Origin of the sequence: Segatella copri (genome assembly GCF_015074785.1) — a bacterium.
GTDB lineage: Bacteria > Bacteroidota > Bacteroidia > Bacteroidales > Bacteroidaceae > Prevotella.
On record NZ_CP042464.1, the window covers coordinates 2,162,672 to 2,393,357 of the forward strand.

At 44.1% G+C, this 230,686-nt stretch carries 187 protein-coding genes, 6 pseudogenes and 4 CRISPR repeat arrays (1 of these 197 only partly in view); of the genes and pseudogenes, 100 read left to right on the top strand and 93 right to left on the bottom strand.

Features of this window, described 5'->3' with window-relative positions; genetic code table 11:
- The first annotated feature begins 215 nt into the window (after window positions 1-215).
- Both FO447_RS09305 and FO447_RS09310 read left to right on the top strand, forming a co-directional pair.
- Window positions 216-662 carry a DUF6078 family protein gene (locus tag FO447_RS09305; RefSeq protein WP_118141019.1) on the top strand — a complete coding sequence of 149 codons (447 nt, stop codon included), beginning with the start codon at window positions 216-218 and terminating at the stop codon, window positions 660-662.
- Window positions 663-896: 234 nt separating this feature from the next.
- Window positions 897-2,978 carry a VapE domain-containing protein gene (locus FO447_RS09310; protein WP_200756118.1) on the top strand — a complete coding sequence of 694 codons (2,082 nt, stop codon included), beginning with the start codon at window positions 897-899 and terminating at the stop codon, window positions 2,976-2,978.
- Window positions 2,979-3,630: 652 nt separating this feature from the next.
- Window positions 3,631-5,773: a CRISPR direct-repeat array (repeat unit 32 nt; unit sequence GTTTCAATCCACACACCCACGAAGGGTGTGAC).
- 175 nt (window positions 5,774-5,948) lie between these two features.
- Here the strand turns inward: FO447_RS09310 and cas2 (FO447_RS09315) are convergent.
- The 9 genes and pseudogenes from cas2 (FO447_RS09315) to FO447_RS09355 form a co-directional block, all read right to left on the bottom strand.
- A complete protein-coding gene (gene cas2 / locus FO447_RS09315) occupies window positions 5,949-6,239 on the bottom strand; it encodes a CRISPR-associated endonuclease Cas2 (RefSeq protein WP_118153044.1) in 291 nt (96 codons plus the stop codon).
- Window positions 6,240-6,242: 3 nt separating this feature from the next.
- A complete protein-coding gene (gene cas1c, locus FO447_RS09320) occupies window positions 6,243-7,265 on the bottom strand; it encodes a type I-C CRISPR-associated endonuclease Cas1c (RefSeq protein WP_200756119.1) in 1,023 nt (340 codons plus the stop codon).
- A complete protein-coding gene (gene cas4, locus FO447_RS09325) occupies window positions 7,249-7,920 on the bottom strand; it encodes a CRISPR-associated protein Cas4 (RefSeq protein WP_200756120.1) in 672 nt (223 codons plus the stop codon). Before cas4 ends, cas1c begins: the two co-directional genes overlap by 17 nt.
- A 7-nt stretch (window positions 7,921-7,927) precedes the next feature.
- Window positions 7,928-8,791, bottom strand: a complete 864-nt coding sequence (gene cas7c / locus FO447_RS09330) for a type I-C CRISPR-associated protein Cas7/Csd2 (protein WP_200756121.1) — start codon at window positions 8,789-8,791, stop codon at window positions 7,928-7,930.
- 27 nt (window positions 8,792-8,818) lie between these two features.
- On the bottom strand, window positions 8,819-10,567 hold the full coding sequence (gene cas8c / locus FO447_RS09335) for a type I-C CRISPR-associated protein Cas8c/Csd1 (RefSeq protein ID WP_200756122.1): 1,749 nt from the start codon (window positions 10,565-10,567) through the stop codon (window positions 8,819-8,821).
- Window positions 10,564-11,256, bottom strand: coding sequence for a type I-C CRISPR-associated protein Cas5c (cas5c, locus tag FO447_RS09340; protein WP_200756123.1), 693 nt, complete (start codon window positions 11,254-11,256; stop codon window positions 10,564-10,566). Before cas5c ends, cas8c begins: the two co-directional genes overlap by 4 nt.
- Before the next feature lie 12 nt (window positions 11,257-11,268).
- A pseudogene (cas3, locus tag FO447_RS09345) lies at window positions 11,269-13,144 on the bottom strand (CRISPR-associated helicase Cas3').
- Between the two features lie 112 nt (window positions 13,145-13,256).
- Window positions 13,257-13,667 carry a hypothetical protein gene (locus FO447_RS09350; RefSeq protein WP_200756124.1) on the bottom strand — a complete coding sequence of 137 codons (411 nt, stop codon included), beginning with the start codon at window positions 13,665-13,667 and terminating at the stop codon, window positions 13,257-13,259.
- Between the two features lie 41 nt (window positions 13,668-13,708).
- Window positions 13,709-14,701: a helix-turn-helix domain-containing protein gene (locus FO447_RS09355; RefSeq protein ID WP_200756125.1), complete on the bottom strand. Its 993-nt coding sequence runs from the start codon at window positions 14,699-14,701 to the stop codon at window positions 13,709-13,711.
- Window positions 14,702-14,996: 295 nt separating this feature from the next.
- On the opposite strand from FO447_RS09355, the gene FO447_RS09360 reads away from it, so the two are divergent.
- Genes FO447_RS09360 through FO447_RS09370 form a run of 3 tightly spaced genes read left to right on the top strand, consistent with a single transcriptional unit; the run spans window position 14,997 to window position 17,424 of the window.
- A complete protein-coding gene (locus tag FO447_RS09360; protein WP_200756126.1) occupies window positions 14,997-15,674 on the top strand; it encodes an SGNH/GDSL hydrolase family protein in 678 nt (225 codons plus the stop codon).
- A 49-nt stretch (window positions 15,675-15,723) separates the two neighbouring features.
- Window positions 15,724-15,897 carry an abortive infection family protein gene (locus tag FO447_RS09365; RefSeq protein ID WP_254949409.1) on the top strand — a complete coding sequence of 58 codons (174 nt, stop codon included), beginning with the start codon at window positions 15,724-15,726 and terminating at the stop codon, window positions 15,895-15,897.
- A gap of 48 nt (window positions 15,898-15,945) precedes the next feature.
- On the top strand, window positions 15,946-17,424 hold the full coding sequence (locus tag FO447_RS09370) for an ATP-binding protein (protein ID WP_200756128.1): 1,479 nt from the start codon (window positions 15,946-15,948) through the stop codon (window positions 17,422-17,424).
- 112 nt (window positions 17,425-17,536) lie between these two features.
- On the opposite strand, the gene FO447_RS09375 is transcribed toward FO447_RS09370, so the two are convergent.
- Together FO447_RS09375 and FO447_RS09380 are read right to left on the bottom strand one after the other, a co-directional pair.
- Complete coding sequence (locus tag FO447_RS09375) at window positions 17,537-18,805, bottom strand: ammonium transporter (RefSeq protein ID WP_200756129.1); 1,269 nt, start codon at window positions 18,803-18,805, stop codon at window positions 17,537-17,539.
- Between the two features lie 101 nt (window positions 18,806-18,906).
- On the bottom strand, window positions 18,907-19,263 hold the full coding sequence (locus tag FO447_RS09380; RefSeq protein ID WP_006849503.1) for a P-II family nitrogen regulator: 357 nt from the start codon (window positions 19,261-19,263) through the stop codon (window positions 18,907-18,909).
- Window positions 19,264-19,717: 454 nt separating this feature from the next.
- Between FO447_RS09380 and dapF the strand changes: the two genes are divergently transcribed.
- From dapF to FO447_RS09395, 3 genes are all read left to right on the top strand, one after another.
- Window positions 19,718-20,563 (top strand): diaminopimelate epimerase, encoded by an 846-nt coding sequence (dapF, locus tag FO447_RS09385; RefSeq protein ID WP_200756130.1) that lies wholly within the window; start codon window positions 19,718-19,720, stop codon window positions 20,561-20,563.
- A 141-nt stretch (window positions 20,564-20,704) separates the two neighbouring features.
- Complete coding sequence (locus FO447_RS09390; protein ID WP_153073375.1) at window positions 20,705-21,937, top strand: LL-diaminopimelate aminotransferase; 1,233 nt, start codon at window positions 20,705-20,707, stop codon at window positions 21,935-21,937.
- Between the two features lie 44 nt (window positions 21,938-21,981).
- Window positions 21,982-24,171: a glutamine synthetase III family protein gene (locus FO447_RS09395; protein ID WP_118065851.1), complete on the top strand. Its 2,190-nt coding sequence runs from the start codon at window positions 21,982-21,984 to the stop codon at window positions 24,169-24,171.
- Between the two features lie 312 nt (window positions 24,172-24,483).
- Here FO447_RS09395 and FO447_RS09400 read toward each other — a convergent pair.
- Window positions 24,484-24,690: pseudogene (locus FO447_RS09400) on the bottom strand (KilA-N domain-containing protein); the annotation flags it as partial.
- 1,418 nt (window positions 24,691-26,108) lie between these two features.
- Between FO447_RS09400 and FO447_RS09405 the strand changes: the two are divergent.
- A complete protein-coding gene (locus tag FO447_RS09405; RefSeq protein WP_200756131.1) occupies window positions 26,109-26,492 on the top strand; it encodes a hypothetical protein in 384 nt (127 codons plus the stop codon).
- On the top strand, window positions 26,489-26,806 hold the full coding sequence (locus FO447_RS09410; protein ID WP_200756132.1) for a branched-chain amino acid transporter permease: 318 nt from the start codon (window positions 26,489-26,491) through the stop codon (window positions 26,804-26,806). Before FO447_RS09405 ends, FO447_RS09410 begins: the two co-directional genes overlap by 4 nt.
- On the opposite strand, the gene FO447_RS09415 is transcribed toward FO447_RS09410, so the two are convergent.
- The 4 genes from FO447_RS09415 to FO447_RS09430 form a co-directional block, all read right to left on the bottom strand.
- The gene (locus tag FO447_RS09415) at window positions 26,807-27,553 is read right to left on the bottom strand and encodes a ZIP family metal transporter (protein ID WP_200756133.1); all 747 of its coding nucleotides are present in this window, start codon (window positions 27,551-27,553) and stop codon (window positions 26,807-26,809) included.
- A gap of 187 nt (window positions 27,554-27,740) precedes the next feature.
- A complete protein-coding gene (gene eno, locus FO447_RS09420) occupies window positions 27,741-29,048 on the bottom strand; it encodes a phosphopyruvate hydratase (RefSeq protein WP_200756134.1) in 1,308 nt (435 codons plus the stop codon).
- A gap of 165 nt (window positions 29,049-29,213) precedes the next feature.
- Window positions 29,214-29,696 (bottom strand): thioredoxin, encoded by a 483-nt coding sequence (trxA, locus tag FO447_RS09425; protein WP_200756135.1) that lies wholly within the window; start codon window positions 29,694-29,696, stop codon window positions 29,214-29,216.
- A 92-nt stretch (window positions 29,697-29,788) separates the two neighbouring features.
- Window positions 29,789-30,496, bottom strand: coding sequence for an SIMPL domain-containing protein (locus FO447_RS09430; protein WP_200756136.1), 708 nt, complete (start codon window positions 30,494-30,496; stop codon window positions 29,789-29,791).
- Window positions 30,497-30,718: 222 nt separating this feature from the next.
- Here FO447_RS09430 and FO447_RS09435 point away from each other — a divergent pair, with 222 nt between their 5' ends.
- Window positions 30,719-32,347 (top strand): Na+/H+ antiporter NhaC family protein, encoded by a 1,629-nt coding sequence (locus FO447_RS09435; RefSeq protein ID WP_200756137.1) that lies wholly within the window; start codon window positions 30,719-30,721, stop codon window positions 32,345-32,347.
- A 157-nt stretch (window positions 32,348-32,504) separates the two neighbouring features.
- Window positions 32,505-33,047 (top strand): rubrerythrin, encoded by a 543-nt coding sequence (gene rbr, locus FO447_RS09440; RefSeq protein WP_117728384.1) that lies wholly within the window; start codon window positions 32,505-32,507, stop codon window positions 33,045-33,047.
- Window positions 33,048-33,209: 162 nt separating this feature from the next.
- Here rbr and FO447_RS09445 read toward each other — a convergent pair whose 3' ends face one another.
- Window positions 33,210-33,377 (bottom strand): hypothetical protein, encoded by a 168-nt coding sequence (locus FO447_RS09445; RefSeq protein ID WP_181976446.1) that lies wholly within the window; start codon window positions 33,375-33,377, stop codon window positions 33,210-33,212.
- A gap of 281 nt (window positions 33,378-33,658) precedes the next feature.
- On the opposite strand from FO447_RS09445, the gene FO447_RS09450 reads away from it, so the two are divergent.
- Entirely contained in the window at window positions 33,659-35,230 is a 1,572-nt protein-coding gene (locus FO447_RS09450) for an endonuclease I family protein (RefSeq protein ID WP_200756138.1), read from the top strand.
- Window positions 35,231-35,282: 52 nt separating this feature from the next.
- On the opposite strand, the gene mutY is transcribed toward FO447_RS09450, so the two are convergent.
- From mutY to FO447_RS09470, 4 genes are read right to left on the bottom strand one after another with little or no spacing between them, the layout of a single operon-like run.
- Window positions 35,283-36,290: an A/G-specific adenine glycosylase gene (gene mutY / locus FO447_RS09455; RefSeq protein ID WP_200756139.1), complete on the bottom strand. Its 1,008-nt coding sequence runs from the start codon at window positions 36,288-36,290 to the stop codon at window positions 35,283-35,285.
- A 35-nt stretch (window positions 36,291-36,325) separates the two neighbouring features.
- Window positions 36,326-37,579, bottom strand: a complete 1,254-nt coding sequence (locus FO447_RS09460) for a mechanosensitive ion channel family protein (protein ID WP_200756140.1) — start codon at window positions 37,577-37,579, stop codon at window positions 36,326-36,328.
- Between the two features lie 39 nt (window positions 37,580-37,618).
- Window positions 37,619-38,899, bottom strand: coding sequence for a D-alanyl-D-alanine carboxypeptidase/D-alanyl-D-alanine endopeptidase (gene dacB / locus FO447_RS09465; protein ID WP_200756141.1), 1,281 nt, complete (start codon window positions 38,897-38,899; stop codon window positions 37,619-37,621).
- Between the two features lie 30 nt (window positions 38,900-38,929).
- Window positions 38,930-39,334 (bottom strand): hypothetical protein, encoded by a 405-nt coding sequence (locus FO447_RS09470; RefSeq protein ID WP_118139663.1) that lies wholly within the window; start codon window positions 39,332-39,334, stop codon window positions 38,930-38,932.
- A gap of 233 nt (window positions 39,335-39,567) precedes the next feature.
- On the opposite strand from FO447_RS09470, the gene nadB reads away from it, so the two are divergent.
- From nadB to FO447_RS09490, 4 genes are all read left to right on the top strand, one after another.
- On the top strand, window positions 39,568-41,157 hold the full coding sequence (gene nadB / locus FO447_RS09475; RefSeq protein WP_117693492.1) for an L-aspartate oxidase: 1,590 nt from the start codon (window positions 39,568-39,570) through the stop codon (window positions 41,155-41,157).
- Between the two features lie 290 nt (window positions 41,158-41,447).
- Entirely contained in the window at window positions 41,448-41,795 is a 348-nt protein-coding gene (locus FO447_RS09480; protein WP_118067409.1) for a helix-turn-helix domain-containing protein, read from the top strand.
- A 5-nt stretch (window positions 41,796-41,800) separates the two neighbouring features.
- Window positions 41,801-42,754, top strand: coding sequence for an IS3 family transposase (locus FO447_RS09485; protein ID WP_118417203.1), 954 nt, complete (start codon window positions 41,801-41,803; stop codon window positions 42,752-42,754).
- A 284-nt stretch (window positions 42,755-43,038) separates the two neighbouring features.
- Complete coding sequence (locus tag FO447_RS09490) at window positions 43,039-44,376, top strand: ATP-binding protein (protein WP_117728536.1); 1,338 nt, start codon at window positions 43,039-43,041, stop codon at window positions 44,374-44,376.
- A gap of 50 nt (window positions 44,377-44,426) precedes the next feature.
- Here the strand turns inward: FO447_RS09490 and sprA are convergent, their stop codons facing one another.
- The 6 genes from sprA to FO447_RS09520 form a co-directional block, all read right to left on the bottom strand.
- On the bottom strand, window positions 44,427-51,965 hold the full coding sequence (sprA, locus tag FO447_RS09495) for a cell surface protein SprA (protein WP_200756142.1): 7,539 nt from the start codon (window positions 51,963-51,965) through the stop codon (window positions 44,427-44,429).
- Window positions 51,966-51,983: 18 nt separating this feature from the next.
- Complete coding sequence (gene ruvA, locus FO447_RS09500; protein WP_022121046.1) at window positions 51,984-52,598, bottom strand: Holliday junction branch migration protein RuvA; 615 nt, start codon at window positions 52,596-52,598, stop codon at window positions 51,984-51,986.
- Between the two features lie 649 nt (window positions 52,599-53,247).
- Window positions 53,248-53,631 carry a hypothetical protein gene (locus tag FO447_RS09505; RefSeq protein ID WP_089544302.1) on the bottom strand — a complete coding sequence of 128 codons (384 nt, stop codon included), beginning with the start codon at window positions 53,629-53,631 and terminating at the stop codon, window positions 53,248-53,250.
- A 10-nt stretch (window positions 53,632-53,641) separates the two neighbouring features.
- A complete protein-coding gene (locus FO447_RS09510) occupies window positions 53,642-54,235 on the bottom strand; it encodes a C39 family peptidase (RefSeq protein ID WP_022328649.1) in 594 nt (197 codons plus the stop codon).
- Between the two features lie 256 nt (window positions 54,236-54,491).
- Window positions 54,492-55,856 carry a MobV family relaxase gene (mobV, locus tag FO447_RS09515; RefSeq protein ID WP_200756143.1) on the bottom strand — a complete coding sequence of 455 codons (1,365 nt, stop codon included), beginning with the start codon at window positions 55,854-55,856 and terminating at the stop codon, window positions 54,492-54,494.
- Window positions 55,857-56,046: 190 nt separating this feature from the next.
- On the bottom strand, window positions 56,047-56,997 hold the full coding sequence (locus FO447_RS09520) for a toprim domain-containing protein (protein ID WP_200756144.1): 951 nt from the start codon (window positions 56,995-56,997) through the stop codon (window positions 56,047-56,049).
- A gap of 379 nt (window positions 56,998-57,376) precedes the next feature.
- Between FO447_RS09520 and FO447_RS09525 the strand changes: the two genes are divergently transcribed.
- The 3 genes from FO447_RS09525 to tnpC all read left to right on the top strand — a co-directional run bounded on the left by FO447_RS09525 (window position 57,377) and on the right by tnpC (window position 59,804).
- Window positions 57,377-57,787, top strand: coding sequence for a hypothetical protein (locus tag FO447_RS09525; protein ID WP_200756145.1), 411 nt, complete (start codon window positions 57,377-57,379; stop codon window positions 57,785-57,787).
- On the top strand, window positions 57,775-58,122 hold the full coding sequence (gene tnpB, locus FO447_RS09530; protein ID WP_200756146.1) for an IS66 family insertion sequence element accessory protein TnpB: 348 nt from the start codon (window positions 57,775-57,777) through the stop codon (window positions 58,120-58,122). Before FO447_RS09525 ends, tnpB begins: the two co-directional genes overlap by 13 nt.
- Window positions 58,123-58,223: 101 nt before the next feature.
- Entirely contained in the window at window positions 58,224-59,804 is a 1,581-nt protein-coding gene (gene tnpC / locus FO447_RS09535; RefSeq protein WP_200756147.1) for an IS66 family transposase, read from the top strand.
- Between the two features lie 14 nt (window positions 59,805-59,818).
- On the opposite strand, the gene FO447_RS09540 is transcribed toward tnpC, so the two are convergent.
- Both FO447_RS09540 and FO447_RS09545 read right to left on the bottom strand, forming a co-directional pair.
- Window positions 59,819-61,117, bottom strand: coding sequence for a primase-helicase family protein (locus FO447_RS09540; protein WP_234698970.1), 1,299 nt, complete (start codon window positions 61,115-61,117; stop codon window positions 59,819-59,821).
- A gap of 234 nt (window positions 61,118-61,351) precedes the next feature.
- Window positions 61,352-62,107 (bottom strand): pilus assembly protein N-terminal domain-containing protein, encoded by a 756-nt coding sequence (locus FO447_RS09545; RefSeq protein WP_200756148.1) that lies wholly within the window; start codon window positions 62,105-62,107, stop codon window positions 61,352-61,354.
- Window positions 62,108-62,237: 130 nt separating this feature from the next.
- Here FO447_RS09545 and FO447_RS09550 point away from each other — a divergent pair, with 130 nt between their 5' ends.
- A complete protein-coding gene (locus tag FO447_RS09550; RefSeq protein ID WP_117664388.1) occupies window positions 62,238-63,464 on the top strand; it encodes a transposase in 1,227 nt (408 codons plus the stop codon).
- A gap of 285 nt (window positions 63,465-63,749) precedes the next feature.
- Here the strand turns inward: FO447_RS09550 and FO447_RS09555 are convergent, their stop codons facing one another.
- Together FO447_RS09555 and FO447_RS09560 are read right to left on the bottom strand one after the other, a co-directional pair.
- Entirely contained in the window at window positions 63,750-64,121 is a 372-nt protein-coding gene (locus tag FO447_RS09555) for a hypothetical protein (RefSeq protein ID WP_200756149.1), read from the bottom strand.
- Window positions 64,118-65,341: a site-specific integrase gene (locus FO447_RS09560; protein WP_100766116.1), complete on the bottom strand. Its 1,224-nt coding sequence runs from the start codon at window positions 65,339-65,341 to the stop codon at window positions 64,118-64,120. The genes FO447_RS09555 and FO447_RS09560 overlap by 4 nt, the downstream gene beginning before the upstream one ends.
- Before the next feature lie 707 nt (window positions 65,342-66,048).
- On the opposite strand from FO447_RS09560, the gene FO447_RS09565 reads away from it, so the two are divergent.
- The 3 genes from FO447_RS09565 (at window position 66,049) to FO447_RS09575 (ending at window position 68,232) form a co-directional block, all read left to right on the top strand.
- A complete protein-coding gene (locus FO447_RS09565) occupies window positions 66,049-66,552 on the top strand; it encodes a hypothetical protein (RefSeq protein WP_147347191.1) in 504 nt (167 codons plus the stop codon).
- Window positions 66,553-66,554: 2 nt separating this feature from the next.
- Window positions 66,555-66,896: a HEAT repeat domain-containing protein gene (locus FO447_RS09570; protein ID WP_200756150.1), complete on the top strand. Its 342-nt coding sequence runs from the start codon at window positions 66,555-66,557 to the stop codon at window positions 66,894-66,896.
- 436 nt (window positions 66,897-67,332) lie between these two features.
- Window positions 67,333-68,232, top strand: a complete 900-nt coding sequence (locus FO447_RS09575; RefSeq protein WP_200756151.1) for a diaminopimelate dehydrogenase — start codon at window positions 67,333-67,335, stop codon at window positions 68,230-68,232.
- A 116-nt stretch (window positions 68,233-68,348) separates the two neighbouring features.
- Here FO447_RS09575 and FO447_RS09580 read toward each other — a convergent pair whose 3' ends face one another.
- The 3 genes from FO447_RS09580 to FO447_RS09590 form a co-directional block, all read right to left on the bottom strand.
- The gene (locus FO447_RS09580; RefSeq protein WP_200756152.1) at window positions 68,349-69,701 is read right to left on the bottom strand and encodes an ATP-binding protein; all 1,353 of its coding nucleotides are present in this window, start codon (window positions 69,699-69,701) and stop codon (window positions 68,349-68,351) included.
- A 500-nt stretch (window positions 69,702-70,201) separates the two neighbouring features.
- Window positions 70,202-71,485: an L-cysteine desulfidase family protein gene (locus FO447_RS09585; RefSeq protein WP_200756153.1), complete on the bottom strand. Its 1,284-nt coding sequence runs from the start codon at window positions 71,483-71,485 to the stop codon at window positions 70,202-70,204.
- 125 nt (window positions 71,486-71,610) lie between these two features.
- The gene (locus FO447_RS09590) at window positions 71,611-73,017 is read right to left on the bottom strand and encodes an aminopeptidase C (RefSeq protein WP_200756154.1); all 1,407 of its coding nucleotides are present in this window, start codon (window positions 73,015-73,017) and stop codon (window positions 71,611-71,613) included.
- A 178-nt stretch (window positions 73,018-73,195) separates the two neighbouring features.
- Between FO447_RS09590 and dxs the strand changes: the two genes are divergently transcribed.
- The 4 genes from dxs (at window position 73,196) to FO447_RS09610 (ending at window position 79,066) form a co-directional block, all read left to right on the top strand.
- Complete coding sequence (gene dxs / locus FO447_RS09595) at window positions 73,196-75,088, top strand: 1-deoxy-D-xylulose-5-phosphate synthase (protein WP_200756155.1); 1,893 nt, start codon at window positions 73,196-73,198, stop codon at window positions 75,086-75,088.
- Window positions 75,085-76,428 (top strand): Trk system potassium transporter TrkA, encoded by a 1,344-nt coding sequence (trkA, locus tag FO447_RS09600; RefSeq protein ID WP_118154795.1) that lies wholly within the window; start codon window positions 75,085-75,087, stop codon window positions 76,426-76,428. The genes dxs and trkA overlap by 4 nt, the downstream gene beginning before the upstream one ends.
- Before the next feature lie 30 nt (window positions 76,429-76,458).
- Window positions 76,459-77,916, top strand: a complete 1,458-nt coding sequence (locus FO447_RS09605) for a TrkH family potassium uptake protein (RefSeq protein WP_118154792.1) — start codon at window positions 76,459-76,461, stop codon at window positions 77,914-77,916.
- Window positions 77,917-78,103: 187 nt separating this feature from the next.
- A complete protein-coding gene (locus tag FO447_RS09610; protein ID WP_118139651.1) occupies window positions 78,104-79,066 on the top strand; it encodes a type I phosphomannose isomerase catalytic subunit in 963 nt (320 codons plus the stop codon).
- 132 nt (window positions 79,067-79,198) lie between these two features.
- On the opposite strand, the gene FO447_RS09615 is transcribed toward FO447_RS09610, so the two are convergent.
- Together FO447_RS09615 and FO447_RS09620 are read right to left on the bottom strand one after the other, a co-directional pair.
- Window positions 79,199-80,197, bottom strand: a complete 999-nt coding sequence (locus FO447_RS09615) for a DUF4435 domain-containing protein (RefSeq protein ID WP_118154789.1) — start codon at window positions 80,195-80,197, stop codon at window positions 79,199-79,201.
- Between the two features lie 39 nt (window positions 80,198-80,236).
- Window positions 80,237-81,055, bottom strand: a complete 819-nt coding sequence (locus FO447_RS09620) for an AAA family ATPase (RefSeq protein ID WP_022121034.1) — start codon at window positions 81,053-81,055, stop codon at window positions 80,237-80,239.
- A gap of 176 nt (window positions 81,056-81,231) precedes the next feature.
- Here FO447_RS09620 and FO447_RS09625 point away from each other — a divergent pair, with 176 nt between their 5' ends.
- Window positions 81,232-82,176: a DMT family transporter gene (locus FO447_RS09625; protein ID WP_118190649.1), complete on the top strand. Its 945-nt coding sequence runs from the start codon at window positions 81,232-81,234 to the stop codon at window positions 82,174-82,176.
- Window positions 82,177-82,260: 84 nt separating this feature from the next.
- Here FO447_RS09625 and FO447_RS09630 read toward each other — a convergent pair whose 3' ends face one another.
- Entirely contained in the window at window positions 82,261-83,841 is a 1,581-nt protein-coding gene (locus FO447_RS09630) for an L-lactate permease (protein ID WP_118139647.1), read from the bottom strand.
- Window positions 83,842-83,997: 156 nt separating this feature from the next.
- Here FO447_RS09630 and FO447_RS09635 point away from each other — a divergent pair, with 156 nt between their 5' ends.
- The 9 genes from FO447_RS09635 to FO447_RS09675 all read left to right on the top strand — a co-directional run bounded on the left by FO447_RS09635 (window position 83,998) and on the right by FO447_RS09675 (window position 92,573).
- Complete coding sequence (locus FO447_RS09635; protein ID WP_118139646.1) at window positions 83,998-84,498, top strand: RNA polymerase sigma factor; 501 nt, start codon at window positions 83,998-84,000, stop codon at window positions 84,496-84,498.
- A gap of 16 nt (window positions 84,499-84,514) precedes the next feature.
- On the top strand, window positions 84,515-85,051 hold the full coding sequence (locus FO447_RS09640; protein WP_118139645.1) for a hypothetical protein: 537 nt from the start codon (window positions 84,515-84,517) through the stop codon (window positions 85,049-85,051).
- Between the two features lie 66 nt (window positions 85,052-85,117).
- Window positions 85,118-85,564 (top strand): DUF6108 family protein, encoded by a 447-nt coding sequence (locus FO447_RS09645; RefSeq protein ID WP_118139644.1) that lies wholly within the window; start codon window positions 85,118-85,120, stop codon window positions 85,562-85,564.
- A 63-nt stretch (window positions 85,565-85,627) separates the two neighbouring features.
- Window positions 85,628-86,521, top strand: a complete 894-nt coding sequence (locus FO447_RS09650; RefSeq protein WP_118139643.1) for a hypothetical protein — start codon at window positions 85,628-85,630, stop codon at window positions 86,519-86,521.
- A 252-nt stretch (window positions 86,522-86,773) separates the two neighbouring features.
- Window positions 86,774-88,069 carry an O-acetylhomoserine aminocarboxypropyltransferase/cysteine synthase family protein gene (locus tag FO447_RS09655; RefSeq protein ID WP_006849406.1) on the top strand — a complete coding sequence of 432 codons (1,296 nt, stop codon included), beginning with the start codon at window positions 86,774-86,776 and terminating at the stop codon, window positions 88,067-88,069.
- A gap of 31 nt (window positions 88,070-88,100) precedes the next feature.
- Entirely contained in the window at window positions 88,101-89,048 is a 948-nt protein-coding gene (gene cysK / locus FO447_RS09660; RefSeq protein ID WP_153084973.1) for a cysteine synthase A, read from the top strand.
- 410 nt (window positions 89,049-89,458) lie between these two features.
- On the top strand, window positions 89,459-90,088 hold the full coding sequence (locus tag FO447_RS09665; RefSeq protein WP_118064900.1) for a type IV toxin-antitoxin system AbiEi family antitoxin domain-containing protein: 630 nt from the start codon (window positions 89,459-89,461) through the stop codon (window positions 90,086-90,088).
- Complete coding sequence (locus FO447_RS09670; protein WP_118064902.1) at window positions 90,078-90,905, top strand: nucleotidyl transferase AbiEii/AbiGii toxin family protein; 828 nt, start codon at window positions 90,078-90,080, stop codon at window positions 90,903-90,905. The genes FO447_RS09665 and FO447_RS09670 overlap by 11 nt, the downstream gene beginning before the upstream one ends.
- 441 nt (window positions 90,906-91,346) lie before the next feature.
- Window positions 91,347-92,573, top strand: coding sequence for a serine/threonine-protein kinase (locus FO447_RS09675; RefSeq protein WP_200756156.1), 1,227 nt, complete (start codon window positions 91,347-91,349; stop codon window positions 92,571-92,573).
- Here FO447_RS09675 and FO447_RS09680 read toward each other — a convergent pair.
- Entirely contained in the window at window positions 92,558-93,112 is a 555-nt protein-coding gene (locus FO447_RS09680; protein WP_200756157.1) for a hypothetical protein, read from the bottom strand. The two genes, FO447_RS09675 and FO447_RS09680, sit on opposite strands and share 16 nt — an antisense overlap.
- A 470-nt stretch (window positions 93,113-93,582) precedes the next feature.
- On the opposite strand from FO447_RS09680, the gene FO447_RS09685 reads away from it, so the two are divergent.
- The 8 genes from FO447_RS09685 to FO447_RS16070 all read left to right on the top strand — a co-directional run bounded on the left by FO447_RS09685 (window position 93,583) and on the right by FO447_RS16070 (window position 100,569).
- Entirely contained in the window at window positions 93,583-94,065 is a 483-nt protein-coding gene (locus FO447_RS09685; protein ID WP_200756158.1) for a hypothetical protein, read from the top strand.
- Between the two features lie 36 nt (window positions 94,066-94,101).
- The gene (locus FO447_RS09690) at window positions 94,102-95,340 is read left to right on the top strand and encodes a tetratricopeptide repeat protein (protein WP_200756159.1); all 1,239 of its coding nucleotides are present in this window, start codon (window positions 94,102-94,104) and stop codon (window positions 95,338-95,340) included.
- Between the two features lie 40 nt (window positions 95,341-95,380).
- Window positions 95,381-96,220 carry an energy transducer TonB gene (locus FO447_RS09695; RefSeq protein WP_228114523.1) on the top strand — a complete coding sequence of 280 codons (840 nt, stop codon included), beginning with the start codon at window positions 95,381-95,383 and terminating at the stop codon, window positions 96,218-96,220.
- Between the two features lie 61 nt (window positions 96,221-96,281).
- Window positions 96,282-96,767 carry a hypothetical protein gene (locus FO447_RS09700; RefSeq protein ID WP_200756160.1) on the top strand — a complete coding sequence of 162 codons (486 nt, stop codon included), beginning with the start codon at window positions 96,282-96,284 and terminating at the stop codon, window positions 96,765-96,767.
- Between the two features lie 8 nt (window positions 96,768-96,775).
- Window positions 96,776-97,282, top strand: coding sequence for a hypothetical protein (locus FO447_RS09705; protein ID WP_200756161.1), 507 nt, complete (start codon window positions 96,776-96,778; stop codon window positions 97,280-97,282).
- Window positions 97,283-97,535: 253 nt separating this feature from the next.
- Window positions 97,536-98,831, top strand: coding sequence for an ATP-binding protein (locus FO447_RS09710; RefSeq protein WP_200756162.1), 1,296 nt, complete (start codon window positions 97,536-97,538; stop codon window positions 98,829-98,831).
- A 198-nt stretch (window positions 98,832-99,029) separates the two neighbouring features.
- Window positions 99,030-99,533, top strand: coding sequence for a hypothetical protein (locus FO447_RS09715; protein ID WP_228115359.1), 504 nt, complete (start codon window positions 99,030-99,032; stop codon window positions 99,531-99,533).
- A gap of 7 nt (window positions 99,534-99,540) precedes the next feature.
- Window positions 99,541-100,569, top strand: coding sequence for a hypothetical protein (locus tag FO447_RS16070; RefSeq protein WP_234698971.1), 1,029 nt, complete (start codon window positions 99,541-99,543; stop codon window positions 100,567-100,569).
- Window positions 100,570-100,999: 430 nt separating this feature from the next.
- Here FO447_RS16070 and FO447_RS09730 read toward each other — a convergent pair whose 3' ends face one another.
- The 9 genes from FO447_RS09730 to FO447_RS09770 form a co-directional block, all read right to left on the bottom strand.
- Window positions 101,000-103,174 (bottom strand): TonB-dependent receptor, encoded by a 2,175-nt coding sequence (locus FO447_RS09730; RefSeq protein ID WP_200756163.1) that lies wholly within the window; start codon window positions 103,172-103,174, stop codon window positions 101,000-101,002.
- Between the two features lie 35 nt (window positions 103,175-103,209).
- A complete protein-coding gene (locus FO447_RS09735; RefSeq protein ID WP_118139633.1) occupies window positions 103,210-103,692 on the bottom strand; it encodes a calycin-like domain-containing protein in 483 nt (160 codons plus the stop codon).
- Window positions 103,693-103,755: 63 nt separating this feature from the next.
- A complete protein-coding gene (locus FO447_RS09740; protein WP_022120346.1) occupies window positions 103,756-104,100 on the bottom strand; it encodes a DUF2149 domain-containing protein in 345 nt (114 codons plus the stop codon).
- Window positions 104,101-104,155: 55 nt separating this feature from the next.
- Complete coding sequence (locus tag FO447_RS09745; RefSeq protein WP_022120345.1) at window positions 104,156-104,746, bottom strand: MotA/TolQ/ExbB proton channel family protein; 591 nt, start codon at window positions 104,744-104,746, stop codon at window positions 104,156-104,158.
- Window positions 104,746-105,435, bottom strand: coding sequence for a hypothetical protein (locus FO447_RS09750; protein WP_234698972.1), 690 nt, complete (start codon window positions 105,433-105,435; stop codon window positions 104,746-104,748). The genes FO447_RS09745 and FO447_RS09750 overlap by 1 nt, the downstream gene beginning before the upstream one ends.
- 65 nt (window positions 105,436-105,500) lie before the next feature.
- Entirely contained in the window at window positions 105,501-109,868 is a 4,368-nt protein-coding gene (locus FO447_RS09755; protein WP_200758541.1) for a cobaltochelatase subunit CobN, read from the bottom strand.
- A 347-nt stretch (window positions 109,869-110,215) separates the two neighbouring features.
- On the bottom strand, window positions 110,216-110,569 hold the full coding sequence (locus FO447_RS09760) for a DUF2023 family protein (RefSeq protein WP_022120342.1): 354 nt from the start codon (window positions 110,567-110,569) through the stop codon (window positions 110,216-110,218).
- A gap of 81 nt (window positions 110,570-110,650) precedes the next feature.
- Window positions 110,651-111,145, bottom strand: coding sequence for a flavodoxin FldA (fldA, locus tag FO447_RS09765; RefSeq protein ID WP_117586565.1), 495 nt, complete (start codon window positions 111,143-111,145; stop codon window positions 110,651-110,653).
- A gap of 140 nt (window positions 111,146-111,285) precedes the next feature.
- Window positions 111,286-111,879, bottom strand: coding sequence for a hypothetical protein (locus FO447_RS09770; protein WP_200756164.1), 594 nt, complete (start codon window positions 111,877-111,879; stop codon window positions 111,286-111,288).
- A 140-nt stretch (window positions 111,880-112,019) separates the two neighbouring features.
- Between FO447_RS09770 and ftsZ the strand changes: the two genes are divergently transcribed.
- Window positions 112,020-113,354, top strand: a complete 1,335-nt coding sequence (gene ftsZ / locus FO447_RS09775) for a cell division protein FtsZ (RefSeq protein ID WP_234698974.1) — start codon at window positions 112,020-112,022, stop codon at window positions 113,352-113,354.
- Between the two features lie 77 nt (window positions 113,355-113,431).
- On the opposite strand, the gene FO447_RS09780 is transcribed toward ftsZ, so the two are convergent.
- From FO447_RS09780 to FO447_RS09815, 8 genes are all read right to left on the bottom strand, one after another.
- A complete protein-coding gene (locus FO447_RS09780; protein ID WP_200756165.1) occupies window positions 113,432-114,994 on the bottom strand; it encodes an ATP-binding protein in 1,563 nt (520 codons plus the stop codon).
- A gap of 485 nt (window positions 114,995-115,479) precedes the next feature.
- Window positions 115,480-115,968, bottom strand: coding sequence for an ADP-ribosylglycohydrolase family protein (locus tag FO447_RS16075; RefSeq protein WP_234698975.1), 489 nt, complete (start codon window positions 115,966-115,968; stop codon window positions 115,480-115,482).
- A 52-nt stretch (window positions 115,969-116,020) separates the two neighbouring features.
- Window positions 116,021-117,319, bottom strand: coding sequence for a TIGR02221 family CRISPR-associated protein (gene csx2 / locus FO447_RS09790; protein WP_118201684.1), 1,299 nt, complete (start codon window positions 117,317-117,319; stop codon window positions 116,021-116,023).
- A 5-nt stretch (window positions 117,320-117,324) separates the two neighbouring features.
- On the bottom strand, window positions 117,325-118,041 hold the full coding sequence (locus FO447_RS09795) for a helix-turn-helix transcriptional regulator (protein WP_203031491.1): 717 nt from the start codon (window positions 118,039-118,041) through the stop codon (window positions 117,325-117,327).
- Window positions 118,042-118,407: 366 nt separating this feature from the next.
- Window positions 118,408-119,634, bottom strand: a complete 1,227-nt coding sequence (locus tag FO447_RS09800; protein WP_117664388.1) for a transposase — start codon at window positions 119,632-119,634, stop codon at window positions 118,408-118,410.
- 112 nt (window positions 119,635-119,746) lie between these two features.
- The gene (csx2, locus tag FO447_RS09805; RefSeq protein ID WP_200756167.1) at window positions 119,747-121,000 is read right to left on the bottom strand and encodes a TIGR02221 family CRISPR-associated protein; all 1,254 of its coding nucleotides are present in this window, start codon (window positions 120,998-121,000) and stop codon (window positions 119,747-119,749) included.
- A 4-nt stretch (window positions 121,001-121,004) separates the two neighbouring features.
- Window positions 121,005-121,700, bottom strand: coding sequence for a CRISPR-associated endonuclease Cas6 (locus FO447_RS09810; RefSeq protein ID WP_200756168.1), 696 nt, complete (start codon window positions 121,698-121,700; stop codon window positions 121,005-121,007).
- A gap of 204 nt (window positions 121,701-121,904) precedes the next feature.
- On the bottom strand, window positions 121,905-123,191 hold the full coding sequence (locus FO447_RS09815) for an IS1380-like element IS942 family transposase (protein WP_055235773.1): 1,287 nt from the start codon (window positions 123,189-123,191) through the stop codon (window positions 121,905-121,907).
- Window positions 123,192-123,419: 228 nt separating this feature from the next.
- On the opposite strand from FO447_RS09815, the gene FO447_RS09820 reads away from it, so the two are divergent.
- The 21 genes from FO447_RS09820 (at window position 123,420) to FO447_RS09920 (ending at window position 147,424) form a co-directional block, all read left to right on the top strand.
- On the top strand, window positions 123,420-124,904 hold the full coding sequence (locus FO447_RS09820) for a Cas10/Cmr2 second palm domain-containing protein (RefSeq protein WP_200756169.1): 1,485 nt from the start codon (window positions 123,420-123,422) through the stop codon (window positions 124,902-124,904).
- 4 nt (window positions 124,905-124,908) lie between these two features.
- Complete coding sequence (locus tag FO447_RS09825) at window positions 124,909-125,472, top strand: RAMP superfamily CRISPR-associated protein (protein ID WP_200756170.1); 564 nt, start codon at window positions 124,909-124,911, stop codon at window positions 125,470-125,472.
- A complete protein-coding gene (locus tag FO447_RS09830; RefSeq protein WP_200756171.1) occupies window positions 125,469-126,989 on the top strand; it encodes a hypothetical protein in 1,521 nt (506 codons plus the stop codon). The genes FO447_RS09825 and FO447_RS09830 overlap by 4 nt, the downstream gene beginning before the upstream one ends.
- A 10-nt stretch (window positions 126,990-126,999) precedes the next feature.
- Entirely contained in the window at window positions 127,000-128,325 is a 1,326-nt protein-coding gene (locus FO447_RS09835) for an RAMP superfamily CRISPR-associated protein (RefSeq protein ID WP_200756172.1), read from the top strand.
- Window positions 128,326-128,327: 2 nt separating this feature from the next.
- A complete protein-coding gene (locus tag FO447_RS09840; protein ID WP_200756173.1) occupies window positions 128,328-128,726 on the top strand; it encodes a TIGR04423 family type III CRISPR-associated protein in 399 nt (132 codons plus the stop codon).
- 15 nt (window positions 128,727-128,741) lie between these two features.
- Window positions 128,742-131,006, top strand: coding sequence for a TIGR03986 family type III CRISPR-associated RAMP protein (locus tag FO447_RS09845; RefSeq protein WP_200756174.1), 2,265 nt, complete (start codon window positions 128,742-128,744; stop codon window positions 131,004-131,006).
- Between the two features lie 157 nt (window positions 131,007-131,163).
- Window positions 131,164-132,363: direct repeats of the CRISPR family, unit length 37 nt; unit sequence GTCTTAATCCTTGTTGTAGTGGACAATGGTCTCGTAC.
- A gap of 490 nt (window positions 132,364-132,853) precedes the next feature.
- Window positions 132,854-133,831 (top strand): CRISPR-associated endonuclease Cas1, encoded by a 978-nt coding sequence (cas1, locus tag FO447_RS09850; protein ID WP_200756175.1) that lies wholly within the window; start codon window positions 132,854-132,856, stop codon window positions 133,829-133,831.
- A 1-nt stretch (window position 133,832) separates the two neighbouring features.
- On the top strand, window positions 133,833-134,879 hold the full coding sequence (locus FO447_RS09855; RefSeq protein WP_200756176.1) for a CRISPR-associated primase-polymerase type B: 1,047 nt from the start codon (window positions 133,833-133,835) through the stop codon (window positions 134,877-134,879).
- Entirely contained in the window at window positions 134,876-135,340 is a 465-nt protein-coding gene (cas2, locus tag FO447_RS09860; RefSeq protein ID WP_200756177.1) for a CRISPR-associated endonuclease Cas2, read from the top strand. Before FO447_RS09855 ends, cas2 (FO447_RS09860) begins: the two co-directional genes overlap by 4 nt.
- A 154-nt stretch (window positions 135,341-135,494) precedes the next feature.
- The gene (locus FO447_RS09865; RefSeq protein WP_200756178.1) at window positions 135,495-135,803 is read left to right on the top strand and encodes a hypothetical protein; all 309 of its coding nucleotides are present in this window, start codon (window positions 135,495-135,497) and stop codon (window positions 135,801-135,803) included.
- 179 nt (window positions 135,804-135,982) lie between these two features.
- Window positions 135,983-136,222: a hypothetical protein gene (locus tag FO447_RS09870; protein WP_200756179.1), complete on the top strand. Its 240-nt coding sequence runs from the start codon at window positions 135,983-135,985 to the stop codon at window positions 136,220-136,222.
- Between the two features lie 125 nt (window positions 136,223-136,347).
- Entirely contained in the window at window positions 136,348-137,445 is a 1,098-nt protein-coding gene (locus FO447_RS09875; RefSeq protein ID WP_200756180.1) for an RNA-binding domain-containing protein, read from the top strand.
- Window positions 137,446-137,807: 362 nt separating this feature from the next.
- Window positions 137,808-138,287: a hypothetical protein gene (locus tag FO447_RS09880; RefSeq protein ID WP_200756181.1), complete on the top strand. Its 480-nt coding sequence runs from the start codon at window positions 137,808-137,810 to the stop codon at window positions 138,285-138,287.
- A 23-nt stretch (window positions 138,288-138,310) separates the two neighbouring features.
- On the top strand, window positions 138,311-139,441 hold the full coding sequence (locus FO447_RS09885; RefSeq protein ID WP_200756182.1) for an alpha/beta hydrolase family protein: 1,131 nt from the start codon (window positions 138,311-138,313) through the stop codon (window positions 139,439-139,441).
- Between the two features lie 34 nt (window positions 139,442-139,475).
- Complete coding sequence (locus tag FO447_RS09890; RefSeq protein WP_200756183.1) at window positions 139,476-140,126, top strand: murein L,D-transpeptidase catalytic domain-containing protein; 651 nt, start codon at window positions 139,476-139,478, stop codon at window positions 140,124-140,126.
- A gap of 13 nt (window positions 140,127-140,139) precedes the next feature.
- Window positions 140,140-140,820, top strand: coding sequence for a hypothetical protein (locus FO447_RS09895; RefSeq protein WP_200756184.1), 681 nt, complete (start codon window positions 140,140-140,142; stop codon window positions 140,818-140,820).
- 713 nt (window positions 140,821-141,533) lie between these two features.
- Window positions 141,534-142,226: a CRISPR direct-repeat array (repeat unit 37 nt; unit sequence GTCTTAATCCTTGTTGTAGTGGACAATGGTCTCGTAC).
- Between the two features lie 537 nt (window positions 142,227-142,763).
- Complete coding sequence (locus tag FO447_RS09900) at window positions 142,764-143,612, top strand: hypothetical protein (RefSeq protein WP_200756185.1); 849 nt, start codon at window positions 142,764-142,766, stop codon at window positions 143,610-143,612.
- A gap of 451 nt (window positions 143,613-144,063) precedes the next feature.
- Entirely contained in the window at window positions 144,064-144,471 is a 408-nt protein-coding gene (locus tag FO447_RS09905) for a DUF6717 family protein (protein ID WP_200756186.1), read from the top strand.
- A gap of 74 nt (window positions 144,472-144,545) precedes the next feature.
- On the top strand, window positions 144,546-145,610 hold the full coding sequence (locus FO447_RS16340) for an A1S_2505 family phage non-structural protein (RefSeq protein WP_437182720.1): 1,065 nt from the start codon (window positions 144,546-144,548) through the stop codon (window positions 145,608-145,610).
- A 237-nt stretch (window positions 145,611-145,847) separates the two neighbouring features.
- A complete protein-coding gene (locus FO447_RS09915) occupies window positions 145,848-146,837 on the top strand; it encodes a penicillin-binding transpeptidase domain-containing protein (protein WP_200756187.1) in 990 nt (329 codons plus the stop codon).
- Window positions 146,838-146,848: 11 nt separating this feature from the next.
- The gene (locus FO447_RS09920; protein ID WP_200756188.1) at window positions 146,849-147,424 is read left to right on the top strand and encodes a hypothetical protein; all 576 of its coding nucleotides are present in this window, start codon (window positions 146,849-146,851) and stop codon (window positions 147,422-147,424) included.
- 753 nt (window positions 147,425-148,177) lie between these two features.
- Here FO447_RS09920 and FO447_RS09925 read toward each other — a convergent pair.
- Window positions 148,178-150,139, bottom strand: a complete 1,962-nt coding sequence (locus tag FO447_RS09925) for a hypothetical protein (RefSeq protein ID WP_200756189.1) — start codon at window positions 150,137-150,139, stop codon at window positions 148,178-148,180.
- Window positions 150,140-150,234: 95 nt separating this feature from the next.
- Complete coding sequence (locus tag FO447_RS09930; RefSeq protein ID WP_200756190.1) at window positions 150,235-150,477, bottom strand: hypothetical protein; 243 nt, start codon at window positions 150,475-150,477, stop codon at window positions 150,235-150,237.
- Window positions 150,478-150,693: 216 nt separating this feature from the next.
- Window positions 150,694-151,545: direct repeats of the CRISPR family, unit length 37 nt; unit sequence GTCTTAATCCTTATTGTAGTGGACAATGGTCTCGTAC.
- Between the two features lie 580 nt (window positions 151,546-152,125).
- Here FO447_RS09930 and FO447_RS09935 point away from each other — a divergent pair.
- The 7 genes from FO447_RS09935 to FO447_RS09965 all read left to right on the top strand — a co-directional run bounded on the left by FO447_RS09935 (window position 152,126) and on the right by FO447_RS09965 (window position 158,201).
- Window positions 152,126-152,662, top strand: a complete 537-nt coding sequence (locus FO447_RS09935; protein ID WP_200756191.1) for a phosphoribosyltransferase — start codon at window positions 152,126-152,128, stop codon at window positions 152,660-152,662.
- Between the two features lie 55 nt (window positions 152,663-152,717).
- The gene (locus FO447_RS09940) at window positions 152,718-153,452 is read left to right on the top strand and encodes a phosphoribosyltransferase (protein ID WP_200756192.1); all 735 of its coding nucleotides are present in this window, start codon (window positions 152,718-152,720) and stop codon (window positions 153,450-153,452) included.
- A gap of 107 nt (window positions 153,453-153,559) precedes the next feature.
- Window positions 153,560-154,525 carry a DNA-processing protein DprA gene (locus tag FO447_RS09945; protein ID WP_118201011.1) on the top strand — a complete coding sequence of 322 codons (966 nt, stop codon included), beginning with the start codon at window positions 153,560-153,562 and terminating at the stop codon, window positions 154,523-154,525.
- Between the two features lie 3 nt (window positions 154,526-154,528).
- A complete protein-coding gene (locus FO447_RS09950; protein ID WP_200756193.1) occupies window positions 154,529-155,029 on the top strand; it encodes an HAD family hydrolase in 501 nt (166 codons plus the stop codon).
- The gene (locus FO447_RS09955) at window positions 155,026-155,238 is read left to right on the top strand and encodes a hypothetical protein (RefSeq protein ID WP_118201009.1); all 213 of its coding nucleotides are present in this window, start codon (window positions 155,026-155,028) and stop codon (window positions 155,236-155,238) included. The genes FO447_RS09950 and FO447_RS09955 overlap by 4 nt, the downstream gene beginning before the upstream one ends.
- 365 nt (window positions 155,239-155,603) lie before the next feature.
- Window positions 155,604-156,059, top strand: coding sequence for a DUF6078 family protein (locus tag FO447_RS09960; protein ID WP_200756194.1), 456 nt, complete (start codon window positions 155,604-155,606; stop codon window positions 156,057-156,059).
- Between the two features lie 255 nt (window positions 156,060-156,314).
- Complete coding sequence (locus FO447_RS09965) at window positions 156,315-158,201, top strand: VapE domain-containing protein (protein ID WP_200756195.1); 1,887 nt, start codon at window positions 156,315-156,317, stop codon at window positions 158,199-158,201.
- A 177-nt stretch (window positions 158,202-158,378) separates the two neighbouring features.
- Here the strand turns inward: FO447_RS09965 and nhaD are convergent, their stop codons facing one another.
- The 8 genes from nhaD to FO447_RS10005 form a co-directional block, all read right to left on the bottom strand.
- Window positions 158,379-159,749 (bottom strand): sodium:proton antiporter NhaD, encoded by a 1,371-nt coding sequence (gene nhaD / locus FO447_RS09970; protein WP_200756196.1) that lies wholly within the window; start codon window positions 159,747-159,749, stop codon window positions 158,379-158,381.
- A gap of 139 nt (window positions 159,750-159,888) precedes the next feature.
- Window positions 159,889-161,148: a type II toxin-antitoxin system HipA family toxin gene (locus tag FO447_RS09975; RefSeq protein ID WP_200756197.1), complete on the bottom strand. Its 1,260-nt coding sequence runs from the start codon at window positions 161,146-161,148 to the stop codon at window positions 159,889-159,891.
- The gene (locus FO447_RS09980; RefSeq protein ID WP_118416413.1) at window positions 161,138-161,455 is read right to left on the bottom strand and encodes a helix-turn-helix domain-containing protein; all 318 of its coding nucleotides are present in this window, start codon (window positions 161,453-161,455) and stop codon (window positions 161,138-161,140) included. The genes FO447_RS09975 and FO447_RS09980 overlap by 11 nt, the downstream gene beginning before the upstream one ends.
- A 162-nt stretch (window positions 161,456-161,617) precedes the next feature.
- The gene (locus tag FO447_RS09985) at window positions 161,618-163,345 is read right to left on the bottom strand and encodes an alpha-amylase family glycosyl hydrolase (RefSeq protein ID WP_200758544.1); all 1,728 of its coding nucleotides are present in this window, start codon (window positions 163,343-163,345) and stop codon (window positions 161,618-161,620) included.
- Window positions 163,346-163,411: 66 nt separating this feature from the next.
- Window positions 163,412-165,514 (bottom strand): glycoside hydrolase family 97 protein, encoded by a 2,103-nt coding sequence (locus FO447_RS09990; protein ID WP_200756198.1) that lies wholly within the window; start codon window positions 165,512-165,514, stop codon window positions 163,412-163,414.
- Between the two features lie 103 nt (window positions 165,515-165,617).
- Entirely contained in the window at window positions 165,618-167,345 is a 1,728-nt protein-coding gene (locus tag FO447_RS09995; protein ID WP_200756199.1) for a RagB/SusD family nutrient uptake outer membrane protein, read from the bottom strand.
- A 69-nt stretch (window positions 167,346-167,414) separates the two neighbouring features.
- Window positions 167,415-168,641, bottom strand: coding sequence for a transposase (locus tag FO447_RS10000; RefSeq protein WP_117664388.1), 1,227 nt, complete (start codon window positions 168,639-168,641; stop codon window positions 167,415-167,417).
- Between the two features lie 163 nt (window positions 168,642-168,804).
- Window positions 168,805-171,780, bottom strand: coding sequence for a SusC/RagA family TonB-linked outer membrane protein (locus tag FO447_RS10005; protein WP_200756200.1), 2,976 nt, complete (start codon window positions 171,778-171,780; stop codon window positions 168,805-168,807).
- Window positions 171,781-172,008: 228 nt separating this feature from the next.
- On the opposite strand from FO447_RS10005, the gene FO447_RS10010 reads away from it, so the two are divergent.
- Window positions 172,009-173,646 (top strand): DUF6377 domain-containing protein, encoded by a 1,638-nt coding sequence (locus FO447_RS10010; RefSeq protein ID WP_200756201.1) that lies wholly within the window; start codon window positions 172,009-172,011, stop codon window positions 173,644-173,646.
- 454 nt (window positions 173,647-174,100) lie between these two features.
- Here the strand turns inward: FO447_RS10010 and FO447_RS10015 are convergent, their stop codons facing one another.
- Complete coding sequence (locus tag FO447_RS10015) at window positions 174,101-174,733, bottom strand: nitroreductase family protein (protein WP_200756202.1); 633 nt, start codon at window positions 174,731-174,733, stop codon at window positions 174,101-174,103.
- A gap of 213 nt (window positions 174,734-174,946) precedes the next feature.
- On the opposite strand from FO447_RS10015, the gene FO447_RS10020 reads away from it, so the two are divergent.
- Together FO447_RS10020 and FO447_RS10025 are read left to right on the top strand one after the other, a co-directional pair.
- Entirely contained in the window at window positions 174,947-175,642 is a 696-nt protein-coding gene (locus FO447_RS10020) for a hypothetical protein (protein WP_200756203.1), read from the top strand.
- Window positions 175,643-175,750: 108 nt separating this feature from the next.
- Window positions 175,751-176,296 (top strand): nitroreductase family protein, encoded by a 546-nt coding sequence (locus FO447_RS10025; protein ID WP_118064995.1) that lies wholly within the window; start codon window positions 175,751-175,753, stop codon window positions 176,294-176,296.
- Window positions 176,297-176,374: 78 nt separating this feature from the next.
- On the opposite strand, the gene FO447_RS10030 is transcribed toward FO447_RS10025, so the two are convergent.
- Both FO447_RS10030 and FO447_RS10035 read right to left on the bottom strand, forming a co-directional pair.
- Window positions 176,375-176,863 (bottom strand): hypothetical protein, encoded by a 489-nt coding sequence (locus FO447_RS10030; protein WP_200756204.1) that lies wholly within the window; start codon window positions 176,861-176,863, stop codon window positions 176,375-176,377.
- Window positions 176,850-178,157: an AAA family ATPase gene (locus FO447_RS10035; protein ID WP_200756205.1), complete on the bottom strand. Its 1,308-nt coding sequence runs from the start codon at window positions 178,155-178,157 to the stop codon at window positions 176,850-176,852. Before FO447_RS10035 ends, FO447_RS10030 begins: the two co-directional genes overlap by 14 nt.
- Before the next feature lie 204 nt (window positions 178,158-178,361).
- Between FO447_RS10035 and FO447_RS10040 the strand changes: the two genes are divergently transcribed.
- Window positions 178,362-180,332: a MutS-related protein gene (locus FO447_RS10040; protein ID WP_200756206.1), complete on the top strand. Its 1,971-nt coding sequence runs from the start codon at window positions 178,362-178,364 to the stop codon at window positions 180,330-180,332.
- 256 nt (window positions 180,333-180,588) lie between these two features.
- Here the strand turns inward: FO447_RS10040 and FO447_RS10045 are convergent, their stop codons facing one another.
- The 3 genes from FO447_RS10045 to FO447_RS10055 all read right to left on the bottom strand — a co-directional run bounded on the left by FO447_RS10045 (window position 180,589) and on the right by FO447_RS10055 (window position 183,100).
- A complete protein-coding gene (locus FO447_RS10045; protein WP_117729507.1) occupies window positions 180,589-181,191 on the bottom strand; it encodes a Type 1 glutamine amidotransferase-like domain-containing protein in 603 nt (200 codons plus the stop codon).
- 158 nt (window positions 181,192-181,349) lie between these two features.
- On the bottom strand, window positions 181,350-181,814 hold the full coding sequence (gene greA, locus FO447_RS10050) for a transcription elongation factor GreA (protein WP_006848453.1): 465 nt from the start codon (window positions 181,812-181,814) through the stop codon (window positions 181,350-181,352).
- A gap of 155 nt (window positions 181,815-181,969) precedes the next feature.
- The gene (locus FO447_RS10055) at window positions 181,970-183,100 is read right to left on the bottom strand and encodes a 5-methyltetrahydropteroyltriglutamate--homocysteine S-methyltransferase (RefSeq protein ID WP_200756207.1); all 1,131 of its coding nucleotides are present in this window, start codon (window positions 183,098-183,100) and stop codon (window positions 181,970-181,972) included.
- Window positions 183,101-183,323: 223 nt separating this feature from the next.
- Between FO447_RS10055 and FO447_RS10060 the strand changes: the two genes are divergently transcribed.
- From FO447_RS10060 to FO447_RS10070, 3 genes are all read left to right on the top strand, one after another.
- Complete coding sequence (locus FO447_RS10060; protein ID WP_118065003.1) at window positions 183,324-183,800, top strand: Lrp/AsnC family transcriptional regulator; 477 nt, start codon at window positions 183,324-183,326, stop codon at window positions 183,798-183,800.
- A gap of 11 nt (window positions 183,801-183,811) precedes the next feature.
- Complete coding sequence (locus tag FO447_RS10065; RefSeq protein WP_006848456.1) at window positions 183,812-184,510, top strand: M15 family metallopeptidase; 699 nt, start codon at window positions 183,812-183,814, stop codon at window positions 184,508-184,510.
- A gap of 457 nt (window positions 184,511-184,967) precedes the next feature.
- Window positions 184,968-186,134 carry a DUF3810 domain-containing protein gene (locus FO447_RS10070; RefSeq protein WP_234698976.1) on the top strand — a complete coding sequence of 389 codons (1,167 nt, stop codon included), beginning with the start codon at window positions 184,968-184,970 and terminating at the stop codon, window positions 186,132-186,134.
- Window positions 186,135-186,280: 146 nt separating this feature from the next.
- Here the strand turns inward: FO447_RS10070 and FO447_RS10075 are convergent, their stop codons facing one another.
- Genes FO447_RS10075 through FO447_RS10085 form a run of 3 tightly spaced genes read right to left on the bottom strand, consistent with a single transcriptional unit; the run spans window position 186,281 to window position 187,785 of the window.
- Window positions 186,281-186,778, bottom strand: a complete 498-nt coding sequence (locus FO447_RS10075) for a hypothetical protein (RefSeq protein ID WP_200756208.1) — start codon at window positions 186,776-186,778, stop codon at window positions 186,281-186,283.
- Window positions 186,779-186,811: 33 nt separating this feature from the next.
- Window positions 186,812-187,198, bottom strand: coding sequence for a hypothetical protein (locus FO447_RS10080; RefSeq protein ID WP_200756209.1), 387 nt, complete (start codon window positions 187,196-187,198; stop codon window positions 186,812-186,814).
- Window positions 187,199-187,245: 47 nt separating this feature from the next.
- Entirely contained in the window at window positions 187,246-187,785 is a 540-nt protein-coding gene (locus FO447_RS10085; protein WP_200756210.1) for an RNA polymerase sigma factor, read from the bottom strand.
- A 762-nt stretch (window positions 187,786-188,547) separates the two neighbouring features.
- Here FO447_RS10085 and FO447_RS10090 point away from each other — a divergent pair.
- Complete coding sequence (locus FO447_RS10090; RefSeq protein ID WP_200756211.1) at window positions 188,548-189,834, top strand: IS1380 family transposase; 1,287 nt, start codon at window positions 188,548-188,550, stop codon at window positions 189,832-189,834.
- A 314-nt stretch (window positions 189,835-190,148) separates the two neighbouring features.
- Here the strand turns inward: FO447_RS10090 and FO447_RS16085 are convergent, their stop codons facing one another.
- From FO447_RS16085 to FO447_RS10165, 16 genes and pseudogenes are all read right to left on the bottom strand, one after another.
- Complete coding sequence (locus FO447_RS16085; protein WP_234699117.1) at window positions 190,149-191,165, bottom strand: hypothetical protein; 1,017 nt, start codon at window positions 191,163-191,165, stop codon at window positions 190,149-190,151.
- A pseudogene (locus FO447_RS10095) lies at window positions 191,148-191,300 on the bottom strand (gluconate 5-dehydrogenase); the annotation flags it as partial. The pseudogene FO447_RS10095 and the gene FO447_RS16085, both read right to left, overlap by 18 nt.
- 11 nt (window positions 191,301-191,311) lie before the next feature.
- A pseudogene (locus tag FO447_RS10100) lies at window positions 191,312-191,505 on the bottom strand (5-dehydro-4-deoxy-D-glucuronate isomerase); the annotation flags it as partial.
- Window positions 191,506-191,531: 26 nt separating this feature from the next.
- On the bottom strand, window positions 191,532-192,893 hold the full coding sequence (locus tag FO447_RS10105) for an NAD(P)-dependent oxidoreductase (RefSeq protein ID WP_118141636.1): 1,362 nt from the start codon (window positions 192,891-192,893) through the stop codon (window positions 191,532-191,534).
- Between the two features lie 25 nt (window positions 192,894-192,918).
- The gene (locus tag FO447_RS10110; RefSeq protein WP_117693310.1) at window positions 192,919-193,584 is read right to left on the bottom strand and encodes a bifunctional 4-hydroxy-2-oxoglutarate aldolase/2-dehydro-3-deoxy-phosphogluconate aldolase; all 666 of its coding nucleotides are present in this window, start codon (window positions 193,582-193,584) and stop codon (window positions 192,919-192,921) included.
- A gap of 234 nt (window positions 193,585-193,818) precedes the next feature.
- A complete protein-coding gene (locus tag FO447_RS10115; RefSeq protein ID WP_117727525.1) occupies window positions 193,819-194,841 on the bottom strand; it encodes a sugar kinase in 1,023 nt (340 codons plus the stop codon).
- 148 nt (window positions 194,842-194,989) lie between these two features.
- Window positions 194,990-195,985 carry an alpha/beta hydrolase gene (locus FO447_RS10120; RefSeq protein WP_117727524.1) on the bottom strand — a complete coding sequence of 332 codons (996 nt, stop codon included), beginning with the start codon at window positions 195,983-195,985 and terminating at the stop codon, window positions 194,990-194,992.
- 54 nt (window positions 195,986-196,039) lie between these two features.
- Entirely contained in the window at window positions 196,040-197,233 is a 1,194-nt protein-coding gene (locus tag FO447_RS10125) for an alginate lyase family protein (protein WP_117727523.1), read from the bottom strand.
- A 17-nt stretch (window positions 197,234-197,250) separates the two neighbouring features.
- Window positions 197,251-198,006, bottom strand: a complete 756-nt coding sequence (locus tag FO447_RS10130; RefSeq protein ID WP_117727522.1) for an SDR family NAD(P)-dependent oxidoreductase — start codon at window positions 198,004-198,006, stop codon at window positions 197,251-197,253.
- A gap of 47 nt (window positions 198,007-198,053) precedes the next feature.
- The gene (locus FO447_RS10135; RefSeq protein WP_117727521.1) at window positions 198,054-199,517 is read right to left on the bottom strand and encodes an MFS transporter; all 1,464 of its coding nucleotides are present in this window, start codon (window positions 199,515-199,517) and stop codon (window positions 198,054-198,056) included.
- A gap of 7 nt (window positions 199,518-199,524) precedes the next feature.
- Window positions 199,525-199,866: a cupin domain-containing protein gene (locus tag FO447_RS10140; RefSeq protein WP_117693322.1), complete on the bottom strand. Its 342-nt coding sequence runs from the start codon at window positions 199,864-199,866 to the stop codon at window positions 199,525-199,527.
- Between the two features lie 15 nt (window positions 199,867-199,881).
- The gene (locus FO447_RS10145; protein WP_117727520.1) at window positions 199,882-202,080 is read right to left on the bottom strand and encodes a heparinase II/III domain-containing protein; all 2,199 of its coding nucleotides are present in this window, start codon (window positions 202,078-202,080) and stop codon (window positions 199,882-199,884) included.
- 1 nt (window position 202,081) lies between these two features.
- Window positions 202,082-204,244 (bottom strand): chondroitinase-B domain-containing protein, encoded by a 2,163-nt coding sequence (locus FO447_RS10150; RefSeq protein ID WP_200756212.1) that lies wholly within the window; start codon window positions 204,242-204,244, stop codon window positions 202,082-202,084.
- Between the two features lie 24 nt (window positions 204,245-204,268).
- On the bottom strand, window positions 204,269-205,936 hold the full coding sequence (locus FO447_RS10155; RefSeq protein WP_234698977.1) for an IPT/TIG domain-containing protein: 1,668 nt from the start codon (window positions 205,934-205,936) through the stop codon (window positions 204,269-204,271).
- A 25-nt stretch (window positions 205,937-205,961) separates the two neighbouring features.
- Window positions 205,962-207,470 carry a RagB/SusD family nutrient uptake outer membrane protein gene (locus FO447_RS10160; protein WP_117727517.1) on the bottom strand — a complete coding sequence of 503 codons (1,509 nt, stop codon included), beginning with the start codon at window positions 207,468-207,470 and terminating at the stop codon, window positions 205,962-205,964.
- Between the two features lie 15 nt (window positions 207,471-207,485).
- Window positions 207,486-210,611 carry a SusC/RagA family TonB-linked outer membrane protein gene (locus tag FO447_RS10165; RefSeq protein WP_200756213.1) on the bottom strand — a complete coding sequence of 1,042 codons (3,126 nt, stop codon included), beginning with the start codon at window positions 210,609-210,611 and terminating at the stop codon, window positions 207,486-207,488.
- 393 nt (window positions 210,612-211,004) lie between these two features.
- On the opposite strand from FO447_RS10165, the gene FO447_RS10170 reads away from it, so the two are divergent.
- From FO447_RS10170 to FO447_RS16100, 8 genes and pseudogenes are all read left to right on the top strand, one after another.
- Window positions 211,005-211,700: a FadR/GntR family transcriptional regulator gene (locus tag FO447_RS10170; protein WP_234698978.1), complete on the top strand. Its 696-nt coding sequence runs from the start codon at window positions 211,005-211,007 to the stop codon at window positions 211,698-211,700.
- A 204-nt stretch (window positions 211,701-211,904) separates the two neighbouring features.
- Window positions 211,905-212,594, top strand: coding sequence for a hypothetical protein (locus tag FO447_RS10175; RefSeq protein WP_147347274.1), 690 nt, complete (start codon window positions 211,905-211,907; stop codon window positions 212,592-212,594).
- Window positions 212,595-212,963: 369 nt separating this feature from the next.
- A pseudogene (locus FO447_RS16090) lies at window positions 212,964-213,170 on the top strand (IS982 family transposase); the annotation flags it as partial.
- Between the two features lie 372 nt (window positions 213,171-213,542).
- Window positions 213,543-213,932: an A1S_2505 family phage non-structural protein gene (locus FO447_RS10190; RefSeq protein ID WP_200756214.1), complete on the top strand. Its 390-nt coding sequence runs from the start codon at window positions 213,543-213,545 to the stop codon at window positions 213,930-213,932.
- A 22-nt stretch (window positions 213,933-213,954) separates the two neighbouring features.
- The gene (locus FO447_RS10195; protein ID WP_200756215.1) at window positions 213,955-214,767 is read left to right on the top strand and encodes an ADP-ribosylglycohydrolase family protein; all 813 of its coding nucleotides are present in this window, start codon (window positions 213,955-213,957) and stop codon (window positions 214,765-214,767) included.
- 1,314 nt (window positions 214,768-216,081) lie between these two features.
- Entirely contained in the window at window positions 216,082-216,897 is an 816-nt protein-coding gene (locus FO447_RS10200) for a hypothetical protein (RefSeq protein ID WP_200756216.1), read from the top strand.
- A gap of 219 nt (window positions 216,898-217,116) precedes the next feature.
- Window positions 217,117-217,767: a hypothetical protein gene (locus FO447_RS16095; protein ID WP_220431625.1), complete on the top strand. Its 651-nt coding sequence runs from the start codon at window positions 217,117-217,119 to the stop codon at window positions 217,765-217,767.
- Window positions 217,764-218,591, top strand: coding sequence for an agmatine deiminase family protein (locus FO447_RS16100; protein ID WP_234698980.1), 828 nt, complete (start codon window positions 217,764-217,766; stop codon window positions 218,589-218,591). The genes FO447_RS16095 and FO447_RS16100 overlap by 4 nt, the downstream gene beginning before the upstream one ends.
- A 115-nt stretch (window positions 218,592-218,706) precedes the next feature.
- On the opposite strand, the gene FO447_RS10210 is transcribed toward FO447_RS16100, so the two are convergent.
- Window positions 218,707-218,934, bottom strand: a complete 228-nt coding sequence (locus FO447_RS10210; RefSeq protein WP_200756217.1) for a hypothetical protein — start codon at window positions 218,932-218,934, stop codon at window positions 218,707-218,709.
- A gap of 230 nt (window positions 218,935-219,164) precedes the next feature.
- Window positions 219,165-219,788 carry a vWA domain-containing protein gene (locus tag FO447_RS10215; RefSeq protein WP_200756218.1) on the bottom strand — a complete coding sequence of 208 codons (624 nt, stop codon included), beginning with the start codon at window positions 219,786-219,788 and terminating at the stop codon, window positions 219,165-219,167.
- 212 nt (window positions 219,789-220,000) lie between these two features.
- Between FO447_RS10215 and FO447_RS10220 the strand changes: the two genes are divergently transcribed.
- From FO447_RS10220 to FO447_RS10260, 9 genes and pseudogenes are all read left to right on the top strand, one after another.
- Entirely contained in the window at window positions 220,001-221,590 is a 1,590-nt protein-coding gene (locus FO447_RS10220; RefSeq protein ID WP_117693432.1) for an ATP-binding protein, read from the top strand.
- Window positions 221,591-221,647: 57 nt separating this feature from the next.
- A complete protein-coding gene (crcB, locus tag FO447_RS10225) occupies window positions 221,648-222,028 on the top strand; it encodes a fluoride efflux transporter CrcB (RefSeq protein ID WP_117693339.1) in 381 nt (126 codons plus the stop codon).
- A 269-nt stretch (window positions 222,029-222,297) separates the two neighbouring features.
- Complete coding sequence (locus tag FO447_RS10230) at window positions 222,298-222,906, top strand: DUF6621 family protein (protein ID WP_117727511.1); 609 nt, start codon at window positions 222,298-222,300, stop codon at window positions 222,904-222,906.
- Between the two features lie 30 nt (window positions 222,907-222,936).
- Window positions 222,937-224,178 (top strand): saccharopine dehydrogenase family protein, encoded by a 1,242-nt coding sequence (locus FO447_RS10235; protein WP_118190277.1) that lies wholly within the window; start codon window positions 222,937-222,939, stop codon window positions 224,176-224,178.
- Between the two features lie 20 nt (window positions 224,179-224,198).
- Window positions 224,199-225,230, top strand: a complete 1,032-nt coding sequence (gene recA / locus FO447_RS10240; protein ID WP_117693342.1) for a recombinase RecA — start codon at window positions 224,199-224,201, stop codon at window positions 225,228-225,230.
- 331 nt (window positions 225,231-225,561) lie between these two features.
- Window positions 225,562-227,466 (top strand): molecular chaperone DnaK, encoded by a 1,905-nt coding sequence (gene dnaK / locus FO447_RS10245; protein ID WP_117727509.1) that lies wholly within the window; start codon window positions 225,562-225,564, stop codon window positions 227,464-227,466.
- Between the two features lie 199 nt (window positions 227,467-227,665).
- Window positions 227,666-228,520 (top strand): HAD family hydrolase, encoded by an 855-nt coding sequence (locus tag FO447_RS10250; RefSeq protein ID WP_117586403.1) that lies wholly within the window; start codon window positions 227,666-227,668, stop codon window positions 228,518-228,520.
- Between the two features lie 147 nt (window positions 228,521-228,667).
- Complete coding sequence (locus FO447_RS10255; protein WP_200756219.1) at window positions 228,668-229,030, top strand: hypothetical protein; 363 nt, start codon at window positions 228,668-228,670, stop codon at window positions 229,028-229,030.
- 75 nt (window positions 229,031-229,105) lie between these two features.
- Window positions 229,106-229,853: pseudogene (locus FO447_RS10260) on the top strand (peptidylprolyl isomerase).
- A 206-nt stretch (window positions 229,854-230,059) separates the two neighbouring features.
- Here FO447_RS10260 and FO447_RS10265 read toward each other — a convergent pair.
- Window positions 230,060-230,686, bottom strand: the 3' portion of a protein-coding gene (locus tag FO447_RS10265; RefSeq protein ID WP_200756220.1) for a DMT family transporter. The gene runs 270 nt beyond the window's last position; the window shows 627 of its 897 coding nt (coding positions 271-897); its start codon lies beyond the right edge, outside the window; the stop codon is at window positions 230,060-230,062.

Here is a 230,686-nt window from a genome sequence, read left to right on the forward strand (position 1 = left end):
TGCCACACTCGGGCGAAAAACGGGGGATTCTCAGCGAAAAAGCAGAGGAATACTTATTGTTTTCGCAGAAAAACATTAAAAAAGTGGAGAAAAAGGCTTGCGGTTTCGAACATTTTTTTGTATTTTTGCAACCAACAGGAAAAATTCCTGCCGATTCCACCTAGAAGCTTACGACTCCTGTGAAACCACTTTACACACATTTAACCCAAAAACCAATGACACAAGCAGATTTAGTCAGACTCTACTTCAACAAAGAAAGTGCTTACAACTCATGGGACTATTGCTTCAACCAGCAATGTCCACTGGCTCAGGAATGTGCACACTATCTGTCCGTAACCTACAAAAAACCGGAACAGACCAAAGGCTACGCCATCTATCCCGATGCCTACCACGACAACAAGTGCGAACATTTCCTGCAGCTACAGATGATGAAAATGGCATACGGCTTTACGAATATTCTTGAAGAACTGAAACGTAAAGACGAAGCCAGTTTCAGAGTACACATGACTTCCTACTTCGGAAGCAAGACTTCATACTATCGCTATAAATTAGGACAGACAGGACTCGTGCCTGAACAGCAGCAGTACGTGCTGAAATGGTGCCAGCAACATGGATACACCAACATGAGGTTCGACCGCTATGCAGAAGAGGTCAACTATTAACAGCCGCACGCCGATAAAGATTTTAACCCACGTACATGGTCACTCGTACCCGCGTACATGAGTATCCGTACCCATGTACACGGGTACGGATGACCAACACGATGAGCACGGATGACCGAGACGACGGGCACGAGCGCCCGGCATAGTCGGGCACATTTGCCCAACGCCTTGGGCAAAGCTGGGCAAAACCATCGGCAGCCCTAAGTATCACCCTATCAACAAATTAGCAGAAATATGAAGTTTACTATAACAAGAATCAACAAGCAGAACAAGTTGATGGTCAGTTCGAAAACCGTAGAACGGTTTCTGGAGCGTATCGCTAAAGATGATGCCAAGCTGAGTGTCACCAATTTCAGAATGAGTGTGCCGCTCATGGAGACCGACTACCAGTACTACAAAGGCATCAAGGAATGGCAGCACGTTTATCCAGCCGCAGAATTCAACAAGGATGAAAGCGGCAATCTCGTCTTCCAGAAATCAAACGGGCTGGTGATGCTCCACTTCATCAACCTCATGTCGGACCAGGAAAAAGATGCCGTCAAGAAGACGGTCAGTCTGCTGCCGATGACCTTCGCTGCCTTCGAAGGAGCCGACGGCAGAAGCCTCATCGTACTCGTAAGCATCTGCAACGAAGAAGGAAAAATCCCGACAAAAGAAGCCGACGCCGACTTACTCTACCAGTCTGCCTACGAACAGGTAAAGACGCTCTACCAGTCGCAGGTACAGGCAGCCATCAAACCCGAAAAGCCATCATTGGCATCCAACTTCATGCTTACGCTGGATGCCTCTCCTTATTATAACAGCAAGGCTGTGGCGATGCGCATCTCCCAAAATATGAAGAAGGTAGCCTCAGCCCCTAAGAATGTAGACGATTTAAAGACATACGATGACTATGAATTCCTCTACCGCAAGGCAGCAGAAGAGACGAAGGAAGAGATGAAAAAAGCCAACATCTCATGGCAGAACGATGAAGACCGGTTCCTTGCCGGTTTCTCAGCCATCGCCATCAAGCTCTGCAACATGGGCCTCAGCGAAGAAGAAGCTTTCATCCATATCCGCCGCAACAACTGGGGACATGTGACAGAAGAGAAACTCCGCCAGATAGTAGGCACCGCTTACGATACCCATTCCAAAGACAGGAAGACGGAGAAATCTGCCTCAGGCAGAAAAGGCCGTGCCGAAATTCTGCAGATGATCAGATACCTGGAGAGCCGGTACCTGTTCCGTTACAATACCGTGATGAAATATACCGAATACCGTCCGAACAATTCCTGGGTTGGCGATTTCAGACCGGTGGATGCCCGTGTGCAGAAAAGCATGACGCTGGATGTTCAGATAGCCGACATCCACGTAAGCATCAAGGATGTAAGGAATTTTCTAGAGTCAGACCGCATCAGAAACTACAGTCCAATAGAGTCCTATCTCTATGACTGTCTGGGTAAATGGGACGGCAAGGACCGCATCCGTGCCCTGGCACGAACTGTACCCACCAACAATCCTCATTGGGAAGACTGGTTTTACACCTGGTTTCTGGGAATGGTTGACCAGTGGCGCGGCATGTATCGCCGTCAATATGGCAACAGTACCATGCCGCTGCTCATTTCCAAGCAAGGTTACAATAAGAGCACCTTTTGCCGCCGTCTCATCCCTACCGAATTATCGTGGGGCTTCAGCGACAATATGATTCTCTCAGAAAAGCGTCAGGTATTGCAGGCGATGTCACAATTTCTGCTCATCAATCTCGATGAGTTCAATCAGATTTCCCCACAGGTGCAGCAGGGTTTTCTGAAGAATCTGCTGCAGTTGCCAACGGTGAAAATCAAGCCGCTATACGGAAGTCATGTACAGGAATTTCCTCGTCTAGCCTCCTTCATTGCCACGAGCAACATGACTGATATTCTTTCCGACCCATCCGGCAACCGCCGTTTCCTGGGAGTAGAACTGACGGGACCTATCGATGTGAGTGGCAGACTGAACTATGAGCAACTTTATGCGCAGGCGATGCAAGCTTTGGAGCGTGGCGAAAAATCCTATTTCGATGCCAAGGAAACCGCCATCATCATGCAACATAACAGACAATTTGAACAGATTTCCCCTATCAAGCAATGTTTTCTGCAGGTTTTCGAGCCTGCAAGTACCCCGGAAGAGGGCGAATATCTGATGGCAGCCGCCATTTTCGACATTTTGAAGCAGAAATTCGGCTCCTCTCTCCAGGTTTCGAGTATACAGAAATTGGGCAGAGAGCTTCAGAATATTGAAGGTTTGAAGAACCGAAGAACAAGATTTGGTACTGAGTATCTGGTAGTTAGGAAATAACCTACTCACTTTTCATCTCATTCCCTCATAAAAAGAGTGTGGCAATGCGTGGCATTAGGTGGCAACAGAAACACCGCTTACTGCCACGCATTATTCACTTATAATCAGAGAGTTAAATGCATTGGTGATAGATGTGGCAATAAAAACAGAAAAACAGCACCATGTAGAGTGGTTGTTCGGAATTCCGAACAACCACTTTTTGCTTTACCATTCGCATGTATTAATTATTATGCAGAAATCATGAACTTCATTATGCGAACTCATCCACTTCATTTCACGAGTTCATCCACTTCATTTCACGAGTTCATCTACTTCATTGAGTTGACACATACGGCTGCGGTGGCTGAAGGAGTCGAATGCGATAGCTGAAGGAGACGAATGCGATAGCTGAAGGAGTCGAATGCAGTGACCGGAGGAGACGAATGCGATAGTTGAAGGAATCGAATGCAGTGACCGGAGGAGACGAATGCTGTGGCTGGAGGAGACACATTCTGAACACTTATAACTAGAGATTGCTGTATAATACTAAACTGAGTCCACTTAAAGAAGTCCCGAATCATATTTTTTGTCATTGTAACTTATTGACAATCAATGGCACGTTTTCGTAAAAATGACTTTTTCAAGTGGGCTCAGAAAATAAAATCTGTTTTCTGTTTCAATCCACACACCCACGAAGGGTGTGACTTACTTAACTCTTTGTGTATTACTTGCAATAAAAAGTTTCAATCCACACACCCACGAAGGGTGTGACATAACCTACATAAGTGGTTTTAACCTCTAGCAAAGTTTCAATCCACACACCCACGAAGGGTGTGACTTCGCTATCCGCCTTTCTAGGTTTGGATTTCTATGTTTCAATCCACACACCCACGAAGGGTGTGACCTTGATTAGCAAAATCGGGGTCGTTACTATTCTGTTTCAATCCACACACCCACGAAGGGTGTGACATAACGCTGCATATCATTTGACATATTTTGACCAGTTTCAATCCACACACCCACGAAGGGTGTGACGACAATATGCGTGCCGATGCTCAGACGTTGCGAGTTTCAATCCACACACCCACGAAGGGTGTGACGTTTTTTGCAATAATGAACAGCTTCTATTAGGAGTTTCAATCCACACACCCACGAAGGGTGTGACATCTGTTTGCCTTATAATTTACCGCCCGAAGCGTGTTTCAATCCACACACCCACGAAGGGTGTGACTGTATGCCGTTTCCAAAAACTCAATCCTACTAAGTTTCAATCCACACACCCACGAAGGGTGTGACACGGATAACGTCTATTTTGGCAGCTGGGACGAAGTTTCAATCCACACACCCACGAAGGGTGTGACTTTATAATCTTCCTCATTTGTTACCTCCTCTCTGAGTTTCAATCCACACACCCACGAAGGGTGTGACGATAGTTTTGCGTGCTTACCACGTAAGCGGCTCAGTTTCAATCCACACACCCACGAAGGGTGTGACAACATATTCTTGCATGTTGCCGTCTGTAACCTTTGTTTCAATCCACACACCCACGAAGGGTGTGACGTAATATTGATTATGTTTCGCCTTCTGACAATATGTTTCAATCCACACACCCACGAAGGGTGTGACATGATTGATACATCGAATTTCCGCTCTCAGTTTGTTTCAATCCACACACCCACGAAGGGTGTGACGGTGTTGCTGGTTCTTTACTTGGTGGTCTTTTTGGTTTCAATCCACACACCCACGAAGGGTGTGACATAACGCTGTATATCATTTGACATATTTTGACCCGTTTCAATCCACACACCCACGAAGGGTGTGACCTTGACTTGAACATTCAGCAAAATGAGTGGTCTTTGTTTCAATCCACACACCCACGAAGGGTGTGACCCATACGCTCTTACCGTCTGCTTAAATAGTTAAAGTTTCAATCCACACACCCACGAAGGGTGTGACAAAGCGAAGATACGCTGACATTCGGCAACCAGTACGTTTCAATCCACACACCCACGAAGGGTGTGACTTATCACGGTGTGCGGTCAAGACCTCCCGAACTTGTTTCAATCCACACACCCACGAAGGGTGTGACCTGTGCGATGGCTTCCTGCTGCTTTGGCTTTTTGTTTCAATCCACACACCCACGAAGGGTGTGACGCGATGCCGTTCAACTTGGTTTTGAGTGCTGTCGTGTTTCAATCCACACACCCACGAAGGGTGTGACGGTCGTTTGCGACTTGAAAACCTCGGGCAAGGAGTTTCAATCCACACACCCACGAAGGGTGTGACGTGATAATCTCGATAAACTTCTTCATACGCTCTGTTTCAATCCACACACCCACGAAGGGTGTGACCAGCCCACAAAATGTTCGTTCAAAGATGATAAAGGTTTCAATCCACACACCCACGAAGGGTGTGACAGAACACCGGTGAAATAATCTAAAGGCAAATTACTGTTTCAATCCACACACCCACGAAGGGTGTGACACCGGCGGTCTTCTTTCTGGCATTGCCCAGAAAGTTTCAATCCACACACCCACGAAGGGTGTGACTCTGCTGCGTCTCAGATTGCTCAGTTTGCATTTCAGTTTCAATCCACACACCCACGAAGGGTGTGACAGCTAGCTGATACAAATCTCCGTTGGCTCGATAAGGTTTCAATCCACACACCCACGAAGGGTGTGACATAAAAGCTTTAGTCTTTTCAACCTTATCAGAAAGTTTCAATCCACACACCCACGAAGGGTGTGACAACCAGCACCAGCAATAGCAGCAGCACCTAAACCAGTTTCAATCCACACACCCACGAAGGGTGTGACTGCATATTCAGCAAATAGCTGAATATCATGATGCAAAGATAATTATTTTGCGAAAGATGGCAAAATAATTACACGTAAAATATTATAAAAGGCATAATATTTGTAAGTCACTGATTTTAAGAAGGTGCGAAACTATAGGTTATTTTGCAATACTATAGGTTCGCACCCTCATACATTAAATGATAAGCTCACCAGTAAAGTCAAGCCCCATATCCTTACCCAAAGTCTCGACTTTACGTTTCCAATTTTTCCCAAGAATATAGAACCTAATACTATCTTGTTCAGTATCAATAATCCCTTTCAACTGGTCCCTCAATACGAAAAACTGAGATTCCGTCAAAATACACTCAAAAACAGAGTTTTGAACTCTCTTTCCGTAATTCAAACACGCCCTTGCTACATTGCGTAAACGTTTCGCACCATGAGCCGAGGTAATGTTTACATCATAAGTAATCAATACAAACATACACTACTTGATTAAAAACACTGGATAATCATCAATATCCTTACGAATGAATCTCGCCAACAACATTGCTTGAACATAAGGAAGAAGACCTATACTTACCTTTTCATTTAAATAAGGATGAATAATCTGCTCCTTCTTTCTGTTTTGCCAAGCAGACAATATAATCTTACGCCCCGAGTCTGTCATGACGATACCTTCGTCACCCTGCTTGATGAAATCTTTGATGGTAATCTGTTTTCTGTTGATTAAAGATAGAACCAATCTATCACCCAAATATGCTCGCAGCTCCTCCATCATATCCAAAGATAAAGATGCACGCCCTGGTCTTAAAGTATGCATAAACCCTACGTATGGGTCTAAGCCAACAGTCTCCAAAGCCGATGTCATATCATTACATATAAGAGTATATACGAAAGATAACATCGCATTAATCGCATCTTTTGGTGGTCGACGATTGCGACCTTCAAATACAAAATCTTCTTTCTGATTTAGAAGAAGACGTGAGAATACACCAAAATAAGCAGTGGCAGCTTCTCCTTCTATTCCTCTCACACTATCTATAGATTCAGCATTCAAAACTCTTCTTTTGCACCGAAGCAGTTCCTCGCAAACACGTTCTATAGCCTCATCATCTCCATTGTCTCTAATAAAACGACGCAAGATATTACGATAGTTTTGGATTTTTCCTCCTATGAAAAGTTTACTGAGATGAAGAGCATAGTTAGGTTCATCAGAATTCTTATATTGTGCTTTTCTCAGCAAAACGTTTCCCCTAGTCGGACCTTGCGAACGGCTGATATATCTTCCTTGAGGTGAAAGGAAGGTTAGAGAAACATTATTATCTGCACACAGTTTCATCAATCCTGGACTTGCCCCCATATAACCAAAAGTAATAATTTGCTCTATATTATGGATAGGAATACGGAATATCTCGTTTTGCTTCACAGATATCACAACATTCAACCCATCTTTACTTAGATAGGCTTCAGGTGTGGTCACGTATAATGTATTAAGTAATATCCTCATATAGATTCTTGTTTAAATAGGTTGATACTAGAGTACAATCACTCATTTCTGGCATACAGAGATTTACCAGAGAACAATTCTTACAATGATGCTGTTTGTTAGCTTTTGGCAAGATACCGCTTTTAAATACCTCATGCATCTGAAGGGCACATTGAATAGTCGTACTTCTTAATGACTCAGAAATAGAAATTGTTTCTCTATGTTTTACTTCATCATAATACAATGCACCGTATGGAATATGGATACCATACATTTCTTCGAGACACATTGCCTGGGCAGCCAATTGTACTTCATCTCTTTCATCAGGCTTATGATGACCTCTTTTATACTCCACAGGGTATGGTTTCCAATATCCTTTGTAGCGATTATGAGTTATAGCATCTTCTGAAGAATCAGTTGGAACAAGTTCTACTGCATCAGTTATACCATACAATCCTAATTCTTTAGAGGCAATATGGAGGGAGCGAAGTGTGATAACATCACCATTTTTCTGACGATAGAAGGGATTATCTACGTTCTTGTGTAGAATCTGCCCTTCTGTCGTTAGTTTATTTTCTGCCCATTGTTGCTCGATATGAATCAAAGCCCATTGTCGAGGGCAGAACATAAAGTGCTGTATCCCCGACAACATGAGCATTTCGTCTTCAGTATACATGATGATACTAAATCAATTCTTCAACTGTTACACCGCTAGGGACAGAGTCCATATCTATTGTAACCTTATAATCGTTAAACGATCTTGGTACCGCATCCGGATTCGTATCAGGATTTCTCTCAATTTTCACCAAATCAAACAATTTATTCGCTGGAGCATTACCCAGAACAGAATCATGTTTGAACACGATTAATTTCTGAGCACTCATCAAGCCCCTTGCTGCAGAACGGTCAACATCAAACATGTTCTTCAATGCATCAAAGAATAGTTGAAGATCATCCTCTGAAAAACCTGTTTGCTTTGCAAGATTAGCAGAGATAAAACCATGACAAACATAGAGACCATAAGGGACAGTTGCTTTGCGGCCCATAGTTCTGTTGTCACCTTTCTGCTTTTCTGCTTCATTTTCTGTAGCTACCGCCATTCGAGTAATAGAATGTTCAGCAGTTGCAATTGAATCTACAGAGCGAGCAAATGTAAGCTGAATAGGACCTCTTACCTGTCCTGCATTCTTTCCTGTAGACATTACAGCACCAAAAGTACGAATATCATAATAGTTCTTGCACATAAATAAACGAGCTGCTGCCGTTTTGTCTTTTGCGCTCTTGACTTCTGAGTCATCATGTGCCTTATCTATCTCATTGTTGAGAACGGCCTTCTCCTTGATAAAAATATCATACCCATCAGCCAGACTTTTTGCTACCTGCACATAGTTGCGCACCTTACGCTTCAAGCACACATCAGTAACTAAGCCCATACCTGTTTCTGCATCCACACGAGGAAGATTACCTGCATCTGGGTCTCCATTAGGATTACCATCCTGAACATCAAAAATGTACACGAAATCAATTTTATTTTTTAATTCAGCCATAATATTTATTTTTTAAACGTTAATATTTTAATCTTTATTCTCTTCCTCTTTCTTCGTAAAGAATTCTTGTTTCTGATGATAGTATCCAATAAAGAATCTACCCTGGTCTTGAAGATCAAGATGTGCAGGGAAACCTGTTGCAGGAATCTTATCCATAATCTCCTGCTTCATCTTCTCAAAGAAGATTTTCTTACCCTGATTCGACAACTTCTCCATGTGATGTGAAGAAAGATTAAGAATTGTAGCAAACACTGAAGCTGGTGTTGCACTGGCAGCATTCATATATCTTTCACGTATGCTGCTACCTCCATTTGCATCTACTTGAATCTTATCAAGAACTGCAAAAAGACGACCACATAAGTAGCCTTGATTAGTGTTACTTTTGTCCAACATAATTTCTATTTTTTTATTATTACTACTTGTTCTATTGAGATATGCCTTGATGATTGCCATACGAGCAATACGAATTGCATCTTTGCTGCCAGCCTCTGCTCTTATTCTGCGAATGCATGCAGAAAATAAAGTGAATGGATATGGTGTTCCTTGGAAGATACTTTTGACAATAGCTTCAGGAAGATTAGGGGTAGCTTCAGACTGTTTCCCGTTAAGAGTGACAGCTGAAAGCATACTCTTGATTCCCATATATGGTTTCTTATCATTACGAGTATCTTTGATTTCCATATCTTTAAAATGACACAATATCTTTCCTGCAAATTCTTTCAGAGAACATTCCGACCAATATACAACGGCTATTCTAGCCGAATTTGGAGCAAGTCCAAGTATATAGAAGCGGTCTTCTAATGATGTTTTCAAACTTCCAGAATATATAGCCGTAAACACTTTGCGCACTTGCTCTATCTTAGCATTTGGATCATCAACCTCTTCTTCAGTATATCCCAACAGGTCAAAGAGGCTACCTTCAGTCTGTTCTGCTGCCTCGCTGTTAGAGGACGCCCAAAAAATAAATGAACGATCGCCAATTCGGAACTTATTTCGAGAATTCTTTGATAATAGTTTCAATAAAGCCGTAGTATATTTAAACTCAGCTTCTTCTGATATAGGCGCATTTAGCCCCATTTTCTTTCCATAAGAATCATAGCCAGAATTAACCTGGAAAGCAACAAGTTTAGCATTGCTCTTTCCTCCCAAGATGAACGAACTATAAGTCGTATTAACAGGCTTTTCCTTTACTCCTGTTATAAGACAGACAGCCTTCTTGTTTTCGTTTGACTTACTCCGTTTCTTTACTTGAAGAATTTCATTGTCACTAGCTGCATATCCATTTATTCCTATCACGCTGAATGTTATATTTTTTGCAAGATACTTACAGAAATCACCCCAATGCGAATCATGTTTAATAGCATTGATTGTTTCCAAACTAAACTTTTTATAGAAAGCATGTATAGCCTGCACAAAACTATTATCCGGCAAGATATTAAAAAAGTTTTCTACATCTTTTTTAAAAGCAGTCAAAGTTTTCTCATTTCGAGTCATTTCTTTAGCATAATCAAAATTGTCTTTTGCTTTTACTTCTTTTAAGCCTAAAATATAACCAGCATGATCTCCCATACAATGCGGTACTGGAGCTGACGTACGCTCTTCTGGACGAAACGTCAGAAGCGGCAAACCACTATCGCCTCCTAAAGGTTCAAGACGTATGAAATTTCCTTTCTCATCTAAAACAATAGAATAATAAAAATCAACATACGCCATATCCATAGGAACGATATCATCACCGCATCTATTATAATAGTCATATAATGCTTTTAGTATCATTTTAAAATCTCCTCACTATTAATTGGTGGAACAATAATTATGCCATCTTTCATCTGTGGACGATAGAACATTGGCTGGATATTCTTCTTATCAGCAAAGTCCATATCATAGAGCATGATTCCTAAGTCTTTAGTACCACCTTGCTCTTCAGATATTGGTGGAGTCAATGTATCATCATCAGGATTAACGAGACGGAAAGAGGCAGAGAACTCACGAGTACCAAGATAAGGCTGATTGAAACATTGTCCCTTGCTTGCTCTACGCTCAAACATCTGATAATACTTCATCGGATTCTCATCTTTACCCGGCTCATGAGAAAACAAATCTCCTTCTGCCTTTCGCTTCAATACAGAACGGAACTCCATCTTTGCCCAAATTCGATAACCAACATCTTTTAAAAGCAAAGTATTTTTCTGCTGACGTTTTTCCTCTATAAAGATGACAGATTTACCAGCTACCGCCCCCACCTCATTTCTTCTTACAGAAGTCCATTTGATAGGTTTCAACACCTCTATCTTGGTTATCTGCCAATGAATGGCAGGCTTCCAAAATATAGCCTCGAATATAGCTCGTGCTGCTGATGGTGTAATCACATCATAGCTTACACGTTCAACTTTCAGTTCGGGTCTTGTGAAACAAGCCATATCGCCCCACACCTCCAAACAATATTCTTTATCAGTATATTCCATACCATTATATTTTTATTGTATTAATACTTCATTTGCCCAATTATTATCGATGCACAAGCCTATATGTTCATCATACTGCTGTTTATAATCGACAACAAAGAGTCCCTCTTTTTTCTCACTAATGACACCCATATCTAACAAAGTTTTAAAGTCTGTCTTAGTGATATTTACAATATACTTCGACAGTTTCCTTATCAGCATATATGAAGGTCCCTTTTCCAATAGCTGTTGTATAAGCTCGAAACTATTTCTCCAACAGACAACAACATTGATACCATTATCTTCAATCATCTGAAACTCTTTTGCAGCAGTAGCAAAACATATTTCCTTAGGATTATAAAGATAATGCTTCATATTCTTTACATCGAAACATTCCTTTCTGCAATATAATTGCTTGAAATATGATGTCATCACATCTGGAGCAAGCCAATCTATCCCTGTACCAAGACTTAATCTTGCATTATTTGCAGCCTGCATTTCTCCTTTAGGAAGATTATGCTCTTTAGACAAAGAAAAGACATAAGTAGTACTCAAACCATTCTTTCCTTCTCGATTACATCGGCCGGCAGCTTGCAATACAGAGTCAAGTCCTGCCTCTTGCCTATATACAATAGGAAAATCTATATCAACTCCAGCTTCTATCAATTGCGTTGAGACTACACGGATAACTTCATTCGTATCGTCCTTTAGAGCTTTTTTGAGCTTTTCTAACGTCTCGCTAATATGTGCCGGACACATCATCTTTGAAAGATGTAATGTAACACCCTCTTGCGGCAAACGTGTATAGAGTTCTCTAGCATCACGACGTGTATTCACAATACAAAGCACTCTTTTATGCTTGATTAACATCTCAGCAACCTCATCATACGTTCTTCCTTCGTTATTGATACTTAACTTTACCCTTCGCAACTTGTCATGCAAATTAAACTCTCGAGGAATGATTTCAGTAATATGGTCAATGCCTTTGAAGGCTGCCTTCGGATTACATCCTTCTATAAGTCCACTTAACACGGGTTGACTTGCCGTAGTGAACAAGAAAGAAACATTGAATAGTTTATGATACGTTTTCAATGAATCCACAACAGGCTGAAGATAGTCCATCGGAAGCATCTGAACCTCATCTAAGATTACTACACTATTGACTATATTGTGAAGCTTCCTACAAACAGATGGCTTATTGCTAAACATAGACTCAAATAATTGCACATTGGTTGTAACAATTATCGGATAGTCCCAATTTTCTGTTGCCAACTTCATTTTTTCCTGAAGTCTTTCATCTTTGATTTGCTCAGGATCTACATTACTATGATGCTCCAAAACATTCTCTTCTCCAAAGATGCTTCGTAGAACAGATGCCGTCTGAACAATGATACTTGTATATGGAATGGCTATAATAATTTTTTTCTGACCATTTCTGATAGCATGCTTCATTGCCCATACCAAAGAAGATAAAGTTTTTCCTCCACCAGTTGGTACCGTCAAACTATAAAAACCTATTTCTGTATCCGACATTTTAATACATTGCTTCTATTTCATCATAGTCATGTAAGCCTGTATGATGAGACACTATTTGATTAACAAAGAAAATATCAGCTGATTTACCATAAAGTCTTCGTGCCAAAACTCCACCAATAAATGCATGGTTATAATTACCACAAACTTTAATATCAGGCTCATATCCACTCTCTTTTTTAATATGTTGCTGAAAAGCTTGTGATTCCTTACCCTTATCATGAAGCAGCCCTAAAACTTTTCCCCATTCACTCATGCCAAAATCACCGGCAAAACGAGAAGCGAGCCTAGCTACACCAACAGAATGTTCTTCATTAGATTGTATAATCCAATGACCTGAATAATTTTGATATATATGTGATATTAATTCTGCCATTTTCAATTTACCATTATCGAATTTAATCAATTTTCTCTACTAATGATTCTAGTTAAAGAATACCAAACACATCGAAAACAATTTATTCATTATTATTTTGCTTCATATCTTTCTATTTAGAATCAAAATCAATCTGTTTTAACAGTTTCCATCTTCCTGTACGTGGAGCACCAACACGACAAATCATATCAGCCTTTTGCAATATAGAAAGTTCTCGTTCTATGGTGCGTTGAGGGATTCCCGACATTACCGCCATTTGTTTGGCGGTAATATCGAAATGCTTTGCTATGAAAGAAAGGATAATCTGCTGACGATAAGTAAGTTTCATTACCGCCACATTACCGCCACTATTACCGCCATCTCCGACATTTACACCGACATCCCCGCCACGCTCTGCGATAACTTCGTCTATCGTCTTGCGCTGAACAATCGCCATCACTCCACCTCCATTTTCTTCTATCGTTGGCAATGGCAAGCATGCACGTTCAAACTCCTCGGCAATCTTCTTGAAACCACGTCCCATGATTCCTTATATTCTATATTTTGACTTTCATTCTGCATATTCTATTCCTCCATACTTTTGATGATTGAGTTGACTCTCTTCTCCCTTCCCAATGTCTCAGGAAATGCATAGTGGCCATTACCTATTTCTCGTGGATTAGGCTCTATATGCTCGGCATACCATGCCCGTTTATACTCGGTGGTGATGATGCCGTAATCCCTGGCGGCGATGATGGAAGCGGCTAGAGATGCGCCATACAGTTCCTTGATGTCAATCATCTCCTCCAGCGTTATCTTCTCACGTTTCTTGGAACCCAACTCTTCGATAAGCGCCAATTTAGGAAGAAGGAAGAAACTGGCAAAGAGATCACAACGCTTCTCCAGCCTCAGCGGACTATCTTCCGGGAAGAGGAGAAGCAGATGAGCCAGTTCATGAACTGCCGTGAAACGAAGTTTCTCTACGCTACTCTTTTCCGGATTGAAATCGAGAATCATCAGCGGATGCTTCTTATCTGCCCAGGTGCTCATTCCGAAGACATACTCTGGAAGATTAGCAGCAAGTATCATGATACCTTTTCTTTCCAAGAGTCTCAGAATGCTGGCGATGGGACCATCACCGCAATGCCACTTTTCACGAAGAAGGTCGGCAGCATGGATGGCATCTTCAAGGGTTGATACCTTGGTGCCTTTTACCGGATTCTTGAACTGGGTAGGAAAACCCGCTTCTTTCTCCTTGGCAAGATACTGCTCCGCCCAAAAAGAGAGTTTTGCTTCAAGGGCTTGCAACTCGTCTTCGGATAACTTGCCATTGGAGGTGGTGCGGAGCATCGGAACATCTATCTTGATATTGGTACCATCGAAATATGCCTCGCTGATATTGAGGGCTTTGGCTATGGCTTGCAGGGCATCACGCTTGGGGCGCATGATGCCTTTCTCATAACGGGATATACTCTGCTTGGTGATGGCTCCATGGGTTCGCTCTACGAGTTTATCCATACTGAGCCCCATCATCAGGCGCGCTTCTCGCAATCTTATAGAAAATGAGTCATTAGTCATAATTGTCAGCTCTTTAATTTGTTGACAAATATAATAAGAATATCTGATATCGTCACTAAACAGCAGATAGATTTAACATAAAAAAGCACTTGAATATAGGAAGAACTAGAAGATTTAAGGAGAAACGGGGATTACACATTATTATATATAGGAATCCATAGGAAAATTTCATATAAAATTAGTGCCCAAAACATTTGTATATCCATAAATAATATCGTATCTTTGCAATCGGGTTTCAGACTCTATCCCAAAAAGAGGATCATATAAAAAATCAAACTATAAACAAATAAACGTCATGAAAAGATTATCAGTTATCGTCTGCCTCTTTATGTTCGCTCTGATGCCTCTTCTGGCACAGGTGAAGCAGACCGTTGCCGTTCTCGGCGACTCGTATTCAACATTCGAGGGTTTCATTCCAAAGGGATATGCCACCTGGTACACCACTGCGGTTCAAAAAGTAACCGATGTCAACAAGGTGGAACAAACCTGGTGGTGGCAGGTTATCAAGGAAGGTGGTTACAAGATGGGCAACATCAATTCCTATTCCGGTTCCACCATCTGCAACACCGGCTACAGCGATGAGGATTACAGCGACCGTTCATTCATCAACCGCACTACCCTTCTGGGCAATCCAGACATCATCTTGATTTGCGGCGGAACGAACGACAGTTGGGCAAATGCCCCTATCGGCAATTACCAGTACAGCAACTGGAAGCGTGCCGACCTCTACTGTTTCCGTCCTGCCCTGGCGAAGTTGCTTTCCGATCTCCGCCAGCGCCATCCGAATGTAGATATCTACTTCATTCTAAATTCTGAGCTGAAAGATGAAATCAACGAGTCAGTAAAAAAGATCTGCAAGACCTATCAGGTTCCGGTCATCGCCCTTCATGACATAGACAAGAAGAACGGTCACCCAACTATCAAGGGAATGAGAAGCCTTGCCGACCAGGTTCTGAAGGTGATAAAGAAATAAAATTTCCGCAACATAACCTTCCTAAGAATGGATATAAAATCTAAGCGCAATAGCTGAAGGAATGGCTACTTTGAGAAATTCATATGGAAGCGGACATGGACGTGCTGCTTCATATAAAGGGTTAGAAGAGCGTCATGCCAAATTAGCTGTGGGCAGTTCAATAACATTGGTTGAGTTTTTGTGGTGTACTCATGAAAGAACAAAAGACAAGAATAAGGTCTAAAATGGCACATGAGGATTTATCGTAATAATAACAAGAAAAGAATTTAAAATGAACATAAATGAGTTAATAGGCGAAGCAACCGCCTACGATAAGAAGCAACAACTCGAAGTCAAGAGACCTAAGAGCTGGCTAAAAAGTGTTTCAGCCTTTGCCAATGGTGAGGGCGGAACATTGGTGTTTGGTATCAGTGACGACGACCAAGTGGTAGGACTTGCTGATGCAGAAAGTGACGCAGAGAGAATAAGTGAGGAGATAAAGACCAAACTTGACCCTATACCTGCCGTCAACCTCGAATTTAAGGAGGTGGACGGCAAGAAGCTTGTGCTGCTTCATGTCTATAAAGGACAAGAGACACCATATTATTATATAGGTGACAAACAACGATTGGCATTTGTGAGAGTCGGTAACGAGTCAGTGGTAGCTGACAGACTTCAATTGAAGAACCTTGTTATGAGAGGTGCTGGTCGTTCGTTTGATGCTATCCCATCACCATACAAGTTTGAGGATATGTCTTTCTCCAAACTCAAATCTGTTCATTTTAAGCGATTGAACCAATCGTTTGATGATAGTGATTTCGTTTCATGGGGAATAGTTGACATTGACGGGAAACTAACCAATGCCGGTACATTATTGGCAGATGATTCCCCTATACGCCATTCTCGTATCTTCTGCACACGTTGGAATGGACTTGACATGACGAGTGGTTTGGGGGAGGCTTTGGATGATGCCGAATTGGAAGGTAGTGTCATCAGTCAATTGCAAGATGCAGTTGCTTTTGTGAGAAACAATTCTCACAGAAGATGGTGGAAAGAAGCTGAGTATCGAGAAGAACTGCCAGATTATCCTGAGCGTGCCGTAACCGAAGTGATATGTAATGCCATCATTCATAGAGATTATATGGAACTTGGCAGTGAGATACACATAGATATGTATGACGACCGCATGGAAGTGTATTCCCCTGGTGGCATGTTTGATGGACGATTGATACAACAACTTAATCCTCTGACTGTGCCATCGAAACGTCGCAATCCTTTATTGGCAGATTTCTTTCATCGCTTGAAACTGATGGAGCGTAGAGGTAGTGGCATGAAAAAGATAATTGGTGAGTATAAGCGTTTTGAAAACTTGGAAAATTATCACGCACCAGAGTTTAGTTCCAATGCAACAGAATTTCATGTTACTCTATGGAACCTCAATTATGGGGAGGATGTCGTAAAAGACAACCTTCATGTCGTAAAAGAGACGGATGATGTCGTAAAAGATGTCGTAAAAGATGTCGTAAAAGAAAAAGCAAATGCTACAAAAGAATTTGTTAAAGCACAACGGCAAATTTATAAGTTGATTTCGCAGATGCCCCAAATCAGTGCTGCGCAAATGTCAGAGAACATGGGGATTTCTTTGCGACAAGTGCAACGATACCTCAAGCAACTTTCCGACCAAAACCTAATTGTAAGAGAAGGTAGTCGCAAAAATGGCATTTGGAAAATCTTGGACGATGAATACGAAGGCTTCTTCAAAAGAATATAAACGATAATAGCAGGTGGCTATATCCATAATAAGTAAGTAGAGAAGGAGAAATATGGGCAAGAAAATATGATACTTTCTTGCCCATTCCCATACTATTCTCAATAAATGCCTTTTAGTTGCTATAAGCACTCTCACCATGCTCGTAGATGTCGAGACCTTCCTCCTCTACTCGCTTGTCAACACGTACTCCTACACTCTTATCTACTACCTTGAAGATAATATAGGTAACTACGATGCTGTAGATGATGCTTACCACGGTGGCTACCACCTGAATCCAAAGCTGATGCCAGTCGCCATAGAGAGCACCCTGCACGCCTTCGGCACCTGTTACGTATCTTGTGGCGAATACACCGGTGAGGACTGATCCCAGAATACCACCCATACCATGAACACCAAAGGCATCAAGGGCATCATCATACTTGAACTTCTCCTTCACCACTGCTACCATGAAGAAGCAGACGATGGTGGAAATGATACCGATGCAGAAAGCTCCGAAAATATCGGAACTGCCGGCTGCAGGAGTGATGGCTACCAGTCCGGCAACAGCACCGGTACAAGCACCTACCGTAGTTGGCTTCTTGTTCACAATCCAGTCGATGAGCATCCAGGTAGTGGCTGCCGCTGCTGTTGCGATATGGGTTACAAGGAAGGCGTTGGCTGCCAGACCATCAGCTGCCAATCCGCTACCGGCATTGAAGCCGAACCATCCCAACCAGAGGAATGACATACCCATGAACACGAAGGTGATGTTGTGAGGTGTGATAGGATGACCCGCACGGTAATCATCACGCTTGCCTACACAGAGTGCCATGACCAGAGCGGCTACACCGGCATTGATATGTACCACGGTACCACCCGCAAAGTCGATGGCTCCCATCTCCTGCAGGAAACCGCCGCCCCATACCCAGTGAGCCATAGGAAGATAAGCGATGATAACCCAGAGGATGGTGAAAAGTACATAACCGCTGAACTTCACACGCTCGGCAAAAGCACCGAGAATCAAGGCTGGAGTAATGAGGGCGAACATGCACTGGAACATTGCAAAGGTGAGTTCCGGAATACCTGTAGGCATGATGGCATCCAAGCCGATGCCGTGGAGGAAACATTTATCGAAACCACCGATGACGCAAGCCAGAGGATTGCCCGAATCGGCATATTCTGTAGAGAAAGCCCAGGAATAACCGAAGGCTACCCATATCAGACTGACTACTGCCACAATGAAAACCGTCTGCATCAGGATGCTGAGAATATTCTTCTGGCGCACCAAACCACCATAAAAAAGTGCTATACCCGGGATTGACATCAAAAGTACCAAGATGGTGGCCATGATCATCCACGCTGTGTTACCCGTATCAAGTGTAGTTAATAATAAACTGCTCATACTTATATCTTATAGTTAAATTAGAATACTAAATAATATTTATTAAAGATAAGTAAGAATGCCTAATTCAACATTCAACACTTAACATTCAACATTTTAAATTATTCCTCTTTCTCAGCGTTATACAATGCGATGTCGCCTCGCTCGCCAGTTCTGATTCTAACGGTATCGAGTACAGGAATCACGAAGATTCTGCCGTCTCCGACTTCACCGGTCTGTGCAGCGCCCTGGATGGCGGCGATGGTAGGTTCCACGTTCTTATCACGAACCACAATATTCAGAAGCACACGTTCGATGCTGCTGGTATCGTACATCACACCACGGTAAATGCGAGCCTGGCGCATTTTTCCCTCTCCTCTTACATTATAATAAGAGAACCACTCGATGTCTGCTGCTAAAAGTGCCTTCTTGACATCCTCGAATCTTGACTTGCGGATAATTGCCTCAATCTTCTTCATAATCCTTTAATAATTAATAATGTGTTAATACTTCTATTGATTGTCTCTTTTCGAAAACGGACCCTCATTGGTTGTTATCCAAACTAAGCCTTTCTTTTGCATTATGTTCGTTTTCGGCTGCAAAATTAATACATTTTGTCAGTATTTTAAAGAATAACTAAGCATTTCGCTTTTATTTTTTATCGAATATTTTAAATTTATCCGGGCTTATCGCATTCTCCTTACAATTTGTAAGGCAGAAAGCGTTTTTATAACACAAATTGTAAGAAAGCGAAAAATAATCAAGATTTCTGCATCTATTTTCTTGCATATTTCAACAAATCGTCGTACCTTTGCAACCGAAATCAAACAAATAGTCATCGAAATATTCGAAAGACTAGCAAAAAGTCAAATCTCAAAAGAGATAAGACATGAGAGATAAAAGAAGAGTATTCAAACATAAAGAACAACGCAGATGAAAGAAACAGTTCATTTTACAAAGATGCAGGGAGCGGGTAACGATTACATATATGTAGATACCCAACAATACGACATCCCTGACCCAGAGAAGGCTGCCATTGCCTGGAGTGCTTATCACACGGGCATAGGAAGCGATGGACTGGTTCTCATCGGAAAGCCGCACGACGGCAGAAGAGCAGATTATTCGATGCGCATCTTCAACGCCGATGGTTCAGAAGCGATGATGTGCGGCAATGCAAGCCGATGCATCGGTAAGTATCTTTACGAAAAAGGATTGACCCGAAAGGACACCATCCGACTGGAAACACTTTCGGGTATCAAGATATTGAAACTTCATCTTCAGGATAATAAGAAAGTTGTGGAATCGGTAACAGTAGACATGCTGGAACCCAAACTTGAAAATCCCGAGCAATTCATAGGCCCTTCGGTTCTCGAAGCTGACGGCAGAAAATTTGAAGGCACCTATGTTTGTATGGGTAATCCGCATTTCGTTACCTTCGTGGATGACATCGACACCATCGACATCGCCCACTATGGTAAAATCCTGGAAAGAGACAAGGCATTTCCCCAGAGATGCAACATAGAATTTGCACAAGTAACTGACACAGACGCCATAAGGACACGAGTTTGGGAAAGGGGAAGCGGAATAACAATGGCTTGCGGAACAGGAGCCTGTGCCACAGCCGTAGCCGCAGCCCTTACCAAGCGTACTGGCAGAAAAAGCAGTATCGTGATGGATGGCGGAACGCTGGAAATAGAATATAGCGAGGCTGATGATCATGTTTACATGACAGGGCCTGCAGCCTTCTCATTCGAAGGAGAAATTCAGTTGGAGTGTTGAATGTGGAATGTTGAATGTTGAATGTAGCTGCACCCACCAAGTCAACATTCAACATTCAACACTCAACATTAAAATTAGAAAGAACGCAAACTTAAATAACAAATGGTCGATAATGACCACAAATAAAAGGAGAAACAAAATATGGCATTAGTTAATGAACATTTCCTGAAGTTGGCCAACAACTACTTGTTTGCCGACATCGCAAAGAAGGTGAACGCCTACAAGATTGCACATCCAAAGCAGCGTGTAATCAGTCTGGGCATCGGTGATGTAACCCAGCCTCTCTGCCCTGCCGTCATCAAGGCGATGCACAAGGCTGTAGACGAGATGGCTGAGCAGGCTTCCTTCCGTGGCTACGGTCCGGAGCGAGGCTACGACTTCCTCCGAGAGGCTATCATCAAGAACGACTTCCTGCCACGTGGCATTCATCTTGACGCCAACGAGGTATTCGTAAACGATGGAGCCAAGAGCGATACGGGAAATATCCAGGAGATTTTGAGATGGGATAACAACATCGGCGTTACCGACCCGATTTATCCGGTTTATATAGACTCTAACGTGATGATAGGTAGAGCCGGAGTCTTCGAGAACGGCAAGTGGAGCAATGTAACCTACATGCCTTGCGATGAGAGCGATGACTTCATCCCTCAGATTCCAGACCACCGTGTGGACATGATTTATCTCTGTTATCCAAACAACCCTACGGGTACGGTCATCTCGAAAGAAGAACTCAGAAAATGGGTAAACTATGCTATCAAGAACGAGAGCATCATCCTCTATGATGCAGCCTACGAGGCATATATCACCGACCCATCAATTCCTCATTCTATCTACGAGATTCGTGGAGCCAGAAAGGTAGCGATAGAATTCCACAGTTATTCGAAGACTGCCGGATTCACCGGTGTGCGTTGTGGTTACACCATCGTTCCTAAGGAGTTGAAGGCAAAGACATTGGCTGGTGAGGAAGTGGCATTGAATCCTATCTGGGACCGCCGCCAGTGCACCAAGTTTAATGGTACAAGCTATATCAGCCAGCGTGCTGCCGAAGCCATCTACACCCCAGAGGGTAAGGAACAGGTGAAGGCAACCATCAATTACTATATGGAGAATGCCCACTTCATGAGAGCAGAACTCCAGAAGCTCGGCTTGAGAGTATATGGCGGCGAGAATGCACCTTATCTCTGGGTGAAGACGCCAAACAACACGCCAAGCTGGAAATTCTTCGAAGAGATGCTTTATGGTGCCAGCGTAGTCTGCACCCCTGGTGTCGGCTTCGGTCCATCAGGCGAAGGCTACATCCGTCTCACCGCCTTCGGCGAGCACGAGGACTGCAAGGAGGCCATGGAGAGAATTGCCAAATGGCTGGGAAAATAATTCAACACTTAACATTGAACATTAAACATTTAAAAATATAAGGTATGAGCAACTTAAGATTTGAAGCTGTTTCAGAGGCTTCCAAGAGAAAGCCTGTTGAGGTAACCGCTCCTAGCGAGCGACCAAGTGAATTCTTCGGAAAGAAGGTATTCAACCGACAGAAGATGTACAAGTATCTCCCTGCAGATGTCTATGAGAAACTGGTAGACGTCATCGACAATGGAGCTCGTCTCGACCGTAACATCGCCAACGCCGTAGCCAAAGGCATCAAGCAGTGGGCTGACGAGAATGGCGTAACCCACTACACCCACTGGTTCCAGCCACTGACAGAAGGTACTGCCGAGAAGCACGATGCCTTCATCGAGCATGATGGCAAGGGTGGTATGATCGAGGAATTTTCAGGCAAGTTGCTCGTTCAGCAGGAGCCTGATGCTTCATCTTTCCCATCTGGCGGTATCCGCTCTACCTTCGAGGCTCGCGGTTATTCTGCTTGGGATCCAACATCTCCTGTATTTATCATCGACGATACACTCTGTATCCCTACCGTCTTCATCTCTTATACAGGTGAGGCTCTCGACTATAAAGCTCCATTGCTCCGTTCATTGCACGCTGTAAACGTAGCAGCAACAGAGGTTTGCCACTACTTCAACCCAGATGTCAAGAAAGTTATTTCCAATCTCGGTTGGGAGCAGGAGTACTTCTTGGTAGATGAGAGCTTGTATGCTGCACGTCCTGACCTGATGTTGACTGGTCGCACCCTGATGGGTCACGATTCGGCAAAGAACCAGCAGATGGACGACCATTACTTCGGAGCCATCCCAGAGCGTGTTCAGGCATTCATGAAGGATTTGGAAATCCAGGCTCTTGAACTCGGTATTCCTTGCAAGACCCGTCATAACGAGGTAGCACCAAACCAGTTTGAGTTGGCACCTATCTTCGAGGAGACCAACCTTGCCGTTGACCACAACATGCTCCTGATGAGCTTGATGAAGAAGGTAGCTCGCCATCACGGTTTCCGCGTACTTCTCCATGAGAAGCCATTCGCAGGCATCAACGGTTCCGGTAAGCACAACAACTGGAGTCTCGCTACAGATACAGGCATTCTGCTCCATGGTCCTGGCAAGACACCAGAGGATAACCTCCGTTTCGTAGTCTTCATCACAGAGACTTTGATGGGTGTATACAAGCACAACGGTTTGCTCAAGGCTTCTATCATGAGTGCAACCAATGCTCATCGTCTGGGCGCCAACGAGGCACCTCCAGCAATCATCTCTTCATTCCTCGGCAAGCAGTTGACCGACCTTCTCGAGCACATTGAGAAAGCCGACAAGAAGGATCTCTTCACCGTAGCTGGCAAGCAGGGCATGAAGTTAGATATCCCAGAGATTCCAGAGTTGATGATTGATAACACCGACCGTAACCGTACTTCTCCATTCGCCTTCACCGGTAACCGTTTCGAGTTCCGTGCCGTAGGTTCTGAGGCTAACTGTGCATCAGCAATGATTGTATTGAACACAGCTGTAGCTGAGGCTTTGACCAACTTCAAGAAGCGTGTGGATGAGTTGATTGCCAAGGGTGAGGACAAGACATCTGCCATCATCGATATCGTTCGTCAGGATTTGAAGACCTGCAAGCCAATCCGTTTCGACGGCAATGGTTACTCAGATGAGTGGGTAGAGGAAGCTGCTAAGCGTGGTTTGGACTGCGAGAAGAGCTGTCCTAAGATTTTCGAGCGTTATCTCGACCCTGCATCTATCAAGATGTTCGAGGATATGGGTGTCATGAAGAAGAACGAGTTGGAAGCCCGTAACGAGGTGAAATGGGAGACCTACACCAAGAAGATTCAGATTGAGGCTCGTGTGATGGGCGACTTGAGCATGAACCACATCATCCCTGTGGCTACTCACTATCAGAGCCAGTTGGCTAAGAATGTGGAGAATATGATTGACATCTTCGGTGACGAGGAAGGCAAGAAGTTGACAGCCCGCAACATTAATATCATCAAGAAGATTGCTGAGCGCACTCAGATCATCGAGACCGGTGTTGAGGAGTTAGTTAATGCCCGCAAGGTAGCCAACAAGATTGAGAATGAGCACGACAAGGCGATAGCTTATCATGACACGGTAGCTCCAAAGATGGAAGAGATCCGTTATCAGATTGACAAGTTGGAGTTGGCTGTAGCCGATGAGCTTTGGACCTTGCCTAAGTATCGTGAACTCCTATTCATCAGATAATCAGCAATTTCTGGTTTAATTATAAGGTATAGTTTTCGTTTAAGAAAAAGAAAACGCAAAAGCTCTAAAAGAGCTACTCTTCATCAGATATAACAATTGAACGATCAATCTATTTCTTTTATTGGTTGTTTAAGTTTGCGCGGAGTGTGGTTGTGAAATCACGCTCCGCTTTTTTATATACGCAGAAAAAACTGTAATAAGCTTCATTGTCCAATGAAGCCTACTTCAACTATCAATGAAGCCTGTTTCGATGACTAACGAAGCAGGCTTCATAAAACTTATGTAATTCTATTCATTGATACAAGCCGCACAAATAAACTCGCTTAAACTAAATGCTATATCTTTATGAGCATATGTTCCTCCATAACGCCCAGACTTTGCAATCAAACCAATTGCAACGGTGGTATCTATCCATTTTTTAGGAGAAAGAGTAAAAGCATTAAGACCTGCCTCTTTTTTAAACCCCTCGAATTCGAGGGGTTTAAAAGAAGGATTATATAAATCTTCCCAAATTACCAAGCATAAACCAAACATACCACAACTATGCTATTTTTCATCTGCCACATTTATATTTCTGGAAGATTCTATCTTTTTTTCCTAAAATATGAGTACTTTTGTAAAAGATTTACAGGAGGAATTTTCAATTACAGGCAAGACGAATCTACAAACATAAATAAGAGAGAGGGGAAAAAGAAAGGTTGCTTTATATCACGCTTTCCATACTTCACTGCCTATCATGGCAGGATATGGATTTCTGGGACTGACCACCTTGAAAGTGCGTACCACATTACGACTGTCGCCGAGGAGGGCTGAAGCTGAACTTTAGCGTTTCACTCTTTTTATAAGCAGCGCATGCTAAAGAATATAAAGAAATATGTATCAATGGGTTATATAGGATTTAAAAGATTCATAAAACGCTATTTTTACCCTATTTTCAGTGTTCTGAGTTCAGTATTCAGCCTGATGTTCAGCCTCATGAGACATAGAGTAAACAAGTACTTGCAATCTTAAGTTACTGAATGGTGAACAGCGGGGTGAACACTTACCCAAAGTATTCACCTTTTCGGCTTCGGGGTGAACCCTAGTAAAAAGAACTTTGTATATACAGCGCATGTTAGAAATATAAGAGTCTAGATTATAATGGGTTATAGGGTATATTTAACACATTATTAACGCTAAAGGTTGGCATCGGGGTTCACCCTTCACCGACTTCATTGCCAAGTGTTCACCCTCACTCTTATTTAGAGAACGTTGCAAACAACAGCAAGCCCCAACAGAATACCGCCCCCGACCTGCCCTTCTAGGGGTGGGTAGGGTAAGTCTGGCGTAAACAAGATAGTTACGATAGCTAAGTATTATGGTTACGATAGCTAAGTATCATGGTTACGATGGCTAAGTATCATACTTATGGAGCATAACCCTATCAGTGATAATCGGTGAGTATCGGTGAGAAACGATGAGCATCGGTGAGTTGGGAATGAGAAATGTTGTATCTTTGCATTGTGATTCAGAAAGAGTCTCTCACAGATTTGCACAGATACTCTCGTTGCAAGCAACGGTCTTATACACATCAAGGCTCACAGTAAAGAAAATCTGTGTTATCTGTGGGAAAATTAAACATTCAACATTAATCATTAATAAAAATGAAAAAGGAAACAATTCAGAAAGTAATCAATTTCGTCATCACCGTCCTCAGTTCCTTCTGTGTGCAGAGCTGCAAGTGATAGCGTTTGAACACGAATTACACGAATCGAACGAATCAATCTGTTCAATGGCCATTTTCGTGTCATTCCTGCCGACACTCGCACTCCAGCCCAGAAGGAATCTCTGGAAGACCTCCTCTACAGTCTCGCCCTCGACTATCACGATGCCGAGATTCTAGGCCATCGCGACCTTCCCTGGGTTCGCAAGAGCTGTCCTTGCTTCGATGTCAAGGAATGGCTGAAGGAAATCGACTTCCCTCTCTAGATAATGCTCCTAATCTGAAAACAGATGGGAGTTTTTTAAAACCTACCTTCAATAGATGGTACCTGCTCTGGATTACCTGGCTTGATGAAACCTATTGGGTCATCGGGGCAACGCTGGGTGGCCTCATCGGTCCGTTTATCACCTTCGACCTCAAAGGATTGGATTTCGTGCTGACCGTTATGTTTACGGCTATCTTCGCAGACAACTGGCTTCGGGAGAAAGACTATACCAGCAGTATTTCCGGACTGATTATCTCGGGTCTGTACCTCACGATATTCAGTGCCGACCACTTCATCATCCCAAGCATGGTTATCATCCTTGTATTTCTCACCCTCAAAAAAAGAAAAGTATGACTCTTCTCCAACAAATCATCATGGTTTCAGCAGGCGTAGCCGCCACCATGCTTACCCGTTTCATCCCTTTCATCGCCTTCCGGCCGAGGAAACCTACACCTAAGTACATTCTGTATTTAGGCAAGGTACTGCCAGCCTCGGTCTTTGCCCTGCTGGTGGTTTACTGCCTTCGCCACATCCATTCCTTCTCTCCAGATTCCGTGGCACAGTTGGCAGCTATAGCCTTCACCATCCTCATCCACGTATGGAAAAGGAATATGATGTGGTCAATAGCAGCAGGCACCCTCTGCTATATGCTGCTCATCAGAATCTGACTACACACATTTCTCCATCAGCACAAAGGTGATGAAACCCAGGAGAAGAGCATAGGTGGCTTGCTTCTGAAAGCCATGGGCATGAGTTTCGGGAATCATCTCATCGCTCGTTACATAAAGCATGGCGCCACCGGCAAAGCCCAGCATCACGGGGAGGAAGGTGGAAGAGGCTGAGCCCAAACCGAAACCCAACAGAATGCCTACCACTTCGAGCAGGGCGATGAAAATGGAAATAAAAAAGGTGCGGACTGCTGTAACACCAGCCATCATCAAAGGAGCGATGATCACCATACCCTCAGGGATGTTCTGCAGGGCGATACCGAAGGATACCCCCCACTCCGTTGCTCCCTCTGCCGAACAGACACTCACTCCAGCAGCCATGCCTTCGGGCAGTTTATGTAGGGCTATCGCCATCACGAAAAGCATCACATGACTGAGCCTGGCATTGTTGCGATGCTCCTCGGGGTCTAGTCCCGTGATATGATGAAGATGGGGAGTTACCAGGTCTAGCACATTCAGGAACAGGGCTCCTGCCATCACGCCGATTACTACCAGCCACCAAAGTCCGGTCTGTTCGAAGGCTGGCACTATCAGTCCCAATGTGGAAGCTGCCAGCATGATTCCGGCACAATATCCCAATACGGCGTCGTTCCATTTGTGAGGCAACTCCTTGACGAAGAATCCCAAAATGGCACCTATAATCGTGGCACCGCAAAGCCCGGCAGCACTAATCAATACGTTTGTCATAATCAATATAATATATCGAAGTTATCCAGTTAAACACATGAAGATACAGATACATCATAGAAGGAAAAAAGCATGGACAACCATCACGGTCATCCATGCCCATCTATTTCGTATCTGATCTATTCTATTTTTATAAAATGTGTATGTTATGGTGAAATTGGTGTTTCCCAATTTCATATCATCATTCCTATTTCAACTTCTTATAACCATAAGCTGCGTTATTGCCCAACTGCTCTTCGATGCGGATAAGCTGGTTGTACTTAGCCATACGGTCGGTACGACTCATAGAACCCGTCTTAATCTGACCAGAGTTAGTTGCTACGGCAATATCAGCAATTGTTGTATCCTCGGTTTCACCAGAACGATGGGAAGTAACGGTGGTGTAACCATGACGGTGAGCCATCTCGATAGCATCCAGTGTCTCGGTAAGAGAACCAATCTGGTTCACCTTGATGAGGATAGAGTTGGCAGCACCCATCTTGATGCCCTTCTCCAGGAACTTCACGTTGGTAACAAAGAGGTCGTCACCAACCAACTGGCAACGATCGCCAATGGCAGCAGTCAACTTCACCCAGTTGTCCCAATCGTTCTCGTCAAGGCCATCCTCGATTGAATCGATAGGATATTTGGTAATCAATTCTTCCAGGAACTTGATTTGCTCAGCAGCAGTCAGTTTCTTACCATTAGGATCCTTCTTCTTACCATCCTTCAACTGGCGATAATCGTAGTACCACTCACCATTCTCCTGAACAGCAAACTCGCTGGCAGCACAGTCCATGGCAATCTTCACATCCTTTCTTGGCTCATAACCGGCATCCTTGATAGCCTGACAGATGCTGTCGAGCGCATCCTCAATACCATCGAGTGCAGGAGCAAAACCGCCCTCATCACCTACGGCAGTAGAAAGACCGCGGCTCTTCAGGAGCTTAGCCAAGGCATGGAACACCTCAGCACCCATACGGATAGCCTCCTTCTCGGAAGGAGCACCCACAGGACGGATCATAAATTCCTGGAAGGCGATAGGCGCATCAGAGTGAGCACCACCATTGATGATATTCATCATAGGAACAGGAAGGGTGTAAGTATTGCAACCGCCAATGTAGCGATACAATGGGATGTGGAGATACTCAGCAGCAGCATGAGCCACAGCCAAAGAAACACCGAGGATGGCATTGGCACCCAGGTTTGACTTGGTCTTGGTACCGTCCAGTTCCAACATCTTATAATCGATGGCACGCTGCTCCAAGGCAGAGAAGCCAACCAAAGCCGGAGCAATCACCTGATTCACATTCTCCACGGCCTTCAAGACACCCTTGCCGCCATAGCGGTTCTTGTCGCCATCACGAAGTTCCAAAGCCTCGTTCTCACCAGTGGATGCACCAGAAGGAACCGATGCACGACCTACGACACCTGACTTCAAAGAAACTTCAACCTCTACTGTAGGATTGCCACGAGAATCCAAGATTTCTCTTGCATGAACATTTTCAATAATCATAATTCTATAATACTTTTAATTACATAAAAAATTTTTTCCGAGTGCAAATTTAGGTATTATCTGACAAATCTCCAAATTTCGGGCATCATCAAAAGTAGGTATTCGCCCGAAAATACCTACATATAGGTAAGGAGAGGCATGGAAATTTGAGATGCTACCAAATTGTCATTTTATTTTAATTTTATCAATCAGTCCTTCGAAATCCTCCTTTTGCATAGCACCCATCTGCACAGATGGTTTGCCTTTCACGGGGATGAATAGGAAGGTAGGGATGCTGCTGATACCGAAAACAGAAGCAAGTTCAGACTCCTGGTCGATATCCACCTTATAGAAATCTATCTTGCCAGCATATTTCTCGGCGAGAGATTCCACTACGGGAGCCATCATCTTGCAAGGACCACACCAGGTGGTATAGAAATCGATGACGGCAGGACGGGAACCGGCAAAGACCCACTCTTCCGGATGAGCCTCGTAATCCATAATCTTTTTTCTGAAATCAGATGTGGTAAGATATTGCACCTTGGCAGTTTCATTCTTTTCAGTTTTCCCTACAGTCGTTTGAGGAGAAACATCAGGTGCTTTCCTGTTCTGTGTACAAGAAACAAGAAATGGTAGAAATAAAATAGCTGCTAATATGATTTTCTTCATCGTTTTTTCGTTGCTTTAATTTGATAGAGTGTGCCATTAGTCTATAACACACCCTCTTATTACAATTAATCACTATTCACTAATCACTACTCCTAATCCTTCAAAGAATAAGTAACGGTAGTAACAACCCTTACCTTTTTAATATATGGGGTATTGGAATCGCGGTCTTCAATAGAGAACTGGCCCTGGTCGGCATTCATAATCTTGTCTATCTTACTCTTGCTGTTCTCAGCAAACTGGGTAGCAGTCTGCTCAGCATTCTCTATCGCCTCCTGCATCATCTGAGGTTTCATCTGCCGGAAGGCAACATACTCATACTTCACCGGATTCTCGTAACCACCATCCACAATAGCAACACCTTTCTGAAGCAGATCACCCTGACGGGCAATGATACTGCGGACCAGTTTCACATTCTTGGATGTAACCGTGATGATGGAAGTAATGTTATAACGATACCCCTGGCGGTTTTCGCCATACCGTTCAGCATTGAGATCTATGACCACAGGCGCATTCACATTGATTTCATTAGCCTTAACACCATTCTCCACCAGGAAGTTTCTGATGGTTCTCGTGGTGGCATTGATTTTTTGATAGAGTTCAGGCAGGTCATTGCCTATTTCCTTGGAAACGATAGGCCACGTCACCTTATCAGCCTCCACCTCCTTTTCGGCAAGGCCTTTCACTACAACCTTTCGGTCTTTACTAATCACACTTTCAAGTCCCGACTTGATACAAAATCCAAGCATGATGATGCCGATGGTTAAAATCACGGCTTGCTTAATACCAGAATTGATGTTCATAATTAGTCCTCCATTATTAAGTTGTTAAAATTGAGTTTCCATTCTATCTCAGATTGAGTTGCAATTTGAGTTTTCAAAGATACAATAAAAATATAGAAAAACGACACTTTATAATGATAAAATATGCTAAAACAGCCCATATCAACCCATAAGCACCATTTTTTCTGCCCAAAAGCTTGCATATATTACCAAAAAAAACTACCTTTGCCCAAAAACAATAAAATGGATTACAACATGATTGGGACCGCATGGTCGTTACTGCCTCCTATCGTCGCCATCGCTCTGGCGCTGAAGACGAAGGAGGTCTATTCTTCTCTTTTTATCGGTATCATACTGGGTGCCGTTCAATATTGCATTTCGATGGGAACAGGTTTCGACGGATTCCTCGTTCACCTGACAAACCACACTGTAGGTGAAGGCGATGATGCCAAGGCATACGGTTTGATACATTGCCTCTCCGACCCATGGAACGTGGGCATTCTGGTATTCCTGGTGGTATTAGGCAGCATCGTTTCATTGATGAACAAGGCGGGAGGTTCGGCAGCTTTCGGCCGTTGGGCTTCCAAACACGTACACTCAAAGATTGGGGTGCAGATTGCCACCATTCTGCTCGGCATTCTGATATTCATCGATGATTACTTCAACTGCCTTACGGTGGGTTCGGTGATGCGTCCTATCGCAGTGCGCAACGGTGTTACCAAGGAGAAGCTGGCTTATCTCATCGATTCTACAGCCGCTCCGGTCTGCATCATCTCCCCTATCTCGAGTTGGGCAGCTGCGGTATCGGGCTTCGTATCAGGAGGTGAGAACGGACTGGCACTTTTCTGCAAGGCGATACCTTTTAATTTCTACGCATTCTTTACCATCCTCTTTATGTTTGGCATCGTGATACTGGGCTTCGACTTCAAGGCGATGAGCAAGTATGATGCGAGACTGAAGGAATGGTACGAGCGAACCAATGGCGGGAAACTTGATGAGGTGAGCGATACCAAACTGCAGATTGTCGAGCATGGTGTGGGAGCCAAACAGGAAGAGGATTCCAAGAACAAGGGAACCGTGAGCGACCTGGTGATTCCAATCATCATGCTGATTATCTTCTGCATGGCGGGCATGGTATATTCGGGCGGATTCTTCGATGCCGATAATGCCAACTATCTCAACTTTGTGGATTCCTTTGCTGCGAGCAATGCCTCTGTAGGCTTGGTAATCGGTTCATTGGCGGCCCTGATTCTTACCATCATGATGTTTACCATTCGCAAGACCTTGCCTTTCGATGAGGCGATGAGTAGTCTCATCAAGGGTTTTGAGGCGATGGTACCAGCCATTCTGATTCTTACTTTGGCATGGACGCTGAAGAGTATGACCGACTCGCTGGGTGCGGCAGAATATGTATCATCGGTTGTAGCGAGCAGTGCCTCAGAACTTCAGATGCTTCTTCCGGGCATCATCTTCCTGGTAGCAGGCTTCCTGGCATTTGCTACGGGTACCTCCTGGGGAACCTTCGGTATTCTGATACCTATCTGCATCGCCGTATTCCCTGGTGCTGATCCTTTGCGCATCATCTCTATCTCGGCATGTATGGCTGGAGCGGTATGTGGCGACCATATCTCTCCTATCAGCGATACCACCATCATGGCGAGTGCGGGAGCGGAATGCAAGCATGTACATCATGTATCATCACAGTTGCCTTACGCCCTGACTGTGGCCTGTGTGAGTTTCTTCACCTTCATTGTGGCGGGATTCACTCATACGCTGGGTATGGTAACGAGTGCCATTATCTCGTGGATCTTCGGTGTTGCCATGCTCGGTTTTGCTTTATTTTATTTAAATAAGCGCCAAAAAGTTAAATAGTTCTTAATTTATTTGTATATTTGAAATATTTTCAATATCTTTGCATAAGAAAAGCTGCACTCGGCAATTTGAAAGCAAACTTTCATTGCGCTCGTTTGCATTTTCTTTGCAAAAGAATTTAATAAAGAACATATAAACATTATAAAAAGTAGACATTATGAAGGAATTAAAAGGAACAAAGACAGAGAAGAACCTCCAGGAGGCTTTCGCTGGTGAGTCACAGGCTCGTAACAAATATACCTATTTTGCAAGCAAGGCAAAGAAGGACGGTTTTGTACAGATAGCTAATATCTTTGAGGAGACAGCTGCTAACGAGAAGGAGCACGCTAAGTTGTGGTTCAAGTATCTGGAGGGCGGTGCTATCCAGGATACAGAGAAGAACCTGGAGGCTGCTGCGAATGGTGAGCACGATGAATGGACAGACATGTATCCTCGTATGGCGAAAGAGGCTCGCGAAGAAGGTTTCGAGGAGATTGCAGCTAAGTTTGAAATGGTTGCTGAAATCGAGAAGCACCACGAGGAGCGTTATCGTAAGCTCTTGAAGAACGTACAGGACAAGCTCGTCTTCTCTCGTGACGGCGACTGCATCTGGCAGTGCTCTAACTGCGGACATATTGTAGTAGGCAAGAAGGCTCCTGAGGTTTGCCCAGTCTGCAACCACCCACAGAGCTACTTCCAGATTGAAGCACAGAATTACTAATTCTTGCTTAGGACGGATTTGCCAAATTCGCCGGAACGACTAGCGAAAGAAACGCATAGCGAGATATATACTAAAAGAAAGCCAGCAGGGGAAATTCCTGCTGGCTTTTATTTTATTCATGATTGAATAGCCACCCTAAAAAGCTAGAGTCATGATTATTGTTTAATTATCCCAGACACTTAATCCTGGTCTTTTATTTGACTGGAATTCATAATCATTTTCTATCACATCACTGTTATTCAAATTTTCAGATGGACTAGCAGCGAGGATTAACTCATTAGAGATGTTCATAACATCCATATTTGGCTTGATATAATTTTTCTTGTTCATAATGATAATTGTTTTAAAAGGTTGATTTACTTATTTACATATTTCTTTCCGTACTTGATTACTACGCCCTTGTAGCTTTAACTTTTAAATTGTTTATATTTAGGGTTTTAATTACTTTCTGGTGCAAAATTGAGCAATTATTCAATACGATGCAAATTTATTTGATGGAAATACCTTTTTGAAACATTTTTATAATCGTTTCGAACACTTTTTTTCTGTAAAAACTTGGTTTTGTGGTTTTTAAGTCTTAATTTTGCAGCGCTAATCAAAACATTATAATTATGAGAAGAAAATTACTACAATGGACACTTGCTATGATTGCAGCAGCCCTGCCAGCTATACCATCTCTGGCACAAATACCTGATGGCTATTACGACTCTCTGAAAGGCAAGAAGGGAGCCGAACTGAAAAACGCAATACACGATATCATCAAAACAGCTAAAGTGTATGGCTATGGAAGCGGTAAAGGAAAAACATGGTGGGGATTCTGGGATACAGACCGGGATGAAAACGGATACTATATCGACCGATACTCTGCCCAGAACGAATGGGAGAAAGCAACCTCTCAAGGTACACCTGGAGCAGCCATGAACATAGAACACTCTTTCCCTAAAAGCTGGTGGGGAGGAGCAAGCAACCAGGCATATAAAGATCTCTACAACCTGATGCCATGCAAAGCCAGAATCAATTCTACCAAAAGCAACTTTCCTATGGGAAAGGTGGAAAGTGGCGATAAAGGCAATGGTTGGACCAAAGTGGGCAGAGGCAGCGACGGAAAAATGTATTGGGAGCCTGCTGATATGTGGAAGGGCGACTTTGCCCGTGGCTACATGTATATGGCTACCACCTACCAGCACTTCAACTGGACCGGAACCCAAGCCCTGCAGATTCTGCAGAAGGGCAACTACCCAACACTGCAGAAATGGGCTTACACCTTATATATACAATGGGCTAAAGGTGACATGCCTGATAAATTGGAAATCCAACGTAATGAAGAGGTATTCAAGATTCAAGGCAACCGCAACCCATACATCGACTTCCCTAACCTGATGGAATATGTATGGGGCGACAGCATTGACTATGCTTTCGATCCTGCCAAGACCCTGAAGGCAACAGAGTACAAGGGCGGAACTGGTGGAGAAGGTGGTGGCGGAACCATCGACCCAACCCCTAATCCGGAAAAGCCTTCGGTAGAAACACTGATGAACGAAGACTTTACCAAGGGTAAAGGTGGCTGCACGGAAACTATCAACAGAAACGAAAGTGGCTACAAGAATATATGGATGCAGACTTCACAATATGGTTGGAAGGCTTCAGCCTATACAGCAAGCAACAAGAAGAACCATGCCGCAGATGCCCTCCTCTCAACACCGGAGATAGACCTTACGGAATATAACAATGCAACACTGACTATCAATCAGGCTGTCAACTTCGTCAAAGGTAAGGGACACGAATACCTGTCAATAGAAGCATTGGTTACCAACCCGGAAACCGGCGAAACTGAGACATCATTGCTCGATGATTTCGTGGTACCACAAAAAGATTCGTGGGAGTTTAACGATTATAATCTCGATTTGTCACAGTATTGTGGAAGCAAGTTACAACTCCGTTTCCGCTACACCAGCGATGAAAACATCTGCTGCACTTGGGAAATCAAGAAAATGTCGGTCAAGGGAACCAAACCTGTGGGAACAGGCATCAACCAGACACAGATATCAACTTCTACCGATATCGACTTCAGTCAGTCATATCAGGTATACACCATTGATGGAAAGAAGACCAGCCTCAGCAACGGCTATAAGGGAATCTTAATCATCAAACAAGGTAAGAATGCTAAGAAAATCGTGAAATAACAGAAATCATTAAGCCCATCTTGCATCGTCTGATACAAGATGGGCTTTTTCTTTATGATTTAGCTTGAACCATTTCCAACAAGATTTCTATCAATCTAGGAACACCATACTGTTCTATCTCGTCCTCTTTCACCCAGATATAATCATCAGGGAGCAGGGGGCGGGTTTCTGTTTCCTGCAGATAGAAGTCGGCAAGGAGGACGCGATGGGTAAGTACATGCTTCACATCCTTAGCCAGGAGAAGAGGATTATGGACAAAGGCAGGCAGTTGCGGAGCATCTGATGCGTTATATGGTTCCCACAATCCTTGCCAGATATCACCCTCGCCGCGACGGTGGATAGCCACTTCGCCTTTACACCTTATATATATATAGGAGAGATGGCGCGTTTTCACCTTCAGTGTCTTGTTCTTCACCGGCAACTCCTCTACCCTTCCTGTTCTCAAAGCCTCACAGGTTTCAGCAAGCGGACAGACAAGACATTTTGGAGATTGGGGAGTGCACTGGATAGCTCCGAAATCCATCATGCCCTGATTATAAGATGCAGCATCAGAAGCAGGCAAAAGTGATTGCGCCAACGCAGCAAACTCCTTTTTCCCCTGCGTTGAGTTGATAGGAGTATCTATTCCGAAGTAGCGTGAAAGAACCCGATACACATTGCCATCTACTACTGCCGCCGGAATATCGAAAGCGAAAGAACCGATGGCTGCTGCAGTATAATCGCCCACCCCTTTCAGGGCTTTGATACCTTCAAGCGTATCAGGGAAATGACCGAGCTCCACAATCTGTTTGGCAGCAGTATGAAGGTTGCGGGCTCGCGAGTAATACCCCAATCCCTGCCAGAGTTTCAAGACATCATCCTCGCTGGCAGCAGCCAAGTCTTCAACCTTGGGATAGGTCTTCATGAACCGCTCCCAATATTCCCATCCCTGTGCGATGCGGGTTTGCTGAAGGATGATTTCGCTCAGCCAGATGGCATAAGGATCCTTGGTTTCGCGCCAAGGCAAATCCCTACCATACTCACGAAACCAACGGATAATGACAGCCGAAAAACTATTCATAAAATTCAATGTTCAAATCTCAATGTTCAAAGTAATTACTGTTCCGGATATTGCTCGTAAATCTTCAGGCCGAACTCATTCGCCAAGGCATAGGCATGCTCCATGATATCGGCAAGGATATGCTCGTAATTTACCCATACCTTATCCTTGATGAAGAAATAGAACTCGATAGGAAGACCGCATTGTGTGGCTTCCATGTGACGCACCATCAATGTGAGATCGGTATTGACCTCCGGACGCTGGCGCAGATACTTCTCCATGAATTTACGGTAAAGCTGAAGATTGGTAGGAGCAAGGGCTGCAGGATTCTTTAAATCCTCAATATCCTTCCCTTCTTGTATATCTTTATCTATCGCCTTCTGCAACGACTCCTTCAGCTTAAACGAATCTTCGGTGGCGAAATGCTTGGCAAGCAGATTACGTTTTAATGTCTCATCCACCAGACGGACACTACGGAAATCGAAGTAAACCACGCGCTTCACTCTTCGTCCACCACTCTTCTGCATACCAATCCAGTTCTGGAACGAACCGTTCACCAGGGTAGTAGGCGAAATAGTAACAATGGTGTTATCAAAGTTGCGCACCTTCACGGTCGTGAGTGACATATCCTCAACGATACCATTGGCATCCACCGACTTCACCGTAATCCAGTCGCCCTTATGCAACATATCATTGCTGGTAAGACGCACACCAGCCGCCAATCCCGTGATGGTATCCTTGAAGACTAGCATCAGGACAGCCGAGGTAGCACCCAAACCGGCAAAGAGGGTCATCGGGTTTTTGCCTAGCAGGATGGCAATCACCACCACAGCAGCCACGAAGAGCATCAATACCCTGAGAACACCGCAGAAAGTATGGAAATACTGCTGAGCCGACGAGCGTCGCTCCTGAGAATCCTCCAGTCCTTTGAAAGACCCGATGAAGACCAGAACCGTACGCACCGACATCACCACGATATAGATGCCCGTAGCCCGCTCCAATATTTCCTTGAATATCGGATATTCCAGATAAATCAGTGGCATGAGCGACCATATCACCACAGCCGGCACAATATGGCAAGCCGAGGTGAGCACCTTCTTGTTCAGCAGCACATCATCCCAAGTGATGTCCGTCTTATCAGTAATCTTACTGATGAGCGGAACCAGTATCTTGCGACAAAGAAAATCGCTCAACATCGCCAAGAGGATGGCAGTAATGGTGAGCAAGATATGGCGCAGCATGGGCACAAAATCACCGGTGACTCCTGCCCATGTAATCATTTCATCTACAAACTTACGAATTTCCTCCATAAAACTATTAACTATCAACTATAAACTATCAACTAACGCTCACGGTTGGCAGAGCAAAGTACATACTTTATCTGCAAAGTGTCTGGCATTATTGCCATGCATGATACCATTGTTGATGATGGCGAAACAGAGCTCATGACCATTGGCTGCGGTACAGTAACCCGCCAATGAGATGATGCCCGTCAGCGTACCCGTCTTTGCTTTCACATTGCCATGCACAAAACTGTTCTTCATACGCTTCTTCAACGTACCGTCAACTCCACCGATAGGCAGCGAATGCTTCAGATGGTCCATGATGTTGCCGTTGAGATAAGCATAACGCAGCAGTCTCACCTCCAGTTCGGCACTGAGATAATTATAGAGCGAAAGTCCCGAGCCGTCAGCCAGTTTATATCTTGCCGGATCGAGTCCTATCTTACGGATAAGCTGTCTTTCCACATTTCGGGCACTCTTGGCACTCGCCCATTTATTGCCCGTAGAAGCCGCAATCTGATAATACATGCTCTCGGCATAGAGATTATCACTCTCCTTCATCATCTTGTGCAGAATCTGATCCATCGTATGGAATCGGGTACAGACCGTAAAGGCACTCGCAGGGCAAGTCTTCTCTGAAGCCCCAAAGCAGGAATATTCGATGCCTTCCTCACGGAGCTTGGCAAGAAACTTATCCATAAAGATGTCCTTGCGCTGGAATACCAGTGGCGAAAGCACCGGATTGTCATCATCCCAGCACCAGCCTTCACCCAACAGGTCGGCATCCTTCAAAGAGCGGTCGGCATAGATGCTGCCACGGATGGTGTCAACACCCATATCCTTCAGACTATTGACAAATGCCGACATATCATCGCTGTTGAAACGGGGATCCATACCGCCTATACAATAGATATTCCCCGTCAATACTCCATTCTCAATGGTACCGGTATATTTCAGAGTGGTTTTAAACTGGTAAGAACCACCCAACTTATCGAGCGCCGTAATGGCAGTCAGGAGCTTCATCGTACTTGCCGGACGCATCAGCTGTCGTTCATTTCTCTGATAGATACAAGAGTCAGCAGACAGGTCCCAGACCATCAGTCCTACCTGTGATGTTTCGAACATCTTGCTTTCAAGGAGTTTATCAATACCCACCTTCACCGATTCTGGCCAAGGCAATTTCTGAGTCAGCGTATCCGCTGCCAGGGAGTCAACGAGTGTAGAGTCGGAAACATCCTCCTCATCAACCGTTTCTATTCCCTCATCTTCAATCACATTCTGGGCCTGCACCGGTACGGATATCCATACCATCATCAGACCCAACATCATATATATTATCTTTTTCATCACAATCAGTTCACCTGAACTTAAAAGAAATTATTTATTCTTGATTCTCTCCATAAATGCCTCTTCATTATCCGGCTGAACGGTCACAATATTCTTATGCCCGTATTCGATGACCACACAATGGTCTAATCCGAAGAAAGTCTTGGCGATGTGTACATCAATGACATCACATAGCGGCACATTTCTGTTGGAAGAGAACCTGCCCTCATTGATGATGAGATATTCCATTTTCTCATCCAGGTCTATCGGTTTTACCATCTTGAAGGTATAGGTTGTATTCAGTATGCGCTCTATCATGCCCACGATGATGATAGCCACAAAGATGCCGATGATAGCCAGTTTGACCCAGAAGAAGTAGAGAGCCAGGATTGCAAACACCGCCACACCGATACGTGCCGTCAGCGTAAAGCGCTTATGAAAAGTTCTATCTGCCATAACTTTGATTTATTACCTTATATTATTGTCGTTTTTACGACCTTTTGATAGTCTAAAAGACTATATAACCTTAAATTTCGCTGCAAAATTACAAAAAATCCCTCTCTTATTACTCATTTTAAAGATTAATTATTACTTTTGCAACGAATTAAGAATTAATTCTGAGAGAATGGGGCTGTTTTATAGATAAAAACACCCGTTCTTAAAATTGAAATTAGATAAGAATAAACTCAATGGTTTATAAGTATGATTTTCTGATTATCGGCTCAGGAGTTGCCGGTATGAGTTACGCCCTGAAAGTAGCCAGAGCGCATAAAGGTAAGGTGTGTATGATTTGCAAAACCTCTCTCGACGAGGCTAACACGTCATTCGCACAAGGTGGTGTGGCGTCAGTTACCAACTTGGAAGTGGATAACTTCGACAAGCACATACAGGATACAATGATTGCTGGTGATTATATCAGCGATTATAAAGCAGTGAAGCAGGTTGTCACCATGGCACCGGAGCAGATCAAGGAGCTCGTGCAGTGGGGCGTCAACTTCGATAAGCAGCAGGACGGCAAGTTCGACCTACACCGTGAGGGCGGTCACAGCGAGTTCCGCATCCTTCATCATGCCGATGATACGGGTGCAGAAATCCAGCGCGGTCTGATGGAGGCTGTGCGCAACTGTCCGGATATCGATATCAAGGAAAATCATTTCGCCGTGGAGATTATCACTCAGCACCACTTGGGTGCCCGTGTTACCCGCCGCACTCCTTATATCAACTGTTATGGTGCATACGTATTGAATCCTGATACCCAGAAGGTGGATACCTATCTGAGTAAGGTTACCGTGATGTGTACCGGTGGATGTGGTGCTGTTTATCAGACTACCACCAACCCTGTCATCGCTACGGGTGATGGCGAGGCGATGGTATACCGTGCCAAGGGAACTGTAGCCGACATGGAGTTTGTCCAGTTCCACCCAACCGCTCTTTATCATCCGGGCGAAACCCATCCTGCCTTCCTCATCACCGAGGCGATGCGTGGATACGGTGGCATCTTGCGTCTGCCTAACGGCGAAAGTTTCATGGAGAAATATGACAAGCGATTGAGTCTGGCTCCTCGTGACATCGTGGCTCGTGCCATCGATAAGGAGATGAAGATTCACGGATTGGATCATGTCTGTCTCGATGTAACCCATAAGAATCCAGAGGAGACCAAGCGTCACTTCCCTAATATCTACGCCAAGTGTCTGAGCATCGGCATCGACATCACCAAGGAGTATATCCCTGTTCGTCCTGCCGCTCACTATATGTGTGGTGGCATCAAGGTAGATTTGAACGGCTGTTCAAGCATCAACCGTCTCTATGCCCTGGGCGAGTGTTCATGCACCGGTCTGCATGGCGGTAACCGTCTTGCCAGCAACTCGCTCATCGAGGCTGTGGTTTATGCCGAGACTGCTGCCAAGCACAGTATTGAACATGTAGATGAGTACGACTTCAATGAGAAGGTACCAGCATGGAATGATGAAGGTACTTTGACCAACGAAGAGAAGGTGCTGATTACACAGAGCGTGAAAGAGGTGGGCGAATGCATGAGCAACTATGTAGGCATCGTGCGCAGCGACCTCCGTCTGAAGCGAGCATGGGACCGCCTCGATCTTCTCTACGAAGAGACAGAAAACCTCTTCAAGCGTGTAAAGGTAAGCAAGGAACTCTGCGAGCTCCGCAACATGATCAACGTGGGTTATCTCATCACCCGCATGGCGATAGAACGCAAGGAGAGCCGTGGTCTCCACTATACCATCGACTACCCTGTTCATGCTTACGACAAGAAATAAAGTTTTTTCAAGCTACCATATAAAGCCGCCAGGATATTCTCACACGATATCCTAGCGGCTTTTTCTTTGCCTACAGGAAAGTTCAAATTCTTAATGACATAGATGACCACACTTTGCTGCCCCTCAAAAAGTAGACACAGAAAGGTGGAAAACTGATGGAAAATGATTACCTTTGCAAGCAGATAGAGTTGTGTGCCCTGTAGAGAGGGCGTAGCCCGAACGTAAGGGCACACAACTTGCCGAAGCACGGTTATCTTATCGTCAAGTATTCACCAGAAAGGAAACTTTTTATGGCAAAGCATTTAAATCCATTGGAAAAGGAGTTCTTGATTCGTAAGTTCAAGGGAAACTCCAAAGTTAAGCTCGGTGATTTCTGCAGGGCAAACAATGTCTCGGAAACTTCTTTTAAGAAGTGGCTGAAGCAATATGAAGAAGCAGGCATAGAGGGGTTGGCTCGTGCTGATGCTGAGATTGGGAACATACTTCCTGAGGGCATTGACAAAACCAAGGAGGGGTATAAGCGAGAAATCCTACGCTTGCGTATTGAGAATGAACGGCTCAAAAAAAAATATCTGGTGAGGCAGAACGAGGATGGGCAAACGGAGTATGTTCGTTTAAAAATGAAGAGTTCAAAATAGTGGACATGCTATCGCACGAGTATCCTGTCAAGGATATCTGCAAGATGATGGGAGTAAGTCGGTCGGGGTATTACAAGTGGCTTAGAAGAGAGCCTTCATCCCGTGAGATCAATCGTGAGTTCATGGTGGGTGTGGTTGAGGACATACACTCGGAACACCCTACACATGGCTACAGGTGGGTGGCGGCGTACATAAGAATCAATTTACAGTTGAGTATCAGCGACAATTTCTCTTATAAATGCTTCCAATATCTTGGTATTCAGTCACAAACGAGACACAAGATACATTACAAACCACGTAAGGTAAAGGATAAGTACCCCAACCTCATTTATTCCACGTGGGACACGGTAGACAGACCTCGACAAGTTATCGTCTCTGACATGACAGTCATCAAATACTCTTGGTTCTTCTTTGAGTTGACCATGTATTTCGATGTCTTTACGAAAGAAATCCTAACGTGGCATGTGGCTGAGAGACGTGGACATAGAGACCAGTACATTGATGGGCTAAATGATGTCATCAACCTGTTGAAGGGCACAGATGAGCCAACTGTTCTTCATACGGACCAAGGTAGCGTGTATGCTTCGCTCGCCTATAATGAGCTGATAAAGGACACCTTGATTGTGAGGTCTATGTCCAGGGCAGGAAAGCCTACAGACAACCCTGTGAACGAATCCCTCAACGGATGGATAAAAGAGGAATTGTTCATAGACTTCAAGATTGAGACATGTAATTCAAGAGAGGAGTTCGAGGAGGCCTTGGACGCATACGTGGATTATTACAATGAGAAAAGACCATGTTATGCTATCGGCTATGATACGCCAAATAATTACAGGAAGAGGTTTTATAAAGGGGAGCTTCCAAGAAAGGACACTTTTGGGAAGCGAGAGGCTAATGCAACACCGAAGTTCATCACAGAACGGAAGAAAATGGCTGGAAATGAGAAAAATAAAGAATAATGTTCACTTTTATAAAGAAAAACTTGCAAATATGGATGAGATTGTCTACTTTTGCAAATGAAAAGGAACGAAATTTGATAGATATGTGTACTTTTAAAAATATAAATAATTAATAATCATTTTTTGTGTCCACTTTGGGGAACTGCTACACTTTTGCAGCAAAGATTTTGGTAAAACGACATAAATCGCAAAAATAAATTTTGGTAAAACGACATATTTTTGCTAAAAAGATTTTGGTAAAACATATTTTTTATATAACTTTGCACCCATAAAACATTGAAAATATGGAGAATAGGGTATTCAAGAGAAAAATATATAGCCAAATGGCTGAATGGAAGGAAATTTCCAAGGGAAGTACAGCCCTCCTTGTAGAGGGTGCTCGCCGTATTGGAAAGTCAACTATCGTAGAAGAATTTGCCAAGAATGAATACGAATCATACATTATGATAGATTTCAATGAGGCTTCCAAGGAAGTGAAAGCACTCTTTGATGATCTTATGAATATGGATTTCATTTTTCTTTTCCTGCAGAATGCTTACAATAAAACATTGCATGAGCGAAAGTCGGTTATCATCTTCGATGAGGTACAACAATGTCCGAAAGCCCGACAAGCCATCAAGTATTTGGTAAAAGACGGTAGATATGACTATATAGAGACTGGCTCACTTATCAGCATACATAAGAGCACTAAGGACATTAGCATCCCTAGCGAAGAACATCGTATCGAGATGTTTCCGATGGATTACGAAGAGTTCAGATGGGCCATGGGGGACACGGCTAGCGTGCCTCTGCTGCGTCAAGTTTTCGATAAGAAAATATCTCTAGGCGAGGGAGTCAACAGATTGAAGATGAGAGAGCTACGCCTATATATGTTGGTAGGAGGAATGCCACAAGCTGTCAATGCTTATCTTAACACTAACAATCTACAGCAAGTAGATACCGTAAAGCGACAGATTCTCCAACTATATGCTGATGATTTCAGAAAGATAGACCCATCGGGCAAAATATCCAAACTATTCATGTCTATCCCAGCCCAATTGAGCAGGAACCAGCTCCGCTATCAGCCTACTTCTGCTGTAGGAAGAATGGCTGCTGAGAAAATAGATGAGTTGATACTCAACTTAGAAGACAGCAAGACTGTTAACATTGCGTACCACACGGATGATCCGAATGTAGGAATGCCACTGACAGCCAACATCAACAAGTACAAACTGTACATAGGCGATACGGGACTATTCGTAACTTTGGCTTTCTGGGACAAGGATTATACGGAGAACATCATCTACCAGAAACTGTTGAGCGACAAGCTATCCACCAACATGGGATACGTATTTGAGAATCTGGTTGCCCAAATGCTGAGAGCCTCAGGCAACAGACTCTTTTACTATACTTTTCCAAAGGATGCCACGCATTCTTACGAAATCGACTTTTTGTTGTCACGCGGCAGTAAGTTGTGCCCTATAGAGGTCAAGTCGTCTGGATACAAAACGCATGCCTCGCTTGATGCTTTCTGTCAAAAATTCTCCAACAGGATAGTAAATCCGTACTTGGTTTACACCAAAGATCTGCAGAATGATGGGCAAACACTCCTGATTCCGATTTACATGACCCCATTCTTATAAAGCAATGTTTTTTTATTGTACCTTTGCACCTCAGTTGGGCGATAAAAGCATCATCTCGTCAGCGAGAACTTGATGCTCAGGCCGAAATCCTGCGTTGTGGTAGGATAACTGCTGCTCGACAGGAGCGGTGTGTTAGTCTGACGGTCATAATAGAAACTCATGGTAAGGAGTTTGCTGAAGGTATAATCGGCAGAGAAACTCAGTTTCAGAGCATTGTTGCCGCTGCTGGCACTGCTTACCATTGAGGCTATATCACGAACGATGGCTGCCTGCTTGCGGAAACTGAAGTCAAGACGTAGATTCAGGTCATGGTTGGTACCATTCTGAACCGTCTTGGTGGTCGACGCATTCTTGTTGGCTGCATTCTTGTTGCCGCCCTTCGACTTGGAACGGGAGGCCTTGGCGCCCCAGCCGAAAACATCGAAGTTGTTGATGCGGTAACCCATACCGATTACCCAGTCCTTACTCAATGCCTCGTTCAGCTGCACACTCGTCATACTGAGGTTCAACACACGGGTCTGGCGATATTCTGCCTTCACCGTCATATTATTGTTGAATGTGACATCCATACCCAATAATGGCGAGAACGACTCGTTGATACTTACCTGCGAAATGTTGAACATGCTGCTTGGAGATGGATTGCCCGTAGTGGCATCACTCACGAAGCCGAGACCGTTCATATACTCCTGGAAGGTGCTGTAACTGTTGTAGCTGCCAACTGCAAAGACGCTTTTGTAAGAGTGGTTGATGTTGACACTCTTGAAGTGCTCATTGAACCAAGGCAGACGTCCCAGTCCGCTGTAACGGATGGTCCAGTTTGGCAACATCCGGCTCAATGCCGGGAATACCGAAAGCGAATTGCCACCCATCGAGGTATAAGCCTTGAGGAAGGCAGGAATCATGACATCGCTGCTATACTGGTTGACCGGTGTGCGGGAAGCATCAAACTTGCCGCCAGCCAGAGCCGAACCAGCCGGATAAACAGTTCCGGCATACTGAGCCTCTACCCTATCTCTGAAACCAGCCAGCGAGTTGACAAACTTCTCGAAGGTCTTGCTGCGATACCCCGAATTGGCATTGCCCATTCCCTCGAAAGCCGAACCCAGCGAAATGGTAGTCATCTGGAAGGCTCCACTCTGGGTGGTTGGCGTTCCTTCATACATATACTGTATGCTCTTCTGCGTGGTCTTGGTACGTGTAGCTGAGAGATCAATCTTGAAATCCTTGACAGGCTCCAGGGTGGCACGCAACGTAAGATTATCCGTTCTGCTGGTAGTGGCTGGTGTTGCGATACTGTCGTTGCAGAGCAGCCAGTCGTTGTTTCTAGCCTTCTCGATATAATCGTCGCCAACCATACCGAAGGCGAAGTCAAGACCCGGTGCCATCTGTCCCACCTTCTTCTGTCCGAAGGCATCCCCCACACTAGGCAAGAAGCCCGGCAGGGTGAGCTGATAGCTGCTGCGATAGTTGATGCTCACATTGCGCACCATCATTGCCAGGCGACTAGCCAACTGCAATCCCTTATACCATTTCTTATCATCAAGCGGTTCCTTAGCCAGCACGGAGAGTTTCACCTTCATGGCAGTATCTACCTTTGAGATGATTCTGATCTGGTTATTATCCACCTTTTTATATTTAAGCGGGAACACTTTGCCGTCTTCCGTCTTGGCATTCACAATCAGTCGCTTGGTATTCTTGCCGTGGCGTATCTTGAATGTGGTATCAGGCAGGAGGGTGATTTCCCGTTCGAAGGCACGCTTGTTCTTAGGCAACGCCTTCTTAGGATCTGCCGCCTGTTCCTTTGCTTCCTGCTTCTTTTTCTTTTTTTCCAGCTTCTTGCGCTGCATCTGTGCCCTACTCTGGGTACGGTCAAACTTATCGTTTACCTTCTTCAGGAAAGGCACATGGTTGTAGAGTTTCAGCAGGTTGAAGTTACCGTTCAATGTCAGTTCGCGCTGGGTATTGATGGTGTTTCCATACGAGTTGCCCTCCTCATCCTCTGTACCGCGCTCCCAAGAATAGTTGGCATTGTAAGAGGCATCGCTGTTCACCCAGTCGAAGACAGGCAGCAGATTGAGAGGCACCTTGTAGGATGCCTGGAAATTCTGACTGTAGTCGAGCGGTGCACCCCAGTGGCGGATGCTGGTCCATACGGAGTCCTTCCAGGCATGATACTGGTCGGCATAAAGATCCTTGTTGACCGGTGTATATGGTTCCTCTATCTGTGCATGGGTAGCACTCTGGAAGTTCATGTGCAGGTTCTTGGTCAGATCCCAGTTGATGGAGAACTCACGGTTCCAGAGGAACTGTTCACTGAAGGTGAGCGGCAACTTGGAGTCTACTCCGGCAGCTCCACTCATCAGGGTTTCCATATCGCGCTCCTGCAACTCGTAGTAGTCGCGCGTCATCTCGGTATTGAAGGCTATGTTCTGCGGCAGCCAGTTCAGTCCGAAACGTTTCAGAATGTCGAGCCACTTACTCTTGTTCTTCAGTCCCTTGAATGGTTCCCATGCCTTATAAACCGGGCTCCACGAATAATCCAAGGCTCCGCGCCAGTTGTCCTTGCGCTCATACATCGTCGTTTCACCCGTAGTATACTGATGCTGATGACTGTAGGTGAATGAGAAGTTGGCTGGATCGTATGGCATCGGATGACGCTTGGTAGCGATACCCACCCGGGCATTCGAGATGGAGAAGTTGGTCTGCGTAATCTTGGTGGCAGCGATATTCTCGATAGAATCGCGCTCATGCTTGGATCCGGCAGCATCGAGGGCATCCTTCAACTCCATATCGGTATCCAGCGGATTATACTTAGGAGTGGTCTTCTCCTTGGTAACACTATAATATAAAGGTATGCTCACCTTCGCCTTGTCAGGGAAGAACTTACCCATTTCGAGCGATGTGGTCACACTGTAGGTACCGTAATTATCGGTAGTGCGACTTGCCACGCCATCTTCCAGACCGCCGAATCCCTCGCTGATGTATCTGCCGGTGGCATTCACGCTACCCAAATCGGAGAGTTGTACGTTCAGGTTGGCATTGGCTGCCCAACCACCCGAATTATTATGTTCCTTGAGTCGGAGTTCGTTTATCCATACCTCACCACTCTTGATGTCGGCAGAATTGTTTCTCACACCCAGCATCATGGTCTTCACCTCGCCGAGACTCGGATTACCCACGATGGTAATCTTGTTCTGCGGATGTTCTGCATCCATCATGGAATAAGGAGCGAGATAAGAAGCCACACCCTGTGCCTTCGCCTTGTTACGGTTTTTCTTCAATGCCGTAAAGACGTTCAGCGGCACATCGAGCATATTCTCCTCAGGCCATACCGCCTTACAGTCGGCAAGCACATAGCGGTTGTAGTTGGAGCGTGGCTCGGTGAGTTTCAGCGGGATTTCATACTCGTAGTAATTGTTCTTGTAATCGCTACCCAGACGGATGAAGACTGAGAGATCACCATCCTGCAGACGGGTGGTATTCTGCTCCAATGCATTGGCATGGGCAAACATCTGGATGCGCTTGTACTGGCGCAGATCAAGGGTAGAATTCTTGTAAACCGCCTTCGCCTCACCTGGGCTCATATTCTTGACCACCAGACTCAACGCCTGCTCGTTAGCCTCAACCAACTGAGGCTGACTAGGATCCTGTTCGCGCTTGATACCCGGAGGCAATACATAGTTGACCGGTGTCTTCTCGCCGTTCTCTTCCAGACTCACGCTGTTTGCGTCGAGGGTTCCGCCACTGGCTGCACTAAGCGGCTGGTCATAAGTACGCCACTTGCCCATCACGAGGTCGAAGGTACCGAAACGCAGCACGATAGGTTTCTTGAAACCGGTGAGGAACATACGCATGAAGCGGATGCTGGAGAAATCGTTGATGTTACCCTGACGGCTCTCAAACTCATCGATAGGTATGCGGAACTGATACCAGATAACGGTAGACTTGGTATTATCACGCCAGGTCTGGCTGTATTCACGCTTATCTACAATATGATTGTTACCTACCACGAGATCTTCCGGACGGATGCTGACACGATACTGGAAGTATTTCTCATATTCGTTGAGCGTATAATCCTGGTTGATATCCTCGACATCCGGCGTTGACTTATAAGAAGTATCATAGCTCTCAGAACGGCTGTCGCTGTCAGGCGAGTTGCCCTGAGGATTGTTGATATACTTATATCGCTGCAAGATAGGAGCACGCATCTCATCCCAGTCGGAACCGCGGAAATAGTGGTAGTCATCACGTGCCGGATCGGCAAAGATGCTGTCGAACACCGCCTGGTTCACCTTACCCTGAATCTGGTCGAGATAAGCACTCTTGTAGAATTCCTGCTCCTCGGCATCGGTCAGTCCGTTGAAACCCACATCCTGCAAGGCTCTGCTGCCACTGGTGGTAGCAAAGGCATAGGTCACGGTGCTCTGGGTAGGAATCTTACCCCACTGGGTATAGGTGTAGCTCTTGCTGCCATCTACCGGCATGCCACTCTCATAGAATTTCTTGCCATCACGCAGGATATCCTCGCTCACCTCGCCCAGGTTGATGTAGAAATCGCCACCATAATCGGCAGCATCAGCCTCTTCGCGGGAATAGATGAACGGATCGAGCATCCAGAACTCGATGTATTCGATGTTTGCCTGCTCGAAATCGTTGGTATCCAGCTTACGCATCATTCCGCCCCAGTTGCGCTGCGGATTCTGCAGGGTTCCGTCAGCCTGCAAATCTGTTACATTGAAGTTGTATGGTCCCGGCTCGCTTGGATAGTAAGCCAGATTGAGTACATTCAGGGTATTGGTAGCGCCCTGATAACTGCTCTGGTCGCGCAATGGGAAGAGCTCCTTGGTATAGACCTCGCGAACATAATGGTTACTCAACTGCTTGAGGTCGCCCTTGATATGTCCCGGAGTGAGCGAACTTCCACGGCGGGTGAACAGCGGATCGATGGTATACCAGGCTAGGCGCGAACGGTGGAAACCGCTGCTCAGACCGGTCTTATCGCTGTAATCGTCCTTGAAATTGAGCGAAGGCACACTGGATATAAACCAGGAGGTAGGAGTAGTTACATCGATGGTAGTCTTCGTACCCTCGAAGTCATCGATATAAGATGCATTGTCCTGTGTGCCACCAGCCTCACCGGCAATGAGCTGGGCAAATTCTCCTGTAAAGGATATCTGCGATGGCTGGGTAAGGTGCAGGAATGGTATCTTGTCAAGCACATTGGTGAGCCACTGACTCTCCTTGCGCCAGTTGAGATTGATGCCCCAAAGGGTGTTCTTCAGCGGTTCGGAGCCCATGGATACCTTGGTAGTAAGCGCCTGTTCGGAGAGGTGCTGGATAGTACCGCTCAACTGGAAGTTCTTGGTAAAATCATACTCCCAGTTCAGTCCGAACATCGTTTTTCGGGTTTGTCCGAAATCGGTATTACTCTCCAGAGAAACGTTGACAGCCGTACCGGCATCGATGATGCTCTGGTTCAGGATGGTCACCTCACCGGCACTGTAATCTACCGAATAGTCGGTGCCCTCTTTCAGGGTGATACCGCCTGCCGTAACGACCACCGAGCCCTGTGGCACATTGTAGGCATCGAGCGAGATGACATTGGCTGCAGAGCCCTTGAACTGTCCCACAATCTGATACTTGTTCTTTTCGGCTATCTGCTTGGCTACGGTCTTCGTACTGTCATAAAGTTCGGTAAAGGCATACTTTTCAGCCTTGTCGGCAGCCACGCCCCGCTTGACCAGATAATCACGCATATAACTGCCGAAAGGCTCTACCTTCGGAATGAACACGCGTCCATTAGAGATGGTATAGCCTTCTACATAATCGAAATATCCATTGCTGTGTGCCTTGTTATTGTTATCCAGACGGTCGGCGCCCAGCACACGGATGATAGGCTGCTCCTTCACCTGCTGCTCAGGGATATAACTGAGATATACGCCGGTGGTATCGCTCTGGTATTTCACATCCAGGCGGAACTTCTCCTTCTCTACGGTAGAAGCCAGATAATAAACGTTCTTCATCATCAACCCCCAGTTGCCCTGTCGCGGATTGTTGCTGGTATTCTTGAGCGATTTCACGAAGAGTGCCTGCTTGGTATCGCTGAGATCGGATGCAAACTCGCCCACCTGATAGGTAACGCCTCCCGATGTATACTCATAGGCTACAGCAAGCACCTGGTCGGTCTGCAGACTGGTTTTCAATGAGATATAACCCAATGCAGTATTGACCGTATACTCAGAAGAATTGAGCAGACGGGCACTCTCCAGTTTCTCATAATCGGCTCCGCCAACCAGTCCGCCTCCATCGAGAGTGGTTGCTGCCTGGTCGATGTCACGGGCAGCAGCATACTGCCCTGTCATCGCCGCATACTCTGTATTCGCCTGGTTAGAAGGCACCTGTCCGCTCGCCGCCCACATCGGGTTGCTCAGTTTCTGGTTCTCGCCCAGGTCGGTCAGGGCTACGATGTTTCGGGTATTGGTGGTATTGCCGGTTTTGTTGGTAACCCACACTTCCACGCGGTTGATGGTGATGCCCGTGGTGAGATTAGGAAGTTTCTGCATCCAGGCATCATAATGGTTTCTGAAATACTGGGAGAGGAAGAAGTGGCGGTTCTCCTCATAATCGGCTACATTCAACTCAAAAGGGGTGAGCTGCACACCGCCCCTGGTAGATACGCTCTTCGATGCACTCTTCTTCTGCGAAGCTACCATCTGCAGCTTGAGTTTGCCAAACTGCATATCGGTTCTAACACCAAACAGACTGCTGGCGCCTTTGATGAGCGAAGAGTTGGAAGGGAAAGAGACGTTGCCCGCCTCAACGAGTTTGATGATTTCATCTTCCTTGCCGTCGTACTTCAGTTTCATGTTCTGTGCATCGAAATCGAAGGTGGCATCGGTGTTGTAATTCAGGTTCATGTTCACCTTATCGCCCACCTTTCCGTTGACGTTGAGATTGATTTTCTCATCAAAATCCATCATCGTCGTCTTTCGGTTGCGGATAGGCAACGAAGGATTGTCGATGTTTTTCTTGTTGATACCGAACTTGAGTTCGGCAGAACCCTGTGTCTTCACTCTGATGCCACCAGGACCGAAGATTTTCTCGGCAGGTCCCAAGTCGAAGTGCATATCCGAGAAATCGAACTTCTCCTTGCCTTTTGCCTGGAAGATTTCATCGTTCTGCTTGCGGAAGTAGCTGTTGCGCTGCTGCTGTTCGGTCCATGCAAGATACTCTTTCGGAGTGAGCATGATAGGAGCCGAAAGCCAGGTTGAGCCCATGCGGTTGCCGATGATATAGCGGTCGATGGTATCGTTGTAGACTACCTGATATTGCAGATTATCAGGACGTTTCAGGTCGAGTGGACTCTGATAGAGGTCGCTCAGGGAGTAAGGTTGGGTGCGCTGAATCTGCCAGCGGGTATGCAACAGCGAATCGGGAATGGTATCTTCATCGAGCTGTACGGGCTGGGCTGTGCTGGTATGGGTTTTCTTTTTATCGTCCTGAAGTTGAGGCAAAGCTATCGCATAGCCGAAGGTTGCCACCATCAGCCAAGCCAATAGAAAAGATATGAATCTTTGCTTCTGTTTCATCGACAAAAAACTCCTAACTTATTTGATTTGCTTCAATGCCAGTTTCACAACCTGTTCTACCGGGAGATCAGGCTGTGCCTTGAGGATATCTACTACTACCTTGGCAGATGGTGCCGGCGAGAAGCCGAGCATGGTGAGGGCGCTTACCGCCTCATCCTTTACGTCATTGTTTACCATCACCACATTGCCTCCGCTGGCTGGCAGTTCGTCAGCGATGCCGAGGCTCACGATTTTATCTTTCAGGTCGATGATGATTCGCTGTGCTGTCTTCAGTCCGATACCCTTCACGGTTTTCAGCACTTTGTCGTTACCTGTAGAGATGATTTCACAGAGTTCGCGTGGCGAGAGTGAAGAGAGAATCATACGGGCTGTATTTCCACCTACTCCTGAAACGGTGATGAGGAGGCGGTAGAGTTCACGTTCCTGTTTGGTAGCAAAGCCGAAAAGGGTAAAAGAGTCATCTCTTCCACCAGCCACCAGCACTTCGTGAACATAGAGCTTCACTTCCTGTTTGCCCTGAATGGCAGTATATGTATTGAGCGATATATTGAGTCCGTAGCCCACCCCCGCAGTCTCAACAACAGCCAGCGCAGGTGTCAGCTCTGTCAGATCGCCATGAATATATTCTATCATTTTCTTTTTCTCCTAAATTAAATTAATATATTAATAACGGGCAAAGGGCGGGATTATTGTAATAGAGTTCCATAAAATTACGTCCCGACGTGCAAAGCGCATCGGGAGGTATGGTAGTGGAAAGAGGATGAATGATGTTTCGCAACAAAATAGCGAAACTGTAAGGTTCTTGCTACGGATACTTTACAAATCTCTGCTTATTCATATCTAAAAAACTATGATTTTACTACTTTAATAAAAAGTGAAGAATTCACTGTAACTCTAACATCGATAAATGCTCGCAAATTCAAGTCTACGATTTTTTCTTTTAAAATTACGCTAAAATCAGCCGAATAGCTAAAAATGAACTATTTATGAGTTTTTCACCTCAACAGAGGTAATGATTTAGCAACAGTTCTAAATTCTGCAATCTGCATACGTTTGCTGCCTAACAACTCTTTTCGGCTGCAAAAATACAAAAAAATAATGAATCTAAGAATTTTATTAAACAAAAAATATCAAACAGAGAAATATGTTGCAAAAAGCACTGTCTTACTAGTGGTCTGTAAAGTCTAAAAGTTGAGTAAAACGTCGTTCGTCACATACTGATGATTGATGAAATATCACACGTGCCTTACTAAACTTTTAGACTTTACAATCTACTAGTTGTTTATTTTGCGAAATACGTATTTACAACATTTGTTGTTGTATTTTGCAATTTTAGCAACTTGTCGGTAAATTCTAAAACTTTAAACTTAACAGAGAAAGTTTTTGTACCCTTTCCTTCTGATGGAAAAATAACATAAAATGTTTCTACGTTTTCCTGCTGTATTAAGTATGGCTTCTCTATAGTATGAGTCTGTCCATTAAAGGAGAAACTAGTTGTGTATGTCGTATCTTTGAATATAAGACTCGAAGTATAAGACTTTCCTTTTGGCAATTGCAACTCCCATTTTTTACCTTTTAAGCTGTCGATTTTAAATGATTGTGCATGAACTAATTGCCCATTTAGGAACAATAGAGAAATAAAAAAATATTTAAAAATCAACTTCATATTTATTTAATTACTTTATACCTGTTAATACTATATTATAATCTTGTAAAAAATACCCAGCATTAACTGAGTACATACAAGCAAGCTCAGGGTCCATATAAATAGCAGCACCCGTATTGGAGTTATATCCTACACATAACACATTATGGGCAGAGCTTTCTATTTGGCTATTTACATCAGTCATGACGGGATGCTTGGCATCTATTGCAGACTTATAATTTGTAAATGTTTGAGTTTTAAAGAAATGTGTTACAAAAGGCTCGATATAATCCAAAGAAACACCATCAATCAAAGGATTTGAATTATATGTTTGTGTATAATATAGAATATACGCTCCCTCATTTACTGTTCCACCAAAAACTTTATTGTTTGCATACTCCATAATTGATGTTACGCAGGCATTAGGTATTTGCTTTGCCATTGTTGTTGGCAAACTACTTTTGACAAAGACATCACCTTTTTGTTTTGAATATTTTGTCGGGTTATAAATTATTTGAGTGGAAATCTGTTCTTTCGACACATTGTCTGGCTCGATTAAATCAGTCCCTTCACATGCGACCAAAAAAGTCACAGGAATAAAAAATAACAAATGTTTTATCTTCATATACATTTTCCTTTCCAAATGGTTTCGTCATTCAATTCTTGCACTTGTAGCAACCATTTTTAAACCTACAAGATTCTATATTTTTTTGCAAATTTACAAAAAAATATTTTAAGTGTTGAAAAATTAAAATTATTTATCCTTTTTAACAATATATCTTTGTTTGCCTAGAAATATCTTTTTAAATTTTGACGCTACAAAGATAGCGTGATTTTTCTGACATATCCAAATCCTGAGCAACTTTTTGTTGCTCAGGTCTTTAGATTTTTTCTTCTTTATTTATCTTCGGATTTAAGGTTCTTCTATCTTTTGAGATATTCCATTGCTCCTTGAACCATTCAACAATAGGCTGTCTATTGATACACAGAAACAATTGGTTCGGTTTGGTAGAATCAGAGAACACCTTAATTTCTGCATTCACTACATTGAACTTTCTTCTGTGCTCCTCGGAATAGAGTGAACCGCTAAAGTTGAGTGCCTTTCCTGTAAGAAGCACCCCAATTTGTTCAACGGTAAAGCCAACCCTCCTGCACAGGTCTTCCATTTGCAAGCGTGCCTCCAACATCGGGAACCAACGCTTGGCTTTGCGGATAATGTTGTTGAGCATCGTTATCTCCGTGGTGTGCTTGCTCTCCAAATTCGCGACCTCCGATTGGTGCTTCCGCTGTATCTCGTCAAGCTGTTTGCTGTGGCTGTCCTCCATACGCTGCACCTTCTCATGGAGTTCGTCAATGTATTGCTCTCGGTTTGTCACAAGCTCGCACAACTTTCGGTTGTGTTGCTCCACCTCCTTCAATTTTCCACTACCTAAAAGAGAACCAATCTTCGACACAAAGGCTGTCTTGGCTTCCATCTTAGCAGCCTGTAGTTTCTCCGTGCTGATTTCACTCTTGGTTTGTTGTAGAAGTCGCTGTGCTTCCTCAATATCAGATTGCAGCAGCTTCATACAGTTTTGAAGTCTCTCGGTCTCTCGCTTGATGTTGCGATAATACTGTGCCGTGGTGGTATGCCTCGCATCTGATCCACGGACCCCTCTCTTCAAGCCATACTTGCTCATGGCTTCAGCATAGCTGTCGTGATAGCCAATCATTTTGTCTCGGTTGAGCACATCATCGGCACACAGTCTCACGGCATTGGCTTTCTTGCGGTATGTCCGCTTGCCCTCTTCCGTAGGTTTGCTTCTTGCCTTTCTCCGCTCGCCTATCACTATTGGAACGATGGAGGCATGGAGGTGTGGCGTGTGCTCGTCCATGTGGAGAACCACCGAAACGACATTCTCCTTGCCGAATGTGTCCTGCAACCACTTCAAGCTGTCGTTGCACCAATCGTCAAGCTGCCCATTGGCTGCGATGTTCATCATGTCCTCGTGCGTTCCAGACAGCACGGTTCTAATCACCCTCACCTGGTCGTTGGTTATCTTGCGCTTGATGCCTGCCGTCTTGATGCGGTGGGCGATGGCTTCGTCACGACCATACACACCGCTCGGCATCTTAACAAGCTCACGGTTGAGGTGAGTTCTTGTTGGGTCGGCATTGTCTGGTATCACCTTGCGCTCTATGTGGTCTGACTCCCTTGCGTCAGAGCTGCCCTTTGCCTTCTTGAAATCCAAACTGAAATGTCCCATAATAAACTTGTTTTTGAGTTGTACAAATCCGCTTGCCGCATTGCGCCCTGCGCATGGCTCACGGGGTTTCAAAAGGGGATGCCCCTTTGCTCAAATGGGTGTTTTTAGCGGTGGCGTGCCACTGCGTCAAGAAAACGCCCTATTGAGCTATGGCTTTTCCGTTCAGAATAGCCATTGGAGCAGGAACCGCCTACATGCCCAAGGCTGCGCCTCTCTTTCGAGGTGGAATAGTCCGCTTAACAGGCTGTACTTGGTGTACCGACTGTTTGGATTTCACTCCGCCCAGATAGTCGTTCAAGTCGTTGTACTCGCTATACAAGTGGGATGCGTCCCTCACACGGTAGCCGAGGGCGTTCTCGATGGCAAGCGTTGCCTTCCGCCCTGCCTCGTCGTTGTCGAGCAGACAACTGATGCGCTCGTAGCCGTGGAGTGCGTCAACAGCCTTGTCCACATTGCTTGTGGAGTTGAGTATCACGTAGTCCTGCGCTTCCAATGACGGACAAGACGGAAACTTCTCCATGCGCAACGAGAGAAAGGAAAGATAGTCCATCATGCCCTCGAAAACATAGCAAGAGTATCTTGGCTCGCCTTGCTGTCGGATATGTGTGATGTCCTTGGGGGACATGCAACCCTTGAAGAATCGGTTACGAACCTCGTAACCGCCCGACTTGTTCTTGAAGCCGATGGCGAAGTAGTTCTTGCCATTATGCGAGAAGTGGAGTTCCACACATTCCTTTCGGGCTATGCACAGGTCAATATTCCGCTCGCTCAGATAGCGCAGGAGTGCAGGGTGGTTGAGCTCCCTAACCTCCAATCTCTCAAAACTCGGCTCGGAAGCTTGCTGAGGGAAAGAAAAGTCGGTCGGGCGTACATGGGGCGCTTGCTTCTCCATCTTGTCCAAGAGATATGGCAAGTTGTCTGATGCGTAAAGGTATGACGCAAGGGTGATGATGTTGCCGCCCTTGCCCATTCCGAAATCGAACCAACTGTTCATCGTGGTGTTCACCTTGAAAGATGGCTCGCTCTCGTTTCTCAGCGGTGACTTGTACCAAAGGTTTGCACCCTGCTGTTTGACAGGGTGGTGTCCCAAACTTAGCAGATAATCTGCAATCTTGATTTGCTTTGCTTCTTGAATATTCATGTCTTACTGTGGATTAAGTGGTGTATGTATTTCTGATGAATTGTTGAAAATAGTATGTATTGGTATGATAACCAAAGGCTTATCTTCTCAACAAACTCTCAACAAATGGTTCTTTTCAACAAAATCACTGGGCAAAAGAGAAAGACAGGCATTAGCGGTCATGTTTTCTCTTTTCAACAGTCTCTTTCTTTTGTTGAGAGATTTGTTGAGAAAATGTTGAGCCTTAAATACTTGATATCCAACACTTCTTTCGTCATATTCAACAATTCAACAAAATTATATGCTATTTAGCTTGTCCGTAAGCGGCTCCGCATTTATACCTTGCCCTTTATCGTAAAAGTTCTTACCTTTGCACCATAATTTTAAAAGCAACGAAATTATGAGAGCAACAGAACGTTATGAGAGGGCATGGAATGCCTTCCAGATTCATTTGAATCATAATCCAAAAGCCAGTTTGATTCCTTTTTTAAAGGAACGGCATGTAAACCATCGCTCGATGCATAGATGGATGTCTGAGAAAGGTTATTCTGTTAGGTTAGCCAAACAGCAGATTCGTCTGCTTCAGGCCGAAGCCCGTAAGGAATGTTCCGAGGCAATAGCCAAGGACACTGGGATGATGTTCCTTCCCATGGAAATACCATCCGAACTCGTCTGTCCAGAGAACTATCTTTTTGGCATAACCCTAACCTTCCCAAATGGAACGATAGTCACCATCAAGAAAGGTAGCGCCAAATCTGTCATGCATCTGATGAAACTTTACGAAAAGGAGGATATGCTATGTTTGGACTAAACGAAAATACCCAGTATTACGTCTGCCAGCGATATGTCCGAATGAACATGGGCATAAATGGCCTGTACCAGATTGTGAGGACGGAGATGGAGCTGCCGCCACTCGGTGGTGCCGTCTTCATCTTCTTCTCAAAGAACCGCCAGCAGGTAAAAATGCTCAAATGGGATGGCGACGGTTTCCTGCTGTATCAGAAGCGACTGGAGCGAGGAACCTTTGAATTACCATTCTTTGATCCCCAAAGCAAACAATGCAAAATGCCTTACAAGACGCTATCTGCCATCATGAGCGGAATTTGCCTAAAAAGCATGAAATATAGAAAGAGGGTTAACTTATAGCTTTGCTATGCTGTATTTAACGTATTGTATATCAGCAAGATAATAAAAATAAATATCTAAAAACACTTGCATATCTCGATATTTTTTCGTACCTTTGCACTATGAAAAAGGACGAAATTATAGTACTTTTAAAGGAACAGCTTCAGCTTGCAAACGAACAGCTTCAGCAAGCTAATGCTACGGTGAGCTCGTTGACTACACAGGTCAACGAACTCATTGAACGTATAAAGTCATTAGAAGAACTGCTCGTCCAGAAAGGAATCGCCATTGACAAAGCGAATCGTCAGAACAAGGCACTCGGCAAGCTCGTTTCAGGCAAGAAGTCCGAACGTCAGGAAAAGAATCCACAAGACTCGATGACCCAGGAGGAATTTGACAAGAAGAAAACAGAGCAGGCCGAAAAGAGAAAGGCACGCAAAAACAACGGTGCCAAGCGTGACATGCATTACGAGATGAAAGAGGTGCATGTTACGATAGATCCAGTCATGGATGCAGGGCTTTTGAAGACGTTGCGTCTCTTCGGAACTCGTACCTGTATACGTTACAGCATGGAACCCATCAAATTCATCAAGACCGTGTATCACATCAACACTTATACTGATGGAAGTATCATGTATCCGGGGAAAACTCCGCCGGCTCTGTTGTTGAATTCTTCCTATTCACCTTCCTTTGCAGCAGGACTCCTGCAGATGCGATACATCTATTCCATGCCGGTAGAGCGAATCATCAAATACTTTGCCGACAATGGGTTTACGTTAAGGAAAGCTACGGCAAACAAGTTGATTGCCAGAAGTGCTGATGTACTGGAAAACTTCTATAAGGCTATCTGCCAAGTAGTGTTGCAGCAGGATTATGTCTCGGCAGACGAGACATACCATAAAGTGCTGTTAGCCAAGACAAAACCTACAGACAAGGGGTCGAAGAAAGGCTACCTCTGGGCTGTAAGTGCGTCTAAATTGGGACTTGTCTTCTTCGTATATGAGGATGGTTCACGCTCTGAGCAGGTCATACTTAACGTATTCTCAGATTATAAAGGTACCATACAGAGTGATGCATATGCTCCTTACCGGAAACTGGAGTCGGATGCTTATCCTGACATTATGAGAATCGCCTGTCTACAGCATGTCAAGAGAGACTTCATCGACTGCGGCAAGGAAGACAAGGATGCTCAGGAAGTCGTAGATATCCTCAACAGATTTTATCGAGAAGACAAAAAACATAAGGTTGGGGTAAATGGATGGACCGTTGAAGGCCATCTAGTCTATCGGCAGTCATATGCACCGGACATTTTACAGGATTTATTGGAGAAACTGGAGGAAATATCTTCCAGGAAGGATTTGCTGCCCAAGTCTACCTTGGCGCAGGCGGTCGGTTATGCCCTTAATGAATATAATGCCATTTGTGACATCTTCAAAAGAGGTGATACGGCTCTCGATAACAACTATATTGAGAGAATCCAGAGGTACATATCACTATCAAGAAGAAACTCAATGTTCTTTGGTTCGCACGAAGGAGCAAGCCGGGCGGCTATCCTATATTCCATCGCCATCTCATGCAGGCTGAATGGCATTAATCTGTTTGAATACATATGCGACGTAATAGAAAAGACTGCAGAATGGCAACCCAATACCCCATTGAAAAAATATAGAGACTTACTTCCTGACCGATGGAAAAAGCAGTAACAGCATTAGTTTAATCAGCTGTTACTGCTTTTTTTTGAATTATGCAAGGTATAAACGCGGAGACGCTTACGCTTGTCCCTCGTTACAGTGTAGAACCTGCCCACACGTTTTGTTGGCGAGTAGTGACCGCTGCTGTTGTAGTTGTACTCGTATGAGGTGTAGGTGAGGGCGTTCTCTGAAGGTTGCAGCTTCCAACAGTCCTGCACTATCTTTCGCACAAGGTGCTTCTCCGCTTTCACGTGGTTGCATTGCAACAAGGCGATTGCATCATTGAGGCAGAATTGCAAACTGTCGGTTTGGGTGTTCTCCATGACCTCAAGGAACAGCTCCGACATTTCCACTTCAAGCCTGTTGCGGTTGCAGCGTATGATTCTTCTCAGTACATCGGTAGCTATCTGTTCGGGGGCGAACCACATACGGCTCTTGTGCTCGGTGGACAGCGTTCTGCCTTGCAAATGGAACAGAAAAGCAGGTATCTCAGCCTTTAGTTTCTCCAAGAAGTTGGTATCATCCGCTTGCAGCGATGAAATCTTCCTCACCCAATATCGGGTCTCTCCCTCGTCAATGATGACAGGCAAGGACTCGTTGTTGGAACATAACACGAACTTGGCAAAGAAAGAAATTTCATTTCTGTCCTTGCCCTTGGCTTCCACCTTGTACGAGAGGGTGGTGCTGAGGTTCTTCAACCGCTCGGAATCCTCCCTGCGACTGAGCAACACCTCGTCCACGACAATTAGCAGCTTGCCAGCCCAATCGGAATTGAACTGACTGCGGAAGTCCTCGTTGGTGTTGAATGTCACGTTATCTTGGAACAACGCTTTCAGAAAGTTCAAGAACGTGGTCTTGCCTGTGTTCCTCTCCTCTGATACGAGCAGCAGAATGGGCAACTTCTGCACAGGTCTGAGATAGAGCAGTTGCAGGTAGTCCATGCCAAGCTCATATTGCTCACCGAAGATGTGACTAACCAACTTCTTGATATTTGGGAAGTCCCCTTGCATCGGCTTATGTCCTATCGGCTCGTATAGGTTGAGGAAACCGTCTATCACCGTGCGGTGGTTCACATGCTCGGGAACGGTGCAGAAGCCGTCATACTTGTGAACGTACTTGATGAACTCCTTGCCGTAGTCCTGACGCAAGGTCTCCATGTTCCATGGGATGCGCTTTCTTACCTTTCCTCCATTGATGGTAGGTTGGTCAACCACCTTGTACAAGGTTGTGCCAACACGGATGAACACCTCGTTTGTCGGAGGTGCAGCCTGTGGCTTTGCATTTGCCACGCCTACAAGCTGATTGTTGTCGTTTGTCTTGCTCATAATCTAACCTTTGTGAGTTGATAAATTAAAGTTGCAAAGGTAAGGGTGGAAAATCAAAACGCAAAACACAAACTTGCGCAGAATGGAGAAGTTTGCACCGGCAATGTTAAAAGATTGGAAATCAAGGTGCTTGATGTAGGCTTTCGGGATAAAATAAAACGAAAAAATCCCAAAGAAAGGCTTCCTTGTAAACCTTTCCTCGGGATGAACAAAAAGTAATTTTACATTATACTTTTACTTGTCTGGTTCTAATTCTTCTACTGCATAAATGGCATGTAGTTCAACTTTCTTAATCTTAGGATATGCCGTTTTATAATAATCTGTCACATCTTTGACTATACTTTCTTGGTCATAGTAAAATGTAGCCAAAACGACTTCCGTATAATTACCAATAGGTAATAAATGCCAAACTTCGGAGTTATCGGCATTTGGCTGAATCTTAAGAATTCCATCCATGCGGACATTTCCTTTATCATCTGTAATGGTTAGTCTCTTGGTTACATAAGAGCCGAAAGGAATATAATCACGAGTACGTATTGTATAATATTTATTGTATGAGTCTTTCTCTATGGCATCAGCTGCAATAGTTGCAGAATCCTCAGAAGAAACACCTTCAACAAAACATTTTCTATCTACCACATACATTGTTCTACTAAGTTCCCAAAGAGCCGTCCAATCTTTTACTTCAACCTTTAATACAGCAGTATTTCCATCGGAATCGGTTATGGTGATAGTGGTATTTCCTACAGAAACACCACTTACATAGATTTCTTTCTCTGCTTCATTTGTTGAGCACGAGACTTTGGCTATACTTTCATCGGAAGATGTTGCTGATATTTTGCCTTTAGCTCCATTTACATTAACTTTGCTGCTACTTTCCGTATAGGTGGTAAGAGAGGTAATCACAATCTTTTTACCAGTATTTATGTCACCAATGATTTCGTCTTGTGTGAGTTGAAGACCAGAGTCATCATCACCGCAGCTTGCCAAAGATCAATACTCTGTTAATTCTTATGTAATCGATTGAAAATGAGAGAGTTAATTAACGTAATATAACTAATAAAATTTGGTTAAGTGGCTGATTATCAGTAACTTTATAGTTCTCTAAGCTCAAAGTTATATGACATCAGAACCACTCAACCAATATACGGAAATATGCAGAGATGCTATCAAAAGTTCATCTGCAAAGTTAAGCAAAACTTTCGAGAGTCTACTCTTGGAAATACTTTTATTGTACATGACGATACAAAGAAAGATAAATTTCACTCAAATGGAGCGTTACGGCACCCATTGTGAGCAGACCTACAGAACGAACTTCAACCGTGGTCGTGCTAAATGCATAGACTGGGTGAAGTTCAACCTTGCCCTATGCCGACGTTACTTGAATATGGATGGTCTATTGGCTATAGCCATCGATCCGAGCTACATCAGCAAGTCGGGTAAGAAGACTCCGCATATCGGTACTTTCTGGTCCGGTTGTGCAAGTTCCATGAAGCATGGGCTTGAAATCATGGGGCTTGCACTTGTCGATGTCCATGCCAACAGTTGCATGATGCTGCGCGCCCATCAGACTCCATCTACTGGAGAATTGAAAATGCGTAACATGACTCTCGTGCAACATTACATAGCGGTCATCAAGCGTTATAAGAAGGATTTGTTGAAGGTCACCGATATTGTTGTCGCTGACGCTTTCTTCTCTATCCGTCCGTTTGTGGACGGAATCAAAGAGTGCGGTTTCCATCTTGTCAGCCGCTTCAGGGATACTGCGAGCCTATATTATGTGTATACGGGACCTCGTTCCAATAAGCCTGGACGTCCCAAGACACTTGACGGAAAAATCAACTACAAGAAACTTGACCTCACACGTATGGCAGAGTTGCATATTGAAGGACTTGAAGGCACAGCCTACACACTCATAGCCTATTCAAAGGCATTGAAGCAGAAAGTGCGCCTTGTCATTTGGGTTATGCCGAACGGAAAACACAAGCTTTTCTTCTCAACAAAGACATCCATGTCGGGTGAGGAAGTGTTGCGCACATACCGCTCAAGATTCCAAATAGAGTTTTGTTTTCGCGATGCAAAGCAATATACTGGTCTTACGCATTGCCAAGCAAGACACAAGAACCAGTTGGACTTTTCCTATAATGCATCATTCGCATCACAGAATGTTGCGAAAGTGATGATGAAGGAAAATGAATTGCCGTATTCCATGGCTTCTTTCAAGGAGATTATGGCAAGCACATACATCGCTAAATTAATTTTCAACAAGTGTCGGAGAATACCGAACCGAAAGTTAATTAGTCATACTATCAAAGAACTCTTTGGCTGGCAACGTAAAGCTGCTTAGCCATTATCTCAAATTTTAACGAACTATTGAAAGATAGCAAAGCGGTTAATGCAATAAGAATCATTTTAATTTTCATACATTTCTTCAATATTAAAGGGTTACACTTATATCTAATAAACGCAGACCGTATCAAAAACTTGCATGAGATTTCATATTTTTCTTCATGCGCAATATAAATCACCCTATCAAGAATTTTGTGAATCAATAAATCTATACGACAGTAAATCAGTAAATCAATAAGTCAATACGACAGTGAATATCCAAGCGTCAAAGATGCGACCATTCTCAACTAAAAGCATTTGTCCCTCCGTAGATTTGCAGGACAATGGCTATTTTCTCTTTTGCTCCGTACAGCCTCTTGGTGATGTCATCACGAAGTTGCGCTGCACCATTGGAGTTTAGACGGAAGCAAATGGCAACAACCATAGGGAATCCATACAATGTTTGCCAAACATCTTTGGAAAGTTTTTGCCTCTTTTGGACTTCCGACATCAACAACATACCTTCTTTATATATGGCTCTTATCACGGCTTTGAGCTTCGGGGTTGTGACATAAAGCATATCTACCAACTCATTTTCACTCATCCACAAGTCCTCCACATTGGACGGAATGGAAAGCTTTCCATTTCCGTCCACGGTGATTACAGTCCTTTTCATGCCATCCCTCCCATTGCAGGCAAATGCCCCTTGATTCGACTTTCAAAGACTGATATGTCATGGTCAAGTTTGGTGCTTGTCACCTTGGCATATATCTGTGTTGTTGTGATGTTCGTGTGACCAAGAATCTTGCTCACGCTCTCTATTGGCATACCATACTCCAATGCTAAAACTGCCCAACTATGACGTGAGACATGAAATGATACATGCTTCTTTATACCACACATTGCAGCAACTTTCTTGATGCGCTTGTTGATGCTGTCAAGGTTGCCAATGTTGAACAAGTGATTACCCTTTCTGAAAGATTTGTATCTCTCAACTATCTGCATGGGAATATCCATCAGCTTGATTTGGAACGGCACACCTGTCTTCTGACGCTTGGACACAATCCAAGGAGAACCGTTTACCATGCTGATGTTGTCCTCTGTAAGATTCTTGATGTCGATAAAAGATATACCTGTCCAACAGCCAAAGACGAAGAGGTCTCTTGCAAATGCCATGTTGGGGTCTTCCAACTTTATTTCAGTCATGGCGGTAAGCTCGTCCAAGGTCAAGAACTCACGTTCCTTGTGGTCTGGGTCAACATGGTACATGGCAAAAGGGTTTCTCGGTATCTTGCCATTGTAGTGTGCTGCTGTGACAATATGTTTCAGAGGTATGGAGTAAATCCAGATGGAGGACTGCGCAAGTCCGACAATATTCTTTAAGTACAAGCAATAGTCACGGATGAACTCTTCGGTAAGCTCATTCATGGACATATCGCTTCGCTTGTACTGATACTTGATGAACTCGGCAACGTACTTTCTCACCACAAGATACTTGTTGTACGTGTTCTTGGCTCTGTCCTTGCCTACACGCTTGGCAAACGCAGCGTTCTCCTTGTCAAAAGCTCTAAGCAAAGTCTCGTACTCCGTACCTATGCCTTGGTATGCGTTTCTCACCATTTCTGCGGTAACGAACGCCTCACGGTCGGAAAGTCGTTGGTAATGCTTGGCGATTTGAGCTTTGATGTTGTCAAGCGCAAAATTCACTTCCTTGGCTTCCTTGCTTTTGCCGATGGCTCTGTTGCCTTTGGCATCCCAGATAGCCTTGGTCACGCTCTGCTTGCAACTGAACTGTGCGATAGTTCCGTTGATTGTCACTCGTCCCATAATAGGGACAATTCCGTTTCTCTCCTTGCTTCCATTTACATAGAAGACTGTCTTGAAAGTGCATCTCATAATTCTTACTTTTTTGTTCGGTGCAAAATTAAACTATGAGAGCTGCATGGCAAAATCAAAACTTACGCAGAATGGGGAAATATGAACCGTCACCGTTAAAAATGCTTATTAGGGCGTTTCTGCGAGGTAATGATTTGAAAGCGTTTCTATTTCCTCAATCTGCGTTTTCCGCATTTCCTTGTCTGTGCCACTTAAAGCCAACGGCTGCCACAACCACTTGAAACTCAAAATAAAAGCATCATTCTGCTATTTTTTGCTTTTTTAGGCGTTATTTTCATTAAAAAAGTTTGTCGATTACAAAAAAAATCCTTATATTTGCAGCCAAATTGCAATTTAACTTCTAATATTAAAGCGTATGATGTGGAGCACATATAAAAGATTTTTTTTAAGAGGAGCTCAAACTTCATTATGGATACGTCATTAAAAATTTTAAATATGAAAATAAATAGCATAATACTGGGAGCATACTATAGCTGCCAGGCAAATAATTATGCAGATATGAAAGTTTGCATAAACACCTATTTCGTGAATACGAACAGAAATATTTCATTAAAATAAAAAAAATACTCGATATGTATAACAAAATTATCTTCATTATGATGTTATTACTTATGATTTCGTGCAATTCGAAGCAGAAACGAAATCATAAAAACTCAATAGAGATTAAAGAACAATTAGGACAATCATCTTATCCTTTTATAAAAAGTATGGAGTATCATGCCTATATACAAGATAATGAGGCTATCCCTGTTATAGAAATCCAAATCACTGAAAAAGGAAACTTCTCTATCTTTGTAAAATATCAAACTAATAAAAAATATTCGAAACTTAGTTATAAAGAGACTTTGGATTTTTTGTCCACCGTCATAGAAAAACAAAATAAAGAAAATATTCCCCTCTCTAGGCTTCAACAAATATTTATAAGAACAGAAATGTGGAATGAAAATTCCATCTATACTTCTATGGAGGAATACAGGAACATAAACATTCCACATGGCGAATATTTTAACAAAAAAGCGAAGGAAAGCCGTATAGTTTCAGACATCACAAAAATACTATCCAGATATAACTTAAAGATTGGAAGTCTCTCATACGAAGGTCTGCTACCGCTAGACGGAAAAGTCATTAAAGAAATAAATAAAAATATAGAATTAAATACGTCAGAAGCTTACCTTACAGGGAATTTAGTTTTAGATATTGCAAACCAATAGTTATGAAAATCAAGAATTTAGAAGAAGCATTAATCTGTTTTAAAGAAAATGCAATCATTCATGGGGAATGTACGCAAAATGGAGACTACAAACGTGGTAACAAAAGCCACAAAAATATAATAAATGCCATCAAGTACATTTCTGCAGAACATAAATATGAAATTTTAGAACCTCTTTTGGAAGATAACAATCTTTCTGTAAGAATATGGGCAGCTTATGCACTATTGCACGTTAATACTCCAAAAGCAGTAAAAGCATTGAAAGAAATTGTTAAGAATGACAGTGGAATTATGGGGTTCAATGCAGAAATGACATTAGATGAATTCAAGAAAGGCAACATTTAACCTGCATATTTCATTCTCACCTAATTATACAAGTGCAAAGATTTGCCAGAAATTACGTCCCGACGTAGCATGTAATACGTCACGACGCAGAGCCAGAGATGTCGGGACGCAGCAAAAGCTACGTCAGGACGTAATTCAAAGCACATCGGGAAGTATCGGAAAGGGGATGTATGATGTTTCGCAACAAAATAACGAAACTGTAAGGCTCTTGCTACAGATACCTTACAAATCTCCGCTTATTCATACCTAAAAACTATGATTTTACTACTTTTTGCAACTTTTATGAGTTAAAATTCTATTAAAACGTCACGTATTTCAAGAAAAAGCTATACTTTTGCAACCGGAAATAGAATAAAAAGCGGAAAACATATCCGTTGGATGACTAAACCGCAACAAATAAAAGAAATAAAAACAACAAAATAAAAGAAATAAGACAATGAAGAAATTTAGAGCAGCCGTAGTAGGATACGGCAACATCGGTAAGTTTACTGTTGAGGCACTCGAAGCAGCTCCTGACTTTGAGATTGCAGGTATTGTACGTCGCCAGGGTGCCAAGGACAAACCAGCTGAGTTGGCAAACTATGAAGTAGTAGATGACATCACCAAGTTGAAGGATGTAGATGTTGCTATCCTCGCAACCCCTACCCGCTCTTGCCCTGAGTATGCAGAGAAGATCGTTGCCCTCGGTATCAACACCGTAGACAGCTTCGATATCCACACCAGCATCCTCGACTATCGTACCAAGCAGATGGAGAACTGCAAGAAGGCTGGCAAGGTAAGCGTTATCTCTGCTGGTTGGGATCCAGGTTCTGATTCTATCGTACGCGTTCTGATGGAAAGCCTTGCTCCTAAGGGCTTGACATATACCAACTTCGGTCCTGGTATGAGTATGGGTCACTCAGTTTGTGTTCGTGGCAAGAAGGGCGTAAAGGAAGCGCTCTCTGTAACCATCCCATTGGGTGAGGGTATCCACCGCCGTATGGTATACGTAGAGTTGGAAGAAGGTGCCAAGCTTGAGGATGTAACAGCCGAAATCAAGGCAGATCCATACTTCGCTCACGATGAGACCCACGTATTTGCCGTAGCATCTGTAGATGATGTAAAGGATATGGGTCATGGTGTGAACCTCGTTCGCAAGGGTGTATCTGGCAAGACCCAGAACCAGCGTTTCGAATTCAACATGAGCATCAACAACCCAGCCGTCACCGCTCAGGTATTGGTTAACGTGGCTCGTGCTTCATTCCGTCTGCAGCCAGGTTGCTACACCATGCCAGAGATTCCAGTTATCGATATGTTGCCAGGAACCCGTGAGGAAATCGTTGCAACACTCGTATAATTGGGAGTGAAGAACGAAGAGTGAAGAGTGAAGAATTCACTTGCATCACTATAATAAAACGGCTCGCAAGAAGTTTCGAATCCTTGCGAGCCTTTTTTCCATTCAACTAAAACCACTTATAATAACCCTGTCATATACAATGGCAAATAAGTAATCCCCTCCTCTACTTTCAAATCAGCAGCATGCAAAACATACGGGGTTGCCAGATAGCTACCATATTTAGCGATGCACTTTTTGAGAGAAGTGAGCGTGTATCTGTTAGTTGACTTCACTTCTATCGGTGAAATATTATGCTTTGACGTTATGGTATCTTTGGCTATCAGGAAATCCAGTTCCATCCTTTCCTGGGCATCATCCTTACTATATTTGGAAAAGAAATACAGCTTATGCCCTGCCGAACGTAACATCTGAGCAACAATATTCTCAACTATCATTCCGCTATTGAACTCCAGCTTATCTACCAAAAGCTTGTTATATAAGTTTTCAGATACTATCGTATTTTCATTGAAAGCATGACTAATGAGCAAACCCGTATCAGCCATATAGCATTTCAATGTCGTATCATCGGTATTCATTCCAAGACCGATGCTTGGCTCTGTCGTATTATAGGCCATATTGACTATCATGGCATCTGACAGCCAAAAGAATGCCGTTTCATAATCTCGCATTCTCGCCCCTTCTGTGAGTGCCTTCAACATAAATTTCTTCTCATGTTTTTGAAGCTGAGAAGGAATTGTATCAAAAATCTGAGTAACTTTAAATACATAAGTTGACGCATACTTCTGGATATCGTTACGATATAAAGTAAGAATTTGGCGTTTCACACGATCCACCTTATTGAAATCTCTGGTTTCTACAAATTTAGCTACAGCCTGCGGCATTCCTCCAACAATGAGATACTGTCTGAAATAGTCCATTGCCATTCGATGCATCATTTGTCCCATCTCATGCCTTTTCTGAAAGTTCATTCGTATAAGCGGCATCAGGGTTTCATTGTTCAGTGCCCACAAGAATTCCTCGAAATCCATAGGATACATCAATATTTCTTCCTCCTCAGAAGGAATCATGATATTCTCTACGTTCTTTTTGATAGAAACGAGCGAACCAGTCTCGATATAATCGTAACGACCATCTTCAACCAGATACTTGATAGCTGTACGAGCCCGGGGATACAATTGCACCTCATCAAAGATTATAACCGAATTTCTTGGATATAGAGGTGTATTGGTGAAACTGCTTAAATACATAAAGAACGTATCCAAGTCATCCAGATAGGTTTCGAACAAGGATTTTATGTCCTTTCCTATTTTATTGAAATCAAGTAAAATATAACTCTTGTATTCTTTTTGAGCGAATTCCTTTACGATATAGCTCTTTCCTACACGACGGGCACCATTGATGAGAACAGCACTTTCTCCGTTCTGTTCTTCTTTCCATTTCTTTAGCTGCTCATATACTTTTCTTCTCATAATTTACACCTATCCTAGATTAATTTTATCGGAAAAATACACCTATCCGCGATTAACATTTCTCAGTTTTTACACCTATCCGCGATTATCAGATGATGCAAATATACACATATCCGCGATTATCTCCAAGAAAAAGCCAGTTTTTTAATATCTTTTAATTTTAAGAATAAGATGATAACGATACGCAAGATCATAATATTGGTAATAGTATAAACATCATGCTTTAAGTCCATTGTAGCTTTGTGTTATAATCCATTGCAAGCATGTGAATTAGCTACAGAAGCCGTATCTATCGGCATGAAGAAGTAGATCTATCCAATAGTCGGCAGCCGCCAGCAAGGTTGCTGGCATATGGCAGCAACATTGTCGGCATATGGCTGCAAGATTGTCGGCATATGGCTGCAAGATTGCCGGCAGCTGCCGGCAACCATACGGAACTATATTTAAAAGGTAAACAATATAGGTTTCTAAGACTATTTAAATAACTTATCAAAAGCTATTTATTTATGCGTCATGATATCGAGCACCATATCATCGGTAGCTCTCATCGCATCGGCACCGATGCTCGTGAGGTTGTGGATGCACTTATCCACATCATCATCTACGATACCCTCGGCAGAGGTGACACACTTGCCTTCCATAGAAAGGAGGGCGGAAAGAAGAGCGGTGCTGACACCTGATGAAATCTTCAGGGCACAACTTGGTTTCGCTCCGTCACAAATCATACCGGTGAGATTGGCTATCATATTCTTGACAGAATTGCAGATGCGGGTATAATCGCCACCCATCAGATAGGTGATGCCGCAACTGCTGCCCGTACTGGCTACCACACAACCGCAAAGAGCTGAAAGCTTGCCTAAGCTCTGCTTGATATAGATGGCAGTCAGATGACTGAGCATCAGGGCACGGATCATTTCCTCCTCGGTATTCTCGTTCTCCAGCGCATAAACCACCACAGGATTCGTTGCACAGATGCCCTGGTTGCCGCTGCCGCTGTTGCTCATCACCGGAATCATGGCGCCACCCATACGGGCATCGCAGGCTGAAGCGGTGCGGGAGATGATGTGCGAGAAAATATTATCACCGAAGATACCATGACTCAACGGACGGTCCATTGTCTTGCCCAGACAGTGGCCATAGTTGCCTTTGATACTCAACTCGGCAGCCTTCATATTATAGTCCCTGGTCTTGAGAATGAAAGAAATCTCATCGAGCGGAGCTGTTGTAGCAAACTCGTAAACCATCGGGAAATTGAGCTGGATGTCGTCATCAGCCTCATCGCCCACAGTACCGCCACGCTTATCGAGCACCACCTCACCATTACGCTCAACATACACAAAATGGGTATGAGAACCGGAGATAATTGCCGTAGCCTGGTCTTCACCGGCATGACAGATGATTTCAATATAGAGTTTATCCACATCACCCTGTTTCAGTTTGATGTTGATATCCGCATCCTTGATATATTGTTTGCCCTGCTCCAGACTGCCGGGAGTAAGATCTTTCAACACTTCCAGCTGATATTCAGGCTTTCCGATGAGCGCCCCCAGCGATACGGCGATAGGCAAACCGATCATACCCGTGCCAGGAATGCCGACACCCATCGCATTCTTGAGCATATTAGGACTCAGAAGAACTTCAATACGTTCAGGGCGCTTGCCCAATGTAGTAGCAGCCTTGGCTGTACATAGTGCCACAGCCATCGGTTCGGTACAGCCGATGGCAGGAACCACCTCTTTATTAACGAGCGCAATGATGCGCTCACGCTTACTTTTCTCTAACATAATCTATATAGCTTTTATATAAATAACGTTCTTACCATTATTTCGGGTACAAAAATACAAAAAATAAACCGTATTCTTCTCTTTTCTCGAGAAAAATACGGTTAAAATCTATATTTCTTGATGAATTAGTCTTCCAACTGGAACAGAGGATCATCTGGAGTCAGCATGGTAGGCTTCTGGTCGAATTCCTTCAAAAGCTGCTCAGAAGCATACTTCTTGTTTACTACCAGGCGGAACATGTACTCGTTGAACCAATCGTTGGTCATGATGAAGCAACCGGCAAAACCATTGTCGGCACCCCAACTGTTCTCCACCTTCCATTTTACAGGCTTGCCATTGGCATCGAGATCTACAGCTGTCAGCGTCATGGCATGAGTAGAACCGCTATCGAAAGTAGCGATGCGGTCAGCCTTGTTCATTGGGAATGAGGTATTGAAGAGGCTAGCGTAATCGAAGTTGTCGAGTGCTAGATAGCCGCGCTTTCTATCAAGCTGCTTGCCCACATCATAGCTTGAATACATCTTATGACCATCCTTCAGAGAGGCGATGGCGAGCTGGGCTATCTCCTCCATAGGCAAGTTCAGATACTTCCAGTTATGACCATCGTAAGTGTGGCGGTCGTACTCTACCTCGTATGTCTTGTGGTAAGGACGGCGTGGATCGTTCATCACCATCAGGAAGGTACCGTTGAGATCCTTGCCTACGGTTTCCTCATAGAAACTCTTAGGAGTATACTTCTTTGCCTCGCCAACCTGCTTGCCATCCTTATCGCGGAAAGCATAGGTAAATTCCTTTACTGGTTCACCGAGAGTAAGACTCAGCATGTGATAAACCTGACCGAGCATCTTGTTCTTGCGAGCCTGGATAGCTGCCGACTTCTTACCCTGAGCCACCATCTTGCGGAGTTCCAGACCATACTCGCGGAGCTTGCTGCTTACGAGACGGCTCATCTTGGAAGTATTGTTGCTTGAGTAAGTCTCAGGCTGGGCACTCATAGGTACGAGACCATACTTGCTTGCCAAATCGGCAACACCACAGAAAGTACCACCATCATTGAGCGGATTCTTGAAGAAGAACTGCACCTGAGGATCCTCGATGCTCTTCTTGCCAAGGTCGATAACACCCTGAAGCATCAGGTTAGCCTTCTCCAGCTGATCATAGAAGAAGAGATAATCCTGAGAATACTCCACCACTCTACCCTGCTTGTCATTGACAGCAAAGTTAGAACGGAGCACGTTAAAACCGCTGAACATCCAGCAACGGCCCGAACTCTTCTGGTTGTGAATGCTCTGCGAAGGAGTCTCGATGCTGAAATGAGTATCAACAGGGGCCTCGTTGGCATGATTCTTCACAAGGTCATCAATGCTGTTGTTGGCAATCGCATTGAAGAGTGCCTTGTTGGCTACACCTGCCTGCTGGCTTTTCTCCATCTGCTGGAGAGCAGACTGACTGATGCCGCCACCCTTGGTCTGCGCCATCAGAGACATGGAAGCCATCATCATGGCTCCCAAAAGTAATACATTTTTTCTCATCACGATAAAGGTATTTATTTGCTTATTGTTATATAACTAATTCCGGATTTCATTCCTTTTTCAGAAATTTCCTTTGCAAAAATACAAAGAATAATCGGAAAAAGCGAAAATATTGCCTCAAAAGTGCTTTATATAGGAAAAAAGCATTATCTTTGCACAAGATTTTCACGAAGAAAACATGGACAAGAACAAGTTTAGTCTATTAAATAGTATAAAATACCCAGAAGATTTGAGACGACTGAGCATTGACCAGCTGCCACAAGTCTGCAAAGAGTTAAGAGAAGACATTATCGACGAGGTTGCCGTCAACCCCGGTCATTTTGCCTCCTCTCTTGGCGTGGTGGAAATAACCGTAGCCCTACATTATATTTACAACACCCCATACGACCGTATTGTATGGGATGTGGGACACCAGGCCTACGGACATAAGATATTAACAGGACGCCGCGACAACTTCTGTACCAACCGCAAGTTGCACGGCATCCGTCCATTCCCTACACCTTTAGAAAGTGAATATGATACCTTCGCCTGCGGACATGCGAGCAATTCCATCTCCGCAGCACTCGGTATGGCCGTTGCCGCACGCGAAAACGGAGATACCGACAGGCATGTGGTAGCCGTCATTGGCGATGGAGCCATGAGCGGCGGACTGGCTTTCGAGGGACTGAACAACGTATCAAGTACACCTAACGACATGCTCATCATCCTAAACGACAACGATATGAGCATCGACCGGGCTGTGGGCGGTATGGAGAAATATCTTCTGAACCTCGATACCAACGAGACCTACAACCGCCTCCGTTTCAAGGCATCGCAGTGGCTGCACTCCAAAGGCTATCTCAACGAAGACCGCAAGAAGGGCATCCTGCGCCTGAACAATGCACTGAAGTCGGCACTGAGTCATCAGCAGAACATCTTCGAGGGTATGAATATCCGCTACTTCGGACCTTTCGACGGTCATGACGTGAAGGAAGTGGCGAGAGTACTCAAACAGCTTAAGAACATGAAGGGTCCTAAGCTGCTGCACCTGCATACCACCAAGGGAAAGGGTTACGAACCAGCCGAGAAGAGTGCTACCATCTGGCACGCACCAGGCAAATTCGATCCGGAAACGGGTGAGAGAATCATTGCCGATACCAGCAACCAGCCTCCTAAATATCAGGATGTTTTCGGAGAGACGCTGCTGGAACTGGCTCAGAAGAACCCGAAGATTGTAGGTGTGACGCCAGCCATGCCTACAGGATGTTCCATGAACATCATGATGAAGGCGATGCCAAGCCGTACCTTCGATGTAGGTATTGCCGAGGGACATGCCGTCACCTTCTCTGGAGGTATGGCGAAAGACGGCCTGATTCCTTTCTGCAACATCTACAGTTCGTTTGCACAGCGTGCCTACGATAACATCATCCACGACATGGCACTGCTCAACTTGCCGGTTATCATGTGTCTTGACCGTGCCGGACTGGTAGGTGAAGACGGACCAACCCATCATGGTGCCTTCGATATGGCGGCTCTCCGTCCGATTCCGCATCTCACCATCGCATCTCCGATGAACGAGCATGAGTTGCGCAACCTGATGTATTCAGCCCAGTTGCCAGGTCATGGCAGCTATGTTATCCGTTATCCGAGAGGCAAGGGTGTGCTCGTAGACTGGCGCAACCCGATGGAGGAAATCAAGACCGGTACCGGCAGAAAGCTGAAAGACGGCACCGATGTAGCCGTTCTTACCATCGGTCCTATCGGAAACGATGCCGCTCAGGCTATCGCTGAGGTAGAAGCCGAAACCGGAATGAGCATCGCCCACTACGATATGCGATTCCTCAAGCCACTCGATGAAGACATTCTGAAAGAGGTGGGCGAAAAGTTCAGCCGCATCATCACCATCGAAGACGGCGTTCGTATGGGCGGTATGGGCTCTGCCGTACTGGAATGGATGAACGACCATGACTATCAGCCAAAGATGACCCGAATGGGATTGCCAGATGAGTTTGTGGAACACGGAACCGTGGCACAGCTCAGGGAAATCGTGCATCTCGATAAAGAATCAATCAAAGAAGCAATTAAGAAATGAAAATAATCATAGCTGGCGCATATGCCATAGGTACTCATCTGGCGAGACTCCTGTCACGCAGCAATGAAGAGATTACGCTCATCGATGAAAGCGAAGAGCGCCTGGCAAGCATTGGCTCCGACTGCGACCTGCTCACCATGCTGGGCAAGCCTACCAGTCTTCACATCTTACGCGATGCGGGGGTAGCAGATGCCGACCTCTTCATCGCCGTTACTCCGGTAGAAAGTACCAACATTACAGCTAGCATCCTTGCCAAGAACCTGGGTGCCAAAAGAACGGTGGCCCGTGTGGATAACCCGGAGTATATGGATCAGCAGGCTCAGGAATTCTTCAAAGAATTAGGTATCAGCAAACTGATTTATCCGGAGATGCTCGCAGCCGTAGATATCAATAACGGACTGAAAATGAGTTGGGTACGTCAGCGCTGGGATGTGCACGACGGCGCACTCGTCATGCTCGGCATCAAACTGCGCGAAGGATGCGAGATACTGAACGAACCGCTCAAGAACATCAGCGGTCCTAACGACCCATACCACGTGGTAGCCATCAAGCGAGGCAGCGATACCATCATCCCTGGCGGTAACGACGAGCTGAAACTCTACGACCTCGCCTACTTCATGACCACCCGCAACTATATCCCATATATCCGCAAGATTGTAGGCAAGGAGCACTATGTAGATGTGAAGAACGTGATGATTATGGGTGGCGGACGCACAGCCGTAAGAGCCGTGAAGAAGATGCCGGAATATATGGAATGCAAGATTATCGAGATGAGCGAGGAGCGCTGCGAATATCTCAACGATATTCTCGATGAGAACAAGACGCTCATCATTCATGGTGACGGACGCGACATTCCGCTACTCGTAGAAGAAGGTATCCGCAGTACCCAGGCCTTCGTGGCACTGACCGGTAACGCCGAAACCAATATTCTGGCCTGTCTTACCGCCAAGAGAATGGGTGTGCGCAAGACGGTGGCTGCCGTAGAAAACGTAGACTACGTGAGCATGGCAGAGAGTCTGGATATCGGTACCATCATCAACAAGAAGATGATTGCCGCCAGCTACATCTATCAGATGATGCTCGATGCCGACGTGATGAACGTGAGATTCCTGATGAGCGCTAACGCCGATGTAGCTGAGTTTATAGCCAAAGAAGGTTCGAAGGTAACCCAGAAACCGGTGAAAGAACTCGGCATGCCTATCGGTGTAACCATCGGTGGACTGGTTCGCGGTGAAGAAGGAATGCTCGTTTCGGGTAACACCCAGATAGAACCGGGCGACTCGGTGATGGTTTTCTGCCACAACATCAACATGAAGAAAATTGAGAAATACTTCATCTAAGCGTGAAGGAGATAGAGACATACTTCATATATGATAAACAGCAAATTAATATATAAGATTTTAGGGCAACTGCTTTTCATAGAAGCATTCCTGCTCTTCGTCAGTCTGCTGGTAGCTTTCTATTACCAGCAGGACGACATCTTTGCCTTCATTGTGGCAACACTTACCACCATCGGAGGCGGACTGGTGCTGAAATGGCGAGGACACGGAGCAGATAACTCAATGTCGCGCCGTGATGCCTATCTCGTGGTAACGCTCTCATGGATTGTATTCAGTTTCTTCGGAACCCTCCCCTTCATGATAAGTGGATACATCAACAACTTTACCGATGCCTACTTTGAAACCATGTCGGGATTTACGACAACGGGAGCCACGATATTAGACGATGTAGAATGTTTCCCCCACGGACTGCTCTTCTGGCGTTCGCTCACCCAATGGATAGGCGGTCTGGGAATCGTGTTCTTCACCATCGCCCTGCTGCCATCGCTTGTAGGAGGACAGACCAAGGTGTTTGCTGCCGAGGCAACAGGACCTATCAAAACGAAATTGCATCCCCGGCTTTCCACTTCGGCTAAATGGATATGGAGTATCTATCTGATGCTCACCATTGCCTGCATCGCATCCTACTATGTGGCAGGAATGAATCTCTTCGACAGTTTCAACTATGCGATGACCACTACGGCTACAGGAGGTTTCTCTACTCATAACAGCAGTACCTCGTTTTTCCATTCGCCGGCGCTGGAATACATCTGTGCCTTCTTCTGCTTCCTGTCGGGTGTTAACTTCACCCTGCTCTATGCAGCCGTCATCAAGTTCAAGATCAAGGATCTGTTCAAGAATTCAGAGTTTAAGTTCTATATGCTCCTCGTTACAGTCTTCACGGCTTTCATCATGGTAGAGCTGATAGCGATGCGCAACTACGATGTGGAACATGCCTTCCGCAGCTCCATCTTCCAGGTGGTATCATTCATCACCACCACGGGATTATTTAACGACGATGCTGCTGTGTGGCCTCACGTTACCTGGGTGGTATTGGCAGCCTGCATGTTCTTCGGAGCCTGCTCAGGCAGTACGAGTGGAGGTTTGAAATGTATCCGTGGCGTGATGCTGGTAAGAATGGTGAAGAATGAATTCCGCCAGATTCTGCATCCTAACGCCGTGCTACCATTGAAGATTGATGGTGTGAACGTACCGATGCAGAAGCGTGTTACGCTGCTTGCCTTCCTCACCACTTATCTCATCATCTGTCTGGTGATATCGTTCACGATGATAGCCATGGGCATCGATAATACCAATGCCATCACCATCACCCTGAGTTGCGTGGGTAATGTGGGACCTACGCTGGGTACGGAAATCGGACCAACCATGTCGTGGAGCGAACTGCCGGATGTGGCAAAATGGTTCTGCTCGCTGATGATGCTCATCGGTCGTCTGGAGATATTCAGTGTGCTGGTTATCTTAACGCCAGCATTCTGGAGAGAGAACTAACATACCCAGAGGGGGAGTTAGAAAATAAAAGAGAAGTTGATATTTGAAGTAAGAAATACGCTTACTAGACTAAGTATATTTCGCACAAAAGGCGTTATATATAATAAGGTATAGGTTCAGCAAGAGCCTTACCGGAGAGTAAGAAACCGTACTGAAGAGTACATTTATAAACTAAATATAGGTAATAATGAAACCATTAAAATTTCAACCGCTATTAAAATCCACCATCTGGGGTGGCAGTAAGATTATCACTTTCAAGCATCTCGACGTAAAGCAAGAGAATGTGGGAGAAAGCTGGGAAATCTCTGGAGTACCAGGAAATGAAAGCATCGTAGCCGATGGCGAGATGCAGGGCAAGAGCCTCAACGAGGTTGTTGCAGAACGGAAGGGAAGCTTCCTCGGAGAAGAGAACTACAAGCGTTTCGGCAATGAGTTTCCACTGCTCATCAAGTTTATCGATGCCAACCGCGACCTCTCTATCCAGGTGCATCCTAATGATGAAATTGCCAAGAAGCAAGGTAAGGAACGCGGCAAGACCGAGATGTGGTATGCGCTGCCATGCGAGCCGGATGCCAAGCTCTACAACGGCTTGAAGATGCAGATTACTCCTGAGCAGTACAAGGAGATGGTAGAGAACGATACCATCACCGATGCCCTGGCTCAGTATAACGTGAAGGAGGACGACTGCTTCTTTATCCCAGCCGGCAGAATCCACACCATCGGAACAGGCTGTTTCGTTGTCGAGATTCAGCAGACCAGCGATGTTACCTATCGCATCTACGACTTCAAGCGCAAGGACAAGGATGGCAACTATCGCCAGCTCCACACCAAGGAAGCTGCTGAGTGCATCGACTACACCGTATTGCCAGACTATCGCCAGCACTACACTCCTGCCAAGAATCAGGGTGTAAGCATGGTGCAGTGCCCTTACTTCACCACAGCCGTTTATGATCTCGATGAGCCAATGACGCTGGATTATTCAGAATTGGACAGCTTCGTGATTCTGATTGGCTTGAAGGGTGAGGCTAAGATTATCGACAACGAGGGTAACGAGATTACGCTCCAGGGCGGCGAAAGCATCGTTGTTCCTGCCAGCACCAAGACATTGAAGGTAGAAGGAACCCTGAAGTTCCTGGAGACATACGTATAATTTTAAAGGTAAAAAGGTAAAAAAGTAAAAAGGTAAAAAGAGCCTGGCGGGATGTCATCTGCCTGCTTTCTTTTTACCCTTTTACTTTTTTACCTTTTTACTTTTTTACCTTTTTACCTTTAAATATCCTTTTTACCTTTCCAAATACTTTTCCACATCCGCCTGTATCTTCTGGAATTCGGGAGAGAACTGGTAGAAGGTGTTCTTCTTCATCATCATCTTCACCTTGCCCAGACTATTCTCATAACATGCCATTTCGGTGCGGGCCTGCTCGGAATGGAGGGCACGGTCGCGGATTTCGTTCTCCCTATCATTGCGCAAAGCATCGCAGACGCTCTGGACGATGGGACTTACTACCAGGTCGAAGAGATGATGACCCTGAATATATAAATAGGTATTGCTCTCGTTTACACCCAGACTGTTGAGGTAAAGAGCCATTTCATCCAACTCATCCTTAAACTTCTTAAAGCGGCGCTCCAGCTGGAACAGCTTTGCCCGCACCTTCTTTCCCAAATAATCTATCGCCCATTTAGGATCCTGGATTCGGACAGAAGGCAGCATGATGACCTTATCAAACTCCGCCATATCAAAATGCATCGACATCTTGCGATGACGCACATAGAACAGCATGTGCCATAAGAAGAGGGGCCAGATGGTACGGGAATAAGACTCAAGAAAACGCTCGAAATCGAAGATGCGACGGTCGTTGAGCGTCACCATCACACAGGTTTCGTGCAATCCTCTGGCATAACATTGGAAGTTTTCAATGGCATAGGCATAGGTATGGAAGATGTAAGGATTCTCCAACATCTGCTGGGAAGACTCGGTTGAGCCCTGACGCAGATAATCGTAATCGGCATCTACACAGGCTATCATATCCCTACCTACTCCCTTCAGCATACTGGAGATAGCAGCCTTCTTGCCTCGGTCTAAATGCTGGTTACGGGTAGGCAGCATGATATCAAAATAGCGTTTTTCATTCTCAAACTTTCCCAATACAGAACGCCAGAAGAAGACATCATCATAGCTCTCGACGTAAGCCACAATCTTGCGCCGAGCCTTCTTCGAGGTCATCCTGTTGGCTGCCTCGAAGAACTGGGAATTGATATTATCGGTTAAACGTTTAGCCATAAGCTGAAAAAATCAACATTCAACACTTAACATTCAACATTACGAAATCGTAATATCATTCACATCCGTCACCCTATCGGTCCATCCATCCATGACCACAGCAGGACTGTGGGTGGTCATGATGATCTGGATATTCGGATTAAGCTGCAGCACCAGACCGATGAGCTGCTTCTGCCATTCGAAATGAAGGCTGATTTCCGGCTCATCCATAAAGAGGACGTATGACTGGTTGTCCTCCACCAGCACGGTGAGGAGGATGGCAAGAATCTGCTTCTCACCAGCCGAGAGCTGATAAGGCGAGAGCTGCTCGCCTATCTGGTTGAAGCGGATTTCGTTGGCAGTACGGATGATGGTCTTGCCGGTATCCTTGAAAAGATTATCTACCATATCCTGGAACATCTTCTTCGGTTCACTCAGTTTCTGAGCCTTGAAGGCTGCATCCGGTTCGCCACTCTGCAAGACGGCGATGATGCGATTGCCGATGTTCACCTGGTAATCCAGATACTTGCGCTGCAGCTGGAAGAGCTGCCAGTCGAGTTCGGTAACCAGGGTAAGGTCTATCTTGTTGATCATCTCGGCATTCATCAATGGTCTATCTACCGAGCGGATTACATCATATCTAATCCACTTTGCCTCCTCCGGCTCCACCTTCAGATGCACACCCTTGATCATGTGACTAGGGAATTCACCGCCAGCCGCCAGACCCTTTACCACCTTATTTAATATAGTACTCTTGCCCACGCCGTTTACACCACTCAGGATATTGACACGGCGGTCGAGGTTCCAAAGAATATGTTTGGTACCGCTCCAGAGAGATTCAATCTCTATCTGTTTGATATAATCAGCATATTTCTGCATAAGAATAATCTCCTATCTTTAATAGTCAAGAACGGAAAAAGACTATGGTCTTAACTTCTTAACTCCTTTAAGTTTCAAAAAATATACCGCAAATATAGCAAAATTCCTCGAATTTTTGTACCTTTGCACTCGATTTTATTCAAAAATAGGAAGATTTAAATAGAAATAAGGAAAAAATGGATAACAAACGACCTTTTATCGCCCACCTGTGCCTCTTCTGTTCCGGCGCATTCTGGGGACTGATGGCTCCCGTAGGCAAGGATGCCATGCTTCACGGCATCGACGGCATCGACCTGGTGAGCTTCCGAGTATTGGGTGGTGCCATTCTCTTCTGGCTCACCTCGCTCTTCACCAAGAAAGAGCATGTTCCAGTAAAAGACATCTTCAAGTTTGCTGCTGCCGGACTCTTCGCCCTCGTGTTCAACCAGTGTTCTTACACCATCGGTCTGAACATGACTTCGCCTAGCAATTCCAGTATCATGACCACTTCGATGCCTATCTTCGCCATGGTTCTCTCCTTCCTGATATTGAAGGAGCCTATCACCTGGAAGAAGGCGCTCGGTGTATTGATGGGATGCGCAGGTGCCGTCATCATCATCATGACGAGTGCTACGGCTGGCAATGCCAAGGTGGGAAACATCTGGGGTGACCTGCTCTGTATGTCGGCGCAGCTTTCTTTCGCCCTCTACCTGTCGCTCTTCAAGAACCTGCTGTCTAAGTATTCGCTCTTCACCATCAACAAGTGGATGTTCCTCTGGGCAACGGTCCTGATATGGCCTTTCACCATCAGTCACGTGATGAGCATCGACTTTGCCCAGGTTCCGATGAGCACTTGGTGGGAAACGGGCTACGTGGTTCTCTTCGGCACTTATCTGGGCTACATCTGCATGATGATTGGCCAAAAGACCCTGCGCCCTACCGTAGTTTCGGTATATAACTATGTGCAGCCGCTGGTATCGGTCACCGTGAGTGTCATCGTGGGGCTCGCCGTATTCAAGGGTATGCAGGCAATAGCCGCCATCCTCGTGTTCTCAGGTGTATGGCTCGTGGTAAAGAGCAAGTCAAAGAGAGATATCGACCAGCACGACCACAGCCTGGCCTACGAGAAAAGACATGCTTAAAAGATATAATATCGATTTATAAAACTGAAACTGTCCCCATCTGAGATAACAGATGAGGACAGTTTTTTATATAAAAAAAGAAGATCAGCAACCGAAGTAAACCATCAGTCCGCCCAATACGATATACAGCAGGGCGTATGGGATGGCCGAACGGAGAATCTCTCCATCCTTTCCCTCCATATCGCAGGCTGCAGTAGCGATGGCGATACTCTGCGGACTGATCATCTTGCCACCCGTGGCTCCCGTGGTATTGGCAGCAACCAGCCAGTTCTCCTGACCACCCTCCATACCGAAGAATGTGCTCTGTCCCGTCATGCCCAACTGATTGGCAACATGAGCCTGGAGCTTGGCAAAGAGGATATTCGAAGAGGTATCAGAACCCGTTACGAAGGTTCCGATGGCACCAATCATAGGTGCTACCAGAGGATAGAAATCTCCCGTTACTGCCACCAGACCTGAGGCGATGGCAGTAATCATTCCCGAATAGTTCATCACACTTGCCAGGGCTATCAGCGAACAGATGGTCACCACCGTCTTACGCAGATTCACCGTGGTACGGGCAAGAATCACCATCAATCTATTAAGGCTCAATCCCTGAATCAGTCCACCAATCGTAGCACCCAGGAAGAGCATCAAGCCCGCATTGGAAATCCAGCCAAACTTAAAGGTGCTGTCGAGTACAGGCAGATGAACCGCACTCACCAGATGACTTTTGAGGAAAGCATTGACCGGAGGACAGAGGGCTCCGGAAACCAGGATGAATATCAATATAAAAAGGTAAACGCTCCATGCCTTTAGGCTCTCGGCAAGCGTAAAGGTTTCCTTATCCTGCACCTTGCTCTTTCTGGCAAACACCTTGGCGTATGCGATGATGGCGATAATGGCTGCCAGCGAACCGATGATGGCTGGAGTCTCCGAACCGAGATAATAGCCGCAGACAAACTGCACTACCACGGAAATCACTCCCACCCAGAGGGCGATGATGAGATTCTTGATAAGATTGTGCTTATCGGTAAGCGTCAGGATGATGAAAGGCAGAATGATAAAAAGAGGTGCCAGCTGGATAATGGCGAAGGCCGAAGTCTCGCAAATCTGTGCCGCCGAAGCCGATCCGCTTTCAGCCACCTCGTTACAGAGCGTAGTAACCGGTACACCCACGGCACCAAATCCCGTAGCCACGGTATTACCGATTAAGGAAACCAGAGCCGAGAACATCGGTTTGAAGCCGAGTCCGATGAGGATGGCAGCAGGTATCGCCACCGCCGTTCCGAAACCCGCCATACCTTCGAGCAGTCCGCCGAATCCCCATACGAGGAGCAGCACGAGCAGTCCCTTATCATCGGTAATCGATGTAAACTGCCTCTTGATCACCTCTATCTGCTTGCTTTCCACGAGGATATTATAGCTATAGATAGCCATCAGGATGATGATGAGAATCGGGAATACCGCCTTCAGGATGCCTTCCACCACCGCCCATCCCGTCAGGGCGATCACGCTGTCCTCCGCATGTTCCGGGGCAATCATGCCTAGCGGCGAAGCAGCGAAGAGAGCGAGCAACACGGTAATTACGAGCGTCAGCAAGGCGCTTTTATGACCTGCCATCTTGAAGCCGAGCATCAGGATGAACAGCAACACGATGGGAATAATAGAAACTACAGATGCCATAAGCCATTCAGTTTTTTAATGTTTTCGATTGCTAAATTTTATGTTTATGACTGCAAAAATAACATTTTTCTTTGAAAAAAGAAAGCATTTTTTGAAAAAAATCTCTTCTTAGATGTCCGATTTTTCAATTTCATACGTCTATAGAGTGTTAAGGTTATGAGAACAGAAGAATTCAACCATATCATCCTACCGATGCGCAGCGACCTGAAAGCGTATGCGCTAAGGTTGACTGAGAGTGACGACAATGCCGAAGACCTCGTGCAGGAAGTCATGCTCAGGCTGTGGGACATGCGCCAGAATATCAAGGCAGAAGATAACCTCAAGGCGCTCGCCATCACCATCATGCGCAACAAGTTTTATGACCAGTGCAGGCATGAGGAGCGGAACTTCACCACCGACAGGGTGATGGAAGTATCCATAGAAGACCGGCGGGCAGAGCAACGGGACGAGGTAAATCTCATCAAGCAGATAGTGGCACAGCTCCCGCCCTTGCAGCAGCAGATATTCCGCATGAAGGAGATAGAAGGCTATACTGCCGATGAAATCATGCAGATAACGGGATGTACTGCCGATAATCTCCGAAAGAATCTCTCCAGAGCCCGACTCAAAATCAGAGAGACCTATATGAATATCGTGAAACAAAACAGAACAAAATAAAAAAGGAGGAAAGAAGATGAACGATAAAATAAAAAGAATCGATGAATTCAAGGGTATCAATGAATTCAAGACGATACAGGACTTGCTCGACAAGTATATGGATGGTGCCACATCCAATGAGGAAGAGGCAACGCTCAGAAAATATTTCGAAGAGCATGCCAATGATATTCCGGAAGAATGGGAATCCTATCGCGCCCTCTTCAGCTATATCGGATTCGAACAGATGAATCTTTCTCAAATTCTAAAAGAAGAAGAGAAGGAGGAGGATTTCGAAAAAAAAGATATCGAGAAGGAAGAAATCCCAAAGAAGGAAGCTTCTCGCAGCAGATGGCTCAAATATTTCGGCACTTCTGTGGCAGCCGCCGCTATCATCGCATTCCTGATTGTGGGCATCCAGAAGATTGCCCAGCCTCAGCCTGAATGTTATGCGGTTATCGATGGAAAGGTTTATACCGACCAGGAGTTCGTTCATAACGAAGCCCTGGATGCCCTGGAAGATGTTTCGGCAGATTCCGAAGATCCATTCAGTGCCCTGGATATGATGAAACAATAAATTCATCTTTTAGATGAAACAATCAATCAAACTATAAAGTATAATATATATAATAAGGTATAGAATATGAAACGATGCAACTTGATAAAACGCTTCTTCATCGGACTGCTTCTTATCGTGGTAGCCTCGATTTCGGCTAATGCCCAGGAGGGACTATACGTAAAAAGTATATTCCAACGCTTCGGACACGCCAAGGGATGCAAGATGGTTACGATGCAGAATGCGCAACTCAAAGGTTACAGGCTCAAGATATACAAGAGCCTGGTATATAAGAACCATGCCACGGAAATAGCCCACTATCTGAAGTCCGACCGCAAAGCTGCGAAAAAGATCAGAGAGGTGGTGGAAAATGGCAAGATGGTGAGCGGCTATTACATGATGACACCCTTGAGCAATGGCGACAACCGCTTCATCCTCTTCAGTAACCCGAGTAAAAGCAAGGGAACCGTGATTTATATAGAAGGCGACCTGTCGCCCGAAGATATCATGAAACTCTGCTATTCCAGAAGATAGAAACAGCATTTTCCTTCTGGAATCTTCTCAATAAGAATAAGAAACAACATAAAATATAGTATTATGAATATCAAAAACGTAATGATGATGGCTGCCATGATGCCAGCCTTCGCCCTTGCTGAAACCAACAGCAACAGTACACCAGCCTCGGTAGAGGCTAACGACACCACAATCAGAGTGAACGACCAGAACATCGTCATCAAGCAGGATGGTGAACAGACTTCTGTGAAGATATATAAGATGAACGGCAACGAGATGACCAAGATTTCCGAAACCCAATTCGTAGATGGTCAGGAAGTAGAAAAGGTATTTGTCACCTCACCATTCATCCCTCAGACTTTGAGCAAGCGCAAGCGCAGTCTGGAGAGTCATTATCCAACCTTCTTCTTCGGCTGCAGCCAGTTGCCAGGCAGCAGGGGAAGCATGGGAGGCAACAACGAGATGCACAGTCGCAACTCCAAGTCGTGGGAATGGGGCATCACCCTCACCAGTCTCTGCTTCCGCCTTTCCAACGAAATGGCGCTCACCTCCTCTCTCTCCATCGGACAGGTACACCACCATTTCAAGGACAATTATGTATTAAGTACCGAAAACGGGGTATCGGCAATGACTCCGATAGAAGGCGAAACGCTGAAGAAAAGCTATATCAGCTACAATGTGCTCCGCCTGCCTATCATGCTGGAGTGGCAGAAGCGCATAGGATCCCATGATGCATTCCTGGCTTTAGGTCCATCAGTAGAATACCGCTGGCACGAGCATTCCCGCTACTTCATCGGAAAGCACAAGCATACCGAAACGGGCGATATCAACCTCAACCCTATCGGCCTGAACCTGGAAGCCCGTGCCGGCTACTCAGGAGTGATGCTCTACGCCCGTGCTGGAGTAACCCCACTGCTCAACAAGACCAAGGCTCCCGAGTGCTACCCGATGACCATCGGCTTAGGATTTAGACTGTAATTTCTCTCAAAAAATCGAAAAAAATGCCCGAATACCACAAACGTGGTAGCAGGAATACTACTCATATGCTATTTCAGAATCCAAAAAATCGCCGTACCTTTGCAGCGTCAATCAGAACAAACAGTCTGATGACTTTCAGAAGGACATCAGAATGTCTTTCAGAGAAAGAACATCAATCTGATTTCTGGGCGACAATTTATATAAATGAATAAGATTGAATATTAACGTAAAATTAAAGAAAGGACATAGATTATGAGTACAGAAAAGAAACTTCGCTTTGAGACACTTCAGTTGCATGTAGGTCAGGAAAATCCAGATCCAGCTACCGACGCTCGTGCGGTGCCTATCTACCAGACCACAAGTTATGTGTTCCGCAACTCTCAGCACGCTGCCGATAGATTCGGACTCCGTGACGCAGGTAATATCTATGGTCGCTTGACCAACTCTACTCAGGGTGTATTCGAAGACCGTGTAGCTGCCCTCGAGGGTGGTGTAGCAGGTTTGGCTGTCGCTTCTGGTGCTGCCGCCGTTACCTACGCTCTGCAGAACATCCTTCAGAACGGCGACCACATCGTAGCTGCCGACAACATCTATGGTGGTACTTATAACCTCATCACTCATACATTATCTACACAGGGTGTTAGCTACACCATCGTAGATCCTCGCAACTTCGAGCAGGTAGAGGCTGCCATTCAGGACAATACCAAGGCTCTCTATGCAGAGACCTTCGGAAATCCTAACTCAGATGTAACCGATATCGATAAGTTGGCAGAGATTGCTCATCGCCACAACATCCCATTGATTATCGATAACACCTTCGGCACTCCATACCTCATCCGCCCTATCGAGCACGGAGCAGACATCGTGGTTCACTCTGCTACCAAGTTCATCGGCGGTCACGGTTCATCTCTCGGTGGTGTCATCGTAGATGGCGGTAAGTTCGACTGGAAGGCAAATGCCGACAAGTTCCCTACTCTCGCTAAGCCAGACCCATCTTATCATGGTGCCGTATTCGCAGATGTAGCCGGAGCAGCAGCCTTCGTAACCCGAATCCGTGCGGTCATCCTTCGTGATACCGGTGCAACCATCTCTCCATTCAACGCCTGGATTCTTCTTCAGGGCTTGGAGACATTGAGCCTCCGTGTAGAGCGCCACGTTCAGAATGCATTGAAGGTGGTAGAATATCTGGAGAACAATCCTAAGGTGGCTAAGGTTAATCACCCAGCCGTTCCTTCTCATCCAGACCATGAACTTTACAAGAAGCTCTTCCCTAACGGCGGTGGTTCTATCTTCACCTTCGATATCAAGGGCGGCGAGAAAGAGGCATGGGAGTTCATCGACCACCTGCGCATCTTCTCTTTGCTGGCTAACGTAGCCGACGTGAAGTCACTGGTTATCCACCCAGCAACAACCACTCACTCTCAGTTGAGCCCAGAGGAGTTGGAGGAGCAGCACATCTATCCTTCTACCGTTCGATTGAGCATCGGTATCGAGAACATCGACGACCTGATTGAGGCACTCGATGAAGCATTTACCTACGTAAAGTAAAAATATTAATGATTTAAATTAGAGTACAGTTATGGCAAAGATATATAAGCAGATTACTGATTTAATCGGTAAGACCCCATTGGTAGAATTGGGTAAGTATTCAGCATCCAAGGGTTTGGAGACTCCTGTAATTGCTAAGGTAGAATTCTTCAATCCTGGCGGAAGCGTAAAGGATCGTATCGCCCTCGCGATGATCGAAGACGCTGAGCAGAAGGGCATCCTGAAACCAGGTGCCACCATCATCGAACCAACCAGCGGTAATACGGGTGTAGGTCTGGCTCTGGTATCAGCCGTAAAGGGCTATCACCTCATCCTCACCATGCCTGAAACCATGAGTGTGGAGCGCAGAAACCTGGTGAAGGCTTACGGCGCAGAAGTAAGATTGACCAGCGGTAAGGACGGAATGCCTGGTGCCATCAAGGCTGCCGAGGAACTCCGCGATTCCATCCCTGGTTCCGTGATTCTGGGACAGTTTACCAACCCATCCAATCCTGCCAAACACTATGCCACAACAGGACCAGAAATCTGGGCTGATACCGATGGCGAGATTGATGTCTTCGTAGCCGGTGTAGGAACCGGTGGAACCATTTCGGGTATCGCCAAGTACCTGAAAGAACAGAATCCAAACGTGAAGGTGATTGCCGTAGAGCCTGCCACATCGCCTGTATTGAACGGCGGACAGAGCGGTCCTCACAAGATTCAGGGCATCGGTGCCGGTTTCATTCCAGAGACTTACTCTTCAGAATATATCGATGAGGTATTGGACATTCAGAACGATGATGCCATCAAGGCAGGTCGTGACCTGGCTCAGACCGAGGGCCTCTTGGTAGGAATCTCATCAGGTGCCGCTGCCTTTGCAGCCACCGAGATTGCGAAGCGTCCTGAGAACAAGGGCAAGAAGATTGTAGCCCTCTTGCCAGATACCGGCGAGCGTTATTTAAGCACTGTACTCTACGCTTTCGAGGAGTATCCATTGTAATTCACAATCGGATATTTTCTGATGAAAGCAAAATCTATCATAATTTCCCCAACCCGCTTTCCCATAGCAGGTTGGGGATTTTCATTTTCGGAACTTCATATATATTTGCAAATGCGATACCACCGCCCTAACTATATAAAAATAGGTAGTTAGGGCGGTGCAATCGCTAAAATTCGAGACCATTTACCACAAAAACACAAAGTAAACTACCGTTAAAATACAAAGTAAAACGGCGCAAAAATATAAAGAAACTGTAGAAGACACGATTTACGATAAAGCCATATCAATGGAAGACGGAGTAAAGATTATACCTTTGGCTAAATAAAAAGACCAAGAAAAAGCTAAATTTTCGATAGAAAACTAAGAAAAAGTTTGTTTTCTATCGAAAATTTGACTATCTTTGCGCCCAAATGAGAAATATTCTAATTACATTAGGCAATATTCCAGTAACATCTTCGGTCATTGCTTCACTATATCCAGATGTAAAGACCAAGTTTGCAAAAGTTGCACAGCTGGAAAAGGCGGGTGAAATCATCCGCCTCAGGCGAAATCTGTTCGTTGTAAATCCACAAGAAACGGGACAACCACTCTCTTCCGGACTTATCGCCAACCATCTGTTGTCTCCATCTTATGTGTCTATGCAGACAGCATTAAGATATTATGGTTTAATACCCGAAGCTGTATATACAGTTCAATCCATGACCTTTAAGACAGCAAAGGAATACAATACACCCATAGGCAACTTTTACTATCATCATATTCCAAGGGCCACCTATCCTATAGGAATTACGCAGATAAAGGAAGGAAACAATGTCTATATAATGGCTACTCCAGAAAAGGCATTATGTGATTTGATAGCCAACCTGCCAGGTATCAAACTGAGATACAAGAAGGAAGCATTAGAGTTTCTGGAAGAAAATCTAAGATTTGATATGGACAGATTCTACCAGCTCAATCCCAAGATATTCGAAGATTATGCAAATATAGGAAAAAAGGCAACATCCATACGCACAATATTAAAACTCTTACATCATGAATGAGATATACCAAAATATGTTATCAGCTTATGATCTTTCTACAGATCAGTCTAAAAGAAATGCTACTTTTGAGGTAAACCAGCAAATAATTCTTGCCGGTTTGTACCAAGGCGGTTTCTTCGAAAAAGCAGCTTTTTATGGTGGAACCTGCCTACGCATTTTCCATGGTTTAAATCGCTTCAGTGAAGATATGGATTTCTCTTTATTGAACAAAGATGAAAGTTTTGACTTCTCCCAATACTTCCAACCAATTATCGACGAATTTGATGCCATCGGGAGAAGAGTGGACATACAGAAGAAGGACAAGAAGAATTTTGGAAAAGTAGAATCAGCTTTTTTAAAAGATACCACCGACGTTTATGACATTTCATTTCAAACAGAAAAGTCCATCAAAATCAAAATTGAAGTAGATACCAATCCTCCTCTCCATTTTTCTACGGAGCAAAAACTTCTGATAGAGCCTCGTTCTTTCATGACAAGATGCTTTACCCTTCCCGACTTATTTGCCGGCAAAATGCACGCATTAGTTTATCGAGCATGGAAAAACCGGGTAAAAGGACGCGATTGGTATGATTTCGAATGGTACATCCGGAATAGAATTCCTTTAGATTTCAAACATCTACAGGAAAGAATCAAAGAATTTAACGGATGCGAGAAATCAAAAGAAGAATTCATTGCCGACTTGGAGCAAAGATTGAGATCAGCAGACATCAAACAGGTAAAAGTAGATGTGATGCCGTTTATAAAGAATCCAAAAGATATGACTATCTGGTCCAACGAATACTTTCTGCAATTGGCGAAAATGATAAACATAGAATAGCTAAGGTAGCTTCCATTCCTATCTCATGGGGACAATTTCACTTTTGAAAACGGACATTAAAAGGGGTGGGCTTCCACATTTCACAAGAGAAAAGAGAGTGGATTTGCGACAACCAGTTCCTATATAAAATAAGTTATAAGCTCGGGGAGGAATGAGTTTGAACCAATCGTCAAAGTTTAAAGAATACTAAAAGTTTCGTTTCCGCTTGAAAATTTCTTTTAAAATGCCTATATTTGCAATGCCGTTAGTAATGGCGGCAGACATAAAGAGGTAGCAACTACGCTAAGTTCGGACTGAGAATCTGGACAGTTCGCAGTACACAAGAATGACAGTTCCAGTTGTTTGCCCCAATATGTATACTCATATCCATCCCGCTTCTGTGGGATGGGTATCTCTATTTAGTTAATTTTGCAACCGAATTATCAACCCAGTCTGAGTAACATGGATTCATATTCTGGAATCATCATAGAAGAAAGTAGAAGGTCTGAACAATTTTCAGACTTTACTCCCATACCTTGCAAAGGATTCAACCTTCTTTGCAAGGCAAAGCGCTATGGCAGATGGTGGGTGCTCAAGGGATTGAAGGAGCCATATCGCCAAGACGAAAACTACAAGAACCTGCTGCACAAAGAGTTCGATATCCTCATATCCCTGCAGCATCCCAACATCGTATCAGCCTACAGCATGGAAGAAATACCAGAAATGGGTACCTGTATCGTGATGGAATGGATAGATGGTATCACGCTGGAACACTGGAGTGGCAAGAAGACTGAGGGAGAAGACATCTTCCTCCAGTTGCTTGATGCTGTGCATTACATCCACGCCAAGCAGATAGTACACAGAGACTTAAAACCTTCCAATATCATGATTACCCATAACGGCAATCATGTAAAGCTCATCGATTTCGGACTTTCAGATACCGACGACTTTGCCATCCTCAAACAGCCTGCCGGCACACTGGGCTACATCTCACCTGAACAGATTGCATCCCAACAGGCAGACATCCGCAACGACATCTTCAGCATCGGTTGTATCCTGGAAAAGATACTTCCAAGCAAACCGTATACTGCCATCATCAAACGATGTAAGGCTCCCATAGCCCAGCGATATGCCAATGTGGATGAACTCAAAGCCGATTTCATGGCTCGCAGAAACAGGCATCTATTCGGTATCAAGCGTATCGCAATCGCAGCTTTGGTCTGTATCATCTTATTAGGTTTCATCAGTTGTCCTTTACTGAATCAGCAGGAAAAGAGCATTAGCACCACCCCTGAACATACCGAAGCCAAGAAGGATACATCCATCCGCCAGCAAGCCAAGAAGCCTGCCCCACTTTCCAATGGCCAGAAATCCCTGCAGCCAACAGCTACCGAGCCATCTTCTGCATCACAGGCACAAGCCGCCGAACTCCTATCCGAAGGCAAGAAGACAATCGACAAGATGTGGAAGGAATCCGGCATAGACACCATCCGGTCTGTTGAGAAAAAGAGCGAGGCATTCTATCAGTTTGTAGATAAGAGTAATGAATTCATCACAACGACTTATCCGCAGACATTCTCTAAAGACATCGCCGGCAGCAAGAAGGCAGATATCATCTACGAGCTGTCCTCTTATACCTCTGAAAGATATGTGAAGCCCACCTTGTCGAGATTTCAATCTTCCAGATAATGCTCCACGATAATGCCGTTCTTCTTACCAATTGCGTAAGTAACCGGTTCATCAACTCCATGCTTCCAGGCATGAAGATAAGCAGGCTCATGATTGATAAAATGACGGCACTCGAATGTATCATCTTTCGCCAATCTGGTATTTTCTGATGATACCACCTTGAAACTTCCGTTTCCCTGATACCAGATGATGCAGGTTCTGTCGGGCAGCCAGGAAAGTTTGAGCATCTGTCCCTCATAAAGATCATCGCATGAGATTTCCTTGCCTATAACCATCTGGCTCTGCCGTTCTCCCGTTCCTTGCGACAATCCAAACTCCTCAAAGTCCGCATAACCGAGAAAATTAGCCAGCACATTCTTGGTAAACTTACTGGCAGAAACCCCTTCGCTCACGTATCCCCAGAATCGTCGCAGCGTAGAGGCACTCACCCTTTGCTGGGTACGTTCCTCCACCTTTTCGCTCAACCAAGCGAAGTCGCGGGGCACAACCATCTTGCGCCCCACCATTTTTTCTATCATTTCACGTAATATCTGTTCCATGCTGCAAAGATACTGAAACAAATCCAGCCAACACACAAAAAGCCAATATTTCCACTAAAAACACCTCATATTTTGAACTTGGAACGGAATGGAACGCTGAAAAAGCAGAAAAAACACCTATTTTTGCAAAAAAATCAGCTCACAATGAACAACTTTAGAAAAAAAATGGTATATTTGCAGTGCTGTTCTAAACAAGCAGCAGACATGTTAAGGAAACAACCATGCTTGGTTCGTACTGAGAATCTGGACAATTCATTGTACACAAGAACGAAGACAGAAGTTGTTCACCCAACCGTGTATTATTGTATCCATTCCGCTTCGGCGGGATGGACATTGATATATACCCTTTGGTGTGAGCTGATTTTCATTCTTTGTGTACAGGTAGTCCAGAACCTTCAGAACAGAATGAAATTGGTTCGCACCTTTTTTGTGCCTAAGAATGAAATAACCAAAAAGTAAATGATTAGCTTATGGAAAAATTAGAAAATAAAAAGCCAGAAAAGCTACTGATAGCCATCAGCGCATTAGGCAATCATGGCAAGACACTAAGTGCTACCAGATTGATAGAACTTTTAATTTCACATCGTGAAGGATGGCTTTATGATAGCCGTTCCATCATTCTCAAGAAAGAGCAACTGGCTATTCTACAACGCAATGGAACGGCAGAAATTGCAGTTATTACCATTGGTGATGGAGTAGGTCGCAGATTTGAAGATTGGTATAATATTGTAGCAAGTATTCCAACTATCAAAATCATTGTTGGATGTTGTCGTACAAAACATGGGACATTCGCCTATCTCAAAAAATTTGCAATGACTCATCAATATACAATGGTTGTAACGCATCCATATTTTCAAGAGATGCCTGTTTTGACTAAGGGTTCACCTATTGCAAACTATTGGAACGCAATTTTTGCAAACCAGCTATTAGACATGATACATTTACACTTGTAAACAATATTGGGAATAATAACAAATAAACTATAGAATATGAAAAAGATTTATCTAATCATGATACTCTTCTTTGCGACAGCATCGGGAGTATTTGCACAAACTGCCAACATTGTCACCCTCACGCTAAAAGCCAAGTCTGGTGAAGCAGAAGCACAGAATGCTCTGGGCGAAGCATATTATGATGGGAAAGGGGTTACGGAAAATTTACCTGAAGCAGTAAAATGGTTCACAAGAGCTGCAGAACAAGAAAATGTTAAAGCAGAAAACAACTTAGGCAACTGCTATTACAATGGCTATGGAGTATACGAGAACTATGGAGAAGCCGTAAAATGGTACACAAAAGCAGCTGAACAAGGATGTGCAGAAGCACAAAACAGCTTAGGATACTGTTATGAATTTGGCGAAGGAGTAGACAAGAATCTTAAAGAAGCCGTAAAATGGTATACAAAAGCTGCAGAACAAGGACTACCGGTGGCACAATGCAACTTGGGAGTCTGCTATAAATATGGCAACGGGGTAGAAAAGAACCTTGAAGAAACCATAAAATGGTATACAAAAGCAGCCAACCAAGGATATGCGAAGGCTCAATATTATCTGGCACTTTCCTATGATAAAGGCGAAGGTGTAGCTAAGAATGATTCGGAAGCTATGAAATGGTATCTCAAAGCGGTAAAAAACAATTCGCCAGAAGCAGCCTATTATTATGGTGGAATGCTCTTAGCGGGTGACAAGCAAAAGGGTGTAACAAAAAACATACCAGAAGGAGTCAAATATTTGCGCAAGGCAGCTGATCTAAAAAACCTTGATGCAATTCAGGCTTTGGTTGGTGCCTATTGTTTGAAAATGGAAGGTGAGAATGATTTTGGCATTAGCAAATATCTTTCTTACGCTGACTTTGTTAAGTATCTGAAAATTGGTGCAGAACAAGGAAATCAAGACATGAAAACTATTCTGGCCAATTTACCAAATTATAAATCAAGGATAGCACAAGAAAAAAGTCTTGTAGCGAAATATGGACAGAGAGCATACGACAACATCAAAAAGGGAAAGGTTTATATAGGTATGCCAGAAGGTATCCTTACTGAATTCAAGACTTTTGAGACTGATGGTAGCAGATATCAAATGTACAAATACAATGGTCCTTACAGAGACTTAGTTGGTACTTACAAACAATATATCCCTTCCTATGGTCTCCGACTGGCTAATCTTCTTGGGAAGGTATTCCCTAGAATCGTAAAGGTTAGAAACGGAAAGGTTACAAATGTCATATATTAATAACATTATTAAGTGGACTCATAAAAGCATTACATTTATTATGAAGCATTCATTTTTACAAACATTAAGCATCACTTTTTCCTCTAAAATCGGAAAAAGTATCATTTTAGCAATATTCGTTATGCTAACAGGAAGCCCAACCTTCGGACAAGCAAGACGAGGCACTACACAAAAAGCCAATACAACAACTGTCACTAAGCCAAGCCCAAATTTGGTGAACGACTTTAACAAAAAAATCAAAAACCATTATTTCTTCAACAATAAGTCGAACAATAATGAGTGGGACATAGTATTCAAACCTGCTAATACTGAAGGAAAAGGCGGTGGAAATATCGTGATACCTATATCTAAACTTGGTCTCTCATTCTCATACAACATCACTGCAAACGGAAGTATCTATATCAAGATTGACAACGTCAAGATGAAGGAGGAGAAGATAACATGGCAAACTAATCCCGATGGGGTCATTTTAGAAGATCTGTTTTTCCAATTGCAGAGCGACTCACTTAAATACGATGAACTTGTAAATTGGAATCCAAACGAAGAGTCAGTTTACAACGAAGTCAATGAAATTGATAAAGTTGATGAAAAGCCATCTTTTCCTGGTGGTGAAAGTGCAATGAAGTCTTATCTGAACAGCAATGTAAAATATCCTGATGTAGCACAGGAAAATGGCGTACAAGGACGTGTAATCGTAGAGAGTATCATAGAGAAAGACGGCTCCATGTCTGACGTTAAGGTTATTAGAAGTGTTGACCCGTCACTTGACAGGGAAGCCCTGCGTGTTGTTAAGGCTATGCCGAAATGGACACCAGCAAAACTAAAAGGAATACCTGTACGAACCAAATGTACAACACCTGTCGTTTTTAGATTACAATAAGGATCTATACCCAAAACGGGAAAGTAGCTTCTATAAAGTGTAAATTTCAAATTACAAGACAATGAAAAAGAAACATTTTTTAATCATGATGTTTGTATGTTTCACAACAAGCATCACAAGTTGCTCAAACAACAAGAATAACAAGGAGGAGAATGGAATAGATTCAGTTGCCATAGCGCAAGCTAAAGCAGACAGTATTGCCAGATGCGATAGCATAGCTCGTGCTGATAGTATTGCAAAAGCAGACAGTATTGCTAAATCAAACAATTTGGCAGTAGGTATGTCTGTAAAGGAGGCATTACAGAAGCCTGGTGTCAAGAAAGATTATGCAGATGCATTTGATGGTCAACACGAAGGAGATGCCTTGGTGTTGATACAAAACGGCAAGAAGTTTCTCACAAATGTTAGTTATCACATGAAGAACGGCTTTGCTGAATGTGATCATCTCAACTTTACCCTTTTGCCAGACAGTTATGAAGGTGACATCACTCTGGTTAGAGCCAAGGACTGTGCAGCATCCGCAAAAATTGTAAAGGAAATCAAATAACAAGCCTCATGAGACATTCTATTATCACAGCATTAGGCGTTTGCCTAGTCGCATCATTTACCGCCTGTGGCAACAAACAGACTAAAGATGCAGAAACCGTAGACAGTACGGTGATAAAAGACACCATCGTTTCCGAAAAAGTAGAGCCACAAGTAGACTCTACAAAAATCTTTAGCGACACAGTTGCACAAAGAGGGAAAATGGTATATAAGGTAACTCGCCAAGTTGAAGACGACATCGTATATGATGACGAAAGAGACTTGGATAAGAGTACAGCCACAGAATCTTTGCGTCTCACCTTCAAGAACAATGGCAAAGTCAGCATCAAGGAAACATTGCAAGACGATGCTACTTGGAGTGGAGAATGGGAAGCGAATGGCTATGACATAACCGTTTACGCCAACGATCTAGTCCTACGAGGTACCGTTTCCAAAGATTACAAGACACTTGAACTTACCTCAGAATCTATCAGCAAAGTAAGTTGGACAGGTTCTAGAAAATTAAGACTTCAATAAACCAATTACACTCATGGCTTTCCTATTGATATAATAGCGAATGCCATGAGTGTTTTTTATTTTCCTCCTAAGAATAGTATCTGTTATGAAAACGGACATTAAAATACCGTTTACCGCAAAAACACAAAGTAAAGTACCGCAAAAATACAAAGTAAAATACCGTTAAAACACAAAATAAAATACCACAAAAATACAAAATTATTTGTAGATTCCACTATTTATTACTATCTTTGCAAACAAAAATATATTGAATATGAAGTATTTAGATAGAATAGCAGACAGAATGCTCCGACTTCGTCTGGAAGCCTTTGGAGCAGTACAGATTGTTGGACCAAAATGGTGCGGAAAAACCACTACGGCCATGCAGCAGTCAAAGAGCGTAATCAAGATGCAAGATCCAGATAAGCGTGAAGGATATCTGGCGACGGCACGCACCAAACCATCCTTGCTGCTCAAAGGCGAAACACCACGACTGATAGACGAGTGGCAGGTAGCACCAGTTTTATGGGATGCTGTTCGGAATACCGTAGATGAGCGAAACCAGAAAGGTCAGTTTATCTTAACCGGTTCTACAGTCGTCGAAGACAAAAACGGAGAAATCATGCATACGGGTACTGGCCGCATCTCCAAGATGCCCATGTATCCTATGAGCCTTTATGAGTCAAAGGAATCAACAGGCACCATATCTTTACGTTTATTGTTTGATGACCCAGCTTACGATATTGATGGATTTCTGTCAGACATGACCGTGGAGAAACTGATTTTTGCTGCTTGCCGAGGCGGTTGGCCAGCATCATTGGACGTCACTTCGCAGGAGGCACAATTACTGATAGCACAGGATTACGTAAATGTGATTTGCGATGAAGATATATCGAGGGTAGATGGCGTAAGAAGACAGCCAGCTTTGGCTCGACTCATCATGCGTTCTTATGCCCGGAACATCTGCACCCTCGTCAAGAAATCCAAGATGTTGGCAGACATCACGGTAGAAATGGAGAAAACGTCGATGCCAACATTTGATGATTATGTTTCTGCCCTGCAACGATTGTTTGTCATAGAAGATGTGGAGGCATGGTGTCCGGCAATCCGCTCAGCCGCTGCAATCCGTTCGGGAGCCAAGCGTTGCTTTGTAGATCCTTCCATAGCTGTTGCTGCTTTGGGTATGTCACCAAGAAGTCTGGAATTAGACCTTCGAACCTTTGGTTTCATATTCGAGTGTATGTGCATTCGCGACCTGAAGGTATATTCGCAAGCCTTGGGAGGTAGAGTCTCTTACTATCACGACCGCTATGACCTGGAGGCAGACATCGTGCTTCATCTTGCAGATGGCCGCTATGCCTTGATAGAATGCAAGTTGGGTAGTCGGGAGATAGAAGATGGTGCCAAGCATCTCCTGCAACTACGGGATCTGATTCGTGAGAAGAACAAGACAGAGCATCAGATGCCACTCAGAGAACCAGACCTGCTGATTGTCATGACAGGAGGCGAAATGGCTTATACCAGGGAAGATGGAGTAAAGGTTATACCTTTGGCTACATTAAAAGACTAAGAAAAGGGCACTCATCCTTACCTCACTTAGGATACCACCGCCCTAACTACCTTTTTTAACATAGTTAGGGCGGACTTATAAGCCAGCGAATTCAATAATAAAGCGCCAATACTTTTTTTCAAAATATTGGCGCTTTTTTTTGAAATTTTCCCCTCATATTACTATATTATAAAGGTATAACCAAAAAGAAAGAATAAAATGGCAAATAAAATGTCTTTATGTATCATCAAATACACCTATACTCGATATGTAGGGGTGGATATCGAAAAATATACTCGGGGACTATTCGAGTATGTGAAGGAAGAGTTTGGGGAGTTTCAACCACAAATGTCAGAGCCTGGAACTATACCTGATATGCCAGACTATCTGGACATCGTGCTCTGCAAAAAGGACGGAAGTATCTTCTACGAAATGGATATCCAAAGACGTGCCATCAACATCCCGCATGATTGTCAAATGGATGGATTAGTATTGGAAATCTTTATCCAGAACTGCGATGGCACGAGATACAAAAAAAGACATGCATATCCCAAGCCTTGGTGGAACCATAAAGCTAACGGCAAGTCGGACATGAGAAAACTGAAAATTCATAAAACTATCAGCAAAAGGAATCTTAACAATCAAGAAGGCAAAGACTCTGAAGGCATCAGAATACCTGAACTTAGATCTCAGATTCTCAAGTTTCATAAATTCTTAAAATAACCATCCCATGACATACGAAGAATTCAAGCAATTGGCTGAACATCCACAGCATCGGGATGTTCCTGCCATCTTCAAGCTCGAAGTATTAGAAACAGAAGAGCTGGAGGAGAAAAAGCGTTCACATTATCCGAAATATAAGGTGAACACCTATTGTCCGCAAGCCTTCACTACAACTTTGGAGGAGGCAGAGAGACTGATGCACCAGGATGTCCTTTACCGCAAGAAGATGAAGGAGGAAGACGACTATCCGCTGGATACCTTCTGCTATTATATCTCGGAGATTCCGCTGGGACTGTTGCACTACGACCGTGAATGTCTTTCTGAAAGAGTGTATGACGGTGAGGGAAAACTGATCGACCGGTCTTACTGCTGTTCGAGGTTCAGCATCTACTATCCGGGAGTCTGCGATTCGCCTGCATACGACCGTCATCCTGACGAGACCTTCCGAGGCAGAAACACAGAACAGATCAGATTCAAGAAGGGTGACATCGTGGAAGTATATCGTGGCGATGAGGTGAAACTTGCCATCGTTGTAGGTACTCCGCTTACCACGGAATGGATCTGGGAGAGAAACCAGGCTGCCAAGGATAAAAGGGGATTGGATAAACTGCCATATGATGAGACAGATGACAGCTATACCGTGATAGATGGTCCCGGCTACGAATACCACGACCACGTTCCGTCGCTGTATGTCTTCGCCCCTCACTATCATGTGCCGCTCTATCTTCAGAGACGATTCAAGGGGTATTTGGAAAAGGCTGAGAAAAAGCAGAAAGAAGAGGAGGAGAAAGACAGGATCTTTCGCCAGGCTCACGATTGCAGCTACAGCAACAAGGAACAGATTGAGAAGTCAGAAAAGTGCGGCTGTTTCTTCTGCGGCGAAATCTTCTCGCCATCCGAAATCACAGATTACCTCCCTGATGAGCCGCCTACAGCTGAATGTCCCTTCTGTTATACCGACTCCGTAATAGGTGATGCCTCCGGCTTCCCTATCACCAAGGAATTCTTGAAGAAAATGAAGAAGAGATGGTTCTAGGCAAAATAAGGAAAATCGCCCTAAGATGAGACTTCCATCCATCATACCGTCAGGAGACTGTAAATCCTTGAAGTTAGCACATAAAAACGGGTACACTATACCAAAATTAAAAAAATCTTTTAATTTGCTTGGTTGTTTAGAGAAAAAAACGTAATTTTGCTGCTGTAAATTGATATTTCTGTCATGAAACCAAAGAAAACAAATCTAGAACTTGCCGAAGAAGACAAGGAGAAAGGCAGAGTTACCCATTGGAATTCTGTTGATGAAATGTTTGATACTATCTTAGGGGAATAATGTATAAACTTGACACTACTAAGAGATTTGACAAAGCTTTAAAACTTTGCAAAAAGCGCGGCTATCTATACAGTTAGAGGGGTGCTATTAATAAAAAAGAAGCAGGATGGAAGACTGGTCCACCCTGCTATTTTTATTAGAATACCTTTACGAAACGGTCGATGTCAACCGAAAGCCCTACTGAGAAGGTGCGGCCGGTGGTCATCGCAGAACTCCAATAATAGTTCTTTGGCGTATAACCGAAAAGATTATCTACCGTAAGATTCAGATTGACGGCATCCAGAAATCGCTGCTGAAGCGTGAACTTCCACAACTGATAACTGCTGTCATGCTTCTTGATGTTCGTATCAGGAGCAGACAGGTATCTGCCTGACAGAGCGGCATTGATGCGATAGAACGAACAGAGCTGGCGATCGTAGTCGAGACGCCAGGTAGCTGAATGCGGACGAGGCTGGGAGAACTGGGAATCTACACTTCTGCCACCCACATGGAGATAACTGTAGTCGAGTTTCACACCGAGTCCCATATCCGAACGGTACTGGGCACTGAAGTCGATGCCGCTCACCTCTACTCCATCCTCGTTGCAATAACGCGAAGCCACATCCGGCTGACCGGTTCCCGGGATATAATCGGCATAATCCTCGGTAGTGATGCGCTTATCATACTTATTATAATAGCCCATCAGGGTAAGACTATACTGACCAGTAAAGAAGCCAGCATTCTTCACCCTTCCGGTATGCTCCAGCGCCAGGTTGTAGTTGTTGCTCTTCTCCGGCTTCAGATCCGGATTACCGTAAATCATCTGCATACCTGCCATATCAAAGTTCATATACATCTCCTTGAGCGTTGGGGCACGGAATCCGCCGGCATAGTTGGCACGGATGGAGAAACCCTTCCACTTGGTCATCAGAGCCAGACGACCAGTAGTGGCATGCTGGCTGGATGCAGAGAAGTAATCATGACGAAGACTTGCCACGATGTTCAACCACTGCAAAGGATTGTAATCGAACTGGGCGAAGGCATCACATGAATTCTGATTCTTTGATTCATTATCCTCAAACTGATAGGTGGTAAGATAATCGTTCAGGAAATCTGCACCTACCGTCAATGTATTCTTGCCGAAGATATGGGAATACAGGGCACGGACGGTGTTCTGACGGTTGGTATAATCATGGTCGTGAGTACGCTCATCATTCACATATCGAGCCTTGTCATACTGGTCGAAGCCGTAAGAAATCTCCAGATTATCATTCTCCGAAAGATTCATCACGGTCTTCAGTCCGGCAGAATAATCCATGTAATGATCATCATAGTTGCTGCGCTTACTGATACGATTGAAATAACCGCCACGACCTATCAGTTTTACCTTATCAGAGAGCTTGTAGGTAAGTCGCTCTTTCACATTGAAAGTCTCGCCACCATAAATATGGAGGATGTTGGATTCTGTATCGAAGGGACTGGTGAGCTGAACCTCATCCGATGTGGTGCGCTGGATGCTGGTCTGCGAATTCCACTTTCTGGCATTGAAGCTGAAGCTTCCACCGTGGCGCCACTCCTTGTTGAAGTCGTTGTAGCGGGTGTTGACATTAGCAGTCCAAGGCTCGCTGTTTTCACGGGAGATGATGTTGATGACTCCGGCTACGGCATTGGCGCCATAGAGCGCCGAAGCAGCACCCTTTACTATCTCGATACGTCCTACATTATCCAAGTTCAGACGACTATAATCTACATTATCCATGGTTTCGCCAGCCAATCGCTCGCCATCTACGAGGAAGAGCACGGCATTTCCACCGAAACCATTCATATTGAGAGAAGTCTCCTGATTCATGGCATAGCCGAATTCCAGACCCGGCATCTGCTCGGTGAGGAGGTCCTGGATATTGGTAGCATCAGCTATCTTGATATCATTGGCGGTAATCAGACGGGTTACCACAGGAGCATCCTTCAAAGCCTTCGGAGTTCGGGTTGCGGTAACTACCACCTGATCGAGGGCAGTAGCATCCGGTTGAAGGCGAAGCACATGCTGCTCACCTTTTCTCTCATCCGCTTTCAGTACGAAAGTCTGAGTCTGATAGCCCACAAAGCTCACCTTCACTCTCACCGCTCCATCCTTGCTGTAAGGAATGCGGAAATATCCGTCTTCATCAGTTGTTACCCCACCCTTTGCATGCAAAATCTGGACGGTAGCACCCGCCAGAGGTGCGCCCGAATCATCGAGCACCCTACCCACGACATCGCCCTGGGTTTCGGCTTTCAGATTCAGGCACAATCCGCAAAGGATTAGGAATAGTGCGAATATCTTTTGTTTCATCGAATTATATCAAAGCTTATCCTGAAACAATCCTTTTATTTTGTACAAACAAACTTACCAATCATTGGCATAGGCATTTTGCCATACTGCACAGAATAGTTGACGGTCAGGGTTTTGTCCTTCAATGTACCATGCAAAGTAACTGTGTACTTCTTCTCTGCACCATTCACGGTAATAGTACCTGCATAGTTCTCCTGAGAGAAAGCATAAGCACCGTTAGAACCGGAAGCCTTCACAGCAGGTACCTCCAGAGCAGGAAGAGCCATCATACCCTCGCCGCAAGCAGGTAAGGTAACCTTGACTGTAGCATCATCTACAGCCTCAATCTTCATGGTAAGATTATCGTATGTAGAAGCCTCGCCCATTACGGTCATATTCAAACTACCGGTATAGGTACCCGCAATTTCCTTTGCCGCAGCTACTGCTACAGGATCATCATCGCTGCTGCAAGAGCTGAATGCTACACACATAGAAACCAAAGCCAACATCATGGCCATCATTGTCTTAAACTTTTTCATTTTTCTTTATTTTTCTTTTAGTTACAATAATATTTTCTGTTTGAGGGGATTTGCAATCCCCGATTATTTATCTTCCGGAACATAGATGATTTCGCCATTCTCCAGCTGGTAAGCAATGCCAACCTTCTTTCCCTTGTTGCCCGACTTCTTACTTTGGTCTTCCGAAGGAGTATAGCGATTGATCTTCTGTCCATCCTTGGTAATGATTTCCATATTCTCCTTGCCAGGGTTCTTCACCATCGTGAAGTTATCCTTGCTGAACATTTCCGTCATATTATAGCGCGAAACGAGTGCCACCATCAGGGCAAGGGCAAACACCATCGCCACATCGAAGAGGTTGCTCACTACGCTCATCGGATCATCATCCTCGCCATCATGCGCAAGCCTATTTCTGCGTCTCTGTCTCATAAATTATATATCTTAACTTTTTTACCTTTTTACTTTTTTACCTTTAAAAGCCTTTTTACTTTTCCTCCAAAAGGTCTGCCATAAACTCGAGGTTGCTCATATCCTCGGTGTACCAGCGGTTCTTGGTCTGCTTGGTTACAAAACCGATGGCTGCAGAGAACAATCCCACTACGGTGGTAGCGAAAGCCACCTGCATGTTGTAAGCCATCGAAGCAATATCGCCGGTAGAAAGGCCTACCAGGGCAGGACCCATCGGAATCAAGGTACCCATCAAACCGAGCATCGGACCCATCTTCAGGAGTGTAGAAGGAAGAGAAAGATCCTTCTCTACAAACTGGGCATACTGGTCGAGGATGCGGTTTACCTGCGCCTTGCTCTGACGGTTGTCCACGAGTTTCTTCATATAGGAAACGATGACTGCCTGCTTGTTCTTTGGCAAGCGATCGCCCAGGGTATCGATGTTATCGAGTGTCAGGGTGTTCATCTGTTCACGAATCTCCGCACCCGACTTGCGCTTTACAAGATACTGTCCGAAGAAACCTCCAAGGAGCAGCAAGGCTCTGAGGAAGAAGAAAATCAACAAAATAATCACAGGAACCAGCATGCCTGTGGAAATCCAAAACAAAACGTCTGATATGTAATTCATTATACTCTATATTTTTTAATTTGATAATTGTAAATTGCCCATCCTATCGCCATTCCTACGATGACGATGGCGATGATGCCGAGAAGCGAGAGGGCATCGAAACTGTTGAAGCCTGCCACCGCTGTCCTGCCATTCACCGTACCGATGATGCCCATCAATCCGAGCAGCACCTCTACCAGGAAGAGCAGTTCCAAGCGGATTGGTCGCTCCGGCAAGAGCCATCTCAAACCGTAGGTGAATACCGGAGTCAAAACCAGCAATACTACGGCAAGCACCCATGCCACAACCTGGAACGATACGCCGGGAAGCAGGAAGATGGTCATCACCAGAACACTGAACAGCACTGGGAAAACCAGCAAACCCGGGAAGTACTTCAGGAAGATGAAGAACACCCATTTGCGGCGGCCCACATGTTCCGAAGTCTTCAAATCTACGTGGTGCACACAGAAAAGCATCGTAAGTGCCACGTCGATACTCAGCAGCACCGCCATATCGAGCATCAGCTTCTGGTCGGCTATCCAAGCCGCGATCTGCGTCTTCGACTGCTCGATGGCAAATGGCCAGGTCATTCCCACGAAGAAGGCTACGAGCACCGAGATGATCATAATCTCCTTCACTCCGTGGAAGGTCTGCTTCAGCACAAAACTGAAGCAAACCAATATCATCATTACTAAAACTAATGTCTCCACTTTTTTTAAAAATGTTGAATGTTAAATGTTGAATGTTGAATTATTCTTCACTGTTAAGTGTTGAATTATTCTTCACTCATCATTTTGCGACGACGTCGCAAATATACTGCGAGCACAACGAACGCTACGATGACGATGACACCTACTACGATGCCGCTCACCACAGTGGTGGTCTTCTGAGCATCCTCACTCAGCGTCTCCTTCTTCATCACCATACCCTTGTCGCTGCTGTTCTTCGCAGCCTCAGCATCGCGGATCTGCTCTACATTCTGCTGATATTCCTTGGCAGAAGCAGCATCGGTCTTGCTGGCGATATAGTTGCGCAGCTTGGCATTGTCGCAGACAAAACCGGAGCATGAAGGCTTATACTTGTTCACGGTCTCGGTATGAAGCTTGGCAATGTCCTTGAGCTGCTGAGGAGTAGCCTTCCACATTCCCTTGCGGGCACTCTCCATCATCACGGCGGTCATCTCCATCAGCGCTGCCGGATTCTGCTTGTCGAAGAACTCCTTGGTTCCGAGATTGTACTTGTCCTTGACATATACATTATATATCTCGTCCCACATTTCCTTATCAATAGCCTTTGGCTTCATCACATTCCAACCGTAGGTATTGGTTACGATTTCAGCGAATGTGCTGGCACTGCTGGCTCCACCCTTCATCTTCTCCTTGATATAGGCTGGGTTGAAGATAGTGGTTCTGCCCTCGATGCCGATAGCCTCCTTCACCTCCTGCATTCTCATATTGCTATGGTTGCGATAGTCGGCGAGATAAGCATCCGGATCCTTACCGGTTACGTTGCGCACTGCGAGGTTCATACCTCCCATGAATTCATATACGTGGTCCAGACTCAAAGCACCCCAAGTGTTGCTCTGTCGTGGCTGAACTACCACATCGGTACGGGTCAGCGCTGCCTCGAAAGCAGCCTTACGCACGGTCTCCCAGTTCTTCTCATCACCGTAGAAGGCACCCATATTGTTCAGATAGACCTCGGCAAGTTGACTTTCCTTATCCCAGCGGTCGCCTGCGGTTACCATCTCCTGGATACCGGTGCCATAGTTGCCGTTTACGCCACCAAACACTCGATACATACTAACCTCGCGTGCCTCCTTTGGCGACATACCCTTCTCTACGAGCACTCGTTCCGATTCGGTAACACCGGCTTTCACCAGGTTGTCATACTTATCACCCTTGGCATTTGCCGCCATCTCTATCGCCTTGTTGATGAGGAAGAGACGGGATGCTGCCAGGTCGCGGAGCTGACCGGAAGTCTGAACTACGACATCGATGCGAGGACGGCCCAACTGCTTGGATGGGATGAGACGCAGATCGGTAACACGACCGAAGGCATCTCTTACCGGTTCTACACCGAGCATATAGAGAATCTGAGCGATGGTAGCACCCTCTGTTTCGATAAACTCGCTACTCCAGAGCGTGTAGCTCACCTTACGAGGATATTCACCCTTATGTCGCTCGCAATACATCTTGATGGTATTGTCGCAAAGTTCCTTCGCCTTCTCCCAGGCATCCTCCGATGGTGTATTCTCTACATTGATGGAGAAGAGATTTCTACCGGTAGGCAGGGTGTTCGGATTCACAATCAGATCACCACCAGGAGATGGAGCGGTAAAGCCGCCATTCAGGGCATTCATCAGAGAAGACATCTCGTTGAGCGGACTCTGACGGAGCGCCTCCGAATACTTGCCCACATTCTGCAAGGCATGCTCTACGGTAGTAATCGCCTGAGCCAGATGAATCTGCTGACGGGTATATTTAGGTGCCTTCGACATCATCATACCCTTTTCTTTAGAAGATTTTCCGGTCTGAGAAGCCTTGCCCTTGCCGGCTTTCGCCATCTTCGCCTTCTTCAAATCCTGCTGATACCATTTCTGTCCCTTTTTGATAGCTTCCATCATCTTGTCAGGGAAGCGACCGGTCTGCTCCATCTTCTCAAAAGCCTCACGACTCATCTGCGGAATCTTCTTCTTATGAGAAACCTTGGCAGCACGGAGCTCGCTTACCGTACGGTGGTCTACCTTCTTCGGCTTCGCCTCCTTCGCTCCACCCATCTGGTCTGCCATCTGCATCATCATCTGGATAGGATCCGGAGCTGCCTGCATCGCCTCTACCTTACGTGCCATCTGGAGTTCTGCAGGAGTGATTCCTACATAACGGCAGATGTATTCATCAGAAACAGAGGCAGAACCCAGAAGCTGGGTCACGGTATTGCGTGCCTTACTCAGATAGAGACGGTCGAAAAGCTGCTTGTGCTTCTCCACACCCTCCTGAGCACGACCTTTCAACTTATCTACTGCCAGCATTCCGTAGGCAATAGGATCTGTAGCCATCGCATAGACACTGGTGCGGACATCATCGTTATCGTATGGCACACCCAAAGTATAGAGTTTGCCGGTAATCTTCTCGTTAGCCAACTCTTCTGCATAGTTCTCTACTCTCGCAATTTCATCTGCAGAATAAGGCTTGTTCATCTGCTTGGCATCGAGCCCCAATTCGCGTGCTATTCCCATCTTCACGGTCAGCGCCTTCACCTTGAGCGACTGTTCGTCAGATGCCTTCTTCTCGTATGACTGGATGGCATCGCTCAACTGCTTATAGGTCTGTCGCAACTCGCTCTCCTTGAAAGGAGGAGTGAGATAGCTCTGGGTCTGGGCATAGGTGCGGCGCTTGGCAATCATCGCCTCGCCCACATTGCCGATGGTATATATATAAAGATGTGGAACCACACCAATCAATCGGTCACTCCAGTCGTTGCTGCCGAGTGCCACCTGCTTTCTAGGGGTATATTCCAGAGATCCGTGGGTTCCGAAATGGATGAGTGCATCGGCACTGAAACCATAACGAGCCCAGAGATAAGAGGCAACATAGGTGTAAGGAGGTGCCTGGTCGGTGCCATGCACAATCTTGAAGGAGTCGCCTCCCACGCCTGCCATCACCTGTGGAAGCAGGGCCACATTGCCAAACTGCAATCTTGCCACCGCCAACTTACCGTCATCGGTAGCCATATATTTGCCAGGGAAGGAACCATAGAGCTGATTCATCTCCTTGATCATCTTCTTAGACAAAGCCTTCTGGGTCCATCCGGCAAACTGCTGGGCGGTAACCAGGGCAGGATGTCCAGACTTCAGGAACTGGGTATAAGCACCCTCGGCATAGGTTCCGAAGACAGCACCCTGAGCCTGGATCATCTTTGCCAGTTCCTGAGGATTGGCTGGCAACTTGCCTACATTGTATCCCTCATTCTTCAAGCGAACCAGGAGATTGTAGAGCGATGGAACCACTTCCATTCCCGAAGCGGTAAGTGCATTCTGACCGGGACCCTTGAAGTAGAAGATGGCGATGCGCTTGCTGCTGTTCTTCTTGTTCTTCAGATTCACATAACCCTGCACGCTCTCCACGAAACTCTCCATTCTGTCTGGGATGCCGTAAACCTCCTGCAAGCCGTCCTTGTTGATACGCTGTCCGAAAACCACGTATGGACGGATGGCACCATCAATCTCCGGAGTCACGATGCTCTGCGACATGAAGCCGCCATTCATTCCCTGCTTGTCGTTCTCCCACTCGGTGGTCAAGCGGTTGATATTAAGAGGTGAGAACAGAGGAATATTCTTCTGCTTCAGGAACTCAACGAAGTAATCGCCCAGTCTGCCATGCGCCATATTCACTACGGCATTCGCCTGGATACTGTCGGCATGATGACCGGCGATAAAGCTCTGCAGCTGGTTGATGCGATACACCATGAATCCCTTCTTCTCAAAAGCCTTCTCCATATCAGGAGCCGCACCCATAAAACCGGTGAGCAAGATGGTAGGAGCACCTTTCTTATATAATCCGTTCTTCGCCAGGAAGGCATTGTACTCACGGATGCTGTTGAAACCCAGTTCATCACCCTTCTCATCTTTCAGGTCAAAATGAGTCAGGAGATAGTCTGGTCGCTCATCCACACGTTCCGGTTCTGGAGCCATGAACTTCTTTCCGTCAATAAACTTACGGATGTAAGCGAGCATACTGTGATAATTCTTCTTGCTGCCGTTCTCGATGTACTGCATCAGATAATCTGCATCGAAATTATCTACCGATACGATATTGTTGGCTGGGTTGGTAGCAGCATGAGTCAGGGTTGGCACCTTGTAGGAAGCCTCTTCCAACTGCTTGCGCTGGTTCTCGTCGATTCGGAGTCCCATACCATTCACGATAATCATATCGTAATCATCCAGATGATCGAAATCATCGGTTGTGATCTCACTCAGTTTAATCATCGCATTGTCGTTGGCATGCGAAATCTGTCCCAGCGCAATAGCCTGATAGTTGAGGAAAGCGATGCGGGTAGTACCCACCCAGGCAGAGTAAGCCTTCGCCAAACCTCCCAGAACAATCACAGCCAATAAGGCCAGGAAGATGTGTTTCTTTTTAATCTTTCTAATTTTTCCTAATCCTTTTTTCATATCTATTCCTTTTTTCGGGCTGCAAAGGTAAGACTTATTTAGAAATTGTACAATACCGAGAAATTGTGATTTTCACATTTTTTATACTTAGAAGTTGGTATCAGGTTAAACGCATTGATATAGTCAGTACTAATAAATAAGTAGCGTTTTCAGACCTTTTCTTTCATTTCAGCCCTCAAAAAGAGGAATTATTCCGTCAGAACAGCCCTCAAAAAGAGGAATTATTCCGAAATATGCAGAAAGAGCGTAATCACCATTACGGCAATCACGCTCTTTCTACTTATAAACATAAAACATTACGAAGATGAAAGAAAAGCTTAGCAAACCTTCTTCTTCCGCTCACAATAGCGTTCGCATTGGGCACAGATGTCATATCCCAGCATGGCACCCAAGATGAAATCCTCCTCCGGTGTAAGCTGGCATAATGGTTTGGTGATTATCATGCGGATAGCATCCAGACATTCTTTCTTACCAAAAAAGAGATTCAGACGGTCGTTGCCAACCGGCTGGATGATATAATCAATGTTCTGACGCTCTAATCTAGTTATGGCAAAAGACTCATATTTCTTGTTGAAGGTGTAGAGCACCAGGCGGCGCACGCCCTTCTTATATTCATATATATGATTCATCAGAACCTTCAAATCTACTGGTGTTGCGATTTCCTGCTGCATACTATCCGAATTTATCTGTTTTTAAACCAAGAATCAGAGAATTCCATCATTCTCCAATTCTTGAAAAATATTTTTGTAAAATTATAACGCTGGCTTGATGTCCTCGAGCCAGGCATCGATACGCTCCTCTGTCTTGTCGTCCTCGTTCACCTCGTCGAGTGCGAGTCCCAGGAACTTGTCGCCATCAATTGCCTCACTGTCATCATAGGTGTATCCGTCTGTAGAAACACCAGGCAATACGGTAGCACCAGCCTCAACGGCAGCATCATAGAGTTCCTTCATGCCGCCACAGAATGTATCAGGGTAAGACTCGCTGTCGCCACAACCAAACAGGGCCACAGTCTTGCCAGCCAAGCCGGCACTCTTCAATGTCTTCACGCCATCATACCAGTCATCCTGCATCTCGCCGGCACCCCAGGTAGAAGTACCGAGAAGAAGATTCTCATGACTTGTGATAGTAGCGTCATCGATGTTAGCTACATCTACAGCTTCCACGCCCAACTTAGAGGCGATGGTTTCGGCAATCGACTGGCATGAGCCAGTAGAAGAGCCATAAATTACGATTGTTGTTTTCATTTGTCTATCTTACTTTTAGTTACATTTATTTTCGGGTGCAAAGATACATCCTTTTTCCATCATCTGCAATACCTAAAAATGATGGTTTCGCAGAAATACCTAAATATGGGGATAGATTTCAAATGAGGTGAGAGCAAACATCAAGAACATTGATAAACAACCAATTCCCTCGGGAGGTTGATAATTTTCAACCTCTCGAACCATATCTTCATTGAAGAGCCTTGGTGGCGCTTCACGTGGCTATTAATGATATAATAGTCTGCCTGGTATTCGTCCATCAAGTCGGAGAAAGCAGCCTTGATACGCGAACATTTCTCATTGATGGCATTATCAAGAGGGTTCGTCAGGCGACGCACTGTTTCTGTGATTTTTTCAAGGTCGATTCTGTTGCCGGTTTTTCGGTAGAGAGAGAGCAGTTCCTCACGATGATCCACCAGATTCTTGAACTCTATTCCTTCCGGATGATTCAGAAAAAGGAGATAGAGAGCCTTGTGGATTGGACTGAGCTGCACCTCCTTGTTGCCATAGTCAGGGAGCAAGAAGCGGTAATCTTCCGTAATGACCAAAGGGCTGAGAGTTGCCCTTGCCGCCTCAATACGGAGTTGTTCCAATACGGGCACACTGATGGCTTTCAGCAAAAGGTCTGTCCTTCCTTCTGTCAAAAGCTGGGTGGAAAGCTGCTTTACCAGAGCGGCCTTCTCCTCTACTGTCATATTTCTTGTCTCTTCTTGCATATTGGTTGCAAAAATACAAAAAGAATGGGAAATTTCGTTTCACTCCTTGGAAAAATTATCTTTTGCAAGGCTTGCATTTGTTTTTTCATAGGTAATCTGACTCTTTATATGTATCTTTGTGGTCAAAATTGAAAATTAAAATGATGAAAGAAGATTGGACACCTATAGATTTCGGACAGACAGAAGACACCACCAAGAACATCATCAAGGTGATTGGTGTGGGTGGTGGCGGATGCAATGCCGTTAAGAATATGTACTCAGAAGGTATTGTAAATGTAAGCTTTGCCGTCTGCAATACGGATAGCCAGTCGCTATCCAAATCACCTGTGCCTGTAAAAATCATGCTCGGAAAGAGCGGTTTGGGAGCAGGTGCTAATCCTGAAGTAGGAAGAAGCGAAGCACAGAATACACAGGAAGACATCAAGCGACTCTTGGATGACGGAACCAAGATGGCATTCGTTACAGCCGGCATGGGTGGCGGTACCGGCACAGGAGCTGCACCCGTCATTGCAGGCATCGCCAAAAGCATGGGTATCTTGACGGTGGGTATCATCACCATTCCATTTTATTTTGAAAAGCGAAAGAAAATCGTCAAGGCTCTACAAGGTGTAGAAGAAATGCGCAAGAACGTGGACGCCTTGCTCATCGTCAACAACGAACGTCTTTGCGATGTTTATGCCGACTCTGAGATAACCGTAAAAGATGCATTCAAACTAGCAGACAAGGTGCTGAGCGATGCCACCAAGAGCATCTCAGAACTCATCACTGTAGAGGGTACCATCAATCTTGACTTCCGTGACATTGAGACTACCATCAAGAGCGGCGGCGGTGCCATCATGGCGATGGGCAGGGCCAGCGGAGAAGGCAGAGTTCAGAATGCCATTCTCAATGCCTTGGATTCCCCATTGCTCTACGGCAGCGACATCAGCAATGCACAGCGCATCCTCTTCAACATCTATACCTCCAGCAAGCACCCTATCTTCGTTAGGGAAATGCGAGAGATAGATGCCTTCTTCGATGAACTGAATCCAGACATCAAGGTTATCTGGGGTCTCTCTGATGATGACAGTTTGGACGAGGATGCCAAAGTCACCATCCTGGCAACAGGTCTCAACAACGAGCTGACAGATGAAATTCAGGACAATCCAGTCACAACCACCAAGGATGAAGATGATTACCAGAGAATTATCGACAAGCTTTATCATCCGATACGTGACGACTTCCAATCTCAAAAGAAGGCAGATCCCCCAGAAGAGGATATTCCTATAGAGCCATCAAACATAGAATCTACAGACATCCCTGATGATGAGCAGCCCCCACTCATCCCCGATGCTCCGACAGAAGAATCTCCAGTCGTAGAAGAAGAGCCCCCAAAGCCTGTCATTCAGCAAAAGCAACCAACCTTGGCGAAGAGGATAAGAGACAGACTGAAGAAAATAGCTGAAGATTTAGAAATCATTACGGAAGATGAATAGCCTTTGTGATGCAAAAAAATCCTGCTGGCAATGATGCCGGCAGGATTTTTTGCGTTTTATCAACCTCAAGATGTCATTTATTTTATCACCCAATCCTCTATGCTTCGCTGGTCTTCCGAGAAGTTAACACCCACTTTCACTACCTTCCGTCCATCATCAGCAAAAGCCTTAGCATAGTCCTTATCGCTGATTTGCGTCATGGCGGTATCAGCAGACTTCTTATATTTCAACTCAAAGATAAAGATACTCTTATCCGTCTTGAGCACAAGGTCTATTCTTCCATCAGAAGTAGTATGCTCCACCTTCACATCTTCGCCAAGCATAGTGAAGATGGTGAACATCACGGCTTGATAGTGACGCTCATTATTGTTGATAATCGTATATGGGAACTTATCGTAGAATGCCTTCAAGTGAGGCATAAAGGCTCCCATATCGTCATTGATGAGCACATTCTTTTTATAAGCATATACGATTGCATCAAGTTCGCCTACCTCTGAAGGGGTATAATATTGGCAAAGGCTTTCCGAAAAGCCTTGTCTAACTTCTTGATTAGGGAAACTGAGGTAATACATACCCAACAGCTTGTCATATCCTTTAATCGTAAGATAGCCACTTTGGAAAAGGACTGGCACAGGGTCAGTAATAGTCTCAGTAGGAACATCGAAGCGTTTTGCTCTAGCCCAGATATCATTTAAGTCCATCATGTCCAAATTCTTCTGCTGCATCAGTTCTATCAAGAAAGTAGGCGTACCAGATGTAAACCAATAGCTATTAAACTCCTTATCGTCCAAAGCATTGATAATGCTGTAAGGATTGAAGATATCCTCGCTATTGATACTGAAGTGGTAGCCATCATAATGCTGCTTGAGTTGCCCTAAGGTCTCCTCATAAGTGAGTCCATTATGTTCAGCCATCTCCTCGATACCCTCACGGAAATACTGAGTCAATTCACTCTTGGTTATACCACAACAGCTACTGTATTCATCCTTCAACGTGAGAATCTTGAGATTATTCAACTCGCTAAAGATGCTGAGCTGGCTAAACTTGGAGATGCCTGTGATGAATACAAAACGAATATTTCCCTCTTGCTGCTTCAATGGACTGAAGAAATCTCGCATGATGTTGCGGATGGTCTTCTGCAACTCTTCGTCACTGACAGAATCATGCATCGGGGCATCATATTCGTCGATGAGAACTACAACTTGTTTACCTGTTTGAGCAGCTGCTGCAAGCAAGATGTTCTTAAGACGACCTCCAAAAGACTTCTCATCTATTGGATTAACTTTTAAACCATATTTTTTCTCTTCTATTTCTAGTATTCCGTTTAGAATTGAATATGTATTCTCCAAACTATAATACTTACCACAGCTCAGATCCAGGTGGATGACAGGATATGCCGTCCACTCCTTCTCCATCTGTTCGATGGCAAGTCCCTTGAATAGATCTTTCTTGCCCTCGAAGTAAGCCTGGAGGGTAGATACAAACAAGGATTTTCCGAATCGACGTGGGCGACTCAGAAAATGAAATTTGGCATAATGAGCCAACTGATAGACAATAGCCGTCTTGTCAGCATAGAAGTAATTCCCCTTCACGATTTCGGAGAACGTTTGTATTCCCAAAGGATATCTCTTTGAAGCCATAATCTTACTCTTAATAATTCAGGTACAAAGATACAGATAATATTTCAGAAAGCAAGCGTTTTTCTTATTATTAACAATAGTTACGAGCTATCTTACTAATAAAAACAATGCTTGCATTCCCCAACTTTGTGGGGAATGTTTCCACATTCCTTCCCCATTTCCCACACCATCCGCTCTTGGCATAGAAGACATAAACACCTGATAATCAACGGACATTAATTTCATTCATCTTTTTGGCACGCAGATTGTGACTATGAATAGCGGGTTCGGCAAAGAATCCACAAAGCAGCAGACAACTGCCGAGTAAAAGATAAAGAACAGTTCATTTTGCAGCGTTATTCATATAATAGGATTTAGTTTTTAAAGGTAATTAGACTTATTCAGGTTACAATAGATATTGCATAGATAGAATTTACAAGGTAGACTTTTAGGTTCGGTTTTTGAAAGTGAATCCTGCTGGCAGTGATGCCGGCAGGATTCTGCGTTTAATAGCCCCTGTTAAACTCATCAAGTATCTGACGAAGATTATCATCAAGCACATTATTATATACACAACGAGCCAGTTCTTCCGGCAATTCCATCCCTTTGGTTGCAACAGCTATTCCTCCAGCCATGCACGCCATCGTGTCTGCATCCCCCCCAAGCGAGATTGCATTACGGATAGTCGAAGTATAACTATCTGCTTCTAGATATGAGATGATAGATTCAGGAACACTTGTCAGCCATTTCGCAACAGCCAAGGTCATAACCGTGTCATCCATAAAACGAGGCTCTTTGTATATATCGAAGTCCCCATGCTTCACTGGATGAAATTCATACGCAGCCCCGAAGCAATCGCCAGCGATTGCTCCAATGATACCAGTTGTAGGAAAAGCCAAGCCAGTCCTCCCATTTGTATCCAGCATCTCCTCTTGTTTCCTCATTTTACGAAGAAGTGTATTCCATAAATACGTTATTTTCTTTAGTAACGTCATAATTGTAAATTCTTGATTATTAAAGTTGTTAATAAATATTTGCAGGTAAATACTATATCTGAGACAAGACATCCTCAATTCCATCCAGTAGTTGCTCTACCCTACCAATGATCGTCTGAGCAGAAAAAGGATTGTCTTTGAATCCTGCATGGTTGTAATCATTGCGTAATTCAACCACCTGCTGCAAGATAGTCACAAATTCCTTGTTCCCCCAAACACTATCATCTGCTAGGATTTTCGTAACGAACTCATTAGTAGTCTCCAGACCATCAGTATTCTTATTCTGTGTCTTGATAGCAATGCAACTGAACACAGCATCGCGACAAACCTTGTTACGATAGTCAAGCTGATAATGACAGCACAGGAAAGTACCTAGACCTTCTTCCAACATGGTCGTAGCCTGCTGATAAAGCTTGTTGGCACAGCACCACTTGGCAGCCTTGATACAGTTCAAAACATTCTCCTTGGCATCAAAATCATTCAACGACTGCTTGATCTTTTCAAAGATAGGCTTGAGCTGAACAATCGTCACTTTCTGTATTCCACCTGCAGTGCGCTTCAGATTCCACACGTTCTTGCTATCCACAATGGCATACCCCCGACAGGTGGTTCGTTCCTCCACCATTTCCTTCAACTTCCGGACAAAGGCACGCAACATCTCAGTGTCCTTAGTGCGGGTTTCTGTATTCTTCAAGATTGGGAGAAGTGATGATTCCGACAATTCATAGAGCTTCTGCACCTGACCATATCGCAGATAATCCGAAGCAGCCAACGTCCAGTCCTGCAAAACAGAAAGAGGAAGCAGATCCATGATAGGTGCAATGTTGCTCTCCTTGTCACGAGCCTCGTAATTACCATAAAAGATGGCCTTCACCTTCACATTCTTGAGCAACTTGGCATAGTTGACAAGCACAACCAGTAGCATAGGAAGATAACGGAAACTGTTAGTGATGTCAAGATACAGTTCATCACCCTCCTGAAGCTCATCAAAGATAACCTCAAATATCTCCCACATCTGGTCACTGTCCTTACCATCCGGAATCGCAATATCCTGATAGGAGAGATTCATATCCTGCAATATCTTCTCTAATCCCTGATACGCAACCTCTTTCTGGAGCTTGCTACAGAAACGTGTCTCCAGATTCTTGTCCCAGTTATTCTTTCTTGCCAAATCTGTCAGGAGCATAAGAACCAGGTCGTTTTCTCCTCCCCAGTTCTCCTGCTGCTGTAAATATTCGAGTAAACTCTTCTGCACAAAAAGAGACTCACTTCCTGTGAAATCGTCCTTTCTGTATCGGCAGGTCTCATAGAAAGCCACTCCCAATACAGATAAAAAAACTCTTCTACTCATAAAGCTTAATCCTGATAATTTTCAAGAGACTTCTTCAAATCATGAACAAGCTTATCTCTTAAACTCTTTGGCTCCATGACTGTAACCTTGCTTCCATATGACAAGATTTTGCTCCTCAACTCAAAGTTGTCATACACATATAAAGATACGTAAACATAATCCTTGTCTCCATCACTTTCAAAAAGCTCTTCCTGGGAGGTATGAATAGGCTTGCTCTCTATATATGGATACTCACCACGATCTATACGTAACTTCACTAAAATCGGTTCCGCACCATCCGGCTTGGTTACACCCACCACATTTTCAAAGTAAACAGAAAAATCAACATCACATTCCTTATAATGAATATGCTGGTTGGCCTCCATCTTGAGAATTCGGTCCAGAGCCAGGTTGTAGATTTTTCCCTCTACCTCGTCTCTGTGCCTGGTGGCAATGAGATACCATCGCTGGTTATACTGCTTGAGGAACTGAGGAAATACGGTCCACTCACGCTTACCTCTTCCAGGAACCTCATATCTAATGTCCATGGTCTGATGCTGTATGATAGCCTTGAGTAAAGGCTCCAGCAGATCATGAGGCTTCACTCTACCATGAGACTCCAGCAATACTTTCTCAAAAGAAATGACTGGGCGATTATCTTTATCATACCCCAGGAACTTGTTGATTTCATCAGTCAGGGTGGTCAAGGAAGACTCCAAGCCTAATCCCAGAAAATCACCCAATGTCTTCTTGATCTTATTTAAATTGCATAAAACCACTTGGTTGGCTGCAGAATTACCCTTAATAATAGAGGAGCCGATATTTTGATATACAAAACATTGACAACCGTCTCTTTTCTGATCTCTGTTAATTTTAAGACCATAATCAGAATCTATTTTTTCCAAGTAATAACGATACATACGCTCAGTGGTATCTGTATTTAACCGCTGATTACAATATTTACTGATTTCCTTTATTGTCATTGGACGATCATACTTGCGCAAACATTCATCAATGAGTTCCAAACGCTTCTGACATATTATATTACCCTTACCCATAATTTTAATTGTTAGTTAATATCAATAGTTCGTTAAAATTTGAGATAATGGCTAAGCAGCTTTACGTTGCCAGCCAAAGAGTTCTTTGATAGTATGACTAATTAACTTTCGGTTCGGTATTCTCCGACACTTGTTGAAAATTAATTTAGCGATGTATGTGCTTGCCATAATCTCCTTGAAAGAAGCCATGGAATACGGCAATTCATTTTCCTTCATCATCACTTTCGCAACATTCTGTGATGCGAATGATGCATTATAGGAAAAGTCCAACTGGTTCTTGTGTCTTGCTTGGCAATGCGTAAGACCAGTATATTGCTTTGCATCGCGAAAACAAAACTCTATTTGGAATCTTGAGCGGTATGTGCGCAACACTTCCTCACCCGACATGGATGTCTTTGTTGAGAAGAAAAGCTTGTGTTTTCCGTTCGGCATAACCCAAATGACAAGGCGCACTTTCTGCTTCAATGCCTTTGAATAGGCTATGAGTGTGTAGGCTGTGCCTTCAAGTCCTTCAATATGCAACTCTGCCATACGTGTGAGGTCAAGTTTCTTGTAGTTGATTTTTCCGTCAAGTGTCTTGGGACGTCCAGGCTTATTGGAACGAGGTCCCGTATACACATAATATAGGCTCGCAGTATCCCTGAAGCGGCTGACAAGATGGAAACCGCACTCTTTGATTCCGTCCACAAACGGACGGATAGAGAAGAAAGCGTCAGCGACAACAATATCGGTGACCTTCAACAAATCCTTCTTATAACGCTTGATGACCGCTATGTAATGTTGCACGAGAGTCATGTTACGCATTTTCAATTCTCCAGTAGATGGAGTCTGATGGGCGCGCAGCATCATGCAACTGTTGGCATGGACATCGACAAGTGCAAGCCCCATGATTTCAAGCCCATGCTTCATGGAACTTGCACAACCGGACCAGAAAGTACCGATATGCGGAGTCTTCTTACCCGACTTGCTGATGTAGCTCGGATCGATGGCTATAGCCAATAGACCATCCATATTCAAGTAACGTCGGCATAGGGCAAGGTTGAACTTCACCCAGTCTATGCATTTAGCACGACCACGGTTGAAGTTCGTTCTGTAGGTCTGCTCACAATGGGTGCCGTAACGCTCCATTTGAGTGAAATTTATCTTTCTTTGTATCGTCATGTACAATAAAAGTATTTCCAAGAGTAGACTCTCGAAAGTTTTGCTTAACTTTGCAGATGAACTTTTGATAGCATCTCTGCATATTTCCGTATATTGGTTGAGTGGTTCTGATGTCATATAACTTTGAGCTTAGAGAACTATAAAGTTACTGATAATCAGCCACTTAACCAAATTTTATTAGTTATATTACGTTAATTAACTCTCTCATTTTCAATCGATTACATAAGAATTAACAGAGTATTGTAATATATTTTCCCGCCGTAATAAGCGATGTTCTTAAACTTTCAATAATCTTGCCCGAAGAGAAATTACTCTCCAGGGCATGAGCCACGACATTTCGGTTTTTAGTAATCTCGAAATATACTCCTCTCAACTCAAATGGTATGAACTCCTTGTCATTGCAAATGACATCCTTAATTTCCTGACGCTCATCCTTGTCAAAAGGGTCGTGATTTGCAAGCTGACAGGCATAGGAAAGAATGCTCTCCTGCAAGGAAATCAAGGCAGCCGTATAGTTCATGTGCTTAAACTGCCACTGGGCCAGCTGATATTGGAACCGTGCAGGATCCTGCTCGGTTCCCTTGAAATTATTGAGAAAATTCTTCACCACCGGCTTCACAATCATTTCAGGAAGCATCGAATCAAAATCCTTTTTCATCAAAGCTCTCAAAGACTGGGTCTCCTGAGAGATGGCATACAGATGGTTGAGATTCATCACATCCGAGAAATGCTTCAAACGATTGGTCACATCCGTATCCTCCTGCTGAATGAGCCCTGCAATCTGATAGGCATTTCCATACTGCTTGAAAGCCATGGCTCCCACAATCCAGTCATTGAGTTTGAGGATTTTCTTCAAATCCACAATCGGAGCATAACCATACTCCTTGCTCATCTCTATCATACCATAATATATATGAGAAATCTTGATATTCTTGCTGCTGACATTCCTCAGATAAAGAAGCAGATTCATGATGGTAATAGGCAATGAGCGGAAAGAATGGGTAACATCCACGATGAGTTCATCTCCCGTAGAGAGCAACTGGTTCAGCTGCAGGATGATGTTGATATTCTCATTGATTTCCTCCTCATTCACGCCATATCTTATGAGAGCAAGATGGGCATCCTTTCCAATAGCCGCCTCTATCTCCTTGGCATGAGGGATATACAATTCACTCATGCTGGTAGCCGCTTCACAATGCTCTGCGATTTCACAATAGACATCCTCGTCAACCACACCGCCGTTCTTCTCCTGAAAATAGCGATATACCTCTTCCCACATACAATGGGCAGTACCAATTAATATAACCTTGCCTATATTCTGAGTTTCATATAATGCAGCTGCCATAAATGAGTATTCACCCAGATTCTCTTCACCCAGATGATAAGAAGCCCTGCGATATTCACGGGCAGACTTCTCCTCCCCCAATGTCCCCTTGTTCACCAGAGGACCTGTACCGATAAATGAAATGAGTACCTTTGCCATAATATTACTGATTAAAGTTTTTAAATCTATCAGGAAGCTCCCGTCTGGAAAGCGTACCAAAGCCCACGCTACCACTCTTTCCCAAAGCAATGCCGTCAGGAAGTTCCATGTTGCTGACAAACATCAGATCAAAGGTATCAAACTTCACATGCTTGTAGCTCTGTTCCACAGGCTCTTTCAATTGAGTGATGGCACATTCTATCTTTTCAGCTGCATGATAGCCAATCCCCTTCAAAAAGGAAAGGATGTTGCCTGTGATGACCTTCTCCAGAAAAATCAACTTGTCCGTAAGAGCCAGCATGGAATGGTATTTCTTGAAGTTTTCATCAGTAAGACCGATATAACTGCTCAGATGATAAAGCTTCGGGGCATCATCTATTTTGGGAAAATAAGGAGTGAGCGTACAATCCTGTACATGAAACTCCATCTCCTTCTTTCCAATCATGAGACTTATAGGAAACTTTCCCACCAGAGCCATCACTGCCATGGCAGCATCCGCTATTCCAATCAGACAAACATGATTATCAATTACCTTGTACTGAACCAAAGAGTATCCATATCTCAGCCCATTTGCCTCATGATTGTGAAAATAGGGATTTTCCCTACCAGCCAATTCAACTATGGCACCACGAAAGCACCTGAGTTCAGTAGAGCTCAAGGTTTCCTTAAATCTCAACACGGCTATGTTAGTTGCTTCCATTTCTTATTTTTTTGGCGAAAATACAAAAAAATATCCCCTCAAATCCGCAACCTATAGGGTTTAGTGGGATTTTGCTTGCAAAGCGACAAAATTCATTTTATTGTACATATTTCTTGCACAACAGAAATGTCGCAGACACAAAATCCCCTTACCCCATAAAGCGACTTGAGGTAATACGCTGGTTTAACCAGAAAAGCATGGTCTTTAACCAAAGTCTGTCTTGAACAGGTTGGCATAAGCATTGTTGTCTGAGTAAATATTCAATACATGCCTACGTGATGTCTTAATCCATTTCGCAGGAACAGAGATGAACTTGAAAACAAAGGTCTTGATTCTGCTGGTGGCACGCAATCCAAATTCATGGGTTTTCAATCTCTGCATAATAGCTTTGTAGAAGTTTCTGATGAGAGCTGTCATAAGCAGGAATACAGTATTCTGTGCCATGAACGATTTTGGCAATCGATTCCAGCCAAAGCCATTGTTCATGTCATCGAAGATGCGTTCCTTGCCACCACGAAGATTGTAGAATTCCACGATGTCTCTTGCACTCGACTTGTAATCGTTAGTCAGTATACATCTGTAGGTATATTCGCCTTCCCAAATGTCAAGGTCTCCATCTATTCGCCTTTGTCTCTGTATGACAAGACGATACGGTTTTCCTTTCCATTTCTCAACAAGGATGGAATTCAGCTCAAATTCAATACCGTTGATTTCAACAGTTTTCCATCCAGTCAAGGCAAACATGGAATCGTAGAAGGAAGAGCATCTGTTGGCACGAATATAAAAATGCCTGCAATGAGCCTCTACCATATCTACGATTTCCTCCGAGCATGAGCCGCAATCCATGCGGGCACGGGATATATATACTTCTGATGCCTCCAGTCGCTTGAAGATTCTTTCCAAAGTCTCTCTTTGGTTGAAGCGCACGTTTGTGTTGCCGTCTCTATTTTCAATACCGACAATCATGTCGTTAATGACTGCCACACCTGGACTATAGCCCAGGAACTTCTTGTAGGTTGGTTTTGCATCATGCTTCTCTGTTTCAATGAACTGATGGTCAAAGTCAAAATCATACTCTTGACCGGATTTCAATTGACCAGTAGCAAGCAGGGCTTTGATCAATAAGCAGTTCATCTTGTCTGCAGTATTGAAATCATAGGAGTTGCCAGAAGCAGATTTATAGGTGATGTTCTTACAAGTCAGTTCTTCGATAGCACGCAATATGGTGTCTGCGCTGCAAGTGCGAAGAGTTGGATGAAGAGACAAATGTTTCATCAAGTGAGTTGTAACATCCTCAATACATGAGCCGCCACAAAGATATACGCACATCAGAGAGCGTAGAATTTCGCTATATTGATAACCAAACATAGTGCATCTCAATCCCAAGGTGGAATCTATGGTTTGAGCTAAAAGAGCATCAAATTGCTCCATAATAGAAAAAATTCCTCCAAAAGGAGTGAGTTTCTCAGATTTTATTTGTATCTTTGCCATGTCATATTAGAGTTTTGCTTGTCTTCTTTTCGCAACACTAAGGTAAGTGAAAATTCTGACATGGCAAAATCCTGGGCAACTTTTTGTTGCTCAGGCACTTATAAATAATGTTAAACTATAGTGTTGCGGAATTAAGGTATCCGATAAATAACATTTTCTTGAAGAAAAAATAGTTTTTACCATCTTTTTTTTATACTTTTACACCCACAACCGTAAAAACAAAATAACATGGAGAAAAACAAATATATATATGGAGCCTCCATACAGGGCATCCAGGGTTTTATCTTCTCGACCAACTCACTCAAAGACATCGTCGGCGGCAGCGAGCTGGTAGAAAAGATATGCACCACCCTCTTTGAATCCAACTACCTGCAAGGAGCTACCCGTATCATCAATGCAGCCGGTAACATCAAATGTGTCTATGATGATCTCCAAGAATGCGAGAAAACCGTCCTGGAGTTTCCTAAGACCGTGATGCTGGCAGCTCCTGGCATCACCATCAGCCAGGCTGTGGTAAAGGTAACGGAGGAAGAACTCAAGACTCACTTCGCTTCCTGCATGGACCTGCTGGAGAAAAAGCTGAAGATCCAACGCAACAAACCAGCCAGAAGCATGACCGTAGGTTTCATGGGCGTAGAACGTTCAAGAACCACAGGACTTCCTGCCATCACCCAGGAAAGTCAGGAATATCTGGATGAAGGAACACTAAAGAAACGCAACCTCTCCGTCGGAGGCAAGGCAACCATCAGCCTGGCAGAAAAGAGTTTCCATATCAAGAATCTCTCTCCTAAGAACATCGCCTTGAACATCAAGAATCTCACAGGCAAGAATGACTGGGTAGCCATCATTCATGCTGACGGTAATGGTCTGGGACAGATTCTGTCCAAATTCAGCAGCTCCATGGAAAAGCTGAAAGACTTCTCAGAAAAGCTGAACCAGGCTACCTGCCAGGCAGCCCGAGCCGCCTTCAAAAAAGTATACATCGCAGAAGATTATACACAAGAGTCAAGCATTTTCCCATTCCGTCCTGTAGTACTGGGTGGAGATGACATGACCATGATATGCAAGGCAAGCCTAGCCCTCGACTATGTAAAGGTCTATCTTGAAGAGTTTGAGAATGCCACCAGGCAGAAGCTGGGTGCAGATAACGGACTCACCGCATGTGCAGGCATAGCCTTCATCAAGTCTTCCTATCCGTTCCACTATGGATATGACCTGGCAGAGACGCTATGTACCCAGGCCAAGATAGTTTCAAAGGATTCTCTTATCCAAAAGGATGCCCCAGTAGCACCATCAAGTGTGATGTTCTATAAGGTACAGGGAAGCTTCATTGAAAGCTATCCTAATATGATCCTGAAGGAAAAGACCCCACAAAAGGGACTTTCCTTCAACTTCGGACCTTATTTCCTGCACCAGACGGAAGAATACTGGACGATAGAAGAGCTGGAGGATACATGCAGTATTCTCAACGGCAAGGAGGGCAACACCGCCAAGACCAGCATCAGAAAATGGATGACCGCCATGCACCAGAATAAGGAAATGGCCAAGCAGGCAGCCGCTCGCAGCTATGCCATGCTCTCTGCTTCTACCAAGCAAACTTTCCAAAAGGCCACAACCCCACAGAAGAGAACGCTTTCTGAAGATGTTTTCTATCCTGCTGCGGATCTGCTGGACTTAAACACAATTCTCAACCAAAGAACAAAGGAAGGATAAAGCAATGAAAGACTTAACCATAAAAATAGAGTTCTTTTCACCATGGCACTGTGGATCTGGCCTCTCTGCCGGTGCAGATGCCGATTCACTCGTCATCAAGGACATCAATGGTCTGCCATTTATTCCCGGCAAGACAATCAAAGGCCTCATTCGAGAAGCTGTAGAGGACTATTCTGCCCTCAGAGGTCTGGACATGAACCTGGAGAAAGCCTTCGGCAAAGCAGCTACCGCTGAAGAAGCGCTGCCATCCGGCGCCCTGTTCTTCACCAATGCTACCCTCAAAGAGGACGAGGCTAAAAGCATCCTTTCCAACCATGTGGAAGACCTGCTATATATAAATAAGGTGGCAACAGCCATCGATGAGAAAAACGGAATCACCCAGGAACATAGCCTTCGCACCATCGAAACCACCATTCCATGCACACTCTATGTAACAATTCTCTATGTAGATGATGATATGGAAAGCGTTCTGGAATCAGCACTTGGCTTCATCAAGCATATGGGAACAGGCAGAAACAGAGGACTAGGCAGATGTAAATTCAGTATTGAGAAAGGAGGTAAGGCATGAAAACTCTTCAATTCAAATGTAAACTGCTCTCAGATGTCATCCTGAACCAGCGAGCAGCCACAGAAGGAAACCAGGAATCCCTGACCTTCATTCCAGGCAACTGCTTCCTGGGCATCGTAGCTAAAGACTACATGAGCTTCCAACCCCAAGAGCAGGCAGAAATCTTCCATAGCGGACATGTAAGATTCGGTGACGCACATCCGGCATCCAAGGATGCCAAGACAAGAAGCCTCCATATTCCGGCATCCCTCTTCTACCCAAAGCTCAAATCCTTGGGTGAGGAAAGCTACATCCACCACTTCTATAGCCGCTCAGATGACAAGCATGGTGCTGGTGGCCAGCCACAGCAGCTCAAGCAATGCCGCGAAGGCTACTATGAGTTTGCAGAAAACGAGGCTAACGCAGTAGAGAGTCTGAAAAGCTTTGCCATCAAGAGTGCCTATGACAGAACCCTTCGCAAGAGTAAGGACAGCCAGATGTTCGGATATGAAGGACTGGAGAAGGGAAGCGAATTCTATTTCTCTGTAGAGATAGACGATGAAGCCCTTGCCCCTATCATCGAGGAAAAGCTGACAGGAAGAAAACATGTGGGCAGATCCAAGACGGCACAGTATGGCCTCATTGAAATCACGAAAGCTTCCTTCCAGGAAATTCCATCTGCAGCATCCCAGTTCTCTATCAATGGAAGTAACTATATTACAGTCTTTGCCGATGGCAGACTCATCTTCCTGGATGAAACAGGAACAGCAACCTTCCAGCCAACAGCCCAGATGCTGGGACTCAACGGAGAAATCGACTGGGAGAAGTCACAGATCAGAACCTTCCAATATGCTCCCTGGAATAGCAAGCGCCAAACCAGAGATGCAGACCGTGTGGGTATCGAAAAAGGCAGTGTCTTCGTTGTCAAGCTTGATGAGCTGCCAACACTCTCACAGCTTCCTTCCTATGTAGGCAACTATAAGAATGAGGGATTCGGTAAGGTCATCTATGGATGGAAGCTGCTGCAAAAGGCAGGGGAAAATGGTCAGACAGCCCTTCAACTCACCCATAAGACAAAAGCTCAGGCTACAGAGACAAGAGCCCTGGAGGGAACACCGCTGCTGTCATTCCTGGCAAGAAAGAAGCACAAGAACAGTTCTTCTGTCTATATCTATGAGCAGGTGAACCACTTTGTCAAGATGTACAAGCCATTGTTCTCACAAGGCAAATTCTCTTCTCAATGGGGTGCCATCCGCAGCATCGCCCTCCAGCATCCTACCATGAACGAGATTCTCCTTGAACTCTTCGACAAGAAGGAAATGAAAAAACGAGAGCCGTCTCCAACAGATCCAAGAGCCGAAGTCATAGAGTCAATCGGCTATATTACCCATGGAATCAAGGCCAAGGACTGGAAAGCCAAGCAGAGAGACAGAATCCTCAGAGAGTTTATAGAGCAGATGGGTAACAACGAGGAGTATGGAGACCTGTCTCAAAGAGCATTAGTGAACCTTGCCTCTGAAATGGCAAAAAAACAATAGAGCAATGCAGATGACAAAATATAAATATCGCATGATTGCGCGCATCACCCTGGAGGCGACATCACCTCTGGCAGTGGGTAGCGGCGAGAAGGACATCATTACAGATGCACCTGTGGCAAGAGACGTGAATGACCTGCCATATATCCCGGGCACATCACTCATGGGCATCATCCGTCACAGCCTGAAAGACCTGAAGGAGAGAGACTCTATCTTCGGATATCAGAAAGGAGACAAGGGAGAAGGCTCCAAGGTCCTCATTTCCGACGCACTGCTTCTAGGCAGCAACCAGAAGGCCATGGACGGACTTAAGAATATAGAGCAGGATGAGTATCTCAAGGCCTTTGAGGTATTGCCTATCCGCCAGCATGTAAGAATCACGGAAAAGGGTACAGGCGCAGACCATGGCAAGTTCGACGAACAGGTAGTATATAAAGGCACCCGATTCATCTTCGAGATGGAACTCCTCTCTGAAACGAAGGATGACGAGAATATGCAGAACATTCTGAACACCATCTCCTCTCCTACCTTCAGAGTCGGCAGCGGAACGAGAAATGGTTTCGGAAGCATGAAGGTCGTGAGCTTGAAGTACGCAAGCTATGACCTGACTCAGGAAAAGGACCTCGATGCCTACCTGAAAAAGTCATCATCGCTGGAAGAGGACTGGAATGAGGCCATCGAGAAGAAGCCAAGCGAACAGCAGGGAGCTGACTGGATCAAATATACCCTCACTCTCAAGCCTTTGAACTTCTTCCTGTTCTCATCAGGATTTGGAGACGAAGATGCCGATATGATACCCGTCAAGGAAAACTATGTGGACTGGTCAACCGGCAAGCCAGAAATCAAGGAGGCCAAGAGCCTGATACCGGCAACATCCGTCAAAGGAGCCATTTCACACCGTACAGCCTACCACTGGAACCGCCTTACAAAACACTTTGTGGACAACGCAGAGGCTATCGCAAGCGACAGAAACAAGGCATGCCTGGATATCTTCGGCACCACACTGGACGAAGGAGACGTCAAACCATCCAGAGGAAAGGCCATCTTCTCAGATGTCTTCATTGAGAACACGGACTCAAAGGTTCTTCCTCACATCAGGGTAGATAAGTTTACCGGTGGAGTGATGGACGGTGCCCTGTTCCAGGAAAAGGTAAGCACAGCGGAAAACCAGGAACTCGTGGAAGAGATCTGGGTTGAAAAGGAAGCCCTTCAAGACGAAGATGTCAGAAAGGCATTCGAGAAAGCCCTCCAGGACATCTGCGACGGCCTCCTGCCACTGGGCGGTGGTACCAACAGAGGAAATGGTATATTCATCGGAACACTTAACATACAAGAGTAAGCATGGAACATCAGATAAAAAATGCAAAATATGAAGGCTACCTCTGGCAAAGCGACCAGAGCAAGCCAAGAATCATAGGAGAAGGAGAACCTCTTTCTCTTACCCTTACAGACGGCGAGAATCCTTTCGTCGTAGAGGGACTGCTGTGGAACCCGGAAGAAAAAACTTCTATCCAGATCCGTTATGTGGACGGAAATTACTTCGTAACAACATACGAGGTAAAGCAGGAAGAACTGGATGGCTCTGCCACCACAACTCCAATTACCTACCTGCCACACCGTCTTCCAGGCGTGAAGGCACTAAAGTTCCTGCGCCAGTGGGAAGAGGTGAAGGATGAGCTTTGTGAAAACATGCCTACCCTTCAGCTCAAGGCAAACATATTCGTTGGATTTGAAAAATAATGGAGGAACTGCAAAATGAAAATTACAGCACCCTATAATTTCGTGCCACTCAATGAAAAGGTGTTCTACCCTTCCTGGAGTGAGCAGGTAACTCAAGACTTGCCATTCTCAGACTCAGAGGATGGAGTGATCGAGGTGAAAATCAAGAACGTATCTCCTCTCTTCACACGCGACGGTGCACTGAATGAGCACTCTGCTCATATCATGGGTAAGGACGGAAAACGCCACTACTTCATCCCAGGCACCACCATCAAGGGAACATTGCGTGAAATCATTGAAATCATGTCCTTTGGCAAGATGCAGGAGGACAAGGACTTCCAGAACAGATGGTTTGGTTATCGTGATGTGGCCAACAGAATGAATAAGGCTAAAAGCGCCGAATACCTCAATAAGGTAAATAATGCCATACCAGGCTGGCTCTCAAAGGAAGGTGAAAGGTATTTCTTCACCCCATGCGATGGACAACTGGAAAAGATCAATAGCATAGAAGTAGGCTTGAATTTCCCAGGATATAAACCAAATGGCTCTGTCTGGGAAACCAATGTTTCAGTAGGCTCGGATTCCAACCATTATCCTACCTATCCTGAGAGAGAAAAAGATGGAATAAGCTACCGAATCGTCTGCACAGGACTCATGCAAGGCAAGAAACATGAACTGCTGTTCCCTTCAGACAGAGGTGAGAGCATCCCTTTAAGCGAGGAAACCATCAGAGCCTTCAAGAGTATCTATGAAGGAACTCCAGATTTCGCCAAGGAAAAAGAAGGAAAAGGCTGTTTCCTGATGGCTCTTGAAAAGGGTTATGAAATACCGGTATTCTATCTCAAGATGCAAAATGGTCAGGAGATTCTCGGTATGTCCAGAATGTTCAAACTCCCATTCAGAAACAATGTACGCCAACAGGTAGAAATCCTGCAAAAGACCGACAAGACCAGACACGACCTGGGAGAAACCCTGTTTGGTTACACTGGTGACGACAACCTGAAGGGAAGAGTGCAAATCAGCCATGCCTTCATGGATGGAACAGTAGAGGACTCTGAGCTTATAGAGACAAAGGGTATTCTGGGAACTCCTAAGGCCTCCTACTATCCTCTGTATCTGAAACAACAGCATTCACCATACAAGACCTATGATGAAAACGAGGGTATCGCAGGAAGAAAGCTATATAGAATCCATTCTGAGGGAACCACCACCCAGCTTCCACAAGGAGAAAACAAGAATGTGGGAACAACATTCAAGGCCCTTCCAGCCGGACAAACTTTTACACTCAGAATTTCCTTGCATAATACAAGAGAAGCTGAGATTGGAGCTATATTGGCAGCCCTGACGTTCAATATGACTCCAGATGTGTTCTTCAACCTGGGTATGGCCAAGGCTTTTGGCTTCGGCAAATGCCACATCGATAAGGAAGACATCACCCTTCGCGGCTTTAGCCAAGACATGAACTACTATATGCAGCGCTTTGAGGAAATGATGTCGGTGTTCACTTATGAGAACTACCAGCAGTTGTGGGCCCAAACCGAAAGCATCACCCAACTCGTCAATATCCTCAGTGAACATACAGACGAAGAAGTCAGAATGATGGAGATGAAAGAGTATGGAGACAGCAAGTTCGAGAAGAAGAATCCTTTCAACAAGATCCAGGAAAAAGGTACACCAATCCACTCATGGCTCACGGATGAAGACAAGGATAAGATTAGAGACCTTGCACTCAAGGCTAAAGGTGAAAGAGCAGAAAAAGAAGCCCGCAGATCACTCTCCGAGCAATATACCCTTGCCAAGAGCTATGTAGAAACCAAGGATTTCCAAAAGGCAAAGGAACTCTATAACGCAATCATGGACGAACTCCTCAAAAAAGGAATCAACATCCAGGAAGAAAGACAAATCGTTGCCGATATCGAAGAACAGATTGCCAAGCAGGAAGAAGAGAAAAAGCAACAAGCAGCACAGGCTGCTCAGGAAGCTAAAGAAAAGGAACATGCTGCTGGTCTTGGCACCACCCTTGATAAACTCGCTGGAGATGGCGTAAACTATAGTATCAAGGACTTCAAGGTATGCTTCCAGAAGGTGGAAAAATGGCTGAAAGACTTCAAGACATCACAGCTCAACGAATCCGACAGCAACGCCCTCTTCAATACCTCAACCCGCTTGCTACAGGATCCATCCAAGAAGGAAGTGAAGGAACTTGCCAAACCATTTGACAAGAGTGGAATCTGGAAAAAACTGTCCGGTTTCCTAGGCAAAGACAAGGCCAAGGAACTCTATGATTCCTACCAGAAGTAAAAAAGGATAGGTCCAAACAGACCTGAACAGAACAGCAAATCACTATATTAAAATCAATCCCATACCAAGGCAACCAACCTTGATATGGGATTTTTTCATGTAACAGTAAACCCTAACAATGAACCAAAATAACCTATGAATAACTCACAAACAAATGATTCTAATCCTTGTTATAGTGGACAATGGTCTCGTACGTGCATGCTTCAGGAGCAACAATGTGCTTCTTTGCCTGGTCTTAATCCTTGTTGTAGTGGACAATGGTCTCGTACTCAGCTTGCAATGGTGCAAGCATTAATGTCTATCCGTCTTAATCCTTGTTGTAGTGGACAATGGTCTCGTACTATAACATTATAACAATTATACAAATGATTAACTTGTCTTAATCCTTGTTGTAGTGGACAATGGTCTCGTACAATGATAAAAAAAATATCGGATCGAAAGGAACAAAGTCTTAATCCTTGTTGTAGTGGACAATGGTCTCGTACTTGTGGTCAGGTAAGAGGAATGGTAGCAGAGAAGTTGTCTTAATCCTTGTTGTAGTGGACAATGGTCTCGTACATACTCGTGGTTATCTTGGAGGAATGGATGCTAATGTCTTAATCCTTGTTGTAGTGGACAATGGTCTCGTACATAGATTTGATACTCAGATACTGAGTATTGAGCCTGTCTTAATCCTTGTTGTAGTGGACAATGGTCTCGTACGTGTCAAAGATGATGCAGGAGACCGACAATCCTACAGTCTTAATCCTTGTTGTAGTGGACAATGGTCTCGTACTTACTGGTCATTGGTCAACTATGGGCGGTGTACTTAGTCTTAATCCTTGTTGTAGTGGACAATGGTCTCGTACTTACTGGTCATTGGTCAACTATGGGCGGTGTACTTAGTCTTAATCCTTGTTGTAGTGGACAATGGTCTCGTACTCTACTGCTAATAAACGTATTAATAAAAATAGGAGAACTAGTCTTAATCCTTGTTGTAGTGGACAATGGTCTCGTACTACTTACTATTCACATAAGAATAAAGCTAAAAAGTCTTAATCCTTGTTGTAGTGGACAATGGTCTCGTACAACGAGTTAACAGATGAGTCTTGGAAGCAAATGGTCTTAATCCTTGTTGTAGTGGACAATGGTCTCGTACATTAATTTTTAAAATAAGGAGAACTTATTATGAATAGTCTTAATCCTTGTTGTAGTGGACAATGGTCTCGTACATCATGTAGAGTTTACTGATGACTATGATGATAAAATGTCTTAATCCTTGTTGTAGTGGACAATGGTCTCGTACTTGTGCGTCTTATCTTGAGGAGAAGGGCGTATCCAGTCTTAATCCTTGTTGTAGTGGACAATGGTCTCGTACTCAACCTTATAAGACATTATTGATTATCAATAAGTTAAAGAACTTCACTAAACAAATATTTACCTTTCTTAACCGAAAATTAACTATTTCTTAGCGAGTGCAAAGGTACGACTTTTTTTCGAGATATGCAAGCCAATTATTCTTAAATATTTAGCCATTTTATCCCAAAAATTTAACTCTGTTAACCAAATAGGGAGACAGAAACCTAAAGACAAACGACAAGACCACCCACCACCCCACCATTCAGCACTAACAAACTTCAGAAAAAGAAGGCTATCTCCTACCATTAACCATGAATCCTACATATCCATTACTCCCCTCCATTAAAGATTCTAACGACAACAAGAAAAGTGATGAACGAATAATCCATACCCCATAAAAGGTGTAAAAATCAACCACTAACCAACAAAATCCTAGAAAATCGAGTCAGTGAAATACCACTTCAAAATCCCGCTTTACCTTTGCACCCAGAAATCAAAACCATAAACATATGGAGATCGTATTAAATTCATATGGTGCTAAACTTAGCATCAACAATGGAGCTTTCATGCTCAACAATTCAACAGGAAGCCATCGCATACCTGTTAAAGACGTGGATTCCATCTTAGTAGCCAAGAGTGCCGTACTCACATCCGACGCCTTGATACTTGCCATTGAAAATGATATCAGGGTCACGCTGGCCGACAAAGGTGGCAACGTTATGGGATGCGTATGGAGCCACAAATATGGTTCCATCTCCACCATCAGAAAAGGGCAGCTGATATTCACGGCATCACAGGATGCAGTGGAATGGATCAAAAAGGTCATCATCCAAAAGATGCAAAACCAACTGACCCTGCTCCTCATGCTGCAGGTAGATACAGGGCAGAAGGAACTCATCGTTGAGGAAGCTGGCAACAAAATCAGCAAACTCATCGCAAAGGTAGATGCCCTGGAAGGATTCACGGTAAAAGAAATCGCCAATAACCTCAGAGCCTATGAAGGCAATGCCTCCAAGGAATACTTCCGGGCATTGAATCAATTCATTCCTGAGAAATACCGGTTCAAGGAGCGCTCACAACATCCGGCTACAGATGTTGCCAACGCCATGCTCAACTACGGATACGGTATCCTGTATGGAAAGATTGAGAATGCACTCATTCGCTGCGGCATAGATCCCTATATAGGCATTCTCCACAGAGACGAGTATGGAAGACCCGTCCTTTCCTATGATGTGATAGAACTCTACAGGGTATGGATAGACTATATTGTCTATTCCCTGCTGGCACAAAATATCATAACAGAGGACTACTACTCCCGAGACGAAAGAGGAGCAGTATGGCTGGAAGCCCTGGGAAGAAGAGTCATCATCCAGTCAGTCAATGACTACCTCTCAGAGAATGAATCCATCAAGGGAATGACCAGAAGCAGAGAAACCCATATATTTCTCTATATGCAAAAATTCGCACAACAATTAAAACACTACTAATATGAAAGAGCAGACTGTATCATTGGGAACCAAGATCGTGGCTGCCAATGAAAAATTGACATCTATCAATATGATAGACCTATTCGAGATGATTGCTCACCCAGAGCCATCACTCAGAAATCAGACAGAAGTCCTGCGCAGTATCCAGCGCATGGACAGTGCCAAATACAACCTGATGAAAAAATCACTCCCCTACTTTGTCTGCGCCCACTTTGCCCCAGACTACAGAAGAAAGGAAAACTTCTCATCAGTATCATCACTTGTCCTAGACATAGACCATGTGGACGAGAAGAGCATCCAGCTGGATGAGCTGAAAGCAGAACTGGCAAAAGACGAGCGCATCGCCATGATGTTCACCTCTCCTAGCGGTTGTGGCTTGAAACTCATCTTCCTGCTCGACAAACCATGCCTGGATAAAAACATCTATTCATCATTCTACAAGCAGTTCGCCTGGGACTTCGCCAAGGAACATCACTTGGAAACATTCATTGACCTCAAAACCAATGACGTGACCAGAGCCTGCTTCATTCCTGCGGACGACCATGCCATCCTTAACATGACAGCCACACCTGTCAACTTGGAGAACTATGTGGACCTGGATTGCGTGGACCAGTTCATCAAGGAAGACAAAATGCCAAGCATCAGCCAAGAGAAACAAGTACAGGACCTGGAACCAGTAGAAAAGAAGCTGGATCCTGACCAGGAAACCATGAACAGAATCAAAGAAAGACTCGAACTGAGCCAAAAGAAGAAACTGCCCCAGGAAGTTCGCCCAATCTATGTTCCCGAGGAAATCACCAACATAGTCACTGACCTGAAGCAATCCATAGAAAAAACAGGAGTAGAACTGTATGATACCAGAAACATCCAGTACGGCATCAAACTCATGTTCCGTACCCATCAACTAAAAGCAGAAATCAACCTGTTCTTCGGGCACAAGGGATACTCGGTGGTAGAATCTCCCAAGAGAGGAACCTCCATGCAACTCAATGGCATGATGGCGCAACTGGTAAATGATTACATACAAACGCTAAGATATACCTCATGAAAGGAAACCATCTCATCGAAACCAGACTGATTGGTCAGGCCGGCTTATCCGGCACAGGAACCATCGGTAGAGTAACGGGTAATTTAGACGAGCTCCCCACCCTACCGGAAAGAATCAGACAGATACTGAACATCATCTCTTCAGCAGAAAGGAAACCAGGATATATGATATGCTTCATCATGTACGACATCACCAGCAACAAGGTCAGAACATTGATTGCAAAGTTCCTACTGAAAAAAGGATGTACTAGGGTCCAGAAGTCCATCTTCATGGCAGACATGCCATCTGATGAAGTTCAAGACATAGCCCAGAAACTTACAGAGATTCAAAAGATGTATGATAACAACGACAGCATACTGATTGTCCCACTATCAGAGGACTATGCCAGAGCCATGAAGATCATTGGTCAGGAAGTAGATATCGATCTTATCCTGCATTCCAAAAACACCCTGTTTTTCTAGGCTTAAACACAAAATCAAGGAAAAATGAGCCAGTGAAATATCATTTCACTATGTTCAAGTACCTTTGCACCCGAAATAAAACGAAAGCTATTTCTCCCCACTTCTGTAGGAGGATAGCAATGTATAAATATAAAGTAATAAAAACAAGAGAACAATGAAATTCATCAACTTAACACCCCACACCATCACCCTGAATGATGGCACAAGCTTCCCTACGGAAGGAAATGCAAGAGTAGCAGATATCTATACCAAGTTCAATGCAAACGGTATTTGCAAGGTTAAACACGGAGAGATCGAAAATCTCCCGGAACCAGAAGCCAACACCACCTTCATCGTATCGGCCATGGTACTCGCAGCAGCAAAGGAAAAAGGCAGAGAAGATGTGGTAGCCCCTGCTACCGGACACCCTGAGTGCAAAAGAGAAAACGGCTTCATCGTTTCTGTCCCTGGATTCGTCCACTAGACAATGCCACAGGCGCATATAATAAGGTAAGGGAGACCCTCTCAACTGACAAAATCAAGGAAAATTGAGTCAGTGAAATATCATTTCACCGAGTTTCCCTACCTTTGCACACAGAAAACCAAAGCCGCTATGGTTAAGTAAGTTAGCGACACTATTGACATATGTAAATTTCAAATATCATGACAATTTTAAGTATTATCATCGGGATCATCATCCTACTGGATGTATTGACATTCCTGGTAAAAGCTACCGGCAATGCAAGTAACTTCATGTGGTACCTCTGCCGCCCACTCTGGGGTATCCTCGGCAATGGAGTGTATCAGAACATCTCCATGTTCATCGGTCTCCTCATCCGCTTGGCAGAAGCCGTCGTACTCACACACATCGTAGAAAACCTCTTCAGACAGTTAGTAGCATGAGCAAAGTCACCATTCCAAGCAGGGCTTCCTACCAGGTTAGGAACCCTGCATCAGAAGAAAGTCCCTTCCTAGAAGCAGACTGGGCCCCAATCAATGCCCATCAGGTATATCAAGCCTTGAAAAGAATGCAATGCAGAAATCACCAGGCAACATCAGCCTATAAATGCAAAGGTTTGGGAGCCCCATACAAGACAAGCCAGCAACAGGAAAACTGGCTAGGAGCAATCATCAATCATTTCAATCAAAATACAAATATTCAGTTAAAACATATCAAGACTATGTGCAAATTCAACAAATTCAATGGTAAAGTTACCAACTACTACAGCAACATGTATGTCATCGAAGTAGATGACAAGACTATCTACATCCCATTCAGCGTGATGCATAAATTCCCGGCATTTCCACAATCCATGATGGAAGATGGTCACCTCAAGATCGGCGTAACAGTCATCATGGTGAAAAAAGACGAGAAGACATACTACCCTGACCATGAAACCTACGGAGTCAACAACAATCAGGAACATAAGCTGAACATCGATGGTACTTACCTGCTCAAGGATACAAAAGCGTATAAGCAGTCCAACAGCCTTCCAGAACTGATGGCTCAACTCAGCACACAGCTGCCTTCACTTCAAGAGGACCTGAGATTGGAAACGCTGAAAGTAATCTCAGCTATCAACATGACAGAGGAGCAAAAGGTAGAGAAACTTACATCCATGGTAGACTTCCCATTGGACTTCGTAGAGTCACAGATCCTGGAAAAGAAGGCAAGCCTGTTCTATGCACCAGGCAATACCAAGGATGACAGAGCACAACTCAAGGAGATCGTAGAATCAATCGTTGCCATGTGCAATAGCGAGGAACAGAAACAATGCCAACTCATCATAGGAGTGAACGACAAGACCAATAAGACTTGCAAACTCCAGGATGAAATCGCCTCCAACTATCCACAGATGGCCAACCTCGACCAGTTTCAGAATACCCTGCTGGTTCCGTTCATCAAGTCATACACCTACGACAATGCCCTGCTCATGTCATCCCTCAAATACAACTGGTACAACTACAATGGTGACCTGATCCTCATTATAGACATCAACTACCACGGAGATCCTATCATCTGCAAAGGTGGCAGACTCCCCTACCGGTGCGACTCCGCCAAAATGATTGCTGAAGGAGTGGACCTGGTAAACATGGTCAAGAAACTGACAAGAAATGCCGCATAACATATAAGGAGGACTGCCCAAGCAAAGGCAGTCCTCTGATAATCAGAGGGGAAAAAATCCAGAAAAGATCAATTGGAAAAAAAGATAGCAGAACAGATGGTAAAAACTTTGAAACAAAAGAAACATCAGAAAAAGATTGTACCATCAGTTCATACACAGAAGCAGGCATTTGGTACAATCAACAGATAGGATGTAGCATTGTTTGCTCATTTTTATCTACTTTTGCACTAGAAATGTTTACCTTTAGCCAGCTAAAGGTATATATGGATGTGCAAAGGTACTCTAAAACATTTAGTAATAAATAAAATCATTGCACCCATGATTTTCTAACATTAGAAACAACGTAAAAATAACAATATACAATGAAAATGTTATATGATATAATCGCAGGCATCATTTCTATGATTGCCAAAAGTCTTGGAGTTTCATATGCCACAGCCAATGTGGCATGGAGCTTATACCTACAGGGACTGGTGTGTATCCTATCCTGCCTCTTGCTTCTCATCCCCATGAGGAAGAGATACAAGCAATTCGGCCTGGATGTGTTCACCATATCAGGAACAATTTCCATTCTTGGCTATACATATCTGATCTTCTCCAACTGGTTCAATTTCATCAGCCCATTCATTGGACTTAGCTTTCAGACACAGCATAAAGCACTCATCAACTATACAAAGATGACGGGGATGCAATGGCACATGAGTTACCAGAGTGTTTATATCATCCTCTTTGTCTTCCTGGGAATGGCACTAATAGGATCGAACATCATTCTGCTAGTATGGTTCAACAAACTTGCCAAGAAGACCAGCAATGAACTGATAAGTTTTCCTGTATCGAAATAACCCAACATACAAAAGAAGAATATATGACTAAGAAATGTATTATATCTGTATTACTCGTGGTGGCTTGGGCATTGTTTGCCTCTCTGTTTTACAAGACCATCATGTTGATGTTGCTCTTCCTGGTATGGAAGAAACACATCTTCGAGATGCTTCCAGTATGGATGCAGAAATGGGGGATGAAGCCTTATTGGATGCTCTTCTTCGTATGCCTGTGGATGGCAATGCCCCGTTATCGCATCGAATCTAATGACAGGGTGAGACTCGTTTATCTGGATAAGAATGGTGAAACCAAACACCCTCCGCTTACCCAATATCTCATCAATACCCTGATTCCTGAAGAAGAGATAGTAAACTTTGGCATAAAAAACCTGATGATTACCCGACCTGTAATCAGCATGATGGGCGTTGGCGGAACTCTTATTGCACAAGCCAATCAGGATATTGCCAATGGAAAGATTCATAACTTCTTTACTCCGTATGACAACCTGGGAAAGGATAACCCGATGTCTGGTGTCTATGTGCAGGCTTTCAACGAGGCTTTCGGAACCAGCGACAGGGCTGTGTATATCTGCGACCCTAAAGGAGATGAGAATGTAAGATGGAGCAAGGAGAACGGATTCAAATATCCGCTGGTGGTATTCTGTCATGGCTACCTGGGCAACTGGCAACTCTATCAGGGTATCTGGAAGGACCTGGACAACTGCATCGTGCTGAGCATCGGTACTCGCAGCATGAGTGGCATCTTCACAAATCGTGATATCAATGAGATTTTCAGCTATTACATACCTTCCTTGGAGCAAATGGGCTATCACATCGACCATCGTCAGATTCACCTGATGGGGCTTTCAAATGGAGGTAGTGCGATAGTGGCTGCCATGCACTCATCCCATGCAAAGGATTTCAAGAGTTTGACATCTATCTCCTGTAATCTTGGAGGACTGAGGAAGATACCATGTAACGTGAACCTGATTGGAGGTGGTGAGGACAACTCTTCATTTCTCATGCCAAGCCAGGCCAGCAGGCTCAGCAAGATGGGAGTCCATACAGGGCTGTTCTTTGTTCCTGAAGAAAACCATTATGTCTTGGTAAACAGGCGCAATGAGATTATCGAGTTTCTCAAGCAGCAGATGAATCTGACTTGCGTCAGGGAATAGTAAAGTCAAAGTTTAGATTATGCACAAGTTAATTATGAAAAAGTTTTTAATCATATTGGGTATCCTACTCCTGCTTGTCATCGGTGTCCTTTTCGTTCCACCTATTTATAATAGGTTCACAAAACCGCTTTTTAAGAATACGGTGGATGCTAAAGAGTGGTATCATCAGGTGGATTGTGAGAACCTGACACAAGTAAGAGACTATTGTGATAGACGGGGATACAGTACGGATTACTATATTCTGGTGGATTTCTCCATTCCATCTGGCAAAAAGAGATTCTTTATCTATGATTTGCAGCGTGGCAAAAGACTGATGAGCAGCTATTGCATGCATGGAAGTGGTAAGGGAAATACAGCAGCCCAACCAAAGTTCAGCAATAACCCTGGAAGTGGATGCACGAGTCTTGGCAGATATGTCATGATAGGAAAAGGTGGAAAGAAGTTCAAGAACTGCGTTCGCCTTCAAGGTCTCGACAAGAGCAATTATCTGGCAAAAGCCCGCGGTATCCTAATCCATTCTGCTGGCAAGGTGACAAGATTCTCCGGTGAGAAGGAGTATATTCCGCTGGGAACAGAGAGTCGTGGCTGCTTTACTGTATCAAGGAGCTGCGTGGAGAAAGTGATGCAGATATACAAGGAATCTTCTAGGAGAAGACCGGTATTGATTTATGCAAAATACAAATAAAAAAGAATATTCTATGAAGAAGTTATTATTGTTTATAGCTGGAATCTCAATCCTGTTTTTAGCAGGTTGTTCCAATGGAAATCAGAGTCATGGCAATGAGGGAATGGGAGATAGTCTCCCTGCAGATCCTCCATTGGGTTATGTCATAGAGTTAAAGCCTTTGGGAAATTTCTCACATCAGGAGGCAGAACAGTTGAGAGAAGAACTCGTGAAGCAATTGGGTATCATTCTCTATACGAAACCAAGGGCTTGGTTAGAAGCTTCTGTGTTTGTTGGAGACAAGAAAGAAATACCTGCTTCATGTCTCTACAAACCAAGAAACAGGTATTGGGCTGGGGGGATCCTGAAAATGTTGCATGAAGAGCATGGAGGTAATGATGAAATCGTAACGATAGGTTTGACGCATCGAGACATCTCTACTTCTATTCATGGACAATACAACTATGGAATCATGGGATTGAGTTTCCGGCCAGGTGACGCCTGTGTGGTTTCAACCTTCCGATTGAAACGAAAGGATGACTTATGGAAAGTAACAATCCATGAATTCCTGCATTCTCGCGGTTTGCCGCATTGCAAGAAGGATGATTTGAAGTGCCTGATGCAGGATGCCCATGGCAAGAATACTTTCTACATGAAAAACGGACTGTGCCAAGATTGCCAAAAGTCATTGAAAAACATCATTGACAATCAATGAGAGTCCAAACCAACCAAGATTTTGCTTATAATTTTGTCGCAGGAGTTCCGTAATAACCATACAGAACCCAAAATACAAAGTAAACTATCATAACTATACATTCAATTATCTAAGAACTGATAAGGTCTATTCTTAGGGTATGCCCCATTTTGGTGTACCCTAAAGAATGGACTGCTCAAAAGCAAGCATATCAAAAACAAAAAATCCCCACTAAATCAACCCACTCCAGATTCATTCAAAACCACAACCAAGTGGAAAAATAAAGAACCTTTGGCCAGATGTAAGAGTATGAACACTACACCTACTTAGTTGAGAAGTGACACAGCTCTTTCCCAAACCAAAGGTAGAAAGGCTGATGAAAGCAACAAGGTTAGTGCTCATTTGCCACTATGCAAGTATATCCTACATTTAGTCGTACATACTTGGGAGCAACCTTTCTTTAATGCAGTTGGCACTTCTCAGTCAGCCCAATTCCGGCCAATATCCAACTGCTATGCAAAACATTGGTGGTAAAAATGAGAAAGTCTATGCACCCTCTCCCTCTATCCAACGTTTTTGGTTTATAACAATTGATCAATGCATTTAACAGAAATACACCATCAATAATAAAATACATAGGTACTATCAAACAGAGATTATCCCTTATTGTAGTGGAAGATGGTCTCGTACTTTGACCGCAAAGCATATACTATTACTCCTGATGGAGTTTGGTAGTCTTAATCCTTGTTGTAGTGGACAATGGTCTCGTACATTATGAAAATTTCAGTAGGCAAAAACGGTGCTGTGTCTTAATCCTTGTTGTAGTGGACGAAGGTCTCGTACAGCATTGACCCTGATTATGCCGATGATTATCAGTGAAGTCTTAATCTTTGTTGTAGTGGAAGATGGTCTCGTACTGCTGAGAAAGACTGTTATCAGCCAGGCGAACGAGTCTTAATCCTTGTTGTAGTGGACGATGGTCTCGTACGAGTTATTTAACAACAGGTAACGATTCATGGTTGTCTTAATCCTTGTTGTAGTGGACAATGGTCTCGTACACACTGGTAAAATTACATTCTATAAACAACTTAAGTCTTAATCCTTGTTGTAGTGGACAATGGTCTCGTACAGGAAGACGAATGGGATGCATGCTATTAGGAATGAGTGAGTCTTAATCCTTGTTGTAGTGGACAATGGTCTCGTACTTAACATTTAAAAAAATTAAGAGTATGAAAATTTCAGTCGTCTTAATCCTTGTTGTAGTGGACAATGGTCTCGTACCTCACTGATGATATTGCAACATTCAATGCAAAGGGGTCTTAATCCTTGTTGTAGTGGACAATGGTCTCGTACTTGAAAGAGTTGAACAAGATTCGCAAGGATGCGGGCGGTCTTAATCCTTGTTGTAGTGGACAATGGTCTCGTACTCGATCTTATAAGACTATACTGATTATCAGTAAGTTAAAGAACTTTACTAAACAAATATTGACTTTACTTAACCGAAAATTAACTATTTCTTAGCGGGTGCAAAGGTACGACCTTTTTCTGAGATATGCAAGCCAATTATTATTAAATATTTAGCCATTTTCTGCCCAAAAATTAAGCTCCATTAACCATTGTACGTTCTTCGCTATAGACTACAAATTCAACAATCAACAAAAAGAAACGCCAAACAATAAGCAAGTCGCCAAGAAGAGCATGAGAAACTTACTCAAAAATTCACTTTTCAGAAACTTCTCTCACGCCCCTAGCCCTCCTATCTGTCAAACAACAAACAGTATAAAAGTCCAATAAATAAAGGAAAAAGCATGAGTCCTGCATATAACTGAAAGTATACAAAAACAACAAAAAACAAGAAAAATGAGCAAGTGAAATATCTTTTCACTATATACCCTTACCTTTGCACCCAGAAAACCAAAGCACCTATGGTTAAAGTTAGGAGCACAACAAAAAGAATAAAGACTATGAATACAATGATCAAGAACATTTTAACTAGTTGGGAATCATCCCTCATCCGCTTCCAAAAGATTGACTGCTGGAATTACTCTGAGAATCTGGCAACATTGGGATGGTACCTACATAACAATGACTGTACAATAGAAGAGTACTACCTGATCAAGTACATCAGAGACAGCATCATCGGAGTGAACTTCAACGTCAAGAGCGTACTCAATGCCATCCAGAAACTCATGAACATGGAAGCAGCAAAAGAGAAAGACCTCACAACCATGCTAGTGAAAATGGATGGAAACAGAGTTGTCCTGAATGGCCAGGATGTACGCTTCAAGAAGGAGACAGAGAAAATCTTCAAGGAGAAGCTCAAGTTCAAGAAAGGAATGCTGCTCCGTAACTTCGACATTGAGACGGAAGCTCCACATGACTCCAAAAAGGTAAGACGCATCGTGGAGAAGAGAATGTGCCAGGCCTATCACCGGATGCACAAGAAGGATGAAGGCTATAAGACCAGCAACAGAGAGAAGTACTGGATGGACAGAGCCACAGCCTTCCAACTGTACAACATCGGACAGAAGGAAAAGACTAGAAACACAAGAAGAGGCGAGTCCACCCACTGGAAATGGAAGAAAGATCCTATCACCAACGAATTAGTCCTCAAAAAAAAGATGGGGTACAAAAACGAAGAATCTGCACAAAAGGCTATAGCCCAATGGAAGATTAATCACCCATATGATTCCAAAGAGATGACAGCTTACAAATGCAACTACTGCAACAAGTGGCATATCGGGCACAAATCCAACTTTCAGAATCATCCAGCGATAGATTCCATGATTCCCCAAATGCAGACTTGTTGCTAAGCCATTTAAAAAGAACAAAGAGAAATATATGGAGTATTCTTGCCAGCGTTGCCAATGTAACAGGAATCAGTGACTATAGCCATCTTCCATGTTCACCAAAGTAGCACGTGGCAAATGAGACATTTAGCTGGAGCCAACCAATGCGTTTGATTCAAGCCGAATGCATTGCAATAAGTCCGCTCGACATACGAGCAATACCTCTTATTGGGGTGATATTTACCTTTTTGGAATACCAAGAATAAAATTATCACCTCAAATAGTATTTTCTCGAAACATTTTGTTACCTTTGCAACAGCAAAAACAACTACATCATTAAAGATGTCCATATATAGATCAAGCACTGTATTCATAAATACAGTAGTTCTGTAATTTAAAAGTTACAGAATCTATGTGACTTGACCAACTCTTCATATAGATGATTAACAATTAAACATAAACAAAGAATAAGAAAATGAATTATTTTAAATTGTTTGCAACTTTAGTAAAGGCTATGGTGAAGTCTTTGAGAACTCGTCAGTATGTTCTTACTTTCGAAAAAGAGAGTGATAACCTATGGTATATTAAAATGCCTTGGGCTGGACATCATCATAACTTGCAGATGGTTGCTGGAGCTAACCATCTGTTGGAGACTTTCAAGTCTAGATTGGTCACTGTCCGTGTATCTTACGAACAGAAAGAATCTACAGATATCTGTCTTACCAGACAATACTACAGAATCTTTGGTGGTGCTACCTACAAGGTTTCCAATTTAGAGGGATTCACAAAGGAGGTTTGGATTTGCCCGGTTACATTGTTCGTACTTGGTAAATACCCAAAACGAATTTATGTCTCTAACTCTCAGAAGTTACATCGTACATAAACAGGAGAGAATAGTCTACCATGTTTACCTTTCAAGGGATAATGGTATTAATAGATAACTAAAAGATAATAAAAATGAGTAAGGAAGTAAAGATTTCAGTTATCAAGTTTGAAATGGTCAACGGTAAGAAGACCTATAAGTCGTTTACCTTTAAGTTGAATCCAAAGGAAATGGCAAAGTTCAAGACCGAGGCAACGGTGAAGAAAAAGGTGGCAGAATACGTAGCGAAAAGTGGCGTATATAAGCCTTCTGAACTTCAGAACTTAAAATACGACATGAAAGAGTTCCTGGAGGAATGGAAGAAGATGGTTCCTGTGGTGGAAGCTGAAGAGCTTGCGAAACTGGATAAGTCACCGAATAATCTAGAGACTCGCGTTACCCCTCATCTCATCAGCCGTCTTGCCGCTGGTGAAATCTTTGTATTCGGCTCTAACGCCATGGGACATCATGATGGTGGTGCGGCAAAAACAGCCCTGGAGAAGTTCGGTGCTATCAGAGGACAGGGACATGGTTTGCAGGGAATGAGTTACGCCATCGATTCAATGAGTGGTATGGAAGCTATGAAAAAGGATGTGGATGAATTCATCGAGTTTGCCAAGAATCACCCTGACAAAACATTCTTTGTGACATTGATTGGTTGCGGTATCGCCGGATATTCTCCAGAAGAAATGGCTCCTCTGTTTGAAAGATGTTACGATCTTGAGAATGTGTGCCTTCCTTCTGAGTTCTGGGACATCATCGGATGGCCTAAGGTTCAGCAGCCACACTATGATCTCTTACGTTTCCTGGATGCTCAGGAGTTTGCCTATAACCAGGCTTTGAGAGAACTGAAGGAAGGACGAAAGCAAAGCCATTGGATATGGTATATCTTTCCACAGCAGAAAGGACTCGGTCATAGCTACAACGCAAACTACTATGGTTTGGATGGCGAGGGTGAAGCCAGAGCCTATATTGAACATGAAATTCTGGGTGAAAGACTCCGTGAATGCTGCAAGGCGCTCCTGCTTCACAAGGGTAAGGACATCGAATACATCATGGGAAGCGGAGTTGACGTGATGAAGCTCAACACCTCTATGAATCTCTTCAATAGAGTAAGTCCGAATGATGTGTTTGAGGAAGTATTGGATGTTTTCTTTTAAAAATAAAATAATGACAAAGGTGACGATTGGACGTTTTAGCGTATGAAGTATTTGGAAATGATGTAATCAAATTTCGCTCTTGTATGCTATTATTTAATGCACAATGTGAGAATAAAGATAATCCTTTTAGAAAAGTTCTTATTAGAGAACATTGGTTATTTTAAACAATAAGACCAGGATATGTAAAGTTGTAACAAAAAAAGAAAATGGTAGTAACAATCATAAAAATGTGACATAATGAAAAAAATATTTTTTGCTGCATTCATAATGCTTATCGTAACAGTATTCTCTGCTTGCACTGCTAAACAACTTCCAGAAAGCACCATCAATCTTCAGTTGCAGAACTCTGTTGACAGCATTGTAAAGCAGGATATGAAGGAGTTTGCTGCTCAAGAAGGTATGGTAATCGTCATGGAGACCTCCACAGGTAATCTCCGGGCAGTAGTAGGATGGAAGGAAGATAAAGGAAAAGTAGTAGAGGACACCACCCTACTCTCCAAGGCCCGTGAAACTTTCCTTTTCAGAGGGGCATCCCTTCTTGCTGTCCTGGAAACAGGAAATGTATCGCTGGATGATACTTTCAATACTTATACTGGTATTGATGTTATCGGACAGGATACCATCTATGACCATAACTGGCGAAAAGGTGGATATGGAGAACTGACGCTTCTGCAGGGGCTGGCATACAATTCCAGTATTGCCATTGACAAGGCTGTAGATGTGGCTTACCAAAATAAAGATGTTTTCTTGCAAAAGCTACAGCAAATGGGATTGGAGAAGGATTCTACTTTCAAAGGTTCCTGGCCTGTTTATGCTCTAGGCTTCCATCATAGAAGACCAACCAGCATGGTAAGTTTCTTCAATGCCATTGCCAATGGAGGAAAGATGGTTAGTCCAAAAATGCAGGAGGGTTCTGCCATCGTAGTAGACTCTTTGATAGCCAAGAAGAAGAATATTGAATCTATGCAGAAAGCACTTAGATTCTTCGTCACAAACGGATTGGGCAAGAAGGCAGAATCAAAAATGGTCAATGTGGCTGGCATCTCAGGAAGTATCCATACGGAAGATGGCATCTATGCAGACTTCTGCGGCTACTTCCCTATCGAGAAACCGAAATACACGGTATTCGTCAGCTATAAGAGACCAGGGACACCAGCTCCTGGAGGAAACATGGCAGGAGAAACTTTCAGAAAGATAGCAGAGTTATTGGAAAAAAACATCAAATAAAAACCATACATATGGAAACAATTATTTCAACAATTGTGATTGTAGCTTGTACTTATTTCTTTACTCGAAGAAAAGTAAAGCCAACAGAACAAGGGGCAGCCGGCAGCACACAACCTGAGGCTTCTGCAAACATACAGCAGGAAGAAAAGCAGGAAGAACCTCCACACACCAAGGATTTGTGCATAGAGCTACTGAAGCAGTTAAACTGTGAGGTATCTGTTGAAGAAGAGGACGAAAACCGCTTATATTTTCAGTATCAGGGAGAACATTTCATCATTGATGCCACCAACGAGAGTTTCTTCATTGATATTTGGGATCCAAGGTGGTATATTGTTCCATTGGATGATCTAGAACAAATGTCCAATGTACGTAAGGCAATTAACACTATCAACAGCTGGTGTGGAACAACTATTTTTTATACCATAGAAGAAGAAGGACAGAAATTTGTTCTCCATTCCAAACGCCAGTGCATTCTGACCAAGGAAATCCCTCATGTGAAAGAATACCTAATGGCGCTATTGAATGATTTTTTCACAGTTCATAACAGGCTGCGTGAAGAAATCGTTCCACAAAATACAGAGAACTGAGATATCCTATGGTAAGGCAAATATTTTATTTATAATTTTGTCGCAAATGTTCTGTAATAACCATACAGTACCCAGAATACAAAGCAAACTATCATCACTCTACAGTTCAGTTATCTAAGAACTGGTAAGATCTATTCTTAGGGTATGCCCCTATTAGGTGTACCCTACAGAATGGACTGCTCGTAAGCAAGCATACCTAAAACGAAAGAACTCCCCATAATTGTGCCAAAGCAGAACCCTTCAAGAACCTCAAGCAAGTAAAAAAGAAAGAATCTTTGGCCAGATGTAAGAGTATGAACACTACACCTACTTAATTGAGAAGTGACAAAGCTCTTTCACAAACCAAAGGTAGAAAGGCGCAGCTACCATCGTACCCCCTAGGCTGCCTTTCGTTGGAGCAGGTGCTGTCGCTCCAAACCTTTCTTTTATGCAGTTGGCATTTCTGCGCAATCTCATTCATTGCGAATATCCAACTGCCATGCAAAACATTGGCGGTAAAAATGAGAACGTAGCTATGACCCTCTCCCTCAATCCAACACTTTCGCAATTGCAAAGTTATATTTTTCCATTGAAATCCCAACACATTGAAGCGTTAATCTTTTGTAATATTTGAATATTCCTTTTGGATTATATCAATTTATCTCTACATTTAAAAGAAAAACACCATCGACATTAAGCTATAGTGGAATTATCGAACAGGAATCATCCCTTGTTGTAATGGCCGATGGTATCGTACTTTACAGTAATGAGAAGTTAAGTAGAATGATCTACCAAAAAATATACGTGTCCCTCTACGTCATATTTAAACCGATGCCTTGCATCCAGTCTCATGCTAGCTTCAATGGACGATTTCGTTGAATTTGGGAAAAACACCTTCACTTGCTGATAAATTTCGCTAAGAAGCAATGGCTTACCGGCCAGAGACAACACCTCATAAATTTTGTCTACCATCGTCCCCCAATAGATATGCTCCCAAGACGCCAACCCATAGTAGCCTGACAATCCAATGGATTTCACTTCCTTCATTTTAAGCAAATAAACGCGGATGGTATTAACCGTAAGATGACGATAAGTAGGACACCTTCTTAGAAAAATGTCTCTAATTTCCTCCGCTCTCATAGGTTTACCTCTTTCTTTCAGTATATCCAGTAGCTCATAAGTAACGGAGATTTTGTTTCTTTCAGCCACAAAACCACCTTCACGATCCACTTTCAATCCAAAGATATCCAACATCAGATAAGTAAAGAAAGAAATGAAATGCTCCTTACCACCTAATTTCTGAATATCCAACTCCTTTAAAAACATACTAGCCTGATAATGCTCATCCTTGAAACGAGTGGTAGCCAACAGTTCTTTCATCTTCTCAACCAGCTTGGCTATTTCTTTTGTATCAAACAGACATGCATTAACCAATATAAATCTATCTTGATAATTGTACTTTCGAAACTGCTTATTTAAAGGATAGCAAGAATTTCTCAAAAATACCAGTTCCATCAGCCCAATGACATCCTGCAAATGCTCTTTTTCCAAGATATTCTTACAAATAGGCGAATAGAATCCAATAAACGGCATTTCATACAAAAAGTCGTAATATTTCCAATGTTCATCCTGTGTAATTGGTTCAGTATTCTCCCCTATAGGGAAAAAAAGATACTTCTTAAGTTTATATGATTTTATATTGTAGGCTTTCATTAACTCCTGAAGAGTTCTTCTTTCTGTCCCGATTCCTCTATATTCTAAGAAAAAACACCTTCTTTCATTCCACATTCCACTATTCAGATAATCCGTAAAAAGAGTGAACATCGGATAATAACCATTTGCCCGATGAAAATCAATCACAAAGGATACCTTTTTATCCGTCATGAATGGAAACAATCCTATTGTGCATAAACAGGTATGTTCAAAGTCTATGGATGTATATGCCTCTACAAGAAAATCAAGCAAAGAAAACGGATAATGATCGTTCAAGGAATGTTCAAGTTTATATTCAATGTCAAAACGATATAATTTATTAAAGCTATGATATGTCCATGATTGGAACATTTCAACTTCATATGTCAATCTATCCTCTACGAAAGGAAATATTTGGACAAAATCTAGCCCTTTAAAGTTCTTTTTAAAGACAGCATAATGCAATTCCAACAAGAACCTGTTCTTATTAGAAAGACGAGAATAAAGTAACGTTCCCAATGCATCTTTACCCACCTTATGCATATATTGCTTAGCATTATCTTGAACATAAAAACTAAACTCGTTATGAAGATCATGCATCAAATATTCCAGACAAAGTAAGAAAACATATAGGCATGAAGCTGCCCTAGGATAATTATCCACCATCGACATTAAGTGAGATCCCTTCATACAAATGAACTTCAGTATATCTAACGAAGAAGGGAATATTGCCTGAAATTCCTTGCTATCTTCAGCATTCTCACATAAATGAGCATAACAGATGACCATCTTTTGCATGATTTCATCACCACAAAATTGCTTTACCTCCAAAAGAGGATCTTGAGAATTAATCGTAGCAAAAACATGCTCTACATCATTGATAACCTTCAATCCTATCCCTGGTATTGCCCACAACTTTTTTATCCCCATAGCCTGAATGTCTCCAACAGTGAACAGTGAAAGAGCCCACAGTTTGTTGTAAGTAAACGTTGTTATCAGCTTATCGCCTAATAATCTGTATATCGATGTATCAATAGTATACATAATTCTTTTTTATATTTCATTGTTCTTGAATTTCTTGACATAGAAACCATCAAAGAAACTCACATAGTTAACAGTAAAAGTCCATATAAAACAGTTTAATCTTTCTTGTCAAACATAGAATACATAGCTACCAGAAACACGTTCCTCACTTCAGAATTATCTGACTTAAGCCAAATACCATCCTTGCTAGCCACATAAACAGCCAACACCATAAGAAGAAAAGAGTACAAGCAGTTAAGCCCAACCTGAGCAGATGTCAAAGCAGCACCAACCCAGAGCAAAGGGATTACCAGAACATTTCGCCTGTTTAACCATTCATTGAAAATATATCTATTCATTATTATAAGTTTAAGCACTTTTATACAAAGGTACAAAAGTATTAAAAATATAATAGAATACCAACTTTTCGTTAGGAATTTTACTGATAATTCCTCAAAATACTTGAAAATGAGGCCATTTCTTTAAAAGAAATCTATTTCAGTACCCCCTTAAAAAGTATCTCTAAGAAAAAAGCACGTTGAACTGTCCACAAGTCTTTAGCACGTAGGCAGTTCAAATTAATCCTTGTTGTAGTGGACAATGGTCTCGTACTAACTTCATTGGAAGAAATGAAGTTTGCATGTAACAATGCGTCTTAATCCTTGTTGTAGTGGAAGATGGTCTCGTACGTCAGGTAAACCATTCAGCAATGTCTGCCTCACAGATGTCTTAATCCTTGTTGTAGTGGACAATGGTCTCGTACAGTGTGATGAAGAATGTTGTCATTGATTGGTATAATCTGTCTTAATCCTTATTGTAGTGGACAATGGTCTAGTACCAATTCCTGCCAACATGATGACAGGGCAGGCAGCACAGTCTTAATCTTTATTGTAGTGGACAATGGTCTCGTACAGATAATAAACATGTTTTACAATTTAATTAATTAAAGTCTTAATCCTTGTTGTAGTGGACAATGGTCTAGTACTCAAGCTGGTTTTCCATAACGATTTGCGCTATATGAAGTCTTAATCCTTGTTGTAGTGGACAATGGTCTCGTACATAGATAATCCTAATTTTAGAGATATTCTTGATACAATGTCTTAATCCTTATTGTAGTGGACAATGGTCTCGTACTTTGGTGATGCCTTTGCACGCTTTCTATTTCTCTGGGTCTTAATCCTTATTGTAGTGGACAATGGTCTCGTACAGTTCACTAAGCTGGACTATATGTGCAAATACGAGTCTTAATCCTTATTGTAGTGGACAATGGTCTCGTACTCCACTTGGATTTCCCTCTTTCTTTATTATTAATTTTGTCTTAATCCTTATTGTAGTGGACAATGGTCTCGTACTTCTGTCACTATTGAACGTTATGAAGATGGCGACACTTGTCTTAATCCTTATTGTAGTGGACAATGGTCTCGTACCAACCTTATAAGACTATACTGATTATCAGTAAGTTAAAGAACTTTACTAAAGAAATATTAACTTTTCTTAACCGAAAATTAACTATTCCTTAGCGGGTGCAAAGGTACGACTTTTTTCTGAGATATGCAAGCCAATTATTCTTAAATATTTAGGCCTTCTAGACCTCACAATTTAGTGTTGTTAACAACAAATCAAAGAGTTAACCCAAAAAGCACTCTTCAGCATAAAAGTAAACTACACCATCACAATATCATAAACCAACAAATCAAACTACAAAAAACTATTCCTCACATATATATAATAAGGTATTATATGCACCCTAAACAACAAAAAACAGGAAAAATGAGCCAGTGAAATATCATTTCACGATGTTCTCCTACCTTTGCACCCAGAAAAACCAAAGCCGCTATGGTTAAGTTGTTAGCGACACAGTTGTATCCATTCATAAAAATGGCATAAAACAAAAGAAAGTAGCAAAAAAAGGGAAAATTGAGTGAGTGAAATACCATTTCAAACTCCCACAGTACTTTTGCAAACGAAAACAGGAACAAGAAGTTAAACCCATTAAAATTAAAGAATATGAATTACGAATATCGCTACCTCATGGAATACCTCCCAAAGAGATACTCCGCAACAATGAAACAAGAGAATGACAGAGAAGTTATCTACGACTTCAAAAACGGCTACTGCAGCCTTAGCTTGATGAACACAATCGTAGAATGCATCAAGGAAATGAAAAACGAAATAGGTGGCTACAACTGGAGAGTATGCTTCATACCAGCATCCACACACCACAAGACAGCTTGCCGCTACCAAAAGCTCGCAGCCTTCATCGAGAAGGAAACAGGAATTGCCTGCGACTACCATACCATCCTGCCAATCCTGGACCAGGAATCAGGCCACATCACAGGCAAGAAGACAAACCCGGCAGAGAACTTCAACATCAAGACAAGCGACGTTGCCGGCAAAAACATCATCCTCATAGATGACATCATCACAAGAGGCATGACATTCATGCAGACAACCGATAAGCTCATCAGAAATGGTGCGAACATGGTAAGAGGACTCTTCCTCGCCAAAACAATCAATCCAGACTGGGTAAGACATTCAGCATAGCCCATCAGAAAACAACATAGATTAAAACATATAAAAATCATAAAAAATAATCAGTATGTACAATTATCATTATATCAAAAATTATCTCCCAGTGAGATACCAGGCAAATGCCCAGCAGTTGGCAGACCGTCAGACTTGCTATAACTTCAAAGACGGCTACCTCAACGACGAAGTTAAGAGTGGATTCCTGAACAAGATACAGGAAATAACAAATGGCGAGAAAACAGGTTGGAGCATCTGCTTCATCCCTGCATCAACCAAGAGCAAGACAGTGACCCGCTACCAAAAGCTTGCAGAAGCAATCCTGGCTGCAGGCTACAAGGTAGTCATCGATGCCATCTACAATGAGCACGACCATGAAGCAGGTCACCTCACAGGAAAGTCCGGTAACCCAATCGAAGGCTTCGGCTTCAACACCAGTAGAATTACAGGCGAGAAAATCATCGTCATTGATGACATCATCACCAGAGGAAAAACCTTCGAAATGGTGGCAGAAAAGCTGAAATCCATGGGAGCAGCAAGCATTACAGGATTGTTCCTGGCAAAAACCATCAACCCAGACTACCATCCCCATTACAATCCGATGATCGATTACGATCCAGAAGACGACTACGATCCAGCAGATTACTACGAGGAAGAAGACGACTACGATCCAGCAGACTACTACGAGGAAGAAAAAACATACGACAACTACAATGGTTCATATGCTCAAGACGTAGAAGGTTGGAGCGACCAAGACATAGACGATGTCTTCGACGGCGATCCTGACGCCTACTGGAACATCGACTAACACAAAGAAGACAAACAGCTGTAAAAGCAAGTATTTTTCCAAGATGTTTGGATATAAAAAAAACTACTTTTTCAGTCGAGTAACAACAAAAATAATAACAAATAAATATGGCACTCAATACAGAACTCATACTGACATTGAAAAACCTCAAGGGCTGTGGAAACAAAACCGTTCTCTCCATAGCCGAAGTAGCACCGTCCCAAGTACAAACCATCAAGGATCTGTGTGACTTCTGGACAACTCTCAAAGGTAAGAAGTTCGAAAAGTTCACTACTACAGATCTCCACGAAGCCAACAGAAAGGCAATGACCATCATCAACGATGCAGAGAGATGCGGTGTAGGCATTATCTCCTATTACGAAGATGCTTTCCCTCAAATCCTACGTGAGACCATCAATGAGGATGGCAATGCAGATGCACCGTTACTTCTGTTCTACAGAGGAAACATCAAAGCCCTGCAAATGCCGGGTATTGCCATCATCGGCACAAGAGAACCAACAGAAGCAGGAACGCAAGCAGGAATCTACTTCGCAGAAAAGTTCGCTGCAGAAGGGTTCAACATCGTATCAGGCCTTGCTATAGGATGCGACACCACTGGTCACCAAGGAGCATTGAACGTGAAGGGAACCACCACGGCATTCCTTGCCAACGGCTTGGACTGGGAATCCATCTATCCAAAGGAAAACCTAGAACTGGCCAAGAACATCGTTGAGAACGGCGGATTGCTGCTCTCAGAGTATCCGGTAGGACAAAGAGGAAATCGCTATACCCTAGTGGAACGTGACAGACTGCAGGCAGGACTCTCATACGCAACCCTCGTCATCCAGACAAGTCTCAGAGGAGGAACCATGCATGCAGTAAACGCCACCATCAAAGCCCAAAAGCCTCTCTTCATGATCCGGTACAAGAACATGAATGGACAAACTGGCGGAAAAGCAGAGGGCAACAGAGTGTTCCTTGAAGAAGGAAAAGCCCATGCCCTGACCTCAGGTTCATTCGATGAAGCCCTTGCCATCATCAGAGAATCAGTAGAAAGAATCAACAAACCAAAAATCAAAAAATCATTATTCTAGGCTATGATTAAAGGAGTAATTTTTGACCTGGACTTAACTCTTGTTGATACCACTACACTGGAAAATGCCAGAAAGACGAGAAACTGGCACGAGGCATATAGACTTATCCCATATACCTCCATGTATGCAGGAATCCAAGAAGTCCTTGACCAAATAAAAGCCCAAGGTATCAAGATGGCGATAGTCAGCAGTTCACCACGTCCCTATGTGGAAAGAATCGTTGACTATTACCAGATTCCAGCAAGTTTCATCGTTGGCTACCATGATGCCCATCCCGTCAAGCCCCATCCTGCACCTATGCTAAAGGCATTGGAGCTGATGAATGAGAAAGCTGAAGATATTCTGAGCTTTGGAGATAGGGCTATAGACATGATTGCATCTAAAAGAGCTGGCATAAAAGCCATCGCATGCCTCTGGGGAACCAAGGAAAGGAGTATGCTACTTGGTACAGCATACGATAAAGCAATTGGCTCACCACTGAAGATACTTCCATACATACAATGAATATAGCAAATTCATTGAATATGGTATCCTCTCATCAGGTTCCACTAGGCATACCCTTTCCTAATGGAACCTTTTACAACAAAAAAATACCACTAACTGAAAAAAAACAACTAGCAAAGAAGCTCCCCAGCATAGCAATTCCAACATGCTATGCCAGGGAGCTTTTCATGGTTAAAGTAGATAACCTCAACACGACTTTAATCTGGTAGATTCCACAGCACCCGGCGGTACCATGAAAATGATGCACCCACATAAATGCTTCATCCTTAAAAAAATCAAACAACCATCGTACGCAAAAAAGTTTTTCCTCGAAAAAAGTATCAAAGTATCATTCCACCTTGAAAATTGATGGTTATAACATTAATACACAGCGCATTAACAAAATTAGACTTCTCTAAAAACGGAGGAAGAAGTATCATCGAAGTATCATAAATTAGCGAGAAGTATCATGATTTCTTGCCTGCATCGAAAAAAAATGCTTTATGAAGTGATAATAATAGCATTTATAAGGCAATAAACAGGATGTTTTTGCGTCTAGTAAAACAGAATGTTTTATTCTTAATACTTAAGAAACATGGATGAAAAGGAATTACTGAAAAAGGCTTTTGAGTACGGAAACGTACCTAGCAACATCACCTACTGTTTCACCGAACCATGTCCGATGAAAAACAAATGTATCCACTATCTATCCGGTCTCTACAAAAATGAGAAGACAGATAGAGGGGATGCCATTTTCCCAAATGCCCTGAAAAACGGGAATTGCAAGTACTTCACTCCGCTGCGTGTCGTGAAAATGGCATGGGGATTCGACAAACTCTTTGCCGAAATGAAAGTGAAAGACGCTCCTGCACTGCGCGCCGAAATGAGAGACTACCTCGGCAGCAAAGGACAATACTATCGTTACAAACTGGGACAACTGAAACTCCTGCCGGAACAACAGGCATATATCAAACAGCTCTTCGCCAGATACGGATATAAAGATGTTGAATTCGATCATTTCTCGGAAGAGATTGATTTCACTAAAAGCTAATCTTTTTCTCTGTCCTCCAGATGTTCCAGCCATGCCATTTAAGCGGTCCCACAGAGAACACGTGATGGGCTACCGGTGAACAAGTGATGGGCTACTGGAGAACAAGTGACGGGCAGCCATTGCCCGTACAACGGGAAACGAGTGCCCAATTTACCAACCAAACTTTGGGCAACGCCAACAAGAGTTTATAGTTTATAATTTACAGTTTATAATTTACAGTTTATAGTTGACACTTAACCATTAATCAGATATACAATGAAGGTAACTATCGTTCATACAAACAATAAGAAGCAGCTCCTCGTCAGCACAAAGACGATGGAGAAGTTGCTGCAACGTATCGCAAAAGATGACAGCAGACTTACTGTTACCCATTTCCGCGAATACGTGACCTATATGGAAAGCGGCTACGAATATTACAAGGATATGCCAACATGGATGCACATCTATCCAGCTGCAGAATTCGCCAAAGACGAAAACAACAACCTGAAGATGAAGACTTGCAACGGTATCCTGCTGCTGAAATTCGGAAACATCACGGATGCGGACGGCGTGGAGGGCGTGAAGCGCTCGGTTGCCATGCTGCCTTCTACCTTTGCTGCGCTGGAAGGTGCTGATGGAAAGTCGGTTATCGTATTGGTGAAATTCAGCAATGAAGATGATTTGCTGCCTGCTGAGGAGGCGGATGCCGAACGACTGTACCGCATCGCTTACCAGCAGATTCTGCCTGTATATCAGGCGATTGCCAAGACTTCGGTGCTCACAGACGGACCGAAACCTTCTATAGAAGCGGGCTCAAATCTGTCTTTTGAGCCTTCGATGCACAACAGTTTTATGATGACGCTCGATGCGAAACCTTATTTCAACAGTAAGGCGGTGGCGATGAAAATTGACAGCAACATGCACCCTCAGAACCAGGCTTTCAACACGGAAGATAATCAGCAGATGATTCCTGGTTCCGATACTTCGGAAGAAGAAAAGAAAGTTGACAAGAACAGCGTTCGCGAGAATATCGCGAGCATGATACAGCTGCTGAAAAGTAAATATAACTTCAGATACAACACGGTGATGAAATTCGTGGAATACATGCCAAAGGAGAAGGGTTGGTATGGTTTCCAGCCCGTAGATTCGAGAGTGCAGAAGCGCATGACGCTGGAGGTGCAGCTCGCTGATATCCGAGTGAGCATCAAGGATGTCAGGAATTTTCTAGAGTCTGATTATATCAAGAATTATAATCCGATAGATGAATATCTCTTCCAATGCTACGACAAATGGGACGGGAAGGACCATATACGTGCCTTGGCTCGTACGGTTCCTACCAACAATCCTTACTGGGCAGACTGGTTCTACACCTGGTTTCTGGGCATGGTTGACCAGTGGCGCGGCTTTACCCATCGCCAGTATGGCAACTCGGTGGCTCCGCTTCTGATTTCCAAGCAGGGTTACAACAAGAGTACTTTCTGTCGCCGGCTGTTGCCACCGGAGCTGCAGTGGGGATATAACGATAATCTGATTCTGTCAGAAAAACGTCAGGTTTATCAGGCGATGGCACAGTTTATGGTCATCAATCTCGATGAGTTCAACCAGATTTCGCCACAGGTGCAGCAGGGATTTCTGAAGAATCTCATCCAGTTGCCTACGCTGAAATACAAGCCTCCGTATGGCAGTCATGTCATGGAATTTCCTCGTCTCGCCTCGTTCATCGCCACGAGCAACATGACGGATATTCTCACCGACCCATCCGGCAACAGAAGGTTTATAGGCGTGGAACTGACGGGACCGATCGATGTGAGTGTGCGTCCGAACTATCAGCAACTTTTCGCCCAGGCGCTGACCGCCCTGCACAATGGCGAAAAGAGTTATTTTGATGCGGAACAGGTGAAGTTGATCATGAAGAACAACTGCCAGTTTGAGGTGGCTGAGCCGATAGACCAGTATTTCCGGCTCTATTTTGATTTGGTTGAGAATGAGAAAGAGGGTGAATATCTGACTGCCGCCGAGATTTTCGACTATCTGAAAAAGCAGATAGGTTCATCGCTCAAGGTGAACAGTTTGATGGGATTCGGCAGAAAACTGGCGAATATGAGTGAGTTAAAACATAAGAGATTTGCAGATGGAATGAAGTATCTTGTAAAGAAAAAGTGAAATAATGATACTTCTATGATACTTTAATGAGACTTCTCGGCACAAAAACCGAGAAGTCTCATTCTCTTTATCTTATTATCTATCAAGCCTTTAAGTCGATATTTTCAATAAAAAAAATGAGACTTTGAGACTTTTTTCTCAAAAAAACTTTTTCACGTAAGCGAAAACTATTATCCTTTAGATAGCATAAAGGAAGGTGCGGATGAACCAGTAGCTGATGATACCTGCGAGATAACCTACGAAAGCTATCCAGGAGATATGCTTCATATACCAGCCGAAGGTAATCTTCTCCAAGCCCATTACTACCACACCTGCGGCACTACCGATAATCAGCATTGAACCACCGACACCGGCACAGTAGGCCAGCAACTGCCAGAAGACACCATCCACAGCCATATCACCAGCGGCTGCCACAGGATACATTCCCATACATCCGGCTACCAGAGGCACATTATCAACAATACTTGAAAGCACACCGATGATACCAGTTACGAGGTAGTGGTTGCCATCGAATACGACGTTCAAGCCCTGACCCAAAGCAGTCAACACGCCAATCTCAGCCAGGCAGGATACTGCCATCAGGATACCGAGGAAGAAGAGAATGGTACTCATATCAACACGAGAAAGCAACTTGGTTACTCGCTTCTGAGTGCCCTCAGCATCAGCTCCACGATGCAAACCGCGATAGAAAATTTCGGTGGCAGTCCAGAGAACGCCCAATACTAGAAGGATTCCTACGAATGGAGGCAAGTGGGTGATACTCTTGAAGATAGGAACGAAGACCAAACCGCCTACTCCCAACCAGAACACAGCCTTGCGCTGACCTTCGGTGAAATCGCTGACCGCTGCATTCTGCTGGGCAGAAACCTCAGGCATCACGAGTTCGCCCTTCAACATGGTCTGAAGGATGAGGGCAGGAATCACCATGGAAACCACAGACGGGATGAAGATTTCGGCGATAACGCCGGCTGCAGTAATCAGTCCCTTGTTCCAGAGCATGATGGTGGTAACGTCGCCGATTGGTGAGAAGGCACCACCCGAATTGGCTGCGATGATGACGAGAGATGCATAAACCATGCGATCCTTATGGTCGGTGACGAGCTTTCGGAGAATCATGATCATCACGATACTGGTGGTCAGATTGTCGAGGATTGCAGAGAGGAAGAAGGTAAGGATAGCGATACGCCAGAGAAGCGCACGCTTCGACTTTGTCTTCATCACCTTGCGAACCCAGTTGAATCCGCCGTTCTGGTCAACGATTTCCACGATGGTCATTGCACCCATCAGGAAGAAGAGTGTTGTGGCAGTATCACCCAGATGTTCCTGGATGATTCCGGTCACCTTCTCCACCATTCCTGCTGCACCGCCTGTATAATCAGGGTGCATCAACTGGAGATACTGCATTGGATCCACCATGTAGAGGGTCCAACAACCTACCAACATCAACAGGGCTATCGCAGCCTTGTTTACCTTTGTCAAGCTTTCGGTGGCTATGAGTGCATAGCCGAGCACGAAAACGACAATAATAGAAATTGTAAGTGTAGTCATTACTTTTTATTTATTATTAGATATTCTTTTTTTCCTTTATGTATGATTTGGTACCCACAATTGCCAAACGGCTGCAAAGGTACAAAAAGAAAAGCAATAACCACACGATTCCTTATTATAATTGTATGAAATCGTTTACTTAACAACGGTTTTCTTCCAAAACCCGTTCTATTTTGCGTATCCAGTGCTCATCGATTTCCACTTTCTCTGCATAAGACTTGAAGTTCATCACCACGTCTTCCACTTCTTCTATGATACTAGAAGCATTTCTGATATCCTGTCTTTGTGCGAAAAGCATCAAATCCTGCTTCGTTATATTCTTTCGCTTGCCAAGAATCGTAAGTTCATGGTTACGATAGAAATGCGAATCAGGATCGGCGGAAAACACGATGTCGTAAGCTGGCGATATATGCCATTCTCCATTGGGGTACATCACAAATGAGAAGTTCTTGGTATGGTCATCTACATTCTCTGCAAGAACATTAAACACCATTCTCCTATATTGCTGACTCTGCTCTTCAGCAGACAAATTCAGTTTTCTACCCACCACAAACAAATCTTCGTAAGTATCAGCCAAGGAACTCATGGCAGCTAAAGTCTGAGTATATATTTTTCTACCCTCCACTCTATCAAAGCGTTGGGTCAGAAAATTCTGGGTTCCTTCAATCTCTACCAAACGAGAAGGCATCATATTGATACCGGCATCCTTGGCCATCAGATAATAAGCCATCTCTACCCTGGTAAAAGGAAGTTCATTTTTTCTGCTTGTATCAAACTTCAATATATAGTGCTTAAAGTTGGTTGGCAAATCGGCTTGACCTGAACGAATAATACCTGTAGTTTCATCCATGCCGATAATCGCCTTAGGACGCTGACCACCAGCGGAAGTTCCCACCTTGTACAAATCTTCCAGAATAAGACTGTTGCTCATATCAATGTTCACATCCTGCCTATCCAGGAATAATTTATTAGCAAGTTCATAAAGTGAAGCCAATTCGATATTTACAGATGCATCCTCCTGGATATGAGCAGGTTGAAACTCCAAGGCTCCCATTGCTCTCTTACCGATAAAAGACAGTCTATCCACTGCATTTACCATTTTGGATTGCAGATGATTGGCTTCCATCCATTTCTGGAAGACCACATTTCCCCAATTGTCAGGCAGAGAATCTGCTATGAACTCAGGCAAACCTGCATAAAGTTTTTCTCTGTTTCCAGACATAGGGAAAGTTCTTTGAACATAAACAGAATCCAACGGCGCTACCAATGGTGCAATATTCCATCCATATTGCATAAAATCCTTGTCGAATTGGAAGACAGAGCAGCCCCGCTTGTCGTCCCAAGACAACAAGCCCACATTCTTATCCCATAAATTCACCTGCACAACATTATCTTTCATGTCTTACCCTTTCCTTCTTTTCATTCATTTTCTTCACATGGCTAGGCAGCATTGGCAGTGGCGGCAAGAGTTTCTCTGCTTCCTGCAGGAATCCAATGCTCCTCAACAGAGAAAGAATAGTGCCAAAGCCTATGTTCTTAGCTTCGCCTTTTTCAAACTGGCTAATGGTGAAAATGCTCACACCAGCCTTTACAGCCACCTCTTTCTGAGTGAGATTGCTGAACAGACGATATTGCTTGAATCGTCCTCCTAATTCAGATATAATCTCAGAATTAGACTTTGCCTCTATACCATATTCCGTAATCATGCTGCAAATATAGTTATTTCTTTATTTATCACCAAATATAGGGTTAAATATTTAAATATCTTTAGTTATTAAAAAGAAAAATCGGTATAAAAAATCCGCACAGCCCAGAGAGCCATGCGGATTCTGATATTTAATAAAGCTAGCAATAATCATGTTTGCAGGTTACTTAGCCACCTTGAATACGGCGGCACTAATGCCTGAAGCCTTGATGACATCGGTCTTCTTGCCTGGTTTATATACAACCTTTCCTGTAGAAAGAACAGAAACTGCCTTGCCACCTACAGAGTTGATGTTGAGAGAGGCTGCCTTGGCACCAGGATTCACGACAACAACATACTTCTCATCACCCAAAGTGCGCTCATATACCATCGGATATTCCTGACCCTTCTGGTTCAGGAGCTTCCAATCTCCCTCATTGTCAAGAGCCTTGGCTGAATGACGCAAAGCGGTCAGCTTACGGGTATATGACAACAGAGAATTCTGATCTCCCTGCTGAGCCTCTACGGTCAACTTTCCGTTTTCCGTATCTACAGGGAAGTAGAGTTTATCAGGCGCACTCGTTGAGAAGCCGGCATTCTTGCCCTTGGTCCATTGCATCGGAGTGCGGGTACCAGAGCGCTCATTGCTACCCTCCTTGTTAGGGAGATTCATCTGATACTTCATACCAATCTCATCACCATAATAGATAAATGGAACACCTGGCATGGTGAGGAAGAAGGTCATCGCCACCTTCAGCTGGTCTGGCGTGTTGCGGGTACCGATGTTAGGACGCTGGTAATCGTGGTTAGCAGATGGAACAGCGATGTAGCCGAGATTCTTGGTGGCATTGAAAGCCTTGGTAAAGTTCTCGCTAAATTCCTTAAGCGAACCCTTGCCCTGCTTGTCGAAATAGCAGTTCTGATAGCTCTGCTCCCACTTGCCCCATGGAGTCTTGCGGTCGAAGAACAGAGAGGCATAGCCCTTAAGACCGAAATGGATGTAGAAATCGATGTTGAAGCCGGCAGGAATGGCTTGCTGCGGATTAGCCCACTCAGAAATCAGGACGGTCTCTGGATAATACTTATCCTTCCAGGCACGCATCTCCTTCCAGAGCTTGGAAACCTCCTTCTTGTCGGGGTCGTTCTTGATAAGCGATGACGCCATATCTACACGGAAGCCATCCACACCCTTATCAAACCAGAAAGCCATGATGTTACGTATCTCCCTGCGGACAGCCTGTGGTCCTGGCGCATCTACGCTCTGCTCCCAAGGATGATTTGGGTCTGGATGAGCAAAGCCATAGTTCAAGGCTGGCTGGCACTCGAAGAAATTCTTCTCATAATACTTGGCACGAGGAGCATTCGCCTCCACATATCTGCCTCGGGTACTAGACTCCGGACTTGCCTCCTGATGACGGGCTTCTATTTCTTTCTTCTCACTCTCAGGGATATCATTCATCCAGATATAATAGTCGCTGTAACGCTGGTTAGGATCTTTCTCGGAAGACTCCTTAAACCAGGCACACTTGGTGCTGGAATGTCCTGCCACCAGGTCGAGACAAACCTTCATGCCACGTTTATGGGCCTCATTGACCAATGTAACCAAATCGGTATTGGTACCGAATCGGGGATCCACCTTATAGAAGTCGATGACATCATATCCACCGTCAAACCATCCCGACTCAAAGATCGGATTGAGCCAGAGGGCGTTCACACCCAGCGACTTGATGTAATCCAACTTGGAAGTGATACCCGGCAGGTCGCCAATACCATTGCCATCAGTATCCATATAGGAAGATGGATAAATCTGATAGAACAGTGCATCACTCAACCAAGCCGGTCCCTTCTTCTGTTCTGCCTGAGCAGAAAGTGTGGTTGCTGCCAAAGCAGCAACCAACAGCATTTTATTCATTCTTTTCATGAGCATCATTATTAATCCAAGAAAAATTTCTCTCATAACAACTTAAAATCCTGCATTTTATTGCGCAAGAATGCTTATAGCGAATCCACCACCTGCAACGGAGTGCAACTTCAAGACAGACTTACTGGTCACAGTTTTCTTCGTGATGACATAAGCCTGCGGATTGGTCTTGTAGTTGGCATTCTTTGCATCCTGATAGATGGTAGCCACATACTTCTTGCCCTTCTCGAGGAAATCGAGCTTTACGGTAGACTGATGAGCCTTCATGCCCGTAACGCCACCGACAAACCAGTTATCAGAACCCTTTGCCTTGCGGGCAGCGGTGATATACTCCATTGGTTCAGCCTCCAGATAGATAGACTTGTCCCAATCTACAGCCACATCCTTGATAAACTGGAAGGCATCCATGTGCTTCTCGTAATTCTCAGGGAAATCGGCAGCCATCTGCAATGGACTGTACATCGTTACATAAAGTGCCAACTGACCGCAGATGGTAGAGTTGCAATGTGAACCATTGGCGCAATCCATTTCAAAGATACCCGGTGTATAATCCATCGGACCACCCTGCAGACGGGTGAAAGGCAAGATGGCGGTATGTCCCGGTTTGGTACCTCCGAAAGCCTGATATTCAGTACCGCGAGCACTCTCGTTGCCAATCAGGTTAGGATAAGTGCGGCAGAGACCGGTAGGACGCACAGCCTCATGGGCATTTACCATGATTTGATAATCGGCAGCACGGGTTACGGCATGCAGATAGTGATTGATTTCCAACTGACTGTAGTGATGCTCGCCACGAGGAATGATGTTGCCCACATAACCGCTCTTCACTGCATCGTAGCCATAATCCTTCATCAACTGATAAGCTCTGTCCATATACTTCTCGTAGTTCATTACAGAAGAGGAGGTCTCATGATGCATGATAAGCTTCACTCCCTTTGAATGTGCATACTCATTGAGTGCCTTGATGTCGAAATCTGGATATGGAGTCAGGAAATCGAATACCTTTTCCTTCATATAGCCACTCCAGTCTTCCCAACCGATGTTCCATCCTTCTACCAGGACTGCATCGAAACCATGGGCTGCAGCAAAGTCGATGTAACGGCGTACATTGGCATTGTTGGCAGAATGTTTGCCCGATGGCTTGGCATGTACATAGTCGGTTCCATCCAACTTCACGGTAGGATAATCATGGGTATAAGCCCACTCTCCCTTACCTGAAATCATCTCCCACCATACACCTACATACTTTACAGGATGAATCCAGGAGGTATCCTTGATCTTGCAAGGCTCATTGAGATTGAGAATCAGGTTGGAAGACAATACCTTGCGAGCATCATTTGTAATGACCATCGTACGCCAAGGGCTCTTGAACGGAGTCTGCACATATCCCTTCATTCCCTGTGCATCTGGAGTAAGCCAAGAGGTAAAGGTCATGCTCTTGTCATCCAGATTCAGGTGCATGGCTGGATAATCCACCAGAGCAGCCTCATGCAGATTGATGTAGATACCGTCATCTGTCTTCAACTGGAGTGAGGTCTGTACACCGGTATCCGAAAAGACGGTTTGTGAGAGATTGCCACTAACAGCAGCATGCAAGGCTGGACGAATGCCAGACAGACGGGTCTTGGTGTATTCATATTCCTGGGTATCATAATCACCAGGAATCCACCAGGCGGTATGATCGCCCGTCATGGCAAACTCAGTACGCTCTTCCTTGATGGTAAAGTAGTTGAGACTGCCTTTCTGTGGGAACTCATAGCGCAATCCTACTCCATCGTCATAAACACGGAAGCGAACGTTCATATAACTGTCTGTAGAATTCTGCTTCAACTCTACCAGCATATCATTATAATGATTGCGGATAGACTTGTTCTCTCCCCAAACAGGAGTCCAGGTCTCGTCGAAAGTGGAAGTCTTCTCATTGATGACACTAAAATCAGAAAGCAGATCCTTGCCATCCTTGCCGCCCTTAGCGAGCTGATAACCCAGACGGCTAGGCTTGATGATGGTCTTACCCTGATAGGTCACACTATAGGTAGGTACAGTGCCATCCAAAGTGAAGTTCACCTTGATTTGTCCGTTAGGAGAAGTGATATCTCCAGCATCTGCCGAGATGCCAAAAGCCATCAGAAGGCTTGCGAGCAAAAAGAGTTTTTTCATATTTTTTATTTTTTGTTTATAATATTCAATACCGAATTCATATAAAATTACAATTTTCCTTGGAACGCTCCAATGAGAAATATTTCCTCATTGGAGCTAACCATTACTTGGTATAACCAGGATTCTGGTGGAGTTTCTTGTTCAAGTTGAGCACGGCATAAGGGATAGGATAAACCATGGTATAGCCCTGCGTATCATCATTGTAATCACCTGCAGAAGCATTGTGGGTCACACCATTGAAGCGGTCTGCAGTAGGCTCTGTAAAGGTACAGAATCTGATCTGGTCTTGGCGGCGTACTCCCTCCCAAGCCAGTTCCAGCATACGTTCATCCAGAATGTCATTGAGCGTAAGTTCTGTACGAAGTGTAGCAGCAACACGGCCACGAACCTCATTGACAATTGTGAGAGCCTCAGCCTTGTTACCCATACGATACTCAGCCTCAGCCTTCAAAAGCAAGGCATCGGCATAACGCCAGATCACCAAGTCGTTGTTGAAGCTATACTGCTGGGTAGTGGACTTGTCAAACTCATACTTCTTCATTCTGGCACCGGAACACTTCATGGCATGAGGGTCATCGGTAGCAGTGAAATCCACCTTTACAGCCAATGGCATATACTCCAGTGGCTTATCTGTAGCACCGTCCTCTACAGCCTTTCCTGTCTCCTCCATATAATCCTTATCGGTATAGAAGTTGAGTTTCAGACGAGGGTCAGGGTTAGCCGTTCCATAGCCATATACCAGCATCTGCTGCTTGGAAGAGCAGGCTCCATTCCAGCCCTGGTAACCGATGGCACCACCATGGTTGTAATGCAGGGTGCGGACGATGTTGTAATCCTCTATCTTATAGTTGACGCAATCATTTGGGCGGGTCCAGATATTCTCCACGGAATTCTGGTTGGCTACGATGAAGTTATCTGCATAGCTAGGCTGCAGGCGGTAACCCAAGCTGGCAATCTGATCAGCACAATAGGCTGCCGTTTCCCACGCATTGCGAGTTTCACCATCCAAAGTGATTTTAATCTTTTTGCCCATTTCCGAAATAGTATTTCCCTGCTCCTCGCTGGCAGTAGCCTTGCCGCTCTTGTCTGTACCAACAAAGGCACTATAGCTGGTTGGAGTGGTATCATCGATGGTATAGACCGGTGCATTGATGGCACACTTAGCCATACACATATATGCCACAGCCTTAGTGATACGGCCATAATATTCACCCTCGTTCTGGCTCTTACTGTCTGAAAGATGAGGAATACATTCAGCCAATTCTGAAGTGACAAACTTGAAGACATCAGAGCGGTTGGACTGCTCCACCTCGTTAGCACTCACCTCAGAAGAAACAACCAATGGCACCTGTCCGAAGAGATCCATCACATAGTAATAATAGACAGCACGAAGGGCTCTCAATTCATATACATATCCAGCATACTCCGGATGTTCACCCAGGTACTTGTTGAGTCGGTCGATAGAAGAATTGGCAAGACCGATGACACGATACAGGTTGTTCCACACATCGTTATACTTGCTTACAGACGACTCGAAGTTGTGAAGGAAAATGTTCTGCCAGGCTCCACCATCTACCCAGTCACCCTGGCGACCAGGAATCATACTGGCATCAGAAGAGAACTCCTGGAAGGTATGCACAGAACCACCATCACTTCCATACAATCCATTGCCGATGGAAGAATATACGTTAGCCACTGTGTTTACATATACCAGCTTAGAGGTACTGAAAGCCTCCTTCTCAGAAAACTTGCTTCGTGGAGTCTCATCCAGTGAGCAACTAGCCAGTAATATCGATGAAAGAAGCATCGAGCCTATAATATATTGTTTCATAACTGTAATCCTTTATATATTAATAATGTAATTCTTAATTCAATAGTTCGTTAAAATTTGAGATAATGGCTAAGCAGCTTTACGTTGCCAGCCAAAGAGTTCTTTGATAGTATGACTAATTAACTTTCGGTTCGGTATTCTCCGACACTTGTTGAAAATTAATTTAGCGATGTATGTGCTTGCCATAATCTCCTTGAAAGAAGCCATGGAATACGGCAATTCATTTTCCTTCATCATCACTTTCGCAACATTCTGTGATGCGAATGATGCATTATAGGAAAAGTCCAACTGGTTCTTGTGTCTTGCTTGGCAATGCGTAAGACCAGTATATTGCTTTGCATCGCGAAAACAAAACTCTATTTGGAATCTTGAGCGGTATGTGCGCAACACTTCCTCACCCGACATGGATGTCTTTGTTGAGAAGAAAAGCTTGTGTTTTCCGTTCGGCATAACCCAAATGACAAGGCGCACTTTCTGCTTCAATGCCTTTGAATAGGCTATGAGTGTGTAGGCTGTGCCTTCAAGTCCTTCAATATGCAACTCTGCCATACGTGTGAGGTCAAGTTTCTTGTAGTTGATTTTTCCGTCAAGTGTCTTGGGACGTCCAGGCTTATTGGAACGAGGTCCCGTATACACATAATATAGGCTCGCAGTATCCCTGAAGCGGCTGACAAGATGGAAACCGCACTCTTTGATTCCGTCCACAAACGGACGGATAGAGAAGAAAGCGTCAGCGACAACAATATCGGTGACCTTCAACAAATCCTTCTTATAACGCTTGATGACCGCTATGTAATGTTGCACGAGAGTCATGTTACGCATTTTCAATTCTCCAGTAGATGGAGTCTGATGGGCGCGCAGCATCATGCAACTGTTGGCATGGACATCGACAAGTGCAAGCCCCATGATTTCAAGCCCATGCTTCATGGAACTTGCACAACCGGACCAGAAAGTACCGATATGCGGAGTCTTCTTACCCGACTTGCTGATGTAGCTCGGATCGATGGCTATAGCCAATAGACCATCCATATTCAAGTAACGTCGGCATAGGGCAAGGTTGAACTTCACCCAGTCTATGCATTTAGCACGACCACGGTTGAAGTTCGTTCTGTAGGTCTGCTCACAATGGGTGCCGTAACGCTCCATTTGAGTGAAATTTATCTTTCTTTGTATCGTCATGTACAATAAAAGTATTTCCAAGAGTAGACTCTCGAAAGTTTTGCTTAACTTTGCAGATGAACTTTTGATAGCATCTCTGCATATTTCCGTATATTGGTTGAGTGGTTCTGATGTCATATAACTTTGAGCTTAGAGAACTATAAAGTTACTGATAATCAGCCACTTAACCAAATTTTATTAGTTATATTACGTTAATTAACTCTCTCATTTTCAATCGATTACATAAGAATTAACAGAGTATTGTTAATTAGAACTTGTTATCTATTCTATGTGAAAACATTTAGAAATTCACTGAGAGCGACAAAGTATAAGTACGGCTCAGAGGATAGATGTTCTTGTCGTCAACACCCAGATTGTCTCCACTGATGGTTGCAGAGTTGATCATTGGCGTCAAGCCCTTGTAACCCGTGAGAGTACAGATATTGTTGACCGACAACGACAGGTGAATGTTGTTGATGAATTTCCACTTGAGCATATCCTTGGTGAAGGTGTAGCCCAGAGAAGCGTATTCGAAGTTCATATAGTCACCCTTTTCCAACCAGTAGTCAGAAATCTGAACATCATGGATTCCCTTACCATTGTTGAGATGCTGTGCACCGCTCAGGATATTATAGGTTGGGAAATTACTCATATTGTTCAAGGTCATGGAGGTAGCATTGTAAATCTTATGACCGAAAGCACCGTTAAACTGCATAGTCAGATCCCAGTTCTTGTACTTGAAGCCCATATCCCAACCGAGGAAGTACTTAGGGATTGCCTGTCCGCAAACCTTGCGGTCGCCACTATCACCCGTATCAATGGTACCATTATCATCAAGGTCTTCGATGATATACTGTCCCTTCTCATCGATACCTGTGCAGTGAGGCAGATAGAATACACCTACAGGCTGTCCCTCAATGAGATAGGTTACGCCATTGTTATGCACCAGACCAGCCGCACCTACGGTGGCAACAGAGATATGCTCGCTCGTTGTCATAGGCTGTCCCTTGTAGGTACCGCTCAACTTCTTCAGCTTGTTCTTCTGATAAGAGAAATTCAAACCGGAATTGAAGGTGAAGTCCTTTGTCTTGATGATGTCACCTCGAACAGCCAGTTCAAATCCCATATTAGTCATGGTACCCATATTGGCCAACAGACGGTCGTAAGTGAAAGGAGGCACCGGCACCGTATAGGTATAAAGCATATCTGAAGTCTCAGAAGTGTACCAGTCGAAGGTTACGTTGAGACGCTGCTTGAACATCGACAGGTCGAAACCGGCATCAAATGTCTTCTTTACCTCCCACTTCAGATCAGGGTTGCTGTTAGAGGTAACCGCAAAAGTAGTACTTGTTGCGCCGTTGACGGTAGTTACACCATTTGGCTCCATCAGGGCGAGAGAAGTATAAGGATCGATAGCATCCTGATTACCGGTCACACCATATCCTGCACGAATCTTGAAATTGTCTATCTGCTTGATTTTCTTCATCCAAGGCTCATTGCTGATTACCCATGCCAAGGAAGCAGAAGGGAACCAGCCCCACTTCTGACCATTACCCAACTTAGAAGAACCATCGGTACGAACATTGACGGTAGCGATGTATTTGTCAGCCAGCATATAGTTGACACGAGCCATATAAGAGCTCAGGGTATATTCGGTGTAGTTAGACTGCAGATTACCCCAGCTCACATTGGCAGCAGCCTTCATGTTATTGAATTTGAAGTAGTTGGTATCAAATCCATGTGCCTCCTGTGAGTTCCAGTCGTAGGTATACTTCTGTCCCTCCATCAGAGCCAAGGCATCAATGTGATGCTTGCCGAAATCCTTGGAGAAATTCACCATGACGTTGCCCATATAGTCCTTGCGGTTGGTATTGGCGATATAAGCCCATCCGTTACCGTTCAGCTTACCCATCTGGATATTGTTAGGAATATAGAACTTATTGTCACGGTTCCAATAATTATATGAACCAAAGGCACTTACAGTGAGTCCGTCGATGATGTTGACCGTTGCCTTGCCATGAACATTGACAGAGGCATCCTTGTAGAAGTCATCAATATCGAGCAATCCCAGCGGATTCCAGACTTCACTGGCAAGCAAGTCCTCATCCCATTCACCCTTGTCGTTTCTTACATTAGGATAAGTAGGGTTATAGGCTGTAGCAGAATAGAACATCCTGTGCATATCATACTGGATATTGCTATTGCGCTGAGAACCGAATATGCCCAGTTCCAACTTCAGATGTTTGTCGAAGAGATACTGGGTTCCATCCAGCTTTGCTGTAAAATTCTTCATATCAGAATTCTTCAAGGCACCCTGACGGAGAACGAATCCCAGAGAAGCACGAAGACTGGAAGTGTCTGTACCAGAAGAGAAAGAAATATTATGATTCTGGGTGAGACCCACATTGCGCTCAATCTCCTCAAGGAAATTGGTATCGCCACCCATATCGGTATAGGTCAGACCCAAAGACTTGGCAGTCTCACGATATTCTGAAGCCGACATCAGATCCAGATTCTTATAGACTGTATTGACACCAAACTGGCCATTGTAGCTCAGGCTGGAATAGCCCAACTTACCCTTGGCTGTGGTAACAACGATGACACCGGAAGCACCACGTGAACCATACTGGGCAGTCTCAGAAGCATCCTTCAGGATGGTGAGACTCTCAATATCGCCAGGAGCCAGAGAATTGAACATCGTCATATCAGCAAAGACGCCATCGATGATAACCAACGGGTCGTTACCACCTGAAAGAGAAGAGGTTCCACGAACACGGATGCTTGGCGAACTGGTAGGGTCGCCGCCAGCCTGAGAAATGATAACACCCGCAACCTTACCTTTCAAGGCCTCGGCAGGACTGGTTACCACACCCTTGTTCATATCTTCCTTCTTAATGCGATCAACAGCACCCGACACCGTGCGCTTGCTGCCCACAGCATAACCAACGACAACCACCTCATCGAGCACCTCGTCGTTTTCTTTCAGCGAAACATTGATAACATGATTTCCCTTTACAGGAATTTCCTGAGTACGGTAGCCCAGATAAGAGAATACCAGGACGGCACCATCCTTAACATTGTCAAGCTTGTAGTTACCATCCAAGTCGGACACTGCACCATTCTTGGTATCTTTCACCAGAATGCTGGCACCAATGACAGGTTCACCTGTGGCATCTACCACCTGACCCTTAATGGTTGTCTGACCAAGAGCATTAAAAGTAATAAAGCATCCTGCTAACAGCAGACCTACTTTCTTTGAAAGGTTGTTTTTATCCATAATCTATAGGTTTATAACGATTAAAATTGTTTGATGCCGCAAAAGTACGTCAAAATTCAATAGGTTGTTGCGATTAGTAGGTTTTTGGTAGATTACCATTATCTACTATCCGATTTATCAGGCTGAATATCAGTAAATTAAATATTTTCAAAAAAAACACGTTAGTAGATGCGAGATTCTGAAAGTTTTTTATTACTTTTGCAGCAGAATCTTTAAAACATAAGAAACATGAGACATTTTATAACTATCGTACTACTGATACTACTACCACTATGCGCAAAAGCAGACAACAGCCAGCTCTACAAACAGCTGGATGCTGCCATAGAAAAACGTGCGCATTATGTAGAAGTAAAAGAGAAAAGTCTGAACGACATCAAGCAGGGTGCCAAATATGTAACCAGCAACGAGGACAAGCTCAAGCTTTACGAGCAACTCGCCAATGGATACAAAGCCTACGAGTATGATTCGGCGATGACTTACATAAAAAAAGGCCTTGTTCTTGCCCAAAAGAGCAACAACATCTTATATCATAAAAGATTCCAACTTAGCCAAACCAGCCTGCTTATCACACGTGGATTCTATGCTGAAGCAAAAAACATCATGCAGAAGATAGAACCCAAGGAAGAAGATCCGCTTGACTATCAGTTTCAATACTATTATACACTTTACGGACTATACAACAACTGGTCAACCTATTGTGAAAACAATGAATTCAGCAAGAATTACAACCAGCAGAAAGTGAAATACCTGAAGAAAGCAATAGAACTATCTCCAAAGAAAGATGCATTCTATTACTATCTGATGGGAGAATTATACTATTACAGCAATCAGCCCAACAATAACAAGACCATACAATGCTACAAAAAGGCACTGAGCATGGAAAAGACCAACAGCCGTCTGCATGCCATGACCGCCTTTGCGCTTTCTGAGATCTATCAGAAAGCCAACAACCTAGCGCTTATGGAGCATTACCTTCTGGTTGCAGCCATCTCAGACGTCACTTCTGCCACAAAAGAAAACGTAGCCCTACAGGACATCGCACTCTTCATCTACAAACATAAGACAAGAAGTCTGAAAAAAGCCCAGGAATACATCAATCTATCCCTGGAAGATGCTTATGCATACAACAACCGGTTGCGCCGCATTGAGATTTCATCCAAATTGCAGATGATTACCAATGCCTATACAGATGAAATCAGAGCCACCAACAGCATGCTCAACATTGCGCTGTCGGTCATTTTCCTGCTCTTGCTCGGAGTGGGTATAAGCAGTCTGTTCATCCGCAAGAAGAACAGGCTTCTGAAACAAAAGAAAGATGAAATCACAGCTACGTCGGCAAAAATGGAAATTCTAAATGAACAATTGCATCTCATCAACGACGAATTGAAGAATACCAATCAGAAACGCGAGAGATTGGTAAAGGTATATATTGACCTGAGCTATAAGAATATTGAGAGGATCCAAAAGCTACGAACATTGGCTGTAAGAAAGATAAAGGCCAACCAAAGCAAGGAACTGCTGAGTCTCCTCTCTTCCTCATCAAGTACAGAAAGGGAAAACAAGGAGTTTTTGACTGAATTCGACAAGTCTTTCCTAGCTCTGTACCCAACTTTTGTAAACGAACTGAACCAGCAACTCACAGAATCGGCTCACATCCAACTGAAAGAGAATGGGGAAATGCCACCTATTCTTCGTGTGTGCGCCTTGTTGCGATTAGGCATCACTGAAAGTTCAAAGATAGCCGGCATTCTGTCTTATTCGCCACAAACCGTATACAACTACCGTTCCCTGCTCAAGAACAATGCCATCGACAAGGAGCACTTCGAAGAAAATGTGCTCAGACTCTGCATGGTGATAGCCGACTGATCGGAGATTAAGAATACGGCACAAATATCCGAAACAGATAGCTGCCAATGCTTTCTTCCGAAAAAATGGAGCTGATTTGCCAAAGTAACATCTTTGTCGCAGCTTCGTCAATGCTTTTCAACCTCATCGCAACCCCAGTGTAATATAACCACCGTACCTTTGCAACCGAAATCAAACGATATAGGTTATGAATGCTAAAAGGGGAATTATTGTATTAGGATTGCTCTCGGCGGATAGCATGCCAACGTGGGCGCAACAGATTAAAGGAGTGGTTATCGACCAGAAATCGAAGGAAATTGCCAAAGTTTCTCAAATAAGCAACCTTTTTTGACTTAAAGTTGTATAAAAAAGAACTTGAAGAAGATGTTTCATATTTTGCCTACATGTTTCAAAAATATACATATCTATCTTCAAACGTTGATGTCCTGAAACAGGACATCAACCTTCATTTGTCTTAATCCATGAACTTGATCATATCCTGACGCCTTGGCTTTGCCTCCGGCGATTCGTCAGGATACCCCAGGGCGATGCAGTAGAGCAGTTTGTAATTCTTGGAGAATGCCATGCGGTCGAGGTAAGGCTTGGCTGATGGAGAATCCAGTATCCAGCGGGCAGAACTGCCCAGGCAGCAGGAGCCGATGCCCCTTGACCATGCTGCAAGAATGATATTCTCACCAAGTAAGCCGCAATCAATCTGCGCCATATCATAAGTAGTATCGTAGGCGATGCAAACCACGCATGGAGCATTCACGAAGATATTCTTGAAGCCTTTGCGCTCTGCAATCTTAGGATTATCCTTTACCACGGCTTGGGTGATCGAATCGATAAGTGCAGGAGAATCAATCACTCTGATTTCATACGACTGCAGGTTCTGCCCATTTGGCGCATGGATGCCGCATTTCAAAATCTCGTTCAGGGTATCGCGGCTGATGACGGAATCCTTGTAAGCACGGATGCTTCTGCGACTCATCATTAAATCGGTTACCACACTTGCAGAGTCAACGCTGGTCGTTGCCTCCGGCTGTCTGTTCTCATTGCAGGCAGTCAACATCAGTGCTGCTGCCAATCCTAAGAAAATCTTCTTCATATGATTCATGATTAAACTTATATTTCAATTAGTATATACCTTACAAAAATAACAATAAATACTGACATTCAAGAAGATACCTTATATCTTTTAAGAGTTTTTATTAGTCCAGGCATAAAAGATGACATACGCGAATTCAACAAGCAAGTGCAAAATTTGGTGGTATAGAAGATTTTTCGTACCTTTGCCGCAAAATCATCAAACTTAGAAATTATGGCAAGAACAAGAATAAAGAATCCTGTAGTATTGACTAGCATTGCGCAATATGCCATGTATGCATATTGCTTTTTCGCATTGTTTTCGCTGGCATTTTCTGTTTGCGGACAAGCGGGCTTATCCTTCAGAACAAGTCCCATCCTGATTCCAATAAGTCCCATCCTGGTTACCATCAAGCAACTGGTCTTGCAGCTCGCCCCTATAGCTTTATGGGGAATATTCCGCTACACGCTACCGGCAGGCGTAAAATTACTACGACGCTGCAGCGAGGTGATGGTGCTTTACTATGTGCTCTCATTCATTCTGGGTCTATGCTTCAATCTTCATCTCGTAACGATGATGCAGAACGGACAGATTACCCCAATGGCTTCCATACTCACCTGGACAGAAAGCACGATGGGCCTGATTTCCGTCATCGCCTCCCTGGTAGCCGGCTGTCATCTGTGCAGCAAGCACAGGGGCAACATGCGCAAACTGGGCATAGCCCTTATCCTGGTTTTCATGGTATGGCTGATATGCTCAAATATACTCCCTGTTGCAGTGTTTTATCTGGCAGGTAACACCCAGCAGGCAGCCATCACCAGCATGAATCTCATCAGTATGATAACCACAACATCGGTTTATATATACGCATATTATAGGATGTATCGGGCGATAGAAAGAAATTTGCAATGCACTGCAAATTTTACCTAGAAGCACAAGAAATTTGTAATGCACTGCAAATTTCTCCAAAAAGTTTCGTATATTTGCAGCGCATTGCAATTTTAGCAATCAAGATAGAATAAAAGATGAATAAAAGCTATGATGGAAAAGAATCAGATTTTTGAAAATATCATAAGCCGCACATCGGTGAGAAGTTATACAGACATGCCTGTAGAGCAAGAGAAAATTGAAATGATGCTGCGTGCCGGCATGGCCGCTCCATCGGCTTGCAACAAGCAGCCTTGGCATTTTGTGGTCATCAACGACAGAGAGATTCTCGACCAGATACCACAGTTCAGTCCTTATGCCAGCATGGTGAAGCAGGCACCACTTGCCATCGTGGTTTGCGGATGCCTGAACAAGACGCTGGAAGGCATCGAGCAGGAGTTCTGGATTCAAGACTGCTCGGCAGCCACGGAGAACATCCTGCTGATGGCTCACGGCTTGGGTCTTGGCTGTGTGTGGACAGCCCTCTATCCTCTGAAAGAACGATATGAGGGAATGCAGCAACTGCTGCATCTGCCCAAGACGATGATTCCGCTCAATACCCTCATCATCGGATATCCGAAGAATCAGGCGGAAGCAAAGGATAAGTGGAAAGAGGAGAATATTTCCTATAATAAATGGATGGAGAAAAATTCATAATACTAGAAAAAAGACAGAAAAAAGTTATAAAAAACTCCGTTTCTGAGTTTTCTAGACATCAGGAACGGAGTTCAAACATTAATCCTCGAACAGTTTATGAAATTCAACGGCATCCATAAATTGATAATTTGGATTATTTCCTACATTTCTTCTAAGCCTATTTAAATTGGAAGGAGTTGTAGCTTTCTTTGTCAGCAAAACATAGAAACTATTATCAAAAGAATAGTTAGAAGTAACCATTGCCTTTGATTCACTAACCTTTTTTGCTATCTCCTTTGAATCCAAATTCCTGGTATTGCTTAGTCGGAATTTTGCATCGGTCAAAAGTAATCTCTTATCATTCACATGCAATAGCATATCTGCAGAAGATTTCTTATCAGCATGATGTTTTTGAGAAATTCGTCTCTGAACATCATCAAGTTCTATTGCCTTATCTGTGTCAGAGAAAAGATTTTCTGAATTTGGGCATCCCTCCTGCTTCATCAAATGATGCAAGCCGACTAAATCTTTTGCTGTCCAACAATCAATCTTGATTCCCTGATAATTGCCAATCTTAAATTTCGCCATAGTTCTCTACGTATTTCTGAAGAGTATCAAAAGATTTATTGAATGATTCAAATACAGGTTCGATGTCACAACCCAAATTCTTATAGTAGAACGAATCTGTACCTTCACTTTGCTCTGCCAGATAAAAGCGAGTAGTATTCAACAAGCCTTCTTTTTCAGAGATATACCTGATAGCCGATACCATATCGGGATTGTGACTCGTGATGAGTATCTTGGTTCCAAATGTTTTGTTGATGCGAACAAGAAGATGCGCCAACTCAACCACCCATTGTGGATGAAGATTTGTTTCAGGCTCATCAATCTCCAACAAAGTGTTTTCTGTCAGCCACCCGTTTTCTATCAGGCGAAGCATATAAACCAGCGGTTTGAAGCCCGATGCTATATCTTCAATTCTAATATCCTTACCATTGTTGCTGTGATAAACTAAATCAACAGCATCGAAATTTTCCTTTTCTACAATAGAACCATCTATCATTTTATTAATAGAATGAAGTAATTCCTGTTTGCCGGTAATCTCACTTCCTTTTTCATTTACATGAACCACTTTATGTGCCAAGGAAGTCATCAGAACCCTATCTGATTGACGAAGAGAAATAGCTGCTGGTGTTCCTATATATATGGCATTATTTAAACTATATATCTTTCCAAGTCTATCAACAAGCAATTCCACTTCATCTTCCTTAAAGCTTATGCTGGCAGGAAAGCCATCCTTTTCCCGATATACAGCAGCGATTTTCTCTTTCAAGTAACTGATGGGACGATTTTTTTTGTTGTTTTCATATTTCTGAAGACATTCAGAAAACAACTGAATGGAATTTCGTTCTATATCCTCATGAACATGATTTTGTTCAGTAATCCCAAAAAGATTAAGCACTCGACGCACCTGCTGAGGATTCTGCTCTTTCTGAAGAAAGTTAACCAGCATGTCATCAAGTGAACCAATCGCTCTTTTATAATAAAAATCGAGCTTCTCCACACCACCATTACTCAATGTTACCATTGTCATTAATGATAAGGTATGGTCAAAAAATCGTTTTTTATCATCATCCAGATAATTTGAGATATCATCCAGCGCATTAGAATATTTCTCTAATGATTTGATAATCATATCTCTGAAATCAGAGAAAAAGAAACTGTCTAACACTGACAATGTATTGACGATATAATACAACCAACGGGACATAGTGCTTTTTCCACAGCCGTTGCTACCCACGATAACTGTGATACCCTCTATTTCGATATCAGCATGCCCTATAGCATGATAATTGTCTATATTAAAATTATACTTGCTCATTATTCAAACTATTTTAATGCAAAAATACGATGTTTTTGTGTAACCTCCAAATTTTCATAGCACTTTTTACTGCCAAGGGTTCATAAAAGCCAGATTCCTATCACGAATATAAGTATAAAAGACTTAAAATGAGAGAATTTATTTTGGAAATCTAGATTTTATCCCTAATTTTGCACATCAAAAAAATCATAATAAAGAAAAAGTATGAATATCAAGGAGAATTATCAACAATATGTAAGCCGATACGCTGCTGAGGTGGCTGCCCTGAAGCGTAAGAATACGGGATTTATAACGGGCGAGTTGCTGGCTTTTGGCGGCATCCTCGCCTTCCTGATCTGCTATTTCGCATTGGATGGGGATACGCAGAACTATCTGATGGGGGCGGCGCTGTGCCTGATTGCCTATTTGGGAATCAGACGACTTGACGATAAGAACAAGGAGAAGATAGAGCATCTTTCGGCTTTGCTCAAGGTTTATCAGGACGAAATCAAGGCTTTGGAGGGCGATTTCTCGCCTTTCGAGACGGGCGATTTCTATCAGAATCCGCAGCATTCTTATTCCTTCGACCTCGATGTCTTCGGCAAGAGTTCGCTGTTCAACCGCATCTGTCGAACCATCACATCGGGCGGTTCAGAGGCACTCGCCAGGAATCTTACCCGGGAAACGCCTCTGAGCCTGGAAGATATCAAAAGAAGAAGGGATTTGCAGAAGGAATTGGCTGGAGAAGGCGAAAACTGGCGAATGGAATTCCTGGCACTTGGCGAAAAGAACAGAAGCCAAACTGCGGATGGCAAGATGATGAATGGCAAGATGAAGAAGATTGATTCTGCTGCGGTGGTGGATGCGATGCAGAAGGTTTCAATGATGGAGGTGCCGGCATGGTTTGGGGCTCCGATTTCGCTCGTTATCGGATGGCTGCTGATTATCGGAGTCATCGGTTCCGTGATATTGTCGATATGCAATATGGTTTCGGTGAATTTTGCCTTATGGTGGGTGTTGGTTCAATACATGGTAATGTTCTTCGTATGCAAGCAGACACTTGACAAGATTGATAGCAATGGCGGCAAACTGCGCCATCAGCTCATCGCCTATGCCCAGATACTCCGGCTTATCAACAGGCGCAATTTCCATAGCGAGTTAGGAAAAGAGATGCAGGAATCTCTGGCAGATGCCCTGCCTTCCTTTGCCCAACTGGAAAAGATATTGAAGGGGTATGACAGAAGAGGCAACTTCCTGGGTCTTTTCTTCACCGATGCCTTCATGCTGAGCGATTTCTTCCTGGTTCGCAGTTTTCTGAAATGGAAGAATACCTATATGATGAAGATGGAGGAATGGATGCATATCATCAGCGAGATGGATGCGATGGTTTCGATGGCGAATTTCAGATATAATCATCCGGAGGCGGAAGAGGCGGAATTTGTTTCGGGAAAGCAGGAAGCAGATGAAGAAAGCGTTGTTTCAGAAAATACAGAAATCGGAAGTCCGGAAATCGTGTTCGAGGGGAAGAATCTCTATCATCCTTTCCTGGGTGCCAAGGCGGTGAAGAATGATTTCACCATCAGGGATGACAACTATTATATCATCACCGGAGCCAACATGGCAGGAAAGAGTACTTTCCTCCGTTCGCTGGGCGTGAACTATATCCTGGCAATGGCGGGTATGCCGGTGTTTGCGGATCAGCTGAAGATTTCACGTTTCAGATTGTTCTCGAGTATGAGAACCACCGATGATTTGACGCACGGCATCTCTTATTTCAATGCAGAATTGATCAGATTGGAGGAACTTCTAAAGTTCTGTAAAGAAAGTGCAGAGGGAAAGTTCTGCAAGGAAAGTGCAGAAGGAAAGTTCTACAAGAAAAGTATAGCGGGCAATAAGGAATCACTCCGGACGCTGATTATTCTGGATGAGATTCTGAAAGGAACGAATTCATTGGATAAGCTGAATGGTTCGAGAAAGTTCCTAGAAGCCATCTCCAAGCAGCCGGTGAGCGGCATCATTGCTACCCACGATTTGGAACTTTCCAAGATGGAGAATGATGCATCAGGAAAATTCCACAACTATTGTTTCGAGATAGATTTGGGCACAGATGTTACCTATACTTATAAGATACAGAAGGGTGTAGCAAGAAACCAAAATGCCACCTTCTTACTGAATAAGATTCTGGAGAAATATTAGAATAGAATTAATAAAAGCACTACAATAAGATTTATAAAACTCCCTTTTTACAAAAGTGTGTCTGATGCATACTAACTCATAATTATACGAAACACCACACTTTTATTCATTTTCTATTCATTTCCGGCTAATGGGTATTCATTTTTAATCTAAGTTATCATGCAATTTATTAGAATGGAATTTTTGAAAGAGCCAGCACCTTGAATGGGCTGACTCTTTCAATGTCACTTGTAATTGACAAACTGGAATTTTCAAATTAGTCTTTGCAAATAACCTTTGAATCTTCACCATCAATTACAATTCCCTGACGGTTGTTAATTGGGCATAGATTCAAATCCGAAAACTCAGTCATTATTTTCTCGGTAACTTTCTTAAATGGTGCTGTAAGATAATGCGGAAGAACATAGAAATCAATCAAATCAATCCCTGCATCATCTTCTTGTGAGTAGTCCTCCGGCTTTTCATCCATTTGCTCGATATATTGGATGCTTGGAGCGCATATAATTGCGCCTGCCGACTCGCCGATCATCAATTTTCCATTTGCCAATTCCTTTTTCAGCAGTCCATCAGTTCCCGTTTTACGGAGCTGGTCCATAAGAAAGAAAGAATTTCCGCCGGTAAAATATATCACATCTGCTTCTTCAAAAACAGACTGTATCATTGAATAAGCCTCCGTTGAAATATCAATTTCAGTTACGATCGCTCCCAACTTTTTGAATAATTTTCGAGCCGAGCCGACATAACCGGTGTAGCCTTCACGCAGTGAAGCTGTTGGAATAAATGCGACTTTCTTATTTTCAATTTCTTCCTTTATCAGACTTCCTACACTTGAAAAGTGCGAACATAAAAATAATTTCATCAATATTCTCCTTTATAAATTTCGATTTGTATAACAGTAGTCTAACACACGTTGTTTAAAAATACTACAGCCAAGCCAATGTAAATAGGGACTTATAAAAAAAGGAAGAGGGTGTGTCAAAAGTCCAAGAAACACCCTCTTTCCTTTTAAATAACACATTATAACTCAACGCTATCCAGGCGGAATTTGAGCAAGCCGGCTGGTACCTTTACCATTACCTCTTCACCTGCCTTCTTACCCAGAAGGGCCTTGGCGATAGGCGACTTGATAGAAATCTTGCCACTATGAAGATCTGCCTCGTGAGGATTTACTATGGTATAATTCATGCTGCACTTGTTGGCGAGATTGGTAATCTTAATCTTGCTCAACAAGCCAACGGTATCGCTCTTCAGGCGAGACTTGTCGATGACACGGGCATTCTCCAAGACCTTCTGCTTGAAGCTGATGCGGCTCAACAGCTTGCCCTGCTCACGCTTGGCTGCATGATACTCGAAATTCTCACTGAGGTCGCCCTTATCGCGGGCCTCAGCTATCGCATCGCGAACGGCTGGCAACTCTACGTTAACCATGTGTTGAAGTTCGGCCACGAGCTCATCGTAACCTTCCTGAGACATATATTCCATTTTCTCTGATAATCTTAATGAATGATGATTTTAATTTTCGGGGTGCAAAGTTACTAGTAATTCATGAAAACACCAAACATTTTTGATAAAAAGTAAATAAAAAAGAGAAGATGTGCAGCCATGACAGACAACACATCTTCTCCTTGAATATATCATTATCCCCAAACTTCCTCGGAAATCTCTCTCACCAGATCTATCTTTGCCCACTGCTCAGCATCGGTCAGTTTATTACCAATCTCGCAAGAGGCGAAGCCGCATTGAGGACTGAGACTGAGCCGATCGAGGGGGATATATCTGGCAGCTTCTCGGATGCGGGCGATGACCGTAGCCTTATCTTCCAACACCGGAGATTTGGAGGTTACCAGACCCAGAACCACCTTCTTGCCATCTGCCACATACTTCAACGGCTCGAAACCACCCGAACGCTCATCGTCATACTCCAGATAGAAGGTATCTACATCTTCATGAGCGAAGAGATAAGGAGCTACGGCATCGTAGGCACCCTTGGTGGCATAGCAGGAATGATAATTGCCACGGCATACGTGGGTGTTGATGGTCAACCCCTCAGGTTTGCCCTCGATGGCAAGATTGTTCACCTTCAGATATTGCAGGGCTTCCTGCTCAAGGGTGAAACCTGTGCCCACCTTAGCCTTCCAGTAATCGCTATCCACAATCATTCCCCAGGTGCAGTCATCCAGCTGGACGGTACGGCAACCGGCTGCATAAATCTCCTGGAAGAAGGTGCGGTAAGCCTGAGCAATATCCTCAATCAGCTGGGTAGTGTTAGGATAGAACTTGCGGGTGTTCTCGGCATTCTTGCCACGGAACAGTTCGGCAAGAAACTGTGCTGGAGCAGGAACCGTCTGCTTTGCCTCGAAGATATATTCGCCATTGGCATCCAACTCCTCAAACTGCTTTACAAAGAGGAAATCCCTGATAAAAGGATGATTCTCGCCGGTAATCTTGCCGGTCAGTTGGATAGAACCCTTGGTTGTCTCCTCGCCATGAAACTGGTAGCCATGCTCCAGTTCGATATGCTCCACGCCATTGAATCCCCACATAAAGTCGAGATGCCAATAGCTGCGGCGGAACTCGCCATCGGTGATATAAGGCAGGCGATGCGCCTTCTGCTGACTGATGACCTCAGTAATCAGCCGGTCTTCTACGGCGCGAAGGTCGGTGGCAGAAATCTTGCCATCAGCAAACTTAGCTCTCGCTTCCTTCAACTCTGCAGGGCGCAAATAGCTGCCCACTGCCTCAAAATGTATATTTCTTACGTTGCTCATATTTTTATCTCCTTATTATTATTTGATGTGAATGACTCTTTATCCTGTCATTACCGATGAATGACGCTTTGCATCCGGAATTGCGGGTGCAAAGGTAAGAAGAAGAATTTTATTTGCCAAATATTCTCCGTAATTCAGAAAAATATACTATCTTTGCAGCGAATTAAGCAAATCAGCAGAATATTATTCTGCAAGAATCAGTAAAAACAGAAATAAAGGAACAATGACAACAGAAGAAAAACTTGATGAAACAGACATCAGAATACTGAAGTTACTGCAGCAGAACTCCCGACTCACCGTGAAGGAACTTGCTGCAAGAGTACACCTCTCCCCTTCTCCCACCTTCGAGCGACAGAAGCGACTGGAACGCGAGGGATACATCCAGCGATACGGAGCCATCGTAGACCATCACAAGATGGGACACAACGTAATCGTGCTCTGCAATATCCGGCTCAAGCAACACACCCACGATTTGATTCAGCAATTTATGGATACCGTGCAGACCATCGACCAGATAACGGAGTGCTACAACACCACCGGCGATTATGACTTCCTGATCAAGGTATATGCCCGCGATATGAAAGCCTATCAGGACTTCATGCTCAACACCCTGGGAAACATCGACTGCATCGGAAGTCTGCACAGCATTATCGTGATTGGAGAAATCAAGGATTCGCATTATATACCCGTAGCTAAATAAGGAGAAACGTGATGAAAGCAAAAAATATATTGATGATATGCCTGTTTATTTCCGGACTTTTCTGCCTCCCATCCAAGGCACAGCAGCCTGGAGAAAACGTCAGTCCTCAAACCATCAGGAAACTGGGCGAGAAGCATTTCTTCTCCATCTCCACTATTCCCGATGATATCTTCCGTCTGATGCAGGGCAAGACATACAAGAAGAACTGTACCGTGGCAAGAAGCGAACTGAGATACATAAGATGCCTGCACGTAGACAAGGACGGCAGAAACATCGTAGGAGAGATGGTGGTGAACAGGGCGATAGCCACAGATGTGCTCGATATTCTGAAAAAGCTCTACGAGGCAAAATATCCGATAGAGCGGATGAGACTCATTGACTACTGGGATGCCGACGACGAAAGGGCGATGAGAGCCAACAACTCCTCCAGCTTCAACTTCCGCTTCATCTCACATACCCATACGGTATCGAAGCACGGAAGGGGACTGGCCGTAGACATCAACACCCTCTACAATCCTTACCACAAACGACTGAAGAACGGCAAGGAAGTGGTGGAGCCTGCCACCGCCCGCCCCTATCTGGACCGCAGCAAGAACCACGCTTATATGATAAAAAAAGGCGACCTCTGCTACCGGCTTTTCAAGGCAAAAGGATTCAGATGGGGAGGTGACTGGAAACACAGCAAAGATTACCAGCACTTCGAAAAATAGAAATGCAGGAAAGAACAGCCAGCAAGGAAAGGACATAAAAAAAGACTATGCCTATGTTACATCATTTCTTTAGTAACTATGGCATAGTCTTTTATTATCCTAACGATCTTTTTTATATGTAACACTAATTTAATTCACCTGTTACAGCCTTTTTATAATACATTGTAACTAGCTGTACCAGACAGAATTATATTCTCTACGTTCATCGTCCTCATTATAGAGGTTCTCATATTCAAGGTTCATAGCCTCGAATGATTCCAGTGTCTGTTTCATGATAACTCCTCCTCTATTTATTAAGTTCAACTTTTAATATGGCAAAATTACTAAAAAAACAGATTTCTGATGTCAATATTTCAGAAAACTTTTGTATTTTTGCACCATCTCTGCACATCAGGGGCAAAAAGTGCAAAAAACAGCTCTGTTCAAGAGCCATGCAAGATAAAAAACAAGAAACAAGATGAAGATATTACATACTTTACGACTCGACAGAATGAAGTGGCGCCACTGGGTACTGCTGCTGTTGCTCATCCTCGTCACCCTTACCAAGATGATTCCTCTCTGGGGAGTTATCTACACCTACCATGTTTATCCCGTTATCGGCACCCTTCTCTCGCCCATCTCGGGCATCTTTCCCTTTGCCGTGGGTGATATTTTCATAGCTCTCAGCATCGTCTGGGTCGTCCTCTATCCTATCTACGAGATGGGATTACGGAAGAAACTCGCCCGTCGATTTATCTTTCTTGCTGCCAAGAGCGGCGGCTATCCGAAGAAAAAGGTGGTCTTCGGGAGGGTAATTGAATATCTGCTGTGGGTATATGTATGGTTTTATGCTGCTTGGGGACTGAACTATTCGCAGCCCGTTATCTATTATAGAGTAGGCATGCAGCCTGCTGAGGTTTCGAAAGAGAAGTTCAGGAAATTTGCCTACCAGTATGCTGACAGCCTCAACCTTTTGAGTGAAGAACGGAGAGGGAAGAGTGAAAAATTCAATTGTATTGTGGATGATAAACTGAAGAATCGGGTGCGGAATGCGGTTCTGAAGGAATATAACAAGATAGGCTATCGGGAGGGCATCAATCCGCCTTTCAACCAGCATCCACATGCCAAGACGATGGTGTTTACGCCCCTCAGTTCGATGTCGGGTGTAACCGGCAGCATGGGACCGTTCTTCTGCGAATTTACGCTGAACGGCGATATTCTTGCACACGATTATCCGGCTACCTATGCCCATGAGTTTGCTCATTTTCTGGGCATTGCTAACGAAGGAGAGGCGAATTTCTACAGTTATCTCGTCTGTACGGCATCACAGGATAAGGCGGTGAAATTCAGCGGATATTACCACATTCTGCCCCATGTATTATATAATGTATTCGACATCCTCGGCGAAAAGGAAGGTGAGAAATATCTGAAATATATCCGTCCTGAGATAATCAGGCTGCTGAAAAGCGACCGCCAATACTGGCAGGGCAAAAGATGTAAGGCACTGGATGCCGCCCAGGATTTCTTCTTCGAACTCTATCTGAGAGGCAACCATGTAGAAGGCGGCAGAAAGAGCTATGCCGGCGTCATCGGTCTGATTCTGGCTTGGGAGAACAAGCAGGAAAAATCTCTTAAGAAAAGATGATAGAAATAATTACATGAGAAAGAAAAGACGATTGGCGCACGCTCCTGCACCAATCGTCGTTCGCATATATTTGAATATAGAAAGTAATCTTTTTTCCTTGTATAAGAGGACTAATATATTATTACGCTAAACATTTCTGCCGTTTTTTACTTCTGCTGTGCAGGTCCATGCATTCTTCTCGGACCTGGTCTTCCATCCTTACCCATTCCCTTGCGCGGACCTTTCTGGGCAAAGCGCTTCATCATCTGTCGCTCCAGTTCGTAAACACGCTGAATCTGCTGCTGGCTCAGGAACTGTGAATACTTCTTGTAGTATTTCTGACGGATGTTGAGAATCTTCTCGCTCATCTCGAAACGCTGCTTAATTTCCTGTTCGGTCTGGGCATCCGTTTTCATTTCGCCCTTCTTGTGATGAGGGCGAGGACCCAAAGCCCATACCTCTTTCTGACAATCAGTATAGGTCTCGATAAACTTAGCGTTGGTCTTTTCATCAAGCCCCAAATTACGAGAGATGTACTGAGCCTGCTTTTCTGCCAACTGTTCACGACTGAGGCGCTGCTTCTGGTTAGGCGTCTGTGCACATACACTTGTAGTAACCGTCATCATGGCGATGACCATCATTAAAATACCAAAAAATCGTTTCATAACTCTATCATTTTAAATTATTATTGAATCCGTTTAATTGTTGAGGAACACATCCTCCTGATATACAGAGAGAAGATAAGCCTGATCGGCAGAAGACAGCTGTGCGAAAGCCTGATCTACCTCCTGTATTCCGTTATTCACCTGTGAAGGTTGAGAAGAAGAGGCTGAGAAATCGATGTTGAGTACCAGGAGTACTGCCACCGATGCTGCCACAGCCATTGCAGCCGCCCATATCCCCCTTATCAGAGGTCGTTTCTTCGTCTGTATCCTGGCAGGTGCCGGTTTGTCGTTCTTCACCTGCTCCAGGATATTGGCTTCCATCTCCTTGAAGAATCCTTCTGGCGTAGAATAAGGCATCCGCTTACCCACCTTGCCGAAGTCAAACTTCCCGGTTTTGTTGAAATCAAAATTTGTATCCATATTCTTTTCCATTTTGAATAACCATTAAAAACTCACAGAACTCTCACTTAATCGTTCGAATTCATGTACTTAATAATTTTCTCTTTGGCAACATGATAGCTTGCCTTGATACTTGTTGGTGTGGAATCCGCAACCTTGGCTATTTCGTCGAACTCGAGTTCGTCGTAATATCTCATATTGAATGCCAGCTGCTGCTTGGGCGGAAGCGAGAGAATCGCCTTCTGCAGTTTCACCGCCACCTTATCATCAAAGTCGATATAATCATCACCTTGAATCAGGTTGACACCTGTGGTTTCCGATTCTATGGAAACAACTTTCTGTCTCCGTTTGCTGATAATCCTAAGAGCCTCATTTGTGGCTATGCGATAAATCCAGCTTCTCAGAGAGCAATCGCCCCGATAGTTGCCGAACGAGCGATAGATTCTCACGAAGGTTTCCTGCGAGGCATCCTGTGCATCATCATGCGAAACCACCAGTCGGCGAATATGCCAATATACGTTTTCCTGGTATTTCGCCATCAGCATCCGAAATCCGTTCTGTGGATTTTCCTTCAGCGTATCCACTATGCCATTGTCATTTATACTCATATTCGTTTATTTTCATGAACGTTACAATAATATGACCATTCAAAATGAGAAAAGTAAAAAGGCGGGATACTTTTTTTCTAAAAAAATCGTTTATTTCAGAATAACTGATTCTACCACCTGTTATAAATCTACTCTCACTAAAGTTCACTATCATCATTTTTGAGCTCGATTAGATGAACGTCACAACTATATGAACTTAGAATACAGGAAAAGTAAAAAGGCGGGATACTTTTTTTCGATACCAGTTTAATTTTTCCTTCTCTTTTCTCTTTTAATATCATAGAGAAGAGAAAAAAAGGAGCTATTCCTCCGGTTTCTAATCAAGAAAATAACTCATCGGCAAATGTATAAACAATTTCACGAACCACCAAATTTTTAGCTAACTTTTTTCAGTTTTATCTACATTTTTCTGTTTTTCACTGATTTTTCTGAATGATATCGCTGTTTGTTGCATGATAAAGGAGCAAATCAGCCCTATTAGAATATCAGCATAGAAAAAGAGCTGAAATATTGGGCAGTATCAAATAAAAGACTTATCTTTGCATTACACAAAATATGTAACATAAAATATGTAATGCTCTTAAAAACATGCTTTCTGCCACTTTTCCTAGGGACTTTTATTTTTTCCTTATTTCCGCAACACTATAATTTAATATTTTTTATAAGCACCTGAGCAACAAAAAGTTGCTCAGGATTTTGCCATGTCAGAAATTTCACTTATCTTAGTGTTGCAAAATAAAAACAAACAAAATTCTGAATGACATGGCAAAAGTACAAATAAAATCTGAGAAACTCACTCCTTTTGGGGGATTTTTTTCGATTATGGAGCAATTTGATGCTCTTTTAGCTCAAACCATAGATTCCACCTTGGGATTGAGATGCACTATGTTTGGTTATCAATATAGCGAGATTCTACGCTCTCTGATGTGCGTATATCTTTGTGGTGGCTCATGTATTGAGGATGTTACAACTCACCTGATGAAACATTTGTCTCTTCATCCAACTCTTCGCACTTGCAGCGCAGACACCATATTACGTGCTATCGAAGAACTGACTTTTAAGAGCATCACCTATAAGTCAGCTTCTGGCAAATCCTATGATTTCAATACTGCAGACAAGATGAACTGCTTACTGGTCAATGCCCTGCTTGCTACTGGTCAATTGAAATCCGGTCAAGAGTATGATTTTGACTTTGACCATCAGTTCATTGAAACAGAGAAGTATGATGCAAAACCAACCTACAAGAAGTTCTTGGGCTATAGTCCAGGTGTAGCTGTCATTAACGACATGATTGTTGGTATTGAAAATAGAGGCGGCAACACAAACGTGCGCTTCAACCAAAAAGAAACTTTTGAAAGAATCTTCAAGCGATTGGAGGCTTCGGAAATATATATTTCTCGTGCCCGCATGGATTGCGGCTCATGTTCGGAGGAAATCGTAGATATGGTAGAGGCTCATTGCAGGCATTTTTATATTCGTGCCAACAGATGCTCTTCTTTCTACGATTCCATGTTTGCCTTAACTGGATGGAAAACTGTTGAAATCAACGGTATTGAGTTTGAGTTGAATTCTATCCTTGTTGAGAAATGGAAAGGAAAACCGTATCGTCTTGTCATACAGAGACAAAGGCGAATAAAGGGAGACCTTGACATTTGGGAAGGCGAATATACCTACAGATGTATACTGACTAACGATTACAAGTCGAGTGCAAGAGACATCGTGGAATTCTACAATCTTCGTGGTGGCAAGGAACGCATCTTCGATGACATGAACAATGGCTTTGGCTGGAATCGATTGCCAAAATCGTTCATGGCACAGAATACTGTATTCCTGCTTATGACAGCTCTCATCAGAAACTTCTACAAAGCTATTATGCAGAGATTGAAAACCCGTGAATTTGGATTGCGTGCCACCAGCAGGATCAAGACCTTTGTTTTCAAGTTCATCTCTGTTCCTGCAAAATGGATTAAGACATCACGCAGGCATGTATTGAACATTTACTCAGACAACAATACTTATGCCAACCTGTTCAAGACAGATTTTGGTTAAAGACCATGCTTTTCTGGTTAAACCAGCGTATTACCTCAAGTCGCTTTATGGGGTAAGGGGATTTTGTGTCTGCGACGTTTCTGTTATGCAAGGAATATGTACAATAAAATGAATTTTTGTCGTTTTACAAGCAAAATCCCACGAAACCCAATAGGTTGCTGATTTGAGGATGATAATAAACACCCTTACTGGAAGTTTGCCGAAGATATGTAACTATCGGGAGCCTCGCCCTTGAATGTTTACGATACCTATATAACAAAGCGTGTGCCAATGGTAATATTGACACACGCAGGCTGATTAGTTATCATAAGTTGCTATTTCTTTGAAAAGTATTTGCCACCTTTTATAATAATAAGGCCTTGTCGATTGACTTGAGCTGTCCGCCTTCCCAAAGCATCATAAGTCTTGTGCTCAGACACTCTCTTCACTATTGTCTGACAGATATGAGAAGGTTGCATAATTTTCTGAATGGAGAAATCTGCGTATCTGAGTTCTTCGTCACGCAACAGGTCTTCCATCGAGCGATTATCGCCGATATAACGATAAATTCCCCATTTGGGTCGTAGTCCAGCACAGTCAGTACGCCACATATCGCAAGACTCTGCGTCTACGCGAAGCACTTGCTCGCCAGTTTTAACATCGTTAATAACCACCGAATACAGCCCTTTCTCCCCAAAACGAACACTTTCGGTCACCTCTACCCAATGGCCCATCAGTAAGGTTAAGTCTGCCGAAGCCATAGTCTTCAGAGCCCCCGTATGCCTATCATGATGTCTTACCTGTAGCACCTGCTTCTCTTTCTTCCCGCTACCCGTGGTTCGACAAGTAAACGTAATGAGCGGCGTAGACACATCAGCCGTTCCAGCCTTATTGTCGATGCCTTTCAACTGATGGATATGTGTAAAATTCTTGGTTGTCAGCAATCCCTTAGGCAGCAGAAACTTCCATTTGAAAACCATCGTTTCGCCTTCAAAGCCAATCATAGCCTCTGGCGAATTATCGAAAGTCTTGATTTCGTTGCGCTGTCGATCGGTAGTACTCTCAATGCCCCGGTCATCATCTATTTGGGCATGAATGAAAAACTGAAACACATATTTTTTCAGCGTCTCATCCATGACTTGCTGTATGTGCTGAAAAGGCTCAGAAGCATGGTCGCGCGAGAAATCAGGACACTCATACATATATCCCGAAGAAGTAATCAGTTGATAGGTCGTTGAGCTTTTACCATCGGCAATGAGTGTTCCGTCAGGTTCACCTGCCATCACCGACAATGGTAACATCACAACTGCCAAAATTAGATATTTCATATCGTCGGCAAGATCCTGATCCATGTGATGCTGTGAACGCCAGTTGAACGCAATCTTAGCGCCTGCATTATAAAGAGCCTCCGCCATAGCGAAGCAAATGCCATAAGCGGCACCGGTAACGAGAGCTACCTTGCCCTCAAGTGAAAACATTTTGTCCATAGTAGTATTGTTTATTTTAAATCAGTAGTCTTAATCTTCTGCATATCTGTGTAGTCGAGGTTCTCGCCTGCCATACCCCAGATAAAGGTGTAGTTGCTTGTACCAGCAGCGCAGTGGATAGACCATTGCGGAGAGATAACAGCCTGCTCGTTGTCCATCCACTTGATGGGCGTGTTTCCTGTGGCTCGCCCATCAAGTGGCATAAATTGAACAATTATTTTAAGCAAGCACCTATTCCACGGTGCCTTGCTGCTCAATGCGCTTGGCCTCTTCCAAGAGCTTGATGGCATCCACATACTGGGCGATGCCCTGTGCCACCTCCTTGGCTGCCTTCATCGCAAGAACCACAGTCTGAGGACGATGCACCACATCACCTCCGGCAAATACGCCTCGGCGAGTGGTCATACCGTATGGACGTTCCACCACCTTGACATAGCCCTTCTCATCTACCTCGATACCTGCCGTGGTAGACACGATGCGATTGGCTGGACGAGAACCGATGGCCAGATAGATGCGGTCGAACTTCTCCACTCTCTCGCCCTCTGGGGTATTGAGCACACAGCTGCCGAGTCTACCATTCTTGCCCTTGAGGAAAGCCTCTACGGTGGTCTTCCACTCAAACTTCACTCCTTCCTTCACAGCCTCCTCATACTCGCTCTGGATGGCAGGCATCTCTTCCTGGGTCTTGCGATAGAGCACAGTTACGTCGGCTCCCAGTCGGATAGCGGTACGAGCGGCATCCATCGCCACATTGCCACCGCCGATGACGCCTACCTTCTCGCCATCACGCAGAGGCACCATCTCTCTAGTCAAGGCACCCTCATTATAGGCATTCACATTGTGCAGGAAGTAGGTGCTCTGGCTCACACCATGGAGCTTGCTGCCCGGTGTGGAATCCATGTTCTGTGGCACACTGGTACCCGTGCCCATGAAGATAGCATCATAGCCGGCACGGAACAGGCTGTCGATGGTAACATTGTTCTCACCCACCATGCTTTTGGTGATAAACTGTACGCCCAATGCCTCAATCTTGCTCACCTCATCGCGCACCACGCTCTTAGGCAGTCGATACTCAGGAATGCCATACATCAGCACACCGCCCGGCTCTGCCTGTCCCTCGAAGATGGTTACATTGAAGCCCTGGCGAGCCAAATCGCCCGCTACGGTCAGACCTGCAGGTCCTGAACCGATGACGGCTACCCTGCCACGAGTTTTCTGTGGCAAGCGCTCACGAGAGAGATTCATCTTGGTATCGAAGTCGGCGAGAAACTGCTCCAACTTGCCTATCTGCACCGGTTTGCCCTTCTTGCCCAGCACACAGTGACCCTGGCACTGCTTCTCGTGAGGGCACACACGGCCGCAGATGGCAGGCAGGTTGCTCTTGGCATTGATGATGCTCATCGCCGCACCCATATTGCCCATGGACAATTCGTGTACAAAGTCGGGGATATCATTCTCTATAGGACAGCCCTTGCGACACTGCGGAATCTTGCAGTGCAGACAGCGCTTGGCCTCCTCAATAGCCTCTCGGGTAGAGAAGCCCTCGTTTACCACTTGGAAATTTATATCTTTCTTTTCTTCCTGTTCACTCATACTTGTTACTCTCCTATTTTTAAAGTTACTGAGCCTGTGCAACAAAAGCCAAAGACTCACGGCACTTGTCGCTCACTGCCTTCCAATCACCAGCAGCGATAGTGGCCTTCGGGAAAAGCTTAGAGCCCATACCTACACAGTTGGCACCTGCCTTAATCCAAGAAGCTATGTTATCTGCATCTGGAGATACACCACCTGTAACCATGATAAGCGACCAAGGCATTGGGGCCTTCAAGCCCTTAACAAAGTTAGTACCAAGAACGTCACCAGGGAATACCTTGCAAAGATCGCAACCCATCTCCTGAGCCATACCGACCTCTGTTACTGAGCCACATCCTGGTGTATAAGGAATAAGACGACGGTTGCAAACCTTAGCTACGTCTGGGTTGAACAACGGACCTACTACAAAGCAAGCACCAAGCTGAATGTAAAGAGATGCTGTAGGAGCGTCGACGATAGAGCCTACACCCATTGCCATATCTGGACATTCCTTAGCTGCAAACTTAACTACCTCAGCGAATACCTCGTGAGCGAAGTCACCACGGTTGGTAAACTCGAATGCACGAACACCACCATCATAGCAAGCCTTTACGATGTTCTTTGCTATCTCTACGTCGTTATTATAGAATACAGGCACCATACCAGTCTCGGTAATCTTTGCAAGCACCTGCTGTTTGTTGAATTTAGCCATAATGATAAATGAAAAGCCCTCCCCCCATCTCCTTCCCCATAGGGAGAGGAGTGGTATGTTAGGCAAATTATTGTTTAAAATAAAGTTATTATTATATAAAGCTTAAGCTCTCTCCTTCCTTTTATCAGCTATATATTATAGGTATAAAAGCTGTATTAAAACTTTTATAAGCAATATCAGCATACAAATCGTCCACTATTGGGATGGGACGTAGGTGAGGCTTTTAGCCTTTATTTATCGCTGTACACGACCATTAGCATTGCCAGCTGCCAAAGCCTCTACCTCATCAACTGTAACAAGGTTGAAGTCACCGTTAATAGTGTGCTTCAATGCCGAAGCTGCAACGGCAAACTCAAGAGCTTCACCCTGTGTAGGCTTTGTAAGCAAACCATGGATAAGACCACCTGAGAATGAGTCGCCACCACCTACACGGTCGATAATAGGCATAATGTCATAACGACGGCTCTCATAGAACTCCTCGCCGTTATAGATAAGAGCCTTCCAACCATTATGTGTTGCCGAGAAGCTCTCGCGCAGAGTAGAAACAACATACTTGAAGCCAAACTCCTTCTTCATCTGCTCGAAAATCTTGTGATAGCCGCTTGCGTCGGTCTGTCCACCCTCAACGTCAGCGTCTGGCTTAAAGCCAAGGCAGAGCTGTGCGTCTTCCTCGTTGCCTATGCAAACATCAACATACTTCATCAAAGGACGCATTACAGAGATAGCCTTCTCTGATGTCCAGAGCTTCTTACGGAAGTTGAGGTCAACACTCACTGTTACACCGTGACGCTTAGCAGCCTCACAAGCAAGACGTGTAAGCTCGGCAGCATTGTCGCTGATAGCAGTAGTAATGCCACTCCAGTGGAACCACTGAGCACCTTCCATGATAGCATCGAAGTCGAAATCCTCTGGCTTAGCTTCTGCAATAGCAGAGTGAGCACGGTCGTAAACAACCTTTGACGGACGCATAGAAGCACCTGTCTCAGCATAGTATAGACCCACACGATCGCCACCACGAGCAACGAAGCTTGTATCTACACCATAACGACGCAATGCGTTAACTGCCATCTGACCAATCTCATGCTTAGGAAGCTTGCTCACAAAGTAAGCCTCATGACCATAATTAGCTACACTAACAGCTACGTTAGCCTCACCGCCACCAGGGATGACGCGAAGAGTTTCTGACTGGATAAAACGGTCGTTACCGACTGGAGAAAGGCGAAGCATAATCTCGCCTAGGGTTATAATCTTTGCCATAAATATATATTTATTTTGTTCGTTAATATTTTTTGTTCGTTACCTACTATGTTATAATGTGACTATCTTTTAAGATACGCTTGTATAGTTTCTTAATACTACAGTATTCTCGTCGAGAACTGTCTATCACGTCATAGAGAAGCTTCTATCACTTCAAGTTCTTCTGTATGAAATCGGCCGATTTGAAAAAGATTTCCTCCATCTTGTCTGAACCTTTCGACGATAAGTTGTGATCATAGAAAGGATAGACGGAAAGCACAGCCTCACCACCCTTCTGCTTTACAGCATCAGCCAACATCTTGCTCTGTTCGCACTCCACTGTCAAGTCGTAGGTTCCACAGACGAGCAGACAAGCAGGAATATTCTTCTGGGGGATGAGGTTGATGGGCGACACGGCAGCGAGCGTTTTAGGATTGAGCTGATCGAAATAAGCGATGCGCTGAGCATCCTTCGTCTTTGCCGTAATCTTAGCCTTCTGCAGATCATAGATTCCAGAATAGCCCACCAGCAGTTTGGCTTGCGACTTCATGGCACCCACAGCTGCCAGATGAGCTCCCGCTGACGTACCTAAGAATCCAAAACAAGAGGGGTCTACATGAAGTTCTTTGGCATGGTTTTGCACATATTTCAGCGCATCCATCACATCCTGTATCGTGACCTGAATCGTGGCTCCTGGCTGTGGCGCCAAGGTATAAGAAACTCTCACGCCTGTGATTCCAGCCTGTTTGGCAAGATATTGCGACAAGACCTTAGAAGAACCATTGTTACTAGTGCGCCATCCCCCGCCATGCAGATAAATCATAAAAGGTGCGGGCTTGTCCGAAACCGCCTTGTCTACAGAAAGAATCAGTTCATAACCATTCGCTTTCTTGTAGACGATGTCTACTGTTTCTACGCCCTTGTAGAGTTTGCTTGTCAGTCTTTGCGGTTCATACTTATATGGCACCAGCACATCAGTAAGCTTACTCATGTCCATGCGTGCCTTGGCATAACGCGCTTCTTGCAAGAGTTTATACCCACCCTGTCCATCCTCTATCAGCTTCATGGCATAGTGATTGGTGAGTTGAGTGGTCTGTGCCTTCACACCTATAGCAGTGCCTAACATGGCACAAACCAAGCATAATAAAGATAAATATTTTTTCATTTTCTGAATCTTATCAATAAATCATTTATGTTTCGGCAGTTCTACCAAATGGGGTTAGCGACTGATCTGAACGTCGTAATAAGGCATCAACAGAGCACTTTTATCCGTCATTCCCAGCTGATAAGCCAGTTTGGTGTAGTTTTTATTTCCCAAAGCCTTTCCTGCTTCGAGCAAGATAGGAGTAGCACGTTGGGCATCAAACTTTTTGATTTGCTTGTACGTCCACTTCTCTGGCGACTTGTAATAAGGATACAAGAAAGCGACGACATCTGCCAATGACTTTTGCGAAGCAGTCTTCATAGTCCAGAGATTTTCACCGATACCTGCAGCTATAAAAGAAGCCTGCAAAGATGCCTCACAAACAAAGGTGGAATAGTGCAAGGACAAAGTGCGAGCCAACTCCTGTGGCAGTGAACCATTCTCAGCTATCTGATTGTTGAGTTTCTGCATGAAGTCGTCGCGCAGCACTTCTCTGATTCGATTTTCGTAACCCAAGAAAGCTAATAGTTCCATGTGCGTCACGTCAAACCACAAGCCATGATTGTTTTTAGTTCTACGCTCCATTTGTCCCTGAGTACTGTGCTCCATCCAATACAAGAAAGCCTTTCCCCATTCAGTGAGTTGTGTCTGGTCATGCTCTGTCCATCCAGCATAATCCTTGATGAGAGCCGACATACACAGAGCTCTACAAGCATGACGCGCATCCAGTATGCCCGTACCACGAAGTTTGGTGCGTCCAGGGATGAACTGTGAATAAGTCATATTGGGATTCATACCCGTGATGCTGTCGGTAAACCATGCACGCAGATAACGCGCACAATGTTCAGCATACAAACTTTTGCCTGTGACATAATATAACAAAGAAAGACAGTCTACGGCATTAGCCATTTTCACCATAGCCTTCTCGCTCATATAAGAATCGATTTCAGGATTCACCTTACCATCATGTCGCACATAAGGGAGTCCGTCTTTCTTTGTCGTATCCGGCCACCAGTAGCGAGACAAAGAGATGTAATCACGAGCATCATTAGAGGGAGGTAATATCTTCGACTTGACCGTAGGGGCCTTGTCCTTCATCAGTTTAACCGCCATCCCCTCATAGAAGCCAACCATCTTAACAGCCTGCTCATTGTTGTGCAGATAAGCCTCTTTAAGAGCAGACAGTCGCTGCTTGTCAAGAGGCAGAATCTGAGCCTTTGCAGAGACCAAAGCCCCTGCAAAGACCAGTAATACTATGAGTTTTCTCATTTATTATCTACGATTTATTATGAGAAGAATACACCACCATTGATATCGATGTTGGCACCTGTGATGTAAGAAGCCTCATCGCTTGCCAAGTAGCATACCAAGTCAGCCACCTCATCAGCCTGACCCTCACGGCGCAGAGGATAGTTTCCCTTCATACGCTCACGATTCTCAGGAGTGTTGAAGATGTCGTGGAAAGATGTAGCTATCGTACCAGGGCAAACAGCGTTGACACGAATGCCATCAGGACCCAACTCCTTAGCCATAGAACGAGTAAAGGTAGAAACCGCAGCCTTAGATGTGGCATAGAGCGAAGCACCAGCACCACCACCATCACGAGCAGCCAAAGAAGAGAAGTTTACAATAGAAGCACCAGCTGTCATGAAAGGCACAACAGCACGAGTAGCCAACCATACAGAACGCATATTAACATCCATTACGATGTCATACCAGTCGTCTTCCTGCTCGGCAATCTTCTTACGGCCAACCATACCGCCTACTACGTTTACCAAGACATCAATCTTTTCGCCAAAGGCTTTCTGAGTCTCTGCTACAAGATTCTTCACATCAGCCACCTTGGTCATGTCGCCTTTCACGAGAATGCACTCGCCACCTACCTGACTGATTAACTCAGCAGTCTCCTTGGCAGCTGCCTCATTACCGAAATAGTTAACGCAAACCTTGGCACCATCGGCTGCCAACTGCACTGATACTGCTCTACCCAAGTCTCTTGAACCACCAGTAACGATGGCTACTTTATTTTCAAATCTTTTCATATTAATTTAATAATTTAGTTATTTTGTATTAATTGTATTTTTTCTATTTATTTATCTATTTGTTTGATTTCACCCACTGTGAGGAAGATGGCAAGCCAAGACAATGGAACTAGCGCTCCCAACAAGCTGAACAAAACAGCCCAGTTGGTGATATAGCTTGAGAACAAGATTGCCAAGATGGTGCCAAGCACAGCAGATGCACCACCCAGTCCTGCCAACGAACCAACATTCTTACCACGATGCAAGTCGCACGGAATGGTTTGCAGATTGGTCATAAAGAACTGGAATCCACCCAGCACAAACGCCATCCATACTACAGCCAACACAGCTGAGGAAGACATGATGGCCAAGATGATGGAAGGAATGACGATAGCTCCACCCACTAAGATGGCATTTTTGCGTGCGTAGTTAACGGTATGTCCACGATTGATAAGCCAACAAGAATACCAACCACCCACGATACTTCCCAAAGCTGCTCCCGCATAAGGAACCCATGCAGAGAAAGCCACCTCTTTAATATTAAGGTGGAAAACATCAGCCAGATAGAGAGGCAAGAAGGTGACAAACATCCACCAGATAGGGTCGAGGAAGAAACGTCCCAAGATGACCGACCAGTTTTTCTTTTCGCTCAGCAACTCACCCCATGTCTTACAATGAGTATCTGCCTGAGGCTTTTTCTCCGGTTGATTGCTCAAGATGTAATGGCGCTCTTCTTCTGTAATCCAAGGATGCTCCTTAGGACCTTTCTTGTTGATAACGAGCCAAGGAATGAGCCACAACAAACCCAACGAACCAACACAGACAAAGGTTACCTTCCAGCCGAAACTGATAAACAGCATCAGGATGAATACAGGAGCAAAGATGCTACCTATAGATGCTGCCGCACCGAAAAGTCCCTGTGCAAAGGCTCTCTCCTTCTGTGGGAACCATTCCGCATTGCTCTTTGTAGTGCCAGGCCAAGGTCCTGCCTCGCCCAGTCCGAGCATCATTCTGAAAGCCGTCAGCGAGAACTTGCCAGTAGAGAATGCTGCCAGTGCGTCAGCCAATCCCCATATCAGCACACTACCAAAGAATCCCTTACGGCAGCCCACCTTATCATATAATCTGCCCGACACGAGCTGACTGATACCATAAGCTATCATAAAGAAGATGGTGATATCGCCCAAGATATCTTTTGCCTTCTTCGAAGCGTCTGGATCGTTACGGTCAATGAGTCCCAGATCAATGGCTATTCCCTCCTTGTTGGTAACTATCGTTGCAGCATCTTTCTGCTTGATGGTCACACTACCCTCATCTACTATCATGTCATCGCCACGCGTAGAGAAAAGGCGATAGCCCTTATCTGTTTTCACAGCCACATTCGAACTCATATCGATAGGCTGTTTTTCCACCAGCTCATAATCGATATTAGCCACCCACATATAGTTCAGGGTGCCACGATCCAAATAGTTGATGATGGTTATCATCATGATAAGTCCGATGATATACCATCGCAATCCTTTTATTTTCATGCACTTATTACTTTAAAAAGTCTGCCCTCATCGGACTAAATGTATCTATCAAGATGCCAGCTTCCAGGCAAACACATCCATGCAACTCATCAGGAGCTACATAATAACCATCGCCTGCCTCTAAGATACGCTTCTCATCGCCAATGGTGAGTTCAAACTTGCCACTTGCCACATAAGTAGCCTGGCTGTGATAATGCTCGTGCATGGTACCTACGGCTCCCTCTTCGAAAACCACCTTTACCATCATCAGCTGACCATCATAGCCCATAATCTGACGCTTGATACCAGGACCAGGATTCTCCCATCCCATTTCCTTTGCAATCTGAAATACTTCACTCTTTGTTTTCATATCTTTTCGTTTTTATTAATGAATATACTGAATATCTACTCTTCCATTCCATCGGAATGTCTTGTTGCCTACCTGTACGGTATGTTCCTGAGCCTCATCGTCAGCCAACAGCAAGAAGAGGTCGTGACCAGCATACACACCATGCAACACCAACTGAGAGTCGTCCTCAAACAGAATCTCCAGTTTCTCGCAGGAGGTGATGAGATCGCGAGAGGTTTCGCGCAAGACATCATACTCTCCATGAGTCTCTATTGAAACCGCAAAGGTGTGGTTCTTCTTGCCTTTCTCGCGGATGATATAGCCCGAACGATGCTGTAAGTTGAAGTCAGGGTCATTAGCTCCCAGGGCGACAAACTTAAATTCAGAAGTAGGGCTGCTGGCATAATTGACTGAATAGAATCGATTGGCCTTAAAGAACGTAAGGCATGAAGTCGATGAAGCGGTATTCTGTCCTGTAGCCTCAAGCCATAGATGCTGATAACCCGCTTTCTGACCCAGAGGCGCCATCTGATCTAAGTTACGCTGATAAGGATAATTCACCGATACCAGATGACCATTATACCACAACGGATAATCGTAGTCGTGCACCTTGTCAGACTTCAATCTGAACACATCGCATATCAGAGGGCGTTCGAGGAAGGGCACCTTGGCATAGACGATAGTTCGCAGCATGTCTACACCAGGATAGGCATTGGTATCGCGAGCCATCACCATCTGCCAACCATCATGAGAGAAGTCAGCTTCAACAATGTTAGCATGATACTGCTCTGCCACCTTCAGCTTACCGCCATAGTTGCTTTTCTGATCCACCACCACCGTGTTATGGGCAATGGTCTGCTTGGCATAGGTATTGTTCTCCTTGGTGTAATGTCCGCCATGCTTTGCCTCTATGTTGAGGAATCTCGAAGCCCCGTAGTCGGTCAATATTTCGTGTCCATTGTCGTAGTAAGCCATGGCAAGTTTGTCGTAGTGTCCATGTCCCATACCTTGCGATGTAGCCTTCAGTGTGATGGCACTATTGTACTCAGAACTGCGTGGTCGCATGATAGCCAAACCGCCATCCTTACCATCTCTTCCGTCGCTCAACACACAACTGCGCTGTACGAGGGCCTGAGAATCCTCCTTTGCCATATCGCGCTGCGCCATAAACCCTCCTGCTATAGGCAGAACATAAGTCTGATAGTTTTTCATCACAGCCAACAGCGACTTGTTTTCAGGAAACTTACCATAGATGATATTGGCAGCATAAACCATCTCCTGAGCAGAAAGACCTTTCTCCAGAGCATCGTTGATATGAAAGAACTCTCCCTCGTATGACATCTGCACCAAAGCATCTAATGCCTTCACAAGGATTCCGTTACGACGATGGAAGACGTTAAGCTCGGGCATACAATGATCGATGCATTGAGCAAACACCACAAAGGGCCAGATGGCATAACGCTGATAGTAAGCCCCTTCGGTGTAATAGCCGTCAGGAGAGAAGAGATAGTCCATCTGGCGCAAGAATCCACCATTCTTGCCTGTTTCATCCGTGCCGTACAAGGCCTTGCGCACCAGTGATTGGTTACCAGTAGCCATACCCACCATACCCACAGCCGAAGTGGCCCATGTGGCATGGTTGTGCATACGGTTGAACATCTCATGGTTGCGCTTATGCTCCCCATAGCCGTTCATAATGAAGTCTGCCATATTAAAGAGTAAGTTTTTCTCTATGAACTTACGCTGCTTGGCAGACAGGGCATCATACACACAGTCGTACGCCATTGCGGTATGAACGAGCCACACGCTCTCATTGAGCGTCTGCCAGAAGAGACGACCAGGTACTGGCGACAAGCTGACAGGATGGAGCCCCCACTTAGGATATTTCTGCGCATACTCCATAAGCATCTGAGCCACGAAGTCAGCATATTTCTTGTTGCCCGTGTACTGATATGCCAATCCTGCATGAAACATTGCATAGTAGTTGCTTTTATGCTGCTCGTGCACTGCACCTCCACCTCCGTCGATGGGAGTAGGAACTTGTATGGCTGCAGCACAAGCCTCATCAGCTTTTTGCACCAAGTCGTCTACCACTCGTCCGAAAGCAGGAACTTCGTTTATATGTTTTTTCATATATCCCAACTCCTCTTGAGTAAGCAAGAGTTTGGGATGCTGCGCCATGGTAGCAACAAGCCCCAAGGCACAGAAGAAAAAGATTGATAATAGTCGTTTCATATTACAAACCTTGATTTTGTCGATTCAAATATACTTCTTTTCGCATGGCAAGTACCGCACCTGATTTCTCGAACTTGCAACGCTCTATCACCACATCCTCCCAAGAGGTTTCGTCCAAGCGAACACTTACTCCGCCTCTACCACTATTGAAAAATTGGCAATCAGAAACACGCAAGTATTGTGGTCCCATCAATCGCAAGACGCTACCACGCTGCTTGTTGCAACAATCGTAGAAGAAACAGTTGCGCACAGTGACGTAAGGTCCTGCCGTACTCTCGTCGCTACCGCCACGATACACATTGACAGGTGTGCCCAACAAACGACGGAACTCGCAGTTTTCGATCAGCATATTCTCGGCGTTGTAACGTCCCTTGTCATCCTTCTCGGATGCAAAGTCGACACCACCACCAGAACAGTCGGCAATGAGACAACCCGTAACAATCAGACTATCGGCAAAGGTGGATTTCTGTCCACGAATAGCAGCACAGCCATTCTCACCAAAGTTGATAAACTTACAGTTGTTTACCTTCAACTTATAAGGAGTTGTCATGGTGTTGGCTGTAGAGATACCTGTCTCTGGCGAAGACCCGCCAGGCTCTAAGCGACCATCAAAGACAAGGCCTTCTACTTCAAGACTTCCCCCATTATCTATGGTCATGAGATGGGGCACTGAGGTCCCCACCGAGCGAAGCAACGTTTTGCCAGAAGCCGAGCGTATAGTCACATTTTTCTGCACCAAGACGGTCTTCACCAACTTGTACTCATCGCCTTGCAGCACAAAGGCATCGCCATCCTCAGCCTGAGCCAACACCTGAGGAAGGTCGGCATCCTTGGCTACTATGACAGTGCGAGCCTCTGCCTTAGCGGTTTTCGCTGTCTCACTCAGCTTACCTATCGTCCTACTAATCATCTGCTGATAAGTAGGCACCATAGGCAGCTTCACCTTTGCTATTTTTATTCCTGAAGGCAGACCTTCCAGATTCTTATTCATGATATTGTCGGCGAAGCGAACTTCAGATGCCTTATCTACCATCTGGAAAGGATTCTGCGTGCCGCTAACGAACAAACGGTTTCTCTTGAAGTCGATGCTACGAGGAGCCGAAGTGCGTTCGGCATCAGCACCCGTACCAAACTCCAGATTCGTGCAGTCGACGTACACATTGTCGGTTATTGTAATGTCAGAGACTTGCACATATCGATTGGGCAGAGAGTTGGGTACAGCATTCATAACTCCTAAAGCAGAGAAAAAGCGCTGACCTGCCAAACTAACGAAAATGTTGTTGCGAATGACATGATTGGAATCTACCACTCTCACACCGCCCGTATTGCGCTTGCCATTACCTACAAAGGTGTTGTTCTCTACCAAGTTGCGCTTGCCATGACGCAAAGCCACCACGCCTTCACACTCCCAGAGGTAATTGCCGCGCACGATGTTGTCGCAAGACTTGATAGATATCACTTCCACCTCACCAGAGCATCTGTCAAAGAAATTGTCACAAACCGTAGTTGCTGAGGTTTCATAGCTTTGCTGAGAAGTACCGATACGCATGGTCTCTGCACCATTGGAACCATATACCTCACGAGGACCAAAATAGTTATGGTCTATCTGATGATGATTGTTCAGATTGTTGGCACCATTGAGGTTGACAAGGAGCGTTACACCCAAGTTGTACTTGCGCAGCAATTCGCAGTGATCCACTCTGTTGCGCTGGCCAGATAGATAAACATAACTCTTTGACTGCGAACGGTCTTCGGTATTATAGTTGTCTATCACGCAGCGAGTCAAATTGCAATCTTGTGCGAAATCTTTGCCACCAGCAAACTCCACTACTGAGCGGCGAGAAGGATAACCATTGCGAAACTCCAGTCCGCTTACCACCAAATGCTTGCCACCCATGACGAGCGAAGAACGCCCTGTGATAAGCACAGTGCCTGGCTTTGCCTCCACAGTAATAGGAGCCTGCTTCGTACCTACAGCCTTCCACTTGAGGTCTACGTCACGATAAGTACCAGCCTCAATGATGATACGGTCGCCAGCCACAGCCTTCTTCAGACAGTCAGCCACCCCTGGCAGGGAGGTCATATAATCACGTGCCTCGCCAGCCATAGGAGTTGCCAACATAAGAGCCAGCACACCTTTAAATAAATGCTTTCTTACTTCCATTCGTTTTCGTTATATAAACAATACTTAATACTGATAATCGTGCTTCATCCAATACATATCAAAGGTGACACTACTTGAAGAAGGCGCCTTAGTATTATTGTACAATTTAAAATCAACATGCTTGATGTGCAAGAAACCAATGCGCTTGATATTTTCGGCAGCATTAGCCGCTTGTCCCTTCACATTGTAATAAATAACCAAGATGAAGGCATCTACATCGGCTGACTTCTCTGCTCCTACAGCAAAGACTCCAGGAGCAAACACATTATTATTAACCGACTGCTTAACTGCCTCAACGCTGATGTTGCCAATCTTCTTTCCGGCTACATCAATAGGGAATGTATGCTCGTCTATCTTCTCCAAAGCACCATTCTTGACCTGGTCGATGATCGCCTTGTGAGTAGGCTCTGTAGGGTTGAGATAAACAAAGCTGAGACATGGAGTTCCATAGCAGTTGCCATTGGCTCCCGTCACACGATATTCGTCGGCAGAATTGTTGATCATGTAGAAGTTACGCAACTGTGAGTTAGAACCAGCAGGCGTATTGATCTGCAACGTACCAGCACTCACACCAGAGAAGAAGAAATAAGGATTTACCGAATTGTATTCCTCCTCAGTTACCTTAGGTAGATTCTTACCAGCACAGGTATTAGCTTGATACTTATAAGATATAGGGTCGACAGCTGTTCTCCATAAACTATTGGCATAAACCAATCCTGTTTCTGGCGAGAAGAAAGAGGCTAATGACTCTACGTCACGTCCCTGTCCGTAAATCACCTTGTCCTTCCAGAAGTAAACGAAAGGCACATTCACACCAAACTGTTCGGTAAGGGTGCGTGTCTCGATGCCATCGAAATAAGTTATTGACAGCGAAGTCTGGTTATGTCCGTCTACAAACTTATCGGAATAAGGAACCACAAACTTCAACGTATTCTCTGTCTGCAAACTTACCATACACTCTACATCACCCACGAACACCTTATTAATCTTGTTCAGATAAGAACCCGTGAGAGTTATCTCATCGCCCACACTGTTGTCACCAAACTCAGTATTAGTTACCTCAGGCTGATAACGCTTCACATTGAGCATAGGCAAGAGGTCGGCAGCTGTTTCCTGAGTGGTGGTACCATCGTAGTAGGCAAAGGTGACATAAGCATCGCCTTTCTCTACATAAGGTACCGTGAGCACAATCTCGTTGACATTCTTGCTGATGACAGTAGCCTCGTGCTTCACTGTACCGCCATTAGCCGTAAAATACACAGCAGAAATGACATTCATGTTCTTACCGCTGATGAGCATTTTGTTACCCATCTCCACCTCAGTCTGCACCGAAGAAGCCGTAGCCAAAGGAGCAGGATATTCCACTGCAAACTCGCTCTCAGAAACTCCCTCACCCTCGGCATTGACAAGTGTTATCTTGCCAGTACGCGCCTCATTAGGAACCTCTATCGTGAGACTCGTATTAGAGAGTCTTTCTGCGATTTCACATTCTTTCTCTCCCAACAAAGCCGTGGTGACTCCGTTCAGAGCTTTTCCTGTGACAACTATCTTGCTTCCCACACTGCCTTGTTCTGGCATAAAACTCTCTATAACAGGAGCACTGGCTATCGTCTCGTTCATCGACAAATCATCGCACGAAACGAGAAAGCATGCTGCAAGTAGGAATGTGAATATATATTTCATCTTTTTCATAAGATTCTCTTTTTATTCGTTAATATTAATAACCAGCATTCTGAGCTACATCAGGATTGATATTAGTCACAGAAACAGGGATAGGAAGATAGGTCTGCCAGTTGCTGATGGGGTTTACACGATAGGTATATCCAGCATAGAACGACTCGCTACTCAGATATTCGTTGATGGTCTCAGTGACAACATCCCAACGTTTCAGGTCGAACCAGCGCTGATTCTCGAAAGCCAACTCCAGACGGCGCTCATTGCGCACTGCCATACGGAAGTCATACTTGTTGCCTACTTGCTCTAAAGCATAAGGAGCAATACCAGCACGCTCTCTTATCATATTGACATATTTCAATGCCTCGGTAGATGGTCCTGCTGTCTCATTGAGCAATTCAGCATAGAGCAGTGCGATGTCGCCCACACGGATAATAGGCCAATCGCTCTCACCATCAAAATTTGTTGTCACAGGATTGGTGTACTTGCAGCAGTAAGTAGCCTCAACCCATTGACCTGTCGTTGCATTGTAATATTTCTGAGCGATATTGACGTTGCGTCTTGTCTCGTCACCTTCCATAATATAGGCATTGATGAGATTGTCGCTTGGAGAGTTAAACCAGTTGGCTGTTCCTACGATGACGTTAGCACCATTGTTGATAGGTGCAAAGAGATTGCCGAAAGGTGAACCCAGACCTATATTGCCAGAGAGGTATCTCACGGCAAAGATAATCTCCTTATTCATCTCGTTATTGATGTCAAAGACAGAGGCATAAGGTACTAAGTCGGCAGCAGTCTGTGGATTGCCCACCGTCTCGCTTCCCAACACATCCTTACACAAGTTGAGTGCCTGCTGATACTTCTCATCGCCCACTGCATAATGGGTGGCATAAACCTTAGCTAAGAGCGCCTTGGCTGCATTCATATCGGCTCTACCGAGAAGGGCGTCAGGCTGCTTGGCTGGCAGCAGCTGTTGGTCGACGATTGTCTCCAAGTCGCCCTCGATGAGCGCATAGACATCAGACACAGAAGAGCGCTGCATATTGCGAGCCACGTCAGACGGAGTCTTGCTGGTTACGATAAATACAGGTCCCCAAAGTCGCACGAGATTGAAGTACTCCAGCGCACGCAGGAATCGTGCCTCACCTTCATACATCTTCTTATTGGCTTCGGTCTTCACCACCTGCACACTGGCAAGTACATTGTTGGTTCTTGTGATGAGCGCATAGCATGCTTTCCAATAACTCTCCACCCACTCGTGCTCTGTGTTGATGACGCTTTGATCGAGCTGCTCTATCAGCTTGGTCGTGTTGGAGGAAGAGTTGTTATTGTACATTCTGGCATTATCAGAACGCAGTTCTGTCATCGCCCATTCGTAATACATCACGTCATGAAGACCATTATAGCATCCCATCACGAGATCGTTGACAGAGTTGTCATCAGTCACATACTCGTCAGATGCAACCTCTGAATAAGGATATTGGTCAAGGTTACATGAGGAGAAGCTGATGGCTCCCACGATACCTAATATTGCAAATATTCTTGTTTTCATCTTGTTAGTTGTTTTTTAGAAGTTTACGTCAAATCCTACAGATATGGTTGATGTGAGAGGGAAACCTCCACGCTGATAACCATCTATCAGGGTGTTGGTGTAAGGTCCTGTCGTGAATCTTGACTCTGGGTTGATACCACGATAGTCGCCACTCCATATATACAGCAGGTTGTTTCCCGAGAGATAGAATCTCAAGTCGTTGAGATGCATTTTCTTGACAATGTCCTTTGGCATGGTGTAACCAATGGTAAGGTTGCGCAAGCAGGCATACGAAGCGTTCTGCAAAGGATAGTCGGTAAGCAAGAGGTTATGACCATTCTTCTCATAAGGAGTCTTGCCGTCACCTGGGTGCTCTGCACTAATCCAGCGGTTCTTAGCGTAGCCCTTGTTGTAACGTAAAGTTTCGTTATAGTACACGTCGCCATTGAAAACTGTAATACCCTGCACGCCCTGAATCAGGATAGAGAAGTCGAAATTCTTGTAGCGCAAGTTGTTGGTAAGACCCCATGTGAAGTCTGGATAAGGATTTCCGAGAGGCACACGGTCGTTAGCATCGAGTGTTCCACTGTTGTCAGTGTCTACGATGCGGAGTCCACCTGGAACATCGTCAGCAAAGTGTGGGTTAGCGTCTATTTCCTCCTGAGAATTCCATACACCCTGGGTCTTATATCCATAATACTGGATAAGTGGTGAACCCACCTTAGCGATGTAGCACTCATTGCGCTCACCCTGGCTGATGATTTGGCTCTCTCCTCCGATTTCCAACAACTTATTGCGTGAAAGCGAGAAGTTAAAGTTGGTTTCCCAACTGAAGTTTCTATTGCGAATATTGTGTGTATCAATCTGAATCTCCACACCCTTATTGCTCACCCTTCCGATGTTGTTCCAATAGTTGGAATAACCTGTAAACGACTGCGTAGGCTGTGCAAAGAGCAATGCCTTGGTCTCAGAATAGTAAGCATCGAGCGACAAGTTGATGCGATTTCTGAAAAGACCTAAGTCGAAACCAAAGTTAAACTCATTGGTCTTCTCCCAAGTAATGTTAGAGTTTGCCAAAGTAGAAGATGTATTAGCCATACCATTCACCAAACTTCCATTGCCTGCGCCCAAAGCGTAATTGGCAGAGTTGAGCACCTCTAAGGCTGCCTGATAAGAAATCTGATTGTTACCTGTCATACCATAAGAGGCACGCAACTTCAGATTAGAAATAGCTTCAATAGACTTCATGAAGGCTTCTTCGCTGACACGCCAACCCAAAGATATAGAAGGGAACCAAGCGTTGCGATTGCCCTTAGCGAAGAGCGATGAACGGTCAAGGCGCAAAGATGCTGACATCAAATAGCGACTCAAATAACTATAGTTGATACGACCTAAATAAGATTCTAAAACGACGTCTGGATAACGGAAGGTTCCAGTACCAGCCTTATCGCCATTGTCCGATGTAGCCAACTCGAAGATAGTAGCTGCATTCAGGGTCTTGATGTTGTCGGTAGCAAAACCTGAGGCTGTCTCTGCCACGCGCTGTACACGTGTACGCTCTGCTGTATAGCCCAAGAGGGCATCAATGCTATGCTGCTTCTTACTTCCCAAGTTGAGGTGATAAGAAAGGGTATTCTCTGTCAACAAGTCGATGTATAAGTTGCTGAAATAAGTAGCACGGCTGGCTTCACCATCCTTGGTTGCATTCTTATTATCATAAGTATAAGAAGGTGAGAAGCGCACATTAAAACCATTAGAAGTCTTAAAGGTCAATCCCTTAGCCAGTTCTACCGTCAGATACAAGTTGCCCAATCCCTGGAAATCTTCACTCCAACGCATGGTGTTGGCCATCACGCTGCATGGATTGTTGTTGGAAGAAGAGAAAGGTGAGGTTCGCTCTGTCAAAGGATTGCCTTCTTCGTCTACCTCGCCTGTTGGGGTTTCTATATTATTGAAGTGGCTACCACGAGCAAAACCACTATAGCCAGTAAGTGCTGTTGTGATGTCGTTGTGATAAACAGGCAGGAATGATGGTGTGCGATAGAAGTCGATAAAGTTGTTGCGAGGACGCTCTGCACGCTTGTAAGTACCAGAGAAATTGACACCGAAGCCCACACTCTTAGATAAGCGTGTGTCTAACTTGGCGCGGAAGTTCACCTTGTCGAGTGTATTGGAACGCATGATACCCTGATCCTTCATATAAGCAGCCGACACAAAATACTTAGTGTCCTTCTTGCCACCAGATACGCTAAACTGCACATTGGTCATTGAAGCCACATCGTTAAGACCCTCCTTCTGCCAGTCAGTAGCACCATACAACGACTCCAGATAAGCCGCACTACGTGCCTGAGACATAACAGGGCGTCCACCTAACGCTTCTTCTTGCTGCATCAAGTTAAACCAATCGGTAGAGGTCATCATGTCGTGCAACTGGTAAGCATACTTGAAACCCTGATAGAAATTGAACTTATACTTAGGTTGTTCGGGAGTACCTTGCTTCGTGGTGATAAGAATAACACCATTGGCTGCACGTGAACCATAGATGGCTGCAGAAGCAGCATCTTTCAGAATCTCTACAGACTTAATGTCGGAAGCATTTACCTGCGACAAACCACCCTTTACAGGGAATCCATCAATAATCACTAATGGAGAACTCTCGGCTGAGATAGAACCTGTACCGCGCACACGAATAGAAGGTGTAACACCCACCTCGGAAGTCTCATTGCTCACGGTAAGACCTGTCATCATACCCTGTAACGCCTGAGTGACATCGCTAACAGGAGCTTTGGTCAACGAGCCACCATCCAGTTTGGAAATAGAACCCGTAAGGTGAGATTTCTGCTGTACGCCATAACCGATCACCACTGTTTCGTCCAGCTGTGTGTCGTTCACCTCTAATCTTACATCGATTTTCTTTCTGTCACCAACCGTTACCATTTGGTCAGTGTAACCAATATAAGAAAAAACAAGAACAGTCTTCTTGCTTTTCACCTCTATGGAATATTTACCATCCATATCGGTAATAGTGCCAGCAGTGTTACCTGCATCACCTTTCACAGCAACAGTAGCACCCACTAAAGGTCCTTCTGTATCAGTGACGGTACCATGTATCACTATCTGAGCATTGACAGTAACACTAAGACATAGTGCTATCATTGTCATCAATAAGTTTGTTTTTAAAAGTCTCATAGGCTTTCTTTTTAAGAATTATAGATATTTTAGTTTCTATGCGCAAAGATAATGCAAATCGAATGCAGAATCATCAAGCTCGCTTGAATGTTATGCTGAGATGCTGCTTATCTTCTGCAAAGATAATGCAAATCGAATGCAGAATCATCAAGCTCGCTTGAATGTTATGCTGAGATGCTGCTTATCGTCTGCAAAGATAATACTTAAATATGATAAATAAAACTTTTTGGTATACCAATTATATTAGTTTAACGTTTCGTTATTTTTTTCTTGCCTTTATGTGAATTATCGTTAATTCAATTCCGGTTTCATGAAATATACAGAATAATTATGTACCTTTGCGAAAAAATACAAATAAAGAAGAATATGTCTATGAAACAAGAAACCAACCACTCACCAGTCGACAGAGTAGTAGACTACATCAAAACTCAGATTGCAGAGAAACAAGTCAACCCTGGCGACCGCTTGCCTTCTGAAAGAAAGCTATCAGAGCTCCTGAAAGTAGGAAGACCGCACATCAGAGCAGCACTACAAAAGCTTGAAACTTATGGTGTTGTAGAAACAAGACCACAGAGCGGAACCATCGTAACCGAATTTTCTAAAAGTCAAATTGACAATCTATTCAACGAAACACTGAAGGTTGACAAGTACGATTTTTATAGTCTTGTACACGTGCGCGTACTATTAGAAATAGATGCCTGCACCCTTGCAGCCACCAACTGCACAAGCGAAGACATCGACAAAGTGGAAAAGGCACTCAGAGAGTTGGAGGACTGCCAAGATTCTAAGAAAAGGATCGAGAAGGATTTTGCATTCCATCACGCCATAGCTTGCAGTAGCCATAACCCCGTATTGGCTTCTCTACTGCTTATCATCACACCAGACATCATGAAGTTCTATCATAAATATAGATTCTGCTCCGTGCCTGAGCGACAGGTAATCACAGAACACAGAGACTATATTGCTAAGATGAAAGCACGCGACACAGAAGGCATGAGAGAGTTGGTACTAAGCCACTTAGCTAATCAGATAAACTTTGCTAAGTCACAAAGAAGAGACTGAACAAACACCTGACAGCACCCTGACAATCGGGGTGCTGTTTTGGCTTCATAACCTATTATAATAAAAACACAATTGGCTATATTGGTATACTAATTAAATATAATTAAACCGCAATACACTTAAATCTTATTAAATATTAATTGGTTTACCAGTTTTTTATTTATCTTTGCACCGTTTTTAATTACCAAAAAAATATAAACGATTATGAAACATTTATTATCATTAATGACCGTATGCTTGCTCTCGCTCAGTGCGCAAGCACAACAAACATGGGACTTTTTAGACCTGAGCGAATCTATCCCTCTCATCGAGGCAGATAACATTAACTGGAATGTTGATAAGTATCAAACTGATGTCCCTATACAGTGGAGCAACAATATCGCCTTTACTGAATGGAGCACCTTGAAAGCCAATGGCGAAGAGATTCCAGCAACCAAAGGGCTTATGTTTATTGGAGATAAAGGCAAATTGCTTTTCTCTATCAGCAGCAAGAACAAAAACTATTTTAAGCTGAACAATAATAAAGCTAAAATCAAGATTTGCAACCTCAAGAAGGGACAGAAGATCACTATCGTGGGAGTGAGCGGAAGCAAAGAAGAACCTCGTACCTTTACAGCAGTAGAAAACCTCGAGGTGACAAGCGGTATGGAGCCCACATTAGAAGAACAAACCAGCGAAGCTAAAGTGATGAACGACGGCGACATCGTCATTGGCTGCACCAACGCCATGAACGTCTATTCTATCAGCCTCAGCGCCGACGCCACGGGCATTGCGCAGACAACTATCAGCAAGCCATCAGGCAACGATAAGTTTTACACGCTCGACGGCAAGCAAGTGAAACCCTCACACAAAGGCATCATCATTGCCAATGGAAAGAAATACACCAATAAATAATTAACTAACATACATTTATTCTACATCATGCCATCGAGCAACTCGATGGCATGGCGCATATCTTGCTCGAAAGTAGTATGGTCGAGCAGATAATGCGGAGTGCCATTAACCAACCATTAATAGAGCAAAGGATTCATTCTCTCTATATATTGGCTAATGGCATATTCTATATTATCACGCTGCGTATGACTATGAGAAAATTCATACACACGCAGCTTCTGATGAAAGAAGCAATAAGCCGACTCGATACTATCCTTACTAAAATTTACCCCCAGTTCGGGATAAGAAAAGTTCAATAAAAAGTTTGTAGTCTCACAAATATTTTGTATCTTTATAGGTAAAAATCAAACAGTTATAAAAATATTTGATATGACTACCGATTACAAAGTTACAGAATTATTTTGTATTATAGACGAGTTTTGCAAATATTTTGAAGCAGAAAACGCAGGAAATTTGCTGGAAGACAGCAGTGACATCAAGCGTAGAAGGCGTTCTGTCTCATTGTCAGACAGTGAAATCATGACAATCCTGTTGTATTTTATCCAAAAAATCGAGGATAAAAAAAACTTAAAACATTCTTTATCCCCGATTAAATATCGTACCTTTGCAACCGAAAGAGTTCTTTGGGTGGTTATGCAAATCACAGCAAGATGCTACATTCTGTTTATTTCTAATTCGTAACCTTTTCTTTTTATGAGATAAAAACTTATCTCATTCTCATTCACTTGTAAAAAATACGTACTTTCGCATCAAAAAAGTATATATTTGCAATCGAATTGCGGATATCAAAAAGATATATCGATATGAAGAAAGAAAAGAATTTAGAAAGTTTATCGGACGATGAGATTCTGCAGGGCTTCAAGGATGCCGAGCATGATGGCTTCGAGAATATGCTATGAGGAAGCGGCTGAAGAAAATAACACATTAAATAATAGTAATATGGAAGATATGAAGAAGGGAAGAATCACTCCTAGCTGGATTGATTCATTAAAGGAGAACGAGATTTTTGTGTTTGGCAGCAATCTGGCTGGCATGCATGGTGGTGGAGCAGCCCGCATTGCCCGCCTGCATTTCGGTGCCGTCATGGGCAAGGGTGTAGGCTTGCAAGGCCAGAGTTACGCCATCCCTACGATGCAGAGCGGCGTAGAAACCATCCGTCCATACGTAGAGGAATTCATTATCTTTGCCCATCAGCATCCCGAGCTACATTTCCTGGTGACCCCAATAGGTTGCGGCATCGCCGGTTTCGAAGCCGAAGACATCGCCCCATTGTTCAAGAAGGCAAAGGAGATGAAGAACATCAGTTTGCCGGAGAGTTTCTGGGAGGTGATAGAGTAAAGTTATAGATAATTAGCAGTTTATGTTAGGAGCAATAATAGGAGATATTGCTGGCTCAAAATATGAGTTCAACAATACGTTTGATTATGATTTCGAGATGTTCGGCGAAGGATGCGACTTCACCGATGATACCATCTGTACGGTAGCGATAGCTGATGCGATATTGAACGGACGAAGCTATCAGGAAAGCCTGCTGGATTGGTGCCGCCGCTATCCTTCTCCAAAAGGAGCGTATGGCGGTAGATTCGCGGGGTGGATTCGTTCTCTTAATCCGCAGCCATACAATAGTTTTGGCAATGGTTCGGCAATGCGAGTATCGCCAGTGGCTTGGCTATTCGATGACCTGTCGCAGGTGTTGGAAGAGGCAGAGAAAACGGCTCTTCCTACTCATAACCATCCCGAAGGAATCAAGGGAGCCAAAGCCGTGGCTCATGCCATCTGGCATTTCCGCAAGAGCAGATTCTCAGAAGAATCTAAGGAGTGTAAAGATAAGAATTCTAAAGAATCTGATGATAAGGCAATGAAAGCCTTCAAGGATATCGCCCGCAGCTATTACGAGGATTTCGATACCCGAGATTATCCGAAAGGCAAATTCGATGAAACCTGCATGGATGCCGTGCCATTATCTTTCTATCTCCTCTCGCAAGCCTCATCCTTCGAAGATGCTATCCGCCTCGCCATATCTCATGGCGGCGATAGCGATACCATCGGAGCCATCGTCGGCTCCATCGCAGAAGCCCGATTCAGTATTCCGCAAGATATGAAAGAGAAGGCAATCTCTTATCTTCCGGATGATATGAGAGAAATATCGGTAAGAATAAAGTGTTGCAACTAGGCTCAGCAAAGCTGCTGACTAGGCTCGGCAGACCTGCTGAGCCTAGTGGCAACTGCTGAGAAGGTATCTTCTGGAACCCGAGGAGTAATATCTTTCAACTCACGAAGATGCTTGCATCAACCTATAGAGTTGACTCCTTTATCCCATCGAGCCGACTCCGTCATCCAGTAGAACCAACTCATTCTGCTAAATCAACCCTATCTACAACCTTCTCCAGGCAGTTAATCGCTTTGATACTGCTTATCAGAAATCGTGGTCACAATAGCACTCAGCTTCTGCATTTTCTCCACATTTATTTCCTGCACATAAAAGTTTTTTTTGAGAGAAAAGTATCAAAGTATCATTATTTAAAGAAAATAACATTCTAAACATCTGATACATTGCGACATACAAAAATGAGACTTTCGAAATATTTTACAGAAAAGTATCATCGAAGTATCATAAAATTGCAAGAAGTATCATAAATTTCGGCTTTGAGGTAAATTAAAAGGCTAAAAAGAAATATCTACTATTCCAGTTTTATAAAATTAATAGCGTCTACTTTTTCAGAATGTAAAGAATGTCAATACAAACTAGGAATAAGAGAAAAGATTGACAGCCAGAATTAGGAATAAAAGCACATAAAGTGGTCTGTAAGAGACCATTAAGCGGTCTGTAAGAGACCATCAAGTGGGCACTCAGGGACCAAGTGTCGGGCATTGAGAGAACAAGTAACGGGCACTCATTGCCCGTACAGCAGGCATCGAGTACCCAAAGTATCGGACGATTTTGGGCACTTCTCGCAAGTCGGCGGCTTCGATATTATGCATGATGCTTTATGACGATTTTGTGATAGTTTTATGATGATTTGGTGATACTTCTATGGCAATTTCATGATACTTCTATCACATTCATGATACTTCGATGATACTTTTTGTAAAGTAATCCGAATAGTATCATTCTTGTATATTATTATATATCAGTTATTTATACAATTACTTAACCCAAAAGATGATACTTTGAGACTTTTTTCATAAAAAACTTTTCTCGTGTGCGTATAAACTCGACGCTAAATCTAAAAAGAATCTGATATGATACCTTATAGATACCCCAAAAATTACGTCCCGATGTAGACTTTACTACATAGCGACGTAATCTTTCCTACGTCCCGACGCAGAGATTCCTACATCGCCATGTAATTTCAAGGACAACGGGAAATGAAAGATGTATTAAAACAATTTGCCGGAAAATGCGAAATAAAGCCCAAATAATTTGGTGTTATCGAAGAAAAACTATAACTTTGCCACCAATAGAATTTATCAAACAATATAATTTATGACAAACCATGATTTTTGGATGTCCATCAGTGACATAATCAATGAAGGATTTACATCTGAAGGTCTAGCAAAATTAGATGATTATGCAGAACAATTCAGTACTGGAAAGATCTTATATAAACGATTTTCACCGTCAGAACAGTATGGGTGCTGTGAAGGAGGTAGAATCCATGTTATTGCATCCTTACTCGCGGGAGCAGAAGTTGGCACAGATCAACTCTCTGCGCCAGAAGGCAGTTTCAAAAGAGCGCAGCAACTCGGAAAGATCCAAGAGAAGAGAATAGAAGATTGGGCGAAAGCTGCTGGATTTTGGATAAGCAACACAGATGAAACTTATAAACAAACTTTGGGCGAGAGAATTGCTCAAGGGGGAGAAGCCATTGTGTTTGACAATGGTAATAAAGTTCTAAAAACCATTGGATTAGATTATTTCATTCTGCCTATTTTTGCCTTAGATAGAATCTCTTTACACAATGCTTATTTTGAAGAAACGGAAATGAATGTATTGGGATTTGGCAGAAATACCAACAAAGATTTTATGGTGATAGTAGAACAACCTTTTATTCACGGCAATATGATGGCAGATTCAGAGATTGCAACTTTCGTGGAACAAATGGGGTTTAAGTCTATCAATCCTAAAAATTGGACCTTTGCAAATAAGGATATTTATCTTAGCGACATGCATGATGAGAATGTTCTTCTTTCTCCTAATGGACATATTTGTGTAATAGATTGCGATATACGTATCAATATTCCTGAACTGAGGACAGGAGGAACTCGTAAATTAATAAATGAAGTAGAAATTATAAAATAACTGAAGATTGCCGTTGACATGATAAAGAGAGCCACTTTTTAGGTAACCGTTAAAATGCCCTGTTTATAGGGATTGATGGAACATTAAGGACTCAAAAATGCCCTATAAACAAGGGTAGGAAACTTTAGTAGAGTAATTTTCTGAAGAAAGAGAGGAATATAGGTTTTGAAAAAAGCAAAAATTATACAGAACTTGAAAGAAACTTTAGAATCATTTTCATTGAGTGAGAATTCACGGAGAAAAATTCTGATCGAAGACCACCAATTCGGGAATCAGGGCATCCCATTCATTCCTTCGGAATTCAAGGAAATCGCCCAGATAGCTTTAGCCGGTCACTTCCTGGTAAGTACTGGAAGCCAACAGGTAACAGTACAACCCACGTGTGTGGAGTTCTATTATCACGAAGAGGTCAAGGGTGGCATCAAAGACCCCATCGTATATCATCGCAACCCCAAGAATGGTTCTCCCAAGAGCATCTTCAAGTTGGGCATCCTGCACAACCATGTTTCAGGAATCGACATCACGTTCGAGAAGGGCACCCATCCCGAAGATGCCATCAGGGCATCCCTGCTGATACGTGAGTTTTCGGTAGATGGAAATCCACCCGACAGTCGTTCCACCTTATTATATGATATGCTTTATTCGCAAGCCTCCATCTTCGATGGCTTCTCCATCAAATGGGTTGATGGAGAAGAAAAGTCAGAGGTAGAAGCTGATGTACGCAAGAACGTGGCGAAATATGATGAAAACGGCCAGAAGATGCAAGCAAAAGAGCATCAGGAACTTCTCGACAAAGGGTTCACCCTGACAAAAGACAAGAAGCATATCCAAGACCCACGGCCATGGCAATTTAAAAAGATACAGATATGATAGTAGATAAAGATACGAATCAGGTATTCGTTTCAGAATGGCTTCAAAAAGTTCATCCTGCATTCTTCAGCCGTTTTTCAGAGTTACTGAAGAATGTCCACATCAATATGGCTCTGTTATCAAACACAGCCGATATCTGGTGTCGTGACTACATGCCGATTCAACTAGCCGAAGAGGATTTCCTGCAATATCGGTATTATCCCGATTATCTCACAAAGAAAGAATCAGACAAGCAATATATTACGGATTCAAAGAGCGTGTGCAAAGCTTTGAAGCTACCCAATATCCAAGCCACCGATTTGGTAATAGATGGCGGGAATGTGGTTAAAGCCCATGATTGCATTATCATGACAGAGAAAGTTTTTCATGAAAACGATCAATATCCGCAAGCTGAAGTATTAAATGAGTTGGAGAATCTATTTCATTGTGAGGTCATCATGCTTCCATGGGATAAATATGAGAAGTATGGGCATGCTGATGGAATAGTGAAACCAATAGACGAGTCACATCTTCTAATGACCAACTATGCTGATTACGACCAGAAACTAGCAGAAGAATTCGAGCGACGGCTTGCCACCCGTTTTCGGATAGAGAAGCTACATTATCATGTTCAGCGAGCAGATAAGCGAAATTGGGCATACATCAACTTCCTGCAAGTTGGCAACAACATCGTTCTGCCAGCTATCAACACAGAAGAGGATGAGCAAGCTATGGAGCAAATAAAAACATACTATCCATCATGTAATATCTACCAGTTGGATAGTGAAGATATCATTAAACAAGGCGGAGCCTTGAATTGTATAACTTGGAATATTAAAAAATAATTATTATGGAGCACCAGCATAATCCTGTGTCAAACATAGATGTTATTCTAAACTGGATTTACTGGTGCGTCCAAAATTTCTATTCTTCATTATCTATCGCCAGATAACAAAAAAGCTATGTTTCCACTGCTTCAAGCACCAGTTCAACATCTTCTAATCCATTATCTATGAAATCCACCTTTATATTCCCGATCAGGTATTTGGCATATTTATTATCCTTATACTGTTCAAGGAAAAGAACCATATCTTTGGCTGTTCGTTTCAATCCCCAACTGCCCCAATCAAGTTGCTTACACAACGGATTGTCCACCAAGTCCCAGTAGATTACATTGCCTCCCTCCAAATATTCATACGGGACGTTCTTTCCATAAAGCAACGTAGGCATATAGCCATTTCAATTGCCTTTTTTGTCAAAATCAAATGCCTTGTCATGTGCAAGACCAATATAAACATCTTTATACATATAAACAATATTAATTCGTAACTATACACATTTAACAAATGTATTGCCTAGTAATAATCTGCTATTGCCATCATTTATAAAACCAGGACATTTATGAGATGGTACGTTCTTTATTTCTCCTCAAAATAACTGCCCGCTTCCATCGCGCAATCCATCGCACGGCACTTGTTGTAGCGCTCTCGGGCTCTGTTTTCTCTGGCAAACATCGCCTTGGTACCAGCCTCATCTTCAGAGAACTGCAGATGATTGTCAATGCCCATACCATGAGCAATGTTCTCCACATCAAGATCGTCGGTGCCGATGAAAGTAAAGGTCCAGTTCTGCTTCTTCAACTTCTCAATGAGGTTCTTGATCATCTTCAGATCATACTCCTCGCTACAATTCTCCTCACCATCCGTAATGATGGTTACCAATACGCTGTCATCCTCGGTGGTCAGGGCGTTGATCTTGGCGATACCCATACCGATGGCATCATAAAGAGGGGTGCCGCCACATGGGTTGTAATCCCTTGATTTCAATGGATTGGCATGGCGGGCAGACACATTATCATAGAACAGATTCTTGTGGGTGCTGTCGAAGGTGATGAGCGTAACCCGCTGCTCCATGTTCTTATGTGCCTTCTGCATTTTCTGAATCGTGGTCAGGGTCTCGTTGATGCCCACCAGTGCCTGGCGCTCGATAATACTCATGCTGCCACTCTCATCTACTACCAAAAGATTGAATACTCGTTTCATAACTTGTTTCTCCTATTTATTTTAATTGTTCAACATATTTCTATTTCATATTCTGATTCATCAAGAAGAGGGAACTTTCCTGCTTCTTGATTGCTTCTTTATCCCTTAAAAGAAAAAAAGAGGGAAAAATTAAGAAAAGGTACATAAAAAACTTGCTTGTATCGTTATTTTTTGTAATTTTGCAGAAAATAAGGAATAAGCGTATGAACAATATGAAATATCCGATAGGCATACAGAGCTTTGAGAAAATCATCACAGAAGGATATCTTTATATAGATAAGACTCAGATGATTTATGATATGGTAGAAAATGGCAAGATTTACTTTCTGAGTCGTCCCAGACGATTTGGGAAGTCACTTCTCGTATCTACTCTGGAATGCTATTTCCAAGGAAGAAAAGAACTGTTCAAGGGCTTAGCCATTGATAACCTGGAAACCGACTGGAAACAATATGCGGTATTTCACCTTGATTTCAACGGCAAGGACTTTACACAAGCAGGTCAGTTGGAGAATACGCTGATTGATTTCGTAGAATCGCAGGAAGCCATCTACGGCAAAGCTCCCTTTGCTTCCACCCTCGGCGACAGATTCATTGGCGTTCTGAGAAATGCCCACGAAAAAACAGGACTTCGCGCCGTTGTCCTTATTGATGAATACGACAAGCCTCTGCTAGACGTATTGGATTCTACACTGAAAACAACCGATGCAGATGGCAACGAGCGGCTATTGGAAGATAGGCATCGGGAAATTCTGAAAGGTTTCTACAGTGTATTCAAGGCTGCCGATAAAGACCTGCAATTCGTTCTGCTTACAGGAGTTACCAAATTTTCGCAAGTAAGCGTATTCAGCGGTTTCAACCAACCCGAAGACATCAGCCTTTCTGCCCACTTCGATACGCTTCTCGGCATCACTGAAGACGAGTTGCGCTCTACCTTTTCACAGCAAATCGCAGAAATGGCTGAGGAATATGATGTTACAAAGGAAGAAATACTGATAAAACTGAAACGCCAGTTTGACGGCTACCATTTCAGTCGCAGGATGCGAGGCGTATATAATCCTTTCAGCATCTTGCGTGCCTTCAAGGAAATGCTCATCGACGACTATTGGTTCCAAACGGGTTCACCCAGCTATCTGGTTCGCCTGCTAGCTCATAGCGATGAAAACATCAACGAACTGGTGGGAAAATATTATCCTACCAAGGATTTCGACGACTATAAGGCAACCATAGAACGCCCTTTGCCAATGATATATCAAAGCGGATATCTGACCATCAAGGGTTGGTCAAGGAATACCAATTCCTATCTGTTGGATTTTCCGAACGATGAAGTGAGAAGGGGATTCATCAGTTTGCTGGCAGCAGATTATCTGAAGCCAAAGGTTTCACCTGACTCCTGGGTTCTACAGGTAATCGAAGCATTGGGAAAGGGAGAGTGCGAAAAGTTGCATCAACTGATGGTTTCTTTCTTCGCCAGTATCCCTTATTCACAGCGAAGAAAAGATGATGAACGTGAGAAGGAGCGTTATTTCCAATATACGTTCTATCTGGTATTGAGGATGATCAGCTCCTATACCATCTTCATTGAAAAAGAACAGAGCGAAGGAAGAGTAGACTGCATCATAGAAACTCCTCTATACATATATATATTTGAGTTTAAGAGGGATGGATGCGCAAGAGAAGCACTCCTGCAAATAGAAAATATGGGATATGCACGGGAATATTTATCAGATAAGAGAAAGATATTCAAGATAGGATGCAGTTTCTCATCAAAAACAGGAACAATAGATGATTGGGGCGAGAACTGACTCTCTCTCCCCAATCGCATTTAACAAATTAGGTCAGTTCATATATTATATAAGGAGATGAAAGAAGTATTAATAGTAAGCATTGGCAGCTTCTTCGGAGGCGGCATGAGATATTGGATTTCAAAGTTGGTGCAATCCTGCACGGTGATTGCCTTTCCGTTCGGAACGATGGCAGTGAATGTGGCGGGATGCCTCATCATCGGGTTCCTCTCGGGATTGAACTGGCGGGAAGGGGGATGGATGTCGCCATCTGCCAAACTGCTACTCACCACGGGGTTCTGCGGAGGATTCACTACCTTCTCTACCTTTATGAACGAGGGAGCAGGACTGATGAAAGAAGAGAATTACCTCTATATGATGCTCTATCTCTTCGGAAGTCTGGCGCTGGGACTTATCGCCGTTCTCGCCGGACACTATCTGGCGAAGATTATCGCATAAAAGACTTCGGAGAACAGAAAGAAGAAGAGCCCGGATTGCCGAGAAAGAAGACCGGAGAATGGAAAGAAGAAGAGCCCGGATTATCACATAAAATACTGAAGATAGTATTCCATCAAATGAAGAAACGATGAAAATACTATCTTTTTTATTATTTTATATTTCCAAAATGCCTTAATTACGAAATTTATTCGTAAATTTGCAGAAATAATCTGCATTCGACAATTTGAAAGCAAGCTTTCATCATGCTCGTTTGCTTAATTTTTGCACCAATGAATACATTAGATACAAACAATATAAAATGGAGCGAGAATGTAATTATCGCTGATGCCGACTATATCGACCGAGTGGCTTTCGACCTGACAGTCAACTTCGAACGAATGATTAACCGTCGCATCCAACCAGCTGATATGGCACAATGGGCAGTCTGCATTGCCCTTGACGGAGGTCTGAGAGAGGGCGAGCACGAGACACAGGTTGTGCTTATCCACGACAAGCAGTCGATGGCGATGAAGAACTTCCGCCCTGCCAACTATGAGAAGGATCTGAACGCTCAGGCTTTCAAGGATGATAAGCTCGGAGAGTTCATCATCTCTTCTTATCCTACAGAGGAGAAGATGGTAGGCAAGGATGACTTCCTCGTAGATGTGGCACGCACCGTATGCAACGCCAAGGAGGTGAAACGAGTGATGGTAATCCCAAATTCTGAGGATGGAGATGCTTACGACCGACTCCGCGAGATACTCCGCAAGGTAGATGACGATGACAAGCGCATCACCCTCTTTGCCATGCAGCCCATGCCAGGCGGCAACTTCAGACAGGAGATTCTCGGTTATTCACTCATGAATGCCCTGGGGATTTCGGCAAACGAGATAAAGTAAACATTAAACACTTAACATTAAAGATAAAAAATGAGTAGAGTACTTATGATAGGCGCAGGTGGCGTGGCTACCGTGGCTGCCTTCAAGATCGTCCAGAACCAGGACGTTTTCACCGAGTTTATGATTGCTAGCCGTCGCAAGGAAAAGTGCGATAAGCTGGTTAAGGACATCCATGCCAAGGGCTACAAGATGGATATTCAGACAGCTGAGGTGGATGCCGACGACGTTGAGCAGTTGAAGGCTCTCTTCAATAGCTATAAGCCAGAGCTTGTCATCAACCTCGCTTTGCCTTACCAGGACCTCACTATCATGGATGCCTGTCTGGCTTGCGGCTGCAACTACATGGATACCGCTAACTATGAGCCTAAAGACGAGGCTCACTTCGAGTACTCATGGCAGTGGGCTTACAAGGATAAGTTTGAGCAGGCAGGTCTCTGCGCTATCCTCGGCTGCGGCTTCGACCCAGGTGTATCTGGCATCTTCACCGCTTATGCAGCCAAGCATCACTTCGATGAGATTGAGGTGCTCGACATCGTGGATTGCAACGCCGGTAACCATCACAAGGCTTTCGCAACCAACTTCAACCCAGAAATCAATATCCGCGAGATTACCCAGAAGGGACTCTGGTATAAGAATGGCGAATGGATTGAAACCGACCCATTGTCTATCCACAAGCCTCTCACCTACCCTAACATCGGCCCTCGCGAGAGCTATCTGATGCACCACGAAGAGTTGGAGAGCCTGGTAAAGAACTACCCTACCATCAAGGAGGCACGCTTCTGGATGACTTTCGGCCAACAGTATCTCACCTACCTCGACTGCATCCAGAACCTCGGCATGAGCCGCATCGACGAAATCGAATACGAGGCTCCATTGGCAGATGGTTCTGGCAAGACAGCCAAGGTGAAGATTGTTCCTCTGCAGTTCCTCAAGGCCGTATTGCCTAACCCACAGGATCTCGGCGAGAACTATGACGGCGAAACATCTATCGGTTGCCGCATCCGTGGTAAGAAGGATGGCAAGGAACGCACCTACTACGTTTATAACAACTGCAAGCACCAGGAGGCTTACAACGAAACCGGTATGCAGGGCGTAAGCTACACCACCGGTGTGCCAGCCATGATTGGTGCCATGATGTTCCTCAAGGGTATCTGGAAGAAGCCAGGCGTTTGGAACGTAGAGGAGTTCGACCCAGATCCATTCATGGAGCAGTTGAACAAGCAGGGATTGCCATGGCACGAGGTGTTTGATGGCGATTTGGAAATCGACTAAACTTTAAATAAAATAAGAATATGGCAAAAGAAATGCAAGAGGGAAAATTGAATCCCAATGAAGGCAAACTGAAAGCTCTTCAGGCAGCCATGGCTAAGATAGAAAAGGACTTCGGTAAGGGCTCTATCATGAAACTCGGAGATGAGCACGTTGAGAACATCGAAGTTATCCCTACAGGCAGTATCGCTCTCGACAATGCACTGGGCGTAGGCGGTTATCCTAAGGGACGTATCATCGAGATTTACGGTCCGGAATCTTCCGGTAAAACAACATTGGCTATCCATGCCATCGCAGAGGCGCAGAAGGCTGGCGGTATCGCTGCTTTCATTGATGCAGAGCACGCTTTCGACCGTTTCTATGCGGCTAAATTGGGCGTTGATGTTGATAACTTGTGGATTTCACAACCAGATAATGGTGAGCAGGCGTTGCAGATTGCAGACCAGCTGATCAGTTCTGCTGCTGTAGACATCGTAGTTGTTGACTCTGTAGCCGCCTTGACTCCTAAGAAGGAAATCGAAGGCGATATGGGTGACAATGTGGTAGGTCTTCAGGCCCGATTGATGAGTCAGGCTCTCCGCAAGCTCACTTCTACCATCAGCAAGACCAACACTACCTGCATCTTCATCAACCAGTTGCGCGAGAAGATTGGTGTAATGTTCGGTAACCCAGAGACAACTACCGGTGGTAATGCATTGAAGTTCTATGCATCAGTGCGTTTGGATATCCGCAAAGCTACAGCCATCAAGGATGGCGATGAGGTAGTAGGTAATCTGGTTCGCGTAAAGGTAGTAAAGAACAAGGTGGCTCCTCCTTTCCGCAAGGCTGAGTTCGACATCATGTTTGGCGAAGGCATCAGCCGTGCCGGTGAGGTATTCGGTCTGGCTGTAGCCAACAATATCATCGAAAAGAGCGGCAGCTGGTATAGCTATGGCGGTTCTAAACTCGGACAGGGTGCCGATGCCTGCAAGGCATTGCTTAAGGATAACCCTGAACTTCTTGACGAACTGGAGGCTAAGGTTCGCGAAGCACTTGCTGCTAAAGAACAGAAATAAAGCCAGATAAGGTTTCACACCTTATTATATATAGGAACTTTATTTGAAAAGAAAGATTTCACAATATACTAAAGGAATCAAGATATGGAGAATGCGACATTTTATCGCCTCCTATATCTTGATTCCTTTTATTTTGTCAGCATTATCTGACACCTTGTCAGCCACTTTAAATTTTACAATCCCTTGGCACATGCTTTGTTATGACGGAAAGCGTGAACGCTGAATAGAAAGGTTCCCGACAGATGCATATCTTCGGCAGACTTCCATTAGCCAGCAGTTCATGAGATAAATAACATATTAATAACGATAAAAATAAAAAAAAGATATAATTATGGGAAAAGTAATTGGAATTGACTTGGGTACCACAAACAGTTGTGTTGCCGTTTTCGAAGGTAGCGAACCAGTTGTAATCGCTAACAGTGAAGGTAAGCGTACTACTCCATCAGTAGTAGGTTTCGTTAAGGATGGTGACCGCAAGGTAGGTGATCCTGCTAAGCGTCAGGCCATCACAAACCCTAAGAACACAGTATATTCTATCAAGCGTTTCATGGGTGAGACATACGCTCAGAGCCAGAAAGAGGCTGAGGCAATGCCTTACACAGTAGTAAACGAGGGTGGTTATCCACGTGTTGAAATCGAGGGTCGTAAGTATACTCCACAGGAGATTTCTGCAATGGTTCTCCAGAAGATGAAGAAGACTGCAGAGGATTATCTCGGTCAGGAGGTTACAGATGCAGTAATCACAGTTCCTGCTTACTTCTCTGACTCTCAGCGTCAGGCAACTAAGGAGGCAGGTCAGATTGCAGGTTTGAACGTTCAGCGTATCGTAAATGAGCCTACAGCCGCAGCTTTGGCTTACGGTGTTGACAAGGCTAACAAGGATATGAAGATTGCCGTATTCGACTTGGGTGGTGGTACATTCGATATCTCTATCCTGGAGTTCGGTGGCGGCGTATTCGAGGTACTTTCTACCAATGGTGATACTCACCTGGGTGGTGATGACTTCGACCAGGTAATCATCAACTGGTTGGCTGATGGCTTCAAGGCAGAGGAAGGCGTAGATCTCCGCAAGGACCCTATGGCTATGCAGCGTTTGAAGGAGGCTGCTGAGAAGGCTAAGATTGAGTTGTCAAGCTCTACATCTACCGAAATCAACTTGCCATACATCACAGCCGTTGACGGTATGCCAAAGCACTTGGTTAAGACTTTGACCCGTGCACAGTTCGAGCAGTTGGCTCACAACCTGATTCAGGCTTGCTTGGTACCTTGCCAGAATGCCGTTCGTGACGCTAAGCTCTCTACATCAGATATCGACGAGGTTATCCTGGTTGGTGGTTCAAGCCGTATCCCAGCCGTTCAGACACTCGTTAAGAACTACTTCGGCAAGGAGCCTTCTAAGGGTGTTAACCCAGATGAGGTTGTTGCTGTAGGTGCAGCTATCCAGGGTGCCATCCTGAACAAGGAAGAGGGTGTTGGTGACATCGTATTGCTCGACGTTACTCCATTGACTCTCGGTATCGAGACTATGGGTGGTGTGATGACTAAGCTCATCGATGCCAATACAACTATCCCTTGCAAGAAGAGCGAGGTATTCTCTACAGCAGCTGATAACCAGACAGAGGTTACCATCCACGTATTGCAGGGTGAGCGCCCAATGGCAGCTCAGAACAAGAGCATCGGCCAGTTCAACCTGACAGGTATCGCTCCAGCTCGTCGTGGTGTTCCTCAGATTGAGGTTACCTTCGATATCGATGCCAACGGTATCTTGAACGTATCAGCCAAGGATAAGGCTACCGGTAAGGAGCAGAGCATCCGCATCGAGGCATCATCTGGCTTGAGCGAGGACGAGATCAACCGCATGAAGGCTGAGGCAGAGCAGAACGCTGCTGCTGATAAGGCTGAGCGCGAGAAGATTGACAAGATGAACCAGGCAGACAGCATGATCTTCACCACCGAGAACTTCCTGAAGGATAACGGTGATAAGATTCCAGCTGACAAGAAGCCAGGTATCGAGCAGGCTTTGCAGCAGTTGAAGGATGCTCACAAGGCTGGTGATGTTGCAGCTATCGATTCAGCTATCAACAACTTGAACACCGTAATGCAGGCTGCTTCTCAGCAGATGTACCAGGGCGGCCAGCAGGCAGGTCCTCAGGGTGCTCAGGGCGGTCAGCAGGCACAGGGCGGCAATGACGGCGCTCAGGATGTACAAGACGCAGACTTCGAAGAAGTTAAGTAATACAGACTAATATTATAATAAAGGCGTACAATGCTCAGAAATGGGTTTTGTACGCCTTTTTTGTTTCATTATGATTTTTTATATCCCAATAGTTTGCTAATTCGCTGAAAATTATATATATTTGCAAATTAAGGGAGAAAGAACATCCCCGAAAGAGATAGACAGTTTAGGGTAAATATAAAAGAAAGGAGAACGAGATATGGCAAAGAAGAGACCACAGGTAGCGCTGGTTTATGATTTCGACGGCACACTGTCGCCGGGCAATATGCAGGAGTTTGGATTCATACAGGCTACAGGCAAGACAAAAGACGAGTTCTGGGAGAAAAACAGAAAGTTTGCAGAGGGTAAGGATGCCAACGGCATTCTGACCTATATGTATCTGATGCTCGACGAAGCCAAGAAGAACAATATCTCGCTCACCCGGGAATCTTTTCAGAAATTCGGCAAGGATGTAGAACTGTTCCGCGGCGTAAAACAATGGTTTTCGCTCGTGAATGAATATGGCAACAGTATCGGACTGGACGTAAAGCACTACATCAACTCCTCGGGACTGAAGGAAATGATAGAGGGCACACCTATCGCCCACGAATTTGAGAACATCTACGCCTGCTCCTTTCTCTACAATAAGGAGGGAATCGCCTATTGGCCAGCCGTAGCCGTAGACTATACTACCAAGACGCAATTCCTCTTCAAAATCAACAAGGGTATCAAACAGGTGAGCGACAACAGAAGAGTGAACCAGTATATCCCCGACGAGAAGCGCCCTATCCCTTTCCCCCGAATGATATACTTCGGAGATGGAGAAACCGATGTGCCTTGCATGAAAATGGTAAAGGAACATGGCGGCCACTCGATTGCTGTATATGATAACGAGGATAAACAGAAAACAGCCTGCCAGCTTGTCAAGGAGGGACGAGTAAACTTCATGTGCTCTGCCAACTACAGTAAAGGAAGCGTGATGAATATCATCGTAAAGAGGATATTGGATAAAATCAAAGCCGACTTTGAATTCGACCGTCTGATAGAACTGAACCAGAAGAAGGCATGGAAGTGATTTAAAGGTAAAAAGGTAAAAGGGCAAAAAGGGCAAGAAAGTAAAGGGAGAAAGGGATTCTTTTGTGAATTCCTTGAAACTTTTCTTGGTTTTGTCGAGGATTATGCTTAATTTTGCACGCAAAAATAATAATATCAAATCATATTAATGGGAAGAAACAAATACTCAGCAGGAGAAATCAAGGAAATCGGCAAGTTGCTGCGCCTCAAGAACGCAGGCAACCGTTTACAACAGAAAATGATACGCCACGACCTTCGTGTGGATTATGAATTCAATATCTCTGACTTCAATGAGCCCGGCAAGGCTTTCGGAGAAGAGGAGTTGCAGGCAGCCATCAAGCGTGGCGCCATTCAGATTCTCGACGATGCCACCATCGAGGCAATGAAGGCAAAACGTGCCCGAGATAAGGCTCGCGACGAGGCAGAGAAACAGAAGGAAGCCGTAGCCAGCGGTGAACAGACCGACTGGCAGGAGGCTATGAAGCAGTGGAATGAGTATTACGAAAAGTAAAAAGGTAAAAAAGTAAAAAGAACATACTGATTACGACATATACCGATTAATAAAATATACTGATTATAAATTATTATGGCAAAAGTATTGATAAAGACATCAGAGGGCGACATCAAGGTACGCCTCTACGATGAGACACCTCAGCATCGTGACAACTTCATCAAGTTGGCAAAGGAGGGATATTTCGATGGCACTCTCTTCCATCGTGTCATCAAGGATTTTATGATTCAAGGCGGCGATCCAGACAGCAAAGGCGCTCCTAAAGGCAAGATGCTGGGCACAGGTGGTCCTGACTATACCATCCCTGCCGAGTTTCGTTTATCCACAACTTTTCCACAAGCGTGGTGCCTTGAGCGCTGCCCGTTTGGGAGATGAGGTAAACCCAGAACGAGAGAGCAGCGGTAGCCAGTTTTATATTGTATGGGGAAAGACCTACAAGCAGAATGAACTGAAGCAGATGGAAAAGCAGATGGGCATGCAGATGGAGCAGAACATCTTCAACCAGCTTGCCAAGGAGCATCATGAAGAAATCATGAACTTCCGCCGCAACCGCGACCGTGAGGGGCTGATGAAACTCCAGGATGAACTGGTGGATGAAACCAAGAAGCGCAGCAAGGAGCAGGGTTATCCTAAGTTTACCGAGGAGCAGCAGAAGGCTTATACAGAAATAGGCGGAACACCTTTCCTCGATAACCAATACACCGTTTTCGGTGAAGTGGAGGAAGGACTTGACATCGTAGAGAAGATTCAGAACTGCGAAACATTGCGTGGCGATCGTCCAAAAGAGGATGTTTCTATGCAGGTTTCCGTCATAGAGGAATAAGAAATACCCATAAGCTCCGCCGGACAACAAATCCGGCGGAACGCCTAATAAAAACCTAAATAAATATTATATAAGTAATAACAACTATTCATTCGTATTACACTAAAAGCCAAATCAATATGGAAAAATGAAAAGCAAAATGGTAAAGAGTATCATGATGCTCTTAGCATTGGCTAGTTCTAACTACAGCTATGCTTCGTCATTTTTTATTCCGCCTTTGTCTTTCTATCCGCGATATACATACCTGCCAGAATGCAGCAGGCACCTGTCAGGAAGTAAGGAGTAATCTTTTCGTCTAATACCAGAGAGGCGAAAATCATAGTGGTGATAGGGTTGAAATAAACCCAGTTGGTAGCTTTCACGGCACCCAACTTAGAGATACACCAGTTCCAGGTAAGGAAACATATCATGGATGCCAAACACCCCAGGAACAGGAGATTACCCACCACCTGAGGCTTCATAAACACATCCCATGACGGCCACCCAGGGATAATAAGATAATAAGGCAAGATGGTAAGCACACCATAGAAGAATACCTTGCGGGTAATAAAAGCAGCGCCATAATCGCCCGATACCGATTTCATCAGGAGCGAATAGACAGCCCAGCTCATACATGCCGTAAAAGCCAAGGCATCACCAACAGGCGACAGATGCAGCACGAATCTGCCATTCAGCACCACGATAATCATACCAATAAAAGCAAGCAGAGAGCCCAACAACTGTATCATGTTGATGCGCGAAGAATGGCGATAAGCCAGACGAACCAGCAAGGTAGCAAAGAGCGGACAGGAACATACGATGAGCGAAGTATTGGTTGTTGTGGTATAATTCAT

Coding starts and splice junctions, on each gene's coding strand:
- FO447_RS09485 (WP_118417203.1), top strand. CDS start 41,801: ATGCTATCGCACGAGTATCCTGTCAAGGATATCTGCAAGATGATGGGA.
- FO447_RS16070 (WP_234698971.1), top strand. CDS start 99,541: ATGACATACGAAGAATTCAAGCAATTGGCTGAACATCCACAGCATCGG.
- FO447_RS09980 (WP_118416413.1), bottom strand. CDS start 161,455: ATGATTACGGAATATGGTATAGAGGCAAAGTCTAATTCTGAGATTATA.
- FO447_RS10005 (WP_200756200.1), bottom strand. CDS start 171,780: ATGGATAAAAACAACCTTTCAAAGAAAGTAGGTCTGCTGTTAGCAGGA.
- cas7c (WP_200756121.1), bottom strand. CDS start 8,791: ATGGCTGAATTAAAAAATAAAATTGATTTCGTGTACATTTTTGATGTT.
- FO447_RS16100 (WP_234698980.1), top strand. CDS start 217,764: ATGATAGTAGATAAAGATACGAATCAGGTATTCGTTTCAGAATGGCTT.
- FO447_RS10155 (WP_234698977.1), bottom strand. CDS start 205,936: ATGAAAAAGATGAAATATATATTCACATTCCTACTTGCAGCATGCTTT.
- FO447_RS10230 (WP_117727511.1), top strand. CDS start 222,298: ATGAATACATTAGATACAAACAATATAAAATGGAGCGAGAATGTAATT.
- tnpB (WP_200756146.1), top strand. CDS start 57,775: ATGTTTGGACTAAACGAAAATACCCAGTATTACGTCTGCCAGCGATAT.
- FO447_RS09940 (WP_200756192.1), top strand. CDS start 152,718: ATGTACAATTATCATTATATCAAAAATTATCTCCCAGTGAGATACCAG.
- FO447_RS10015 (WP_200756202.1), bottom strand. CDS start 174,733: ATGAAGAAGATTTTCTTAGGATTGGCAGCAGCACTGATGTTGACTGCC.
- FO447_RS09930 (WP_200756190.1), bottom strand. CDS start 150,477: ATGAATAGATATATTTTCAATGAATGGTTAAACAGGCGAAATGTTCTG.
- trkA (WP_118154795.1), top strand. CDS start 75,085: ATGAAAATAATCATAGCTGGCGCATATGCCATAGGTACTCATCTGGCG.
- FO447_RS09960 (WP_200756194.1), top strand. CDS start 155,604: ATGGATGAAAAGGAATTACTGAAAAAGGCTTTTGAGTACGGAAACGTA.
- greA (WP_006848453.1), bottom strand. CDS start 181,814: ATGGAATATATGTCTCAGGAAGGTTACGATGAGCTCGTGGCCGAACTT.
- FO447_RS10040 (WP_200756206.1), top strand. CDS start 178,362: ATGAATATCAAGGAGAATTATCAACAATATGTAAGCCGATACGCTGCT.
- FO447_RS09905 (WP_200756186.1), top strand. CDS start 144,064: ATGAATTATTTTAAATTGTTTGCAACTTTAGTAAAGGCTATGGTGAAG.
- FO447_RS09875 (WP_200756180.1), top strand. CDS start 136,348: ATGCAATGCAGAAATCACCAGGCAACATCAGCCTATAAATGCAAAGGT.
- FO447_RS10045 (WP_117729507.1), bottom strand. CDS start 181,191: ATGAAATTATTTTTATGTTCGCACTTTTCAAGTGTAGGAAGTCTGATA.
- FO447_RS09705 (WP_200756161.1), top strand. CDS start 96,776: ATGAGACATTCTATTATCACAGCATTAGGCGTTTGCCTAGTCGCATCA.
- tnpC (WP_200756147.1), top strand. CDS start 58,224: ATGAAAAAGGACGAAATTATAGTACTTTTAAAGGAACAGCTTCAGCTT.
- FO447_RS09950 (WP_200756193.1), top strand. CDS start 154,529: ATGATTAAAGGAGTAATTTTTGACCTGGACTTAACTCTTGTTGATACC.
- FO447_RS09520 (WP_200756144.1), bottom strand. CDS start 56,997: ATGAATATTCAAGAAGCAAAGCAAATCAAGATTGCAGATTATCTGCTA.
- FO447_RS09695 (WP_228114523.1), top strand. CDS start 95,381: ATGAAGCATTCATTTTTACAAACATTAAGCATCACTTTTTCCTCTAAA.
- FO447_RS09310 (WP_200756118.1), top strand. CDS start 897: ATGAAGTTTACTATAACAAGAATCAACAAGCAGAACAAGTTGATGGTC.
- FO447_RS09995 (WP_200756199.1), bottom strand. CDS start 167,345: ATGAAACAATATATTATAGGCTCGATGCTTCTTTCATCGATATTACTG.
- FO447_RS10035 (WP_200756205.1), bottom strand. CDS start 178,157: ATGAGCAAGTATAATTTTAATATAGACAATTATCATGCTATAGGGCAT.
- FO447_RS10000 (WP_117664388.1), bottom strand. CDS start 168,641: ATGACATCAGAACCACTCAACCAATATACGGAAATATGCAGAGATGCT.
- FO447_RS09410 (WP_200756132.1), top strand. CDS start 26,489: ATGACTCTTCTCCAACAAATCATCATGGTTTCAGCAGGCGTAGCCGCC.
- FO447_RS09770 (WP_200756164.1), bottom strand. CDS start 111,879: ATGCAAGAAGAGACAAGAAATATGACAGTAGAGGAGAAGGCCGCTCTG.
- FO447_RS10170 (WP_234698978.1), top strand. CDS start 211,005: ATGTCTATGAAACAAGAAACCAACCACTCACCAGTCGACAGAGTAGTA.
- FO447_RS10085 (WP_200756210.1), bottom strand. CDS start 187,785: ATGAGTATAAATGACAATGGCATAGTGGATACGCTGAAGGAAAATCCA.
- FO447_RS09665 (WP_118064900.1), top strand. CDS start 89,459: ATGAGAAATATTCTAATTACATTAGGCAATATTCCAGTAACATCTTCG.
- FO447_RS09685 (WP_200756158.1), top strand. CDS start 93,583: ATGGAAAAATTAGAAAATAAAAAGCCAGAAAAGCTACTGATAGCCATC.
- FO447_RS09985 (WP_200758544.1), bottom strand. CDS start 163,345: ATGAATAAAATGCTGTTGGTTGCTGCTTTGGCAGCAACCACACTTTCT.
- FO447_RS09810 (WP_200756168.1), bottom strand. CDS start 121,700: ATGGAAGCAACTAACATAGCCGTGTTGAGATTTAAGGAAACCTTGAGC.
- FO447_RS10115 (WP_117727525.1), bottom strand. CDS start 194,841: ATGGCAAAGATTATAACCCTAGGCGAGATTATGCTTCGCCTTTCTCCA.
- FO447_RS09825 (WP_200756170.1), top strand. CDS start 124,909: ATGAAAGACTTAACCATAAAAATAGAGTTCTTTTCACCATGGCACTGT.
- FO447_RS09435 (WP_200756137.1), top strand. CDS start 30,719: ATGGATTACAACATGATTGGGACCGCATGGTCGTTACTGCCTCCTATC.
- FO447_RS09990 (WP_200756198.1), bottom strand. CDS start 165,514: ATGAAAAAACTCTTTTTGCTCGCAAGCCTTCTGATGGCTTTTGGCATC.
- FO447_RS10105 (WP_118141636.1), bottom strand. CDS start 192,893: ATGAGTGAACAGGAAGAAAAGAAAGATATAAATTTCCAAGTGGTAAAC.
- csx2 (WP_200756167.1), bottom strand. CDS start 121,000: ATGGCAAAGGTACTCATTTCATTTATCGGTACAGGTCCTCTGGTGAAC.
- FO447_RS10235 (WP_118190277.1), top strand. CDS start 222,937: ATGAGTAGAGTACTTATGATAGGCGCAGGTGGCGTGGCTACCGTGGCT.
- FO447_RS09635 (WP_118139646.1), top strand. CDS start 83,998: ATGAGAACAGAAGAATTCAACCATATCATCCTACCGATGCGCAGCGAC.
- FO447_RS10010 (WP_200756201.1), top strand. CDS start 172,009: ATGAGACATTTTATAACTATCGTACTACTGATACTACTACCACTATGC.
- cas8c (WP_200756122.1), bottom strand. CDS start 10,567: ATGATACTAAAAGCATTATATGACTATTATAATAGATGCGGTGATGAT.
- sprA (WP_200756142.1), bottom strand. CDS start 51,965: ATGAAACAGAAGCAAAGATTCATATCTTTTCTATTGGCTTGGCTGATG.
- FO447_RS09645 (WP_118139644.1), top strand. CDS start 85,118: ATGAAACGATGCAACTTGATAAAACGCTTCTTCATCGGACTGCTTCTT.
- FO447_RS09625 (WP_118190649.1), top strand. CDS start 81,232: ATGGATAACAAACGACCTTTTATCGCCCACCTGTGCCTCTTCTGTTCC.
- FO447_RS10080 (WP_200756209.1), bottom strand. CDS start 187,198: ATGGATACAAATTTTGATTTCAACAAAACCGGGAAGTTTGACTTCGGC.
- FO447_RS09815 (WP_055235773.1), bottom strand. CDS start 123,191: ATGGCAAAGATACAAATAAAATCTGAGAAACTCACTCCTTTTGGAGGA.
- FO447_RS10145 (WP_117727520.1), bottom strand. CDS start 202,080: ATGAAACGACTATTATCAATCTTTTTCTTCTGTGCCTTGGGGCTTGTT.
- FO447_RS10020 (WP_200756203.1), top strand. CDS start 174,947: ATGGCAAGAACAAGAATAAAGAATCCTGTAGTATTGACTAGCATTGCG.
- FO447_RS09395 (WP_118065851.1), top strand. CDS start 21,982: ATGAGCAACTTAAGATTTGAAGCTGTTTCAGAGGCTTCCAAGAGAAAG.
- FO447_RS09895 (WP_200756184.1), top strand. CDS start 140,140: ATGAAGAAGTTATTATTGTTTATAGCTGGAATCTCAATCCTGTTTTTA.
- FO447_RS09975 (WP_200756197.1), bottom strand. CDS start 161,148: ATGAAAGATAATGTTGTGCAGGTGAATTTATGGGATAAGAATGTGGGC.
- FO447_RS09870 (WP_200756179.1), top strand. CDS start 135,983: ATGACAATTTTAAGTATTATCATCGGGATCATCATCCTACTGGATGTA.
- cas2 (WP_118153044.1), bottom strand. CDS start 6,239: ATGTTTGTATTGATTACTTATGATGTAAACATTACCTCGGCTCATGGT.
- FO447_RS10165 (WP_200756213.1), bottom strand. CDS start 210,611: ATGACAATGATAGCACTATGTCTTAGTGTTACTGTCAATGCTCAGATA.
- cas1c (WP_200756119.1), bottom strand. CDS start 7,265: ATGAGGATATTACTTAATACATTATACGTGACCACACCTGAAGCCTAT.
- FO447_RS09415 (WP_200756133.1), bottom strand. CDS start 27,553: ATGACAAACGTATTGATTAGTGCTGCCGGGCTTTGCGGTGCCACGATT.
- FO447_RS09730 (WP_200756163.1), bottom strand. CDS start 103,174: ATGAAACAAAAGATATTCGCACTATTCCTAATCCTTTGCGGATTGTGC.
- FO447_RS09470 (WP_118139663.1), bottom strand. CDS start 39,334: ATGGCAGATAGAACTTTTCATAAGCGCTTTACGCTGACGGCACGTATC.
- FO447_RS09915 (WP_200756187.1), top strand. CDS start 145,848: ATGAAAAAAATATTTTTTGCTGCATTCATAATGCTTATCGTAACAGTA.
- FO447_RS09620 (WP_022121034.1), bottom strand. CDS start 81,055: ATGCAGAAATATGCTGATTATATCAAACAGATAGAGATTGAATCTCTC.
- FO447_RS10135 (WP_117727521.1), bottom strand. CDS start 199,517: ATGAAAATAAAAGGATTGCGATGGTATATCATCGGACTTATCATGATG.
- FO447_RS10200 (WP_200756216.1), top strand. CDS start 216,082: ATGACAAACCATGATTTTTGGATGTCCATCAGTGACATAATCAATGAA.
- FO447_RS09525 (WP_200756145.1), top strand. CDS start 57,377: ATGAGAGCAACAGAACGTTATGAGAGGGCATGGAATGCCTTCCAGATT.
- FO447_RS10090 (WP_200756211.1), top strand. CDS start 188,548: ATGGCAAAAGTACAAATAAAATCTGAGAAACTCACTCCTTTTGGGGGA.
- FO447_RS16075 (WP_234698975.1), bottom strand. CDS start 115,968: ATGACGTTACTAAAGAAAATAACGTATTTATGGAATACACTTCTTCGT.
- FO447_RS09735 (WP_118139633.1), bottom strand. CDS start 103,692: ATGAAAAAGTTTAAGACAATGATGGCCATGATGTTGGCTTTGGTTTCT.
- FO447_RS09490 (WP_117728536.1), top strand. CDS start 43,039: ATGGAGAATAGGGTATTCAAGAGAAAAATATATAGCCAAATGGCTGAA.
- FO447_RS09585 (WP_200756153.1), bottom strand. CDS start 71,485: ATGTTAGAGAAAAGTAAGCGTGAGCGCATCATTGCGCTCGTTAATAAA.
- ruvA (WP_022121046.1), bottom strand. CDS start 52,598: ATGATAGAATATATTCATGGCGATCTGACAGAGCTGACACCTGCGCTG.
- FO447_RS09445 (WP_181976446.1), bottom strand. CDS start 33,377: ATGAACAAGAAAAATTATATCAAGCCAAATATGGATGTTATGAACATC.
- cysK (WP_153084973.1), top strand. CDS start 88,101: ATGGCAAAGATATATAAGCAGATTACTGATTTAATCGGTAAGACCCCA.
- FO447_RS10065 (WP_006848456.1), top strand. CDS start 183,812: ATGAAAGCAAAAAATATATTGATGATATGCCTGTTTATTTCCGGACTT.
- FO447_RS09830 (WP_200756171.1), top strand. CDS start 125,469: ATGAAAACTCTTCAATTCAAATGTAAACTGCTCTCAGATGTCATCCTG.
- FO447_RS09390 (WP_153073375.1), top strand. CDS start 20,705: ATGGCATTAGTTAATGAACATTTCCTGAAGTTGGCCAACAACTACTTG.
- dapF (WP_200756130.1), top strand. CDS start 19,718: ATGAAAGAAACAGTTCATTTTACAAAGATGCAGGGAGCGGGTAACGAT.
- FO447_RS10255 (WP_200756219.1), top strand. CDS start 228,668: ATGGGAAGAAACAAATACTCAGCAGGAGAAATCAAGGAAATCGGCAAG.
- nhaD (WP_200756196.1), bottom strand. CDS start 159,749: ATGACTACACTTACAATTTCTATTATTGTCGTTTTCGTGCTCGGCTAT.
- FO447_RS16340 (WP_437182720.1), top strand. CDS start 144,546: ATGAGTAAGGAAGTAAAGATTTCAGTTATCAAGTTTGAAATGGTCAAC.
- fldA (WP_117586565.1), bottom strand. CDS start 111,145: ATGAAAACAACAATCGTAATTTATGGCTCTTCTACTGGCTCATGCCAG.
- FO447_RS10175 (WP_147347274.1), top strand. CDS start 211,905: ATGAAACATTTATTATCATTAATGACCGTATGCTTGCTCTCGCTCAGT.
- FO447_RS09820 (WP_200756169.1), top strand. CDS start 123,420: ATGGAGAAAAACAAATATATATATGGAGCCTCCATACAGGGCATCCAG.
- FO447_RS09380 (WP_006849503.1), bottom strand. CDS start 19,263: ATGAAGAAGATTGAGGCAATTATCCGCAAGTCAAGATTCGAGGATGTC.
- cas2 (WP_200756177.1), top strand. CDS start 134,876: ATGAAAGGAAACCATCTCATCGAAACCAGACTGATTGGTCAGGCCGGC.
- FO447_RS09540 (WP_234698970.1), bottom strand. CDS start 61,117: ATGAGCAAGACAAACGACAACAATCAGCTTGTAGGCGTGGCAAATGCA.
- FO447_RS09965 (WP_200756195.1), top strand. CDS start 156,315: ATGAAGGTAACTATCGTTCATACAAACAATAAGAAGCAGCTCCTCGTC.
- FO447_RS09890 (WP_200756183.1), top strand. CDS start 139,476: ATGAAAAAGTTTTTAATCATATTGGGTATCCTACTCCTGCTTGTCATC.
- cas5c (WP_200756123.1), bottom strand. CDS start 11,256: ATGGAATATACTGATAAAGAATATTGTTTGGAGGTGTGGGGCGATATG.
- FO447_RS09615 (WP_118154789.1), bottom strand. CDS start 80,197: ATGGCTAAACGTTTAACCGATAATATCAATTCCCAGTTCTTCGAGGCA.
- rbr (WP_117728384.1), top strand. CDS start 32,505: ATGAAGGAATTAAAAGGAACAAAGACAGAGAAGAACCTCCAGGAGGCT.
- FO447_RS09700 (WP_200756160.1), top strand. CDS start 96,282: ATGAAAAAGAAACATTTTTTAATCATGATGTTTGTATGTTTCACAACA.
- dacB (WP_200756141.1), bottom strand. CDS start 38,899: ATGAAAAAGATAATATATATGATGTTGGGTCTGATGATGGTATGGATA.
- FO447_RS09460 (WP_200756140.1), bottom strand. CDS start 37,579: ATGGAGGAAATTCGTAAGTTTGTAGATGAAATGATTACATGGGCAGGA.
- cas4 (WP_200756120.1), bottom strand. CDS start 7,920: ATGTATACTGAAGACGAAATGCTCATGTTGTCGGGGATACAGCACTTT.
- FO447_RS09880 (WP_200756181.1), top strand. CDS start 137,808: ATGAAAATGTTATATGATATAATCGCAGGCATCATTTCTATGATTGCC.
- FO447_RS09575 (WP_200756151.1), top strand. CDS start 67,333: ATGAAGAAATTTAGAGCAGCCGTAGTAGGATACGGCAACATCGGTAAG.
- FO447_RS10070 (WP_234698976.1), top strand. CDS start 184,968: ATGAAGATATTACATACTTTACGACTCGACAGAATGAAGTGGCGCCAC.
- FO447_RS10110 (WP_117693310.1), bottom strand. CDS start 193,584: ATGGCTAAATTCAACAAACAGCAGGTGCTTGCAAAGATTACCGAGACT.
- FO447_RS09885 (WP_200756182.1), top strand. CDS start 138,311: ATGACTAAGAAATGTATTATATCTGTATTACTCGTGGTGGCTTGGGCA.
- FO447_RS09760 (WP_022120342.1), bottom strand. CDS start 110,569: ATGCAGCAGGAAATCGCAACACCAGTAGATTTGAAGGTTCTGATGAAT.
- FO447_RS09360 (WP_200756126.1), top strand. CDS start 14,997: ATGAAAAGATTATCAGTTATCGTCTGCCTCTTTATGTTCGCTCTGATG.
- FO447_RS09640 (WP_118139645.1), top strand. CDS start 84,515: ATGAACGATAAAATAAAAAGAATCGATGAATTCAAGGGTATCAATGAA.
- FO447_RS10025 (WP_118064995.1), top strand. CDS start 175,751: ATGATGGAAAAGAATCAGATTTTTGAAAATATCATAAGCCGCACATCG.
- FO447_RS09655 (WP_006849406.1), top strand. CDS start 86,774: ATGAGTACAGAAAAGAAACTTCGCTTTGAGACACTTCAGTTGCATGTA.
- FO447_RS10140 (WP_117693322.1), bottom strand. CDS start 199,866: ATGAAAACAAAGAGTGAAGTATTTCAGATTGCAAAGGAAATGGGATGG.
- FO447_RS09405 (WP_200756131.1), top strand. CDS start 26,109: ATGGCTGAAGGAAATCGACTTCCCTCTCTAGATAATGCTCCTAATCTG.
- FO447_RS09935 (WP_200756191.1), top strand. CDS start 152,126: ATGAATTACGAATATCGCTACCTCATGGAATACCTCCCAAAGAGATAC.
- FO447_RS09370 (WP_200756128.1), top strand. CDS start 15,946: ATGAACATAAATGAGTTAATAGGCGAAGCAACCGCCTACGATAAGAAG.
- FO447_RS09745 (WP_022120345.1), bottom strand. CDS start 104,746: ATGAATTACATATCAGACGTTTTGTTTTGGATTTCCACAGGCATGCTG.
- FO447_RS09740 (WP_022120346.1), bottom strand. CDS start 104,100: ATGAGACAGAGACGCAGAAATAGGCTTGCGCATGATGGCGAGGATGAT.
- FO447_RS09840 (WP_200756173.1), top strand. CDS start 128,328: ATGGAACATCAGATAAAAAATGCAAAATATGAAGGCTACCTCTGGCAA.
- nadB (WP_117693492.1), top strand. CDS start 39,568: ATGGTTTATAAGTATGATTTTCTGATTATCGGCTCAGGAGTTGCCGGT.
- FO447_RS09560 (WP_100766116.1), bottom strand. CDS start 65,341: ATGAGATGCACTTTCAAGACAGTCTTCTATGTAAATGGAAGCAAGGAG.
- mutY (WP_200756139.1), bottom strand. CDS start 36,290: ATGAATAGTTTTTCGGCTGTCATTATCCGTTGGTTTCGTGAGTATGGT.
- ftsZ (WP_234698974.1), top strand. CDS start 112,020: ATGATGAAAGAAGATTGGACACCTATAGATTTCGGACAGACAGAAGAC.
- FO447_RS09690 (WP_200756159.1), top strand. CDS start 94,102: ATGAAAAAGATTTATCTAATCATGATACTCTTCTTTGCGACAGCATCG.
- FO447_RS10130 (WP_117727522.1), bottom strand. CDS start 198,006: ATGAAAAGATTTGAAAATAAAGTAGCCATCGTTACTGGTGGTTCAAGA.
- FO447_RS09955 (WP_118201009.1), top strand. CDS start 155,026: ATGAATATAGCAAATTCATTGAATATGGTATCCTCTCATCAGGTTCCA.
- FO447_RS09550 (WP_117664388.1), top strand. CDS start 62,238: ATGACATCAGAACCACTCAACCAATATACGGAAATATGCAGAGATGCT.
- FO447_RS09920 (WP_200756188.1), top strand. CDS start 146,849: ATGGAAACAATTATTTCAACAATTGTGATTGTAGCTTGTACTTATTTC.
- FO447_RS10220 (WP_117693432.1), top strand. CDS start 220,001: ATGAAATATCCGATAGGCATACAGAGCTTTGAGAAAATCATCACAGAA.
- FO447_RS10075 (WP_200756208.1), bottom strand. CDS start 186,778: ATGAAACGATTTTTTGGTATTTTAATGATGGTCATCGCCATGATGACG.
- FO447_RS16085 (WP_234699117.1), bottom strand. CDS start 191,165: ATGGATCAGGATCTTGCCGACGATATGAAATATCTAATTTTGGCAGTT.
- FO447_RS09580 (WP_200756152.1), bottom strand. CDS start 69,701: ATGAGAAGAAAAGTATATGAGCAGCTAAAGAAATGGAAAGAAGAACAG.
- FO447_RS10120 (WP_117727524.1), bottom strand. CDS start 195,985: ATGAAAAAATATTTATCTTTATTATGCTTGGTTTGTGCCATGTTAGGC.
- FO447_RS09450 (WP_200756138.1), top strand. CDS start 33,659: ATGAGAAGAAAATTACTACAATGGACACTTGCTATGATTGCAGCAGCC.
- FO447_RS09590 (WP_200756154.1), bottom strand. CDS start 73,017: ATGAGAAAAAATGTATTACTTTTGGGAGCCATGATGATGGCTTCCATG.
- csx2 (WP_118201684.1), bottom strand. CDS start 117,319: ATGAGTAGAAGAGTTTTTTTATCTGTATTGGGAGTGGCTTTCTATGAG.
- trxA (WP_200756135.1), bottom strand. CDS start 29,696: ATGAAGAAAATCATATTAGCAGCTATTTTATTTCTACCATTTCTTGTT.
- dxs (WP_200756155.1), top strand. CDS start 73,196: ATGGACAAGAACAAGTTTAGTCTATTAAATAGTATAAAATACCCAGAA.
- FO447_RS09900 (WP_200756185.1), top strand. CDS start 142,764: ATGAATACAATGATCAAGAACATTTTAACTAGTTGGGAATCATCCCTC.
- FO447_RS10190 (WP_200756214.1), top strand. CDS start 213,543: ATGAAGAAGGGAAGAATCACTCCTAGCTGGATTGATTCATTAAAGGAG.
- recA (WP_117693342.1), top strand. CDS start 224,199: ATGGCAAAAGAAATGCAAGAGGGAAAATTGAATCCCAATGAAGGCAAA.
- FO447_RS09375 (WP_200756129.1), bottom strand. CDS start 18,805: ATGAGCAGTTTATTATTAACTACACTTGATACGGGTAACACAGCGTGG.
- FO447_RS09715 (WP_228115359.1), top strand. CDS start 99,030: ATGGCAAATAAAATGTCTTTATGTATCATCAAATACACCTATACTCGA.
- FO447_RS09925 (WP_200756189.1), bottom strand. CDS start 150,139: ATGTATACTATTGATACATCGATATACAGATTATTAGGCGATAAGCTG.
- FO447_RS09605 (WP_118154792.1), top strand. CDS start 76,459: ATGATAAACAGCAAATTAATATATAAGATTTTAGGGCAACTGCTTTTC.
- cas1 (WP_200756175.1), top strand. CDS start 132,854: ATGGAGATCGTATTAAATTCATATGGTGCTAAACTTAGCATCAACAAT.
- FO447_RS09845 (WP_200756174.1), top strand. CDS start 128,742: ATGAAAATTACAGCACCCTATAATTTCGTGCCACTCAATGAAAAGGTG.
- dnaK (WP_117727509.1), top strand. CDS start 225,562: ATGGGAAAAGTAATTGGAATTGACTTGGGTACCACAAACAGTTGTGTT.
- FO447_RS09350 (WP_200756124.1), bottom strand. CDS start 13,667: ATGGGACGTGGTTTCAAGAAGATTGCCGAGGAGTTTGAACGTGCATGC.
- FO447_RS10250 (WP_117586403.1), top strand. CDS start 227,666: ATGGCAAAGAAGAGACCACAGGTAGCGCTGGTTTATGATTTCGACGGC.
- crcB (WP_117693339.1), top strand. CDS start 221,648: ATGAAAGAAGTATTAATAGTAAGCATTGGCAGCTTCTTCGGAGGCGGC.
- eno (WP_200756134.1), bottom strand. CDS start 29,048: ATGATTATTGAAAATGTTCATGCAAGAGAAATCTTGGATTCTCGTGGC.
- FO447_RS09780 (WP_200756165.1), bottom strand. CDS start 114,994: ATGGCTTCAAAGAGATATCCTTTGGGAATACAAACGTTCTCCGAAATC.
- FO447_RS09610 (WP_118139651.1), top strand. CDS start 78,104: ATGAAACCATTAAAATTTCAACCGCTATTAAAATCCACCATCTGGGGT.
- FO447_RS09945 (WP_118201011.1), top strand. CDS start 153,560: ATGGCACTCAATACAGAACTCATACTGACATTGAAAAACCTCAAGGGC.
- FO447_RS09430 (WP_200756136.1), bottom strand. CDS start 30,496: ATGAACATCAATTCTGGTATTAAGCAAGCCGTGATTTTAACCATCGGC.
- FO447_RS10060 (WP_118065003.1), top strand. CDS start 183,324: ATGACAACAGAAGAAAAACTTGATGAAACAGACATCAGAATACTGAAG.
- FO447_RS10195 (WP_200756215.1), top strand. CDS start 213,955: ATGTTAGGAGCAATAATAGGAGATATTGCTGGCTCAAAATATGAGTTC.
- FO447_RS09480 (WP_118067409.1), top strand. CDS start 41,448: ATGGCAAAGCATTTAAATCCATTGGAAAAGGAGTTCTTGATTCGTAAG.
- FO447_RS09305 (WP_118141019.1), top strand. CDS start 216: ATGACACAAGCAGATTTAGTCAGACTCTACTTCAACAAAGAAAGTGCT.
- FO447_RS09835 (WP_200756172.1), top strand. CDS start 127,000: ATGACAAAATATAAATATCGCATGATTGCGCGCATCACCCTGGAGGCG.
- FO447_RS10055 (WP_200756207.1), bottom strand. CDS start 183,100: ATGAGCAACGTAAGAAATATACATTTTGAGGCAGTGGGCAGCTATTTG.
- FO447_RS09855 (WP_200756176.1), top strand. CDS start 133,833: ATGAAAGAGCAGACTGTATCATTGGGAACCAAGATCGTGGCTGCCAAT.
- FO447_RS09570 (WP_200756150.1), top strand. CDS start 66,555: ATGAAAATCAAGAATTTAGAAGAAGCATTAATCTGTTTTAAAGAAAAT.
- FO447_RS09680 (WP_200756157.1), bottom strand. CDS start 93,112: ATGGAACAGATATTACGTGAAATGATAGAAAAAATGGTGGGGCGCAAG.
- FO447_RS10150 (WP_200756212.1), bottom strand. CDS start 204,244: ATGGAAGTAAGAAAGCATTTATTTAAAGGTGTGCTGGCTCTTATGTTG.
- FO447_RS09865 (WP_200756178.1), top strand. CDS start 135,495: ATGAAATTCATCAACTTAACACCCCACACCATCACCCTGAATGATGGC.
- mobV (WP_200756143.1), bottom strand. CDS start 55,856: ATGGGACATTTCAGTTTGGATTTCAAGAAGGCAAAGGGCAGCTCTGAC.
- FO447_RS10215 (WP_200756218.1), bottom strand. CDS start 219,788: ATGAAACGAGTATTCAATCTTTTGGTAGTAGATGAGAGTGGCAGCATG.
- FO447_RS09800 (WP_117664388.1), bottom strand. CDS start 119,634: ATGACATCAGAACCACTCAACCAATATACGGAAATATGCAGAGATGCT.
- FO447_RS09630 (WP_118139647.1), bottom strand. CDS start 83,841: ATGGCATCTGTAGTTTCTATTATTCCCATCGTGTTGCTGTTCATCCTG.
- FO447_RS09355 (WP_200756125.1), bottom strand. CDS start 14,701: ATGACTAATGACTCATTTTCTATAAGATTGCGAGAAGCGCGCCTGATG.
- FO447_RS10125 (WP_117727523.1), bottom strand. CDS start 197,233: ATGAGAAAACTCATAGTATTACTGGTCTTTGCAGGGGCTTTGGTCTCT.
- FO447_RS09675 (WP_200756156.1), top strand. CDS start 91,347: ATGGATTCATATTCTGGAATCATCATAGAAGAAAGTAGAAGGTCTGAA.
- FO447_RS09565 (WP_147347191.1), top strand. CDS start 66,049: ATGGAGTATCATGCCTATATACAAGATAATGAGGCTATCCCTGTTATA.
- FO447_RS10160 (WP_117727517.1), bottom strand. CDS start 207,470: ATGAAAACAAGAATATTTGCAATATTAGGTATCGTGGGAGCCATCAGC.
- FO447_RS09505 (WP_089544302.1), bottom strand. CDS start 53,631: ATGAAGTTGATTTTTAAATATTTTTTTATTTCTCTATTGTTCCTAAAT.
- FO447_RS09710 (WP_200756162.1), top strand. CDS start 97,536: ATGAAGTATTTAGATAGAATAGCAGACAGAATGCTCCGACTTCGTCTG.
- FO447_RS10030 (WP_200756204.1), bottom strand. CDS start 176,863: ATGGCGAAATTTAAGATTGGCAATTATCAGGGAATCAAGATTGATTGT.
- FO447_RS09650 (WP_118139643.1), top strand. CDS start 85,628: ATGAATATCAAAAACGTAATGATGATGGCTGCCATGATGCCAGCCTTC.
- FO447_RS09510 (WP_022328649.1), bottom strand. CDS start 54,235: ATGAAGATAAAACATTTGTTATTTTTTATTCCTGTGACTTTTTTGGTC.
- FO447_RS09555 (WP_200756149.1), bottom strand. CDS start 64,121: ATGAAAAGGACTGTAATCACCGTGGACGGAAATGGAAAGCTTTCCATT.